General features: G+C 60.6%; 215 protein-coding genes, 2 tRNA genes, 11 pseudogenes and 1 riboswitch (2 of these 229 cut by a window edge). Of the genes and pseudogenes, 117 read left to right on the top strand and 111 right to left on the bottom strand.

Features of this window, described 5'->3' with window-relative positions; genetic code table 11:
* On the bottom strand, positions 1–662 hold the 5' portion of the coding sequence (gene rssB, locus GJU48_RS07410; RefSeq protein WP_094953087.1) for a two-component system response regulator RssB. The gene continues 520 nt to the left of window position 1, outside the view; only the first 662 of its 1182 coding nucleotides appear in the window; its start codon is at positions 660–662; its stop codon lies beyond the left edge, outside the window.
* A gap of 276 nt (positions 663–938) precedes the next feature.
* Here rssB and GJU48_RS07405 point away from each other — a divergent pair, with 276 nt between their 5' ends.
* Positions 939–1235, top strand: coding sequence for a PilZ domain-containing protein (locus tag GJU48_RS07405; protein ID WP_094953085.1), 297 nt, complete (start codon positions 939–941; stop codon positions 1233–1235).
* A 61-nt stretch (positions 1236–1296) separates the two neighbouring features.
* Here GJU48_RS07405 and GJU48_RS07400 read toward each other — a convergent pair whose 3' ends face one another.
* Entirely contained in the window at positions 1297–1986 is a 690-nt protein-coding gene (locus GJU48_RS07400; RefSeq protein ID WP_094953084.1) for an MlaA family lipoprotein, read from the bottom strand.
* Between the two features lie 196 nt (positions 1987–2182).
* Between GJU48_RS07400 and GJU48_RS07395 the strand changes: the two genes are divergently transcribed.
* Together GJU48_RS07395 and GJU48_RS07390 are read left to right on the top strand one after the other, a co-directional pair.
* Positions 2183–2791 carry a phosphatase gene (locus GJU48_RS07395; RefSeq protein WP_094953083.1) on the top strand — a complete coding sequence of 203 codons (609 nt, stop codon included), beginning with the start codon at positions 2183–2185 and terminating at the stop codon, positions 2789–2791.
* Positions 2792–2901: 110 nt separating this feature from the next.
* Positions 2902–3168 carry a DUF4404 family protein gene (locus tag GJU48_RS07390; RefSeq protein ID WP_094953082.1) on the top strand — a complete coding sequence of 89 codons (267 nt, stop codon included), beginning with the start codon at positions 2902–2904 and terminating at the stop codon, positions 3166–3168.
* A 136-nt stretch (positions 3169–3304) separates the two neighbouring features.
* Here GJU48_RS07390 and queF read toward each other — a convergent pair whose 3' ends face one another.
* From queF to GJU48_RS07360, 5 genes are all read right to left on the bottom strand, one after another.
* Positions 3305–4135, bottom strand: a complete 831-nt coding sequence (gene queF, locus GJU48_RS07385; protein WP_094953081.1) for an NADPH-dependent 7-cyano-7-deazaguanine reductase QueF — start codon at positions 4133–4135, stop codon at positions 3305–3307.
* A 66-nt stretch (positions 4136–4201) separates the two neighbouring features.
* Complete coding sequence (gene copI, locus GJU48_RS07380) at positions 4202–4738, bottom strand: copper-resistant cuproprotein CopI (RefSeq protein ID WP_094953080.1); 537 nt, start codon at positions 4736–4738, stop codon at positions 4202–4204.
* A 291-nt stretch (positions 4739–5029) separates the two neighbouring features.
* On the bottom strand, positions 5030–6274 hold the full coding sequence (locus GJU48_RS07370) for a lipoprotein-releasing ABC transporter permease subunit (protein ID WP_094953079.1): 1245 nt from the start codon (positions 6272–6274) through the stop codon (positions 5030–5032).
* 60 nt (positions 6275–6334) lie between these two features.
* Positions 6335–7018 carry a lipoprotein-releasing ABC transporter ATP-binding protein LolD gene (lolD, locus tag GJU48_RS07365; protein WP_176462998.1) on the bottom strand — a complete coding sequence of 228 codons (684 nt, stop codon included), beginning with the start codon at positions 7016–7018 and terminating at the stop codon, positions 6335–6337.
* 7 nt (positions 7019–7025) lie between these two features.
* Positions 7026–8276: a lipoprotein-releasing ABC transporter permease subunit gene (locus tag GJU48_RS07360; protein ID WP_094953077.1), complete on the bottom strand. Its 1251-nt coding sequence runs from the start codon at positions 8274–8276 to the stop codon at positions 7026–7028.
* A gap of 94 nt (positions 8277–8370) precedes the next feature.
* Between GJU48_RS07360 and GJU48_RS07355 the strand changes: the two genes are divergently transcribed.
* On the top strand, positions 8371–8955 hold the full coding sequence (locus GJU48_RS07355) for a PilZ domain-containing protein (RefSeq protein ID WP_094953076.1): 585 nt from the start codon (positions 8371–8373) through the stop codon (positions 8953–8955).
* A gap of 44 nt (positions 8956–8999) precedes the next feature.
* A complete protein-coding gene (locus GJU48_RS07350; protein ID WP_094953075.1) occupies positions 9000–9722 on the top strand; it encodes a glycerophosphodiester phosphodiesterase in 723 nt (240 codons plus the stop codon).
* Between the two features lie 42 nt (positions 9723–9764).
* Here the strand turns inward: GJU48_RS07350 and sthA are convergent, their stop codons facing one another.
* Complete coding sequence (gene sthA / locus GJU48_RS07345; protein WP_083359549.1) at positions 9765–11159, bottom strand: Si-specific NAD(P)(+) transhydrogenase; 1395 nt, start codon at positions 11157–11159, stop codon at positions 9765–9767.
* Positions 11160–11393: 234 nt separating this feature from the next.
* Here sthA and GJU48_RS07340 point away from each other — a divergent pair, with 234 nt between their 5' ends.
* Positions 11394–11936 (top strand): chalcone isomerase family protein, encoded by a 543-nt coding sequence (locus GJU48_RS07340; RefSeq protein WP_094953074.1) that lies wholly within the window; start codon positions 11394–11396, stop codon positions 11934–11936.
* A 386-nt stretch (positions 11937–12322) separates the two neighbouring features.
* Here GJU48_RS07340 and GJU48_RS07335 read toward each other — a convergent pair whose 3' ends face one another.
* Positions 12323–13786 carry a glyceraldehyde-3-phosphate dehydrogenase gene (locus GJU48_RS07335; RefSeq protein ID WP_017137429.1) on the bottom strand — a complete coding sequence of 488 codons (1464 nt, stop codon included), beginning with the start codon at positions 13784–13786 and terminating at the stop codon, positions 12323–12325.
* Between the two features lie 340 nt (positions 13787–14126).
* On the opposite strand from GJU48_RS07335, the gene mfd reads away from it, so the two are divergent.
* The 3 genes and pseudogenes from mfd (at position 14127) to GJU48_RS07320 (ending at position 20839) form a co-directional block, all read left to right on the top strand.
* The gene (gene mfd / locus GJU48_RS07330) at positions 14127–17576 is read left to right on the top strand and encodes a transcription-repair coupling factor (protein WP_094951156.1); all 3450 of its coding nucleotides are present in this window, start codon (positions 14127–14129) and stop codon (positions 17574–17576) included.
* A gap of 11 nt (positions 17577–17587) precedes the next feature.
* Complete coding sequence (locus GJU48_RS07325; RefSeq protein ID WP_094951157.1) at positions 17588–18157, top strand: CsiV family protein; 570 nt, start codon at positions 17588–17590, stop codon at positions 18155–18157.
* Positions 18158–18166: 9 nt separating this feature from the next.
* Positions 18167–20839, top strand: a pseudogene (locus tag GJU48_RS07320) (DEAD/DEAH box helicase).
* Positions 20840–20918: 79 nt separating this feature from the next.
* Here GJU48_RS07320 and nagZ read toward each other — a convergent pair.
* Together nagZ and GJU48_RS07310 are read right to left on the bottom strand one after the other, a co-directional pair.
* Positions 20919–21929, bottom strand: coding sequence for a beta-N-acetylhexosaminidase (nagZ, locus tag GJU48_RS07315; RefSeq protein WP_094951160.1), 1011 nt, complete (start codon positions 21927–21929; stop codon positions 20919–20921).
* Between the two features lie 143 nt (positions 21930–22072).
* Positions 22073–22780, bottom strand: a complete 708-nt coding sequence (locus tag GJU48_RS07310) for a TetR/AcrR family transcriptional regulator (protein WP_094951161.1) — start codon at positions 22778–22780, stop codon at positions 22073–22075.
* Positions 22781–23043: 263 nt separating this feature from the next.
* Here GJU48_RS07310 and lexA point away from each other — a divergent pair, with 263 nt between their 5' ends.
* Together lexA and sulA are read left to right on the top strand one after the other, a co-directional pair.
* Positions 23044–23652 carry a transcriptional repressor LexA gene (lexA, locus tag GJU48_RS07305; RefSeq protein WP_003172575.1) on the top strand — a complete coding sequence of 203 codons (609 nt, stop codon included), beginning with the start codon at positions 23044–23046 and terminating at the stop codon, positions 23650–23652.
* 10 nt (positions 23653–23662) lie between these two features.
* Positions 23663–24136, top strand: coding sequence for an SOS-induced cell division inhibitor SulA (gene sulA, locus GJU48_RS07300; RefSeq protein WP_048725723.1), 474 nt, complete (start codon positions 23663–23665; stop codon positions 24134–24136).
* A 274-nt stretch (positions 24137–24410) separates the two neighbouring features.
* On the opposite strand, the gene GJU48_RS07295 is transcribed toward sulA, so the two are convergent.
* The 7 genes from GJU48_RS07295 to GJU48_RS07265 all read right to left on the bottom strand — a co-directional run bounded on the left by GJU48_RS07295 (position 24411) and on the right by GJU48_RS07265 (position 32901).
* Positions 24411–24644: a hypothetical protein gene (locus GJU48_RS07295; protein ID WP_053255041.1), complete on the bottom strand. Its 234-nt coding sequence runs from the start codon at positions 24642–24644 to the stop codon at positions 24411–24413.
* A 254-nt stretch (positions 24645–24898) separates the two neighbouring features.
* Positions 24899–25420: a DUF6586 family protein gene (locus GJU48_RS07290; RefSeq protein WP_094951187.1), complete on the bottom strand. Its 522-nt coding sequence runs from the start codon at positions 25418–25420 to the stop codon at positions 24899–24901.
* Positions 25421–25547: 127 nt separating this feature from the next.
* A complete protein-coding gene (topA, locus tag GJU48_RS07285) occupies positions 25548–28169 on the bottom strand; it encodes a type I DNA topoisomerase (protein WP_094951163.1) in 2622 nt (873 codons plus the stop codon).
* A 114-nt stretch (positions 28170–28283) separates the two neighbouring features.
* Complete coding sequence (locus GJU48_RS07280) at positions 28284–28520, bottom strand: DUF1653 domain-containing protein (RefSeq protein ID WP_021490990.1); 237 nt, start codon at positions 28518–28520, stop codon at positions 28284–28286.
* Positions 28521–28616: 96 nt separating this feature from the next.
* Complete coding sequence (fadA, locus tag GJU48_RS07275; RefSeq protein ID WP_026136849.1) at positions 28617–29792, bottom strand: acetyl-CoA C-acyltransferase FadA; 1176 nt, start codon at positions 29790–29792, stop codon at positions 28617–28619.
* A gap of 29 nt (positions 29793–29821) precedes the next feature.
* A complete protein-coding gene (gene fadB, locus GJU48_RS07270; protein ID WP_083359563.1) occupies positions 29822–31969 on the bottom strand; it encodes a fatty acid oxidation complex subunit alpha FadB in 2148 nt (715 codons plus the stop codon).
* Positions 31970–32463: 494 nt separating this feature from the next.
* A complete protein-coding gene (locus GJU48_RS07265) occupies positions 32464–32901 on the bottom strand; it encodes a hypothetical protein (protein ID WP_094951164.1) in 438 nt (145 codons plus the stop codon).
* Between the two features lie 105 nt (positions 32902–33006).
* On the opposite strand from GJU48_RS07265, the pseudogene GJU48_RS07260 reads away from it, so the two are divergent.
* Positions 33007–33441, top strand: a pseudogene (locus tag GJU48_RS07260) (universal stress protein); the annotation flags it as partial.
* 220 nt (positions 33442–33661) lie between these two features.
* Here the strand turns inward: GJU48_RS07260 and GJU48_RS07255 are convergent.
* Positions 33662–35578, bottom strand: a complete 1917-nt coding sequence (locus GJU48_RS07255) for an ATP-binding cassette domain-containing protein (protein ID WP_094951166.1) — start codon at positions 35576–35578, stop codon at positions 33662–33664.
* 213 nt (positions 35579–35791) lie between these two features.
* Between GJU48_RS07255 and GJU48_RS07250 the strand changes: the two genes are divergently transcribed.
* Positions 35792–37720 (top strand): transglycosylase SLT domain-containing protein, encoded by a 1929-nt coding sequence (locus GJU48_RS07250; RefSeq protein WP_094951167.1) that lies wholly within the window; start codon positions 35792–35794, stop codon positions 37718–37720.
* Positions 37721–37965: 245 nt separating this feature from the next.
* Here GJU48_RS07250 and GJU48_RS07245 read toward each other — a convergent pair whose 3' ends face one another.
* A complete protein-coding gene (locus tag GJU48_RS07245) occupies positions 37966–39753 on the bottom strand; it encodes an ABC transporter transmembrane domain-containing protein (protein ID WP_176462940.1) in 1788 nt (595 codons plus the stop codon).
* Positions 39754–39995: 242 nt separating this feature from the next.
* Here GJU48_RS07245 and GJU48_RS24850 point away from each other — a divergent pair, with 242 nt between their 5' ends.
* Positions 39996–40169, top strand: a complete 174-nt coding sequence (locus tag GJU48_RS24850; protein ID WP_176462939.1) for a PA1571 family protein — start codon at positions 39996–39998, stop codon at positions 40167–40169.
* 54 nt (positions 40170–40223) lie between these two features.
* Here GJU48_RS24850 and pdxB read toward each other — a convergent pair whose 3' ends face one another.
* The gene (pdxB, locus tag GJU48_RS07240) at positions 40224–41366 is read right to left on the bottom strand and encodes a 4-phosphoerythronate dehydrogenase PdxB (protein ID WP_094951169.1); all 1143 of its coding nucleotides are present in this window, start codon (positions 41364–41366) and stop codon (positions 40224–40226) included.
* A gap of 281 nt (positions 41367–41647) precedes the next feature.
* On the opposite strand from pdxB, the gene GJU48_RS07235 reads away from it, so the two are divergent.
* Positions 41648–43042, top strand: coding sequence for an MATE family efflux transporter (locus GJU48_RS07235; protein WP_094951170.1), 1395 nt, complete (start codon positions 41648–41650; stop codon positions 43040–43042).
* Here the strand turns inward: GJU48_RS07235 and tusA are convergent.
* Together tusA and rlmM are read right to left on the bottom strand one after the other, a co-directional pair.
* Positions 43039–43284 carry a sulfurtransferase TusA gene (gene tusA, locus GJU48_RS07230; RefSeq protein WP_094951171.1) on the bottom strand — a complete coding sequence of 82 codons (246 nt, stop codon included), beginning with the start codon at positions 43282–43284 and terminating at the stop codon, positions 43039–43041. The genes GJU48_RS07235 and tusA overlap by 4 nt on opposite strands.
* A gap of 132 nt (positions 43285–43416) precedes the next feature.
* A complete protein-coding gene (gene rlmM, locus GJU48_RS07225) occupies positions 43417–44493 on the bottom strand; it encodes a 23S rRNA (cytidine(2498)-2'-O)-methyltransferase RlmM (RefSeq protein ID WP_094951172.1) in 1077 nt (358 codons plus the stop codon).
* 196 nt (positions 44494–44689) lie between these two features.
* Here rlmM and acnA point away from each other — a divergent pair, with 196 nt between their 5' ends.
* Positions 44690–47431 (top strand): aconitate hydratase AcnA, encoded by a 2742-nt coding sequence (gene acnA, locus GJU48_RS07220; RefSeq protein ID WP_094951173.1) that lies wholly within the window; start codon positions 44690–44692, stop codon positions 47429–47431.
* 113 nt (positions 47432–47544) lie between these two features.
* Here the strand turns inward: acnA and GJU48_RS07215 are convergent, their stop codons facing one another.
* Positions 47545–48483: an aspartyl/asparaginyl beta-hydroxylase domain-containing protein gene (locus tag GJU48_RS07215; protein WP_094951174.1), complete on the bottom strand. Its 939-nt coding sequence runs from the start codon at positions 48481–48483 to the stop codon at positions 47545–47547.
* A 267-nt stretch (positions 48484–48750) separates the two neighbouring features.
* Complete coding sequence (gene cysK / locus GJU48_RS07210; protein ID WP_094951175.1) at positions 48751–49725, bottom strand: cysteine synthase A; 975 nt, start codon at positions 49723–49725, stop codon at positions 48751–48753.
* A 122-nt stretch (positions 49726–49847) separates the two neighbouring features.
* Here cysK and GJU48_RS07205 point away from each other — a divergent pair, with 122 nt between their 5' ends.
* The 3 genes from GJU48_RS07205 (at position 49848) to GJU48_RS07195 (ending at position 53277) form a co-directional block, all read left to right on the top strand.
* The gene (locus GJU48_RS07205; RefSeq protein ID WP_094951176.1) at positions 49848–50921 is read left to right on the top strand and encodes a DUF748 domain-containing protein; all 1074 of its coding nucleotides are present in this window, start codon (positions 49848–49850) and stop codon (positions 50919–50921) included.
* 332 nt (positions 50922–51253) lie between these two features.
* Positions 51254–52099 carry an AAA family ATPase gene (locus GJU48_RS07200; RefSeq protein ID WP_003189627.1) on the top strand — a complete coding sequence of 282 codons (846 nt, stop codon included), beginning with the start codon at positions 51254–51256 and terminating at the stop codon, positions 52097–52099.
* On the top strand, positions 52099–53277 hold the full coding sequence (locus tag GJU48_RS07195; protein WP_094951177.1) for a vWA domain-containing protein: 1179 nt from the start codon (positions 52099–52101) through the stop codon (positions 53275–53277). The genes GJU48_RS07200 and GJU48_RS07195 overlap by 1 nt, the downstream gene beginning before the upstream one ends.
* 120 nt (positions 53278–53397) lie before the next feature.
* On the opposite strand, the gene GJU48_RS07190 is transcribed toward GJU48_RS07195, so the two are convergent.
* Genes GJU48_RS07190 through GJU48_RS07180 form a run of 3 tightly spaced genes read right to left on the bottom strand, consistent with a single transcriptional unit; the run spans position 53398 to position 55750 of the window.
* Complete coding sequence (locus tag GJU48_RS07190; protein WP_094951178.1) at positions 53398–54312, bottom strand: 5-oxoprolinase subunit C family protein; 915 nt, start codon at positions 54310–54312, stop codon at positions 53398–53400.
* The gene (gene pxpB, locus GJU48_RS07185; protein WP_094951179.1) at positions 54309–55013 is read right to left on the bottom strand and encodes a 5-oxoprolinase subunit PxpB; all 705 of its coding nucleotides are present in this window, start codon (positions 55011–55013) and stop codon (positions 54309–54311) included. The genes GJU48_RS07190 and pxpB overlap by 4 nt, the downstream gene beginning before the upstream one ends.
* The gene (locus GJU48_RS07180; protein WP_094951180.1) at positions 55010–55750 is read right to left on the bottom strand and encodes a 5-oxoprolinase subunit PxpA; all 741 of its coding nucleotides are present in this window, start codon (positions 55748–55750) and stop codon (positions 55010–55012) included. The genes pxpB and GJU48_RS07180 overlap by 4 nt, the downstream gene beginning before the upstream one ends.
* Before the next feature lie 174 nt (positions 55751–55924).
* Here GJU48_RS07180 and GJU48_RS07175 point away from each other — a divergent pair, with 174 nt between their 5' ends.
* Positions 55925–56845: a LysR family transcriptional regulator gene (locus GJU48_RS07175; RefSeq protein ID WP_094951181.1), complete on the top strand. Its 921-nt coding sequence runs from the start codon at positions 55925–55927 to the stop codon at positions 56843–56845.
* Between the two features lie 97 nt (positions 56846–56942).
* On the opposite strand, the gene GJU48_RS07170 is transcribed toward GJU48_RS07175, so the two are convergent.
* Genes GJU48_RS07170 through GJU48_RS07160 form a run of 3 tightly spaced genes read right to left on the bottom strand, consistent with a single transcriptional unit; the run spans position 56943 to position 58840 of the window.
* Positions 56943–57485, bottom strand: coding sequence for a DUF2937 family protein (locus tag GJU48_RS07170; protein ID WP_094951182.1), 543 nt, complete (start codon positions 57483–57485; stop codon positions 56943–56945).
* A gap of 11 nt (positions 57486–57496) precedes the next feature.
* A complete protein-coding gene (locus GJU48_RS07165) occupies positions 57497–58273 on the bottom strand; it encodes a class II glutamine amidotransferase (protein WP_094951183.1) in 777 nt (258 codons plus the stop codon).
* A 30-nt stretch (positions 58274–58303) separates the two neighbouring features.
* Positions 58304–58840: an MFS transporter gene (locus tag GJU48_RS07160; protein ID WP_094951184.1), complete on the bottom strand. Its 537-nt coding sequence runs from the start codon at positions 58838–58840 to the stop codon at positions 58304–58306.
* Between the two features lie 21 nt (positions 58841–58861).
* Here GJU48_RS07160 and GJU48_RS07155 point away from each other — a divergent pair, with 21 nt between their 5' ends.
* The gene (locus GJU48_RS07155) at positions 58862–60916 is read left to right on the top strand and encodes a S9 family peptidase (protein ID WP_094951185.1); all 2055 of its coding nucleotides are present in this window, start codon (positions 58862–58864) and stop codon (positions 60914–60916) included.
* A gap of 70 nt (positions 60917–60986) precedes the next feature.
* Positions 60987–61460, top strand: a complete 474-nt coding sequence (locus tag GJU48_RS07150) for a cyclic nucleotide-binding domain-containing protein (RefSeq protein WP_094951186.1) — start codon at positions 60987–60989, stop codon at positions 61458–61460.
* Here the strand turns inward: GJU48_RS07150 and GJU48_RS07145 are convergent.
* The gene (locus GJU48_RS07145; protein ID WP_083359588.1) at positions 61457–61741 is read right to left on the bottom strand and encodes a hypothetical protein; all 285 of its coding nucleotides are present in this window, start codon (positions 61739–61741) and stop codon (positions 61457–61459) included. The two genes, GJU48_RS07150 and GJU48_RS07145, sit on opposite strands and share 4 nt — an antisense overlap.
* Before the next feature lie 78 nt (positions 61742–61819).
* Here GJU48_RS07145 and GJU48_RS07140 point away from each other — a divergent pair, with 78 nt between their 5' ends.
* Positions 61820–62506 carry a spermidine synthase gene (locus tag GJU48_RS07140; RefSeq protein ID WP_058411058.1) on the top strand — a complete coding sequence of 229 codons (687 nt, stop codon included), beginning with the start codon at positions 61820–61822 and terminating at the stop codon, positions 62504–62506.
* 108 nt (positions 62507–62614) lie between these two features.
* On the opposite strand, the gene GJU48_RS07135 is transcribed toward GJU48_RS07140, so the two are convergent.
* Positions 62615–63529, bottom strand: coding sequence for a ParB/Srx family N-terminal domain-containing protein (locus tag GJU48_RS07135; protein WP_094953865.1), 915 nt, complete (start codon positions 63527–63529; stop codon positions 62615–62617).
* A gap of 151 nt (positions 63530–63680) precedes the next feature.
* Between GJU48_RS07135 and GJU48_RS07130 the strand changes: the two genes are divergently transcribed.
* The 3 genes from GJU48_RS07130 (at position 63681) to GJU48_RS07120 (ending at position 65023) form a co-directional block, all read left to right on the top strand.
* Positions 63681–64055, top strand: a complete 375-nt coding sequence (locus GJU48_RS07130) for a YajD family HNH nuclease (RefSeq protein ID WP_003210675.1) — start codon at positions 63681–63683, stop codon at positions 64053–64055.
* A 90-nt stretch (positions 64056–64145) separates the two neighbouring features.
* Positions 64146–64613 (top strand): RNA methyltransferase, encoded by a 468-nt coding sequence (locus GJU48_RS07125; protein WP_003189607.1) that lies wholly within the window; start codon positions 64146–64148, stop codon positions 64611–64613.
* A gap of 68 nt (positions 64614–64681) precedes the next feature.
* Positions 64682–65023 carry a YgaP family membrane protein gene (locus tag GJU48_RS07120; protein WP_094953866.1) on the top strand — a complete coding sequence of 114 codons (342 nt, stop codon included), beginning with the start codon at positions 64682–64684 and terminating at the stop codon, positions 65021–65023.
* Between the two features lie 140 nt (positions 65024–65163).
* On the opposite strand, the gene GJU48_RS07115 is transcribed toward GJU48_RS07120, so the two are convergent.
* Together GJU48_RS07115 and GJU48_RS07110 are read right to left on the bottom strand one after the other, a co-directional pair.
* A complete protein-coding gene (locus GJU48_RS07115) occupies positions 65164–66384 on the bottom strand; it encodes a hypothetical protein (RefSeq protein ID WP_094949884.1) in 1221 nt (406 codons plus the stop codon).
* A 14-nt stretch (positions 66385–66398) separates the two neighbouring features.
* The gene (locus GJU48_RS07110) at positions 66399–66848 is read right to left on the bottom strand and encodes a YcgN family cysteine cluster protein (protein ID WP_094949885.1); all 450 of its coding nucleotides are present in this window, start codon (positions 66846–66848) and stop codon (positions 66399–66401) included.
* Between the two features lie 153 nt (positions 66849–67001).
* Here GJU48_RS07110 and GJU48_RS07105 point away from each other — a divergent pair, with 153 nt between their 5' ends.
* The gene (locus tag GJU48_RS07105; RefSeq protein WP_083359593.1) at positions 67002–67586 is read left to right on the top strand and encodes a nitroreductase family protein; all 585 of its coding nucleotides are present in this window, start codon (positions 67002–67004) and stop codon (positions 67584–67586) included.
* 125 nt (positions 67587–67711) lie between these two features.
* Here GJU48_RS07105 and GJU48_RS07100 read toward each other — a convergent pair.
* The 5 genes and pseudogenes from GJU48_RS07100 to GJU48_RS07080 all read right to left on the bottom strand — a co-directional run.
* Positions 67712–68629 (bottom strand): annotated as a pseudogene (locus tag GJU48_RS07100) (D-2-hydroxyacid dehydrogenase); the annotation flags it as partial.
* Positions 68630–68736: 107 nt separating this feature from the next.
* The gene (locus GJU48_RS07095; protein WP_083359595.1) at positions 68737–69030 is read right to left on the bottom strand and encodes a YcgL domain-containing protein; all 294 of its coding nucleotides are present in this window, start codon (positions 69028–69030) and stop codon (positions 68737–68739) included.
* Entirely contained in the window at positions 69027–70160 is a 1134-nt protein-coding gene (rnd, locus tag GJU48_RS07090) for a ribonuclease D (protein WP_094949887.1), read from the bottom strand. The genes GJU48_RS07095 and rnd overlap by 4 nt, the downstream gene beginning before the upstream one ends.
* A 122-nt stretch (positions 70161–70282) precedes the next feature.
* Positions 70283–70882, bottom strand: coding sequence for a class I SAM-dependent methyltransferase (locus tag GJU48_RS07085; protein WP_094949888.1), 600 nt, complete (start codon positions 70880–70882; stop codon positions 70283–70285).
* 137 nt (positions 70883–71019) lie between these two features.
* Positions 71020–72336: pseudogene (locus GJU48_RS07080) on the bottom strand (glutamine synthetase family protein); the annotation flags it as partial.
* Between the two features lie 414 nt (positions 72337–72750).
* On the opposite strand from GJU48_RS07080, the gene GJU48_RS07075 reads away from it, so the two are divergent.
* On the top strand, positions 72751–73524 hold the full coding sequence (locus GJU48_RS07075; RefSeq protein WP_094949890.1) for a transporter substrate-binding domain-containing protein: 774 nt from the start codon (positions 72751–72753) through the stop codon (positions 73522–73524).
* A gap of 50 nt (positions 73525–73574) precedes the next feature.
* Positions 73575–74422, top strand: a pseudogene (locus GJU48_RS07070) (cache domain-containing protein).
* 61 nt (positions 74423–74483) lie between these two features.
* On the opposite strand, the gene GJU48_RS07065 reads toward GJU48_RS07070, so the two are convergent.
* Together GJU48_RS07065 and pobA are read right to left on the bottom strand one after the other, a co-directional pair.
* On the bottom strand, positions 74484–76001 hold the full coding sequence (locus GJU48_RS07065) for an MDR family MFS transporter (RefSeq protein ID WP_094953243.1): 1518 nt from the start codon (positions 75999–76001) through the stop codon (positions 74484–74486).
* A gap of 67 nt (positions 76002–76068) precedes the next feature.
* Positions 76069–77253 carry a 4-hydroxybenzoate 3-monooxygenase gene (gene pobA, locus GJU48_RS07060; RefSeq protein WP_176463002.1) on the bottom strand — a complete coding sequence of 395 codons (1185 nt, stop codon included), beginning with the start codon at positions 77251–77253 and terminating at the stop codon, positions 76069–76071.
* A 190-nt stretch (positions 77254–77443) separates the two neighbouring features.
* On the opposite strand from pobA, the gene GJU48_RS07055 reads away from it, so the two are divergent.
* The gene (locus tag GJU48_RS07055; RefSeq protein ID WP_155295950.1) at positions 77444–78322 is read left to right on the top strand and encodes a helix-turn-helix domain-containing protein; all 879 of its coding nucleotides are present in this window, start codon (positions 77444–77446) and stop codon (positions 78320–78322) included.
* Here the strand turns inward: GJU48_RS07055 and GJU48_RS24845 are convergent.
* Together GJU48_RS24845 and GJU48_RS07050 are read right to left on the bottom strand one after the other, a co-directional pair.
* Complete coding sequence (locus GJU48_RS24845) at positions 78315–78464, bottom strand: hypothetical protein (protein ID WP_176463001.1); 150 nt, start codon at positions 78462–78464, stop codon at positions 78315–78317. The two genes, GJU48_RS07055 and GJU48_RS24845, sit on opposite strands and share 8 nt — an antisense overlap.
* A gap of 126 nt (positions 78465–78590) precedes the next feature.
* The gene (locus GJU48_RS07050; protein WP_094953223.1) at positions 78591–79496 is read right to left on the bottom strand and encodes a LysR family transcriptional regulator; all 906 of its coding nucleotides are present in this window, start codon (positions 79494–79496) and stop codon (positions 78591–78593) included.
* A gap of 106 nt (positions 79497–79602) precedes the next feature.
* Here GJU48_RS07050 and GJU48_RS07045 point away from each other — a divergent pair, with 106 nt between their 5' ends.
* Together GJU48_RS07045 and GJU48_RS07040 are read left to right on the top strand one after the other, a co-directional pair.
* Positions 79603–80469: an MBL fold metallo-hydrolase gene (locus tag GJU48_RS07045; protein ID WP_094953225.1), complete on the top strand. Its 867-nt coding sequence runs from the start codon at positions 79603–79605 to the stop codon at positions 80467–80469.
* A gap of 34 nt (positions 80470–80503) precedes the next feature.
* Positions 80504–81118, top strand: a pseudogene (locus tag GJU48_RS07040) (NAD(P)-dependent oxidoreductase).
* A 137-nt stretch (positions 81119–81255) separates the two neighbouring features.
* On the opposite strand, the gene GJU48_RS07035 reads toward GJU48_RS07040, so the two are convergent.
* On the bottom strand, positions 81256–82128 hold the full coding sequence (locus tag GJU48_RS07035; protein WP_094953227.1) for a LysR substrate-binding domain-containing protein: 873 nt from the start codon (positions 82126–82128) through the stop codon (positions 81256–81258).
* 111 nt (positions 82129–82239) lie between these two features.
* Here GJU48_RS07035 and GJU48_RS07030 point away from each other — a divergent pair, with 111 nt between their 5' ends.
* The 4 genes from GJU48_RS07030 to GJU48_RS07015 all read left to right on the top strand — a co-directional run bounded on the left by GJU48_RS07030 (position 82240) and on the right by GJU48_RS07015 (position 87774).
* Positions 82240–83865 carry a 5-guanidino-2-oxopentanoate decarboxylase gene (locus GJU48_RS07030; protein WP_094953229.1) on the top strand — a complete coding sequence of 542 codons (1626 nt, stop codon included), beginning with the start codon at positions 82240–82242 and terminating at the stop codon, positions 83863–83865.
* Entirely contained in the window at positions 83862–85304 is a 1443-nt protein-coding gene (locus GJU48_RS07025) for an aldehyde dehydrogenase family protein (RefSeq protein WP_094953231.1), read from the top strand. Before GJU48_RS07030 ends, GJU48_RS07025 begins: the two co-directional genes overlap by 4 nt.
* 206 nt (positions 85305–85510) lie before the next feature.
* Positions 85511–86698, top strand: coding sequence for a cyanate transporter (locus GJU48_RS07020; RefSeq protein ID WP_094953233.1), 1188 nt, complete (start codon positions 85511–85513; stop codon positions 86696–86698).
* A gap of 140 nt (positions 86699–86838) precedes the next feature.
* On the top strand, positions 86839–87774 hold the full coding sequence (locus GJU48_RS07015; RefSeq protein ID WP_094953234.1) for a LysR family transcriptional regulator: 936 nt from the start codon (positions 86839–86841) through the stop codon (positions 87772–87774).
* 3 nt (positions 87775–87777) lie between these two features.
* On the opposite strand, the gene GJU48_RS07010 is transcribed toward GJU48_RS07015, so the two are convergent.
* The 3 genes from GJU48_RS07010 to GJU48_RS07000 all read right to left on the bottom strand — a co-directional run bounded on the left by GJU48_RS07010 (position 87778) and on the right by GJU48_RS07000 (position 90360).
* The gene (locus tag GJU48_RS07010) at positions 87778–88140 is read right to left on the bottom strand and encodes a 5-carboxymethyl-2-hydroxymuconate Delta-isomerase (RefSeq protein ID WP_094953235.1); all 363 of its coding nucleotides are present in this window, start codon (positions 88138–88140) and stop codon (positions 87778–87780) included.
* A 70-nt stretch (positions 88141–88210) separates the two neighbouring features.
* On the bottom strand, positions 88211–89398 hold the full coding sequence (locus GJU48_RS07005; RefSeq protein WP_094953237.1) for a low temperature requirement protein A: 1188 nt from the start codon (positions 89396–89398) through the stop codon (positions 88211–88213).
* 26 nt (positions 89399–89424) lie between these two features.
* Entirely contained in the window at positions 89425–90360 is a 936-nt protein-coding gene (locus GJU48_RS07000; RefSeq protein ID WP_094953238.1) for a LysR substrate-binding domain-containing protein, read from the bottom strand.
* 130 nt (positions 90361–90490) lie between these two features.
* Between GJU48_RS07000 and GJU48_RS06995 the strand changes: the two genes are divergently transcribed.
* Both GJU48_RS06995 and GJU48_RS06990 read left to right on the top strand, forming a co-directional pair.
* Positions 90491–90670: a hypothetical protein gene (locus GJU48_RS06995; protein ID WP_094953239.1), complete on the top strand. Its 180-nt coding sequence runs from the start codon at positions 90491–90493 to the stop codon at positions 90668–90670.
* A 43-nt stretch (positions 90671–90713) separates the two neighbouring features.
* On the top strand, positions 90714–91106 hold the full coding sequence (locus tag GJU48_RS06990; RefSeq protein ID WP_094953241.1) for a VOC family protein: 393 nt from the start codon (positions 90714–90716) through the stop codon (positions 91104–91106).
* Positions 91107–91159: 53 nt separating this feature from the next.
* On the opposite strand, the gene GJU48_RS24840 is transcribed toward GJU48_RS06990, so the two are convergent.
* On the bottom strand, positions 91160–91303 hold the full coding sequence (locus GJU48_RS24840; protein ID WP_176462985.1) for a hypothetical protein: 144 nt from the start codon (positions 91301–91303) through the stop codon (positions 91160–91162).
* 197 nt (positions 91304–91500) lie between these two features.
* Between GJU48_RS24840 and tcuC the strand changes: the two genes are divergently transcribed.
* Together tcuC and GJU48_RS06980 are read left to right on the top strand one after the other, a co-directional pair.
* Positions 91501–92805 (top strand): MFS transporter, encoded by a 1305-nt coding sequence (gene tcuC / locus GJU48_RS06985; protein ID WP_094952682.1) that lies wholly within the window; start codon positions 91501–91503, stop codon positions 92803–92805.
* Positions 92805–93563, top strand: coding sequence for a substrate-binding domain-containing protein (locus tag GJU48_RS06980; RefSeq protein ID WP_094952681.1), 759 nt, complete (start codon positions 92805–92807; stop codon positions 93561–93563). Before tcuC ends, GJU48_RS06980 begins: the two co-directional genes overlap by 1 nt.
* Here GJU48_RS06980 and GJU48_RS06975 read toward each other — a convergent pair.
* Positions 93555–94457 (bottom strand): LysR family transcriptional regulator, encoded by a 903-nt coding sequence (locus tag GJU48_RS06975; protein WP_094952685.1) that lies wholly within the window; start codon positions 94455–94457, stop codon positions 93555–93557. The genes GJU48_RS06980 and GJU48_RS06975 overlap by 9 nt on opposite strands.
* Positions 94458–94801: 344 nt before the next feature.
* Between GJU48_RS06975 and GJU48_RS06970 the strand changes: the two genes are divergently transcribed.
* The 3 genes from GJU48_RS06970 to GJU48_RS06960 are packed head-to-tail and all read left to right on the top strand — an operon-like array spanning position 94802 to position 96363.
* On the top strand, positions 94802–95083 hold the full coding sequence (locus GJU48_RS06970; protein WP_218193678.1) for a ribbon-helix-helix domain-containing protein: 282 nt from the start codon (positions 94802–94804) through the stop codon (positions 95081–95083).
* A complete protein-coding gene (locus GJU48_RS06965; protein WP_094952679.1) occupies positions 95080–95418 on the top strand; it encodes a type II toxin-antitoxin system RelE/ParE family toxin in 339 nt (112 codons plus the stop codon). Before GJU48_RS06970 ends, GJU48_RS06965 begins: the two co-directional genes overlap by 4 nt.
* Positions 95419–95469: 51 nt before the next feature.
* The gene (locus tag GJU48_RS06960; protein WP_256589295.1) at positions 95470–96363 is read left to right on the top strand and encodes an SMP-30/gluconolactonase/LRE family protein; all 894 of its coding nucleotides are present in this window, start codon (positions 95470–95472) and stop codon (positions 96361–96363) included.
* 191 nt (positions 96364–96554) lie between these two features.
* Here GJU48_RS06960 and GJU48_RS06955 read toward each other — a convergent pair whose 3' ends face one another.
* Together GJU48_RS06955 and GJU48_RS06950 are read right to left on the bottom strand one after the other, a co-directional pair.
* On the bottom strand, positions 96555–96722 hold the full coding sequence (locus GJU48_RS06955; RefSeq protein WP_256671210.1) for a hypothetical protein: 168 nt from the start codon (positions 96720–96722) through the stop codon (positions 96555–96557).
* Between the two features lie 167 nt (positions 96723–96889).
* Complete coding sequence (locus GJU48_RS06950) at positions 96890–97144, bottom strand: hypothetical protein (RefSeq protein ID WP_094952677.1); 255 nt, start codon at positions 97142–97144, stop codon at positions 96890–96892.
* A gap of 276 nt (positions 97145–97420) precedes the next feature.
* On the opposite strand from GJU48_RS06950, the gene GJU48_RS06945 reads away from it, so the two are divergent.
* Positions 97421–98647, top strand: coding sequence for an MFS transporter (locus tag GJU48_RS06945; protein ID WP_094952676.1), 1227 nt, complete (start codon positions 97421–97423; stop codon positions 98645–98647).
* A gap of 152 nt (positions 98648–98799) precedes the next feature.
* Positions 98800–98913: pseudogene (locus GJU48_RS25090) on the top strand (integrase); the annotation flags it as partial.
* A gap of 111 nt (positions 98914–99024) precedes the next feature.
* On the opposite strand, the gene GJU48_RS06940 reads toward GJU48_RS25090, so the two are convergent.
* The 5 genes from GJU48_RS06940 to dapA form a co-directional block, all read right to left on the bottom strand.
* Positions 99025–99114: transfer RNA gene (locus GJU48_RS06940), tRNA-Ser, on the bottom strand.
* Between the two features lie 83 nt (positions 99115–99197).
* Positions 99198–99911, bottom strand: coding sequence for a phosphoribosylaminoimidazolesuccinocarboxamide synthase (gene purC / locus GJU48_RS06935; protein WP_094952673.1), 714 nt, complete (start codon positions 99909–99911; stop codon positions 99198–99200).
* 27 nt (positions 99912–99938) lie between these two features.
* A complete protein-coding gene (locus GJU48_RS06930; RefSeq protein WP_094952672.1) occupies positions 99939–100697 on the bottom strand; it encodes an MBL fold metallo-hydrolase in 759 nt (252 codons plus the stop codon).
* A gap of 4 nt (positions 100698–100701) precedes the next feature.
* Positions 100702–101817: an outer membrane protein assembly factor BamC gene (gene bamC / locus GJU48_RS06925; protein ID WP_094952671.1), complete on the bottom strand. Its 1116-nt coding sequence runs from the start codon at positions 101815–101817 to the stop codon at positions 100702–100704.
* A 17-nt stretch (positions 101818–101834) separates the two neighbouring features.
* A complete protein-coding gene (gene dapA / locus GJU48_RS06920) occupies positions 101835–102713 on the bottom strand; it encodes a 4-hydroxy-tetrahydrodipicolinate synthase (protein WP_094952670.1) in 879 nt (292 codons plus the stop codon).
* 273 nt (positions 102714–102986) lie between these two features.
* On the opposite strand from dapA, the gene GJU48_RS06915 reads away from it, so the two are divergent.
* Complete coding sequence (locus GJU48_RS06915) at positions 102987–103547, top strand: glycine cleavage system protein R (RefSeq protein WP_003172487.1); 561 nt, start codon at positions 102987–102989, stop codon at positions 103545–103547.
* Positions 103548–103557: 10 nt separating this feature from the next.
* On the top strand, positions 103558–104031 hold the full coding sequence (locus tag GJU48_RS06910; RefSeq protein ID WP_094952669.1) for a peroxiredoxin: 474 nt from the start codon (positions 103558–103560) through the stop codon (positions 104029–104031).
* Between the two features lie 36 nt (positions 104032–104067).
* Here GJU48_RS06910 and GJU48_RS06905 read toward each other — a convergent pair whose 3' ends face one another.
* Complete coding sequence (locus GJU48_RS06905; protein ID WP_094952668.1) at positions 104068–105138, bottom strand: AI-2E family transporter; 1071 nt, start codon at positions 105136–105138, stop codon at positions 104068–104070.
* Between the two features lie 31 nt (positions 105139–105169).
* Positions 105170–105409 carry a sulfurtransferase TusA family protein gene (locus tag GJU48_RS06900; protein ID WP_010212198.1) on the bottom strand — a complete coding sequence of 80 codons (240 nt, stop codon included), beginning with the start codon at positions 105407–105409 and terminating at the stop codon, positions 105170–105172.
* Between the two features lie 95 nt (positions 105410–105504).
* Here GJU48_RS06900 and GJU48_RS06895 point away from each other — a divergent pair, with 95 nt between their 5' ends.
* Positions 105505–106938, top strand: a complete 1434-nt coding sequence (locus GJU48_RS06895; RefSeq protein ID WP_094952667.1) for a M48 family metalloprotease — start codon at positions 105505–105507, stop codon at positions 106936–106938.
* 56 nt (positions 106939–106994) lie between these two features.
* On the opposite strand, the gene GJU48_RS06890 is transcribed toward GJU48_RS06895, so the two are convergent.
* The 4 genes from GJU48_RS06890 to rpoE form a co-directional block, all read right to left on the bottom strand.
* Positions 106995–108431 carry a DegQ family serine endoprotease gene (locus GJU48_RS06890; RefSeq protein WP_094952666.1) on the bottom strand — a complete coding sequence of 479 codons (1437 nt, stop codon included), beginning with the start codon at positions 108429–108431 and terminating at the stop codon, positions 106995–106997.
* A gap of 234 nt (positions 108432–108665) precedes the next feature.
* A complete protein-coding gene (locus GJU48_RS06885; RefSeq protein WP_094952665.1) occupies positions 108666–109625 on the bottom strand; it encodes a MucB/RseB C-terminal domain-containing protein in 960 nt (319 codons plus the stop codon).
* Positions 109626–109641: 16 nt separating this feature from the next.
* A complete protein-coding gene (locus tag GJU48_RS06880) occupies positions 109642–110229 on the bottom strand; it encodes a sigma-E factor negative regulatory protein (protein ID WP_034096393.1) in 588 nt (195 codons plus the stop codon).
* A 32-nt stretch (positions 110230–110261) separates the two neighbouring features.
* Positions 110262–110843 carry an RNA polymerase sigma factor RpoE gene (gene rpoE / locus GJU48_RS06875; RefSeq protein ID WP_003172477.1) on the bottom strand — a complete coding sequence of 194 codons (582 nt, stop codon included), beginning with the start codon at positions 110841–110843 and terminating at the stop codon, positions 110262–110264.
* A gap of 462 nt (positions 110844–111305) precedes the next feature.
* Here rpoE and nadB point away from each other — a divergent pair, with 462 nt between their 5' ends.
* Positions 111306–112913, top strand: coding sequence for an L-aspartate oxidase (gene nadB / locus GJU48_RS06870; RefSeq protein WP_155295949.1), 1608 nt, complete (start codon positions 111306–111308; stop codon positions 112911–112913).
* Here the strand turns inward: nadB and GJU48_RS06865 are convergent.
* Both GJU48_RS06865 and GJU48_RS06860 read right to left on the bottom strand, forming a co-directional pair.
* Positions 112882–113328: a protein YgfX gene (locus GJU48_RS06865; RefSeq protein WP_094950995.1), complete on the bottom strand. Its 447-nt coding sequence runs from the start codon at positions 113326–113328 to the stop codon at positions 112882–112884. The two genes, nadB and GJU48_RS06865, sit on opposite strands and share 32 nt — an antisense overlap.
* On the bottom strand, positions 113312–113566 hold the full coding sequence (locus tag GJU48_RS06860; protein WP_094950996.1) for an FAD assembly factor SdhE: 255 nt from the start codon (positions 113564–113566) through the stop codon (positions 113312–113314). Before GJU48_RS06860 ends, GJU48_RS06865 begins: the two co-directional genes overlap by 17 nt.
* A gap of 140 nt (positions 113567–113706) precedes the next feature.
* Here GJU48_RS06860 and ygfZ point away from each other — a divergent pair, with 140 nt between their 5' ends.
* Positions 113707–114648, top strand: coding sequence for a CAF17-like 4Fe-4S cluster assembly/insertion protein YgfZ (gene ygfZ, locus GJU48_RS06855; protein ID WP_094950997.1), 942 nt, complete (start codon positions 113707–113709; stop codon positions 114646–114648).
* A gap of 36 nt (positions 114649–114684) precedes the next feature.
* The gene (locus GJU48_RS06850) at positions 114685–115506 is read left to right on the top strand and encodes an HDOD domain-containing protein (protein WP_094950998.1); all 822 of its coding nucleotides are present in this window, start codon (positions 114685–114687) and stop codon (positions 115504–115506) included.
* On the opposite strand, the gene GJU48_RS06845 is transcribed toward GJU48_RS06850, so the two are convergent.
* Complete coding sequence (locus tag GJU48_RS06845) at positions 115507–116892, bottom strand: sensor histidine kinase (RefSeq protein ID WP_094950999.1); 1386 nt, start codon at positions 116890–116892, stop codon at positions 115507–115509.
* Positions 116885–117556, bottom strand: a complete 672-nt coding sequence (locus GJU48_RS06840) for a response regulator (protein ID WP_083359659.1) — start codon at positions 117554–117556, stop codon at positions 116885–116887. The genes GJU48_RS06845 and GJU48_RS06840 overlap by 8 nt, the downstream gene beginning before the upstream one ends.
* Positions 117557–117791: 235 nt before the next feature.
* Between GJU48_RS06840 and GJU48_RS06835 the strand changes: the two genes are divergently transcribed.
* The 5 genes from GJU48_RS06835 (at position 117792) to GJU48_RS06815 (ending at position 123239) form a co-directional block, all read left to right on the top strand.
* Positions 117792–119081: an OprD family porin gene (locus GJU48_RS06835; RefSeq protein WP_094951000.1), complete on the top strand. Its 1290-nt coding sequence runs from the start codon at positions 117792–117794 to the stop codon at positions 119079–119081.
* Between the two features lie 47 nt (positions 119082–119128).
* Positions 119129–120112, top strand: coding sequence for a Bug family tripartite tricarboxylate transporter substrate binding protein (locus GJU48_RS06830; RefSeq protein WP_083359661.1), 984 nt, complete (start codon positions 119129–119131; stop codon positions 120110–120112).
* A gap of 122 nt (positions 120113–120234) precedes the next feature.
* Positions 120235–120693, top strand: a complete 459-nt coding sequence (locus GJU48_RS06825) for a tripartite tricarboxylate transporter TctB family protein (protein WP_094951001.1) — start codon at positions 120235–120237, stop codon at positions 120691–120693.
* 1 nt (position 120694) lies between these two features.
* Positions 120695–122209 carry a tripartite tricarboxylate transporter permease gene (locus GJU48_RS06820; protein ID WP_094951002.1) on the top strand — a complete coding sequence of 505 codons (1515 nt, stop codon included), beginning with the start codon at positions 120695–120697 and terminating at the stop codon, positions 122207–122209.
* Positions 122202–123239 carry an AbrB family transcriptional regulator gene (locus tag GJU48_RS06815; protein ID WP_094951003.1) on the top strand — a complete coding sequence of 346 codons (1038 nt, stop codon included), beginning with the start codon at positions 122202–122204 and terminating at the stop codon, positions 123237–123239. Before GJU48_RS06820 ends, GJU48_RS06815 begins: the two co-directional genes overlap by 8 nt.
* 123 nt (positions 123240–123362) lie before the next feature.
* On the opposite strand, the gene ung is transcribed toward GJU48_RS06815, so the two are convergent.
* Entirely contained in the window at positions 123363–124055 is a 693-nt protein-coding gene (gene ung, locus GJU48_RS06810) for a uracil-DNA glycosylase (protein WP_094951005.1), read from the bottom strand.
* A 135-nt stretch (positions 124056–124190) separates the two neighbouring features.
* On the opposite strand from ung, the gene GJU48_RS06805 reads away from it, so the two are divergent.
* Positions 124191–125303, top strand: a complete 1113-nt coding sequence (locus GJU48_RS06805) for an enoyl-CoA hydratase/isomerase family protein (protein WP_094951006.1) — start codon at positions 124191–124193, stop codon at positions 125301–125303.
* 144 nt (positions 125304–125447) lie between these two features.
* Here the strand turns inward: GJU48_RS06805 and GJU48_RS06800 are convergent, their stop codons facing one another.
* Positions 125448–125807 carry a hypothetical protein gene (locus tag GJU48_RS06800; RefSeq protein ID WP_094951007.1) on the bottom strand — a complete coding sequence of 120 codons (360 nt, stop codon included), beginning with the start codon at positions 125805–125807 and terminating at the stop codon, positions 125448–125450.
* 413 nt (positions 125808–126220) lie between these two features.
* A riboswitch (guanidine-I (ykkC/yxkD leader) is annotated at positions 126221–126322 on the top strand.
* 61 nt (positions 126323–126383) lie between these two features.
* Here GJU48_RS06800 and GJU48_RS06795 point away from each other — a divergent pair.
* The 14 genes and pseudogenes from GJU48_RS06795 to GJU48_RS25085 all read left to right on the top strand — a co-directional run.
* Positions 126384–127451, top strand: coding sequence for a putative urea ABC transporter substrate-binding protein (locus tag GJU48_RS06795; protein WP_094951008.1), 1068 nt, complete (start codon positions 126384–126386; stop codon positions 127449–127451).
* Positions 127452–127463: 12 nt separating this feature from the next.
* Positions 127464–128279: an ABC transporter permease gene (locus tag GJU48_RS06790; protein ID WP_094951009.1), complete on the top strand. Its 816-nt coding sequence runs from the start codon at positions 127464–127466 to the stop codon at positions 128277–128279.
* Entirely contained in the window at positions 128276–129040 is a 765-nt protein-coding gene (locus tag GJU48_RS06785) for an ABC transporter ATP-binding protein (protein ID WP_094951010.1), read from the top strand. Before GJU48_RS06790 ends, GJU48_RS06785 begins: the two co-directional genes overlap by 4 nt.
* Positions 129037–129762 carry an urea amidolyase associated protein UAAP1 gene (locus tag GJU48_RS06780; RefSeq protein WP_094951011.1) on the top strand — a complete coding sequence of 242 codons (726 nt, stop codon included), beginning with the start codon at positions 129037–129039 and terminating at the stop codon, positions 129760–129762. The genes GJU48_RS06785 and GJU48_RS06780 overlap by 4 nt, the downstream gene beginning before the upstream one ends.
* 9 nt (positions 129763–129771) lie before the next feature.
* On the top strand, positions 129772–130401 hold the full coding sequence (locus tag GJU48_RS06775) for an urea amidolyase associated protein UAAP2 (RefSeq protein WP_094951012.1): 630 nt from the start codon (positions 129772–129774) through the stop codon (positions 130399–130401).
* Positions 130402–130660: 259 nt separating this feature from the next.
* A pseudogene (gene uca, locus GJU48_RS06770) lies at positions 130661–134289 on the top strand (urea carboxylase).
* 28 nt (positions 134290–134317) lie between these two features.
* Entirely contained in the window at positions 134318–136090 is a 1773-nt protein-coding gene (gene atzF / locus GJU48_RS06765) for an allophanate hydrolase (RefSeq protein ID WP_094951013.1), read from the top strand.
* 51 nt (positions 136091–136141) lie between these two features.
* A complete protein-coding gene (locus GJU48_RS06760) occupies positions 136142–136354 on the top strand; it encodes a cysteine-rich CWC family protein (protein ID WP_094951014.1) in 213 nt (70 codons plus the stop codon).
* Positions 136354–137046: a 16S rRNA pseudouridine(516) synthase gene (locus tag GJU48_RS06755; RefSeq protein ID WP_094951015.1), complete on the top strand. Its 693-nt coding sequence runs from the start codon at positions 136354–136356 to the stop codon at positions 137044–137046. Before GJU48_RS06760 ends, GJU48_RS06755 begins: the two co-directional genes overlap by 1 nt.
* Before the next feature lie 304 nt (positions 137047–137350).
* Entirely contained in the window at positions 137351–138235 is an 885-nt protein-coding gene (locus GJU48_RS06750; protein WP_094951016.1) for an alpha/beta fold hydrolase, read from the top strand.
* 210 nt (positions 138236–138445) lie between these two features.
* Positions 138446–138519: transfer RNA gene (locus tag GJU48_RS06745), tRNA-Gly, on the top strand.
* 198 nt (positions 138520–138717) lie between these two features.
* Entirely contained in the window at positions 138718–139242 is a 525-nt protein-coding gene (locus tag GJU48_RS06740; RefSeq protein WP_094951017.1) for a DUF3833 domain-containing protein, read from the top strand.
* A 23-nt stretch (positions 139243–139265) separates the two neighbouring features.
* Entirely contained in the window at positions 139266–139571 is a 306-nt protein-coding gene (locus GJU48_RS06735) for a DUF6482 family protein (protein ID WP_094951018.1), read from the top strand.
* Between the two features lie 205 nt (positions 139572–139776).
* Positions 139777–139952 (top strand): annotated as a pseudogene (locus GJU48_RS25085) (addiction module antidote protein); the annotation flags it as partial.
* On the opposite strand, the gene GJU48_RS06730 reads toward GJU48_RS25085, so the two are convergent.
* Positions 139937–141136, bottom strand: a complete 1200-nt coding sequence (locus GJU48_RS06730) for an MFS transporter (protein ID WP_094951020.1) — start codon at positions 141134–141136, stop codon at positions 139937–139939. The pseudogene GJU48_RS25085 and the gene GJU48_RS06730 sit on opposite strands and share 16 nt — an antisense overlap.
* Positions 141133–142296, bottom strand: coding sequence for an MFS transporter (locus GJU48_RS06725; protein ID WP_094951021.1), 1164 nt, complete (start codon positions 142294–142296; stop codon positions 141133–141135). The genes GJU48_RS06730 and GJU48_RS06725 overlap by 4 nt, the downstream gene beginning before the upstream one ends.
* A gap of 95 nt (positions 142297–142391) precedes the next feature.
* Here GJU48_RS06725 and GJU48_RS06720 point away from each other — a divergent pair, with 95 nt between their 5' ends.
* From GJU48_RS06720 to GJU48_RS06700, 5 genes are all read left to right on the top strand, one after another.
* Positions 142392–143285 (top strand): LysR family transcriptional regulator, encoded by an 894-nt coding sequence (locus tag GJU48_RS06720; RefSeq protein ID WP_094951022.1) that lies wholly within the window; start codon positions 142392–142394, stop codon positions 143283–143285.
* A gap of 168 nt (positions 143286–143453) precedes the next feature.
* Positions 143454–143636, top strand: a complete 183-nt coding sequence (locus GJU48_RS06715) for a type II toxin-antitoxin system HicA family toxin (RefSeq protein ID WP_094951023.1) — start codon at positions 143454–143456, stop codon at positions 143634–143636.
* Between the two features lie 22 nt (positions 143637–143658).
* Positions 143659–144069 carry a type II toxin-antitoxin system HicB family antitoxin gene (locus GJU48_RS06710; RefSeq protein ID WP_094951024.1) on the top strand — a complete coding sequence of 137 codons (411 nt, stop codon included), beginning with the start codon at positions 143659–143661 and terminating at the stop codon, positions 144067–144069.
* Positions 144070–144526: 457 nt separating this feature from the next.
* Positions 144527–145027, top strand: a complete 501-nt coding sequence (locus GJU48_RS06705; protein ID WP_094951025.1) for a methylated-DNA--[protein]-cysteine S-methyltransferase — start codon at positions 144527–144529, stop codon at positions 145025–145027.
* Positions 145028–145128: 101 nt separating this feature from the next.
* A complete protein-coding gene (locus GJU48_RS06700; RefSeq protein ID WP_094951027.1) occupies positions 145129–145554 on the top strand; it encodes a low affinity iron permease family protein in 426 nt (141 codons plus the stop codon).
* A gap of 53 nt (positions 145555–145607) precedes the next feature.
* Here the strand turns inward: GJU48_RS06700 and GJU48_RS06695 are convergent, their stop codons facing one another.
* The 4 genes from GJU48_RS06695 to GJU48_RS06680 form a co-directional block, all read right to left on the bottom strand.
* A complete protein-coding gene (locus GJU48_RS06695; RefSeq protein WP_094951028.1) occupies positions 145608–146135 on the bottom strand; it encodes a DUF4142 domain-containing protein in 528 nt (175 codons plus the stop codon).
* 119 nt (positions 146136–146254) lie between these two features.
* Positions 146255–146896, bottom strand: coding sequence for a LysE family translocator (locus tag GJU48_RS06690; protein WP_094951029.1), 642 nt, complete (start codon positions 146894–146896; stop codon positions 146255–146257).
* Between the two features lie 54 nt (positions 146897–146950).
* Complete coding sequence (gene fos / locus GJU48_RS06685; RefSeq protein WP_094951030.1) at positions 146951–147361, bottom strand: fosfomycin resistance glutathione transferase; 411 nt, start codon at positions 147359–147361, stop codon at positions 146951–146953.
* A gap of 13 nt (positions 147362–147374) precedes the next feature.
* Positions 147375–148292 (bottom strand): LysR family transcriptional regulator, encoded by a 918-nt coding sequence (locus tag GJU48_RS06680; RefSeq protein WP_242154873.1) that lies wholly within the window; start codon positions 148290–148292, stop codon positions 147375–147377.
* A 77-nt stretch (positions 148293–148369) separates the two neighbouring features.
* On the opposite strand from GJU48_RS06680, the gene GJU48_RS06675 reads away from it, so the two are divergent.
* Entirely contained in the window at positions 148370–148858 is a 489-nt protein-coding gene (locus GJU48_RS06675; RefSeq protein WP_094951032.1) for a DMT family transporter, read from the top strand.
* On the opposite strand, the gene GJU48_RS06670 is transcribed toward GJU48_RS06675, so the two are convergent.
* From GJU48_RS06670 to yiaY, 6 genes are all read right to left on the bottom strand, one after another.
* Positions 148859–150190, bottom strand: a complete 1332-nt coding sequence (locus GJU48_RS06670) for an MFS transporter (RefSeq protein WP_094951033.1) — start codon at positions 150188–150190, stop codon at positions 148859–148861.
* 59 nt (positions 150191–150249) lie between these two features.
* Positions 150250–151191: a hydroxymethylglutaryl-CoA lyase gene (locus GJU48_RS06665; protein ID WP_094951034.1), complete on the bottom strand. Its 942-nt coding sequence runs from the start codon at positions 151189–151191 to the stop codon at positions 150250–150252.
* The gene (locus GJU48_RS06660) at positions 151188–152381 is read right to left on the bottom strand and encodes a CaiB/BaiF CoA transferase family protein (protein WP_094951035.1); all 1194 of its coding nucleotides are present in this window, start codon (positions 152379–152381) and stop codon (positions 151188–151190) included. Before GJU48_RS06660 ends, GJU48_RS06665 begins: the two co-directional genes overlap by 4 nt.
* A 109-nt stretch (positions 152382–152490) precedes the next feature.
* Positions 152491–153372: a LysR family transcriptional regulator gene (locus GJU48_RS06655; protein WP_155295948.1), complete on the bottom strand. Its 882-nt coding sequence runs from the start codon at positions 153370–153372 to the stop codon at positions 152491–152493.
* Positions 153372–154046: an NAD(P)H-binding protein gene (locus tag GJU48_RS06650; RefSeq protein ID WP_094951037.1), complete on the bottom strand. Its 675-nt coding sequence runs from the start codon at positions 154044–154046 to the stop codon at positions 153372–153374. The genes GJU48_RS06655 and GJU48_RS06650 overlap by 1 nt, the downstream gene beginning before the upstream one ends.
* A gap of 91 nt (positions 154047–154137) precedes the next feature.
* On the bottom strand, positions 154138–155286 hold the full coding sequence (gene yiaY, locus GJU48_RS06645) for an L-threonine dehydrogenase (RefSeq protein WP_094951038.1): 1149 nt from the start codon (positions 155284–155286) through the stop codon (positions 154138–154140).
* 123 nt (positions 155287–155409) lie between these two features.
* Between yiaY and GJU48_RS06640 the strand changes: the two genes are divergently transcribed.
* A complete protein-coding gene (locus GJU48_RS06640) occupies positions 155410–156426 on the top strand; it encodes a DUF4917 family protein (RefSeq protein ID WP_094951039.1) in 1017 nt (338 codons plus the stop codon).
* A gap of 125 nt (positions 156427–156551) precedes the next feature.
* On the opposite strand, the pseudogene GJU48_RS06635 reads toward GJU48_RS06640, so the two are convergent.
* Positions 156552–156692 (bottom strand): annotated as a pseudogene (locus GJU48_RS06635) (cupin domain-containing protein); the annotation flags it as partial.
* A 176-nt stretch (positions 156693–156868) separates the two neighbouring features.
* Here GJU48_RS06635 and GJU48_RS06630 point away from each other — a divergent pair.
* The 5 genes and pseudogenes from GJU48_RS06630 to GJU48_RS06610 form a co-directional block, all read left to right on the top strand.
* Positions 156869–157050: pseudogene (locus GJU48_RS06630) on the top strand (dihydrodipicolinate synthase family protein); the annotation flags it as partial.
* Between the two features lie 176 nt (positions 157051–157226).
* Positions 157227–157766 carry an RNA polymerase sigma factor gene (locus tag GJU48_RS06625; RefSeq protein WP_094951041.1) on the top strand — a complete coding sequence of 180 codons (540 nt, stop codon included), beginning with the start codon at positions 157227–157229 and terminating at the stop codon, positions 157764–157766.
* On the top strand, positions 157763–158731 hold the full coding sequence (locus tag GJU48_RS06620) for a FecR family protein (RefSeq protein WP_094951042.1): 969 nt from the start codon (positions 157763–157765) through the stop codon (positions 158729–158731). Before GJU48_RS06625 ends, GJU48_RS06620 begins: the two co-directional genes overlap by 4 nt.
* Positions 158732–158860: 129 nt before the next feature.
* Positions 158861–161419, top strand: coding sequence for a TonB-dependent receptor (locus GJU48_RS06615; protein ID WP_094951043.1), 2559 nt, complete (start codon positions 158861–158863; stop codon positions 161417–161419).
* A gap of 275 nt (positions 161420–161694) precedes the next feature.
* Positions 161695–162594: a DMT family transporter gene (locus tag GJU48_RS06610; protein ID WP_094953062.1), complete on the top strand. Its 900-nt coding sequence runs from the start codon at positions 161695–161697 to the stop codon at positions 162592–162594.
* A gap of 135 nt (positions 162595–162729) precedes the next feature.
* On the opposite strand, the gene GJU48_RS06605 is transcribed toward GJU48_RS06610, so the two are convergent.
* From GJU48_RS06605 to GJU48_RS06590, 4 genes are all read right to left on the bottom strand, one after another.
* Positions 162730–163947 (bottom strand): class I SAM-dependent methyltransferase, encoded by a 1218-nt coding sequence (locus tag GJU48_RS06605; RefSeq protein ID WP_094953061.1) that lies wholly within the window; start codon positions 163945–163947, stop codon positions 162730–162732.
* A gap of 246 nt (positions 163948–164193) precedes the next feature.
* Positions 164194–164811, bottom strand: a complete 618-nt coding sequence (locus GJU48_RS06600) for a TPM domain-containing protein (protein ID WP_094953060.1) — start codon at positions 164809–164811, stop codon at positions 164194–164196.
* A 31-nt stretch (positions 164812–164842) separates the two neighbouring features.
* Positions 164843–165574, bottom strand: coding sequence for a TPM domain-containing protein (locus GJU48_RS06595; RefSeq protein ID WP_094953059.1), 732 nt, complete (start codon positions 165572–165574; stop codon positions 164843–164845).
* A gap of 18 nt (positions 165575–165592) precedes the next feature.
* Positions 165593–166204 (bottom strand): LemA family protein, encoded by a 612-nt coding sequence (locus tag GJU48_RS06590; RefSeq protein WP_094953058.1) that lies wholly within the window; start codon positions 166202–166204, stop codon positions 165593–165595.
* Positions 166205–166446: 242 nt separating this feature from the next.
* Between GJU48_RS06590 and bglX the strand changes: the two genes are divergently transcribed.
* Positions 166447–168738 carry a beta-glucosidase BglX gene (bglX, locus tag GJU48_RS06585; RefSeq protein ID WP_094953057.1) on the top strand — a complete coding sequence of 764 codons (2292 nt, stop codon included), beginning with the start codon at positions 166447–166449 and terminating at the stop codon, positions 168736–168738.
* A 101-nt stretch (positions 168739–168839) separates the two neighbouring features.
* Here bglX and GJU48_RS06580 read toward each other — a convergent pair whose 3' ends face one another.
* The 4 genes from GJU48_RS06580 to GJU48_RS06565 form a co-directional block, all read right to left on the bottom strand.
* A complete protein-coding gene (locus GJU48_RS06580; protein WP_094953055.1) occupies positions 168840–169997 on the bottom strand; it encodes a phospholipase D-like domain-containing protein in 1158 nt (385 codons plus the stop codon).
* 1 nt (position 169998) lies between these two features.
* Positions 169999–170580 (bottom strand): YceI family protein, encoded by a 582-nt coding sequence (locus tag GJU48_RS06575; protein WP_094953054.1) that lies wholly within the window; start codon positions 170578–170580, stop codon positions 169999–170001.
* A 153-nt stretch (positions 170581–170733) separates the two neighbouring features.
* Positions 170734–171048, bottom strand: a complete 315-nt coding sequence (locus GJU48_RS06570; RefSeq protein ID WP_094949999.1) for an amidase — start codon at positions 171046–171048, stop codon at positions 170734–170736.
* Positions 171045–172118, bottom strand: coding sequence for a serine hydrolase domain-containing protein (locus GJU48_RS06565; protein ID WP_094950000.1), 1074 nt, complete (start codon positions 172116–172118; stop codon positions 171045–171047). The genes GJU48_RS06570 and GJU48_RS06565 overlap by 4 nt, the downstream gene beginning before the upstream one ends.
* 333 nt (positions 172119–172451) lie before the next feature.
* Here GJU48_RS06565 and olsB point away from each other — a divergent pair, with 333 nt between their 5' ends.
* Entirely contained in the window at positions 172452–173207 is a 756-nt protein-coding gene (olsB, locus tag GJU48_RS06560) for an L-ornithine N(alpha)-acyltransferase (RefSeq protein ID WP_003172415.1), read from the top strand.
* On the top strand, positions 173207–173998 hold the full coding sequence (locus tag GJU48_RS06555; protein ID WP_094950001.1) for a lysophospholipid acyltransferase family protein: 792 nt from the start codon (positions 173207–173209) through the stop codon (positions 173996–173998). Before olsB ends, GJU48_RS06555 begins: the two co-directional genes overlap by 1 nt.
* A gap of 97 nt (positions 173999–174095) precedes the next feature.
* On the opposite strand, the gene GJU48_RS06550 is transcribed toward GJU48_RS06555, so the two are convergent.
* On the bottom strand, positions 174096–174680 hold the full coding sequence (locus GJU48_RS06550) for an acyl carrier protein phosphodiesterase (RefSeq protein WP_094951585.1): 585 nt from the start codon (positions 174678–174680) through the stop codon (positions 174096–174098).
* Between the two features lie 155 nt (positions 174681–174835).
* Between GJU48_RS06550 and GJU48_RS06545 the strand changes: the two genes are divergently transcribed.
* The 3 genes from GJU48_RS06545 to GJU48_RS06535 are packed head-to-tail and all read left to right on the top strand — an operon-like array spanning position 174836 to position 177429.
* Positions 174836–175165, top strand: coding sequence for an ArsR/SmtB family transcription factor (locus GJU48_RS06545; protein WP_094951584.1), 330 nt, complete (start codon positions 174836–174838; stop codon positions 175163–175165).
* Between the two features lie 10 nt (positions 175166–175175).
* Positions 175176–176342 carry an MFS transporter gene (locus GJU48_RS06540; protein ID WP_094951583.1) on the top strand — a complete coding sequence of 389 codons (1167 nt, stop codon included), beginning with the start codon at positions 175176–175178 and terminating at the stop codon, positions 176340–176342.
* Positions 176343–176373: 31 nt separating this feature from the next.
* Positions 176374–177429, top strand: coding sequence for an alkene reductase (locus GJU48_RS06535; RefSeq protein WP_094951582.1), 1056 nt, complete (start codon positions 176374–176376; stop codon positions 177427–177429).
* Positions 177430–177799: 370 nt separating this feature from the next.
* Here GJU48_RS06535 and GJU48_RS06530 read toward each other — a convergent pair whose 3' ends face one another.
* The gene (locus GJU48_RS06530) at positions 177800–178432 is read right to left on the bottom strand and encodes a TetR family transcriptional regulator (RefSeq protein WP_094951581.1); all 633 of its coding nucleotides are present in this window, start codon (positions 178430–178432) and stop codon (positions 177800–177802) included.
* Positions 178433–178718: 286 nt separating this feature from the next.
* Here GJU48_RS06530 and GJU48_RS06525 point away from each other — a divergent pair, with 286 nt between their 5' ends.
* From GJU48_RS06525 to GJU48_RS06500, 6 genes are all read left to right on the top strand, one after another.
* Positions 178719–179873 carry an efflux RND transporter periplasmic adaptor subunit gene (locus tag GJU48_RS06525; RefSeq protein WP_094951580.1) on the top strand — a complete coding sequence of 385 codons (1155 nt, stop codon included), beginning with the start codon at positions 178719–178721 and terminating at the stop codon, positions 179871–179873.
* Between the two features lie 3 nt (positions 179874–179876).
* Positions 179877–183038 carry an efflux RND transporter permease subunit gene (locus GJU48_RS06520; RefSeq protein ID WP_094951579.1) on the top strand — a complete coding sequence of 1054 codons (3162 nt, stop codon included), beginning with the start codon at positions 179877–179879 and terminating at the stop codon, positions 183036–183038.
* Positions 183035–184492, top strand: a complete 1458-nt coding sequence (gene adeC / locus GJU48_RS06515; RefSeq protein WP_094951578.1) for an AdeC/AdeK/OprM family multidrug efflux complex outer membrane factor — start codon at positions 183035–183037, stop codon at positions 184490–184492. Before GJU48_RS06520 ends, adeC begins: the two co-directional genes overlap by 4 nt.
* A gap of 264 nt (positions 184493–184756) precedes the next feature.
* The gene (locus GJU48_RS06510) at positions 184757–184981 is read left to right on the top strand and encodes a hypothetical protein (RefSeq protein WP_155295947.1); all 225 of its coding nucleotides are present in this window, start codon (positions 184757–184759) and stop codon (positions 184979–184981) included.
* A 152-nt stretch (positions 184982–185133) separates the two neighbouring features.
* Positions 185134–186384, top strand: coding sequence for an OprD family porin (locus tag GJU48_RS06505; protein WP_094951574.1), 1251 nt, complete (start codon positions 185134–185136; stop codon positions 186382–186384).
* A gap of 72 nt (positions 186385–186456) precedes the next feature.
* Positions 186457–187341 carry a polysaccharide deacetylase family protein gene (locus GJU48_RS06500; protein ID WP_094951572.1) on the top strand — a complete coding sequence of 295 codons (885 nt, stop codon included), beginning with the start codon at positions 186457–186459 and terminating at the stop codon, positions 187339–187341.
* 47 nt (positions 187342–187388) lie between these two features.
* On the opposite strand, the gene pcaC is transcribed toward GJU48_RS06500, so the two are convergent.
* From pcaC to pcaR, 11 genes are all read right to left on the bottom strand, one after another.
* Positions 187389–187787, bottom strand: a complete 399-nt coding sequence (gene pcaC, locus GJU48_RS06495) for a 4-carboxymuconolactone decarboxylase (RefSeq protein ID WP_094951571.1) — start codon at positions 187785–187787, stop codon at positions 187389–187391.
* Positions 187741–188583, bottom strand: coding sequence for a 3-oxoadipate enol-lactonase (gene pcaD / locus GJU48_RS06490; protein ID WP_256671209.1), 843 nt, complete (start codon positions 188581–188583; stop codon positions 187741–187743). The genes pcaC and pcaD overlap by 47 nt, the downstream gene beginning before the upstream one ends.
* Positions 188584–188593: 10 nt before the next feature.
* A complete protein-coding gene (locus GJU48_RS06485) occupies positions 188594–189958 on the bottom strand; it encodes a 3-carboxy-cis,cis-muconate cycloisomerase (RefSeq protein ID WP_094951569.1) in 1365 nt (454 codons plus the stop codon).
* Positions 189959–189968: 10 nt separating this feature from the next.
* Positions 189969–191264, bottom strand: coding sequence for an MFS family transporter (locus GJU48_RS06480; RefSeq protein ID WP_094951568.1), 1296 nt, complete (start codon positions 191262–191264; stop codon positions 189969–189971).
* A 159-nt stretch (positions 191265–191423) separates the two neighbouring features.
* Positions 191424–191990 (bottom strand): protocatechuate 3,4-dioxygenase subunit alpha, encoded by a 567-nt coding sequence (gene pcaG / locus GJU48_RS06475; RefSeq protein WP_094951567.1) that lies wholly within the window; start codon positions 191988–191990, stop codon positions 191424–191426.
* 1 nt (position 191991) lies between these two features.
* Positions 191992–192696 carry a protocatechuate 3,4-dioxygenase subunit beta gene (pcaH, locus tag GJU48_RS06470; RefSeq protein WP_094951566.1) on the bottom strand — a complete coding sequence of 235 codons (705 nt, stop codon included), beginning with the start codon at positions 192694–192696 and terminating at the stop codon, positions 191992–191994.
* A gap of 17 nt (positions 192697–192713) precedes the next feature.
* A complete protein-coding gene (pcaF, locus tag GJU48_RS06465) occupies positions 192714–193919 on the bottom strand; it encodes a 3-oxoadipyl-CoA thiolase (protein ID WP_176462959.1) in 1206 nt (401 codons plus the stop codon).
* Positions 193916–194695, bottom strand: a complete 780-nt coding sequence (locus GJU48_RS06460; RefSeq protein WP_094951564.1) for a CoA-transferase subunit beta — start codon at positions 194693–194695, stop codon at positions 193916–193918. The genes pcaF and GJU48_RS06460 overlap by 4 nt, the downstream gene beginning before the upstream one ends.
* On the bottom strand, positions 194695–195552 hold the full coding sequence (locus GJU48_RS06455) for a CoA transferase subunit A (RefSeq protein ID WP_094951563.1): 858 nt from the start codon (positions 195550–195552) through the stop codon (positions 194695–194697). Before GJU48_RS06455 ends, GJU48_RS06460 begins: the two co-directional genes overlap by 1 nt.
* A gap of 270 nt (positions 195553–195822) precedes the next feature.
* Positions 195823–197163, bottom strand: coding sequence for an MFS transporter (locus tag GJU48_RS06450; protein ID WP_094951562.1), 1341 nt, complete (start codon positions 197161–197163; stop codon positions 195823–195825).
* 148 nt (positions 197164–197311) lie between these two features.
* Positions 197312–198154, bottom strand: a complete 843-nt coding sequence (gene pcaR / locus GJU48_RS06445; RefSeq protein ID WP_025855315.1) for a pca regulon transcriptional regulator PcaR — start codon at positions 198152–198154, stop codon at positions 197312–197314.
* Between the two features lie 555 nt (positions 198155–198709).
* On the opposite strand from pcaR, the gene GJU48_RS06440 reads away from it, so the two are divergent.
* Together GJU48_RS06440 and GJU48_RS06435 are read left to right on the top strand one after the other, a co-directional pair.
* Positions 198710–198910 carry a hypothetical protein gene (locus GJU48_RS06440; RefSeq protein ID WP_003189295.1) on the top strand — a complete coding sequence of 67 codons (201 nt, stop codon included), beginning with the start codon at positions 198710–198712 and terminating at the stop codon, positions 198908–198910.
* A 323-nt stretch (positions 198911–199233) separates the two neighbouring features.
* Positions 199234–200709, top strand: coding sequence for an inorganic phosphate transporter (locus GJU48_RS06435; RefSeq protein WP_094951561.1), 1476 nt, complete (start codon positions 199234–199236; stop codon positions 200707–200709).
* Between the two features lie 138 nt (positions 200710–200847).
* Here GJU48_RS06435 and ccoM read toward each other — a convergent pair whose 3' ends face one another.
* From ccoM to GJU48_RS06430, 3 genes are all read right to left on the bottom strand, one after another.
* Complete coding sequence (gene ccoM / locus GJU48_RS25455) at positions 200848–200964, bottom strand: cytochrome c oxidase subunit CcoM (protein WP_017137226.1); 117 nt, start codon at positions 200962–200964, stop codon at positions 200848–200850.
* A gap of 143 nt (positions 200965–201107) precedes the next feature.
* Positions 201108–201269 (bottom strand): hypothetical protein, encoded by a 162-nt coding sequence (locus GJU48_RS24835; RefSeq protein WP_094951560.1) that lies wholly within the window; start codon positions 201267–201269, stop codon positions 201108–201110.
* Positions 201270–201370: 101 nt separating this feature from the next.
* The gene (locus GJU48_RS06430; RefSeq protein WP_094951559.1) at positions 201371–201856 is read right to left on the bottom strand and encodes a lipocalin-like domain-containing protein; all 486 of its coding nucleotides are present in this window, start codon (positions 201854–201856) and stop codon (positions 201371–201373) included.
* Between the two features lie 157 nt (positions 201857–202013).
* Here GJU48_RS06430 and GJU48_RS06425 point away from each other — a divergent pair, with 157 nt between their 5' ends.
* The 3 genes from GJU48_RS06425 to GJU48_RS06415 all read left to right on the top strand — a co-directional run bounded on the left by GJU48_RS06425 (position 202014) and on the right by GJU48_RS06415 (position 204626).
* Complete coding sequence (locus GJU48_RS06425) at positions 202014–202886, top strand: LysR substrate-binding domain-containing protein (protein ID WP_094951558.1); 873 nt, start codon at positions 202014–202016, stop codon at positions 202884–202886.
* Positions 202887–202977: 91 nt separating this feature from the next.
* Complete coding sequence (locus GJU48_RS06420; protein WP_094951557.1) at positions 202978–203448, top strand: RidA family protein; 471 nt, start codon at positions 202978–202980, stop codon at positions 203446–203448.
* On the top strand, positions 203445–204626 hold the full coding sequence (locus GJU48_RS06415; RefSeq protein WP_094951556.1) for an aminotransferase class V-fold PLP-dependent enzyme: 1182 nt from the start codon (positions 203445–203447) through the stop codon (positions 204624–204626). Before GJU48_RS06420 ends, GJU48_RS06415 begins: the two co-directional genes overlap by 4 nt.
* Here GJU48_RS06415 and GJU48_RS06410 read toward each other — a convergent pair.
* Positions 204623–204964, bottom strand: a complete 342-nt coding sequence (locus GJU48_RS06410) for an aspartate-semialdehyde dehydrogenase (RefSeq protein ID WP_094951555.1) — start codon at positions 204962–204964, stop codon at positions 204623–204625. The genes GJU48_RS06415 and GJU48_RS06410 overlap by 4 nt on opposite strands.
* A 217-nt stretch (positions 204965–205181) precedes the next feature.
* Between GJU48_RS06410 and rapA the strand changes: the two genes are divergently transcribed.
* Positions 205182–208028 (top strand): RNA polymerase-associated protein RapA, encoded by a 2847-nt coding sequence (rapA, locus tag GJU48_RS06405; protein ID WP_094951554.1) that lies wholly within the window; start codon positions 205182–205184, stop codon positions 208026–208028.
* A gap of 142 nt (positions 208029–208170) precedes the next feature.
* On the opposite strand, the gene GJU48_RS06400 is transcribed toward rapA, so the two are convergent.
* Positions 208171–209517, bottom strand: coding sequence for a spinster family MFS transporter (locus tag GJU48_RS06400; protein WP_094952951.1), 1347 nt, complete (start codon positions 209515–209517; stop codon positions 208171–208173).
* A gap of 252 nt (positions 209518–209769) precedes the next feature.
* On the opposite strand from GJU48_RS06400, the gene GJU48_RS06395 reads away from it, so the two are divergent.
* From GJU48_RS06395 to GJU48_RS06385, 3 genes are all read left to right on the top strand, one after another.
* A complete protein-coding gene (locus tag GJU48_RS06395; protein ID WP_094952952.1) occupies positions 209770–210135 on the top strand; it encodes a YkgJ family cysteine cluster protein in 366 nt (121 codons plus the stop codon).
* A gap of 139 nt (positions 210136–210274) precedes the next feature.
* Complete coding sequence (locus GJU48_RS06390) at positions 210275–212539, top strand: putative bifunctional diguanylate cyclase/phosphodiesterase (RefSeq protein WP_094952953.1); 2265 nt, start codon at positions 210275–210277, stop codon at positions 212537–212539.
* A gap of 203 nt (positions 212540–212742) precedes the next feature.
* The gene (locus tag GJU48_RS06385) at positions 212743–214920 is read left to right on the top strand and encodes a hypothetical protein (protein WP_094952954.1); all 2178 of its coding nucleotides are present in this window, start codon (positions 212743–212745) and stop codon (positions 214918–214920) included.
* A gap of 308 nt (positions 214921–215228) precedes the next feature.
* Here the strand turns inward: GJU48_RS06385 and GJU48_RS06380 are convergent, their stop codons facing one another.
* Positions 215229–215531, bottom strand: a complete 303-nt coding sequence (locus GJU48_RS06380) for a DUF2288 domain-containing protein (protein WP_003211652.1) — start codon at positions 215529–215531, stop codon at positions 215229–215231.
* A gap of 354 nt (positions 215532–215885) precedes the next feature.
* Here GJU48_RS06380 and GJU48_RS06375 point away from each other — a divergent pair, with 354 nt between their 5' ends.
* From GJU48_RS06375 to GJU48_RS06355, 5 genes are all read left to right on the top strand, one after another.
* Complete coding sequence (locus tag GJU48_RS06375; RefSeq protein ID WP_094952955.1) at positions 215886–217013, top strand: branched-chain amino acid ABC transporter substrate-binding protein; 1128 nt, start codon at positions 215886–215888, stop codon at positions 217011–217013.
* Between the two features lie 228 nt (positions 217014–217241).
* Positions 217242–218165, top strand: coding sequence for a high-affinity branched-chain amino acid ABC transporter permease LivH (gene livH / locus GJU48_RS06370; RefSeq protein ID WP_003231100.1), 924 nt, complete (start codon positions 217242–217244; stop codon positions 218163–218165).
* Positions 218162–219415: a high-affinity branched-chain amino acid ABC transporter permease LivM gene (locus GJU48_RS06365; RefSeq protein WP_064451210.1), complete on the top strand. Its 1254-nt coding sequence runs from the start codon at positions 218162–218164 to the stop codon at positions 219413–219415. The genes livH and GJU48_RS06365 overlap by 4 nt, the downstream gene beginning before the upstream one ends.
* Positions 219412–220179 (top strand): high-affinity branched-chain amino acid ABC transporter ATP-binding protein LivG, encoded by a 768-nt coding sequence (gene livG, locus GJU48_RS06360; protein WP_010212365.1) that lies wholly within the window; start codon positions 219412–219414, stop codon positions 220177–220179. Before GJU48_RS06365 ends, livG begins: the two co-directional genes overlap by 4 nt.
* 1 nt (position 220180) lies before the next feature.
* A complete protein-coding gene (locus GJU48_RS06355; protein WP_094952956.1) occupies positions 220181–220882 on the top strand; it encodes an ABC transporter ATP-binding protein in 702 nt (233 codons plus the stop codon).
* A gap of 101 nt (positions 220883–220983) precedes the next feature.
* Here the strand turns inward: GJU48_RS06355 and GJU48_RS06350 are convergent, their stop codons facing one another.
* Positions 220984–222225, bottom strand: coding sequence for an MFS transporter (locus GJU48_RS06350; protein ID WP_176462994.1), 1242 nt, complete (start codon positions 222223–222225; stop codon positions 220984–220986).
* Between GJU48_RS06350 and GJU48_RS24830 the strand changes: the two genes are divergently transcribed.
* The 5 genes from GJU48_RS24830 (at position 222119) to GJU48_RS06330 (ending at position 225064) form a co-directional block, all read left to right on the top strand.
* On the top strand, positions 222119–222466 hold the full coding sequence (locus GJU48_RS24830) for a hypothetical protein (protein WP_178119773.1): 348 nt from the start codon (positions 222119–222121) through the stop codon (positions 222464–222466). The genes GJU48_RS06350 and GJU48_RS24830 overlap by 107 nt on opposite strands.
* Before the next feature lie 140 nt (positions 222467–222606).
* Positions 222607–222906 carry a BufA1 family periplasmic bufferin-type metallophore gene (locus GJU48_RS06345; RefSeq protein ID WP_083359753.1) on the top strand — a complete coding sequence of 100 codons (300 nt, stop codon included), beginning with the start codon at positions 222607–222609 and terminating at the stop codon, positions 222904–222906.
* Between the two features lie 24 nt (positions 222907–222930).
* Positions 222931–223809: an MNIO family bufferin maturase gene (bufB, locus tag GJU48_RS06340; RefSeq protein ID WP_094952957.1), complete on the top strand. Its 879-nt coding sequence runs from the start codon at positions 222931–222933 to the stop codon at positions 223807–223809.
* Positions 223806–224582 carry an HvfC/BufC N-terminal domain-containing protein gene (locus GJU48_RS06335; RefSeq protein WP_094952958.1) on the top strand — a complete coding sequence of 259 codons (777 nt, stop codon included), beginning with the start codon at positions 223806–223808 and terminating at the stop codon, positions 224580–224582. Before bufB ends, GJU48_RS06335 begins: the two co-directional genes overlap by 4 nt.
* Positions 224579–225064, top strand: coding sequence for a DoxX family protein (locus GJU48_RS06330; RefSeq protein WP_094952959.1), 486 nt, complete (start codon positions 224579–224581; stop codon positions 225062–225064). The genes GJU48_RS06335 and GJU48_RS06330 overlap by 4 nt, the downstream gene beginning before the upstream one ends.
* Here the strand turns inward: GJU48_RS06330 and GJU48_RS06325 are convergent.
* On the bottom strand, positions 225055–225969 hold the full coding sequence (locus GJU48_RS06325; RefSeq protein ID WP_094952960.1) for a LysR family transcriptional regulator: 915 nt from the start codon (positions 225967–225969) through the stop codon (positions 225055–225057). The genes GJU48_RS06330 and GJU48_RS06325 overlap by 10 nt on opposite strands.
* A 103-nt stretch (positions 225970–226072) precedes the next feature.
* Here GJU48_RS06325 and GJU48_RS06320 point away from each other — a divergent pair, with 103 nt between their 5' ends.
* From GJU48_RS06320 to GJU48_RS06310, 3 genes are all read left to right on the top strand, one after another.
* Positions 226073–226672, top strand: a complete 600-nt coding sequence (locus GJU48_RS06320; protein WP_094952961.1) for a short chain dehydrogenase — start codon at positions 226073–226075, stop codon at positions 226670–226672.
* A gap of 86 nt (positions 226673–226758) precedes the next feature.
* A complete protein-coding gene (locus tag GJU48_RS06315; protein ID WP_094952963.1) occupies positions 226759–227430 on the top strand; it encodes a COG3650 family protein in 672 nt (223 codons plus the stop codon).
* Positions 227431–227536: 106 nt separating this feature from the next.
* Positions 227537–228148, top strand: the start of a protein-coding gene (locus GJU48_RS06310) for an NAD(P)/FAD-dependent oxidoreductase (RefSeq protein WP_094952964.1). It continues 1002 nt past the right edge of the window; only the first 612 of its 1614 coding nucleotides appear in the window; its start codon is at positions 227537–227539; its stop codon lies off the right edge, out of view.

The following is a 228148-nucleotide window of genomic DNA, read 5'->3' as shown; positions in this document are numbered from 1 at the left end:
ACAAAAGCAGATGAAGCACCGTGGCCGGAGACGTCGGCCAGGTAGAACGCGACACGCCGCTCGTCGACGCGGAAATAGTCGACAAAATCACCCGACAGGTACAACGACGGGATGATCTGGTGAGCGAACTTGAACTCATCGATGGTCCAGGGGCTGACCGGCAGCATGTTCATCTGCACCTGGCGACCGGCGTTCTGGTCTTCCTGGAGCAGGTTGAGGCTGGCTTCGAGTTCGCGGTTGGCGGTTTCGAGCTTTTCGCGGTAGCGCTGGTTTTCCAGCAGCAGGCGGGCACGGTCCAGTGCGCGGCGCACCGAGTGCTCCAGCACGGCCAGGTCTTCCAGGGGTTTGATCAGGTAATCGGCGGCGCCCAGGCGCAAGGCCTCGACGGCGTCGTTCATCACGCCGGCACCGGACACGACAATCACCGGCGTCTGCGGGGCAAGCTCAGTCACCTGGCGGATCAGTTCGAGGCCGCCCATCTGGGGCATGCGCAGATCGCAGATCACAAGGTCGGGCTTGTCGCGCCCGAATACCTGGAGACCCTGTTGGCCATTGCTGGCCTGCAGGACGCTGAAGCCACTGTCTTCCAAATAGGCCGCGAGGCTCGCGCGCACTACTTCGTCGTCATCGATTATCAGCAGCGTGGCACTGGTTTTTTGCATGTGGGCAAACGGCGCCAGAATTAGGTTGGCGTAGGTGGCTCGACAATGGCCGGGCGCACTTACTGGATTCGCTTTCTAGCCACTCTGTCCTACAAAGCATTGGGATTTTGCCCATGCACAAAGGTAAAGCAGAGGTGCCCTTCTAAGGCGCAGACGGTACTCCCATCCGTCAGGGGTTTCAAGCTCATGCCGATGGTCGCCAAGCGTCTTTACACCGCAAATCACTGGGAGTTATAAGAACACTCACGACCACAACACAAAGTAAGGATGGAACCCGTGAGCGAACACGAGCGCGACTACGCCGAAAAACGCGATTTCATCCGCATGCGAGTGGATGCCGATGTGTCGTTGATCCACGCAGGGCAGGAGATTGCCGGGGTCTGCGTGGACCTTTCCAGCTCTGGCATGCAGGTCCAGGCGCCGCGCCAGTTTCAGGTGGGCGACCAACTGACCGTGCGGATCGATTCAGATCACGCCGCTCTCAAGGGCCTGGAAGCAGATACCGAAGTGGTATGGACCAAGGCCACAGATACAGATCAGCAATTGGGCCTCAAGATCTTGAAAATGCGCTGAAACCGCGCACAAAAAAAGGCGACCACTTGGGTCGCCTTTTTTCGTTTCAAAACGTCACAGCTTAAAAGTCGTCGACGACCTTGCCGTCTTTGACCTTGAACTCACGATTCTGCAAGTAAGCGTTACGGATGAAGGTGTACTTGTCACCGGTGATCAGCTTCTCGCTGTCGAGCAGGCTGGCACGGGTATCGACAATGTTCAGGCCGAAGGTGCTGTTACGCCAGCCGATGTCGTTCATGTAGCGGTACGGCTGGGTGTAGCTGTCGACGTATTTGGACGGCGCATCACGCAAGGTGCTTGGGCCCAGCAGCGGCAGCATCACGTAAGGACCGCTGCCGACGCCCCAGTAACCGAGGGTCTGGCCGAAGTCTTCATCGCTGCGCTGCAGCCCCATTTTGGTGCCGACATCAATAAAGCCCAGCACGCCGAAGGTGGTGTTCATCAGCAGGCGGGCAGTGTCCACACCGGCGGCGTGCGGCTTGAGCTGCAGCACGTTGTTGGCCAGGTTGCCAACATCGCCGATGTTGCGGAAGAAGTTGTGCACGCCGTCTTGCACAAATTGCGGGGTGACAAACTGATAACCCTGGGCAATTGGCTTGAGCGCGTAGGTATCAACGGTGTCGTTGAAGGTGAAGATCGGGCGGTTGACGCTTTCCCACGGGTCGTCTTCCGACGCAGCCTGGGCCGCGAACGGGGCCAACAGGACAGTGGCACACACAGATAGCTGAGCGAAGTAGTGGCTCCAGCGCATAGCTTTTGCTCCTTGAATGGTCTGTCATGGGCGCTATGCCCTGAATAAGGATGTCAGTATATGACGGAAGTGCTGGTTTAGGCAGCTGCGAGGAAACGACATACGAAAAATGCACAAAACTCCTACAATAACCCCTCAGTGTCATGCGCTTGTCATCCCGCCTCGATAGCGTCATTGCTATTTCAGGGATGTAGAAATGCCTCACGCCGAGATTGCCGTCGCCAATGCCCCTTCTTTGACTGCCGTACTCTTTGGCCTGAGTGGCTGCCTGGTGGATTTTGGTTCCCAGGCGCGCACCGATTCGCCCGCCCCGGACTCCCACGCCACGCCGGGCGCGCTGAAGAGCCTGCGCAGCCTCAAGGACCAGGGCGTGCCCTGCGCCTGGCTGGACGAACTGCCCCCCTCGGTCACCACCCCGCTGGCTGCCGCACTGCCCGACTGGATCAAGGCGGCCTCGCCCTCCTCCATCCGCTGGCCGGCGCCGCATGCGTGCTGGCAGGCCTTGATGGAACTGAATATCGAACGCCTGGAAGGCTGCGTACTGGTCAGCGGCGAGCCGCGCTTGCTGCAAGCGGGCCTGAATGCCGGGTTGTGGACCATTGGCCTGGCGTCCTGCGGCTCGCTGTGTGGCCTGGCGCCCGAGCAATGGCAGGCGCTGACCGAGCAACAACGCGAGTACAAGCGCGGCAAGGCCACGGTGGCGCTGTATGGGTTGGGCGTGCACTCGGTGATCGATCACCTCGGTGAGCTCGGCACCTGCCTGGCCGACATCAGCCTGCGCCAGCTCAAAGGCGAGAAGCCCTGATCGAGATCATGCACTAAGGGCGCCGGTGGATTAATCTACAGGTCAGCCCGTAGACCTTTCGCGACGTGCCGCGGTCTATGCCAGTGCCTATCGATAAAAGGAAGAACGCCATGCCTGCCCGCGAAAAACTGCAAGAACAGGTCACCATCCTGCGCGAGCAATTGAACCAGGAGCCACCGCTGCCACCCGAAAAGCGTGAGGCGCTGGAAGAATTGATTGCGAAGTTTGAAGTGCAACTTGAGTTGGAACCCGCCACCCAATCCCCGAGTATCGCTGACGATGTGAATCGCGCGGTGGAAGGCTTCGAACTGGATCACCCAGGTATTGCGGGGACGCTGCGCAATATCGTGATCACCTTGGGCAATATCGGGATCTAACCCCAGCCCAAGCCAAACGCAGAACCAAAATGTGGGCGCGGGCTTGCCTGCGATAGCGGTGTATCAGTCACCTAATGGATGACTGAAAAATTGCTATCGCAGGCAAGCCAGCTCCCACATTTGTTTTGCGTGAAGGCTACTGACGGGCCAGTCGCAGGTTTTGGAACTGCACATCTTCCGTGCTGCGGTACGGGTTGATATCCAACCCGCCCCGGCGCACATAGCGCGCATACACCGTCAGTTTCTGCGGCTTGAGCAAGCGCTGCAGGTCGAGAAAAATCCGCTCCACACACTGTTCATGGAAGTCGGAGTGCTGGCGAAAGCTCACCAGGTACTCCAGCAGGCTGGCGTGATCCAGTGCCGAACCCCGGTATTCCACCGCCACGCTGCCCCAATCGGGCTGACTGGTGACCGGGCAGTTGGATTTGAGCAAGTGGCTGTGCACGCTCTCCTCGATAATGCGCGAGTCATCGCAGCGCAGCAGTTCCGGGCGCGGGTGTTCGTAGTTGCTGACGCTGATGTCCAACTCGTCAATGCACACGCCCGGCAGTGCCTGCACACCTTCGGCTTCAACCTCGGCCAAACGGCGGATGCGCACGCTCACCGGCTTGCCGGCGGCGGCGCTTAGGTCGGTGCGCAAGGTCGCTTCCAGGCTTGCCGTATCGGCAAACGCGGTCTGGTTCAACGAGTTGAGGTAGAGCTTGAAGGACTTGGACTCGATGATATTCGGCGAGTCGGCCGGGATGCTGAACTCACCGATGGCCACCACCGGCTTGCCCGACGGCAGCAGCCAGGACAATTCGAAGCAGTTCCAGAAATCCACGCCTTTATACGGCAGTGTCTCGGCGCTCAGGCCCAGCTCGGCCCACTTGGCGGCGCGAGGGATCGGGAACAGCAACGATGGGGTGTAGGTGCTGATGTATTCACTGGACTTGCCCAGCGGCGAATGTTCGGCTGCGGGATGCATGGCGGAAACCTGGCTAAATAAACCGCGCCAGTCTACCAGCCTTTGCTCCCGCCCTTAAGAAACGCCTCACTCAACGGTCAGTTTGCCGACCATGCCGGCCTGATAATGCCCAGGGAGGTTGCAGGCAAACTCCAGACCCGTGGCTTTGGTGAAGGTCCAGGTCAGCTCGGCAGTCTTGCCGGGTTCGACCAACACGCTGTTGGGATCGTCATGCTTCATGCCACTCATGTCGCCATGGCGCATATCATCCTGATGCATGGCGCTGTGGTCCATCTTGCCCATGCCGGTGGCGGTGAGCATGCCGCTGGCCTGCATCTTTAACATTTCCTTCTGGTGTTCGGCATGCATCGCCGCGTCGCCCAGGTTGAATTCGTGGAGCAACTGGCCTTTGTTGACCAGTACAAAGCGCACGGTCTCACCGGCTTTTACGTCGATCGACTTGGGCGAAAAGGAAATGTCCTGCAGCAACACTTCCACGGTGCGCGTGGCTTTGTCGGCAGACGCCGGCTGGCCAAAGGCGAAGGTGTGGGCCGTGTCAGCCACAGCAGCGAAACTCAACGCCAACAGGCAGCCCGCCAATATCAGAGGTGTACGCAACGCCATCTCAATTCTCCAAACGTGTGTGAACAGCTTCGCCAGCACTCTAAGATGGCGCCGCTACCAGCCAGCTGACTGCTAGATTACAACGTTGCTCGTTCCCACGCTGAGCGTGGGAACGAGCACGTCAGGAATACCTGAGCGCATGCGCCGGCTCAATCTTCGCCGCCCGATACGCCGGGTAAACAGTCGCCAGTGAACAGCTTCGCCAGCACTCTAAGATGGCGCCGCTACCAGCCAGCTGACTGCTAGATTACAACGTTGCTCGTTCCCACGCTGAGCGTGGGAACGAGCACGTCAGGAATACCTGAGCGCATGCGCCGGCTCAATCTTCGCCGCCCGATACGCCGGGTAAACAGTCGCCAAAAAGCTCAACGCAAACCCAGCCGTGCAAATCAGCAGCACATCGCCGCCTTGCAGTTCCGAAGGCAGGTTGCTGACGAAATACACATCCGAACTGAAGATATGCTGCCCGCTCACGCGCTCCAGCCAGCCCACCAGTTCACTCACGTTCAGCGCCGCAATCACGCCTAGTACGCCGCCGATCAAGGTGCCGACAATACCAATCACCGTGCCCTGCACCATGAAGATCGCCATGATCTGGCGTGGCGTGGCGCCGATGGTGCGCAAGATCGCGATGTCTGCGCCCTTGTCGTTCACCACCATGATCAAGGTGGCGATGATGTTGAACGCGGCAACGGCGACGATCATCAGCAACAGCAGGCCGATCATGGTCTTTTCCATCTTCATCGCGCTGAACAGGCTGCCCTGGGTGTGGGTCCAGTCATCGGGCTTGTAGGCTGCGCCAAGGCTGGCGGCGATGTCCGCCGAGACTTTGGGCGCTGCATACAGGTCTTTCACCGCCAGGCGCACGCTTTGCACCTGGTTGGGCTGCCAATGCTGTATCTCGGCAGCGTCAGCCATGTTGATCAAGGCCATGGAGCCGTCCAGCTCAGCGCCGACCTTGAAGATACCGACCACGTTCAACCGCTGCATGCGCGGGGTGATGCCACCCGGGGCAGTGCTGATTTCCGGGACGATCAGGGTCAGCTTGTCGCCCACGCTCAGGCGGAAGCGCCGAGCGGTGATGTCGCCGATGACCACGCCAAATTCGCCGGCCTTCAGGTCTTCCAGTTTCCCGCGCACGATATGCTGGGCCACGATCGAGACCTTGCCTTCCTGGGCCGGGTCGACGCCGCTGATTTCGATCGGCTGCATCGCGCCCTTGTAGGAAAACATGCCGTCCATCTGTGTGAACGGCACTGCGGCGGTGACTTCAGGGTTCTTCATCGCCGCAGCCGCCACGGGCTGCCAGTCATCAATCGGATTCACGCCGACGATGGTGGCGTGGGGCACCATGCCGAGGATGCGTGAGCTCATTTCACGCTGGAAGCCGTTCATCACCGACAACACCACGATCATCGCCAGCACGCCGAGGGCGAGGCCGATCATCGAGGTCATCGAGATAAACGAAACAAAACGGTTGCGGCGCTTAGCGCGGGTATAGCGCGTGCCGATGAAAATCGATAACGGTCTGAACATTCGCGGGCACCGTTTAAAAAAATGAAAAAGCCCAGCGCCAGGCGCCGGGCTTGAAGCGGGTCAGATGGCGACCAAATGACCTTCCTGCAGGTGCAGCACACGGTCCATCTGGCGGGCCATGCTCATGTCATGGGTCACCACCAGGAACGCGGTGCGCATCTGGGTGCTCAGTTCCAGCATCAAGTCCTTGATGCCCTGGGCGGTGTGGGCGTCGAGGTTGCCGGTTGGCTCATCGAGCATCACCAGCCCTGGGTTGTTCACCAGGGCGCGGGCGATTGCCACACGCTGGCGCTCACCGCCGGACAGTTCGGCCGGCTTGTGCTCCAGGCGATGCCCGAGGCCAACGCGCTCCAGCAGGGCTGTGGCACGCTGGCGCGCTTGCGGGATCGCGGTCTTGCCGATCAGCAGCGGCATGCACACGTTTTCCAGCGCGGTGAATTCCGCCAGCAGGTGGTGGAACTGGTACACAAAGCCCAACGAACGGTTGCGCAGTTGGCCACGCGCTTTCTCACCCAGGGCCGACAGTTCTTCGCCGGCCAGCCACACGCTGCCCTGGGACGGCGTATCAAGGCCGCCCAACAGGTTAAGCAAGGTACTTTTGCCGGAACCGGAACTGCCGACGATCGCCACGCGCTCGCCCGGGTGCAGTTCCAACTGCAGGTTGGACAACACCACCACCGACTCCGGACCTTCCTCGTAGGATTTGCCCAGGTTGCGGCAGCTCAGGATTGCTTTTTCACTCATGCCCGATTCACTCATAACGTAAGGCCTGTGCTGGCTGGGTACGTGCCGCGCGCCAGGCTGGATACAGGGTGGCAAGAAAACTCAGGACCAACGCAGCGCCGCCCACCATCAACACGTCCTGGGCCTGAACCTGGGACGGTAAGTAGTCGATGAAGTAGACGTCGGCATTAAGAAACTTGTGGCCGAGGACTTTTTCCAGCGCGGCGATGGCGGCGCTGACGTTCAGTGCCGCCAGGATGCCGACCGCGGTGCCGATCAAGGTGCCGACCACGCCGATCACGGTGCCCTGCACCATGAAGATCGCCATGATCTGCCCCGGCGTGGCGCCAAGGGTGCGCAGGATGGCGATGTCGCCCTTCTTGTCGTTCACCACCATCACCAAGGTGGAGATGATGTTGAACGCTGCCACGGCGACGATCAGCAGCAACAACAAGCCGATCATGGCTTTTTCCATGCGGATGGCCTGGTAGAGGTTGCCGTGAGTGCGGGTCCAGTCGCGGGCGTAGTACTGGGATTCACCCAAATGCTGGGCGATTTCCCAGGCGCCGCGCGGTGCCTCGAACAGGTCGTTGAATTTGAGGCGCAGGCCCTGCACCTGATCCGGCTTCCAGCGATGCAGGCGCGCCAGATCGGTGAGGTTGGTCAGGCCAAGGTAGCCGTCGATCTCGCCGGCGCCGACGTGGAAGGTGCCGACCACGGTGAAGCGCTTCATGCGCGGGAACATGCCGGCCGGGGTCACGGTGACTTCCGGGGCCACGAAGGTCAGCTTGTCGCCGATGCCCACGCCGAGCTTGGCCGCGGCCTTGTCGCCGATCACGATGCCGAAGCTTCCGGGCGCCAACTCGTCGAGTTTGCCCTGCAACATGAACTTGTCGATGATCGACACGTTACGTTCCTGAGCCGGATCGATGCCATTGAGCAGGATTTTCTGCACCTTGCCGTCGTTGGTCAGCAACCCCTGCATCTGGGTAAACGGCGCAACGGCCACTACCTTGGGGTTCTGCTTGACCTTGTCGGCAAGGCTAGGCCAGTCGCTGATGGGCGAATCGCCCTCGATGGTCGCGTGGGGCACCATGCCCAGCACGCGGGTGCGCATCTCATGATCGAAGCCGTTCATCACCGACAGCACCACAATCATCACGACCACGCCCAAGGCGAGCCCGATCATCGAGGTCAGGGAAATGAACGACACAAAATGATTGCGACGCTTTGCACGGGTATAACGCGTGCCGATAAATACGAAGAGAGGTCTGAACATGTCGGGGCTTGTTCGGAGGAAAAGAAGACGTCCCGGTGGCGGGGTCAGGTAAGCAGCTTTACACTCAGACCATTACCGCTACTTTGGGTTCGCCATGTCGACATTAGATGAAGAAGAACGCCGCGAATACTACCGTATCGACGACATGATCGCACTTCAAATCAGCGCACTGTCTGCCCCGGAAGCGGCGAGCAAGGAAGTGTTGCTGGATGATTCGCCGCTATTCAACCTGCTCAGCGAATTGCACCTCAGCAAATTCGAAGCCCAGCACCTGCTGCGCCAGATCAACGAGAAGGATCGCAGCCTGGCCGCCTTCCTCAAAGTCCAGAACAAACGCGTGGACCTGCTCAGCCAAATCATGGCGCGCGGCCTGCTGGATGAGGTGGGCGCGCCGCAGCCGGTGATCATTTCCGAAGGCGGCATCGACTTCCAGCACCCCACGCCCTTGGCGCCTGGCGCGCACCTGGCGGTCAAGCTGGTATTGATGCCCCAGGCGCTCGGCCTGCTGCTGCGTGCCCGCGTCACCCATTGCGACGCCAAGGGCGACCGGTTTGACGTAGGCACGGAGTTCGAATCCATGACCGATGCCCAGCGCCAGCTGCTGGCGCGCTACATTCTGCAGAAACAAGCCCAGGAACGACGCCTGGCGCGGGAACAGAGCGACGCCCAAGACACCTGAATCTCGTATGACCCCGCCGGGCTATCCGGCGCAAAGGAGCAACTGTGACCCTGATTTATGGCCACCGCGGTGCCAAAGGCGAAGCACCGGAAAACACCCTGACCAGCTTTCAGGAGTGCCTCAAGCACGGTGTACGCCGCTGCGAACTGGACTTGCACCTGTCCATGGACGGCGAGTTGATGGTGATCCACGACCCGACCCTCAAACGCACCGCCGACCGGCGCGGCAAAGTCGTCGAGTATTCGGCGGCCGACCTTGTGAAGATGGACGCGCGCAAAGGCGGCCCTGGCTGGGTTAACCCGTGCCCGATCCCACGCTTGGAAGAACTGTTCGAAAAGTGCGACTTCGATCACTGGCAACTGGAAGTCAAAAGCGCCTCACGCACCCGCGCCGCGACTACCGTGCTGGCAATTCGTGAGATGGCCGTGCGTCATGGCCTGATGGACAAGGTCACGGTGACCTCAAGTTCGCGGGAAGTATTGAAAGCGGCGGTTGAACTCACCCCGGACCTGTCGCGAGGACTGGTCGCCGAATACGCCTGGCTCGACCCGCTGAAGGTCGCGCAAAACTACGGCTGTGAATACCTGGCGTTGAACTGGACGTTGTGCACCCCCGAGCGTCTGGAAAAAGCCCAGCGCCAGGGTTTGCACGTGTCCGTGTGGACGGTCAACGAACCTGCGCTGATGCGCAGGCTCGCCGACTTCGGCGTAGATAGCCTGATTACAGACTTTCCCGGTTTGGCCACTGCCACCCTCGAGAATTACTGAAATCGGTCTCCCCGGCCGGCTCAGGCCACCGGCCGGAGCCGCTCAAAAAAGCCGGTTGAGGCCATCGTAGGCCGCTACCCGATAGGCTTCTGCCATGGTCGGGTAGTTGAACGTGGTGTTCACAAAATACTTGAGGGTATTTTGCTCGCCCGGCTGGTTCATGATCGCCTGGCCAATGTGCACGATCTCCGAGGCCTGGTAGCCGAAGCAATGCACGCCGAGGACTTCCAGGGTTTCGCGGTGGAACAGGATCTTGAGCATGCCTTGCGGCTCGCCGGCGATCTGCGCACGCGCCATGCTCTTGAAGAACGCCTTGCCGACTTCATAAGGCACCTTGGCCTTGGTCAGTTCGTGTTCGTTCTTGCCGATCGAGCTGATCTCGGGAATGGTGTAGATCCCGGTCGGCACGTCGTTCACATAGCGCCAGCTGCCGTTGTCGACAATGCTGCCGGCCGCCGAACGGCCTTGGTCATGCGCGGCACTCGCCAGGCTTGGCCAGCCGATCACGTCACCGGCGCCATAGATATTGGTCACGCAGGTGCGGTAGTTCTCGTCCACTTCGATCTGGCCACGGCTGTTGACCTTGACCCCGACGTTTTCCATGCCCAGCTTGTCGGTGTTGCCGGTACGGCCGTTGCACCACAGCAAGGCGTCGGCCTTGATCTTCTTGCCGGACTTGAGGTGCAGGATCACGCCGTTGTCCAGGCCTTCGACCCGCTCGTACTCTTCGTTATGGCGCACGGTGATGTTGTTGTTGCTGAAGTGGTAGCTCAACGCCTGGGAAATTTCCGAGTCGAGGAAGCTCAGCAGCTGGTCGCGGTTATCCACCAGCTCCACCAGAACACCCAGGCCGCTGAAGATCGAGGCGTATTCACAGCCGATTACACCGGCGCCGTAGATGATCAGTTTGCGCGGGGTGTGGCCCAGGCTCAGGATGGTGTCGCTATCGTAGATACGCGGGTGGTGGAAATCGATGTCCGCCGGGCGATACGGCCGCGAACCGGTGGCGATGATGATGTGCTTGGCCACCAGCTTCTCGACCACGCCGTTGGCGCAGACCACTTCGACGGTTTGCTCATCGGCAAAGCTGCCGGTGCCGAAGAACAGGTCAACGCGGTTACGGGCGTAGTAGCCGGTACGCGAGGCGACTTGCTTGGAGATGACTTTTTCGGCGCTTTTCAACACGTCCGGGAACGAGAACCAGCGCGGCTCACCAATGGCCCGGAACATCGGGTTGGTGTTGAACTGCATGATCTGGCGCACCGAGTGACGCAAGGCCTTAGACGGGATGGTACCCAGGTGGGTGCAGTTACCGCCGACCTGGCGACGGCTATCGACCATCGCCACCTTGCGCCCAGCTTTGGCGGCGTTCATCGCCGCACCTTCTCCAGCCGGGCCGGAACCCAGTACCACCACGTCGTAGTTGTAGACAGCCATGCGTACTCCTCAGAACAGGCCAGGCGCACGGTTGGACGCCTGGCTAAATCATGCCGCGGCCAGCGGGCATGAAGGACAATTTGGCTCAAGTGTGTGAGCCGGGGCACAGTCTATATAAGGCTCAACGCCGCGAACATTAACCCTTGGTCGCGTCGTAGGCCAGCCTTGCCTTTACTACAGCAGTAGGAAACTGGCATTACACTGCTGACACGAACCTTTGCAGGACGAGCCATTATGCGGCATGTGCTTTTGTGTTTATTGCTGATTTTCTCTGTGACCGTGCAAGCCAGTGAAGCGGACCGGCTCAGGCAGGCGGCTTTCCCTGCGCAATCTCAGGACCTGGCCCGGAAAAACCAGGCCGTGCTGGTCTATCTCTGGGCGGATGTCTACGCGGCAGCGCTGTACGCCCCGGCCAACCTGCGCGCGAAACAGGCCTGGGACCAGCAAAAGGACCTGCGCCTGGCGTTGTATTACTTTCGCGACATCGACCGTAACGATGTGATCAAGGCGGCCACCACCGCCCTGGAGCGCCAGCAAAGCAGCGCTACCCTCGCCCGTTTGAAGCCTGCGTTGGATCAACTGCATGCAAGTTTCCGCAACATCCGCAGCGGCGATCGCTATGCCTTGGACTTCCGCCCTGGGCGCGGGTTGAACCTGGAGATTAATGAGCAGGTGGTGTTCAGCAGTGGTGATGATGAATTGGCGAAAGCCTATCTGGGCATCTGGCTGGCGCCGAAAGGCCTGTCGGACAGCCTGCGCAAAAGCCTACTGAATTAAACGCAAATCCCCTGTGAGAGCGGGCTTGCTCGCGAAGGCGGTGTGTCAGTCGGCTCATATGTAACTGACCCACCGCCTTCGCAAGCAAGCCCGCTCCCACAATTTTGACCGAGTTCGACTGCCAGCACCGCAGTGCTCTGCTTTTCTGTGGGAGCTGGTTGCTTGGGGCTCTTTTCCAAAAGTGACCCGCTGTAAGAGCGGAACCCATAGCAGCCGTTACCCAAATAACGGATATGTACCCAGCCCCCCCGCGACCACAAAAGAATTCAACCCATAAAAAGATGTGTAGATACCTATGCCGCGAAGAGGCCAACCCAAACACCACAAAACCCACACCCATAAAAAAGCCCCGAACCAGTCGGGGCTTTTTCATTTACCGCAAATGCTTAGCGCGGAAACGCAGGCGGGTTAACCCCAGCCATGTCTTCCATCACGCGAACCACCTGGCAGCTGTAGCCAAACTCGTTGTCGTACCAGACGTACAGCACAACGCGGTTGTCCTGGGTGATGGTTGCCTCAGCATCCACTACGCCAGCGTGGCGCGAGCCAACGAAGTCGGTGGAGACCACCTCCTGCGAGTTAACGAAGTCGATTTGCTTATGCAGATCGGAGTGCAGCGCCATGTAGCGCAGGTACTCGTTCATTTCTTCACGGGTGGCGGCTTTCTCAAGGTTCAGGTTGAGAATGGCCATCGACACGTTCGGCGTCGGCACGCGGATCGCGTTACCGGTCAGCTTGCCGGCCAGCTCAGGCAGGGCCTTGGCAGCAGCGGTGGCAGCACCGGTCTCGGTGATCACCATGTTCAACGCGGCGCTACGGCCACGGCGATCGCCTTTGTGGAAGTTGTCGATCAGGTTCTGGTCGTTGGTATACGAGTGAACGGTTTCAACGTGGCCGTTAACGATACCGAACTTGTCATTCACAGCCTTGAGCACCGGCACGATGGCGTTGGTGGTGCAGGAAGCGGCGGACACGATCTTGTCGTCAGCGGTGATTTCGCCGTGGTTGATACCGTGAACGATGTTCTTCAGCTTGCCTTTGCCAGGCGCAGTCAGCACAACGCGGTCGATACCCGGGCAGGCCAAATGCTGGCCCAGGCCCTCGGCATCACGCCATACGCCGGTGTTATCCACCAACAGAGCGTCCTTGATGCCGTACTGGGTGTAATCCACCTCAGCCGGGTTCTTCGCGTAGATCACCTGGATCAGGTTACCGTTGGCGGTGATGGTGTTGTTTTCTTCGTCGATGACGATGGTGCCGTTGAACGGACCGTGTACCGAGTCGCGGCGCAGCAGGCTGGCACGCTTGGTCAGGTCGTTCTCGGCGCCTTTACGCACCACGATGGCACGCAGGCGCAGGCCGTCGCCGCCACCGGTTTTTTCGATCAGGATGCGTGCCAGCAGGCGGCCGATACGACCGAAGCCGTACAGCACAACGTCGGTGCCTTTACGGGCAGCAGCGTTTTGCTGGCCAACTACATCGGCCATTTCTTCACGCACGAACTGCTCGGCGCTGCGGCCGGCACCTTCTTTGCGGAATTTGTAAGCCAACTTGCCCAGGTCTACCGAGGCCGCGCCGAGCTTGAGCTCGCTCATGGCTTTGAGCAGAGGGAATGTTTCGTGGACGGAGAGTTCGCTGTCGTCGGCAGAACGATGGCGAGCAAAGCGATGCGCCTTGAGAATCGCGATGACTGATTGGTTGATCAGGCTGCGGCCATAGATCGAGCTCACCACATTGTTATTGCGGTACAGCTGACCGATAAGCGGAATCATCGCTTCAGCGAGCGCTTCACGGTCGATCCATTCACCAAGACACTGGTCGGGCTTCTGAGTCACGGGAACCTTCCACATGTAGGGGCAGAAAAAAGGGGCTACATTATGTCGTCCGACCGCCCGTTGAGCAATGCGCCAACCACAACAAAAAGCCCTTGCAAAAAAATACCACCCCGCTACAGGCCAGGAAACACGCGGGTTCCAGAAGGCCACCAATGGCGTCGCGCCGCCAACTTGTCCGTAACCCTCCGAAATATCCGTGCTAAATGGCACTACATATTGAGTCAAAACACGCCATTGTTTGTCTTAGCCACTACATTTCCTACAAACCGTAATAGGCACAGTCAGCAACTGACAGGCGGCACCTAGGGCCGTTACAATTACCGACTTTGTCGCAACGCTTGGAGCTCAACCTTCCGTGCCCGTTCTGCGTCTACCGCTTCTCCCTGCCGCGGCAGGTAAACAGCACTGGGGCAACCTGCCCGGTGCCGCCCTGAGCCTGGCCATTGCCGAGGCTGCCAGCGCAGCCAAGCGCTTTACCCTGCTGCTCACTGCCGACAGCCAAAGCGCCGAGCGGCTGGAGCAGGAGCTGAGCTTCTTCGCCCCCGATTTGCCGGTGCTGCATTTTCCCGACTGGGAAACCCTGCCCTACGATCTGTTCTCGCCGCACCAGGACATCATTTCCCAGCGCATCGCCAGCCTGTACCGCTTGCCGGAACTGGCCCACGGCGTGCTGGTGGTGCCGATCACCACGGCCCTGCATCGCCTGGCGCCGACCAAGTTCCTTCTGGGCAGCAGCCTGGTGCTGGATATCGGCCAGAAGCTCGACGTGGAACAGATGCGCACGCGCCTGGAAGCCAGCGGCTACCGCTGCGTCGACACGGTGTACGAACACGGCGAGTTCGCCGTGCGCGGGGCGTTGATCGACCTGTTCCCGATGGGCAGCAAACTGCCGTACCGCATCGACCTGTTCGATGACGAAATCGAAACGCTGCGCACCTTCGACCCAGACAACCAACGCTCCATTGATAAAGTGGACTCGATCAAGCTGCTGCCGGCACGGGAATTCCCGCTGCAAAAAGACGCGGTCACGCGCTTCAAGGCACGCTTTCGTGAACGCTTCGACGTGGACTTCCGCCGCTGCCCGATCTTCCAGGACTTGAGCAGTGGGATTACACCGGCCGGTATCGAGTACTACCTGCCGCTGTTCTTCGACGAAACCTCCACGCTGTTCGACTACCTGCCCCAGGACACCCAAGTGTTCTCGCTGCCGGGCATCGAGCAGGCAGCGGAAAACTTCTGGAACGACGTGCGCAACCGCTATGAAGAGCGCCGCGTCGACCCATCGCGGCCTCTATTACCACCTGCCGAGCTGTTCCTGCCGGTGGAAGACTGCTTCGCCCGCCTGAAAAACTGGCCGCGCGTCGTCGCCAGCCAACAGGACGTGGACGCCGGCAGCGGCCGCGAACGCTTCCCGGCAGGCACACTGCCGGACTTGGCGATCCAGGCCAAAGCCACGCAACCGCTGGAAGCGTTATCCAACTTCCTCGGCGACTTCCCTGGCCGCGTGCTGTTTACCGCCGAATCCGCCGGCCGCCGCGAAGTGCTGCTGGAGTTGCTGGAACGCCTGAAGCTGCGCCCGAAAACCGTCGACAGCTGGCCGGATTTTGTCGCCAGCAAAGAGCGCCTGGCGATTACCATTGCGCCGCTGGACGAAGGCTTGTTGCTGGATGACCCGGCCTTGGCGTTGATCGCCGAGAGCCCGCTGTTCGGCCAACGCGTGATGCAGCGCCGTCGCCGTGAAAAACGCGCGGACGCCAACAACGACGCGGTGATCAAGAACCTGACCGAGCTGCGCGAAGGCGCGCCGGTGGTGCATATCGACCACGGCGTGGGCCGCTACTTGGGCCTGCAGACCCTGGAGATCGACAACCAGGCCGCCGAATTCCTCACCATGGAATACGCTGAGGGCGCCAAGCTCTACGTGCCGGTGGCCAGCCTGCACTTGATCGCACGCTACACCGGCAGCGACGACGCCCTGGCGCCGTTGCACCGCCTGGGCTCCGAGACCTGGCAGAAAGCCAAGCGCAAAGCCGCCGAGCAGGTGCGCGACGTCGCCGCCGAATTGCTCGACATCTATGCACGCCGCGCAGCCCGCGAGGGTTACGCCTTCGCTGACCCGAAAGCCGACTACGCCACGTTCAGCGCCGGCTTCGCCTTTGAAGAAACCCCGGACCAGCAAACCACCATTGAAGCGGTGCGCGCTGACATGCTCGCGCCCAAGCCGATGGACCGCCTGGTGTGCGGCGACGTGGGCTTCGGCAAAACCGAAGTGGCCATGCGCGCCGCCTTTATTGCCGTGCATGGCGGCAAGCAGGTAGCGATTCTGGTGCCGACCACCCTGCTCGCCCAGCAGCATTACAACAGCTTCCGCGACCGCTTCGCCGACTGGCCGGTGAGCGTGGAAGTGATGAGCCGCTTCAAGTCCGCCAAGGAAGTGAATGCCGCCGTCGCCGACTTGGCGGAAGGTAAAATCGACATTGTGATCGGTACCCACAAGCTGCTGTCGGACGATGTGAAGATCAAAAACCTGGGGCTGGTGATCATCGACGAAGAACACCGTTTCGGTGTGCGCCAGAAAGAACAGCTGAAAAACCTGCGCAGCGAAGTCGACATTCTTACCCTCACCGCCACGCCGATTCCGCGCACGCTGAACATGGCCGTGTCGGGCATGCGCGACCTGTCGATCATCGCCACGCCACCGGCACGGCGCTTGTCGGTGCGCACTTTCGTGATGGAGCAGAACAAAAGCACGGTCAAGGAAGCGCTGTTGCGTGAACTGCTGCGCGGCGGTCAGGTGTACTACCTGCACAACGACGTGAAGACCATCGAGAAATGCGCCGCCGACCTCGCCGAATTGGTGCCGGAAGCGCGCATTGCCATCGGCCATGGGCAGATGCGTGAACGCGAACTCGAACAGGTGATGAGCGATTTCTACCACAAGCGCTTCAACGTGCTGATCGCCTCGACCATCATCGAGACCGGCATCGACGTGCCGAGCGCCAACACCATCATCATCGAGCGTGCGGATAAGTTCGGCCTGGCGCAGTTGCACCAATTGCGCGGCCGGGTTGGGCGTAGTCACCACCAAGCCTATGCCTACTTGCTGACGCCACCGCGCCAGCAAATTACCGGCGACGCTGAAAAGCGCCTGGAAGCCATCGCCAACACCCAGGACCTCGGTGCCGGTTTTGTACTGGCCACCAACGACCTGGAAATCCGTGGCGCCGGCGAACTGCTCGGCGACGGCCAGAGCGGGCAGATCCAGGCCGTGGGCTTCACCCTTTATATGGAAATGCTCGAGCGCGCGGTAAAAGCCATCCGCAAAGGCGAACAACCGAACCTCGATCAACCCTTGGGTGGCGGCCCGGAAATCAACCTGCGCTTGCCGGCGTTGATTCCCGAAGACTACCTGCCGGATGTGCATGCGCGGCTGATCCTGTACAAGCGCATTGCCTCGGCCACCGACGAAGAGGGCCTCAAGGACCTGCAAGTGGAGATGATCGACCGTTTCGGCCTGTTGCCGGAGCCGACCAAGAACCTGGTGCGTCTGACCCTGCTCAAATTGCAGGCCGAGCAGCTTGGAATAAAGAAAGTCGATGCCGGGCCGCAAGGCGGGCGTATCGAGTTCGAAGCGCAAACGCCGGTGGACCCACTGGTGCTGATCAAGCTGATTCAGGGCCAGCCCAACCGCTACAAGTTCGAAGGGGCTACGCTGTTCAAATTCATGGTGCCGATGGAACGTGCCGAAGAACGCTTTAATACATTAGAGGCGCTGTTTGAGCGCCTCATTCCGAAATCTGCTTGAAGGACGCCCCAATGCGCCTGTTCCGCATTTTGAGCTTGTTGTTGGTGGTCGTTGCTCCTTCGGCGTTTGCCGACAGCCCGTACCTGGTGGAAATGGTCCTGGTGCGCCAGAACGCCGAGCCGGTGATCACTAGCCGCGCCGCGCCGGAAAACTGGGACGCCGGGGCACCACGGCTGCCGGCGGACAAAATGAGCCCGTCACGGCTGGGCAACATCGTCGACAAACTCAGTGCCGACAACAGCTATACCGTGCTGCTGCACCGCGCCTGGGACCAGAACCTGGGCGAACAACCGGTGAAGCTGGCCATTACCGACGGCCAGGAGCAATTCGGCCAGTTCCCCATCGAAGGCACGCTGAACCTGCAACTGGGGCGCTTTACCGATATCGACGCAAACTTCTGGATCAACCAGTTCGACGCCAACGGCAGCGTCATTGCCAGCGAACACCTGAGCCAGCAAGACGTGCGCACCAAAAACAACCAGCTCAACTACCTCGACGGCGGCCACTTGGCGCTGCTGATCAAGATCACCTCGCTGACCGCCAAACCACCCAGCGCACCACCGCCCGACATTCAGGACTGATCCAGCGCCATGCCCCTGACGTCGTCGTTGACCAAACCCCTGGCCCCTTCGTGGGCCAATCGCTTTAAAGAGCAAAGCCTTGAGCGTGGGCGCCGCTATGCCCTGGAAAACCGCGTGCGCATCGTCGAGTCTGGCGACAGCACCATCATTGCCAGTTGCGAAGGCTCGGGCGGTAACGTTTACCGGCAAACCATCTCGCTGCGCGAATCCGCCAAAGGCATGCTGATTCTGGTGGACAGCCGCTGCACGTGCCCGGTGCACACCAACTGCAAACACATCGCGGCGGTGCTGCTCAAGGTCCAGGAAACCCTGGCCTACCCGGCGGCCGCCCAGGATGCCGAGCTGCTGGAAAAACTCCAGGCCGTGCTGGATAACCGCGTGGTGCTGCCGCAGGTGGTGATGGAGGATGTGCGACCGGTGCCGCGCCTGTGGCTGGCGAGTGTCGAGTTCAGCGCGTTTGAACCGCGCAATGGCAAAATGCAGCGCTACATCCAGCACCGCGCAGCGTTGTCGTTCAATTACCTGGGCAACTATGTCAGCGGGCAAAAAAACGCCGACATCGTCGTGCGCCAGGAGACCCAGAGCCTGCGCATCAAGCGCCATCCGGAGTTGGAACAGCCGTATCGCGAGCAACTGCGCCTGCTCGGCTTCAAGATCGCCACGCGCCAGAGCAAAGCGTTGCCGGAAAGCGCCGGTGAACTGTTCGAGATGGTCAATGACAGCGCCTGGCTGAACTTCACCCTCAACGCATCGCCGACCCTGCGCGCCGAGGGCTGGGAGCTGCAGATCGATGAGGATTTCGGTTTCGACTTGAGCACCGTCGATGACTGGTACGCCACCGTCGATGAGGGTCCGGAGCGCGACTGGTTTGACCTGGAATTGGGGATCATCGTCAACGGTGAGCGGCTGAGCCTGTTGCCGATCCTGTTGAACCTGATGCGTTCGCACACCGAGATCCTCAACCCGGAAAAACTCGCCCGGCGTCGCGATGACGAGCTGATTCTGGTGAACATCCCCGGCCTGCCCAACGGCCACGGCCCGCTGCAAGTGGCGCTGCCCTACGGTCGCTTGAAACCGGTACTGGCCACCCTTGGCGAGTTTTACCTGCAGGAACCCGGCAACACCACGTTGCGCCTGGCCAAGGCCGATGCGATTCGTCTCAACCCGTTGGAAGACCTGCCGCTGCAATGGGAAGGCGGCGAGAAGATCCGCAACTTCGCCCAGCGCCTGTGCGACATCAAGGGTTTCACCTGCGTGGCGCCCGAAGACTTGAACGCAACCTTGCGCCCGTATCAGCTCGAAGGTTTGAGCTGGATGCAGTCGCTGCGCCAGCTTGATGTCGGCGGGATTCTCGCGGATGACATGGGCCTGGGCAAAACCCTGCAGACTCTGGCGCATATTCTCAGTGAAAAAATCGCCGGGCGCCTCGATCGGCCGTGCATGGTGGTGATGCCCACCAGCCTGATCCCTAACTGGCTCGACGAAGCGGCGCACTTCACCCCGCAGCTCAAGGTGCTGGCACTGTACGGCGCGACGCGTAAGAAACATTTCCAGAACTTGCAGGACTATGACCTGCTGCTGACCACCTACGCGCTGCTGCCCAAAGACATCGAGCAGCTCGCCGCGCTGCCCTTGCACGTGCTGATCCTCGATGAAGCGCAGTACATCAAGAACCCCAACAGCAAGGCCGCCCAGGCCGCGCGCGAGCTGAACGCGCGCCAGCGCCTGTGCCTGAGCGGCACACCGCTGGAAAACCACCTGGGCGAGTTGTGGTCGCTGTTCCACTTCCTGCTGCCAGGCTGGCTGGGCGACGTGAAAAGCTTTAACCGCGATTACCGCGTGCCCATCGAAAAACGCGCCAGCGATGTGCGATTGCAGCACCTTAACGGTCGGATCAAACCCTTTCTGCTGCGCCGCACCAAGGAACAAGTGGCGACGGAATTGCCGCCCAAGACTGAGATCATCCATTGGGTCGACCTCAACGAAGCCCAGCGCGATGTGTACGAAACCATGCGCCTGGCCATGGACAAGAAGGTGCGCGACGAGATCACCCGCAAGGGCGTGGCGCGCAGCCAGATCATCATTCTTGAAGCGCTGCTCAAGCTGCGCCAAGTGTGCTGCGACCTGCGCCTGGTCAACGATGCCACCCTGCCCGCCCGTGGCAGCAGCTCGGGCAAGCTCGACAGCCTGATGGAAATGCTCGAAGAACTGTTTGCCGAAGGGCGCCGGATTTTGCTGTTTTCCCAGTTCACCTCGATGCTGAGCCTGATCGAAGTCGAACTGAAAAAACGTGGCGTGGACTACGCGCTGCTGACCGGCCAGACCCGCGACCGACGTACCCCGGTGAAAGACTTCCAGAGCGGCAAGCTGCAGATTTTTCTGATCAGTTTGAAGGCGGGCGGGGGTTGAACCTGACGGGCCGACACGGTGATCATAGACCCTGGTGGAACCCGCGGAGAACCAGGCGACCGACCGGGCTTATCGATTGGCAGAAAGCCAGTGTTCGTCTACAAGATGATTGCACGGGGTACGGTGGAGGAGAAAATCCAACACCTGCAGAAGGAAAAGTCAGACTTGGCAGCCGGTGTGCTGGATGGGCGTACGACAGGGGATTGGCAGTTGGGCAATGACGATATTGAGGCGTTGTTTGCGCCGTTGCCTAACAAACAAGAGAAGCGTTGACCTTCAGATCGCTATCGCGGGCAAGCCCGCTCCCACATCATCTTTTCCGACGTTTTTTGCTCTTAACAAACACGTCTTGTCACTCGATCAACTGAGCATCCCGCAACGCAGTAAGCGCTGTCAGCCAACGCGGATCCTGCTTGTAGTCCGTCGAAGCAATCGCCTGCCCACGCATCCGCGCAATCCGCGCCGAAGGGATGACCTTCATGCGCTGTGCCGCGCTCAGTGCCAGCTCAGCAGCCGCACGATCGTTACACACCAACCCCATGTCGCAACCGGCCGTCAGCGCCGCTTCAATCCGGCTGGCCGCATCCCCAACCACATGCGCCCCGGCCATGGACAGGTCATCGCTGAAAATCACCCCATCAAACTGCAACTCGCCACGCAGAATGTCCTGCAACCAGCGGCGCGAGAAACCAGCCGGCTGGGCATCAACCTGCGGGTAGATGACGTGCGCAGGCATTACGGCGGCCAATTGCTTGCTCAGGCGTGTGAAAGGCACCAGGTCATTGGCGCGAATCTGTTCCAGGCTGCGTTCATCATTGGGAATCGCGACGTGGGAATCCGCCTCGGCCCACCCGTGGCCTGGGAAGTGTTTGCCGGTGGCAGCCATGCCGGCGCTGTTCATGCCGCGCATGAATGCACCGGCGAGCACAGCGGCGCGCTCGGGGTCGCCTTCAAAGGAACGGGTGCCGACCACGGCACTGCGCTGGTAGTCCAGGTCCAGTACCGGAGCGAAGCTCAGGTCAAGGCCGACCGCCAGCACTTCTGTGGCCATGATCCAGCCGCACTGCTCGGCCAGGTATTCGGCATTCGGGTTATCTGCCAACGCGCGCATGGCCGGCAGGCGCACAAAACCTTGGCGCAGACGTTGCACGCGACCGCCTTCCTGGTCGACGGCCAGCAGCAAGTCGGGACGCACCGCACGAATCGCCGCGCTCAACTCGCGCACCTGGCGTGGGTGCTCGATATTGCGCGCAAAAATGATCAGGCCGCCCACTTCAGGCTGACGCAACAGGTGGCGATCCTCGGCCGTCAGCCAGGTACCGGCAACGTCGACCATTAAAGAACCTTGCAGGGCAGCAGTCATAAACCTTCCTTAAATAACGCACACAACCCGTTGCCCTCACGTGGCGCGATAAGCGCAGTGAGCACAACGGGTTGCGAGTAAATAGCTGAAATCGGCATGGCAGCTAGCTTAGCGGATGCAAGCGGCCGCGCACACCCGGGCGATCATGCCTTGGCAGTGGCCGGCGTGGATTTGCTGCGGGGGCGCAATTGCGCAGCAGCCATGGCTTGGTCGGTGACGCCGGTTTCGGCGCGCATGCCGGCGGCAAGGAACGGCACCATCAGGCGCATCACCTGCTCTATCGAGGTGTTGACGCCGAAATCAGTCTCGGCAATCGCACGCAAGGCTTTGATGCCGGACATGCTGAACGCGGCAGCACCGAGCATGAAGTGCACGCGCCAGAACAGTTCGATCGGTGGAATACGCGGCGCAGCTTCGTTGACCAGCAACATGTAGCGACGGAAAACTTTGCCGTACATGTCTTCCAGGTAACGCCGCAAGTGACCCTGGCTCTGACTGAAGGCCAGGCCCAGCAAACGCATGAAGATCGACAGGTCATTGCCGCTACGCGGTTGAACCACCAGCGCTTGCTCAACCAAGATTTCCAGCAATTCTTCCAGGCTCGGCTTGTTATCAGGCTTGGTCTGGCGGCGCTCCAACTCACGGTCGAGGCTGGCGCAGAACGGCCCCAGAAAGCGCGAGAACACCGCCTGGATCAGGGCTTTTTTCGAGCCGAAATGGTAATTCACTGCGGCGAGGTTGACCCCAGCCTTGCTGGTGATCAGCCGCAATGAAGTTTCAGCAAATCCTTTTTCCGCGAACAATTGCTCGGCAGCATCGAGAATGCGTTCAACGGTTTCCGACTGGGCCATGGCTACTCCGCCTGACAAACACTTGTTTGAAACATACGTTTCAGGGTGTGTCTTGTCAAGCCTGCGAGTCCGTTTTCCGGCCGGACAGTCATCTATTTCATCGCTATTTAATCACATCCTTCTCGCTCTGTAGGCAGCGCTGTCTCTGCCTTGTAGGACGGGTGGCGAATGACCGTCCAGCGGAGTGCTAAAAAAGGATGATTGCCAAGCGCAGTTCACTGTATATAATCCCAGTCACTGTATAAAAAGACAGAGCGATCAACATGCTAAAACTGACGCCACGCCAAGCTGAGATTCTGGCTTTTATCAAGCGCTGCCTCGATGACAACGGCTACCCGCCGACCCGAGCGGAAATTGCGCTGGAGCTGGGGTTCAAATCCCCCAACGCCGCTGAAGAACACCTCAAGGCCCTCGCCCGCAAAGGCGCGATCGAGATGACCCCAGGTGCGTCACGCGGTATTCGCATCCCTGGCTTCGAAGCCAAGGCCGACGAATCGACCCTGCCGATCATCGGTCGCGTCGCCGCCGGTGCGCCGATCCTGGCGCAGCAGCACGTCGAGGAGTCCTGCAACATCAACCCGACCTTCTTCCATCCGCGTGCCGACTACCTGTTGCGCGTACACGGCATGAGCATGAAGGACGTGGGCATTTTCGACGGCGACCTGCTGGCCGTCCATACCACTCGTGAAGCCCGTAATGGCCAGATCGTCGTCGCGCGTATCGGCGATGAAGTCACCGTAAAACGCTTCAAGCGCGAAGGCAGCAAGGTCTGGCTATTGGCCGAGAACCCTGAGTTCGCCCCGATTGAAGTGAACCTGAAAGATCAGGACCTGGTGATCGAAGGCTTGAGCGTCGGCGTCATTCGCCGCTAAAGGAGGCACCATGCAGCTCGTGCACACCCCACAACACACACAACTGTCGCTGTTCGAGGCCTTTATGGCCCAACCCCTTGCGCCCATCCTCAAGGAAACGGTCGAGGCCCCGTGGGGCTCCGAACCTGAGGCGTTCAGTGAACTGTCGTTGCGCGGTGCAGCCGGGAGCTGCCTGAGCCTACTGGCGCCGATCCTTCGCGAACTGAGCGAGGAGCAGGACGCGCGCTGGCTGACGCTGATCGCCCCGCCCGCCAGCCTGACCCAGGCCTGGCTGCGGGACGCCGGCCTCAATCGCGAGCGCATTCTGTTGCTGCAGCCGCGCGGCATGCAAAGTGCCCAGCAGTTGACCTGCGAAGCCTTGCGCCTGGGCCGTAGCCATACGGTGGTGAGTTGGTTGAACCCGTTGAATGCTACAGCCAAGCAACAACTGATCAGCGCCGCACGTACGGGCGATGCGCAGAGCTTGAATATTCGGTTGGGGTAATAGGATGTGCGCAGGCTAGCCCTGTGGAGGGGCTTTTGTGGCCTGCATGCTTGTGTGGGGGGCTTGGGCCTCATGCTTGTTGTGGCGAGCGGGCTTGCCCCGCGCTGGGCTGCGAAGCGGCCCCAAAACCAAGCACCGTGGAATACCTGATGTACCGCGTCAAACCTATTTGGGGCCGCTTCGCAGCCCAACGCGGGGCAAGCCCGCTCGCCACAGAAGCCCGCCTGCTGCAGCAACAAGCCCGCTCACTAGAACAAGCGCACTTATCACAAACTCAGTGAAGAACCCGCGGCCCGTCGTCCTTCTCCGGCTCGCCTTCTGCCAGGCGACCGGCCATCTGCACACCGACGCTCAACATGGCTTTTGCTACTTCCACGTGCTGGCCTTGCAGGAACGCTTTTGCGTCTTCGGAAAAATCCAAAATTACTAGAGAACCCTCGTCCTCAGCCCGGCGCAGCTCAATTCGGCCGTCAGGCAGTTCAACAATTTCCAGAAAGGACGTTGGCATAAAAGTCTATTCTCCACGAAAGGCCGGGATTATATCAGTCATCCACTCAGCCTCGGTGAGGATCTGAACAGGTTTCTTTACGGCTTGATGAATGGTGCTCTCGGGAACACGCCTATCAATGTGGGAGCTGGCTTGCCTGCGATAGCGGTGTATCAGCCAATGACCCGCAACAGCGTGTATCAGCCAATGACCCGCAAACTGACCCACCGCTATCGCAGGCAAGCCAGCTCCCACATTTGCTTAGTGCAAACCTCTCAGCACTCGTTCAAACCTTCGCGAAACCGCAGCGCCATCTTCTTCAGCTCCTGACGCCAGCCCTCCAGCTCTTCGCGGCTCAATGGCTTGGGCTCATCTTCTTCCAGGGCAACGGCCACGATCAGCGGCTGTGTCACATCCCCCTTGGGCACATGAGGAACGCGTGGCGGCTGGAACATGTCGGCATGCGCCTTGAGCAGGCGGGCAATCCAACTGTCAGGGCTCTGGGCCATTTCCACCAGCTCGGCCAGCTCAGGAATCGCCATGCTTTCCAGCACGTCGCGGTTCACGATCATCTCTGCACGGGGCGCACCGGCCTGGGGCAAGCGGTAGAACCCGGCAATTTCATGGCACAGGCCCAGCAGGGCACCGTACAGGTGGAACAACGCCGCCTCACGCCCGGCCTGGACCAGCGCGATGGCATTCATCTCCTTCCCTTCCTCGGCACGGCCAAGGGCCTCCAGGGACAAACCCGCGAAGTAAATTTTCTGATTGGTACGGGTATAGAGTTCGTTGGCCATAACGGCAGTCTCCACAACGAAATAAGCATGGTGCTGGCTGAACAGTGTCACGGATCAGCCAAGTTTCCTGCAAGCGCAAAAAAAGGCCGCCTTTGCGGGCGACCTTTATGTTTTGCAGGCTCGTCGATCAAGCGCCCTGGCGCTTGTCCTCGACCTTCCACTTGCCACCGTCGTAGAACGCTTTCCAGCCGGTAGGCTTACCGTCCACTTCGGTCTGCACGTACTGCTCCTTGGTTTTGCGGCTGTAGCGGATCACGGACGGGCGACCGTCGGGATCCTTCTTTGGCGCTTCACACAAGAAGTGGTACTTCGGATCGATCTCGTCTTTATGCGGCACGATTTCCATGACCAATGGCGCACGGGTCTCGCGGTTTTTCGGGAACTGGCTGGCAGCCAGGAACAAGCCCGAAGCGCCGTCACGCAGGATGTAGGTGTCGTTGACCTTCTCGCACTTGAGTTCGGGCATCTTCACCGGGTCCATCTTCGGCGGCGCCGCGTCACCGCTTTTCAGCAGTTTGCGGGTGTTCTTGCACGTCGGGTTGGTGCAACCGAAGAACTTGCCGAAACGGCCGGTCTTGAGCTGCATCTCGCTGCCGCACTTGTCGCATTCCAGGCTCGGGCCTTCGTAGCCCTTGATGCGGTAGCTGCCCTCTTCGATCTCGTAGCCGTCGCAATCCGGGTTGTTACCGCAGATGTGCAACTTGTGCTTCTCGTCGAGCAGGTAAGCGTCCATCGCCGTGCTGCAGATCGGGCAACGGTGCTTGCCACGCAATACCAGCGACTCGGATTCACCCTCGTCGTCAGCAGCGATTTCATCACCCGGCACCAGGTTAACGGTGGCCTTGCAGCGCTCTTTCGGCGGCAGGCTGTAGCCCGAGCAACCGAGGAACACGCCGGTGGACGCAGTACGAATCTGCATCGGACGGCCACAGGTCAGGCACGGGATGTCAGTCATCACCGGCTGGTTAGCACGCATGCCGCTCTCAGGGCTTTCGGCTACTTCCAGCTTCTTCTTGAAGTCGCCGTAGAACTCATCCAGTACGTTTTTCCAGTCGCGTTCGCCCTGGGCCACGTCATCGAGGTTCTCTTCCATGCCGGCGGTGAAGCCGTAGTCCATCAGGTTGGAGAAGCTCTCGGACAGGCGCTCGGTAACGATGTCGCCCATTTTTTCCGAGTAGAAACGACGGTTGTGCAGCGCAACGTAGCCACGGTCCTGGATGGTCGAGATGATCGCAGCGTACGTCGAAGGACGACCGATACCGCGTTTTTCCATCTCTTTTACCAGGCTGGCTTCCGAATAACGCGCCGGCGGCTTGGTGAAGTGCTGGGACGGGTCGAGCTTGATCAGCTTCAACGTGTCGCCCTGGGCCATGTCCGGCAGCACGTCGTCGTCGCCTGGCTTGGCGATTTGCGGCATCACACGGGTGTAGCCGTCGAACTTGAGGATACGGCCCTTGGCACGCAGCTCGAAGTCGCCTGCGCCCACACTGACGGTGGTGGACAGGTATTGCGCCGGCAGCATCTGGCAGGCCAGGAACTGGCGCCAGATCAGCTCGTAGAGGCGCTCAGCGTCGCGCTCCATGCCCGTCAGCTTGCTTGGCTCAGTGTTGGCGTCGGAAGGACGAATCGCTTCGTGAGCCTCCTGTGCGCCTTCTTTGCTGCTGTAGACGTTTGGCTTCTCCGGCAGGTACTTCTTGCCGAACTCGGTTTCAATATAGGTACGCGCCATCGCCACCGCGTCTTGCGACAGGTTGGTGGAGTCAGTACGCATATAAGTGATGTAGCCGGCTTCGTACAAACGCTGGGCCATCATCATGGTTTTCTTCACACCGAAGCCCAGGCGGTTACTCGCGGCCTGTTGCAGGGTGGAGGTGATGAACGGTGCCGACGGCTTGCTGCTGGTCGGTTTGTCTTCACGCTTGACGATGCTGTAGCTGGAAGCCTTGAGCTTTTCCAGCGCGGCCATGGCCTGGGCTTCGTTCAGCGGCTTGAAAGCCTCGCCTTTCTCACGGGCCACGTCAAAGCGCACGTTGGCGCCCTTGGCAGTGCCGAGGTCAGCGTGGACTTCCCAATACTCTTCGGGGTTGAACGCACGAATCTCGCGCTCACGCTCCACCACCAGCTTTACCGCAACCGATTGCACACGGCCGGCGGACAGGCCACGGGCGATTTTCGCCCACAGCAGCGGCGAAACCATGTAGCCCACGACGCGGTCGAGGAAACGCCGTGCCTGTTGGGCGTTGACGCGGTCGATGTCCAGTTCGCCGGGCTTGGAGAAGGCTTCCTGGATGGCTTTCTTGGTAATTTCGTTGAACACCACACGCTTGTAGCGGCTGTCATCACCGCCGATGGCTTCCCGCAGGTGCCAGGCAATGGCTTCCCCTTCGCGGTCCAAGTCCGTCGCGAGATAGATGGTGTCAGCATCCTTGGCGAGCCGGCGCAGCTCTTCAATGACCTTTTCCTTGCCAGGAAGGATCTCGTACTTGGCCTTCCAGCCATGTTCCGGGTCCACACCCATGCGCGAGACCAGCTGCTTACGCGCTTTCTCTTTAGGGGTGAGCACCGGACCTTCGCCCGCGGCGGCCTTGCCGCGCTTGGCGGCAGGCTCCTTGCTGGCGCTAGCCGAACCGCTGGTGGGCAGGTCTCGGATATGGCCGATACTCGACTTCACCACGTACTCGTTACCCAAGTACTTGTTGATGGTCTTGGCCTTAGCCGGGGATTCCACAATGACCAGCGATTTGCCCATGGATCGGAAAATTCCTGAATTCGAGAAGTGAAAGGCAGTTGGCGCCTGTCGCGGCAACGCTATATATAGTGGCAACAAGGTGAGGTCAAGCGCAGCATTCTGCGCGGCCTGCCGTTATTGCCCTGAAAAAAGACTGGGTTCGGCCTGGACCAAAGCAAAGCGCGGGACCTGCTCGCCGTCAACTTCGACGGTCTCCAGGAACATGCTCAACGGGCGTACCCAAAAGCCGTAATCGCCATACAGTGCTTGGTAAAACACCACTTCTTCTTCGGTCTCGGAGTGCCGTGCCACGTTAAAAACGCGGTACTGCGGCCCCTTATAATGTTGGTAGAGCCCTGGTTCGACTTTCATGCTCTGGCCCTCTTACAAAATTTATTAAAAAAAATATTAAAAATTCCAAAAAACAAAAACCGGGGCACTGGGCCCCGGCTTCCGTCAACCTAACGCTTAGACGCGTTCGAAGACGGTGGAAATGCCTTGGCCGAGACCAATGCACATGGTTGCAACCCCAAGGTTGCCGCCATTTTGCTTCATCACGTTAAGCAAAGTGCCGGAAATACGCGCACCGGAGCAACCGAATGGGTGGCCCAAGGCAATCGCACCGCCGTGCAGGTTAACCTTCTCGTTCATCTTGTCGAGTACTTTCAAATCTTTCAGCACTGGCAAGGCCTGTGCGGCGAAAGCTTCGTTGAGCTCGAAGAAGTCGATATCGGAGATGGTCAGGCCCGCGCGCTTCAAGGCTTTTTGTGTGGCCGGTACTGGACCATAGCCCATGATCGCCGGGTCCACACCCGCCACTGCCATCGAACGGATCACCGCCAGCGGCTGGATACCCAGGTCCTGGGCACGCTGCGCCGACATCACGATCATGCACGAAGCACCGTCAGTGATTTGCGACGAAGTACCGGCAGTCACGGTACCGCCCTTTGGATTGAAGGCAGGTTTGAGGGCCGCCAGGCTTTCCAGGGTGGTGTCCGGACGAATGGTTTCGTCGTAGTCGAACAGTTTCAGGAAACCGTTCTCGTCGTAGCCGTTCATCGGGATGATTTCATCCTTGAACTTGCCTTCCACAGTCGCCTTGTGGGCGAGCTGGTGGGAACGCACACCGAATGCGTCCTGGGCTTCACGGGTAATGCCGTGCATTTTGCCGAGCATTTCTGCGGTGAGGCCCATCATGCCCGAGGCTTTTGCCGCGTACAGCGACATGTGCGGGTTAGGGTCAACGCCGTGCATCATGCTGACGTGGCCCATGTGCTCCACGCCGCCGACCACGAACACATCGCCGTTACCGGTCATGATCGCTTGCGCTGCGGTGTGCAGCGCGCTCATCGACGAGCCGCACAGGCGGCTGACAGTCTGGCCAGCGGCTGTGTGCGGGATCTGGGTCATCAACGACGCCATGCGCGCGATGTTCCAGCCCTGTTCCAGGGTCTGGTTGACGCAGCCCCAGATCACGTCTTCGACTTCGTTCGGGTCGACCTTGACGTTGCGTTCCAGCAATTTGCTGATCAGGTGCGCCGACATGTCTTCGGCACGGGTGTTGCGGTGCATGCCGCCCTTGGAGCGGCCCATCGGTGTGCGACCGAAGTCGACAATCACCACGTCTCTTGGATTCAAGCTCATAAATATTCTCGCTCTATTCGTCTGGGCGCTTAACCGAAGAAGCTCTGGCCATTCTTGGCCATTTCACGCAGCTTCGCGGTCGGGTGGTACAGCGGGCCCAAATCAGCGTATTTGTCAGCCAGGGCAACGAACTCGGCCACACCGATCGAGTCGATGTAACGCAGCGCACCACCACGGAATGGAGGGAAACCAATACCGTACACCAGGCCCATATCGGCTTCGGCGGCGGTTTCAACGATGCCGTCTTCCAGGCAACGCACGGTTTCCAGGCACAGGGCGATCATCATCCAGTTGATGATGTCCTCATCGGACACCTCACGCTGTTCGTAGATGACCGGCGCGAGTACTTCGTGAACCGACGGGTCGGCCACTTTCTTCTGCTTGCCCTTCTTGTCAGCCTCGTAGGCGTAGAAGCCCTTGCCGTTCTTCTGGCCCAGGCGCTTGGCCTCGTAGAGCGCGTCGATCGCCGAACGGCGGTCGTCTTTCATGCGATCCGGGAAGCCTTCAGCCATGACGTCACGACCGTGGTGGCCGGTGTCGATGCCGACCACGTCCATCAGGTACGCCGGGCCCATTGGCCAGCCGAATTTTTCCATGACTTTGTCGATACGCACGAAGTCCACACCGGCGCTGACCAACTTGGCGAAACCGCCGAAGTAGGGGAACAGCACGCGGTTGACCAAAAAGCCCGGGCAGTCGTTGACCACAATCGGGTTCTTGCCCATTTTCTTGGCGTAGGCAACGGTGGTGGCAACTGCCAGCTCGCTGGACTTCTCGCCACGGATCACTTCCACCAGCGGCATCATGTGCACCGGGTTGAAGAAGTGCATGCCGACGAAGTTTTCCGGACGCTTGAGGGCTTTGGCCAGCAAGCTGATGGAAATGGTCGAGGTGTTCGAGGCCAGGATAGTGTCTTCCTTAACCTGGGCTTCCACTTCAGCCAGTACGGCTTGCTTGACCTTCGGGTTCTCGACAACCGCTTCGACCACCAGGTCGACGTGGCCGAAATCGCCGTAGGACAGCGTAGGACGAATGCCATTAAGCACTTCAGCCATTTTCGCAGCGGTCATGCGGCCTTTATCAACGCGGCCCACCAGCAGCTTGGCGGCTTCTGCCAGGCCTTGCTCGATGCCGTGCTCGTTGATGTCTTTCATCAGGATCGGCGTGCCTTTGGACGCCGACTGATAGGCGATACCGCCACCCATGATACCGGCGCCGAGTACGGCAGCCTGTTTCACGTCTTTGGCGATTTCGTCGTAGGCCTTGGCCTTTTTCTTCAGTTCCTGATCGTTCAGGAACAGGCCGATCAGGCTCTGGGCAGCCGAGGTTTTCGCCAGTTTGACGAAGCCTGCAGCTTCCACTTCCAAGGCTTTGTCGCGACCGAAGTTCGCGGCTTTCTGGATGGTCTTGATCGCTTCAACCGGCGCAGGGTAGTTCGGGCCGGCTTGGCCCGCCACGAAACCTTTGGCGGTTTCGAACGACATCATTTGTTCGATGGCGTTGAGCTTGAGCTTTTCCAGCTTCGGCTGACGCTTGGCCTTGTAGTCAAATTCGCCGCTGATGGCGCCCTTGATCAGGTTCAGTGCCGCTTCGGCCAGTTTGTCCGGGGCAACCACAGCATCGACGGCGCCGACTTTCAGCGCGTCTTCTGCACGGTTTTCCTTACCCGCGGCAATCCACTCGATGGCGTTGTCGGCACCGATGATGCGCGGCAGGCGTACGGTGCCGCCGAAACCTGGGTAGATGCCCAGTTTGACTTCAGGCAAGCCGATTTTGGCGGTCGCCGACATGACGCGAAAGTCTGCCGCCAGGCACATTTCCAGGCCGCCGCCCAACGCGATGCCATTGATTGCGGCAACGGTCGGCACGTTGAGGTCTTCGAAATCGCTGAAGATCTTGTTGGCTTCGAGGTTGCCAGCCACCAGCTCGGCATCGGGCAGCTTGAAGTTGTCGACGAATTCGGTGATGTCAGCGCCGACGATAAACACGTCCTTGCCGCTGGAGACGATCACGCCCTTGACCGAAGCATCTGCTTTGATGGTGTCTACGGCCTGACGCAGTTCGTTCAGGGTTAGACGGTTGAACTTGTTGACGGACTCACCCTTGAGGTCGAATTTCAATTCGACGATGCCACTTTCAAGAGCCTTAACCGTGATGGCTTTACCTTCGTAAATCATCAACTGATCTCCACGATATGGAAGCTGAACAGTACTCACTGGACGCTGGCCTATGGTTGAACATTGATAGTTGCGTCAATGCTCACACCCATTCGCCAGGCACACCCGCCAATGCGCTAGTCGGGGTTCTGTATGAGCGGTCTGACAGACAAACGCTCAATTCATACGCCCGTTTGATTTGGGTACGCCACCTTCATCCAATTCCGGGCAATTGTCAATCGCTCGAAAGGCTAGGGAAAACGCGACTTTCCAGTCAGTTCAGAACCCCCACCCTAAGCCCGCGCCTCGTCAATATTCAAATATTCACGAAATCAATAGTCTGAAATTTGTGGGAAAAGGCTGTACACAACGGGATATGCCGCTAGGCTAGCGACAAGCTTAATGCGCCTGGATGAACATCCGACGCGTGAATCACAGATTTCCGGCCTGCCTGGCCAACTCCAGCCCGATGATGATGTCGGGCTTTTTATTGCCTGGCTTTTATCTGACAGACATCAAGCCAGGGCCTTGAGCAACGTATCAATGTCCTTCAACACACTCGCCTCGCCCTTCTCGCCCCAGCACAAGGCGATCATCTGCTTGTCGGCCTCGACCTTGTAGACATTGTCCGGCAGCGTCGCAAAATGCGCCAACAACAGTTCATCGACGCACACCTCACGCCACTGATTGACCCACACACCCGGCTCCAACTGCCAATAACTCCAGATGGCCGGCGTACGCCCGCGCCGTGGGCGGCAGTACTGCGCGCACGGGCTCGGCGGCTCCTGCTTGAGCCAGTGCGGCCACTCCTGGGGCGCCAACTGCATGGCCAGGCCGATGCGGCGCGCCTCCATCCGCAGGGCCATGCGTCCACTCTGATGGCGTGAGGGGCGCAGCCATGCCAGAGGGCTCAGAACCACTAGAAGGATTGACACCACTATCCAGACCGTCATATCTGTACTCCCGAATTTCTAAATGAGCGGATTTGATTTGACGCAACCCCATCCGCTTGAAAGCAGCCATACTGAACTTATTGCAGTCCCCTGGAGGAACGCCCCATGTCATACGAACATATTCTGGTCGCCGTAGACCTGACCGAAGAGTGCGATCCAGTCATCAAGCGCGCCCGCGCCTTCGCGGTCGCCAGCGACGCCAAACTGTCGCTGGTGCACATCGTCGAGCCGATGGCCATGGCCTTTGGAGGCGACGTGCCCATGGATCTGTCCCAGTTGCAGCAACAACAGTTTGACCAGGCCAAAGAACGCCTGGAGCGGTTGATCCTCAAATACCCGGAAGTGACCAAGGAGAACTCGCACCTCACCTACGGCCAGCCGCGCCAGGAAATCCACCACCTGGCCAAGGAACAGGGCTGCGACCTGATCGTGGTCGGCAGCCATGGCCGCCATGGCTTGGCATTGCTGCTGGGCTCGACCGCCAATGATGTGTTGCACGGCGCGCCGTGTGATGTGCTGGCGGTGAAGCTGGTAAAAAGCGCTAGACGTATTGAAAGCCGGTTAAACCATGTGGGAGCTGGCTTGTCGAGTCGGCGCACCGCTGCGATGGCATCACCACGGTGTGACTGAAACACCAAGGTGCATGCATCGCGGGCAAGCCCGACTCCCACACAAGCCAGCTCCCACATTACTGTATTTCATACAAAAAAACCGGCGCTCATATAAATGAGCGCCGGTTTTTTTAATGCGCTTGAATCACTCAGGCATCCAGCTCAGCCCAACGCTCAACCAACACTTCCAGCTCCTGGTTCAACGTCTCCAGGGAAGCAATGACCTTGGCGGTTTCCGCCGCCGGGCGCAGGTAAAAACCCGCGTCAGCCATGTCCGCCTCTACTGCGGCGATCTGCTGTTCCTTGGCGTCGATATCACCCGGCAAGGCTTCCAGCTCGCGTTGCAGCTTGTAGCTGAGCTTCTTCTTGGCCGCCGGCGCAGCTTCCTGGGCCGGTTCAGCAGCGGCAACCGCCACCACTGCCGAGGTCAAGTCGGCTTTGCCGGACTTGCTCTCGGTCACGCCCAGCAGGCGCGGCGAGCCGCCCTGACGCAGCCAGTCCTGATAACCACCGACGTATTCACGCACTTTGCCTTCACCTTCGAAGACCAGGGTGCTGGTGACCACGTTGTCGAGGAATGCCCGGTCGTGGCTGACCATCAGCACAGTGCCGTTGAAGGTCAGCAAGACCTCTTCCAGCAGCTCGAGGGTTTCCACGTCGAGGTCGTTAGTCGGTTCGTCGAGTACCAGCAGGTTGGCCGGTTTGCTGAACAGTTTGGCCAGCAGCAGGCGCGCACGCTCACCACCGGACAAGGCTTTCACCGGCGTACGTGCACGCTGTGGGCTGAACAGGAAGTCGCCCAGGTAGCTCAGCACGTGGCGGCTCTGGCCGTCGATATCGATAAAGTCGCGGCCTTCGGCGACGTTGTCGATCACGGTTTTTTCCAGGTCCAACTGGTGGCGCAACTGGTCGAAGTAGGCCACGTCGATCTTGGTGCCTTCCTCTACCGTGCCGCTGGTCGGTTGCAGGCCATTGAGCATCAGTTTGAGCAAGGTGGTCTTGCCGGTACCGTTGGCGCCCAGCAGGCCGATACGGTCGCCGCGCTGCAGGACCATGGAGAAGTCCTTGATCAGGAACGGGCCATCCGGGTGATGGAAGCTGACGTTCTCCAGCACCATAACCTGCTTGCCCGACTTGTCGGCGGTGTCGAGCTGAATATTGGCCTTGCCAGTGCGTTCGCGACGCTCGCTACGCTCATTGCGCAGAGCCTTGAGGGCACGTACGCGACCTTCGTTACGGGTGCGACGGGCCTTGATGCCCTGGCGGATCCAGACTTCTTCCTGAGCCAGCTTTTTGTCGAACAACGCGTTGGCGGTTTCTTCAGCGGACAGTGCGGCTTCCTTGTGCACCAGGAAACTGGCGTAGTCGCCGTTCCAGTCGATCAGGCCGCCACGGTCCAGTTCAAGGATGCGCGTTGCCAGGCTCTGCAGGAAGGCACGGTCGTGCGTGATAAACAGCACAGCGCCCTGGAAGTCCTTGATGGCTTCTTCCAGCCAGGCGATTGCGCCGATGTCCAGGTGGTTGGTTGGTTCGTCGAGCAGCAGCAGGTCCGGCTCGGACACCAGGGCCTGGGCCAGCAGCACGCGACGACGCCAGCCACCGGACAACTCGGCGAGGGTCTTGTCGGCCGGCAGTTGCAGGCGGCTAAGGGTGCTGTCGACCAGTTGCTGCAAGCGCCAGCCATCACGGGCTTCGAGGTCTTGCTGGACGTGCATCAGCTTGTCCAGGTCTTCTTCGGTGACGCAGTTCTGCGCCAGGTGATGGTATTGCGCGAGCAACTCACCGACGCCGTCGAGGCCTTCGGCAACCACGTCGAACACTGTCCGTCCGTCGGCCACCGGCAATTCTTGCGGCAATTCGCCGATCTTCAGGCCCGGGGCGCGCCAAACAGAGCCGTCATCGGGCTTCTGGTCGCCCTTAACCAGCTTCATCATGCTGGACTTGCCGGTGCCGTTGCGGCCGATGATGCACACCCGCTCACCACGGGCGATCTGCCAGGACACCTTGTCCAACAACGGCATAGCGCCGAAAGCAAGGGACACATCGCTGAATTTGAGCAGGGTCATACGCTTCTCCAAAAACTGGGCGCGCATTCTACCTGACTTGAGGGTTGGATGCGGCCGGCATTTTCGCTATCGACACGTTCTGTAGGACATTTACGCTGAACTTCAGCCAGCCGGCCGGCAAAGCTTTCGCCGGCCGCTGGCAAAAGGCTAAGCTAGGGGTAATCAGTGTCGGCAGTGCCGGTGCTAGTCGTGATTTCTCTGCACGGACGTCTCATGCGCAGTCGCCTTTTCAACTTTTTATCTTGTCTGCTTCTTTCCGCCACCGCCGTTCAATCCGCCCAGGCCGTGGACCTCACCACCCAACGTCAATATTACGATGAAGCCAAACGCGCCCTCGCCAAAGGCGACAGCGGCCCGTACATGCAATACAGCCAGGCGTTGGCCGACTACCCGCTCACGCCGTACCTGGCCTACGACGAGCTGACCGCGCGCCTGAAAACCGCAAGCAACGAGGAAATCGAACAGTTCCTCGCCAAAAACGGCGACCTGCCCCAGGCTAACTGGATGAAACTGCGCTGGTTGCGCTGGTTGGCCGACCGTGGCGACTGGCAGACCTTTGAAAAGTACTACGACGCCAAACTCAATTTCGTTGAACTGGACTGCCTGCATGGCCAGTACCAGCTCACCCATAACTTGAAAGCCGAAGGCTACAAGACCACCGAAAAACTCTGGCTGACCGGCAAATCCCAACCCGCCGCCTGTGACGCCACCTTCGGCCAGTGGGCCGCCGCTGGCCAACTCACCGAACAGAAAATCTGGGACCGCGCCAAGCTCGCCGCCGAAGCGCGCAACTACGCGCTGGCCAACAGCCTGGTGAAAACCCTGCCAACCCTCGGCGCCCAGGGCCGCCTGATGGTCGACGTAGCGCAAAAGCCCGACATGCTCAGCGATCCATCGCGCTTCCTGCCCGCCAGCGAGGCCATGTCTGACGCCGTAGGCCTGGGCCTGCGCCGCTTGGCACGCCAGGACCCGGAGAAGGCCATGGCCCTGCTCGACGGGTATGCCAGCAGCATGCACTTCTCCCGTGACGAAAAAGTGGCAATCGCCCGCGAGATCGGCCTGACCCTGGCTAAACGCTTCGACCCGCGCGCCCTTGAGGTGATGACCAAGTACGACCCGGAGTTGCGTGACAACACCGTCTCCGAATGGCGCCTGCGCCTGCTGTTGCGCCTGGCCCGTTGGGAAGACGCCTACCAGTTGACCCGCAAACTCCCACAAGACCTGGCCACCACCAACCGCTGGCGCTACTGGCAGGCTCGCAGCCTGGAACTGGCCGAGCCAAAAAACCCGCAAGCCCTGGTGCTGTACAAAAACCTGTCGCGGGAGCGGGATTTCTATGGCTTCCTCGCCGCCGACCGCTCCAAGGCGCCGTACCAGTTGAACAACAAGCCACTGGTGATGAGCCAGGCGCTGATCAACAAGGTGCGTAACACGCCCGGCGTGCGCCGTGCCCTGGAGTTCTATGCGCGCGGCCAGATCGTCGATGGCCGCCGCGAGTGGTATCACGTCAGCCGTCACTTCAACCGCGATGAAATGGTCGCCCAGGCCAAGCTGGCCTATGACATGAAGTGGTACTTCCCGGCGATCCGCACCATCAGCCAGGCACAGTACTGGGACGATTTGGATATCCGCTTCCCGATGGCCCACCGGGACACCTTGGTGCGCGAAGCCAAGGTGCGTGGCCTGCATTCGAGCTGGGTGTTTGCTATCACCCGCCAGGAAAGCGCCTTCATGGACGACGCCCGCTCCGGCGTCGGCGCCAGCGGCCTGATGCAACTGATGCCCGGCACCGCCAAGGAAACCGCGCGCAAGTTCAGCATCCCGCTAGCCTCACCGGCCCAGGTGCTCGACCCGGACAAAAACATCCAGCTCGGCGCGGCCTACCTGAGCCAAGTGCACAGCCAGTTCAACGGCAACCGCGTACTCGCCTCCGCCGCCTACAACGCCGGCCCCGGCCGTGTTCGCCAATGGCTGCGTGGTGCCGACCACCTGAGCTTCGACGTGTGGGTGGAAAGCATCCCATTCGACGAAACCCGCCAGTATGTGCAGAACGTGCTGTCTTATTCGGTGATCTACGGGCAAAAGCTCAACTCACCGCAGCCGCTGGTGGATTGGCACGAGCGGTATTTTGATGATCAGTAACACCTAGGCCGGAAGTCGCCATACTGTTGGCGACTCAACCCCCGTGGCGAGCGGGGGTCTTGTGGCGAGCGGGCTTGCCACAGCAAACCCGCTAGCCATCAGCCCTCGCTATTGGCGACCTCAAGCCCATCACTGAACTGCAACTAACACCTAGGCCGGAAGTCGCCATACTGTTGGCGACTCAACCCCCGTGGCGAGCGGGGGTCTTGTGGCGAGCGGGCTTGCCACAGCAAACCCGCTAGCCATCAGCCCTCGCTATTGGCGACCTCAAGCCCATCACTGAACTGCAACGCCGCCAACCGCGCATACAGCGGATTGCTCGCTATCAACTGCTGGTGCGTGCCTACCGCCACTAGCTTGCCCTGGTCCATCACCGCGATCCGATCGGCGTTCTTCACCGTCGCCAACCGATGCGCAATCACCAACGTGGTGCGGCCCTGCATCAGTTGCGGCAACGCCTGCTGAATCAAGTGTTCACTCTGGGCATCCAGCGCGCTGGTGGCTTCGTCCAACAGCAGGATCGGTGCGTCCACCAGCAACGCGCGGGCGATGGCCAGGCGTTGGCGCTGACCGCCGGAGAGGCCCATGCCGCCGTCGCCGAGATGGGTCTGGTAGCCGTCGGGCATTTGCAGGATGAAGTCGTGGGCGTGGGCGATGCGCGCGGCAACCTCGACCTGGGCGGTGGTGGCGGACGGGTTGCCGTAGCGAATGTTTTCTTCGACGCTACCGAAAAACAGCGCCGGGCTCTGGGATACCAACGCGAAGTGGCGGCGCAGGTCCATCGGGTCGAGTTCGGTCAGTGCGTGGCCTTCCAGCAGGATGCAGCCTTGCTGGGGGTCGTAGAAACGCAGCAGCAGGTCGAAAATCGTCGATTTACCGGCACCGGACGGGCCGACCAAGGCCAGGGTTTCGCCGGGATTGATGGTCAGGCTCACACCGTCGATGGCGTAGCTGTCGGGCCGCGAAGGGTAGGAAAAGCGCAGGTCTTGCAGTTCCATGCGGCCGCTGACGCGCTGCGGCAATTGCACAGTACCGGCGGCAGGCGCCTGAATTTCGTTACTCGACTGCAACAACTCGCCAATCCGCTCGGCGGCACCGGCGGCGCGCTGCAGCTCGCCGAGCACTTCGCTCAGGGTGCCAACAGCGCTGCCGACGATCAGGCTGTAGAACACGAACGCCGCCAGCTCACCACCGGAAATACGCCCGCTGATCACGTCCATACCACCGACCCAGAGCATCACGCCCACAGCGCCCAGCACCAGCATGATCACCAAAGTAATCAGCCAGGCGCGCTGTGCGATGCGCTTGCGCGCCGTGGCAAATGCCTCCTCCACGGTCACGGCGAAGCGCTGTTCGTCCTGCACTTGGTGGTTGTAGGCCTGCACGGTCTTGATCTGGCCGAGGGTCTCGGACACATAGCTGCCCACGTCGGCGATGCGGTCCTGGCTCAGGCGCGAGAGGCTGCGCACACGGCGCCCGAAGATCAGGATCGGCGCCAGCACCAGCGGCAGCGCGATCACCACGATACTGGTGAGCTTGGGGTTGGTGACAAACAGCAACACGATGCCGCCGATGACCATCAAGGCGTTGCGCAGAAACAATGACAGCGACGAGCCGATCACTGATTGCAGCAAGGTGGTGTCGGTGGTCAGCCGTGACTGGATTTCCGAACTGCGGTTGTTTTCGTAAAAGCCTGGGTGCAGGTAGATCAGGTGGTTGAACACCTGCCGGCGAATGTCCGCCACCACCCGTTCGCCGATCCACGACACCAGGTAAAACCGCGCAAACGTGCCCACGGCCAGGCCCAACACCAGAATCATGAACAAGCCGATGGACTGGTTGAGCAGGTGCGGCGATTGCGTCATAAAGCCCTGATCCACCAACAGGCGAATGCCCTGGCCCATGGACAAGGTGATGCCCGCCGTGACGATCAGCGCCAACAGGGCACCCAGCGCGTGCCAGCGGTAGGGCGCAATGAAGCGGCTGGCCAGGCGGATCGCGCGGCGTTGACGGACTGAAAGCATGGAGGGCAGCACCTGTGCAGGAAAAGTATCTACAGCACAACATTGGGGGAACTTGGCTGAATAACAATGAGTCAGGTTAATTATGCCCGCCGATGCTGACCGCTAGAGGCTATCGGTCTAACCCCTGGCTGGAAATTTGTATCGGTTTCTGGTGGACTGGATGTTCTAACCGATGACCTTGTAAGGAGTTGTAATAGCTCGGTCACGCGGGGGAATTAAAGTAGGTACACAACCTGATGAGGAGACAGGCCATGACCTTGCAAAATAGCAGCGATGCCAAGATTGAAGTGATCCGCCAACCGCAGTATCTGCCTTGCTCCGTGATCGACGCCCAAGGCCGCGAAGTGCAGATTACCGAAGAGATGATCCAGCAAGCGTGCCGCGAGCTGGAACAGCGACTGGTCAAGCCTGCCAAGCAAGGCTGATACGCCTAAGCTCTTTGTGACCCGGCCTTGATGGCCGGGTTTTTTATGCCTGTTTTAAAGGGTGATGGCGCCCAATGCCGAGACGATGTTCGACAGCGCCGCCGACTCGCCATTGATGCGCACCTTCAGGCCATCAATCTCACGGCGCTGCGGGTAGTGCTTGCGCAGCAGGTCGAACGCCTTGCGCTGCTCCTGCACGGTGCCTACGAGGCTGCGACGGAAATCCGCATCATCGCGGCGCGGGTCGTACACACTGCGGCACAAGGTCGCCAGCGCCCAGGCCGGGTCGGTCGATGCGTTCAAGTGCACCTCGGCCAGCCACGGTTGCGGCAGCAGATCACTTAAATGAATGCTCGGCTCCTGGCCCAGATGGGCACAGAACGCCTGGTAAATCTGCGCGGTGCCGCGCTGTTTGCCATCGAGACTGTAGCCGGCGATATGCGGAGTGGCCAGCACGCACAGGTCGGCCAGGTCGACATCCACTTCGGGCTCGCCTTCCCACACGTCCAACACCGCTTGCAGGTCCTCACGCTCCAGCAACACTTCCCGCAGCGCAGCGTTGTCCACCACCGGGCCGCGGCTGGCGTTGATCAGCCAGGTGCCGGGCTTGAGGCGGTTGAGCCGCTCGCGATCGAATAAGTGCCAAGTGCAGCCGTTGCCGGATTTGGTCAGCGGCGTGTGCAGGCTGATCACGTCGCACTGCTGGATGATCTGCTCCAGGCTGACGTAATCACCGTCTTCGGCAATCTGGCGCGGCGGGTCGCACACCAGCACGTTCCAGCCCAGGCCCTTGAGCACCTTGACCAACCGCCCGCCCACTTCACCGGCACCGACAACGCCGTAGGTACGCTGATTCAGGTCGGCGCCCTCGATCTCAGCCAGGGTCTGCAGGCTGCCCAGCACATAGTCCACCACGCCGCGCGCGTTACAGCCGGGCGCGCTGGACCAACTGATGCCGGCCTGTTTGAAGTAATCCAGGTCCAAATGATCGGTGCCGATGGTGCACGTGCCGACAAAGCGTACCTTTGTGCCTTCCAACAACGCGCGGTTGACGTTGGTCACCGAACGCACCAGCAGCACATCGGCCTGCTCGACCGTGGCGCGGTCGATGGAACGGCCGGGCACCCGGCGAATCTCGCCAAACCCTTCGAAGAATGCATCGAGCAGCGGGATATTTTCGTCGGCAACAATCAACATGGCAGGCTCCTTTCGCGGACCAGCAGTGTACAGGGATGCGATCTGTGTAACACCGCAGATGCCAGGTGGGCAGTGCTTGTGGGAGCGGCTGCCTGCGATGCAGACACCACGGTCTATCAGCTATACCGAGATGATGCTATCGCGGGCAAGCCCAGCTCCCACAGGGGTTCAGCGCCTGCCTGAAGATCGCTTACAAATCCCTAACACAGGTTTTTTCCTGACCCGTGCGTCAGCGCGTAGACTTCGCCGTCCTTTGCAACTCTTTTACTGGACAGCCGCACGTGAACACCGCCACCGCCGCCCTCTCCCGCCCCGCCCGCGTCAACCGTGAGGTGCGCAGCCTGCTGACCCTGGCCCTGCCGATCATGATCGGCCAGCTCGCGACCACCGCCATGGGCTTCGTCGATGCGGTGATGGCCGGGCGTGTAAGCCCTCGGGACCTGGCGGCGGTGGCCCTGGGTAACTCGATCTGGATTCCGGTGTACCTGCTGATGACCGGCACCTTGCTGGCCACCACGCCGAAAGTCGCCCAACACTTCGGCGCCGGCCGCCACACCGAGATTGGCCCGCTGGTGCGCCAATCCTTGTGGCTGGCCGTGGTGGTCGGGCTCACCGCGCTGCTGATGCTGGTCAGCGCCGAGCCGATCCTGCATGCGATGAACGTCGACCCCGAGCTGATCAAACCCTGCATGGCCTACTTGCACGGCATCGCTTCCGGCATGCCCGCCATCGCTCTGTATTACGTGTTTCGCTGCTTCAGTGATGGCCTGGGCCGAACGCGGCCGAGCATGGTCATGGGCCTGTGCGGGCTGGCGCTGAATATTCCGCTGAACTACGTGTTCATCTATGGCCATTTCGGCGTGCCGGCCATGGGCGGCGTGGGCTGTGGCTGGGCCACGGCGATTGTGATGTGGGTGATGATGCTCGGCCTGGCCGCCTGGACTCGCTGGGCGCCGGCTTACCAGAGCAGCGAGTTGTTCAAGCGCTTCGACTGGCCAAAATGGTCGGTGATCAAGCGCGTGCTGAGCATCGGCCTGCCGATTGGCATCGCGGTATTTGCCGAATCCAGCATCTTTGCGGTGATCGCCCTGCTGATCGGCAGCCTGGGTGCCAACGTGGTGGCCGGCCACCAGATCGCGCTGAACTTCAGCTCGCTGGTATTCATGATCCCTTACTCGCTGAGCATGGCCGTGACCGTGCGTGTTGGCCAAGCCCTGGGCCGTGGCGAGCCGCGTGAAGCGCGCTTTGCCGCCGGGGTCGGCATGGGTACGGCACTGACCTACGCCTGCCTGTCGTGCAGCCTGATGCTACTGTTTCGCGAGCAGATTGCGACGATCTACACGCCGGACCCGCTGGTGATTCACGTGGCGTCGATGCTGATTGTGTTTGCCGCGCTGTTCCAGTTTTCCGACGCGATCCAGGTCACGGCCGCCGGCGCGTTACGCGGCTACCAGGACACACGGGTGACCATGGTGCTGACCTTGTTTGCTTACTGGGGTGTGGGGCTGCCGGTGGGTTACGCCCTGGGGCTGACCGACTGGCTGGGCGCCGCCAGGGGCCCGAGTGGCTTGTGGCAGGGGCTGATCGTGGGCTTGAGCTGCGCCGCCGCGATGCTGGTGATCCGCCTGGCACGCAGCGCGCGCCGGCGGATTCGCCACGTTGCGGCGCTGGCTTAATCGACCTTCTTGCGAATCCAGTACAGGTACGTACCGGCCTGCTCCTGCTGATCCACCAGCTCGTGGTCCAGGAACACGCAAAACTTGGGAATATCGCGACGGGTCGACGGGTCGGTCGCGATGACCTTGAGCAAACCGCCGGGCGGCAGGTCGCGGATGTGTTGGTGCAGCATCATCACCGGTTCCGGGCAGTTGAGGCCGGTAGCGTCGAGCGTACCGTCGACAGGTAAATCAACACTCATAGTTCACTCCTGAAACTGGCCCGATCACTGTGGGAGCGGGCTTGCCCGCGATGACCGGGGCACATTCAACATAGACGTCTACTGTTATACCGCTATCGCAGGCAAGCCAGCTCCCACATTAGCCCTTAGAACTCAGCGGGCCTTAGGTTTCTTCACATCCACCAGCCGACGCAAATGGCACGTCACTTCCTCACGGTCGTGGTACAGCTGCTTGCAGCCGATCTCAACACGAATGCCACGCGCCTTGAAGCCTTCTTCAATGCGCTCCAGCAGGCGTTTCACCTCGGCGTAACGCTGCTTCATCGGCAACTTCAGGTTCACCACTGCCTCACGGCAATAGCCCTCGCCGATCCAGGTTTCCAGCAGCGCCGCGTTACGCGCCGGCTTCTCGACGATATCGCAGACCATCCAATCCACCGGCTGCTTGGGCACGAAGGTGAAGCCGTCGGCCATCAAATGCTGCACAAGTCCCGTGTCCATGAGGCTTTCGGCCATCGGGCCGTTATCGATGGCGGTCACCAGCATGCCACGGTTGACCAATTGCCAGGTCCAGCCGCCGGGGGCTGCGCCGAGGTCAACGCCGGTCATGTCGCCGTGCAGGCGCTCGTCCCACTGGTCGCGGGGGATGAAGTGGTGCCAGGCCTCTTCCAGCTTCAAGGTCGAACGGCTAGGTGCGTCACGCGGGAACTTGAGGCGCGGGATGCCCATCGGCCACATCGCCGAGTTGTTCGACTCGGCCAGGCCCATGAACACTTCGCGACCGCTCTTGAAGGTCAGCAGCAGGCGCGGCTTGCTCGGGTCGTCAATCAGCTTGCCGGCATTCAACAAGGCTTTGCGCAGGTGCACTTCGAATTTCTTGCAGAAGTTCGACAGTTCCTTGCCGTCATTGGTGTCGACCATCTCCAGCCACAGGCTGCCGCACAGCGGGAAGCCTTGCAGGTGGGCGAGGATCACACTGATGCGGTCGGTTTCCGGCAGGTCGATAAACACCCCGCGCGCCCACTGCCTTGGGAAGATCAGCTCGGCAAAGCGCTGGCCGTGCATCAGGCGCTGGGCGCCGTCTTCTTCGGTGCAGACAAATTCGGCGCAGGCGCTGCCGGTCTTGGTCTTGGCATAGCCGGAAACGTTCAGGCGCGCGGCGTGTTCCGCGATCTCGGAACAGACTTCGCCTTCAAAACCCGGGCGGCAGTGCATAAAAAGGGTGTTCATCAACTCTCCTGGTGACTCAACCGGCATTGCGCTATCGCACTACCTGTCATGAAAACGCGCGCATGATAGCCGAGTTCGGAACCTTGGACTTAACGATAGAGTCCAGTTATTAGCCTGCTAATGAAAACAGGGCTAAGTTGAACGCTCTGTTCGTCCCGTCAGGTCCGTAGCCGTGCGGACCATAAGGAGTCATGTAATGCCATCCCTTGATAGCCTGAGAACCCTTAAAACCCTGCAAATTGACGCCAAGACCTACCATTACTTCAGCTTGCCCGAAGCGGCCAAGAGCCTGGGTGACCTGGATAAGCTGCCGATGTCCCTCAAGGTGCTGCTGGAAAACCTGCTGCGCTGGGAAGACGCCAAGACCGTCACCGGCACCGACCTCAAGGCCATCGCCGCCTGGCTCAAAGAGCGCCGGTCCGACCGCGAGATTCAATACCGCCCAGCCCGGGTACTGATGCAAGACTTTACCGGCGTACCTGCCGTGGTCGACCTGGCCGCCATGCGCGCCGCCGTGGCCAAGGCCGGTGGCGACCCGCAGCGCATCAACCCGTTGTCTCCCGTGGATTTGGTCATCGACCACTCGGTGATGGTCGACAAGTTCGGCACCAGCAGCGCCTTCGAGCAAAACGTCGACATCGAAATGCAGCGTAACGGCGAACGCTACGCCTTCCTGCGTTGGGGCCAAAGTGCCTTCGATAACTTCAGCGTGGTGCCGCCGGGCACCGGCATCTGCCACCAAGTCAACCTTGAATACCTCGGCCGCACCGTGTGGACCAAGGACGAAGACGGCCGCACCTATGCCTTCCCCGACACACTGGTGGGCACCGACTCGCACACCACCATGATCAACGGCCTGGGCGTACTCGGCTGGGGCGTGGGCGGGATCGAAGCTGAAGCAGCAATGCTTGGCCAGCCGGTGTCGATGCTGATTCCAGAAGTGATCGGCTTCAAGCTCACCGGCAAATTGAAAGAAGGCATTACCGCCACCGACCTGGTGCTGACGGTTACTCAGATGCTGCGTAAAAAAGGTGTGGTGGGTAAGTTCGTCGAGTTCTACGGCGACGGCTTGGCCGAACTGCCCCTGGCCGACCGTGCCACCATCGCCAACATGGCCCCGGAATACGGCGCCACCTGCGGCTTTTTCCCGGTGGACGACGTAACCCTGGACTACCTGCGCCTGTCCGGCCGCCCGGCAGAAACCGTCAAGCTGGTTGAGGCTTACACCAAGGCCCAGGGCCTGTGGCGCAACGCCGGTCAGGAGCCCGTGTTCACCGACACCCTGGCGCTGGACATGGGCAGCGTCGAAGCCAGCCTCGCCGGGCCGAAACGCCCGCAGGACCGGGTTTCGCTGCCGAATGTGGCCCAAGCCTTCAGCGACTTCCTCGACCTGCAATTCAAACCCACCAACAAAGAAGAAGGCCGCCTGGAAAGTGAAGGCGGTGGCGGTGTTGCCGTGGGCAATGCCGACTTGGTAGGCGAAACCGATTATGAATACGACGGCCGCACCTATCGCCTGAAAAACGGCGCGGTGGTGATTGCCGCGATCACGTCCTGTACCAACACCTCCAACCCGAGCGTGATGATGGCCGCAGGTCTGGTGGCGAAAAAAGCCGTGGAGAAAGGCCTGACCAGTAAACCCTGGGTGAAAACCTCGCTGGCGCCCGGTTCCAAAGTGGTCACCGACTACTACAAGGCGGCGGGCCTCACCCAATACCTCGATCAGCTTGGCTTCGATCTGGTGGGCTATGGCTGCACCACCTGCATCGGCAACTCCGGCCCACTGCCGGAGCCCATCGAAAAAGCCATCCAGAAAGCCGACCTCGCCGTGGCCTCGGTGCTGTCCGGCAACCGTAACTTCGAGGGCCGCGTTCACCCTCTGGTGAAAACCAACTGGCTGGCCTCGCCGCCCCTGGTGGTCGCCTATGCGTTGGCCGGCACCGTGCGTATCGACATCAGCAGCGAGCCGCTGGGCGAAGGCAAAGACGGCAAGCCGGTGTACCTGAAAGACATCTGGCCGAGCAGCCAGGAAATCGCCGACGCCGTGGCCCAAGTCAGCACCGGCATGTTCCACAAGGAATACGCTGCGGTATTCGCCGGTGACGAGCAGTGGCAAGCCATTGAAGTGCCGCAGGCCGCGACTTACGTGTGGCAGAAGGATTCCACCTACATTCAGCACCCACCGTTCTTTGACGACATTGCCGGGCCACTGCCGGTGATCAAAGACGTCAAAGGCGCCAACGTGTTGGCATTGCTCGGCGATTCGGTAACCACCGACCACATCTCCCCTGCCGGTAATATCAAGACCGACAGCCCCGCCGGCCGCTACCTGCGCGAGCAAGGCGTGGAGCCACGTGACTTCAACTCCTACGGTTCACGCCGGGGCAACCATGAAGTGATGATGCGCGGCACTTTTGCCAACATCCGTATCCGCAATGAAATGCTCGGCGGCGAAGAAGGCGGCAACACGCTGTACATCCCCACCGGCGAGAAAATGCCGATCTACGACGCGGCCATGCAATACCAGGCCTCGGGCACGCCATTGGTGGTGATCGCCGGCCAAGAGTACGGCACCGGTTCAAGCCGCGACTGGGCGGCCAAGGGCACCAACCTGCTGGGCGTCAAAGCGGTGATCGCCGAGAGTTTTGAGCGGATTCACCGCTCCAACCTAGTGGGCATGGGCGTGCTGCCATTGCAGTTCAAGCTGGACCAGAACCGCAAAGCGCTCAAGCTCACCGGCAAGGAGAAGATCGACATACTCGGGCTGACCGATGCCGACATCGAACCGCGGATGAGCCTGACACTGGTGATTACGCGCGAGGATGGCAGCAGCGAGAAGGTCGAGGTGCTGTGCCGGATTGATACCTTGAATGAAGTGGAATACTTCAAGGCGGGTGGGATTCTGCACTATGTACTGCGCCAGTTGATCGCCTCTTAAGGCGATCCTCAGATCGATGTAGATCAATATGGGAGCTGGCTTGCCTTAGATGGCGGTGGGTCTCCGTAAGGCGCTGCATCTTTCGATACAGCGCCTTTTCTATGCCGCGTGGTTTAGCCGAACAACCACTTCCACAGCAGCACCAATACCACTACAGCCAGCACCGGCCGCGCAATGCGGTAGGCCTTGGGATGCTTGCGCTTCCACTGTTTGACCACACCACTGAACTTGTCGCTGAAGGTCTTGCTCCAGGCGTAGGCCTGGTTGATCCCACCCACGCGTTCGTCGTCGAGGTTCTGCGGGGCGGTTGCGCGGCCCAGTTGCTTGCTGACCCAGCGGTTGATGCGGGTCATCACGCGGTTACTCAGCGGGCGTTCGATGTCGCAGAACAGGATTACGCGGGTCTGGTCGGTTTCGTTTTTCACCCAGTGCACGTAGGTTTCGTCGAACATCACGTCTTCACCGTCGCGCCAGGCATAGACCTGGCCGTCGACGAAGATGCGGCAGTCATCGGAGTTCGGCGTGGACAAGCCCAGGTGATAACGCAGGGAACCGGCAAACGGGTCACGGTGCGGGTTGAGGTGGCTACCGCCCGGCAACAGCGCGAACATCGCGCCCTTGACGTTGGGAATACTGCTGACCAAAGCCACGGTTTTCGGGCACAGCGCCTCGGCCGAGGGCAGCGGTTTGTCGTACCACTTGAGGTAGAAACGCTTCCAGCCCTTCTTGAAGAACGAACCGAAACCGGCGTCGTTGTTCTTTTCAGCGGCGCGGATGTAACCCTCGTCGAACAGGTGCATGGCCTCTTCGCGGATCACTTCCCAGTTGTCCTTGAGCACATCCAGCTCCGGGAACTTGCTGCGGTCCAGATACGGCTTGGACGGCACGGCCGAGAACAGGTACATCAGGGCGTTATACGGGGCGAACAGCGCCGAATGGTTGACGAACTGACGCAACATCGGCAAACGGGCCTTGCCACGCAAGTGCACATACAGCGTGCTGCCGATAAACAGCAGCAACACCGACAGTTTGGCGGCCAAAGAAAAGGTCATGCAGCAACTCCTGGAAATAAGCGCCTGGCCAGCAACCTCCCGTCAACGGGAAACCAGACGTAGCAGCCGGCCATGATAAACAGTTGAGCCATTATGCAGAAGGCCCAGGCCGACCGGCTGATATAAATCAACACCCTAGGGCCCTTGTGGCTTGCAGGTTTGTTGTGGCTAGCCGGGCTGTCGGCGGCTTGCAGGTTTGTTGTGGCTAGCCGGGCTGTCGTGGCGAGCGGGCTTGCCACAACAAGCCCGCTCACTTCACGGAAGCTATCAAGCCTGGTTTTCCTGCTCGGTAAACAAATCACTGAACAGCATGCTCGACAGGTAGCGCTCACCGGAGTCCGGCAGGATCACCACGATGGTCTTGCCCTGCATGTCCGGTTTCTCGGCCAAACGTACCGCCACGGCCATGGCGGCGCCGCAGGAGATACCACACAGAATCCCTTCTTCCTGCATCAAACGCAGGGCCATGGCCTTGGATTCCTCATCGGTCACCAGTTCCACGCGGTCAACCATCGACAAATCGAGGTTCTTCGGCACAAACCCGGCGCCGATGCCTTGGATCTTGTGGGCGCTTGGCTTGATCTCCTCACCGGCCAGCGCCTGAGTGATCACCGGCGAGACGAGCGGCTCCACCGCCACTGACAAAATCGGCTTGCCCGCAATGTTCTTGATATAGCGCGACACGCCGGTAATGGTGCCACCGGTGCCTACGCCGGCGACCAGCACGTCCACAGCGCCATCGGTGTCGTTCCAGATCTCCGGGCCGGTGGTTTTCTCGTGGATCGCCGGGTTGGCCGGGTTTTCGAACTGGCCCGGCATAAAGTAGGTGGCCGGGTCGCTGGCGACGATCTCAGCGGCTTTTGCGATGGCGCCTGGCATGCCCTTGGCCGGCTCAGTCAACACCAGCTCGGCGCCAAGGGCCTTGAGCACTTTACGCCGCTCGATGCTCATGGACGCCGGCATGGTCAGCAGCAGCTTGTAGCCACGGGCCGCCGCGACAAACGCCAGGCCGATACCGGTGTTGCCGGAGGTCGGTTCTACGATGGTCATGCCCGGCTTGAGCTTACCGGTGCTTTCAGCGTCCCAGATCATGTTTGCGCCAATGCGGCACTTCACCGAATAACCCGGGTTACGCCCCTCGATCTTGGCCAGGATGGTCACGCCACGCGGTGCGATGCGGTTGATCTGAACCAGGGGCGTGTTACCGATGGAGTGCGCGTTGTCTGCAAAGATACGGCTCATGACGGTCCTTAAAGCAATTTCAGGAAGGCCCCAAGGGTATGCCTCAGGGTGGGAGGCGTCCAGTCAGAGGAACGTTGCGCCCGTGCGCGCGGTCCATCGCCTATAACGTTGGAGAACCTGATATGAAACGTCGTTACAGTGGGCTGCTATGGATCGTCGCCGTACTGGTGGTAGTGCTGATCGCCCTGGACCTCGCCCTGCCCTACCTGGTGCGCAACTACCTCAACGACAAACTCGCCGACATGGGCGATTACCGTGGCCAAGTCACTGACGTGGACGTGGCGTTGTGGCGCGGCGCGTACAAGATCAATGGCCTGCAGATCGTTAAAGTCGACGGCAAAGTGCCGGTTCCGTTCGTGAAAGCGCCGGTGATCGACTTGTCTGTGAGCTGGCATTCGCTGTGGTACGACCATGCCGTGGTTGCCGAGGTGCAGTTCATCAAGCCGGAGCTGAACTTCGTCGACGGTGGCAACCAACAGGCGTCCCAGACCGGTAAAGGCACCGACTGGCGCGAACAGCTGGGCAAGCTGTTGCCGATTACCCTGAACGAAGTGCGCATCGAAGACGCCAAGATCGCCTTCCACAACTTCAACTCCAAGCCGCCGGTGAATATCAACGCCACCTCGGTCAACGCCAGCTTTTACAACTTGACCAATGTGGTCGACATCAAAGGCAAGCGCGACGCCAGCTTCGAAGGCAAAGCCCTGCTGCAAGGCCAGGCGCCGCTGGAAGCCAATGCCACCTTTGACCCGCTGAGCAACTTTGAAGACTTCGAATTTCGCTTTCGCGCCAAGGACTTGCAACTCAAGCGCATGAATGACTTCGCCTCGGCGTACGGCAAATTCGACTTCAAGGCCGGCACCGGCGATGTGGTGATCGAAGCCCAGGCCGAAAAAGGCCAACTGAGCGGCTATATCAAGCCGCTGCTGCGCGATGTAGAGGTGTTCGACTGGAAACAGGATGTCGAAAACAAAGACAAAAACATCTTCCGCTCGATCTGGGAGGCCGTGGTTGGCGCCAGCGAGACCGTCTTAAAGAACCAGAACAAAAACCAGTTTGCCACCCGCGTCGAACTCAGCGGCAGCGTGCACCAGCAAAATGTCAGCGCGTTCTCAGCGTTTTTGGCGATTTTGCGCAATGGATTCATCCAGGCGTTCAATGCACGCTATGAACAGCCCAAACCTAGCGCTAATTAAATGTGGGAGCGGGCTTGTGTGGGAGCTGGCTTGCCCGCGATGCAGGCAACTCGGGTTATCTGTTACACCGAGTTGATGCTATCGCAGGCAAGCCAGCTCCCAACGCCGCCGATCTAGAATGTGGGAGCTGGCTTGCCCGCGATGCAGGCAACTCGGGTTATCTGTTACACCGAGTTGATGCTATCGCAGGCAAGCCAGCTCCCACACAAGCCCGCTCCCACATGTGGACTGTGATGTGACCGGCCATTCAGAGACTGAATAACCCGTCTGCGTTCACAGTCGCCGGGGCCGCGCGGTATAGTCGGGGCATTGATGAATTCGAGGAATGACCGATGAAGTTCGAAGGCACCCAGGCCTATGTGGCTACCGATGACCTGAAACTGGCCGTCAACGCCGCCATCACCCTGGAGCGGCCGTTGCTGGTCAAGGGCGAGCCCGGCACCGGCAAGACCATGCTTGCTGAGCAACTGGCCGAATCCTTCGGCGCCAGGCTGATCACCTGGCACATCAAGTCGACCACCAAGGCGCATCAGGGCCTCTACGAGTACGACGCGGTCAGCCGTCTGCGCGACTCGCAGTTGGGCGTGGACAAGGTGCACGACGTGCGCAACTACCTGAAAAAGGGCAAGCTCTGGGAAGCCTTCGAGTCCGAGGAACGGGTGATTCTGCTGATCGATGAAATCGACAAGGCCGACATCGAGTTCCCTAACGACTTGCTGCAAGAACTCGACAAGATGGAGTTCTACGTCTACGAAATCGACGAGACTATCAAGGCCAAGAAACGCCCGATCATCATCATTACCTCCAACAACGAAAAAGAGCTGCCGGACGCGTTCCTGCGCCGCTGCTTCTTCCACTACATCGCTTTCCCCGACCGCACTACCCTGCAAAAGATCGTCGACGTGCACTACCCCGACATCAAGAAAGACCTGGTCAGCGAAGCGCTGGACGTGTTCTTCGACGTACGCAAAGTGCCCGGCCTGAAGAAAAAGCCCTCCACTTCCGAACTGGTCGACTGGCTCAAGTTGCTGATGGCCGACAACATTGGCGAAGCCGTACTGCGCGAACGCGACCCGACCAAGGCCATCCCACCGCTGGCCGGTGCGCTGGTGAAGAACGAGCAAGACGTGCAATTGCTGGAACGTCTGGCATTCATGAGCCGTCGCGGTAATCGATAATGTTGCTCAACCTGTTCAATGAAATGCGCGCCGCCAAGGTGCCGGTGTCGGTGCGCGAGCTGCTCGACCTGATCAACGCGCTGAAACAGCGGGTGGTCTTCGCCGACATGGACGAGTTTTACTACTTGGCCCGGGCGATCCTGGTCAAGGACGAGCGGCATTTCGACAAGTTCGACCGTGCGTTCGGCGCCTATTTCAACGGCCTGGAAAAGCTCGACGACCACTTGCAGGCGCTGATCCCCGAAGACTGGCTGCGCAAGGAGTTCGAGCGCTCACTGAGCGATGAAGAGCGCGCGCAAATCCAGTCCCTCGGCGGCCTGGACAAGTTGATCGAAGAATTCAAAAAACGCCTGGAAGAACAGAAAGAACGTCACGCCGGCGGTAACAAATGGATCGGCACCGGCGGCACCAGCCCATTCGGCTCCGGCGGCTACAACCCGGAAGGCATTCGCGTGGGTGACGCTGGCAAGCGCCAGGGCAAGGCGGTGAAAGTCTGGGACCAGCGCGAGTACAAGAACCTCGACGATCAGGTGGAACTGGGCACGCGCAACATCAAAATCGCCCTGCGCCGCCTGCGCAAATTCGCGCGCCAGGGTGCGGCCGAAGAGCTCGACATCGACGGCACCATCGACCACACCGCCCGCGATGCCGGGCTGCTGAATATCCAGATGCGTCCGGAGCGGCGTAACACCATCAAGCTGCTGTTGCTGTTCGACATCGGCGGCTCGATGGATGCGCATGTGAAGATCTGCGAAGAGCTGTTCTCCGCGTGCAAGACCGAGTTCAAGCACCTGGAGTACTTCTACTTCCACAACTTCGTGTACGAGTCGGTGTGGAAGAACAACGGGCGCCGCACCTCGGAGCGCACCTCTACCCAGGATTTGCTGCACAAGTACGGCGCCGATTACAAAGTGATCTTTATCGGCGATGCGTCGATGGCGCCGTATGAAATCACCCAGGCCGGCGGCAGCGTCGAGCACTGGAATGAAGAGCCTGGGTATGTGTGGATGCAGCGCTTCATGGCCAAGTACAAGAAGCTGATCTGGATTAACCCGTACCCGAAGGACACTTGGGGGTATACGGCGTCGACGGGAATTGTGCGGGAGTTGGTGGAAGATCAGATGTATCCGCTGACCCTTCGGGGCTTGGAAGAAGGGATGCGCTTTCTCTCCAAATAGGCGGTGAAGCTACCGACGCTATCGCAGCGATGCGGCGACCCGACAAGCCAGCTCCCACAGGTGAGTGCATTTCACCTTGGAATACATTCCCCTGTGGGAGCTGGCTTGCCTGCGATGCTTTTATCGATTCAAAAAGCGCTGCAAAAAGTCGATGTGCTGCCGATGCGCCGTCTCCTGCACCACTGGCGCCAGCTTGACCTTCTCCCCCGGCAAACACTGCGCCAGCCGCGCCAGCGCCAATAGCGTCAACGCGCCTAACCGCGGATAGCCACCAATCGTCTGCCGATCATTGAGCAACACAATCGGCTGCCCATCCGGCGGCACCTGGATCGCCCCCAGCGGAATGCCCTCAGAGATCAACGACGGCCCCTGATACTGCAACGGCGTGCCCAACAAACGCATGCCCATGCGATCCGCACGGCTGTCCAGAGCCCATTCGGTGTTGAACGCATCGAACAAACTCTGCCCGCTGAACTGCCCGATCTGCGCGCCGACAATCACCTCCAGCGGCGCCTTGGCGGGCAAACCAGGCACACTCAATACCTTCATCGCACCGCCCGTGCCGGAATAGGCCAAGCGCCCGCCTTCGGCCAACGCCTTGCCGAAACCGTCCACCCCGCCCAATTCTTCACGAACCACCGTGGCGCAACTGCCGAGCACATCCGGCGCATCAAACCCACCCGGCGCCGCCAGGTAAGCCCGCGCGCCACTGAACGGCTGGGTGAAGCGCAGGCGCTGGCCCTTTTGCAGGATAAAACTGCGCCCCGGGCTGATCGCGCGCTCGTCGATGTACGCGCCCAAATCCGCCCCGGCCAATGCCAGCAGGCAATAATCCTCAGCCTGCAGGGTGAACCCGCCCAAGGTAATTTCCACCACCGGCGCATCCAGCGCATTGCCCAGCAGCCAGTTGGCCCACGACATCGACACCCAGTCCAGCGCGCCGCCCTGGGTCACGCCCAGGTGGCGCACGCCAAAGCGACCGGCGTCCTGCAACAGGCACAGCGGCGTGCTGGCCTCGATTAACAAGCGGCTCATGCCTGCGCCTCCAACGGCGTGTCATCGCCACCCAGGTGGATAAATTCGGCGTGGCCAACCGCCTCAAAACGCACAGTGTCGCCGGGTTGCATCAGGCTGTAGCCGTCGCGCTCGCGGTCGAACAGTTTCGCCGGGGTGCGGCCGATCAAGTTCCAGCCGCCCGGGGAAACCACCGGGTACGCTGCGGTTTGCCGTTCGGCGATGCCGACGCTGCCAGCCGCCACGCGTTTGCGCGGGGTATTCAGGCGTGGCGTGGCGAGGCTTTCATCCACCAGCCCCATAAAGGCAAAACCGGGCGCGAAGCCGAGGGCGAACACTTGGTATTCGTGGGCGCTGTGGCGACGGATCACTTCGTCTACCGTAAGGCCACTGCGCTGGCTGAGCAAGGTCAGTTCCGGGCCGACACTCAGGTCGTACCACACCGGCAACACGTGACACTGGCCGCTGCCCTGGGCCTGGGGTTGTAGGTCGGTCAGCGCCAGGTCGATCAACTCCCGTGCCTGGGCCGGGCTCAAGGCGCTGAGATCGTAATGCACCATCAGCGTGGTGTAGGACGGCACCAGATCCACCAACGCCGCGCCGAAACCCTCGCGCAGCCGTTGAGTGGCGGCGAGCATCCACGGCATGTTGGCTTCGGCAATTGCATCAAACAGACGCACCATCAGGCAGTCGATCGCTACCACTTCAATGCGTGGCTTCATGCTGGCTTCAACGCCTCGCGGATGCGCTTCACAGCGGCAACCGAACTGGCGTTATCGCCATGCACACACAGGGTGTTGGCTTGCAAAACCAAGGCGCTGCCGTCGCTGGCGGTCAAGGCTTCGCCACGGGAAAGGGTCAGGGCCTGCTGCACGATGGTTTCAGCGTCATGGTGGACGGCGCCGGGCAACTGGCGCGAGACCAGGTGCCCTTTGTGGTCGTAGGCACGGTCGGCGAAGGCTTCGAACCACAGGGTCACGCCGTATTCATCGCCCAGGGCCTGGGCCGCGCTGTTGTCGCGGGTAGCCAGCAGCATCAGCGGCAGGTCGCCATAAGCGGCTACGGCCTGGATCACTGCGCGCAATTGCGTGGGGTTGGCCATCATGTCGTTGTACATCGCGCCATGGGGTTTGACGTAGCTGACCCGCGCGCCTTGCGCGCGGCAAATACCGTCGAGGGCGCCGATCTGGTAGTGCAACAGGTCCTGGATTTCCTGCGGCGTGTAGGCCATGGAGCGGCGGCCGAAGCCTTGCAGGTCCTGGTACGCCGGGTGCGCACCCACTTGCACGCCGTGCTTGAGCGCCAGGCTGACGGTCTTGCGCATGATGCTCGGGTCGCCGGCATGGAAGCCGCAGGCCACGTTGGCGCAATCAATAAACGGCATGACCTCGGCGTCCAGCCCCATGGTCCAGTTGCCAAAGCTTTCGCCGATGTCGCAATTCAATAGCAAGCGGCTCACGGTCAGTGCTCCTGTCGGTTTTGTATTTTTTGTAGTGTGGGATTTTTTACGCAGAACTCGCAACTTGTCCTGACACCCAACGACGCTTATCGTGGAATAGCTCGATTTTTGGCGCTGGCACGGTGCGGCGTCCAACTAATAAAAACCGATCCATGCATAAGAAAAGTTGATCCCATGAATTTGAAGTTCCTCGAAACCTTCGTCTGGGTGGCCAAACTCAAGAGCTTTCGCCTGACCGCCGAGAAGCTGTTCACCACCCAGGCCTCGATCTCCAGCCGCATTGCCGTGCTCGAAAGCGAGTTGGGCGTGAAGCTGTTTCTGCGCGATTCGCGCGGCGTGAGCCTGACCCCGGAAGGCTTGAAGGTGCTCGATTACGCCGAGCAGATGATGGTGACCATGCAGGGTTTGAAGCAGTCCCTGGAAACCACCAGCAGCAAGGTCGGGCGGATTCGCATCGGCGCGATGGACACCGTGATTCACACCTGGCTCAGCCCATTGGTGGCCGAATTGATGGACCATTTCCCGCGGGTGGAGATCGAATTAGTCGCCGATACCGCGCTGAACCTCAGCGATCAGCTGCAAAAAGGCTTTCTCGATTTAATTCTGCAAACCGACCTGCTGCGCCTGGAAACCGTGCGCAGCCTGGAACTGGCCAGCCACCCGTTGGCCTGGATCGTCGCCAGCCACTCCCTCTACAACCGCGACTACGCCTCCCTCGCCGAACTGGCCCAGGAGCGCATCATCACCTACTCGAAAAACTCCCACCCGCACCAGGACGTGCTGAGCCTGATGCAAGCCAACGGCGTGGCCGCGCCGCGCATGAACTGTGTGAATTCAGTGTCGGCGATTACCCGCCTGCTGCGTGATGGCTTCGGTATTGGCGCGCTGCCACCGGTGCTGGTCAGCGAAGAATTGGCACGCGGGGAATTGGTGATGCTGCCGATGGCGCAGAAACTGCCGAATTTACAGGTGGTGGTGTCGTGGCGGGTGGGCGTGGAGCTGGTGGAGGAGATTGTCGGGCTGTGCCAGAAGGTGGTGGCCAGGTATGCCGAGGAAGTCGGCGAAGAGCACATGCTACTGGCCAAACCGGATTAAAACTGTGGGAGCTGGCTTGCCTGCTCCCACATTGACCGAGTTGGTTAATTAACTGTGGGAGCTGGCTTGCCTGCTCCCACATTGACCGAGTTGGTTTTTAGAGACCTTTGAGGTCTCGTTCTTCAATCGGCCGGCTCTGGCGCAGGCGCTTGCCGCCCAACACCACCCAGTCGATCAACCGGAACAGGCATTCAATGCCGAACGACAACAGCATCGCCCCGCCCAAGCCCCAGCCCATGGCCTCCGGCGTCAGCAGGATCTGGTAGCTATAGCCGTTCCAGGTTTCCTGGCGAATATCCGGGTCCGCCGCCACCGCCACTTGCAGCACGCGGATGTACCACGGGCCTTGCATGGCCTGAAATTGCTTATCCAATGCCACCTGGCGATCAAGCATGGCGCCCAGGCTGTTGGCGTCGCTCTGGAACACCGGGTCATCACTGGCGCGGTAATGCGCCACCAACGCCTTCAAGTCACCATTGAAAAACTGGCGTGCCGTGGTTTCAAACCCGCTGAGGCCGGTCTGGGCCTCGATCAGGTGGGCCTCGACGCGCTTGGCGTAATCGTTGATGAAACCCGGCACCTGCACACCGACCAACAAGCCAATGGCAAACAGCACCAACCGCAAATAACTGAGCAGCATGGTCGATATCCTTACTCGGTAATGCCCTGGCTGACGCATTCACCGCGTCGCCACAGGCTCCATTGGCCCGGTTCGTAGCGGGTCCAGTTTTCATTGTCGGTCAACGGCTCGGTGGCGATCACCGTGACCACGTCATTTGGCGTGGTTTCGGCCTGAAAATCGACGATCACGTCGACATCCTTCAAGCGTGCCGGGCCAAACGGTGCGCGCCGGGTAATCTGTGCCAGTTTGGTCGAGCAGTAGCAAAACAGCCAATCGCCGTCGCTGAGCAGGCAGTTGAATACACCTTTGCTGCGGTATTCGGCGCAGGCGGCGATCAAGTCAGGCAGCACTTGTTCGATCTCCACCGGCTCCGGGAAAGCTTCGCGCACCCGGTTGAGCAGGTCACAGAACGCCGCTTCGCTATCGGTATCGCCCACTGGCCGATAAAACGTGGCGCGCGGGTTGAAGTCCGCCAGTTGGCCGTTGTGCGCAAAACACCAGTTGCGGCCCCACAGTTCGCGCACGAACGGGTGGGTGTTGGCCAGGCTCACCTTGCCCACATTGGCCTGGCGGATATGGCCAATCACCACTTCGCTTTTGATGGGGTAACGCTGCACCAGCAGCGCGACTTCCGACTCGCAGCTGGCAGCCGGGTCCTGGAACAGGCGCAAGCCACGGCCTTCGTAGAAGGCGATGCCCCAGCCGTCGCGGTGGGGGCCGGTACGCCCGCCCCGCTGCATCAGCCCGGTAAAGCTGAACACGATGTCGGTGGGGACGTTGGCACTCATGCCCAATAATTCACACATGCCAGGGCTCTCGCTGCAGGGCAGACAACGTTAAAGGCGCGGTTCGACCCGCATACTGCTGGCAGGCGCCGGGCGCCGGAACGGCTCGTCGTCTTCGTCCACGGGCTCGGCAGCCAAGGCTGCGTCGGTAGCCGCCTTGCGCTCGCGGCGGGCGTTGGCGGCGCGTTCGATGGGCCAGCGGATCAACACAAACACGATGTACACGCCCAGCGCGATCATCGTGTACATGAACAGATCGGAAATGGCCCGCCAGGCGTTATTGCCGACATGCAGCACCAGGTCCAGGGCGGTAATCGCCACGGCCGGCGCAAACTGGGTCTTGACCGGGTCGACAATGGTCGGGCTGAGCAGCAGTACCGCCATCAGCAACTGCAGCGGCTCGCGCAGCCAGCGCCAGATCCAGCGGGTCATGCGCCACCACACCAACAGGCAGCCCAAAGCGGCGAAGGCGTAGAGGCCCCAAGCGGTCAGATAGTCGTTCTCGGTCATGGTGTCCATGGCAAGGTAGGCAAACAGGCGGCTATGATAACGGCTTTTGCGTGTCGCGGCTGCAATGCCTGCCACCATCCGCCAGACAGAGAGTGATCCATGCCTTCACCGACCCACATCACTGCCGCCCCGATTGCCCGCAAGGCCGAAGGCCAGGACCCGTACGCCTGGCTGCAAGCGCGTGACACGCCTGAAGTGCTTGATTACCTCAACGCCGAAAACGCCTGGCAGGAAGCCCAGCTCGCCGACCAGCAGGCACTGCGCGAAAGCCTGTTCGAAGAGATCAAGGGCCGCATGCTCGAAACCGACCTGTTGCTGCCCTCGCCGTGGGGACCGTACCTGTATTACACCCGCACCACCGCCGGTGATGAATACGCCCGTCATTACCGCTGCCGCCGCCCGGCAGATGACAGCAACGTGGTGGACGACAGCAGCGAAGAACTGCTGCTCGACCCCAACGTGCTGGCCAATGGCGGCTTTTTCTCCCTGGGCACGTTCAGCATCAGCCCCGACCACCAGCGCCTGGCCTACAGCCTCGACACCAGCGGTGAAGAGATTTACACCCTGTACGTGAAGGAATTGGCCAACGGCAAGGTCAGCGAACTGGAGTTCCAGGACTGCGACGGCAGCATGACCTGGGCCAATGACAGCCTGACCCTGTTTTTCGGCGAGCTGGACGACACCCATCGCCCGCACAAGCTCTACCGCTACCGCCTGGACGGCACGGCGGCGCAGGAAGTGTTCCATGAGCCCGACGGGCGTTTCTTCTTGCATTGCTACCGTTCCAGCTCCGAACGCCAGTTGCTGCTGGCCCTGGGCAGCAAGACCACCAGCGAAATTTGGGCGCTGGACGCCGACCTGCCACACCTGGACTTCACCTGCCTGGCACCGCGGGTCGAGGACCATGAATACGATGTCGACCACGGCCAACTGAATGGCGCGTGGACTTGGTTCATCCGTAGCAACCGTGATGGCATCAACTACGCACTGTTTGTGGCTACCGACATTGGCGACGTGCCGACCGAGGATGAGTGGCAGAACCTGATCCCCCACAGCGATGAGGTGATGCTCGACGGCGTCAGCCTGAACGCCAGTGCCATGACGTTGAGCCTGCGCATCGGCGGCCTGCCGATGATCGAAGTGCATCCCCAAGGCTTGCCGGCCTATCGCGTGGAATTACCCGACGCCGCCTACAGCCTTTACGTACAAAACAGTCTGGAATTTGCCAGCGACAAGATCCGCCTGCGCTATGAAGCCCTGAACCGTCCGGCGCAGGTGCGCCAGCTTGAATTGGCGAGCGGCGCGCAAGTGGTGCTTAAGGAAACCCCGGTACTCGGTGTGTTCAATGCCGACGATTACGTCAGCCAGCGGCTGTGGGCCACGTCTGCCGATGGCACCCAGGTGCCGATCAGCTTGGTGGTCAAGCGCGACCAGTTCGGCAAGCCTGTGCCTCTGTACCTGTATGGCTACGGCGCTTACGGCCAAAGCATCGACCCGTGGTTCTCGCATGCACGCCTAAGCCTGCTGGACCGCGGCGTGGCGTTTGCCATCGCGCATGTACGCGGCGGCGGCGAACTGGGTGAAGCCTGGTACCGCAACGGCAAGCAGGAACACAAACAGAACACCTTCAGCGACTTCATCGCCTGCGCCGAGCACTTGATCGCCGAGGGCCTGACCACCTCAAAACAACTGGCCATCAGCGGCGGCAGTGCCGGCGGCCTGTTGATCGGCGCGGTGCTCAATCAACGCCCGGACTTGTTCCAAGCGGCGATTGCCGAAGTGCCGTTCGTCGATGTACTCAACACCATGCTCGACCCCGAGCTGCCGCTGACCATCACCGAGTACGACGAGTGGGGCAACCCTGAAGAGCCTGAAGTGTATGAACGCATCAAGGCCTACGCGCCGTATGAGAATGTCAGCGCCCAGGCCTACCCCGCCACGTTGGTGATCGCCGGTTACAACGACAGCCGTGTGCAGTACTGGGAAGCGGCCAAGTGGGTGGCCAAGCTGCGTGACACCAAGACGGACGACAACCTGCTGTTGCTCAAGACCGAATTGGGCGCTGGCCACGGCGGGATGAGCGGTCGTTACCAGGGATTACGTGACGTAGCGCTCGAATATGCATTTGTGTTCAAGGCGCTAGGGCTGGTTTAAGGAACTTAGTGTGGCGGCCCTGTCTGAACACACAGACCGCCTACTTGATTGATGGACCAAGATTGCAGCTATGCCATTACCGACATTAATGAACAATGAAATCCGCGACATGCTCATGGACTGCGGCCTGTTCGACGCCTTGATGCCGGAAGACTTTCACGTCGCCGCCGGCTACTTCAATATCAGCAGCATTGCCCGCGATGAGGTGATTTTCCTTGAGGGCGATGCCGGCACGTTCATGTGCATCCTCCACAGCGGCCAGGTGGCCGTGCAGAAAACCAATCACGAAGGCCAGCGCCTGACCATCGCCACCCTGCGCAGTGGCAGGGCCTTTGGCGAAATGGCGGTGCTCGATGGCGAGCGGCGTTCGGCCAGTTGTATCGCGGCAAGTGACAGCGTGCTGTTGAACCTGGGCAAGGATTCCCTGGAAAAAATGCTCAACGAAGCGCCCAGGGTTGCGGCCAAGATCATCCGTGCGATTGCGATAGCCTTGTCCAAGCGCCTGCGCATGGCCGACGGGCAACTACTCTCGCAACAGTTTTAACCGCCGGGCGTCTTCGGCTTGCTGTCATTTTGCAGCAGGCCGGGCACGCTCTGGTCTTTGGGCGGCGTGGGCAACACGATCGGCACCAATGCTGGTGAGCCGTTGGCGGTGGCCTTGGGCGCCACAGGCGGGGTGACTTGCGGGTACAACGTCGGTGTTGGCGTACCCGGCGCACCTGGGGTTGGCGCGGGTGCGACCGGCACGGTTTGCAACTCCTGAGCCTGCGCCGCACCCAATGTGAGCGCGCCAAGCACAATGACCGTTAGAATGCTGCACTTCATCGATGGCTCCATGGCCTGACCGGAATGTCGTAAGGCTACTCCCAACCGCGCAAGAATGCCCTTCCCAATGAGATTTCCATGAAACGTTTCGTTCTGCTGGACACCACCCCGATCCCCGATAACGGCGGTGCCTTGTGCCTGTTCGAGTACGGCGAGGATTTTGTCATCAAGATCCAGGGCGGTGACGGCGGCCAGTTGATGAACACGCGCATGCACGGCTCCGAAGACGCGCTGGCGGAGATTCCCTGCCGAAAAGTCGCCGGGCGCCCGGGTTCGCGAGTGCTGATCGGCGGTTTGGGCATGGGCTTTACCCTGGCCTCGGCGCTCAAGCATTTGGGCAAGACCGCCGAAGTGGTGGTCGCCGAACTGGTGCCCGGCGTGGTGGAGTGGAACCGTGGGCCGCTGGGGGAAAAGTCCGGCCGCCCGCTGCTCGACCCGCGCACCGTGATCCGTATGGAAGACGTGGCCAAGGTGCTGCAGGCCGAGCCCCAGGGCTTTGACGCGATCATGCTCGACGTCGACAACGGCCCCGAAGGCCTCACGCAAAAAGCCAACAGCTGGCTGTACTCCGCCGGTGGCTTGGCCGCTTGTGCCAAAGCCCTGCGGCCCAAGGGCGTGCTGGCGGTGTGGTCGGCCAGCGCCGACAAGCTGTTCAGCGACAAATTGCGCAAGGCAGGCTTCAAGGCCGAAGAAGTGCAGGTGTTTGCCCACGGCAACAAGGGCACCCGCCACACCATCTGGATTGCCGAGAAGCTCAAGGGCTAGGCCTCCCGGGCCTAGGTATCTACACATCTTTTTATGGGTTGAATTCTTTGGTTGTCGCGGGGGTGCTGGGTACATATCCGTTTGTATCCGCCATACGCCCCAGGCTAATTACTGACCTCTTCTGTCGATAACGTACGGCACTTTCTTTTCGAGCGTATTCTCCAACTCGCTGCGATTAAGTGTGGTGAAGCCGCCCAATTGATGCGCGGTGAAGCCGCTGTCGCCGACCCGCGAGCCCGGCGTCAGGCTGACCATGCGCTGGGCGACGGCTTCGACCGCGGTCTTGTAGCCATCCTTCTTGTTCAGGTTGAAGGCACTCAGGTCGATCTGTGTGCGCAGCCAGTTGCCCCAGTAAAACTCCAGAAACTCCGGTGCAATCGCGCCATCCTCCGGCTTGCCGTAGGCGGCTTTGCGAGTGAAGTACACCAGGCTCCGGAACGTGTCGTCCTGCAGGTTCTTGAAGCCCAGGTGCGCCGGCAGTTGCTGCGCCGGCAGGGTTTGGCCTTGATTGTCTTTGAGCCAGACCTTGCGCGCGGCCTCCATGCGCTGCCAGAAGGCGGCCACGTTGGGGCTGTTGCTGAAGTCGTCGGTGACCTTTACCCACATTTTCAGCTGCGGGCCGCCACCGGGCACTTCCCACAGGGTGGTGAAGCTGTGGTGGCCGTCGGTCAGGTACAACTGGCCACCGGGGCCGACCACCACGGTTTTCATGTCCTGCGGGTGAGTGCCCACCGGGTCCTTGCAGGTGAAGCTGGCGGGTTGCTGCAGGTCGGCCTTTTTCGGCACGTTGTCGGCGGCGCCCTGGCCATTGGTTTCGCAGTATTCATCGAACACCTTGGACTTCTTGTCGGCAAACAAGCCCAAGCTGTAATAAATCTGGTCGAAGCCCACTACGGCCTGGGTGGGGTGCAGTTGTTCGAGGGACACCTCGATCACTTGGCCGGGTTTTGGCGTCGAGAACGCCTGGGCGTGAGCCGCCAGCAGGCTGAACAGCAGCGCAACGGTCCCTGTGTATAAACGCATAGGTTTCAGATCCTTGTGAATGAAGTGAGCCGATACTACAAACGATTGCCATCGCCAGGCGGTACTGCTGCTGAAAAAGCCAGCAGTCATTTACCTCGCGAGCGGCTAGAATCAACGTTATCCGTGACCCACCAAATAGCCAGGAGCCATGATGAGCTCGACCAACCCGCCCTCCCACACTGCCAAGCTGGACCGCATCCTCGCCGATGCCCAGCGCGACCGGGAAATGGGCTACCGCGACAAAGCCTTGAAGATGTACCCGCACGTGTGCGGCCGCTGCGCCCGTGAATTCGCCGGCAAGCGCCTGAGCGAGCTGACCGTACACCATCGCAACCACAATCATGATGACAACCCCCAGGACGGTTCCAACTGGGAGTTGCTGTGCCTGTACTGCCACGACAACGAACACTCGCGCTACACCGACCAGCAGTACTTCGGCGAAGGCTCCACCAGCAGCCCGACGATTGCCAAGGCCACGCACAACCCGTTTGCGGCGTTGGCGGGGTTGATGAAGAAGGACGACTGAGGTTCTTCTTTGCCTGTCGCCAGCGTGGCCCAAGCACTCCATCACGCCAAGGCCGTATAATCGCCGTTTTTCTCCAAGGCACCCTTCCCCGTGGGCAATAAACGCTACAGCTGCATCGGTTTGTACAACCCCAAATCCCCCGAAAACGTCGGTTCGGTGATGCGTGCCGCCGGCTGCTACGGCGTGGCCTCGGTGTTCTACACCGGCGTGCGTTACGAGCGCGCCCGGGACTTCATCACCGACACCAAGAAGGTCCACCACGACATTCCGCTGATCGGCATCGATGACCTGAAAAAGATTCTGCCGTTAGGCTGCATCCCCGTCGCCGTGGAGTTGGTCGAAGGCGCCCGCCCGTTGCCCGAATACACCCACCCCGACCGCGCGCTGTATATCTTCGGCCCCGAAGACGGCTCGCTGGACAAAGAGATCCGCGACTGGTGCGAAGACGTGGTGTACATCCCGACCACCGGCTGCATGAACCTCGCTGCCACCGTCAACGTGGTGCTCTACGACCGCCTGGCCAAGGGCAATAACACCCGCTCGGGCCCCAAGTACTGATTTTTCGGGAACATCCGGCGCCCGTAAACAGTCAGCTACTTATCACTTGCCCTTGTTGGAGACAGACCATGAGCGACAGCAAAAACCTGCGACCTATCATCGAACACGCGCCATTTGAAACCCAACCCAGCCAAAACGTGCACGGCTGGGAGCGCATCGGCTCGGTGGCCGGCGGCGTGATGATGGTCGGCAAAGGCCTGCGCCGTGGCGGGATCTTCGGGCTGATCCAGGTGGCGATTGGCGGTGTGGCGCTGGTGCGCGGGGTCACCGGGCACAGTTCGCTCAAAGACAAGCTGGAACAGGGCCGCCAGGAAATGAACAGCGTGCGCACGAAGATCGAGCGCGCTGGGGAAGAGCTGAAAAACCTGAAGACCAAGGCCGAAGTGGCGGCCGAGAAAGCCACCAAATAATCAGGCTGAACCCACTCTCCAAAATATTGGAGATCCAAATGTGGGAGGGCTTGTGTGGGAGCCGGGCTTGCCCGCGATGCAGGCACCGAGGTGTATCAGTTACACCGCGGTGATGCCATTAATTTGCGCATGGATGGAAATCAGCGCAGCAGCTTGGTATCCAACACCACCGACGACTCGCCGATCACGCTTTCGGCCAATTGCACAAACTCCGCCGTGGTGATGCTGTTCGCCCGCATCACCGCCTGCGCGAGGTCATCCAGCGAGCGCTTGTTGTGGGTCTTCACACGGATCTCGCGGTCCAGCTCCTGCAACACCACAACCGCCCGCGCCACCGTCGCACCACTGATGTGTTCGCCACGCAGAGTGCTAACCTGCGCGCCTTCCTTAGCCAACCGCGCCTGGATCGCCGCGTAGCGCTCATCGGTGATCCCGCCCGCGCGGCGTAGCAGTTCAATGGCGTAGTACTCGCCAAGCCCTTCGCTGATCCAATCACTGGTGTCGTGGTCGTTGAAACGGCCGATGGCTTGCACCACCTCACGGATCAATGCACTGCTGCCATTTTCGCTGACCAACGGCGTGCGGCTGTTGAGGTAGATCGAGTCGCGCGCCGAGAACACGCCACGGCGCACTGGGTCGCTGGCGCCCACCACCAGCAGCTTGGCCGGGTGACGCGGGAACGCCGCCTCAACCTGCGGCCAAACGAACGTCAGCAATGTCAGCACATCCATGCGACGCATGGCCTGGCCCTTGGGCGAAGCCACGGTGACTTCGGTTTCGCCCAGGCGCACGCGGCGGCTGCCGAGGGTGCCGGCGAGCATCCAGCCGGTGGGCCGGTCGAGCAAGCGGGAAACATTGTCGATACGGAATTTGTTCTTGCCGATACGCGGCCAGGCGGTTTCGACGCTTTTCCAGCCTGACGGCAGCTCGAACATCAGGCGCGACACCAGCTCAATGCCGTCCTGCTGGTCGAGCCGTGCAGCCGGCACCAGGTCTTCCCCCCGAAACAGCGCCCAGCTCGGCGTCATCCGCGCTTCATACAGGCCTGGCTTGCGCGCGTGGGTGAGGCGCACTCGGTAGGTCAGGCTGGCCTTGTCGGCGCTGGGCTGCCACAGCCCACGGTGACCGGTGACTTTCCATTGGCCATCGGCCTTGAAGTCGCTGTAGTCGCCATCGCGGCCCAGGTCGAAGTCCAGGCTGCGCACCGCCGAGCCTTGGGACAGGCTCACACGCACCTCGGCCTGATCACTCTGGGGCAGCAGTTTGACGTGGTAGTCCAGGTCGACTTTCTTCGCGCACCACGCAGGCAGGCTCAGCGCCAGCAACACGAAAGAGGCCGCCAGCTTGGTTACCACCGTCATACACACTCCTTTTTTCAGCCCGCGCGAAAGATCAGGTAATCCTCCCAGTCATCTTCAGGCACGCTGCCTTCGGCGAGCATACGGCCGGACTGGGAAATGCGTTCGTGGTGCACGGCATCGCGGTCGCCACAGACCAAGTGGTGCCACAGTGGCAGGTCCTTGCGCTCGCTGACCAGGCGGTAGCCGCAGGTCGGTGGCAGCCACTTGAACTGGTCGGCCTGGCCCGGGGTGAGCTGAATACAGTCGGGCACCGAGGCGCGGCGGTTGGGGTAGTCGGTGCACTGGCAGGTTTTCAGGTCCAGCAGTTTGCAGGCGATGCGCGTGTAATAGACGCTGTTGTCGTCTTCATCCTCAAGCTTTTGCAGGCAGCACAGGCCACAGCCGTCGCACAACGACTCCCATTCCTCCTGGTCGAGCTGATCAAGGGTTTTGCGTATCCAGAAAGGTTCGACTTTGGCGGCCATGGCTCTACATCAGTATCGTTAGGTGAAAAGGCCGCCAGTCTAGTGCCCACGGCCTCTGGGGCCAAGCGCTTACGACTGGCGGTGTAACAACACTTGTCAGTCTAGTGGCCGCGCAGTAGCTTTGAGCGCCGAATTGACGATCAGGAACAGCCCATGACACGCGTTGCCGATTACCCGATCCACACCCAGTTCACCGAACGCTGGTCGCCCCGCGCCTTTACCGGCGAGAGCATCCCGCAGGACACCCTGCTGAGCTTTTTCGAAGCCGCGCGCTGGGCGCCGTCGGCTTACAACTCGCAGCCATGGCGTTTTCTCTACGCGCGCCGTGACACGCCGGACTGGGAGCGTTTCCTGGGTTTGCTCAATGAATTCAACCGCGGCTGGGCGCAACACGCCTCGGCCCTGGTGATCATCGCCTCGAAAACCGACTTCACCGCCCCCGGCGCCACCGAAGAAACCCCGGCGCTGTGGCACACCTTCGACACCGGTTCGGCCTGGGGCCACCTGGCGCTGCAAGCCAGCCTCAGCGGCTGGCATACTCACGGCATGGCCGGTTTCGATCAGGAACTGACCCGCAAAGAGCTGAAGATTCCAGCCGGTTATGCACTGCACGCGGCGGTGGCTGTGGGCAAGCTGGGGGACAAGTCGAGCTTGCCGGAGTACCTGCAAGGGCGTGAAGCGCCAAGCCCGCGCAAGCCGCTGAGCGAGCTGGTGTCGGAAGGTGACTTCAGCCTGTAAGCCTTACTGAAATCCCTGTGGGAGCGGGCTAGCCTGCGATAGCAGTGGGCCAGTCACTGCATGGCAGGCTGGTACACCGTCATCGCGGGCAAGCCCGCTCCCACATTAATACCGCCCATCGCGCCGAAATCCACTTCGCCGCGCAATGCTTCCTTGGCCTGATAAGCCCGCAGGTTCTGCACAAACAACTCCACCATCATGCTCGGCGAGGTCGGCGCGGAACTGTGCCCGGTCAACAACAGACCCCAGGCGGTCCAGAACGGATGACGTTGCGGCAGGGGTTCCTGGCGGCACACATCGATTACAGCGCCAGCCAAATGCCCTTCTTTCAACGCCTCGACCAGATCCGCATCGACCACGGCCACGCCACGCCCAACGTTGATAAACAACCCGGTCGACTTGAATTGCTTGAACAGCGCCGCGTCGTACAGGTCATGGGTGTTGGCCGTGTTCGGCAGCAGGTTGATCACATAATCCACCTCGCCTACCAGGCGGCCCAGCTGATCCAGCCCGGCCACTTCGATAAACGGCGCCTGCTCACGCGCGGAGCTGGCGATGCCGTAAAGCTTGACGCCAAACGGCAGCAGAAAGTCGGCAACGCTTTGGCCGATATCGCCGGTGCCGACGATCAGCGCCTTGCGCCCCGCCAGGCTCTGGCCCATGCGGTTGTCCCATTTGCGCTCGACCTGGCTGACCAGGCGCGCGAGCACTTCGCGCTCGTGGCCGAGCATGTAGGTGAGGACGAATTCAGCCATGACCTGGCCAAAAATGCCGACTGCGCGGGTCAGGCGATAGTCGCGGGGCAAGCCATCGGCGAGCAGCGGCGTGACACCGGCCCAGGTCGATTGCAGCCACTGAGGCTGGTGCCCCTGGCGCAACAAGGTGGCGAGCAGATCCGGCTGGCCCAGCCATACCGGGCAATCGGCGGCCAGGCGCGACAATTCGGCTGAATCGCCGCTGGTCAGCACCTCGACGTCGGGTGCCGCTTCACTGAGCAATTGAGCGTAGAGCGGGTAATCCTGTTCAGCAATCAGAACACGCATGGTTCAAACCTTTCAAAAACACTGCAGACGGCCGCCCGCATCCTTACGGCCACCACCCACTTATACGTTTGCATTGAAGAATGTGCCCTGGGCAGGGCACTGTCCGATCACATCGGGTCGTTGCGGCGCAACAGCTCTTCGGGCAAGTGCTCGATGTACTCGTCCTCGGCCGGTGGCATTTGCAGGTGGTAGCCCTGCTTGTCGAGGTTTTCCAGGACCACGGTGATGTCCTCACGGGACAGCTTGCGCTCTGGCGTCAGGATCATCTCGAACGCGAGATGGGCCTTGCCGAAGGCTTCCATCAACGGTTCCGGCACACGCTCCAGCGCATCGCTTTTCAGCACGTAGAGGTACATCCCGTCTTTTTTCAAGCTGCGGTAGATGGAGCAAATACGTTTCAAGGCTGTTCTCCGGCAGTGGCCAGGCTGTCGAGCAGCGCTTGGCCCATCAACTCGCGGCGCCAGCCACGCAGCGAGTCTGGCAATTTATATGGCCCATCGGGGTAGCCGCTTTTAACCAGGGCTTCGAGGGTTTTCTTGCGCAGCATCAGCTCCGGCGCCATGTCCAGGCGTTCGGCTTCGGCCTGGCCCAAGGTACGCAGTTGCTTGATCAGCGTGGCGGCGTCCACCGGCAGCGGTTCAGCCACGGCGGGTGGCCATTGGTCCATGGACACGCTGCCGGCACGTTTGATCAGGTCCAGCAGAAACTGGCCATCCTGACGCACGGTGCGCGGGTGCATGTCTTCGATTTTGCCCAGCGCGGCGAGGTTATCCGGCTGGGATTTGGCCAGGGGCCACAACGAGTGTTCACGAATGATACGGTTGCGCGGCAGGTCACGGGCGCGGGCTTGCTGCTCGCGCCAGGCGCACAGCTCACGCAGCACGGCGAGCTGGGCGCGGGACAGTTTCCACGCCAACTTGGCGTCGCGGTACACCTCGTACGGGTCCACCTCGCGGCGCAGGTTGGCCACCAGTTCGGCGCCGTCTTCCAGCACCCAAGCGTATTTGTCGTCTGACAGCTTCGGGCGCAGGCGGATGTAGACCTCGGCCAAGTGCACCGCGTCTTCGGCGGCGTAGCTCACTTGGGTCTCGGACAATGGCCGCTGCAGCCAGTCCGAGCGGGTCTCACCCTTGGGCAACTCGATATCCAGCACGGCTTGCACCAGGCGCGAGTAGCCCATGGAGAAACCGAGGTTCAAGTAAGCCGCCGCCAATTGAGTGTCGAACAACGGCACCGGCAGGCTGCCGGTCAGGCGCAGCAACACTTCCAGGTCTTCGCTGCAAGCGTGCACCACCTTGATCACCGCTGGGTTTTCCAGCAAGGCGGCCAAGGGTTGCCAGTTGTCGATGGTCAGGGGATCGATCAGGTAAGCGCGCACGCCATCACCGATCTGGATCAGCCCGGCAATGGGGTAAAAGGTGTCGACCCGCATGAATTCGGTGTCGAGGGCGACGAATGGCAACTGCTGCCATTCGTCGCAATGCTGGCCGAGGCTATCGTTGTCGCAGATCCAGTGAATATCGATGGCCACACGGCTCTCCCTTGAAGAATGGCGCGCAGTATATATCGCGAAAGCCCCTTGCGAGCATCCGCAGTGCACACACCATCATGAAAACTCCGACAAGAGATGAAGAATAGTCGGACAGGCAGGAGTTAGCCTCTCTTACGCAGGACGTAGACCCGCCACAGCTTGGAGCCCGGCAGGAATTCCTGATGGTTGAGTATGTTGAAACCCGCTTGGCGGAACTCGCCCTCGACAGGCGTATGCGCATTCACGGAAACGATCACCGTGTCGCGGCTGACCCGGTGGAACTCGCGCAGCAGCGCCAAACGCCCGTCACTGTTGGGTACATGGCGAAACAATTCCAGGCAGAAAATGCAGTCAACCGCATTTGCCGACAGGCCGATGGAAAACGCCGAGCCCTGGAATGTTTTGACGCGCTTGAGCAATGACGCCGGATGGTGGGTGCACGCGTGGTCGAGCATGGCCTGGGAGTTGTCCGAGGCCAGGATCACCCGGTTGATGTGTTCGGCCAACACCGGCCAGAACCGGCCAGAGCCACAGGCCAGGTCGAGGATCAGCCCCGGCTCGCCGGCCACCTTCAATGCCTGGCGCACCAACCGATCATCGCGCCAGGCCGCTAGGCGCTTGAGCAGCGCTGGCGGGCGTGTGTCGCCGCAGACCCTGGCATGCTCACGGTCACAGCGCTCGGCGAACTCAGTCTCGATAGAGGATGGAGTAGGTGACGACATCACGGGCTCATGTGTGTGGAACGGTAGTGAACGACCTTGATTCGCAGCTTAACGACTGCAACGTGAAAAAAAGGTCGAAGCCGTGAATGACTTGAGATTGCACGCGTTTGGCGGTGCGCTGAGTACCTATCCGCCCCACGGCGATATTCAGCGCGTTTCACCGCCAGGTACACCCCGAGAAACTCACCGCCAAACGCATCCCGCGCCCAGCTCGAACCTTCCAGAGCACGCAAAGTGGTGAGCCAGTCAGTCGGCAGCAATTCCTTGGCCTGGGCATACCCGTTGCCCTCCACCGGAGCACCAGGGTCACGCTGTTCGCGGATACCCCGGTGGATGCCAGCCAGAATCGCAGCGGCCGCCAGGTAAGGGTTAGCGTCGGCACCACAGATACGGTGCTCAATGTGCCGGGAATTGGCCGGCCCGCCGGGCACGCGCAAGCTGACCGTGCGGTTATCCACCCCCCAAGTGGCGGCCAGCGGCGCATAGCTGTTGGCCTGAAAGCGACGGTAGGAATTGGCGTTAGGACAGAACATCAGCAACGAATCGAGCAACGTGCTGAGCATACCGCCCACCGCCTGACGCAATAGCGGCGTGCCATCGGCAGCCTCGCTGGCGAACAGGTTATTGCCGTGGACGTCCGCCAGGCTCACATGCATGTGCATGCCCGTGCCCGCCAAGCCATCAAAGGGCTTGGCCATGAAACACGCAGTCATCCCGTGTTTATGCGCCACGCCCTTGACCAGCCGTTTATAGCGCACCGCTTCGTCCATGGCTTGCAGCGCATCAAAGCGATGTTCCAGGGTGATTTCAACCTGGCCCGGCGCGTATTCGGAAATCGCCGTGCGCGCCGGGATGCCTTGCAGTTTGCAGGCGCTATAAAGGTCGGCAAGGAACGGCTCGATCTGCTCCAGTTCGCGCAGGCCATACACCTGGGTCGAGCGCGGGCGATTACCGTCCACATCCCGGGCCGGTTGCGGTCGGCCGTTGCTGTCGGGCTTCTGGTCGAGCAGGTAAAACTCCAGCTCTGCCGCCATCACCGGGTAATAACCGTCGGCCTTTAAGCCGTCGATCACCTTGGCGAGCAAATGCCTGGGGTCGGCCACGGTGGCGGGCAGGCCTTCGGTGGGGTGCATGCTGACTTGCACCGCCGCCGTCGGGATCAGGCGCCACGGCATGCGCTGCAAACTGCCGCTGATCGGGTAGGCGCGGCAGTCGATATCGCCGACGTCCCACACCAGCCCGGAGTTTTCCACGTCATCGCCGTTAATCGTCAGGCCAAGGATGGTGCTGGGTAACGGCCGGCCACTTTCGTACACCGCCAACAACTCATCGCGGTGCAGCAACTTGCCGCGTGGCACGCCGTTGTTGTCGAGGATAAACAGCTCGAACATCTCAACGTCCGGGTTCTGCTCAAGGAAAGATTGGGCTTCGTGCAGGCTGGCAAAAACACTCATTGGAATTCTCATACGTTTGCGGCAGGCGGGCGCACAGGCACCGCCGGGCAGATGCGCACAGGTGCGCGTCATCCATGGGGCAGATCAACGTAGGAGAGCAGTATCGGGTGGGCGCGCGTGTCGGCAGTGGAACAAGGCCCAGAAGGCCAGCTCGGAGGGGAGTGCCTCGACAACCGTCGGACAGCTCGGCACTAATGCGCCAGGCAGTGTCGCGGGGTGAGTGTCGGGGGAACCGTCCATGCAGGATTCACAATGAGGTAGATGCCCGGCAGCCTCACACGCCTGGATAGGTGGTTAAATTCAGGGTTGATGGAGTTTGGTTGCAAACTGGCTAAACATTGCGCGGCCCTTGCTACCTGAGCGCGCTGCTGGAAATAATGACCGCCCCCGATCATGCCCTAAGGACTCGACCACATGAAAGCGCCCCTAGCCCTGTGTGTACTGGCGAGTATCGCAACCACCGCCCTGGCCGACACCGCGCCATCGCGCCTGGATGAAGTGCTGCAGCGCGGCACGCTCACCGTCTGCACCACCGGCGACTACAAGCCCTACACGTCACTGCGCGCCGATGGCCGTTATGAAGGCATCGACATTGCCATGGCTGAGTCACTGGCCAAAAGCTTGAATGCGAAAATCACCTGGGTGCCGACCACCTGGAAAACCCTGATGCCGGACTTCCTGGCCCAACGCTGCGACATCGCCGTGGGCGGTATTTCGGTGTCGCTGGAACGCCAGAAAAAAGCCTTCTTCAGCCAGGCCCTGGGCGTGGATGGCAAGATTCCGCTGGTGCGCTGCGCTGATGTACAGCGCTACCAGACCGTCGAGCAGATCAACCAGCCGCAGGTGCGGGTGATCGAACCGGCGGGCGGCACCAACGAAGTCTTTGCCCGCGCTCATCTGGGCCAGGCGCAGATTCGCCTGCACGACAACGTGACGATTTTCGACGAATTGTTGGCGGGCAAAGCCGACGTGATGATCACCGACGCCAGCGAAGCGCGCTTCCAGCAAAAGCTTAAGCCTGGGCTGTGTGCCGTCAACCCAGAACAGCAGATGCAGTACAGCGAAAAAGCCTTCCTGCTGCCCCGCGATGATGTGGCGTGGAAAAGCTACGTCGACCAGTGGTTGCACTTGAGCGTCGCCACCGGCGTGTACGGCGGCATCGTCAATCAGTGGCTCGCGGCGCCCTGAGCCAGAACCGTCTACGCTGTTGCCAAACCTACAATATTGAGGGATGGGTAATGAAAGGACTGCTCCGACTCACCTGGCTGCTGCTGTTGTGTTTCAGTCAGGTGCACGCGGCCACTCAGGATAAGGACGCACAGGCCGCCAAGGCCCTACTGGAAAAGGCTTTGGCCTATTACCAGAGCAACGGCGACAAAGCGTTCGCCGCCTTCAGTCGCCAAGGTGACTTCATCGACCACGACCGCTATGTGTTTGTGGTTGATACCAAGGGCGTGCTGCTGGCCAGCGGCGGGCCCTCCTCCGCCTGATCGGCCGCGACGTATCCGAGCAGCTCGGGCCGGACTTGCAAGCCTCGTTCAAGCAAGCGCTGGCCGTACCCGAGGGCCAAGGCATCCAGCAGGCCGACTACCGCTGGCAGAGCTGGAATGACGGCAAGGTTGAGCACAAGCATGTGTTTTATCAGCGCGTGGGCGAACGGATTTTGGCAGTCGGTTATTACCTGCCTCGAGCCACACCGGAACAGGCGCGTGGGCTGCGCAACAAGGCGGTGAACGCGCTGATGAAGGATGAAGCCGGCACGCTCAAGGCGATCAACGCGTTGCAGGGCGGGTTTCTGCAAGATGATTTGTATGTGTTTGTGGTGGACCTGAATACCGGGCGCTATGTGGCGCATGGCACCAACCTGCGCCTGGTTAACACCGACTTCGCCAAGATCAAGGACCCGGATGGCAAGCCGGTGGGCGAGCCGGTGGGCGAGCCGATCCTCAAGATAATGGCCGAGCAGGATCAGGGTGAGTACAAGTACCGCTGGAAAAACCCGGTGACAGGTAAGGTTGAGAACAAGCACGCGTACTTGCGCAAGGCGGGGCATTTTATGGTGGCGGTCGGGTACTACAGCCCCTGAGCAGAATTGAAATGCAATCCACTGTGGGAGCGCGCCGCCAGTTCGCTCATCATTGTGTCAATTACTTAGCGTTGTCTTCACGCCCACGCAGCACGCGGTTAGGCATCGCAAGCGCCGCCGCCAACCCCAGCAACGACACCGCCGCACTCACCATCAACAAATGCCGAAACGTCACCGCCAACTCCCCGCGCAATGCATCCTGCGCAGGCCCTGGCGCGGCGTTCAAGCCGTCCAGCAAGACATTCCCGGAATTGCCTTCGGCCACCAGCGCACCGCTGGCCAAGTGCGCAAAGCTGGAATCCTGCAACAACGCCAGCAACAAGGTCGACATGCACGCCACGCCCACCGCCCCGCCTAACGAGCGAAACAGGTTGGTGGTGCTGGTCGCAACGCCGATATCCCGCTGCTCGACCGAATTCTGCGTCCCCACCAGGGACGTAGGAAACTGCATCCCCGCCGCAATCCCGCACAGCAACATGAACACCGCCGTCAGCCACACCGCCTGCGGCGCACTGTAGGCCATGCCCAGAATCGCAAACGGGCTCAACAACGCGCCCGTCAAGATCATCGGCTTATAACGCCCGGTCACCGAGGTCATGCGCCCGGCAAAATAGGCGCCCATCGGCAAGCCCATCGCCAGCGGCAGCAAGTGCAGCGCGGCACTGTCGGCGCCTGAGCCGGTCACCGTCTGATACCGCAGCGGCATCAGTACGGTCAGGGAGATCGCCTGGAAGCTGGTGAAGAAAATCGTGCACCAGCACAGCACCGCGCTGCGGTTGGCGAACAGGTGCATCGGCAGCAAGGGTTCGCGCGCACGGCGTTCATGCCAGACAAACACCGTGAGCGCCACCAGCGCACAGACCAGCAGCCCCAACACTTGCGGGTCACGCCAATGATGGCCCTGGCCGATTTCAGTAATGCCCAGCAACAAGGCGGTCAGGCCGACGATCATCAGCACGGTGCCGAGATAATCGATGATCGGCTTGCGCTGCGGCACCGGCAGCCCCACCAGCGTGCGATGGGCCACGTACCAGGCGCCGGCGCCCAGCGGCAGGTTGATCAAAAACACCCAGCGCCAGGACAGGTACTCGGTCATGTAACCGCCGAGCACCGGCCCGGCCACGCTGGCCACCGCGTACATGCTGCTGAAGTAGCCCTGATACCGCCCGCGTTCACGCGGTGGAATGATGTCGCCGATGATCGCCTGGCTCACCGAGATCATCCCACCGGCACCGATGCCCTGGAGAATCCGCGCCAGCACCAGTTGCTCCATGCTTTGGGCCATGGCGCAAAACAGCGAGGCCAGGGTGAACACGCCCATGCCGATCAGCATCATCGGGCGGCGCCCATACAGGTCGCCGAGCTTGCCGTAGATCGGCACCGCCACCGTCATCGCCACCATGTAGCCAGAGATCACCCAGGCCAGCAGGTTGACGTCGTGGAACTGCGCGGAGATGGCCGGCATGGACACGGCGACAATGGTCTGGTCCAGGGCGCCAAGGAAGATCGCCATCATCAAGGCGGCCAGCACACTGCGCACGGCGGGGACGGGTTGGGTGGGCTGATTGAGGCGGGTCACGGCAGAACCTTCGAGCAAGGCCCGCAGGAAAGGAAGGGCCTGCGGGAATGCTCGATACGATAGCAGGCTACTCGATAGCTTCGTAAGGAAGCCCGACGTAATTTTCTGCAATGGTTTTGCGACCCGCCTGCGAGTGGATGAAATATGCCAGCTCGCTGTCGGCAATGCGCTGGCTGAAGCCGTCCGCCTCGGGAAACTGGTGCAGCATCGAGGTCATCCACCAGGAGAACCGCTCGGCCTTCCACACCCGACGCAGGCAGATTGCCGAGTACTTTTCCAACAAGTCCACGCGCCCCTCGCGATACACCTTGAGCAGGATGCGAAACAGCGTGCTCACATCGCTGGCGGCCAGGTTCAAGCCCTTGGCGCCGGTGGGCGGCACGATATGCGCGGCATCCCCAAGCAGGAACAGGCGCCCGTATTGCATCGGCTCCACCACAAAGCTGCGCAGCGGCGCGATGCTTTTCTCGATGGAAGGCCCGGTGACCAGTTGTTCGGCCAGTTGGCTCGGCAGGCGGGTTTTCAGCTCATCCCAAAACCGTTCATCCGACCATTCATCCAGCGGCTCTTCAGCCGGCACTTGCAGGTAATAACGGCTACGGGTCGGCGAACGCATGCTGCACAGGGCAAAGCCGCGTGGGTGCTTGGCGTAGACCAGCTCCGCGTGCACCGGCGGCGTGTCGGCAAGAATGCCCAGCCAGCCGAAGGGGTAGACGCGCTCGAACACTTGCAGCGACTCAGCCGGAATCGCCTGACGCGCAACGCCGTGGAAACCATCGCAACCGGCGATGTAGTCGCACTCCAGGCGAAAGGCCTCACCCTGATGTTCGAAGGTCAGCCAGGGTCGATCACTTTTGAGGGCATGGGGCTGCACGTTGGATGCTTCGTACAGGGTGACGGCGCCGGCGGCTGCACGCGCTTGCATCAAGTCGCGGGTGACTTCGGTCTGGCCGTAGATCATCACCGACTGGCCGCCGGTCAAGCCCTTGAGGTCGATGTGGCTGAGCTGGCCATTGAGCGCCAGCTCAAAACCGTCATGCACCAGGCCTTCGGCATCCATACGCCGGCTGACGCCGGCCTCGCGCAGCAGGTCGACCATGCCTTGTTCCAGCACCCCGGCACGGATGCGGCCTTGCACGTAATCGGCGCTCTGACGCTCTAGAATCAGGGTCTGGATACCCGCATTGTGCAGCAGTTGGCCAAGCAGCAATCCTGAGGGACCGGCGCCAATAATGGCGACTTGGGTTTTCAGCGTTTTCATTATTTTTATAACCCGTAAGCTTCACCCGAACGGATCAGGTGAAAGAGTTGTCATTCATCATGTTGCTGATCATTTTTCACTTGAGTGGCCGCCATAAGAAGGTGAAAACTGAGACAAAGCCTGCGCTTTTTGCCAATCGGGGCGATTACCGCACCACTATCCTGAGTATCGGATTGAAACCATGACCAAAACTGCCAGTACCGCGATTCCGGTCTTCAAGCTTTACGGGGAAAGCCAGCAATGGCCGACCCCTGATTTGTTGCACTGTGAAACCATTTCCCGGCGCAGCCGGGAGTACCAGTGGGAAATCCAGCCCCACCGGCACGCGGACCTCTGCCAGTTGTTGTACGTGCACAAAGGCCAGGCGCAATTGGAGATCGAAGGCCTGCGCACTACGCTCAGCGAAGCGACCTTGCAGGTGCTGCCGCCTTTGTGTGTGCATGGGTTTCGGTTTGCCGAGGATGTCGAAGGTTACGTCGTGACGCTGTCGGCGCCGCTGGTCAGCTATATGCAGACGCAACTGGGCGCGACGGTGGACGGTTTGCAGACCCTGGGCAGTTACGCGGCAGGCAAGGACAGCGACTACCTCAACAGCCTGTTTGCCCGCCTGCAAGACGAATACGCCGATGAGCAACCGGCGCGTGACATGATGATGCACGCCTTGGTCAGCGTGTTGCTGGTATGGATCAGCCGCCAGGCCATCCAGCGCCGCCACCCGCGAGCACCACGTGGGCGCGAGTATTTCCGGCGTTTTACCCAACTGGTTGAACAGCATTACCGCGAACACCCGAAAATTGAAGACCTGGCCCACAAACTGGGCATCTCGGTCTCACACCTGAACGGCACATGTCGGGAATTGGGCGGGCAGCCTGCGCTGCAGATCATGCATGACCGCCAGTTGCTGGAGGCCAAGCGCCTGCTGACCTACACCAGCATGACCATCAATGAGATGTCGGAGGTGTTGGGGTTTTCCGACCCCACCAACTTCTCTCGGCTGTTTCGCCGACGGGTCGGGTTTTCGCCCAAGGCGTCGCGGAGACAGGCTGAGCAGCCTACCTGAGCGCGCTGAAACTGCCGGTACGCGGAACACACAGGTCCTGATGGCAGCTGATCGCAAAGGTCGGCTGCATGCGGGTCTGTTCAACCCGGTAGGCGGCCGTGCCGTACAGCGCGGTCGCCACAGCGCACAGGATGAAGATCATTAGGTACTTTCTGATTTTTAGAGTCATGGCACACCTCTGAATGAAACGACTCGGTGCTGTTTAAAGCATAGGTCACTCAGGGCGAGTTGCCATTATGGGGCGCCATTCAACATCTTTATGTCGGGTTCAGAGGCCGATATCCCAAACCGGCTCCTCCGGGAACCGCTGCACCAGGAAATCCAGCAGGCTGCGCAGCGCCGACGGCATGTGTTTGCGCGAGGCAAACACCGCGTAAACATTCATCTGTTGCGGCTCGGCCTCGGGCAGCAAACGGATCAATTCGCCGCTGCGGATGTAGTCACCCGCCTGATAGCTGGGGAGCCGCGCCACCCCAGCGCCCGCCAGCGTCACCCGTAACAGGGTGGTCGCCTCGTTAGCGCTGATATTGCCCTGCACCGCCACCGACACCGGCTCTGCATTTTCGGTGAAGTGCCACAGACTTTTGCCGAAGTAGGAGTGCGTCAGGCAGTTGTGCTCCGCCAGGTCGTGCACGTGCTGCGGGTGCGGATGCTCCCGCAAGTAGGCAGGTGAGGCGCAAATCACCGAGCGGCAGAGCGTCAGCTTGCGAGCGATCAGATTGGGGTCCAGTTCAAAACTGGTGCGGATGGCCAGGTCGATACGCTCATCCACCAGGTTCACCGTACGGTCGAGCATCTGCATGTCGATACTGACCAACGGGTAGCGTTTGACGAACTCGACCACGGCATCCGCCAACTGCGCCTGGCCGAACGAGCTGCTGACACTTAGCCGCAGTTGGCCACGCGGCGATTCGTCCGGCTCACTGACGGCCGACTGCATGTCGTTGCACAACTCGAGCATTTGCCGACAACGGGGCAGCATTTCGCCACCCGCCGCGGTAAGGCTGAGCTTGCGCGTCGTGCGATGCATCAGGCGAGCGCCCACCCAATCCTCAAGCTCGGCCAGATAACGTGAAACCACTGGCCGCGACAGGTCCAACTGATCAGCGGCGGCTGACTGGCTCCCCAGGTCGACTACCGTGACAAACACCCGCATTGCTTGAAGACGATCCATGATTTGCACGCTTTTAGAAACAAACTATGTTTCAGCATCGCATTTTTTGTGGCGTTTAGTGCAACTAAGCTCTGTGCATCCTTTAACGATCACTGGAGCTGCCCCGATGCTATCCACCCTCAAACGCCTGACCCTCGCGACCGCCGCCCTGGCCTTCGCCGCCCAAGCTTCGGCGGCAGCGCTGAAACTCGACGTGTACAACCCTGGTGAAGCTGCGATCTTCCCGGTCAGCTCGGTACTGGTGAGCGGCGAAAAAGACGCGATCCTGGTCGACGCACAATTCGGCAAAGGCCAGGCCGAGCAGTTGGTGCAAAAAATTCGCGCCAGCGGCAAGCACCTGACCACCATCTACATCAGCCATGGCGACCCGGACTACTACTTCGGCCTCGACACCCTGACCGCCGCGTTCCCCGACGCCAAGGTGCTGGCACCGCAACCGGTGGTCGACCATATCAAGGCCACCGTCGCCGGCAAGCTGGAATTCTGGGGCCCGAAAATGGGCGCCGACAAACCGGCAAAAACCATCGTGCCGCACGTGCTTGAAGGCCACAGCCTGACCCTCGAAGGTCAACCACTGGAAATCATCGGCCTGGACGGCCCGCAGCCGGATCGCAGCTTTGTGTGGATCCCCTCGATCAAGGCCGTGGTCGGCGGTGTGGTAGTCGCCGAAAACATCCACGTGTGGATGGCCGACACCCAAAGCGCACAGTCCCACAAGGATTGGCTGGCAACACTGCAACGTATCCAACAGCTGAAACCGACTACCGTGATTCCAGGCCATTTCCTGGGCAGCCCGTCACTGAAGTCCGTGGCCTTTACCGCTGACTACATCAAGGCGTTCGACGTCGAAACCGCCAAAGCCAAGGACTCCGCCGCCCTGATTGCAGCGATGAAAAAACGCTACCCCAACCTCGCCGACGAAAGCTCGCTGGACCTGAGCGCCAAAGTCGCCAAGGGCGAAATGAAGTGGTGAATGGTTTTTTAACCCTGACTGACTGGAGAGCGTTATGAGCAAGATTGCAATTATTGGTGCCACCGGTCGTGCCGGTAGCCAACTGCTGGAAGAAGCGCTGCGTCGTGGGCATACCGTCACGGCCATCGCACGTAATACCGACACGCTGGCGGCGCGCCCAGGCGTTACCGTCAAGCAAGTCGATGCGCTGGATGCCGAAGCGTTGCAACAGGCCGTCAGCGGCAACGATGTGGTGATCAGTGCGGCGCATTTCGCCACGCTGCCGGCCAGTGCCGTGATCGGCCCGGTGAAGAAAGCCTCGGTGAAACGCCTGCTGGTGGTGGGCGGTGCAGGTTCGTTGTTGCTGCCCGATGGCAGCCGCGTGATCGACAGCCCGGGGTTCCCGGCGGAGTACAAGGCCGAAGCCAGTGCCGGTGCTGCGTTCCTGGACACGCTGCGCCAGGAAAAGGAACTGGATTAGACTTTCCTGTCGCCGTCGGCGGAGTTCGTTGAGACCGAGCGCACCGGCCAATTCCGTGTGGGCCAGGATGAGTTGCTGGTGAGTGCCGAAGGCCGTAGTTGGATCAGTTTTGCTGACTTTGCCATCGCACTGATCGACGAAGTGGAAACGCCGAAGCACTCACGTCAGCGTTTCACCGTGGGTTACTAAGCCTTACACGGTCAAAACTGTGGCAGCTGGCTTGTGTGGGAGCTGGCTTGCCTGCGATAGCTTCACCGCGGTGTGACTGACACACCGAGGTGCCTGCATCGCGGGCAAGCCCGGCTCCCACATTTGAATCTTCGGTATTACGACTGTTGGGCTTGGCTCACTAGCCAATCCATCAGTGCTTCAAGCCCAACCTGAGGCTCCGCCCCAGGCGGATACACCAAGTAATACCCCATCCCCGTCGGCACCCTTAATTCAAACGGCGTCGCCAACCGCCCCGCTTTCACATCCTCGCCTATCAACGCACTGTCGCCAATCGCCACCCCGGAACCCTGGGACGCCACCGTCATGGCCAGATCCAACGTCTCGAAATGGTGCCCCTGGGCCAGGTTGCTCAACCGCGTATTCGCCGCTTTGAGCCACAACGCCCAATCGCGCTCATCCCGCGCGGGGTGCAGCAGCACCTGTTGTTGCAGATCAGCCGGTGTGTGCAAGCCGCCGAGTAAACCCGGCGCGCAGACGGGCGTGAGTTGTTCATCAAACAAATGCCGGGCCTGGGCCGATTGCTCGGCGATGGGTGAATAGATCACCGCTGCATCAAACTGCTCGCGGCGAAAGTCCACGGTGTAGGCCACGGTGGTGGTGAGTTCCACCGGCACATCCGGGCGTTCCTTTTGCCACTGCATCAGGCGCGGCAGCAACCAGCGCATCACGCAGGTAGAAGCCTTGAGTTGCAAGGTGGCGCGGCGGCTGCCGATCTGCTCCACCGCGTCACCGATCAGGCCAAACACTTGCTGCGCGCGCAGCGACCACTCACGGCCTTCTTCGGTCAGAGCCAAACCGCGCGCCTGGCGCTGGAACAAGGCGTAGCCCAAATGGCTCTCCAGCCCGGCGATCTGTCGGCTCACCGCACCTTGGGTGATGTGCAACTGCTCGGCGGCGCGGGTGAAGTTGCAGCACTGGGCCGTGACCCAGAAGGTGTGCAGCGCGGGCAGCGGTGGCAGGCGTTTCATAGGGGCTGAGCCATGACGTGAGGACATGGCTAGTATGACTTTTTATCGATTGTTGCCGCTACCGGCCAGCCGCTCCAATAGCGCCTCGAATCCATAACAAGAGCGACATGTATGGCGACCTGCGGCGAAGTATTGGTCAACCTCCTGGAAAGCTACGGCGTGGACCAGGTGTTCGGCATCCCCGGCGTGCACACCGTGGAGTTGTACCGCGGCCTGGCGCGCTCGAGCATCCGTCACGTCACCCCGCGCCACGAACAGGGCGCCGGCTTCATGGCCGACGGGTATGCGCGCACCAGCGGTAAGCCTGGGGTGTGTTTCATCATCACCGGCCCGGGCATGACCAACATCACCACCGCCATGGGCCAGGCCTATGCCGACTCGATCCCAATGCTGGTGATTTCCAGCGTGCAATCGCGCAGCCAACTGGGCGGCGGTCGCGGCAAGTTGCATGAGCTGCCGAACCAGGGCGCGATGATCGCAGGCGTGGCGGCGTTCTCGCATACCTTGATGTCGGCGGCAGAGTTGCCTGGCGTGTTGGCGCGCGCCTTTGCGCTGTTCCAGGCCGGGCGACCGCGCCCGGTGCACATCGAAATTCCGCTGGATGTGCTGGTGGAAAATGCCGACGCACTGCTCGGCAGCGAGCCGGTCAGCGTGGCGCGTGCCGGTGCCGCGCCGTCGGCGGTGAAGCAGATGAGCCAATTGCTCGCAGCGGCAACACGCCCGCTGATTCTGGCCGGTGGCGGCGCCATCGATGCCGCCCAGGAACTGACCCGCCTGGCCGAAACCCTCGGCGCACCGGTGGCCCTGACCATCAACGCAAAGGGCATGCTGCCCTCGGCGCACCCGCTGCTGATCGGTTCGACCCAGACCTTGGTCGCCACCCGCGCGCTGGTCGCTGAGGCCGATGTGGTGCTGGCCATCGGCACCGAATTGGCGGAAACCGACTACGACGTGACCTTCGCCGGCGGTTTCAAGATACCCGGTGCGCTGCTGCGCATCGACATCGACCCCGACCAAACCGTGCGCAACTACCCGCCGAAAGTCGCATTGGTGGCCGATGCGCACATGGCCGCCGAAGCCCTGCTGGCCGAACTGAACACCCAGGCCTTGCCCGCGCGCGACCCAAACTGGGGCGCTCAACGCGTCGCCCGCTTGTGGGCCGAACTGACGCCGACCTGGGACGCCGCCACCTGCGCGCAAACCCTGTTCCTCCACACCGTCCTGGAGGAACTGCCCGGCGCCGTGCTGGTTGGCGATTCCACCCAGCCGGTGTACAGCGGCAACCTGACCCTGAACCTCAACCACCCGCGCCGTTGGTTCAACTCATCCACCGGCTACGGCACCCTGGGTTACGCCCTGCCCGCCGCCATCGGCGCCTGGCTGGGACGCGGCGACGGGCAACCGGTGGTGTGCCTGATCGGCGACGGCGGCCTGCAATTCACCTTGCCGGAACTGGCCAGCGCGGTGGAAGCGCGCGTGCCGGTCATCGTGCTGCTGTGGAATAACCAGGGCTACGAAGAGATCAAGAAATACATGCTCAACCGCGCCATCGAACCGGTTGGCGTGGACATCTACACCCCGGACTTTATCGGCGTGGCCCAAGCCTTGGGCTGCACGGCCGAAAGCATCCAGGGCATCGCGCACCTGCGCACGGCATTACGCGCCGCCGCTGATCGCCAGGGGCCGACGCTGATTGAAATCGACCAAGGCCGTTGGATGCAGGAGGTGGCGGTATGAGCGCAGTCGTGAACGGTGTGTTTATCGGCGGTGAATGGCGTGCGGGCCATGACGTGCTTGAGGTGATAAACCCGGCGACTGAAACCACCTTGGCCCACGTCAGCGTGGGTGATGCCAGCGCCGTGGCCCAAGCCGTGGATGTGGCCAGTGCGGCCTTCATCGGCTGGTCGAAAAGCACCGGCCGTGAGCGCGGCGCGCTGCTGCGCAAGATCGCCCAGGGCGTAAGCGAGCAGCGCGAACAGCTGATGCAATTGCAGTCGAGCAACAACGGCAAGCCGCTGTTTGAAGCCGGTATCGATGTGGACGACGTGATCGCCACTTTCGACTACTACGCGGGTATCTGCGAAAACATGGACGCCGGGCAAGACTGCGCGGTGGCGCTGCCCACCGACGATTTCAGCGCGCGCCTGCGCCGTGAACCGTGCGGCGTGGTCGGGCTGATTGTGCCGTGGAACTTCCCAATGGTGACCACCGCCTGGAAACTCGCCCCAGCCCTGGCGGCCGGCTGCTGTGTCGTGCTCAAACCGTCGGAAGTCACGCCGCTGGCGGAGCTGCAACTGGCGCGGATTATTGCTGCGGCGGGTTTGCCGGCCGGGGTGTTCAACGTGGTCTGCGGCACCGGCTTGGCAGTTGGCGCACCGCTGGCAGCGGACCGCCGCGTGGCGAAGATTTCCTTCACCGGCAGTAACGCCGTCGGCGTGCAAGTGATGCAGCGCGCGGCGGAAACCATCAAGGGTGTGAGCCTTGAATTGGGCGGTAGATCCTCGCTGCTGGTACTGGCGGATGCCGACCTCGACCTGGCAGTGGAACTGGCCTGTGGCGGTGGTTTTTTCAACGCTGGGCAGATGTGTTCGGCTACCAGCCGTGTGCTGGTGGCTGACAGCTTGGCGGATGAATTCCTGCGACGTTTGCAGGCACGGGCTGAAGGGATTCGTGTGGCAGACCCGTTTGCCGAGGACGTGGAAATGGGCGCGCTGACCAACCGTGCGCAGTACCAGCGGGTGCTCGGGCATATTCAGCGCGGCATAGCGCAGGGCGCGCGATTGGTGTGTGGCGGTGATCGGCCGGCGGGCTTGGCGAAAGGCTATTTCATTCGCCCGACGGTGTTTACCGATGTGCCGCTGGGCAGTGCGTTGTGGAACGAAGAAATCTTCGGCCCAGTGCTGTGTGTACGACGTTTTGCCACTGAGGACGAGGCGATTGCCTTGGCCAACGACAGCGATTTCGGCTTGGTGGCCAGTGTGGTGAGCGTCACTACCGAAACCGCCGAGCGCGTGGCCAATGCCTTGCAGGCCGGGCTGGTGTGGATCAACGCACCGCAGGTGATCTTCCCGCAAACGGCGTGGGGCGGCTACAAGCAGAGCAGCATCGGCCGCGAATTGGGGCCGTGGGGGTTGGCGGCGTTTCAGGAGATCAAGCATGTGATCCGGTCTAACTAACGACAAGCCAGCTCCCACACTTTTTGATCGGCGGTGTGTCAGTCAGCTGCAATTTGCCGGTCTAACTAACGACAAGCCAGCTCCCACACTTTTTGATCGGCGGTGTGTCAGTCAGCTGCAATTTTTAGATAGCGCCTGCGACTTTCTCATTTGCCCCTCTCTCCCATGCGTGGCCTGATTCGCCCCTGTCTATTCAAGGCTCGCCCATGGAAAACGTTCACGCAAAACCCACCACCGCCATCTGGCTGATGATCAGCGTTGTACTGGTCGCCCTTAACCTACGCCCGTCGATGGCTGCCATTGGCCCGCTATTGTCTTCGATTCGCGGCGAGGTACCGCTGAGCTTCAGCGGCGCCGCCTTGCTGACCATGCTGCCGGTCATGGCGATGGGGCTGGCGATGTTTTTTGGCATGGGCCTGGGCAAACGCTTTGGTGAGCACCGCAGCATTGTGCTGTCGTTGCTGGTGATTGGCCTGGCCACACTGTCGCGGCTGTTTCTGGATTCGGCGCTGGAGTTGATCGTCAGTGCCATTGCTGCCGGCGTCGGCATCGCCATGATCCAGGCGCTGATGCCAGCGCTGATCAAGACACGCTTTGGCGATAACGTGTCGCTGTTCATGGGCCTGTATGTCACCGCGATCATGGGTGGCGCGGCACTCGCGGCGTCGTTCGCGCCATTTGTGCAGGTGCAGACCGGCAGCTGGCGCATCGGCCTGGCGATCTGGGCGGCGCTGGCGTTATTGGCGCTGGTGTTCTGGTACGCCCAGCGCGCGGCGATGCCGCCGCTGCCACAAGCCGGTTCCGGCGCGCAGGAATCATTTTTTGGTAACCGTCGCGCGTGGTTGCTGGCGATCTTTTTCGGCCTCGGCACCGCGTCCTACACCTGTGTGCTGGCGTGGCTGGCGCCGTATTACGTGGAGCAAGGCTTAAGCGAACAGAACGCAGGGTTGTTGTTGGGGTTCTTGACCGCCATGGAAGTGGTGTCCGGCCTGGTCACCCCGGCCATCGCCAACCGCCGAAAAGATAAACGCGGGGTCGTCGCGGGGCTGCTGGTGCTGATCATCCTGGGTTTCTGCGGCCTCATTCTTATGCCCCAACACTTGAGCCTGTTATGGCCTTGCCTGTTGGGCCTGGGCATCGGCGGCCTATTTCCGATGAGCCTGATCCTGTCCCTCGACCACCTGGACAACCCGCGCCGCGCCGGTGGCCTGACCGCGTTTGTGCAGGGCGTCGGCTACCTGATTGCCGGGCTGTCGCCATTGATTGCCGGGATGATACGCGACCAATTGGGCAGCTTCGAATGGGCCTGGTGGTCGCTGACGGCGGTGGTGGTGGTTATGTTGCTGATCGTCACGCAGTTCAATCCTAAGCATTACGCACGACATATCCGCTGACGTCGTGTTGCCAACATTTTTTGTCCCACACCAAACATAGAAACGCCCTATGGCGCTTTCTATTGGCACGACCGTTCCGTTAAGCTTTTGCCCTTGTCGTGCGGCGCTGCCTCAGTGCCAAGGCTTATCGGACGGAACGGATGCTAAACAGTAATTTGCTCAGAAAGCTCGATATGCAGGACTTGATGGTGTTTATCGCCGTCTACGACCAGAGCAGCGTTACCGAGGTGTCTGAAACGCTGTTCGTCAGCCAGTCCACCGTGAGCTACAGCTTGAAGAAACTGCGCACCAGTTTCGAGGATGAGTTGTTTATCAATACGCGGGCGGGCATGCGGCCAACGTACAAGGCCACCACCATGTACGGGCATGTGCAGAAGATCCTCGAAAGCATCAACCTGTGCCACGCCGGTGGCCAAGCCTTTGACCCCACTTCGACGGCCGTGACCTTCAATGTGTGCGCCCCGGAATACTTCGAACAGTTGATCCTGCCGCGCCTGTTGAAGCACTTCGACCGCGCCGACCTGCCGGTGATCGTCAATGTGCAGAAGCTGGAAACCGACATCCCCGCCGACGACCTGCGCGAAGGCCGCCTCGACCTGGTGATTTGCTTCGGCCCGCACTTTCACCGCGCCCATAAAGACTTCAAGACCCAGATGCTGCTGGAAGATGATTTGGTCTGCGTGTTCGATAAACGCTCGGCCCCGCGCGAACCGGCGTTCAGCCTGCAATCGTTTGTCGAGCGCCGCCACGTGTTCCCAACGCCCTGGACATCCGACACCAACATGATCGACGGCTGGCTGGCGCGCCAGGCCCGCAAGCGCCAAGTGATCGCCCGCGCGAACAGTTACAGCGCGGCCTTGAAGATGATCACCGGCACCGACTTTGTTGTCACCCTGCCCCGCCGCGTGCAAAAGCTGCTGGCGCCGGCCACGGTGTTCGGCCATTGCGAGGCGCCCAACGGTTTACCGGGGTTTACCCTGGACATGCAGTGGAACGAAACCAGTGGCCAGGACAGCGCCAATACCTGGTTTCGTGAGCAGGTGGTGAAGGTGTGTGCGGAGCAAGGGTTGTTGTAACCCTCAGCCGATGGCGACCTTGCTGTAGGAATCGCGATCCATGTCCACCAGCAGCACGCTGAGTTGAACCTGTATATCCGCCGGCCACTCGCACTGGTCCTGCAATGCCGCCAACAGGCTTTCCGACAGCTGCGTCTTGACCTGTGGTGAACGCCCGCTGAGCAGCGACAGCTTCACCGCAATAAAGCCGCGCGGGCTGAGGGAGGTGCCGACCTGGAAGGTCTCGACCTTCACGGCGCGGCTTTTGATATCAAACTCGGAACCGAACTGCCCGGACGCCATCAGCACATTGTTGAGCCGCAAGAGGGTTTTCTCGACGGCCAGGCCGGTGAGATTGGCGGTGTATTCCAGGTGCAGGTGCGGCATGAAAAGCTCCGAATAGTTATAGGAAAAGAGTCACACGTATAGCATGCAGTTGAACTGAATCAGAGCGCTTTCACTGTGAAACTTCGGTCAGGCTGCGCAGCGCACGGTTTTCCCAGAACGCCACGATCACCAACACCGCCGTGGTCAGCGCACCCAGCAGCAACGCCGAAAACAGTTGCTGCAACCCCAGCGGCAACAGCACCAGCAACATCAGCAGCCCGCCCAGGTGCGAGAACGGTGGCAATGGCCGGTCACTCATCACCCACTTGAACAATGCACTGCCCAACAGAAACAACCACGGCCCAGCGATGATCGCCACCACACCGGCCTGGCTGGCATGCCCCGGGTGCACCAGCACCAGTTCGTCGGCCACCGCGCTGACAATGATCCCGGCGACGATCAACACGTGCAGGTAGGTGTAGGCAATCCGCGCCTGGCGGCCCGGGTCGGCGGAACTGGCAATCCGGTGGTGGGCGCGCTCGGCGCCACTGTCGAAATAGATCCACCACAAGGCGATGCTGCCCACCACCGCCACCAGGAATGCGCCCAGGCCTTCCAGGCTCCAGGGCAATTCGGCGAAGGTGGCGCCGGTCACCAGCAAGGATTCGCCGAGGGCGATGATCACAAACAGGCCGCAGCGTTCGGCCATGTGGTTGCCTTCCACGTTCCAGTCCGTCAGCGTCGAACGCCCCAGGCCCGGCACCCAGAAATACACCGACGGGGAAATCAGCTCGATCAACAGTGCCAGCGCCCAGAACGCCAGGCGCTGCTCACCGTCGAGCAGGCTGCCGGTGATCCAGAACACGCCGGAAAAGACCATCCACGCCAGGATCCGCTGGAAATTGCGGGTCATGTTCAGCGACTCACCGCGCACTGCCCACAACGCAAACAGCGTGCGTCCTACTTGCATGAACACGTAGGCGCCGGCAAACAGCACGCCTCGGTCGGTAAAGGCCTTGGGGATCGACGAGGACAGCAGCAGGCCGGCCACCATCAAGCCGAAAAGACCGATGCGGATCGGGATTTTTTCCGGGTCGAGCCAGTTGGTGATCCATGAGGTGAAGATCCACACCCACCACACCGCAACCATCATCAGCGCCACCTGCACCGCGCCGCCGAGGGTCAGGTGGGCCAGTAGCGAATGGGACAATTGGGTCACGGCAAACACGAACACCAGGTCGAAAAACAGCTCGACCATGCCAACCTTGCCACTGTCATGACTGCCGCGACCACGCAGCAAGGAACGCGATGGGCTCATCGGTGGTTCTCCCTGAAGGGTTTATCTCAAGATTTTGGCGCCAGCACCGGCAGCCTGTCGCGCTCGCTCATGAATGCCTCCAGCCGCGAGCGCATCCAGCGTTCCGCCGGGTCGGTATCGACATGGCTGAGCCAGACCATGGAGAGGTCCAGGGTTGGGGTTTCGAACGGAAACGGCTCGCAGAACAGGTTCCCGCCGGCGGCCATGGCCTGGGCCGTGTAGTCCGGCAGGCTGGCGATCATGTCGGTGCCGGCAAGCAAGGCCGGCAGCGCGCTGTATTGCGGCACCGACAGCACCACATGGCGCTTGCGGCCGATCTCGGCCAGCCATTCATCGGCAAACCCGGACACGTTGGCGGTGTGGGACACCAGCACATGGGGCCGTGCGCAATATTCGTCGAGGGTCAGCGGTTTGTCCGAGGCGTCGGCGCGCAACAGGCAGGGGCGGATATGCCGTAACAGTTTACGTTTGGCATTCGCGGGCAGGCCGCGGGCCTGGGTGATGCCGACGGTGATATCGCCGGACGCCAGCAGGTCGGGGATGCGCCAGTAGTCCACATGCTGCACCACGAACACCACCAGCGGCGCTTCCTGGCGCAACGCGCGCAGCAAGGGCGGCAGCAGGCCAAACTCGACGTCATCGGACAAACCGATGCGAAAAGTCATGGTGCTGATGGACGGGTCGAAATCGTGGGTCAGGCTCAGGGCCGACGACAATGAGTCAAGGGCGGGCGACAGGTGTTTGATGATCTCCTCGGCCCGCGCCGTCGGCTCCATACGATGGCCGACGCGAATGAACAGCGGGTCATTGAACAGCGTGCGCAGGCGATTGAGCGCCGAACTGATGGTCGGCTGGCCGAGAAACAGCTTCTCCGCCACCCGGGTCACATTGCGTTCGAGCATCAACGTCTCAAAAACGACCATGAGGTTGATATCGGCCTTGCGTAATTCATTGCGATTCATCGGCGCTCGCCCCACTGCCCTAAACAAGTGGCAGTGTAGAAACACCCGGGGCCCTGCGTCTATGTGCACACTGTTCAACGCGGGCCTTTGAGACTATAAATCAGCTTTGCTGGGCTACAGGAACACTATCGTGCTGGTCATTCTCGCCTTGGCCATCGTGGTGGCCGGGGTCTGTCTCTGGGTTATCCAGTTCATCGCCAACCCCACTGTCAGGACTCTGATGCGGGTATTTATCGGCTTGTGCCTGGCGGCGGCAGTGGCCTATCTGGTTTTGGCGTGGGGCTTTCCTATTTCAGTGCTGCTTTCATAACCCGTTTTAATCCGCTTACTTTTTCAGCAAGGACCGCTTAATCATGAAATTCGCCTACACCATCATCTATGTGCCGGACGTAGCTGCCTCACTGGCATTCTTCGAAAAGGCCTTCGGTTTCAATCGCCGTTTCCTGCATGAATCGGGCACTTATGGTGAGCTGGAAACCGGCGACACCACCCTTTCATTTGCTGCGCATGAACTGGGCGAGTTGAATTTCGACGGCGGCCACGTAGAAGCGCACGCATCCAGGCAGCCACTGGGTATGGAGGTGGGGTTCGTCACTGAGGATGTGTTCGTCGCCCACGCCAAGGCGCTTGTACTGGGCGCGAAAGAGCTGGCGGCACCGAGCACCAAGCCTTGGGGGCAAGTGGTGTCTTATGTGCGCTGCCCGGATGGCACGCTGGTGGAGTTGTGTACGCCGATCGTGGGCTGAACATAGATTCAATGTGGGATGTGCGGGTTATTAGACCGTGTTCCACTTGATTGTCAGGGCTTGAGCGGACGCTCCTGGTCGCGCTCGGAAAGCTCCGTGCCGTCGTCGGGATGCTTCCAGGTCTGCGGTTTTTCCTCTTCACGCTGCCGGGGTTGCTCGCGCTCCCGCTCATCTTGGCGCTTGTGTTCGTTAGCCATTGCCACCTCCCATCCGTAAGAATTGGTCACACCCTCAGCATAGAACAGCCTCGGCATTTTTGACGGAGTGGGCGATTGATAGCCTGAGCGCATCAATACATCCAAATTACTCACTTATCATTTCTAAATGTGTCAGCCACTATCCGCGGTCTTAAGCGAAACAAGCACTTCAAAAAGAACGCTGGAGACACAAAACCATGACTAGCCCTTCCCGGCCCGACTCTGCCCGCTCGAAAATTGGTGCGGTGTTCCGCGTTACCTCGGGCAACTTCCTCGAACAGTTCGACTTCTTTCTGTTCGGTTTCTACGCCACCTACATCGCCGCTGCGTTCTTCCCCGCCGCTAATGAGTTTGCGTCATTAATGATGACCTTCGCCGTGTTTGGCGCAGGCTTCCTGATGCGACCACTGGGCGCGATCATTTTGGGTGCCTATATCGATGACGTGGGTCGCCGCAAAGGGTTGATCGTGACCCTGTCGATCATGGCCAGCGGCACGCTGCTGATTGTGCTGGTGCCGGGTTATCAAACCATTGGCCTGTGGGCGCCGCTGCTGGTGCTGCTGGGCCGCTTGCTGCAAGGCTTTTCTGCCGGTGCGGAACTGGGCGGTGTGTCGGTTTACCTGTCCGAAATGGCCACTCCAGGCCGCAAAGGCTTCTACACCAGCTGGCAGTCGGGCAGCCAACAGATCTCCATCGTGGTTGCCGCCGCCTTGGGCTACGGCCTGAACGTGTGGATGGAACCGGCCGTGGTTGCCGATTGGGGCTGGCGTATTCCGTTTGCCATCGGTTGCGTGATCATCCCGTTCATCTTTGTGCTGCGGCGTAACCTGCAGGAAACCGAAGAGTTCGCCAACCGCAAGCATCGCCCGACCATGCGCGAAGTGCTGGCGACCCTGGTGAAGAACTGGACCATGGTGATCGGCGGCATGTTGATGGTGGCCATGACCACCACCGCGTTCTACCTGATCACTGTGTACGCGCCGACTTTCGGCAAGACCGTATTGCAACTGAGCACCTCCGACGCCCTGCTGGTGACGTTGCTGGTGGCCGTGTCGAACTTTGTCTGGCTGCCGATTGGCGGCACCCTCAGCGACCGTTTTGGCCGCAAGCCGGTGCTGGTGGCGATGACCGCCCTGACCGTGATCACCGCCTACCCGGCGCTGTCGTTCGTAGTGAATGCGCCGAGCTTCAGCCATATGCTCGAAACCCTGTTGTGGTTCTCGTTCCTGTACGGCATGTACAACGGCGCGATGATCCCGGCGCTGACCGAGATCATGCCGGTAGAAGTGCGCGTGGCCGGTTTCTCTCTGGCCTATAGCCTGGCGACGGCGATCTTCGGCGGGTTCACTCCGGCGATCTCCACCTGGTTCATTCACATCACCGAAGACAAGGCTTCGCCGGCCTACTGGATGATGTTTGCCGCGCTGTGTGCGCTGTGCTCGACCCTCGCGTTGTATCGCCGCGCCAATACCCGTGGGCAGGTGATGCAGGGGGCTGCGTAATGAAGGTATTGTTCAAAACCCTGACGGCGCTGGCCCTCGGCGCCCTGGCGCTGACGGCTCAGGCCGAAGAGCTCAAGGTGATGACCTCGGGTGGTTTCACTGCTGCCTATAAACTGCTGGGCCCGCAATACGCCCAGCACAGCGGCGACACCCTAGACACCATCCTCGGCCCGTCGATGGGCAAGGCGCCGGAAGCGATTCCCAACCGCCTGGCCCGTGGCGAACACGCCGACGTGGTGATTATGGTTGGCTACGCCCTGGACGACTTGATCAAACAGGGCAAGGTCGACCCAGCGTCCCGCGTGGAACTGGCGGATTCGCGCATCGGCCTGGTGGTCAAGCAAGGCGCCGCTAAACCTTCGATCGGCACCGATGCCGAGTTGAAGGCGGTGTTGACCCAGGCCAAGTCCGTGGCGTATTCGGACAGCGCCAGCGGCGTGTATGTCGAGAAGGAGCTGTTCAAGAAGCTCGGCATGCCGGCCAAGGGTACGATGATCGAACGCATCCCGGTGGCCGAACAGGTTGCCAAGGGGGATTACGAGGTGGGCTTGCAACAGGTGGCGGAATTGTTGCCGGTGCCCGGTGTGACTTACGTCGGCAAGATCCCGGAAGACGTGCAATCGGTGACGCGCTTTGCGGCGGGCATTCCGGTTAACGCCGAACACCCGGACCAAGCCAAGGCATTGCTGCAATACTTGGCTTCGCCCGAGGCGCAACCGGTGGTGCAATCCACCGGTTTGGACTCGGTGTCACGCTGACCGAAACGGCATTTCCCGTACCAACCGCTCCAACTCCAGCGCCGCCGGCGGCAATGTACGCCCGCGGCGCTTGATCAAGCCCACATTGCGCATCACCTGCGGTTCTACCAGCGGCACACTCACCAGAATCGGGTGCGCGCCCGCCGGCATCGCAATCGACGGCACCATCGCCACACCCAGCCCAGCCTCCACCAGCCCGATCATCGTGGTCACATGGTGGGTCTCGCAGATGCTGGGCTTTTTCACCCGTACGCCACGCAAGGCCTGGTCCAGCAGAAAGCGGTTGCCCGAGGTTTTGTCCACGGTGATGTAGTCGTGTTCATAGGCCTCGGCCCAGCTCACGCTGTCACGCGCAGCCAACGGATGATCACGACGACAGGCCAGCACATAGCGCTCCTGCAACAGCAGCTCGAACTCCACCTCATCTGCCAGGCTGCCGCTGAAACTCACGCCGAAATCCGCCTCGCCACTTTCCACCGCGTTGCACACCTCACCCGCGCTGGCGTCCAGCACCCGCAGGCGAATCTTCGGGTACAGCTTGTGGAATTCGGAGATCACGTGGGGCATGAAGTAGTAAGCAGTGGACGGCACGCAGGCGATGGTGACGTTGCCCATGCGCGTGGACGCGACGTTACTGATGCCCATCAAGGCGATGTCGAGGTCGTCGAGTATGCGCTCGACCTGCGGCAGGAACGCTCGCCCGACCATGGTCAGGCTGACGCGCCGCGTGGTGCGTTCGAACAGCTTTACGTCGAGTGCGGACTCGAGCTTTTCGATACGCCGGCTCAGCGCCGGCTGCGAGATACGGATGGCCTCGGCGGCGCCGCGAAAACTGCCCTTGTCTACCACGGCGCGGAAGGCTTGGAGGTCGTTGAGGTCGAAGTTGATGATCACGGAATGGGCCAGTGTGGTCGATTTGGCGGGCATTATCGTATGGGCGGTGATGAGGCGCCATGCGTGCCTGCGTCGGTGCGACGCTAATAACCCTGCTACAAATATGAAGTCATACATATCAGTGAGTTATTTATGTGGTTGAGCCACACAGCCGCTAAAAAGCGTCAATACTTGCGGCCTGACCTACTCAATTGGAGCGAGAAATACTCATGGAATCCTGCCAGAACCCACAGCCTTTTTGGGCGGATGACGAGGCCCCGGCGCTCGGCATTGATCAGTTGCTTCTTGCAACGCGCCAATGGTCAAGCAGGATTGAATCCTACTCTTCATCGGCGGACTTAGGCATGCGCTCAACCCAGCAAATGAGCATTACCTTGCCCATCGAGATGGCCGCTCTGGTCAAAGCCAAAGTCGCCTCTGGTGAATACGCCAGTGAAAGTGAAGTCCTCCGTGACGGCCTGCGTGCCCTGCTGGCGCGTGATCGTGCGATGGACCACTGGCTGCGCGACGAGGTTATTCCGGCGGCCGCCGCCCTCCAGGCTGACCCTAGCCGAGCACTGTCCGACGGGCAGGTTCGCGAGCACATGGCGGCCAAACACCAACGAAAAGGTACTGAGAAACCGTGAGTCATTCGGTTGCCTTTTCGCCCGAAGCATTGGCGCAATTGGACGCCCTTGAACACTGCATCAGCGATACCGGATCCCCACGTGTAGCGGCACGCTTTATCGACAACATCATCAGTTACTGCGAAAGCCTTTGCGTGTTCCCACTGCGCGGCATTCGCCGTGACGACCTGCTACCCACGTTGCGCATCACTCAATATCGGCATACCACCACGATCGCGTTTATGGTGGCCGCCGATACTAAAACGGTGTCGATTTTGGGGCTGTATTACAGTGAGCGAAACTACGCAGCACTTTTACAGAATGACGGACAGCCCATCCCACCGGGAGACGGTTGAACACATCGCCAACACTGGCCGACAGAGTGATCAATGACCAAGAAGACAATAATGAATGGCGCTGGCTCTCTGCAGCGAGCGTTGTGGTTCGGGTTGTATCTGTTCGGGTTGATGGGTATCGCGACCCTCGGCTTCTTCGCCTGGCAAAGCTTTTACCCCGTCAGCGCGGCAAACGGCTGGAGCGTTCACACCGTTTACAGCGATGTACCGAAAGCCGCCTCGCTGATGCCTTTACCCGACGGTTCGCTGATGATCAGCCAGGAACTCAACGATGCAAAAGGCAGCATCGTGCGAATTTATCCGGATGGGCAACGCGAAGTCGTGGTGGGCAACCTGTCCAAACCTGATGGCATGCTTGCGACCCACGGCGGCTGGGTGTTCAGCCAGGAAACCGGCGATGCGCCGGTGAGCTTTCTCAAGGATGGTGTGGTCACTGAACTGTTTCGCGGCGAAAACGTGCAAGGCCTGTGGGTCGAAGGCGACGACCTCTACGCCATCGAAGACCGCAAGGACAATGGGCGGCTATTGCGCTATCGCTGGAGCGACCAGTCGCTGACCGTGCTGCGCGATCAACTGAACGAAGGCGAGTCCATCACCCGTTGTACCGATGGCCGAATGCTCTACACCGAAAAGAAAAAAGGCGTGGTGCGTGAGCTGACCGATGACGGCAGCGATCCGGTGGTGCTGGCGGACTTGAACAAACCGACGTTCTTGATGTGTGATGAACGCGGTTTGTGGGTCAATGAAGACTCGACGCATCGGGCACGGTTGCTGCTGATTGATAAACAGGGGCGGCAACAGACGATCTTGTCGTTCTTGAAGGCGCCGCAGTCGATTGTGCGAACAGGAGACGGTACTTATTTACTGGCAGAAGGCGGCCGTGACCGAGTCCTTAAACTGGTGGGCAAGTCGCTGGCAGTTGCCAGCGACGACGTGAAGCACTGACGCAGCCCCGCAAAAGACCGACTATTGGCAGGTTCCGCCTTTGTGATGGGACCCAGTGCCCCCAACCGGATGCGTGCCCTTCGGGCATGCCGCCGCGAACATCGGGGTTACCATCAAGACCGCCAGCAGGATGATCGCCCAGGCCACATTGTTATGCAGACCACCCAGGGTGCCCCGCCACGCGTGATCAATCACAAAGGGCGCGGGTACAGGAAACAGTCCGAAAAAGTGGAAGGGTTCACCTTGAGCCCAGCGTAACAGGAAGCCCAAAACAATCTGCGCAGGAAGACCACCACGGCGGCGGTGAGCCAGTGGAACGTGCGGGTCAGGCGGTCGTAGCGGTCGGAGGAGGTGTTCATGGCCGCTCCCTAATGGTCTGTGGGGTGAACACCGCAGCAGGGAAAGTTACTCGGTGAGGTGCGAATAATTTATTCAGGCCGGCCTTGGCAAATCGAACACCCAGAAACGAAAAAACCCGCAGCGTGTTTTGCTACGGGGCGTTTCTATTTACGGGCGGGGCTGTAACTCAGTTTCCCCGCTCTTTATTGGCTTGGGAGAGGACCGAAGCCGCAAGGGATTTCGTTTCCTGGCTGTACTTATCGCTTTGAAGCGCCTTCCCCGCTTTCTCCTCCATCTCTGCACTGGTCTGCTTATCAGTGCTGCTCTGCGCCAATGCTGAAGCGGCAAGGCTTTTGGCAATGGCAGAGGCATTTGGATTATTAAGGGTTTCGGCTGCCAACGTCGCCATCGAGCTGGAGGTTTGTTTGGTGTTTTTACTCATGATGCATGTCCTTTGCAGTGTGGGATTTCCTACTTGGAAATCGCTGAAACCAAGATAGTGAGTTAGCGAAAAACGTGCAACGCACTAGCTGTAAGCAACGTAGGGGAAATATGTACGAAAGACGCAACCGTCATGTAGGGCGTCGAATCGATTGCACTGATGGTTATTATCGAAACGGTCGCCTGTGTCATTGCCAGAACAGGTTCTTATAATCGCCTCCAATTTCCCTTTCCCTCGCCTGGCTTCAGGCGACCGTCACCTCTGGAACCCAAAATCATGCCAAGCGCCAGCACGGTCCCTAGCGGCCCTCCCGAACATAATCAACAGAGCGTCAAACAGCAGTGGCTGGCGATTCTCTCGGTCGCCGTGGGCGCCTTCGCCTTGGTCACCAGTGAGTTTCTGCCGGTGGGCGTACTCAACGATGTCGCCAGCGACCTCGGTATCAGCGCCGGCCACGCCGGCCTGATGGTGACCGTGCCCGGCATCATGGCCGCCCTCGCCGCCCCGTTGCTGTCTGTCAGCATTGGCGCCATGGACCGTCGCTACCTGCTGATCGGCCTGACGCTGACCATGATCATCGCCAACTCGGTGGTGGCCTACGCCAGCGACTTCAGCCTGCTGCTGTTCGGCCGCGTATTGCTGGGCATCAGCATCGGCGGCTTCTGGGCGACCGCCATCGCCCTCAGCGGCCGCCTGGCGCCCAAGGGCGTGGGCGTAGCGAAGGCCACGTCGATCATCATGATGGGCGTGACCCTGGCCACCGTCCTCGGCGTGCCCGTGGGCACCTGGCTCAGCGGCCTGATGGGCTGGCGCATGACCTTCCTCGTCACCGCGCTGGTGGGCGTGCCAGTGTTGCTGGCGCAGGTCTTCCTGCTGCCGCGACTCAAACCGGAAAAGGCCATTCACATCAGTGACTTGCCGGCTTTATTTATCAACCCAAGCGCCCGGGTCGGCTTGATCGCGGTATTGCTGATCGGCCTGGCGCACTTTGCCGCGTACACCTACGTCGCGCCTTTCTTCAAAAACAGCTCCGGCTTCGACGGCCCCACCATTGGCTCGCTGCTGCTGCTCTTCGGCGTGGCAGGCGTAGCGGGTAACATTTTTGCCGGTTTCGCCGCCAACCGCAGCGTACGTTACACCTTGCTACTGGTCGCGCTGGTGATCGGCACCAGCACCGCCCTGTTCCCCTACTTCGCCACCGGCATGACCGGCGCCGCAATGCTGATCGGCCTCTGGGGCTTCGCCTTCGGCGCCTTCCCGGCCTGCGCGAGTATCTGGATGTTTGTGGTAGCGCCCAAGGATGTCGAACGTGGCATGCCGCTGTTTGTCGCGTTGTTCCAGGTGATTATTGCGTTGGGCTCGTTCTTTGGCGGGCAGATTGTCGATCAGATGGGTAGCACGGTATTGTTGAGTTTGGCGACGGCATTGGTGGGATGTGGGTTTATGACGGTGCTGGTGTTGGGAAGGAATGTGAGTAATAGCTTGGTGGCGCAGCCTGGCTAAGCAGACCAAAGCAAAAAAGCCCCGTAGCTTATTCAGCTACGGGGCTTTTTCTATGTAATGGCGGAGAGATAGGGAATCGAACCCCTTCGCATGCGCCAGAACCCCATGAGGGAGACGGTTTCGTAATCATCACCGCCGCTAGTGACCAGGGAATGGGTCACGTTGATACCGCGATGGTGAGAAAGCACTACGGGAGGTGGATACCGAAGGACACCAAGAGCATGGCGGGTATCGTGTCAAAAATGCTGGGGGTTAGAGCGGACTAGAGCGGTATACAGGGCGAGGTTTCTGCCCTAGAAATGCCCTAAACAATATGACCGAAACGAAAAATCCCCTGTAATCTTTAACGATTACAGGGGCTTAGTCTTATTCAATAATGGCGGAGAGATAGGGATTCGAACCCTAGGTACCGGTGAAGGTACAACGGATTTCGAATCCGTCCCATTCGGCCACTCTGGCATCTCTCCAACGGCGCGCATCATAACAGTGTGTTTCGCGGAAGCAAACCCCAAAAGCGATTTTTTTCCGTGCTATCAGATGCTTGCGTCGATTAAAGCGGTACGCCGAGACGATTGGCGACTTCTTCGTAGGCTTCGATGACGTCACCGAGGCCCTGGCGGAAGCGGTCTTTGTCCATCTTCTTCTTGGTGTCTTTGTCCCACAGGCGGCAGCCGTCCGGGCTGAATTCGTCGCCCAGGACGATGGAGCCGTCGTGGAATACGCCGAATTCCAGTTTGAAGTCGACCAGCAGCAGGCCGGCGTCGTCGAACAGCTTGGTCAGCACGTCGTTGACCTTAAGGGACAACTCCTTCATGCGCGCCAGTTGCTCAGTGGTGCCCCAGCCGAACGCCACGACGTGGGATTCGTTGATGAACGGGTCGCCCTTGGCGTCGTCCTTCAGGAACAGTTCGAAGGTGTAGGGGTTGAGCTTGAGGCCTTCTTCCACGCCCAAGCGCTTGACCAGGCTGCCGGCGGCGTAGTTACGCACGACGCATTCGACCGGGATCATGTCCAGCTTCTTCACCAGGCACTCGTTGTCGCCCAGCAGTTTGTCGAATTGGGTCGGGATGCCGGCCGCTTCGAGTTTCTGCATGATGAAGGCGTTGAACTTGTTGTTCACCATGCCTTTGCGATCAAGTTGTTCGATGCGCTTGCCGTCGAACGCCGAGGTGTCGTTGCGAAACAGCAGGATCAGGCGGTTGGCGTCGTCGGTCTTGTACACCGACTTGGCTTTGCCGCGGTAGAGTTCTTCACGTTTTTCCATGATGGGCTCCGCTTTGAGTGAGGTGGGCTAGGCGATGTGTCGCCAGTCGAGCCCTGAATCTTGATCGGCCAGTTGCAGCCAGTCCGGGTCGCACCCGAGGGTGTCGACAAAACATTGCCGGGCAAGCGTCGGCAGGTTGTTCTTGCTGCTCAAGTGGGCCAGGACCAAGTGTTGCAGGTCTTGCCAGCCCAACTCATACACCAGGTACGCCGCCTGGTGGTTGTTCAAATGTCCCAGCTCGCCGCCCACCCGTTGCTTGAGAAAGTACGGGTAATGACCACGAGCCAACAGATCTCGGCAGTGGTTGGACTCGATCATCAATGCATCGAGGTTGCGGTAACCGTCCAGCACCTTGGAGCAGTAGGAACCCAGGTCGGTGAGCACGCCGAAACGCCGCTCACCGTCACTGAATACGTACTGCGTCGGCTCCTGGGCGTCGTGCGCTACGGCAATCACATCGATGCTCAACGCACCAATCTGCAGCTGCTCGCCACCGGCCAGGAAACCTGCGGGTTCTATGGGTTTGCGCATCCCGCGCAGAGTGCCACGACTCAGGTACACCGGAAGATTGTAGCGCCGAGACAGCAAACCCACGCCATGCACGTGGTCGGCATGTTCGTGGGTCACTAGAATCGCGCTCAGCTGCGTAGGGTGAACCCCCAGGCGCAGCAGGCGTCGCTCGGTTTCTTTTAACGAGAAACCACAATCCACCAGCACGTACGTGTCGTCGTGGGCGACCAGCGTGCCGTTCCCTTGGCTACCGCTGCCGAGAACGGCAAAACGCATCGGATCAGCCCAAGTTGTCCTGAATCACGCCCAACACTTTGCGCGCCGTTTCTGCTGGCGCAACGGTGTTGATGTTTTTCTCGACGGTGACTTGTACGCTTTCGCCAACCTTGCTCAAACGAACTTGGTAACGCTCGGCACGGGTTTCGATCTCTTCCTTGGTCGGCTTGCTGCCGAACAGTTTGCCGAAGAAACCTGGCTCGTCGTCTTTCTTCTCGGCCTTTTCAGCCACGTTGATGTAGTACAGGCCCAGGCTGCGGTTGATGTCTTCAACGCGCCAAGGGCCCTGCTCCAACGCGCGACCAACACTGGCCCAGGCACGGTCGAGGTCTTCACCCAGGTTCAGCACCACGTTGCCGCTGCCGTCTTCGGTGAGGCTGACGCGGTTAGGCGTGTCGTAATCACGTGCGGCGAGCAGGGAAACCGAACCGCCCTTCTCGGAGATACGGCTCATGCTGGCCAGCATCTCGTCGACCAGCGCGGCGTCAACGCCCATGTTGACCGAACGCGGAGTGAAGTCGACGTTGGCGGTGCTGCCGGCAGGACGCTCGGCGCTGACCACGTAGACTTCACTGGTATTGCGCTGCACGCCAGGCTCGATGCGCACACGCACACGGGCTTCGCTGTCAGCCGCTACGCCACTGGCCTGCAGGCGCTGGGCCATGTTGGCGGACAGTTCGCTGCTGCGCTGCCAGGCAGTGGTGAACTCACCGGTCTGCGGGCGTTGCTGGTCCAGGCGGAAACCGTTGTCCTGGAAGAACTGCACTGCCACAGGCCAGACTTCGGCGGGTGGACGTTGAGCGATGATCCAGCGGTTGTCGCCGCTCTTTTGCAGGCTGTAGTCGCTGGCGTCCGCCACGGCCGAGATCGGCTGTGGACGTGGCACCACGTACTCACCTTTAGTGGTGTCGTCGGCCACGTTACGCGGAATAGGCAGCAACGGGTCAAGGCGCTTGGCGACATTGACGTCCGGCGGCAGCTGCATCGGTTTGGTTGCTTGTGCTTCCAGGTAATCGCTGCCGCGGTCACGGAAGTAGCCTTCCGGGCCCCAAATCCAACCGCAGCCACTGGTGCTGGAGATAATCAAGGCAAGTGCGGAAAGTCCGGCCAATCGCTTCATGCGTAGTGCTTCCTCAATTAAACCAGGACGCCGGACTGGCGCAGGGCCTGTCGCAGCGGTTCGTGACAGGCTTCGCTGAGCCGGGTGAGCGGCAGACGGATACCGTCCGGCATCAAGCCCATCTCAAACAGTGCCCATTTCACGGGAATAGGGTTGGATTCAATAAACAGTGTCTTGTTGAGCGGCATCAGCTTCTCGTGGATCGCGCGGGCGGTCACGGCGTCACCGGCGATAGCGGCGGCGCACAGTTCGCTCATGGCGCGCGGTGCAACGTTGGCGGTCACCGAGATGTTGCCTTTGCCACCCAGCAGGATCAGCTCGACAGCCGTGGCGTCGTCACCGGAATACAGCAGGAAGTCGCTGCTCACGCCGGCCAGGATGTCCTTGGCGCGTTGCAGGTCGCCGGTGGCTTCCTTGATACCGATGATGTTCGGCACCGTGGACAGGCGAATCACGGTCTCAGCCTTCATGTCGCAGGCAGTGCGGCCGGGAACGTTGTAGAGGATCTGCGGGATATCAACGGCTTCGGCAATGGTGCGAAAGTGCTGGTACAGGCCTTCCTGGGTCGGCTTGTTGTAGTACGGGGTCACCAGCAAGCAGGCATCGGCGCCGGCTTTCTTGGCGTTTTTGGTCAGCTCGATCGCTTCACGCGTCGAGTTGGCGCCCGTACCGGCGATCACGGCGATACGGCCCGCGACGCGCTTGACCACGAATTCGATCACCTGGATGTGTTCTTCCACATCCAGTGTGGCCGATTCACCCGTGGTGCCGACCGCCACAATGGCGTTGGTGCCCTCTTGCAGGTGGAAGTCCACCAGTTTGCCCAGGCTATCCCAGTCGAGATGACCTTGTGCATCCATGGGTGTGACCAGTGCCACCATACTGCCCGCAATCATGCAACCGCTCCTGCCGGAAAAAGAGAGCCGTAATGGTACTGGCGCCAAGATGCTTGTACAAGCGAAGTACCGCCTGAGGATGCGTTCTGGGGCAACTAAACGACGGGCAATGCCATCATTGAGCCAAAGCATGGCTTGAAGCACGCTGAAATCAGACTGATCACGCAATGAAAACGCCACCTCCTATCCCTTGGCGACGGTTTTCGCTACCCTTCATCCTTTGATCGATACAGCCCTCACCGTATCGACCGCTCATCGTTTTAGGAAGGCTGCATGTCCACCCCCACAGTTCGCGAACAATTCCTTGTTATCAGTGCCCTTGGCGCCAACCCCATGGAGCTGACTAACGTCCTGTGCCGCGCCAGCCATGAAAACCGCTGCGCCGTCGTAACCTCCCGCCTCACACGCCATGGCGAATGCAGTGCGCTGGTGCTGCAGATTTCCGGTACCTGGGACGCCCTGGCGCGCCTGGAGACCGGCCTGCCGGGCCTGGCCAAGAAGCACGATTTCACCGTCAATGTGGTCCGCAGTGCCGCACTCGAGAACCGTCCACAGGCCCTGCCTTATGTGGCGTATGTCAGCTCGGCCTACCGCTCGGACATCGTCAACGAGCTGTGCCAGTTCTTTATCGACCACAACGTCGAGCTGGAGAACCTGACCTGCGACACCTATCAAGCGCCACAAACCGGCGGCACCATGCTCAACGCCACGTTCACCGTGACCTTGCCGGCCGGCGTGCAGATCAGCTGGCTGCGTGACCAGTTCCTGGATTTCGCCGATGCCCTGAACCTCGACGCGTTGATCGAGCCATGGCGCCCACAGAACCCAATGTAAGGAAGTACTCATGCCGGTAGCCATCGACAAACCCGTGGCCGACTTCGAAGCTCAGGCCACCAGCGGCCAGACGTTCAGCCTCGCCGCCCTCAAGGGCAAGCAAGTGGTGATCTACTTCTACCCTAAGGACAGCACCCCGGGCTGCACGACCGAAAGCCAGGGTTTTCGCGACCAATATGCTGATTTCAAGGCCGCCAACACCGAGGTGTTTGGCGTGTCGCGCGACAGCGTGAAGTCCCACGAAAACTTCAAGGGCAAGCAGGAATTCCCCTTCGAGCTGATCAGCGACAAGGACGAAGCAGTTTGCCAGCTGTTTGATGTGATCAAGTTGAAGAAGCTGTACGGCAAGGAGTACCTGGGCGTGGATCGCAGCACCTTCCTGATCGACAAGGATGGCGTGCTGCGTCAGGAATGGCGCGGCGTGAAAGTACCAGGGCATGTGGATGCCGTTTTGGCGGCGGCGCAGGCGTTGAACAAGGCTTGAATCTTTGGGGCGAACACTGGGTGTTCGCCCCAATCGTTACAACAAAGGCGCAACCACCGGTTCTTGCCGCGGCCATGCATCCAGTACGGCCTTGAACAACGTCGCCAACGGGATCGCGAAGAACACGCCCCAAAACCCCCACAACCCACCAAACAACAACACTGCACAGATGATCGCTACCGGGTGCAGGTTGACGGCCTCCGAGAACAGCAGCGGCACCAGCACGTTACCGTCCAGGGTCTGGATAATGCCGTACACCGCCATCAGGTAGATGAACTGGTCACTCCAGCCCCATTGAAACAATGCGATCAGCATCACCGGCACCGTCACCACCACCGCGCCGACATACGGCACCACCACCGACACTCCCACCAGCAACGCCAGCAGTGCCGCGTAGTTCAGCCCCAGCGCCACAAAAGCGATGTAGGTAACGCCCCCGCAGATAACAATCTCGATGACCTTGCCGCGGATGTAATTGGCGATCTGCCGGTTCATTTCCTCAGCCACGCGAGTGATCAACGCGCGCTCACGCGGTAGATACCCGCTGACCCAGCGACCAATCATTGCGCGGTCCTTGAGGAAGAAGAACACCAGGATCGGCACCAGCACCAGGTAGATCATGATGTTGACCAGCAGCGGCAAGCTGGAGAGGGAAAAGGTCAGCGCCCATTGCCCGAATTTTCCGATCTCGCCGCGCGCCACTTCGATGGCCTGCAGCACCTGCTCATCCGACACCAAGTGCGGGTAGCGTTCCGGCAACAGCAGCAACAGCGATTGCCACTTGGCGAGCATGCCCGGCAGCTCGTTGAACAGGGTGATCAACTGATGCCACAGTAACGGCAGCAGCACCACGATGAACACCACCAACAGCCCCATGAACAAGGCAAACACCAGCCCCACCGCCACCCCGCCCGGCAAGCGCAAACGCTCCAGGGTGGTGACTAGGCCTTGCATCAGGTACGCCAACACCATCCCTGCCAGCACCGGTGCCAACATGCCACCTAAGGTGAGCACGGCGGTAAAGGCCAGGAACAGCAGGACCGCCAGCACCACGGCCTCTTCATCGGAGAAGTAGCGCTGAATCCAGTCTCGTAACACTTTGAACATCAATCAACCTCGGGTGATGGGGGCAAACGGTTCAGGCCTTGCGCAACCAATAGCGGTACACGCCGGCGGCGTCTTCTTCGTGCAACAAGGTGTGGCCGGCCAACTTGGCAAACGTACGGAAATCACGCTGGGAGCCTGCGTCCGTGGCGATCACCTTGAGTACTGCACCGCTGGCCAATCGATTGAGTTCCAGCTTGGCCTTGAGCAACGGCAACGGGCAATTGAGGCCGCTGGCATCGAGTTCGGCATCAAAGGCTACAGCGTCGGTCATGGTTTTACTCCGGGCAAGCGTTTAGGGTGCTTAGAATATCTGGTCCGAAGCTCAGTGTCCGGCTACAGTAACCTCTTTGTCGAAAGGCTCTGTGCATGACTTTTTTGCGCCCCACCCTGCTGACGCTGGCTTGCCTGCTGGCCTCTCCAGGCTTCGCGGACGACCTGCCGTCACTTGGCGACGCCAGTTCTGCCATTGTCTCGCCACAACAGGAATATCAGTTGGGCCGCGCATGGCTGGCCTATCTGCGCGGCCAGGTCTCGCAACTCAATGACCCTCAGCTCAAGGATTACGTCGAAACCAGCGTTTACAAGCTGGTGGAGACCAGCCAGGTCAATGACCGGCGCCTGGAGTTCATCCTGATCAACAGCCCGCAACTCAACGCCTTTGCCGCCCCTGGCGGGATTGTCGGGGTCAACGGCGGCCTGTTCCTCAATGCCCAGACCGAAGGCGAATATGCCTCGGTACTCGCCCACGAATTGGCTCACTTGTCCCAGCGCCACTTTGCCCGCGGTGTGGAAGCGCAGTCACGCATGCAGATCCCGATGATGGCCGCTTTGCTCGGCGGCATTATCGCTGCGGCAGCGGGTGCAGGTGATGCCGGTATTGCCGCGATTGCCGGCAGCCAAGCGGCGGCCATTCAGGAGCAACGCCGGTTCTCGCGCCAGAACGAACAGGAGGCTGACCGTATCGGCATCCTCAATCTGGAAAAAGCCGGTTACGACCCCCGCTCCATGCCGACCATGTTCGAGCGGCTGATGCGCCAATACCGTTTTGACGCCAAACCGCCGGAATTCCTGCTGACTCACCCAGTCACCGAATCACGGATCGCCGACACCCGTAACCGCGCCGAGCAAGCCAAAACCGGCGGCAAGGAAGACAGCCTGCGTTATCAACTGATTCGCGCGCGGGTACAGTTGCAATACGAAGATACGCCGGGCCTGGCTGCCAAGCGCTTCCAGGCACAACTGGATGAGAACCCGAAAAACGATGTGGCGCGCTACGGCCTGGCCATCGCCCAGATCAAGGGCACCCAGCTCAAGGAAGCACGGGAAACCCTGGCGCCGCTGCTGGCCAAGGCACCCAACGACATCATTTACAACCTGGCGCAGATCGAGTTGGACATCACCAACAACCGTTTGCCAGATGCGCAGCAACGCACTGACCGGATGCTGACCCAATACCCCGGCAACTATCCGCTGAATCAGGTACGCGTGGACTTGCTGCTCAAGCAGAACCGTACCGCCGATGCGGAGAAGGCCTTGGATGCGTTGCTCAAGTCCCGTCCTGATGATCCGGACGTCTGGTACCAGGTCGCCGAGACACGCGGACTGTCCGGCAACATCATCGGCTTGCATCAAGCCCGCGCCGAGTACTTTGCATTGGTAGGCGACTTCCAGCAGGCCATTCAGCAACTGGACTTCGCCAAGCGCCGCGCCGGCAACAACTTCCCGCTGTCCTCGCGTATCGACGCACGCCAGCGTGAGCTGATCGAACAGGAACGCCTGGTAAAAGGGATGATGAGCTAAACCCGCCGCCCACAAAAAAGCCCCGCTTTCGCGGGGCTTTTTATTATTCTAGCGGATTACTCGGCCAGCTTGAAGGTGATGAAGCTTGCACGCCCTTGACGCAACACGCGCATCGATACCGAACGGTTCTTCGGCAGCGCCTTGGCGATGTCGGTGAACTGCTTGGTGGTGTCGATGGCCTGATTGTTCAGGTGGGTGATGACATCACCTGGCTGCAGGCCAATCAAGGAGGCAGGGCCGTCCTGCACTTCCTTGATCACCACGCCACTTTTAAGGTCGAAGGCTTTCTTTTGCTCATCCGTCAGCTCGGCTACGGCGATGCCCAGGCGATTGCTGCTGCGCTCGGCGCCCGGCTTGGTGTTGCCCAGGGCATCCAGGGTGGCGCCCTCTTCCGGAATCGCGCCTACGGTCAGCTCAACGGTCTGGCGCTTGCCTTCACGAATCACTTCCAGCTTGGCTTTGCTACCGGCCTTGAGTGCACCTACCAAATGCGGCAGGTCAGCCGACATGATGATCGGCTGGCCATTCATGCTCAGGATCACGTCGCCTACTTGCAGGCCACCTTTGGCAGCCGGGCCGTCACCCTGGATCTGCGCGACAAGGGCACCGGCCGGCTTATCAAGACCGAAGGACTCAGCCAGATCTTTGTTCACTTCCTGGATCACTACGCCCAACCAGCCACGGCTGACTTTGCCACCGCTTTTGAGCTGGTTGGAAACATCCATGGCCACGTCGATCGGGATGGCGAAGGACACGCCCATGAAGCCACCGGAACGGGTATAGATCTGCGAGTTGATCCCGACCACTTCGCCCGCCAGGTTGAACAGCGGACCACCGGAGTTACCCGGGTTGATCGGCACGTCAGTCTGGATGAACGGCACGTAGTTTTCATTTGGCAGGCTACGGCCGATGGCGCTGACAATGCCCTGGGTGACGGTATGGTCGAAGCCGAACGGTGAACCGATCGCCACTACCCATTGCCCGGCTTTCAGGTCCTGGGATTTACCCAGTTTCAGCACCGGCAGATCTTTGCCTTCGATTTTCAACAAGGCCACGTCGGAACGCGGATCGGTGCCAACCAGCTTGGCTTTAAGCTCACTGCGATCAGCCAGACGAACGAGGATCTCGTCAGCGTCGGCAATCACGTGGTTGTTAGTCAGGATGTAGCCGTCCGGAGAAATGATGAAGCCCGAGCCCAAGGACTGCGCTTCACGCTGACCTCCACCGCCCCGAGGGGAGCGCGGTTGCGGCATGCCGCGCTCGAAGAACTCGCGCAGCATGGGCGGCAAGCCCTCAAGGTCCGGCATCTGCTGGTTCGAGACCTTGCGATCCGGCAGTTTTTGCGTGGTACTGATGTTCACCACGGCAGGCGAGGCCTGCTCCACCAGTTGGGTGAAGTCAGGCAGCTCGGCCGCTTGCGCGGGCAGGGCCTGACCCAGCACCAGCACCGTGGCGACTATGGATAGGTAAGACTTCAAACGTGGTATCGACATACAGCTCCCGTTACGACGAGCAGGGTTGAGCGACAGGGTTCAAGAAACGCCGAAAACTGCGACCGACATCTTTGTTCCGCGAACAAAACAAGGCCAGGGCCGGCAAGCCCTGACCTATAAAAAATATGGGGATTTTTTGCAAGTGAAAATACTGATCCAGAGATTTCATACTCTCAGCACCCAACCAAGCTTAGGCGCAGATTGAAAGACCAGGATGAACATAGGATTAACAATTCACGGCTTGGTGGCTGTCTTTTCGCCACGTACCGACAGCGTAATGCGCTCGGCGGTGCCGATGGGGATTTCGCCGACGACCGTCACCACTACTTCGCCATCGACTGTGTTCAGGCGACGGGATACAGCAACGGTTGGGCCTAGCTGGGTGCGCGTTTCACTTACGCTCGCGCCGTCGGTTGACTCGAGAAACACAGAAAAACGTGCAAGCCCGTCGTCATACATCAGGCTGTCGACGGTAGATTGGGTCTGGGTATCTCTACGCGCAATGCTGCTAGTGAGCTGGAAGCCAGGAGGCAACCAATCCAGGTGCCACGCATGGGTGGCGGGCACTTCAGGCGCTTTGTTCTTGGAGGTGGCTAAAGGCGCGCACTCGCTAGTGGGCTGCAAGTCACGATCGGAGGGGGACGGCGAAGTGTTCAGTCGCGTGAACTGGAAACGCTCCAACAGCTGGCCCTGATCATTGAGCAACAAGGATTTGAGCGGCAGCGCGGTTTCACGATCCAGGTGCAACTCAAAGCCATACCTGTACTGGTCACGCGGCGTGATCGCCACAATCACCGCATTACGACCGGCCACGCGCGATTTGCCAATGACGGCCAGTTCATAGAATTGAGTGAGTTTTTGCGGGTCAAGTGCGCGCGACGGCGCATCAGGGGAATTACCAAGGCCTGCGACCAACGTGCCACTGACACATTGCGTGCGGCCATCTACGCGCACGACTTCCTGGGCCGACCCATCGAGCTGCAAAAGCCGCTCTCGGACCTGACCATCCTGGACACGATGCCAGATGTCATGGGTAGAAAAACTGCCATTACGTTCGTAGACAAACGTACCTTGAAAGCTTTGCTGCTGCTCTGCACGCCCAAGTCGAGTAAGCCAGTCTTGGGCTTCATCGGCATGGGCGGGGAGTGCAAACCAGCCACTGAGCAAAAGCGTAAGGAGCGGTATGGCGCGCATAGAGCCCCTTAGCGGTTTAGCGGTTTTCCAGACTTGCTGCACGAGCGTATGGCAGAGCGCTTTCAGTCCCTTTCAAGGCCGATTCCTGTGCGTGTTGGCGCAGGTAACCTGGAAGACGCTGATCCTGCCAGCCGGATTGCCCTTGAAGTACACCGTTAGCCATAGGGCCGGTGGCATCGGAGCTTTCCTTGTAGCCGGCCAGTACGGCTGGGCCTTTAACTTGCGGACCGGCCATTACCGGTTGCTGAGTCTGTTGGGCCAGCTCGGCACCCGCGATTTCGTCCTGATTGTACAGGCGAACACCGGCCAGCACAGCAACGGTTACCGAAGCAGCGACTGCCAGACGACCCAGGCTACGCCATGGACCACGAGCAGCTTTTGCCGGAACGGCTTCATCAGCCAGCGCAGCAGAAACGGCCGCAGCAATATCCAGACGAGGGATTAAAAGATCCTTGTGCATCACCGCCCGAGCGACTTGGTAACGAGACCAGGTATCACGGGTTTCGGCATCATCAAATGCGTTAAGCACTCGACGAAGTTCCAGTTCATCCGCTTCGTTATCCATCACTGCGGACAGCGATTCCTGCAGGGCATCACGACTCATGGCGGTTCCTCTCTTGGCTGTCGCCGCTGTCTTTAGTTTTCCTGCAACAACGGTTGCAAGGCTTTATCGATGGCTTCCCGGGCCCGGAAAATCCGTGACCTTACAGTCCCCACCGGACACTGCATGACGCTCGCAATGTCTTCGTAACTCAGACCATCGAATTCACGTAAAGTTAACGCCGTACGTAAATCTTCTGGAAGTTGCTGAATTGTGCGATGAACGGTGCCTTCGATCTCGTCGCGCAGCAAAGCACGCTCCGGCGACTCGAGATCTTTGAGGCCGTGATCACCATCATAAAATTCTGCATCTTCTGAACTTACATCGCTATCCGGTGGGCGGCGGCCGCGAGACACCAGATAGTTCTTCGCCGTGTTGATGGCGATGCGATATAGCCACGTGTAAAACGCACTATCACCGCGAAAGTTACCAAGTGCACGGTACGCCTTGATAAAGGCTTCCTGTGCAACGTCCTGCGCTTCATGGGTGTCGTGCACAAACCGCACGATCAACCCGAGAATTTTGTGCTGGTATTTCAGCACTAGCAGATCAAATGCTCGCTTGTCGCCGCGTTGAACGCGCTCGACCAGCTGCTGATCCTCTTCCTGGGTTAGCATGAACACTCCTCGTTGTACTTGAAGGAGGCTTGCATAACTAAACGATCAGGCTTGCAAACATAGACTCGGACTTTTCGCAAAAGTTCTCCCCCTCAAAGCAAGTTTCCGGCGCGCACTGATTTGGCACACACGAAAAACGCAGCACGGGCAACGCCGGCTGCGCGAATAATCTTGTCGCCGGTTTTCTGACGCGTCCAATGCTCCCGACGGGCCAATAAACTCAACGTTTTCCCAGCTTTCGGGCAACCTGCTATTGAGTCGGGGCTTATGCAAAAAGTTCCCGCTTCAATAACCCGACGATTTTACCTCGCCGTGCGCCGTAATCTCACATTGCCACGAATGCCCGGCTATTGTGCCGCTCCCCCCCTCTATATACTAGTGGCCCGTGTGACCCTTTGATTCGCCGATCCAGGCGTCCTGTTTGCGCCACCCCTTTGGATCGCTTTTTGCGGAATCCTTCAAATGAGCCAACAGTTTCAACACGATGTCCTGGTGATCGGTAGTGGCGCGGCCGGCTTGAGCCTCGCACTGACTCTCCCCAACCACCTGCGCATTGCAGTGCTGAGCAAAGGTGACCTCGCCAACGGCTCGACATTCTGGGCACAAGGCGGCGTCGCAGCGGTACTCCATGACACCGACACGGTGCAATCCCACGTCGAAGACACCCTCAACGCCGGCGGCGGCCTGTGCAATGAAGACGCCGTGCGCTTCACCGTTGAGCATAGCCGCGAAGCCATCCAATGGCTGATCGACCAAGGCGTGCCGTTCACCCGCGACGAACACGCGGGCAGTGACGACGGTGGATTCGAATTCCACCTGACCCGTGAAGGCGGCCACAGCCATCGCCGCATCATCCACGCCGCCGACGCCACCGGCGCCGCGATCTTCAAGACTCTGCTCGACCAGGCCCGCCAACGCCCCAACATCGAGTTGCTCGAACAACGGGTAGCCGTCGACCTGATCACCGAAAAACGCCTGGGCCTGGACGGCGAACGCTGCCTCGGCGCCTACGTGCTCAACCGCGCCAGCGGCGAAGTCGACACCTACGGCGCGCGCTTCACCATTCTCGCTTCGGGCGGCGCAGCCAAGGTCTACCTCTACACCAGCAACCCCGACGGTGCCTGTGGTGATGGCATCGCGATGGCCTGGCGTTCGGGCTGCCGGGTGGCCAACCTGGAATTCAACCAGTTCCACCCCACCTGCCTGTATCACCCGCAGGCCAAGAGTTTCCTGATCACCGAAGCCCTGCGTGGTGAAGGCGCACACCTGAAACTGCCGAATGGCGAGCGCTTCATGCAACGCTTCGACCCACGCGCCGAACTGGCGCCACGGGATATCGTCGCCCGCGCCATCGACCACGAAATGAAGCGCCTGGGCATTGATTGCGTCTACTTGGACATCAGCCACAAACCCGAAGCCTTCATCAAGACCCACTTCCCCACCGTCTACGAGCGCTGCCTGGCGTTCAACATCGACATCACCAAAGGCCCGATCCCGGTGGTGCCGGCCGCGCACTACACCTGCGGTGGCGTGATGGTCGACCAACACGGCCGCACCGACGTGCACGGCCTGTACGCGATCGGCGAAACCAGCTTCACCGGCCTGCACGGCGCTAACCGCATGGCCAGCAACTCGCTGCTCGAGTGCTTCGTCTACGCCCGTTCAGCCGCCGCCGACATCCTCGAGCAACTGCCACGCATCCCGGTACCCGCCGCCCTGCCCCGCTGGGACGCCAGCCAAGTTACCGATTCGGACGAAGACGTGATCATCGCCCACAACTGGGACGAGCTGCGCCGCTTCATGTGGGACTACGTGGGAATTGTGCGCACCAACAAGCGCCTGCAACGCGCTCAACACCGCGTGCGGTTGCTGCTGGACGAGATCGACGAGTTCTACAGCAACTACCGAGTAAGCAGAGACTTGATTGAACTGAGAACCTGCCAGTGCGAACTGATGATGTCAGCCATGGAGCGCAAAGAAAGTCGAGGCCTGCATTACACCCTCGACTACCCGCAGATGCTGCCCGAGGCCCGCGACACTATCCTGGTGCCAACCACCTACGGCGGCTGAACTTCAAACGCACCCGCAGGCGCCGATGCACATCGCCAGCCTGCGAATCCCTCGGCACGCAAATCGAACGCACCCACCACGCGCCCGGCACCCGGTAGCGCAGGACCACGATCAACGGTAATGCCAGGCTGTCTGGACGCAGCTGCACACTGTGCCAACCGCGCTCATTGCTGAATAACTGCCAGCCGTCTTCGTCGCGGCGCAGGCCGCGAATCGACGAACGGTGTGTCAACAGAATATGCCGAGGTAACACCCAGGCGGCATGAGCCAGGCACAACAGCAGGCCAAGGCTTGCAAAAGGCAACGCGATAACTAGCAAGGCACCCAGTGCGAACAGCTGGGCAAGCAGATACGCCGCCAGCAGCAGCCGAGAGGCCTGCCAGCGGCATTCGAAGCGATTACTTAGGCTGGACACGGTCCAGAATCTTGCGAACCATGCGCTGCAGCTCCGGATCCTCAGATTCGGCGCGTTCCATGAACCAGCCGAACATGTCCTGGTCTTCGCAAGTCAGCAGCCGCTCGTAGAGTTTGCGATCCACCTCATTGAGCGTCTTGTACACCTCTCGGGTGAAAGGCACCAACAACACATCCAACTCGAGCATGCCACGACGGCTGTGCCAGTAGAGGCGATTGATTTCTACTTCTTCGACCATGGAGCGCTCCTCAAATAGTGCGCAAGTATACAGCCCCGACGGCAGCGGACCAGTCGGCGTTGGTCGCCCCCTACGGAAACTATCCATTTGCCGGGCGCCCCTCTATGATGCACCCATGACTTTTTGACCTGCGATGACCCATGGCCGACTCTGCTTTTTTCTGCCCCCTGTCCCACGAAGGCGTTCTCGCCGTCCGCGGCGCCGACGCTGCCAAGTTCCTGCAGGGGCAACTGACCTGCAACCTCAATTACCTGAGTGACACCCAGGCCAGCCTCGGCGCGCGCTGCACGCAAAAAGGGCGCATGCAGTCGAGTTTTCGCATCCTGCTGCAAGGTGATGGCGTGCTCCTGGCCATGGCCACCGAACTGCTCGAGCCGCAACTGGCTGACCTGAAAAAATACGCGGTGTTCTCCAAGTCCAAACTCACCGACGAAAGCACCGCCTGGGCGCGTTTCGGCCTGGCGAATGCAGATCAAACCCTGGCCGCCCTCGGCCTTGAACTGCCTGCCGAGACCGACAGCGTAGCGCGCACCGAAGCGTTGATCGCCCTCCGCGTCTCCCCCGGGCGTGCCGAACTCTGGGTGCCCGCCGAACAAACCGAAGCATTGCGCAACCAATTGGCTGCACAGCTGCAACAAGCTGACTTGAATGACTGGCTGCTCGGCCAGATCCGCGCCGGCATCGGCCAGGTCATGCCCCAGACCCGCGAACTGTTCATCCCACAGATGCTCAACCTGCAGGCCGTCGGCGGCGTCAGCTTCAAGAAAGGCTGCTACACCGGCCAGGAAATCGTCGCGCGCATGCAGTACCTGGGCAAGCTCAAGCGTCGCCTGTATCGCCTGCGCCTCGACGGCGCGGAATTGCCCGAGCCAGGCACCCCGCTGTTCGCGCCCAGCCACAACAGCGCCATCGGTGAAGTGGTGATAGCAGCAAAAGCTGACCAATCCGTTGAACTTCTGGCCGTGTTGCAAGCCGAAGCTGCTGACAGTGGCGATGTGCACTTAGGCACCCTGGAAGGCCCCGGCTTGCAACTGCTCGATCTGCCTTACCAACTGGATCGCGATCAAGAGATCCAGCGTTAATCGCCATACCTTTTTGCAACACCCTAGAGAGCATGAATGAACAAGCTGGCGGAAAAAGTCCAACAGGCTTTAGTGACGGCCATCGACAACGATGACCTGGTTCTGCCGACATTACCGGAAGTGGCCCTGAAGATACGTCAGGCCGCCGAAGACCCGGAGATCAGCATCGGCCACCTGAGTAAAGTGATCAGTCGCGATACCGCCCTGTCGGCGCGCCTGATCAAAGTGGTCAACAGCCCGCTGCTGCGCGCGACCCAGGAAGTCACCGACCTGCACACCGCCATCACCCGGCTGGGCACCAATTACAGTAGTAACTTGGCCATCGGGCTGGTGATGGAACAAATCTTCCACGCGCGCTCCGAAGTCGTCGAACTGAAAATGCGCGAAGTGTGGCGCCGCAGCCTGGAAGTGGCGGGCGTGAGTTATGCCTTGTGCCGCAGCCACAGCCATCTCAAGCCGGACCAAGCGGCCCTCGGCGGGTTGGTGCATCAGATAGGCGTGCTACCGATCCTCACTTATGCCGAAGACCATTACGAACTGCTCTCCGACCCGGTCAGCCTCAACCATGTGATCGAGAGCATTCATCCATTGCTGGGCGACAAGCTGCTGGGTGGCTGGGATTTCCCGGAGATGCTGGCGAAGCTGCCGGGGCAATACCTGGACCTGGAGCGGGACTCCGCGAGCCTGGACTACATCGACCTGGTGCAAGTTGCCGTGCTGTACTGCCACCGAGACACCGATCATCCGCTGGCGAACGTGGCGGTTTCAGACCTGCCGGCAATCAAGAAACTGCGTATCGACCCTTACAGCGATGCCCTGCGCGCCGAGTTGGATGAAGCGCGCTCGATGTTCTACTGATCAACCCGCGATAAAACTCACGCGCACCTTCAGCCCCGCCGACTCACCATCATGCAGACTGATCTGCGCCAAGTGCGCGCGGCAGATCTCACCGACAATCGCCAACCCCAACCCCGAGCCCATGCCCTGCTGGCTGCGGCGATAGAAACGCTCAAATACCCGGTCCCGCTCATCCAGCGGGATGCCCGGGCCATCATCTTCCACTTCCAGGATCGCGGGCGCCGTAACCCGCAGGATCACATTGCCGCCCGGTGGCGTGTGGGCCAGCGCGTTATCGACCAAGTTACTCAACAACTCATTCAATAAAGTCGGCTCGCCGCGCAGCCACACCGGCTCGTCTGCCTCCAACGCCAGGGCGACACCGCGAGCGTGGGCCAGCGGCGCCATGGCCATGCCCAACTCGCGCGCCAACTGGCTGAGGTCGAGCAATTGCGCACCGCCTTCGGCAATCGCCCGCGCGCCGTTTTCAATGCGCGCCAACGACAGTAATTGGTTGGCCAGGTGGGTCAGGCGGTCGGTGCCTTGGGCGGCGGTTTCCAGGGTGCTGCGCCACGTCTGCGGGGCGTCGCTGCGCAGGCCCAGCTCCAAGCGAGCCTTGAGCGCGGCCAGCGGGGTGCGCAGTTCGTGGGCGGCGTCGGCGATAAACTGCGCCTGACGTTCGAACTGGCCGCGCAGGCGCTCGGTGAAGTGATTGAGGGAGCGCACCAGCGGGCCGAACTCATCCTGCACTTCCACCAGCGGCAACGGCCGCAAGTCGTCGGGCTGGCGCTCTTCCACCGCCGTGCGCAGGCGCTCGAGCGGGCGCAACGCCGCGCTCACGGCAAACCACACCAGCATCAACGCGCCGACCGCCAACATCCCAAGGCGCAGCAAGGTGTCGGCCATCAGGCTGCGGGCCATGCTCTCGCGCGCTTCATCGGTTTCCGCGACGCGAATCTCTGCCATGCCATTCATGTTCGGTTCGGAGACAGCCTTGAGCAGGCTGACCACACGGACAGGCTGGCCTTGAAACGTGGCGTTATAAAACCGCGCCAACGCGGGGTAATCGTCAGTACGCGGCGTGCCGGGAGGCGGACCGGGTAAGTTTTCGTAGCCGGAGATCAGCTTCTGATCAATATCGTTGACCTGATAATAGATACGGCCTGCGCTGTCGTAGGCAAAAGTGTCCAGTGCCACATACGGCACATTCGCACTCAGGGTGCCATCCACTTGGGTCAACCCGGCAGCGATAGTGCGCGCCGAGGCCAGTAAGGTGCGGTCATAGGCAGTGTCGGCGGCTTCGCGACCATTCCAGTAAGCACTCATGCCGCTGGCAAGCATCAACACCACCAGCAACAGTGCCAGGTTCCACAGCAGGCGCCAGCGCAAGCTGCTGGGCTTATGCATCGCGGGCTTCCAGCAGGTAACCGAGGCCGCGGAAGGTCACGATAGCGATGGGCTGGCCGTCGAGTTTCTTGCGTAAACGGTGCACATAGATTTCGATGGCGTCGGGGCTGGCCTCTTCATCCAGGCCAAATACCTGGGAGGCCAATTGCTCCTTGCTCATCACGCGGCCTGGACGGGCAATCAGCGCTTCAAGCACCGCTTGCTCGCGGGAGGTCAAGGTCAACAGTTCGCCGCCCACCGTGAAACGCCGGGTATCCAAGTCATACACCAGCACGCCGCACGCCTGCTGGCGCTCACCACCCAATACACTGCGGCGCAACAGCGCCTTGACCCGCGCCTCCAACTCGGTCAGTTCAAACGGCTTGGCCAGGTAGTCATCGGCGCCCAGGTTCAGGCCATGCACGCGGTCCTTCACATCACTGCGCGCCGTCAGCATTAACACAGGCAGATTTTTCCCACGCGCCCGCAGACGCGCCAATACCTCGAAACCGTCCATGCGCGGCAGCCCCACATCGAGGATGACCACCGCGTATTCCTCACTGTTCAAGGCCAGGTCCGCGGCCACCCCATCGTGCAGCACGTCGACGGTCAAACCCGTGCTCTTGAGCGCCTGGGCAACACTTTCGGCGAGTTGCAAATGGTCTTCAACCAGGAGAACACGCATGGATTTTCACCTCATTCGGGCATGGTCGACGCCACGCTTTGGCGGGCAGTTTACAGGCGCCACCTGCCCTGTGAAGCCCGAAAACACTGAAATGCAACTGAAAGGTTAGTGAAAGGTTCGCCCTTTAGCATCCAGATACGGTGGGTAATTCCCGCCGAGCTACCTGATCCGTAGCGCCAGAAAAACGCCTAGACGCGTTTTCGCCAAAATAAGAACAATAACGGAGTACACAACGATGCTGTCGACACAGCCCCAGGCTTGCCCGCCTGTTCGTTTTTCTCGCCTTACCCAGACCGCCCTTGCCAGTGCCACTGCCCTTGCCGGCTTTTCGCCGCTGAGCCAGGCTGCCTTCTTCGAAGACAGTAGCGCGACCCTGGAAACCCGCAACATGTACTTCAACCGCGACTTTCGCGACGGCACCAGCGCGCAGCAGTCCAAGCGCGACGAATGGGCCCAGGGCTTTATGCTCAACCTGCAATCGGGCTACACCGACGGCACCGTCGGCTTTGGCGTGGATGCATTGGGCATGCTCGGGGTCAAGCTCGACTCCAGCCCCGACCGCACCGGCAGCGGCCTGTTGCCCACCGACAACGGTCGGGCCGTGGATGAATACTCCAAACTCGGCCTGACCGGCAAAGTGAAAATCTCCGCCACCGAGCTAAAGATCGGTGCGCTGATCCCCGAATTGCCGATCCTCAAGCCCAACGACGGCCGCATCCTGCCGCAAACCTTCAACGGCGGGCTGCTGACGTCCAAAGAATTCAAGAACCTCGTGTTCACCGGTGGCCGCCTGGATAAAGCCAAGGACCGCGACTCTACCGACTACGAAGACATCGCCCTCAACAACAAGAACAGCCGTTTCGTCAGCGGCGCTACCGGCAAGCACTTCAACTTCGGTGGCGTGGACTACAAGTTCGCCGACAAGATCACCGGCAGCTACCACTTCGCCCAGCTCGACGATGTCTACCGCCAGCACTTCCTGGGCCTGGTGGCCTCGCGCCCAATGGGCCCCGGCACCTTCGGCGCCGACCTGCGCCTGGCCATCAGTGATGACACCGGTGCAGCCCACGGCGGCCCTATCGACAACAAATCCCTCAACGGCCTGTTCAGCTATGCCCTCAATGGCCATAAGCTCAGCGCCGGCTACCAGCACATGTCCGGCGACAGCGCCTTTCCCTATGTGGATGGCGCTGACCCGTACCTGGTCAACTTCGTACAGATCAACGACTTCGCCGGCGCCGAAGAACGCTCCTGGCAGGCACGCTACGACTACGACTTCGCCAAACTGGGGATTCCCGGCCTGAGTTTCATGAGCCGTTACCTGTCGGGTGACAACATCAAGCTCAGGAACGGCGAGACCGGCAAGGAGTGGGAACGCAACAGCGAGATCCGCTACGTCGTGCAAAGTGGCACGTTCAAAGACGTAGCCCTGCGCCTGCGTAATGCCACGTACCGCTCCAACTATTCGGCACGTAACGCGGATGAAGTGCGTGTGCTGGTCAGTTACAGCCTCGCGCTCTGGTAATAAGTGCCGGGCAGTCACACCTAATAACAACAAAGACGGAGATAAAAATGACCTATTCACTGCGTAAATTGGCCCTCGCCGCCGGCTGCATGCTGTTCGCTGGCCAACTGCTGGCCGCCGACGAACCCAAGCGCCCGGAATGCATCGCCCCGGCCTCGCCCGGCGGTGGTTTTGACCTGACCTGCAAACTGGCGCAAAGCGCGCTGGTCAACGAAAAGTTGCTGAGCAAACCGATGCGCGTGACCTACATGCCTGGCGGCGTGGGTGCGGTGGCCTATAACGCAGTGGTGGCGCAGCGCCCGGCAGACGCCGGCACCTTGGTGGCGTGGTCCAGTGGTTCGCTGTTGAACCTGGCCCAAGGCAAGTTCGGGCGCTTCGATGAAAGTGCCGTGCGTTGGTTGGCAGCCGTGGGCACCAGCTACGGTGCCATCGCCGTAAAAAGCGATTCGCCTTACAAAAACCTCGACGACCTAGTACAGGCGCTGAAGAAAGATCCGAGCAAAGTGGTCATCGGCTCCGGCGGCACCGTGGGCAGCCAGGACTGGATGCAAACCGCTCTGGTCGCCAAGGCTGCCGGCATCAATCCGCGCGACCTGCGCTATGTGGCACTGGAAGGCGGTGGTGAAATTGTCACCGCATTGATGGGCAACCATATCCAAGTGGGCAGTACCGACATCTCCGACTCCATGCCCCATATCCAGAGCGGCGACATGCGCTTACTCGCGGTGTTCTCCGAGGAGCGCCTGGACGAGCCGGAAATGAAGGATATTCCGACGGCGAAGGAGCAAGGCTACAACATCGTCTGGCCAGTGGTACGAGGCTTCTACCTCGGGCCAAAAGTCAGCGATGAAGACTACGCCTGGTGGAAAGCCGCCTTTGACAAGCTGCTGGCTTCCGAAGACTTCGCCAAGCTGCGCAACCAGCGCGAGCTGTTCCCGTTCGCCATGACCGGACCTGCGCTGGACACCTACGTGAAGAAACAGGTGGCTGACTACAAAGTGCTGGCCAAAGAATTCGGCCTGATCCAGTAATCGCCCCTTGTTCGCGCGGCCACGCCTCTGTGCATCAGGGGTGGGGCCCAGGATTCCCGTAATCGCCCCTTGTTCGCGCGGCCACGCCTCTGTGCATCAGGGGTGGGGCCCAGGAGTTTCCCATGCTCTTACAACGCATTTTTGCAGCCACGCTGCTGCTTGCCTGCGCCGGCCTGGCCTTGATGGCCTGGCCGTATCAGGCGGCATTTTCCTACGAGCCGGTCGGACCCCGTGCCTACCCGCTGTTGATGCTCGGCCTGATGAGCCTGGCACTGATCTATATGTTGTTTCGCCCTCAGCCCACCCAATACAAGGACGACGAACCACCGCTGGACCGAGCGACCCTGATCAAAATCGGCCTATGCGTGGCACTGCTACTGATATTTGCCGGCACCTTCGAGCCGCTGGGTTTCATTCTCAGCAGCATGCTGATCGGTATACCAATGGCTCGGCTATATGGCGGTCGCTGGTTGCCCAGTGTGGTGATTATCACGTTGATGAGCGTCGGTCTTTATCTGCTGTTTGATAAAGCCATGGACGTACCTCTGCCCCTCGGCCTGCTCGACGTTCTGGAGAACTGATATGGATACGCTTGGCTATTTGGGCCAGGGTTTCGGCGTTGCGCTGACCCCCTACAACCTGGTGACCGCATTGTGCGGCACCCTGATCGGTACCGTGGTCGGCCTGTTACCGGGCCTGGGGCCGATCAATGGCGTCGCGCTGTTGATCCCCATCGCCTTCGCGCTTGGGCTGCCGCCTGAGTCAGCACTGATATTGCTGGCGGCCGTGTACCTGGGCTGTGAATACGGCGGCCGTATCAGTTCGATTCTGCTGAACATCCCGGGCGAAGCCTCGACAGTAATGACCACCCTCGACGGCTACCCGATGGCGCGTAAAGGCCTGGCGGGCGTGGCACTGTCGTTGTCAGCATGGAGTTCGTTCATCGGTGCACTCATCGCCACTTGCGGCATGGTGATGTTTGCTCCCCTGCTGGCTAAATGGGCGATTGCCTTTGGGCCTGCGGAATATTTCGTATTGATGGTGTTCGCGATTGTCTGCCTGGGCGGTATGGCCGGTGAGAAACCGCTGAAAACCTTTGTCGCCGCCTTGATCGGCCTTTTCCTGTCGGCGGTGGGTATCGACGCCAACAGCGGTGTGTACCGCTTTACCGGTGACAATATCCACCTGACCGACGGCATCCAATTTGTGGTGCTGGTCCTGGGCCTGTTTTCCATCAGCGAGATCCTGTTGCTGCTGGAAAAAACCCACCATGGCCAGGAAGCCGTCAAGGCCAGCGGGCGCATGATGTTCAACTTCAAGGAAGCAGCGTCGGTATTCGTAGTCAATATTCGCTGCGGCGTCCTGGGCTTCATCATGGGTGTGCTACCGGGCGCCGGCGCCACCCTGGCCAGCGCCGTGGCCTACATGACCGAGAAACGTATCGCCGGTGCCAGCGGCACCTTCGGCGAAGGTGACAAACGTGGCCTGGCCGCGCCGGAAACCGCCATCGGTGCTGCCGCCTGCGGCGCCCTCGTCCCCATGCTGACCCTCGGCGTACCCGGCTCAGGCACTACCGCGGTGATGATCGGCGCGCTGTCGCTGTACAACATTACCCCCGGCCCACTGCTGTTCCAACAACAGCCGGACATCGTCTGGGGCCTGATCGCTTCGTTGTTTATCGCCAACATCATGCTGGTGATCCTCAACATCCCGATGATCCGCATCTTCACGCGCATCCTTGCCGTGCCAAACTGGGCGCTGGTGCCGGTAATCGCCATCATCACCGCGATTGGGGTGTACGCGGTTCACGCCACCACCTTCGACCTGTTCCTGATGATTGGTATCGGCATCTTCGGTTACATCCTGCGCAAGCTGGACTTCCCGCTGTCGCCGGTGCTGCTGGGCTTTATCCTCGGCGGCCTGATGGAGCAGAACCTGCGCCGCGCGCTGTCGATTTCCAACGGCGCGCTGGAAATCCTGTGGTCCAGCCCAATCACCTTTGGTGTGTGGGTACTGACCGCAATCATGTTGCTTGTGCCGCTGCTGCGCATCTACCGCAAACGTGCCCTGCAGCGTCGCGCCGTGGCCGATGTCTGAGGTCACCTTTAAACAATGGTGGGCAACACCGCTGGTCGGCCTGGCCGGCGGTTACCTGGCCAGCCTCGTCGGCTGGCCTTTGCCGTATATGGTCGGCTCGTTGCTGGCGATCATCCTGGTGCGCTGCCTGACGCCGTGGCAATTGGCCGAGATTCCCGGCGGACGCAAATGCGGCCAATGGGTAGTGGGCGTCGGCATCGGGCTGCACTTTACGCCGATGGTGATCGAGCAGGTGATGAGCCACTTCGGCCTGATCTTCTTCGGTGCGCTGATCACCAGCCTGTCGAGCATTGTCGGTGTGTGGTTGATGCGCCGCAGTGGCGAAGACCGCGCCACCGCGTTTTTCTCGAGCATGCCGGGCGGTTCCGGTGAGATGGTCAACCTCGGCGCGCGTAATGGCGCGGTGCTCAGCCGTGTTGCGGCGGGGCAGAGTTTGCGCGTGCTGGTGGTGGTGCTGTGTGTGCCGGCGATCTTCAAGTATTTGCTCGAAGGCGGCGCGCCGCAGTTTCATCCCGCGCCGGTGAGCTGGGCCTGGCTGGCGGTGCTATTTCCGATTGGCGCGCTGGTAGCCTGGGGATGGCAGCGTTTGCGCCAACCGAACCCGTGGCTGTTCGGGCCGCTGTTGGTCAGCGCCACCGCCAGTGTAGTGTGGGACTTGCATATCGGCCTGCCCGATGGCGGCAGCCAGATCGGCCAATGGCTGATCGGCAGCGGCTTGGGCTGCCACTTCAACCGTCAGTTCTTTCGCCGGGCCCCGTCGTTTATGGCGCGTACGCTGATCGGTACGGCGTTGACCATGGCGCTGGCAACGTTAGCGGCGGTGGGCTTGAGCGCCATGACGCAGCTGGACTTGCGCTCACTGACCTTGGGCATGATGCCCGGCGGCATTGCCGAAATGAGCCTCACCGCCGAGACCTTGCAACTGTCGGTGCCGTTGGTGACGGCGATGCAGGTGATGCGCTTGTTGTTTGTGCTGTTTCTGGCAGAGCCGTTGTTCAGGCATTGGAACCGCCAGCCAGACAACGTCTAAACCCTCCACCAAATTCCAATGTGGGAGCTGGCTTGCCTGCGATCCAGGCACCTCGGTGTTTCAGCCAGACCGAGGTGATTCTATCGCAGGCAAGCCAGCTCCCACATTGGACTGTACTGAGCTTTAGAGTGGCGGCAACCGCCACTCAATCGGCGTCTCGCCATTCTGCTCAAGAAACTTGTTGGTGCGGCTGAAATGCCCGCAGCCCAAAAACCCGCGATACGCCGACAGCGGCGACGGATGCACCGACGTCAGCACCAGGTGCTTGGTCGCATCCACCAGTTTTTGCTTGCTTTGCGCATGGGCGCCCCACAACAGGAAGACCAAGTGCGGTTGATGCGCGCTGACCACTTCGATAATCCGGTCGGTAAAGAACTGCCAGCCCTTGCCCGCATGGGCGTTGGCATTCGCGCGTTCCACGGTCATGGTGGTGTTGAGCATCAGCACGCCCTGGTCGGCCCAGCTTTGCAGGCAACCGTGGTTGGGGATGTCGATGTTCAGGTCGCGCTTGAGCTCTTTGTAGATATTTACCAAGGAGGGCGGCGTCGGCACGCCCGGTTGCACCGAGAAGCACAAGCCGTGGGCCTGGCCTGGGCCGTGGTACGGGTCCTGGCCGAGGATCACCACCTTGACCTTGTCCAGCGGCGTTGAGTTGAGTGCATTGAAAATCAGCGGGCCCGGTGGGTAAATTTCTTTGCCGGCGGCGTGTTCCTGGCGCAGGAACTCGCGCAGTTGAGCCATGTAGGGCTGTTCGAACTCATCCTGCAGAGCGTGTTTCCAGCTGGGTTCGAGTTTGATACGGTCGCCTTCGGTCATGGTGTGTTCGTCGTGTAAAAAAGAATGGGCGAACCCTAGGAAAGCCGACCCCGCTTGTCAATTGATCTGACACACAACCGGCACTTTCTGTTGAAGCGATCATACTGATCGTTCACTTTCTCGATTGAGGTCACGATGAACCTGCACTTCGAAGAGCTGACCGGCAGCGACGGTGCCCGCATCGGCATCGCCAGCCTGGACGCTGAAAAGTCTCTCAACGCGCTCTCCTTGCCGATGATCCTGGCCCTGGGCGATCGCCTGGATGCCTGGGCCCAAGACCCGAACATCGCCTGTGTGCTGCTACGCGGCAATGGCCCCAAAGCCTTTTGCGCCGGCGGCGAAGTGCGCAGCCTGGCCCAGGCCTGCCGTGAACAGCCCGGCGCTGTGCCAACCCTGGCCGCAGAGTTTTTCGCGGCGGAATACCGCCTCGACTATCGCCTGCACACCTACCCCAAGCCGCTGATCTGCTGGGGCCACGGCTACGTGTTGGGCGGCGGTATGGGCCTGCTGCAAAGCGCGGCGGTGCGCATCGTGACACCGAGCAGCCGTCTGGCGATGCCCGAGATCAGCATCGGCCTGTACCCGGATGTGGGCGCCAGTTGGTTCCTGTCGCGCCTGCCCGGCAAGCTCGGCGTGTTCCTTGGCCTCACCGGCGCGCACATCAATGGTCGCGACGCCCTGGACCTGGGCCTGGCCGACCGTTTCCTGCGCGATGACCAGCAAGAAGAATTAATCGAAGGTCTGCTGCAACTGAATTGGCAGGAACAAACCGCGATGCAACTCAACAGCCTGCTCAAGGCCCTGGCCCAGGAAGCGGTCAGCCAGCAACCCGAGGCGCAATGGCTGCCCCGCCGTGCACAGATCGACGAATGGTTGGACGTCGGTGATGTGCGCTGTGCCTGGCGCGCGCTGAGCCCATTGCGCGACCACGCCGACCCGCTGTTCAGCCGCGCCGGCAAGACCCTCAGCGAAGGCTGCCCGCTGACGGCGCATCTGGTCTGGGAGCAGATTCAACGCGCCCGGCACCTGTCCCTGGCCCAAGTGTTCCAGATGGAATACACCCTGAGCCTGAACTGCTGCCGTCACCCGGAGTTCGCCGAAGGCGTGCGCGCGCGGTTGATTGACAAGGACCAGACGCCCCATTGGCACTGGCCGGATATCAACACCATTCCCGAGGCCGTGGTGCAAGCGCATTTCCACAAGGCCTGGGAAGGTCGGCACCCATTGGCGGACTTGTCCGACGTCTAACGGTGACCACCACCGTGGCCGCCACCATGCCCGCCGCCACGGTTGCCGCCTTGGTTGTGCCCACCGCCATTGCCCCAACGGTTGCCGCCCCAGCCTTGGTTCGGGTACGGCCGGTAATTAGACCTTGGGTAATAGCTCCGACGTCTAACGGTGACCACCACCGTGGCCGCCACCATGCCCGCCGCCACGGTTGCCGCCTTGGTTGTGCCCACCGCCATTGCCCCAACGGTTGCCGCCCCAGCCTTGGTTCGGGTACGGCCGGTAATTAGACCTTGGGTAATAGCCCGGCGCTGGCCGGTAATAACGCGGCGCCGGGTAGTAACGCGGTGGCGGCGCGTAGTAGCCACGCCCATAGAGGTAACTGGGGCCGCCGCCGTAGTAATAGGCCGGGGCCGGAGTGGTGTAGACCTCAGAGCGATAGTAAGTACCCCCGCCATCGTAATAGGGCACACACGCAGACAGGGTCAGGCCGAATAAAGCGCTAAGAAGCAGTCGTCGATACATGGCGGCCTCCTGGACCGCTTGAGAGCACCTTCAGCGACGCTGAAGGGCGGCATTCGTCTTTCATTGAATGACGAAATATCTGACATCAAAAACCGAATCTGGTGCGTTTCGGACACAGGTTGAAACATCTGTTTCAGACGAAGCGAGCGCTTCATTGCAGTGCGCCAGCGCACCAGCACAACGCAGCCCAAGCCCCCTGCCCCTCACCCTCCTCGCGACTTGAAACATCTGTTTCAGACGAAGCGAGCGCTTCATTGCAGTGCGCCAGCGCACCAGCACAACGCAGCCCAAGCCCCCTGCCCCTCACCCTCCTCGCGCAAACCTTCGGTCTAAAGGCTCGCGGCCTACTTGGCACGACTCTCGCTTTGGCTAACCCGTGCAGGCTTCATCACAGGTTCGCGGCACCACAATTTGCAATGGCTGACTAGGGTTCCGGCTCGCTTGACGCGAGTGGCTGGTCCGAGAGTTGGCGACCTCCAGTTGAGGTTACACGGCGGGATAAAAGCCCGGGAGACAAGCCACCGTTCACGGTGCCGCGTTGCTCCCTGCCCGCCCATGATCAACTGGAGAAACCCCATGCCAACACCCCGTTTACCCGCCCTGCTCGCCGCCGCTTTCGCCGCCGTGTTGAGCTTCCAGACCCAAGCCGCCAGCAAAGACCACTTCAGTGTGTGCTGGACCATTTACGCCGGTTGGATGCCGTGGGAGTACGCCGGCAGCCAGGGCATCCTCGACAAGTGGGCCAAGAAGTACGGCATCAAGATCGACATGGTGCAGCTCAATGACTATGTCGAATCCATCAACCAGTACACCGCTGGCCAGTTCGATGGCTGCACCATGACCAACATGGACGCCCTGACCATCCCCGCCGCCGGTGGCGTGGACAGCACCGCGCTGGTGGTCAGCGACTTCTCCAACGGCAACGATGGCGTGGTGATCAAAGGCACCGGCAAGACCGTGGCCGACCTCAAGGGCATGAACGTCAACCTGGTGGAACTCTCGGTGTCCCACTACCTGCTGGCGCGGGCACTGGAATCGGCTGACCTCACCGAAAAAGACCTGAAAGTGGTCAACACCTCCGACGCCGACATCGCCGCTGCCTTCAACACCAATCAAGTGCAAGCCGTCACGACTTGGAACCCGATGCTCTGCGAGATCAAGGCCAAGCCCGGTGTCACGCAAGTCTTCGACTCCAGCAAAGTGCCCGGCGAAATCATGGACATGATGGTGGTCAACACCCAAACCCTCAAAGACAACCCCGCCCTGGGCAAAGCGCTCACCGGTGCCTGGTTTGAAGTGGTCGCGCTGATGAACGCCAAAAACGCCGCCAGCACCGAAGCCTTGGAGCATATGGCCAAAGCGTCGGGCACCGACCTCAAGGGTTTCCAGGCGCAACTGGACACCACCAAGCTGTTCGCCACGCCCAAGGAAGCCCTCGCCTTCGCCACCAGTGCGCAGTTGCCCGCCACCATGCGCAAAGTTGCCGAATTCTCCTTCCAGCACGGCTTGCTCGGTGAGGGCGCCAAGGACACCAGCGCCGTGGGCATGAGCTTCGCCAATGGCGTGACCAGCGGCGACACCGCCAACCTCAAGCTGCATTTCGACCCCCGCTATGTGCAGATGGCCGCCGACGGCACGCTGTAAGAGGACCCGGCCATGCGCCTGATCAACCGTCACCCGGAACGCTCCAGTCGCCTGCTGTTGGTGATCCTGCCGTTCGCCCTGCTGCTGTTCGCCTACTTCGTGGGCTCGGCCGAGCGCCTGGCAGACAACCCCAACGACAAGCTGCTGCCCAGCGCCGTGCAAATGGGCGACGCGGTAAAACGCCTGGCGTTCAGCGCCGACACGCGTACCGGTGAGTACGTGCTGTGGCAAGACAGCGCGTCGAGCCTGCGCCGCCTCGCCATCGGCTTAGGAATAAGCGCCCTCGCCGGCCTGTGCCTGGGGATTGCCGCCGGTACGCTGCCGCTGTTTGGCGCGCCGTTGTCGCCGTTGCTCACGGTGCTGTCGATGGTGCCGCCGCTGGCGATCCTGCCAATTCTGTTCATCGTGTTCGGGCTGGGGGAATTGTCCAAAGTGATGCTGATCGTTATCGGCATCACCCCAGCCCTGGCGCGCGACCTTGAGCAGCGCGCACGGGAAATCCCCATCGAGCTGCTGGTAAAAGCGCAAACCCTCGGCGCCTCCACCTGGACCCTGATGCTGCGCGTGGTGTTGCCGCAACTGCTGCCGCGCCTGCTGATTTCGCTGCGGCTGATGCTCGGCTCGGCGTGGTTATTCCTGATCGCCGCCGAAGCCATCGCCTCCACCGACGGCCTGGGCTACCGGATTTTCCTGGTACGCCGCTACCTGGCGATGGACGTGATCTTGCCTTACGTGGTGTGGATCACCCTGCTCGCCTGGCTGATGGACTGGGGCCTGAAAACCCTCACCCGCCGTGCGTTCCCCTGGTACGAAGGAGCGCGGGCATGAGTTTTATCAGCGTCAACAATGTGTGGCAGCGCTACGGCGACCAAGTGGTGCTGGAGGGCCTCAACCTGCACGTCGAGGAGGGTGAGTTTTGCACGCTGGTCGGCACCTCTGGGTGCGGCAAATCCACCTTTCTGCGCCTGCTGTTGGGCCAGGAAACTGCGAGCAAAGGCCAGATCCTGCTGGACGGCCAAGCCCTCGCCGCCGAGCCGGATGCCAGCCGTGGCGTGGTGTTCCAACGCTACTCGGTGTTCCCGCATCTGACGGTACTGGACAACGTCGCCCTAGGCCTTGAACTGCCTCATTCACCGCTGCTGGGCCGGCTGTTCGGCAAAGCCAAAAGACACGCCAGGGAACAGGCGGCCGCACTGCTGCAAAAAGTCGGCCTCGGCCACGCCTTGGACAAGTACCCGGCGCAGCTCTCCGGCGGCATGCAGCAACGCCTGGCCATCGCCCAAGCCCTGATCATGAAGCCCCGCGTGCTGCTGCTGGACGAACCCTTCGGCGCCCTCGACCCGGGCATTCGCAAGGACATGCACCAGCTGTTGCTGGCGCTGTGGCGCGAAACCCGGCTGACGGTGTTCATGGTCACCCACGACCTGAGCGAAGGCTTCAGCCTCGGCACGCGCTTGCTGGTGTTCGACAAGGTCCGCGTCGACCCCCACGCCCCCGGTGCCTATGGCGCCCGCATTACCTACGACATCCCTTTGAACAGCGCGCGCCGCAAAGCGCTCGCCGCCGAACTTGGAGCCTCAGCCCAATGACCGATTCCACTCAACTGTTTGCGCCGTTCGCCGAAGAAATGCTACCCGGCGGCGGCCACCGTTCCTTCGTGCTCAAGCGCGGCCAACTGCTGCGCCTCACCGACATTCGTGGCGGCGCCAACGTCAGCCTGACGCTGCTCAACGCCAATGAAAAAACCGAACGCCTGAACCTGCCCGACAGCCTCAAATGCCAACACACCGCCAAGCTCACCCGCGGCCACTGCCTGTACTCGGACATGGGCCGCGTGCTGGCCGCCATCACCGCCGACACCTGCGGCTGGAGTGACAGCATTGGCGGGGTGTTATGCGCCGCCGAGGTGGCCGAAAAATATGGCAAGGGCCGCTATCAGGAACTGCGCAACGGCTTCTACCGCAACGGCACCGACAACCTGCTGGTGGAATTGGGCAAGTGGGGCCTGGGGCTTTGCGACCTGTTGATGACCCTCAACCTGTTCAGCCGCGTCAGCGTGGACGGCGACGGCGGTTTGCACTTTGTGCCGGGCAATTCCAAGGCTGGCGACTACATCGAGCTCTACGCACCGATGGACACGCTGGTGGTGCTCACCGCCCTGCAACACCCGATGGACCCCAACCCCGATTACGCACCGCAACCGCTGAAGCTGAGCTGGATGAACGCGGCCCCCAGCGTCGCCGAACACTGCCGCACGTCGCGCCCGGAAAACACGCGCGGCTTTATCAACACTGACCGCCTGTTCGCTTGAGGAGCTGCCATGTCTATCGCACTGAAACAACCCGATGCGGCGGTGTACCGCGCGACTATTCCCGCCGGCGAGCCGTGGCTGATGGAGGTCAAGGCCGGCCAGACCCTGCGCATCCTTGACCTTGAGGGTAACCAGGCCGTCGACACGCTGTTCTACAGCCTCAAAAACCCCAAGGAACGCTACGACGTGCAACGCACCCTGCGTCGGCAAAACAACGTGTACCTGAGCACCGGCAGCGTGCTGTATTCCAACCTCGGCCAGCCGATGCTGACCCTCGTCGAAGACACCTGCGGGCGCCACGACACCCTCGGCGGCGCCTGCGCGCAAGAGAGCAACACCGTGCGCTACGCCCTGGAAAAACGCTACATGCACAGCTGCCGAGACAACTACCTGCGCGCCTGCGCCCACGATGGCCGCCTGGGTAAAAGCGACATCGGGCCGAACATCAATTTCTTCATGAATGTGCCGGTCACAGCCGACGGTGGGCTGACCTTTGAAGACGGTATTTCCGCGCCCGGCAAGTACGTCGATTTACGCGCGGAGATGGACGTGATCGTGCTGATTTCCAACTGCCCGCAATTGAACAACCCCTGCAACGCCTACAACCCGACCCCTGCGGAGTTACTGGTATGGAACTGAAAATGAAGCGGTTGCGTAAATGGTTGTTCGCCCTGTGCCAGGCCCGAGCGGGGCAGTGCATGCAAAAACAATGAGGGTTCCCTGTGGGCGCTGGCTTGCCTGCGATGGCGGTTAATCAGCCAATAAATAAGGTGACAGACCCACCGCCATCGCGGGCAAGCCCGGCCCCCACAGTTGATCACCATCAACTCCAAAGATTTGCGCCATGGACGACCCTGGCGCGTACCCCCACATGCGGGACGGCCCGCAGGGTTTTGCCATGTTCGAAAAACTGTTGATCGCCAACCGTGGCGCCATCGCCTGTCGCATCCTGCGCACCTTGCGCGAGCTGCAGGTCAAAGGCGTCGCCGTGTACGCCGAAGCTGACGCAGCCAGCCTGCATATCCAGCAAGCCGACGAGGCCTACAGCCTCGGTGAAGGCGCGGCGGCCGGCACCTATCTGGCGGTGGAAAAAATCCTCGCCACCGCCAAGGCCTGTGGCGCCAAGGCCATCCACCCCGGCTACGGCTTCCTTTCGGAAAACGCCGCCTTCGCGCAAGCCTGCGAAAGCGCCGGTATTGCCTTCGTTGGGCCGACGCCTGAACAGTTGCGCGTATTCGGCCTTAAGCACACCGCGCGCACTCTGGCCAAGCAACATCAGATCCCCTTGCTGGAAGGCACCGAACTGCTCGACAGCCTCGACGCGGCCCTGCTGGCGGCCGACACGGTGGGCTACCCGATAATGCTCAAAAGCACCGCCGGCGGTGGCGGCATCGGCATGCGCGTGTGCCGCAGCGCGGCCGAGTTGGGCGACTCGTTCGAGGCGGTCAAACGCCTGGGGCAGAACAATTTCAGCGACGCCGGTGTCTTCATCGAGAAGTACATCCAGCACGCCCGCCACCTGGAAGTGCAGGTGTTCGGCGACGGCGCAGGTGAAGTGATCGCCCTCGGCGTGCGCGACTGTTCCGTGCAGCGGCGCAACCAGAAAGTCCTCGAAGAAACCCCGGCGCCGAACCTGCCCGACGGCATGGCCGAGGCCTTGTGCGCGGCCGCCATTACCCTGGCCAAGGCCGTAAATTACCGCAGCGCCGGCACCGTGGAGTTTATCTTTGATAGCGCCGATGGCCGCTTTTACTTCCTCGAAGTGAACACCCGGTTGCAAGTGGAACACGGCGTGACCGAGCAAGTCTGGGGCGTGGACCTGGTGCGCTGGATGGTGCTGCTGGCAGCCGGTGAAATGCCGCCTTTGCATACATTGGCTTTGAACCCCCATGGCCATGCGATTCAGGCACGGCTGTATGCGGAAGACCCAGGCAAGGACTTCCAGCCGAGCCCGGGGCTGTTGACTCGCGTGGACTTCCCGGCGGCCGCAGGCCTACGGATCGACACTTGGGTGGAAGCTGGCTGCGAGATCCCAGCGTACTTCGACCCGATGATCGCCAAGCTCATCAGTTGGGCGCCGAGCCGCGAACAGGCACGTATGGACCTGCATCAGGCGTTGAGCGACAGCCAGCTCTATGGCGTGGAAACCAACCGCGATTACCTGCGCCAGATCCTGCTCGCCGCGCCCTTCGCCAGCGGCCGCCCATGGACGCGCTGCCTGGAAGATCTGGTCTACACCGCCGACACCGTTGAAGTGCTCAGCGCCGGCACGCAAACCAGTGTGCAGGATTATCCTGGCCGCCTCGGCTACTGGGCCGTGGGCGTGCCGCCGTCAGGGCCGATGGACAGTCGCGCGCTGCGCTTGGGCAATCGTTTGCTGGGCAACAACGACGGCGCAGCAGCCTTGGAAATCACCATGAGTGGGCCACTGCTGCGCTTCAATTGCGCGGCGGTCATCGCCGTCACCGGTGCAGAAATCCCGCTGCTGTTGAATGACCAGACAGCGCCGATGAATACCGCGCTGTTGATCGAGGCCGGGTCGATGTTGAGCCTTGGCACCCTCGCAGGCGCCGGTGCACGCAGCTATCTGTGCCTGCGCGGCGGGCTGCAAGTGCCCGACTATCTGGGCAGCAAAAGCACCTTCACGCTCGGTCAGTTTGGCGGGCATGGCGGGCGTGCTTTGCGGGCCGGTGATGTGTTGCACGTGTTGCCATTGGCAGACGTCAACGCCGGGCAGCAGTTGATGGCTGAACCATTGGCTGAGGTGCGCACACTGCGGGTCATTTATGGCCCGCACGGTGCGCCGGAATATTTCCTGCCTGAGTACATCGACACCTTCTTCGCCACCCAGTGGGAAGTGCATTTCAACTCCAGCCGTACCGGCGTGCGGCTGATCGGGCCGAAGCCTGAATGGGCGCGCACGGACGGCGGCGAAGCCGGGCTGCATCCGTCGAACATTCATGACAATCCTTATGCGATTGGGGCGGTGGATTTTACTGGGGATATGCCGGTGATCCTCGGGCCGGATGGGCCGAGCCTGGGTGGGTTTGTGTGCCCGGTGACGGTGATTGAGGCGGACCTGTGGCAGCTGGGGCAACTCAAGGCGGGTGACAAAATTCGCTTCGAACCGGTCGACCTCAAAACCGCCCGCGATCTCGCCCTGAACTGGGATCAAATGTGGGCGCCGGGCTTGCCCGCGATGCAGACGGCTCGGGCTGTCAGTCAAACCGAGGTGATGCATTCGCGGCGCGAGCAAGCCCGCGCCCACATTTGATCGAGTCGCCAGTGGTGTTGGACACCGGCCACGACAACACCCGCCTCGTCGCTCGCCTCGCCGGTGACACCCACCTGCTGCTGGAGATCGGCGCCGCCGAACTCGACCTGGTGCTGCGCTTTCGCGCACACGCGCTGATGCAGGCCCTGCAAACCCGCGCCCTGCACGGCGTGATCGACCTGACCCCGGGCATCCGCTCCCTGCAAATCCACTACCTGCCCGAACAACTGCCGCTGGCCGAGCTGCTGCCGCTGATCACCACCGAATGGGCCGCCGTGTGCGCCACGCAAAACCTGCAAGTGCCGTCGCGCATCGTGCATTTGCCGTTGTCGTGGGACGACCCGGCCTGCCAACTGGCCATCGAAAAATACATGACCACCGTGCGCAAAGACGCGCCGTGGTGCCCGAGCAACCTGGAGTTCATCCGCCGTATCAACGACCTGGCGAACCTCGACGAAGTGCGCCACACCGTATTCGACGCCAGCTACTTGGTGATGGGCCTGGGCGACGTGTACCTCGGCGCGCCGGTCGCCACGCCACTGGACCCGCGTCATCGCCTGGTGACCACGAAATACAACCCGGCCCGCACCTGGACCGCCGAAAACTCGGTGGGCATCGGCGGTGCTTACCTATGCGTCTATGGCATGGAAGGCCCGGGCGGTTATCAGTTTGTGGGGCGCACGCTGCAGATGTGGAACCGCTACCGGGAAGTCGCGGCGTTCGACGGCAAGCCATGGTTGTTGCGCTTCTTTGACCAGATCCGTTTCTACCCGGTGAGTGCTGATGAGCTGGTGCAGATCCGCCGCGATTTCCCGCTGGGGCGCTTTGCGCTGAGCATCGAGCACAGCCAGTTGAACCTCGCGGATTACCAGGCTTTTCTGGCGCGGGAAGCGTCGAGCATCGGCGCCTTTCGCGAGCATCAGCAGCAGGCTTTTAATGCCGAGCGCGAGCGTTGGATCGCCAGCGGCCAGGCGCATTACGACAGTGAAGAGCTGGCTGCGCCCATCGGTGAAGACACCCCGCTGCTGGCCAACGAGGTCAGCGTCGACAGCCCTATCGCCGGCAACCTCTGGCAGGTTCAGGTGGCTACCGGGAATCGGGTCTCAGCCGGCGAGGTGCTGGTGATTCTTGAGTCCATGAAGATGGAAATCCCGGTGGTGGCGCCCTTCGCCGGCACCGTGCGCGAGATCCCGGTGCAACCCGGCAGCGGCATTGGCGCCGGGCAACGGGTGGTGGTGCTGGAACGTGACTGACTTTTCTTTTTCAACAGGCGGACAAGCCATGAATCTGCAACTGGACAACCTGCGCAATGCCTACCTCAGCGGCGATACCACGCCGCGCGAATTACTCTTGCAGTTGCGCGAAAAAGCCGCGCAACTGAACCCTGACTATCACCTGTTTATTCATCTGCTCAGCGTGGCGGAACTGGAGCCGTACCTGGCGGCACTGGACGCTCGCGAGCCGTCCGAATTGCCGTTGTTCGGCGTGCCGTTTGCGATCAAGGACAACATCGACCTGGTAGGCATTCCGACCACGGCGGCCTGCCCGGCGTTTGCTTATGTACCGACGCGCAGTGCGACGATTGTCGAGCAACTGATCGCCCTGGGCGCGGTGCCGCTGGGCAAGACCAACCTGGATCAGTTCGCCACCGGGCTCAATGGTAGCCGCTCGCCGTATGGCGCCTGCCCCAACAGTGTATTGCCGGAATATCCAGCGGGCGGTTCCAGTGCGGGGTCGTCGTTGGCCGTCGCCCTGGGTGTGGCGAGTTTTGCCCTGGGCACCGACACCGCCGGTTCCGGCCGGGTGCCGGCGGCGTTGAATAACCTGGTGGGGCTCAAGGCGAGCAAAGGCCTGATCTCCACGGCGGGCGTGGTGCCGGCGTGCCGTACGCTGGATTGCGTCACCACCTTTACCCGCACCGCGCGCGAGGCCAGCCAGTTGCTGGCGCTGACCGCCAAGCTCGACCCGCTGGACGCCTACAGCCGCCAGAACCCGGCGTGGAATGACGCCTGCGCGTTCGGTGCACCGAGGCCGTTTCGTTTTGGTGTGCCGCGCACTCAGGACCTGGAATTCTTCGGCTGCGAGCAAGGCCCACCCCTGTTCCAGCAGGCCATCGCCCGCGTGATTGCCCTCGGCGGCGAACCGGTCACGCTCGACCTGTCACCCTTCCTCGAAGCCGCGCGCCTGCTCTATGAAGGGCCGTGGGTGGCCGAGCGCTACAGCGTGGCCGGTGAACTGATGGGGCGTGAGCCCGAAGCGGTGCTGCCAGTGATCCGTGCCGTGTTGGCCAAGGCGCCGGCGGTGACGGGTGTCGACACCTTCCGTGCGCAGTACCGTCTGCAAGCCTTGAAAGCCCAATGTGATGTGTTATTGGAAGGGCTCGATTGCGTGCTGACGCCGACCATCGGCCGCCCAGTCACCTTGGAAGAACTGCGTGCCGAACCGGTGTTGCGCAACGCCGAACTGGGCTATTACACCAACTTCATGAACCTGCTGGATTACGCGGCCGTCGCCGTGCCCAGCGGCTTTATGCACAACGGTTTGCCTTGGGGCGTGACGCTGTTTGGTCGCGCATTTACCGATCAATACCTGCTGGGCGTGGCCGATGCGCTGCAGCGCCAGCAGGATGCATCGCTCGGCGCGCCAACAGGCAACGCCAGCCATGACATGACGCGGCTGGTGGTGTGTGGCGCACACCTGCAAGGGCTGGCGCTGAACGGCCAATTAGTGCGCCGTGGTGCACGCTTGTTGGAGCGCACCCACAGCTCGGCGGACTATCAACTGTTCGCCCTGGCCGGCGGGCCGCCTTATCGCCCCGGCATGCTGCGGGTAAGCGAAGGCGGCGTGGCCGTCGAGGTTGAGGTGTGGGAATTGCCGAGCCGCGAACTCGGCTCATTCCTCACCGGCATCCCCGCGCCACTGGGCCTTGGCAAGGTGCAACTGGCGGACGGGCGCTGGGAAACCGGCTTCATCTGCGAACCCTACGGCCTGGCGGGCGCGGTGGACATCAGCCACTTCGGCGGCTGGCGCGCCTACCTGCACAGCTTGCAATAGCGGGGCGGCGCTGTATCGTGCTGGAAACTGCGCGATACAGCCCGAACCGACATGACCACGCCAACCCTCTGCCCCGCCTGCGGTGCTCGCAACGACTGCACCCTGGCCGACCCGCGCACCGCCGACCAAGCCTGCTGGTGCTACAGCGTCACCATCGACCCAGCGGTGCTCCAAGCGCTGCCGGATGAACTGCGCAACACCGCCTGCCTATGCCCACGGTGTGCCCAGGTGGATGCGCAATTGCGTGGGGTTGCGCCTAAGTAATGCGCGTTGATCGTTTCCTCAGCAACCTGCCGCGTTTCAATCGCCAGCAAGTGCGCTTACTGCTGGTTGAGCGACGGGTGAAGGTCGATGGCGTGGCGGTCAGCGATCCACACCACGAAGTGCGTGAGTTCAGTTGCGTGTGTGTTGACGATGAAGTGCTGCAAGTCGGCAAACCAACGCGCTATTTCATGCTGCACAAACCCCAAGGCTGTGTAAGCGCCACGTGCGACCCGCAACACCCCACGGTCCTCGACTTACTGGATGTGCCGGACAAGGACGAACTGCACATCGCCGGTCGTCTGGATTTCAATACCACCGGGCTGATGCTGATCACCAACGACGGCCAGTGGTCGCGCCGCTTGACCCAACCGCAGACCAAACTGCCCAAGGTTTACCTCGTGCAAACCGAACAAGACATCACCCCTGAATACGCGGTGACGTTTGCTGCGGGCCTGTATTTTGCGTTTGAAGACCTCACCACCCAACCCGCCGAACTTGAGCTACTGGGCCCAAGGACCGCGCGGCTGAGCATCATCGAAGGCCGCTATCACCAGGTGAAGCGCATGTTCGGGCACTTTGATAACAAGGTGATCGGCCTGCACCGTGAGCGAATGGGGCCGTTGGTGCTGGATGATGCGCTTGCGCCGGGCGAATATCGGGCACTGACTGACAACGAAATCCGAAGAGTCTGATAACCGTTCGGCCGGTGATGGCAAAAAACCAGTTCGGCGCCTTGCGACCTGGCGTCTGTGCTGCTTGAATCAAGACGCCAGCCAAAATATGACTGGCGAGTCGCCTATAACCTCCAAGAAACACCTTGCCCCGCCCGCGCTTGATCTACGGGCCTTTGCGGCAAACAGCCCGCCCTAACAACAGCCGTCGGCCAGCCGTCATCGGGCCGACATGGGCGCTCATCTTCCAGGCGTATGCCTACCTGTCATAAAGCGTGTGCAGACTGATCTGCGCGCCCTACCCGCTTGCCAGGAGTCTTACGACATGAGGCCAGAAATCGCTGTGTTGGATATACAGGGTCAGTATCGGGTTTACACGGAGTTCTATCGCGCGGATGCTGCGGCAAAGACCATCATCCTGGTCAACGGCTCCATGGCCACCACGGCCTCTTTCGCCCAAACCGTGAAAAGCCTGTACCCGCAATTCAATGTGGTTTTGTACGACCAGCCCTACGCTGGCCGCTCCAAAATCCATAACCGCCACGAGCAGATGCTGACGAAGGAAGTCGAAGGCCAGATTCTGCTGGAACTCATCGACCGCTTCGCCGCCGAACACGTGCTGTCGTTCTCCTGGGGTGGCGCTGCCACACTGGTCGCCCTCGCAGAGCGCCCGCGCCGCGTGGAAAAGGCGGTGATCAGCTCGTTCTCTCCGGTGGTCAACGCACCGATGCGCGACTACCTTGAACGCGGCGTCGACTACCTCGGCAACCTCGACCGCGACCGCGTCGGCCACTTGGTCAACAGCACCATCGGCAAACACCTGCCGTCGCTGTTCAAACGTTTCAACTACAAACACGTCAGCAACCTGGCCGAGCACGAATACGGGCAGATGCACTTTCACATCAGCCACGTACTCAACAGCGACCGGCTGTGCTACCTCAAAGCAGCCCGGCAAATCGACATTCCGGTGCTGTTTTTAAATGGCGAATGGGACGAATACACCAGCGTCGAAGATGCCAAGCTGTTTGGCCAGCATGTGGCCAAGAGCAGCTTCAGCACCATCCAGGCCACCGGGCACTTTCTGGATATGGAGCACAAGGCGGCGTGCCGGGACAGCCGGGACGCGGTGGTCGGCTTTTTGAAACCCGAGCGGCAGGTCAGCCGGTTGCGCTATCACCAGGGCCAGATGCAGCATGCCTTTGCGATTTGAACTAACCGCTGATGTGGGAGCCGGGCTTGCCCGCGATGCCGGCGCCGTGGTGCGGCGATCCGACGAGCCAGCTCCGGCTTGCGGCCGGCGCCGTGGTGCGGCGATCCGACGAGCCAGCTCCCACACCCGCTTGATGAACGCAACTCACACATTTTTCGAAGAAAAACTTCAAATCCCGGCGAACATCTGGTACAAAGTCAGCCGCTCTGAGCGGGTATAGTTTAATGGTAGAACAGTAGCTTCCCAAGCTTCCGACGAGGGTTCGATTCCCTCTACCCGCTCCACTCAGATTTTGCGCTTGCGTCAGGAGGGTTCTGACGGGAGATGCATAAAGAAACCGGTCCTCAGTGGCCGGTTTTTTTATGGGCGTGATTTGAGGTCTCAGTTATTCTTTTCGCACAAACCTGTACAAATCAATATTTCTGTACAAGTATCAGTGCTAAGCGTTGGCGCTTCGCCGCGCATGATCACGGAGCCGGGCAATGACACGTCTACTGGTTTCATTGTTGTTGGCGCTGAGTTTGAGCAGTTGCGGCAACGTCGAAGTGGCCCACTACGCAGACCAGCAACCGCAGTTGGACCTGGAGCGTTTCTTCAGCAAGCCCGTCAAGGCCTGGGGGATTTTCCAGAAGCGCTCGGGCGAAGTGGCCAAGCGCTTTGAGGTCAATATCGCCAGCCGGCGCGAGGGCAACGCCTTGATTCTCGACGAGCGTTTCCTGTACAGCGATGGCACGCGCCAACAGCGGGTGTGGACGCTGACACCGGATGGCCCGGGGCGCTGGCGCGGTCGGGCAGGTGATGTGGTCGGCGAGGCGATTGGCGAAGTGGCGGGCAACGCACTGCGTTGGCGTTACCGACTCAACCTGCCGGTGGATGGCTCAATCTACGAAGTGAGCTTTGATGACTGGATGTACTTGATGGACGAAGACACCTTGATCAACCGTTCCAGCATGACCAAGTTCGGCGTCGAATGGGGCCAGGTCACGTTGTTCTTTCGTCGCCAGTGAGCGACCCGAAGTGAGGGCGAATCATGAATCTGCAAATGCTGACCGAATTGGCGCAAAAAGGAGAAGTTCGTGAGTTGGAACTGCTGTCGCTGGAGGGTGGTTTCTACATCGCGCGCGTCAGGTTGGATCATGTCCAGATGACGCTTTTGGGCGAGGACGCCAAGCCGATGCGCATCGGCTCCACCACGCATTTGCGCGACCTGTTGCAACGCGTTCCGCCGTTTCCCTGTGTGCTGGTGCAACACTGCGTGCACGATGAAATGTGCGGTGTACGGGAAGGGGCAATCGGCGCGTTGCGTATTCCGTTTACGTTGGCTTCGTCTCTTTAAGGCGCTTTGCGGTTTTTGACTCCCCGGCCCCAGATCGAGCTACAGGCCTCGACCGCTGATAGGCAGCGGCAGACAAACCTTAAAGACGTCGACCGAGACACCTAACTCAGACGATTCTGATCGTTGTGTAGGCAATGCCGCAAAATTCATAGCCGTTCTAGCGTTCGCCTTCAGACTGCAAATTTTGGCAATAGGAAAACCTTGAAAAGCCCGTGGAATGACGAAGATTGCTACCGAGCAGGCGTGGGTCGCGAGAGTCTGTACAAAGCATTTGCCCCTGGCGCTAAACCTCGTTTTGAAACAGTCCTTAAGGTGCTTCACTCACTTGGCATTGATCTACTGGCCCGGTCTGGACACTCCAGCAATCACTCGACTATTTGAGGCGCGCGACCGCGCTGCACCACCCACGCCAACGGCAACGTCACCAACAACATCCCCGCCAGCACCACCACCGCCACCGGCACACCCAACGCATCGCCCACTGCGCCAAATACCAACGGCGCCAGCGCTCCGCCGCCAATCGTGCCGGTGTAAAACACTGCAAACGCCTGCTCGCGTTTGCCGGCCCCCGCCAGGTCCGGCACTGCGCCGTAGAGCACCGAAGACGTGCCGTTCAACGCCAGGCCCAACACCGGCAACATCACCATCAAGCCACTCAGCGGCAGGTACACGGCTGCGACGATCAGCAGCGTTGTGCTGGTTTCCGTCAGCCAGACGGTTTTCATCATGCCGACGCAGGCACCCAGGTAGCCGCAGAGCAATTTGCCGAATGCACCGCCGATGAACAGCATAGTCAGGGCCAGGCCGATGCCCGCTGTGCCAGCACCTTTGGCCTGCAACAGGAATGGCAGGAACGTGAGAAACCCCATGCGCACGGCGCTATCAAGGGTGCCGGTGAGAATCAATGCACGCAGACCTGTGACGGAGCCCGTCCCACTGAGCGGCTTGGCTTTTTTTGCAGCGGCGGATTCGGAAACGGGAGCAGGCACCCACCACCACAGCAGCCCTGCTGCCACCAGACCGAGCAACCCAAGGAGTGTCGCACTGACGCGCCAGCTGATGACGGTCAGTAGCAGGCCAACCAACCCAGGAATCAGGGTTTTGCCGATGTCGCCGGAAAAGTTGTACTGGGACAGCGCCTGCTTGACGCCACCACCGGCCTCATAAGCGTCGGTGATCATCGAGGACGCCAGCGGGTGCTGGGTGCTCGCTCCCAGCCCACCCAATAGCAACGCCAGCAGCAACAGGCACAGCCCGGTGGCTTGTCCCACCAATAAGTAAGCCAGACCCGCAAGCGCGGTGCCACCCACCAGCAGCGGCACGCGGCCCCAGCGTGTGGCGGCGCGGCTGGCCATGAGTTGGAACACCGCCATCATCCCGGAGTAGGCGCCACGCAACAGGCCGATCTGGGCGTAGGACAAGGCGAACTGCGCTTGCCAGATTGGCAGCAGCACATAGATAACGTCGGTGAGCCCATCGTGTACGGCATGGGCGCTGCAACCGGCAATCAGCGAACGGCGGCGAGTGGATGTTTCGCGGGCGGGCACGGCGACGGAGTCGTTCATGGTGCCTGGATCAGCTCAGGTTTAAGCGGCTTCCAACCGGTCAGGGCGATCAGCAGGGTCAGCAATTGAAAGCCGATAATCAGCGCCACGCAGCCGGCCCAGCCCCAACGTTCCCAGATCAACGCAGGAACGATGGCACCGCAACTGCCGCCCAGGTAATAACAGGTCAGGTAAACCCCCACGGCGCCCGACTTGTGGTTACCGGCTGTGGCGCTGATGAAGGCATTGGCGGCGGCCTGGGCGAGAAAGACGCCGGTGGAACTCAGCGCCAGGCCCACCACAATGCACCACAACGACGGCGCCAGGGTCAGCGCCGAACCGCTGACGCCAAGCGCAGCGGCGACCGCCAGCAGCTCGGCGTGAGGCCTGGCTTTGCTGAGGCGCCCGGCGATGGGAATCACGATCAAGGCCAGCAGAAACACCATGTAAAGCGTCCCCAAGGCCGCTGGCCCCAGGTTGAACGGCGGCAGGCCAAGGTACAAACCCGCGTAAGTAAATGCCGCGACTTGGCAGAACAGCACGCAAAAACCTACGGCGTAAGCAGCCAACAAGGGTTTACGCAAAACACCAGAGGAAGCGGCTTTAAGCCGCTCGGTTCGAGGCCGGTTGGCAGGCAACAGAAACTGGATAAACCCACCGACCATCAGGCTCAATACCGCCAGCAACTCGAAGGCTTCCCGCCAGCCGACGTATTGCGTCATCACTCCGGTGACGAAGCGCCCGGCGAACCCGCCCAACACGGTGCCCGCCACATACAGGCTGGTGACTTCAGTCACCGTCCCGCCACTCCAACGGTCGCCGATGTAGGCGACGCTGGTGGCAAACACCACCGGTATCAACATGCCTTGCACAAACCGCCACACCAGTACTTCGGCAAAACTGTTGGCATAGGCGGTCATCAGCGCGGGCACCGCCAACAGCAGCGCGGCCACGGCGATCACCGTGCGCTGTGGGAGGCGGCCGGTCAGCCGGCTGACAAAGGGCGCAGTAATCGCCACAGCCAAAGTGGTGACCGTGATACTCCAGCCCGCGTCCTTGGCGCTGATATGAAACTGCGCGGCGAAGGTCGCGAGGATGCTCTGGGTCGCATAGAGATTAAGAAACGCCGCGCAGCCACACAGGAACAGGGCAAGGCGGGCACAATGCAGGCGCGGCTTCATGAAACCTCTCGTTTTATTTTGTGAGGTCTTTATAGAATGGCCGACGGGTCTTAAACCAATACCGATTTTGAACCGATCAATACCCAAGGATCAGGATGCTCGACCTACGCAAGCTGCGTTACTTTCTGACGGTCGCCGAAGAATTGCACTTCGGCCGCGCAGCACTTCGCCTGCACCTGGCCCAGCCGCCACTGACGCGGCAGATCTCGGCGCTGGAAGCGGAGTTGGGGTTCAAGCTGTTTGATCGCACCAGCCGCACGGTGTCCCTCACCGCTCAAGGCCGTTCGTTCTTGCCTTACGCGCGTGGCGTGTTGGAGCAGGTTGAGTTGGCGCAGGTCATCGCCAGCAAATTGGCAGCGGGCACCGCAGGCCAATTGGCACTCGGGTATGTGAGTTCAATCGCGCTGTCGGACCTTTTCAGCCAGGCGATCCAGGCCTTCGCCCAGCGCTTTCCCGATGTGCAGTTGACCTTGGTGGAGTGCGCCTCCGGCAGCTTGGGCGCGCAAGTGGCGGATGGGCGGCTGGATATCGGGCTGAGCCGCCTGTTGCCGCAAACAGGGGAAGTCCACGCGCTGTCGCTGGGCGAAGAGCGCTTGGTGGCAGCAGTGTCCAGTGACAGCCCGTTGGCCAGGCAGGCTGCCGTCAGCGTGGCGCAGCTCGGTGCTTTTCCGTTGATACTGTTCCCGGCAGATTACGGGTCGGGGTTGAACCAGTCCATCGAGCAACTTTACCGCCACCACGGCCAGCCCTTGCGCGCCGGGCCGACCGGGCGGCAGATCACTTCGATCATTGCGCTGGTAGCCGCCGGGCAAGGCGTGGCGCTGGTACCCGAATGCACGCAAAGTTTGATGAACAAAGGCGTGACGTATCGCCCGTTGGTGGAGGCGGATGCGTGCGCGCAGTTGCTGGCGCTGACCCCGGCGATAAGAAAAAATAGATTGGCTGAGGCATTTCTCAGTGTGCTGGCAGAGGTTTTACACACTCGGTAACGCCTTCGAAAAAACCCGCAATACCTCTCTCCGGCGCCATTCCTGCGCGGTCATACACTTCATTCAACGCTTACTGAAACGCCGGTCATCGACCGTCGGTAGGTAGAGTGTTGATAATTCATTTTAAGTGGTTATAGTCACCACCGACTCACACCACAAGGAGGTGATGTGGATAGCCGATATTTGATAGGTCACATTGTTGCGCACGGCTGGTACCTGGTGCGCACACGGGGCAGTCATCACCACTTCAAACACCCGACAAAACCGGGGTTAGTGACGATTCCTCATCCCAAGAAGGACCTGTTGGACAAAACCGCCAAGCGCATTTTGAAACAGGCTCTGCTCAGTTGACCGTCCCCGGAGGGCAATAGACATGCTTTACCCCATCGCAATTTCAACCGGTGACGAGAACCATGCCTGGGGCGTGGAAGTCCCGGATATTCCTGGCTGCTACTCTGCTGGCGATGATTTGGACGACGCCATGGCCATGGCCCGTGAGGCGATCGAAGGGCACTTCGAGATCCTTGCGGAAGATGGCGCGCCAATTCCCCGCGCGCAAAAAGTTACCGTGCATGCGGCCAACCCACAGTACGCCGGCTGCACTTGGGCCGTGGTGGACATTGATGTCACCAAGTACCTGGGCAAGGCGCAGAAACTCAACATCACCCTGCCCGGCTATCTGTTGAACCGTATCGATGAATACGTGCTGCATCACCCCGAAGAAAAAAGCCGCTCGGGTTTTCTGGCGTCGGCAGCGCTGAAGGTGCTGCAAAAAGAGGGATAGTTGCCATTCAGCATCGTCTGACGGTGGCGACGAACGAGCAGCGTAATCAGGCCCGTTCGTCAGCACTCAGTGCTTCGCTTTAGTCGTCACGCTGCCCGATGTGATTTTGTGGGTGGCCATTGGTAAAATTTCACCACTCATGGGGCTTCATAGAGCTCAGCATCTCTGACGGTGGCGACGAACGAGCAGCGTAATCAGGCCCGTTCGTCAGCACTCAGTGCTTCGCTTTAGTCGTCACGCTGCCCGATGTGATTTTGTGGGTGGCCATTGGTAAAATTTCACCACTCATGGGGCTTCATAGAGCCTCCAGGTCCTACGGGTACCCGCACTTCGCCGATTGGGTTTACTGGAACCTCTAAGCTCCGGGAGAATTTGATCGCAAGAAACGTAGTTTCCAGTCCGACGGGTAAAACTACAGTAGCGCTGTGCCTATAAATGCCTTTCGAGGAATCAGCTCATGTCCTACGAATACAAGCTCATGCCCTCCCCCGTTGGCCAGCTCACCCTGGTCGCGCGCGACGGCAAACTCAACGCCATCCTGTGGGAAAAAGAGCGCGCCAACCGCGTGCGTTTGGGTGAGTTGCAGGAGGCCAACGACAGCCCGGTGCTGTTGGAAGCCGAGCGCCAGTTGCGAGAGTATTTCGCCGGCACCCGCAACCAGTTCGAACTGGCACTGGATTTCACCGGTACAGCGTTTCAGAAACAAGTCTGGCAGGCGCTGTTAACCATCCCCTTTGGCGAAACCCGCAGCTACAGCCAGATCGCCCAGCAGATCGGCAACCCCAAAGCGGTGCGTGCGGTGGGCGCTGCCAACGGGCGCAACCCGATCTCGATCATTGCGCCTTGCCACCGCGTCATCGGCGCTTCAGGCGGGTTGACCGGGTTTGCCGGAGGGCTTGAGGCCAAGCAGTATCTGTTGGCGCTCGAGGATCGCGGTCAAGTGAAACTTGCCTTGTGATTACGAAAGACAACTTTGTTCAACTATCCCAATTGTAAAAAGAAATTTCACCGTGTAGCTGCGGTCAGTATTTTCATCACCCACCTATTAGGAAAACGGTCATGAAATTCTCCGCAGTCTCCCAATCTCTTTCGCGCTGGGCAGGCAGTGCCCGGACGTTTTATGCGGCCGTCGCGTTGATTTTTCTGTGGAGCCTGAGCGGGCCGTACTTTCACTACAACGACACCTGGCAGCTGATCATCAACACCTCGACCACCATCATTACCTTCCTGATGGTGTTCCTGATCCAAAACACGCAAAACCGCGACAACGACATCCTGCATATCAAGATTGATGAGCTGCTGCGCGTGTCCAAGGATGCGCAGAACGCTGTGTTGAGCCTGGATGGGCTAGACCGCAAAGAGTTGGAGCACCTGCGCGGGCAATATCGCAGCATCGGCGACACCGGCAGCGTCAGCCTAAACAGCAATTGCGGTGAAGTGGTGGACGATGCGCTGCCGAGTAAAACCGACCTGAACCAGGCATAAAAAACGGCGATTGGAAATCATCCAACCGCCGTTTTTCATTTCATGTGACGGATTCAACCGTCGCCTTGATGACCTTTACCGTAGGTCGACGCCAGGGCACGGGCTTTTTGCAAACGCTCTTGCAGCTTAGGCAGCGTCTCGTCCACCAGCGCTTTTATCTCGGGCACATCCGAGGCCGCGCCTTCTTTCTTGAACAAGGCGATGGCGTCTTCGTTTTCCTTGACCTGCTGCGCGGTGTAAGCGGCGTCAAAGGAGTCGCCATCCTTGAGTTCGGGCATCAAGGTTTCGGCTTTGTCGACGATCTTCTCGCGCGGAGCCACCGGCAAGTCGAGCTTCTTGGCGATCGCCGCCAGATGCTGATTGGCGAGGGTGCGCTCGTTGATCACCTCGATGGTGTAGTCCTTGATTTCCTGGGACGAAGTTTTGGCGTGGGCCATGCGACTGGTTTCGATATCGGCCATACCTTTGGCCGAAGCCTGCTCGATGAATTCAGCAGGCGACTGGGCGAAAGCATTGCTGGCGCCGAGGCCCAGCAGCATCGCGAAACTGGCGGTGCGTAACCGGATAGCCATGCGGCTCATGATGGGTTCCTCCAGGGCAAAAATAGGTGCGGGGAAATACACCCCGCCCTGAATTCGAATTTTCAGGGCGGCAAAGGTTTAGAAAAAACTTCCCTGTGCGACGAACGGTCGCCGTCACATCAGGCCGGTTTGCTGCCGAACAGTCCTGGCAATGCGTGCGCCAGCGCATTGATGGCGAAGCCGATGAACATCACACCGCACAGTTTGGTGATCAGGATTTCATGGCGCTGATACACCGTGCGCACGCGCTGGGCGCCCACCACGCCGATCAGAATCGCGTAGGCCAGCAGGCCACCGATGAAGCTCAGGAAGATCAACGACGGCAGCATCGCCCAGGTCAGCAACTCGGCACGGCTGGACAACAGCGCGGTAAATGTCGCCACCGCCACCGGGTAGGCCTTTGGGTTGGTCAGGCCGAACAGAATGCCGTGCCAGAACGGATGCCGCGCCGCGCCCTGAGGTGCATCACTGCTGCGACGCTGGGTGCGAATGGCGCGCCAGCCGAGCCAGAACAAATACAAGCCGCTGAGCACACCGAGTACATCAAAGGCACTGCTGCCGACTTCCCGCGCACCAACAATGGCGATCAGCGCAGTACTGCACCACACCACGTCCCCCAGCAAATGCCCGCACAGAAAACCCGCACCGGCGCGGCGGCCACGCGCAGCGCCAATGCCGAACACGGCCAGGACGCCCGGGCCTGGGGTAATCCCGTAGATAAAGCCCGAAGCGAGGACGGCGAGCAGCAAGGATGGGGTCATGGGCGCGACTCTGACAGACGGTTGAGAGGTGCAAGGATTCTGCACGTTCTGGGGCTATGGGTAAAACTTCATTCCTGCATAAGGCTTGGCGCGACAGGCGTGCAGACGCGAGGCTAAATCGCCCACATGCAGTTCGAGTTTGTGGCCATCGGGGTCGAGAAAGTAGAACGAAGCGCCTTCGCTGCGGTTGTCGCGCCACTCCTGGACCTTTGCCGCGCGCAGGCGCGACACCAGCGCGGGGAAATCACTGACAGCGGCGGTGAACGCATAGTGGGTGTACTCCGCTGCGGGTTCTGACGTACGCGACGGATCGAGCGACAAACACAGCCACAAACCGGGCAGTGAGAGGTAGGCGCCGTTGTCCCAGGTCGCATCAAGCTGAAGGTGCAGCAGCTGATGGTAGAAGTTGACGCTGCGGTTCAAATCGGTGACGGCAAGGGTCAGGTGGTTGAGGCCTGAGAGCATGGTGGGCTTCCTGTTATCGGTGGCTTTCGGACAATACACCCTGCACCTGCCCAATCAACCACTGCAATCCCGAATCCCCACCCCGCCGTGCATGCCACGCCAGCTCAAAGGCAAACGAGGGAATATGAAACGGCGGCGGTACGGCCAGCAAATGCTGCTGATCAATGTTGGGTACGCCTCTGGATGACACCGTCAAAATCAGGTCGGTGCCCTGGATCAACTGCGGCGCCACGCCCCAATGCGGCAGGCTGATCGCCACATGCCGCCGCTCACGAATCGCCGTCAACGCCCGCTCGATTTCCGGCGTGCCGCTGCCGCGCATTTCCAGCAGCACATGGGGGCGCGACAGGTAGGTGGGCAGGTCGAGCGTGCCGTTTGCCGGCAGGCTGTCGCGGTCCACCAGGCAGGTGTAATGCTCCTCGAACAACGGCGTGGTGCGCAGTTCAGCGGGCATGTCGGGGAATACCCCAGCGGCCAAGTCAATGTCGCCATTGAGCACGCCGTCCACCATGCCTTCGCGGCTGGCCTGGATGATTTGCAGGTCGATACCGGGCGCCTCATGACGCAGAACGCGAACCAAACCGGGTAGCAAAATCGCCGCGCTGTAGTCCGACATTGCCACGCGAAACCTACGCTTAGCCGACGCCGGGTCAAATCGGTTCGGCGCCAGCAGCGCCTGCACCTGAGCCAAGGCTTCAGCCAGCGGCGTCGCCAACTCCAGCGCGCGCGCCGTCGGCACCAACGTGCCGCCCTGGCGCACCAGCAACGGGTCATTCAACACATCCCGCAGGCGCGCCAACGCATGGCTGACCGCTGGCTGGCTAAGGTGCAGACGCTCAGCGGCACGGGTGACATGTTGCTCGCTGAGCAAGGCATCCAGGACCACCAGCAGGTTGAGGTCGATGCGGCGCAGATCATTCATCAGCTGCATGCTCGGCATAAGAAATTGGAATTTAAATTTGCGCGACGAATAGCCTAGAGTCCAGCAAAACCTCTGGGAGATTCGCAATGACGACGTTGCATTGGTTGGGTTTGTTGGCGCTGGCGGTGATCGCCGGCGCAGTAGTACCGTTTCAAAGCGCGATCAATGCCAACCTCGGGCGCGGGCTCGGCCACCCGTTGTGGGCCACGCTGGCGTCACTGTTGGTGAGCATTATTGTGCTATTGCCGGTGATTCTGGCATTGCGTTTACCACTGCCGAGCCTGGCGTTTATCACTAAAGCGCCGCTGTGGATGTGGGCCGGCGGTGCATTTGGCGTGTGCTTTATTTCCCTGGCATTGGTGCTGCTGCCCAAGCTCGGTGCGTCGGGGTTTATCGCCTTGGCCATGGCCGGGCAGATTCTCGCTTCGCTGCTGCTTGATCACTTTGGCCTGTTCGGCCTGGTGGAACGCCAACTGACAACGCCCCGGGTGCTGGGGGCGTTGCTGTTGATCGGTGGGGTGGCGTTGATTCAGTTCAGCAGCACGCCCGCCCGTGCGTTGGCAACGGCGGGCTGATCAGGCCTTGTCCAGCGTGCGCAGTTTTTGCGGCAAGCCCCACAGCAATAGCGCCGCCGCCAACAGCGCGCACACACCGATCACGTACAGCGCCGGGGTGGTGCTGCCAGTAAGGTCCTTGATCCGCCCCACCATCACCGGGCTCACAATGCCGCCGAACTGGCCAAGGGTATTGATCACCGCAATGCCACCGGCGGCACCGGCACCGGCGCCGGCCAGCAGTTTGGGCGGCAAGGTCCAGAAGGTCGGGATTGCGGCGATGATGCCAGCGCCCAGGAGGCCCAAGGCGATGATCAGGAAGGTGGTGTGGTCGGCAAAGATCCCGGCACTGAAGAAACCCACCGCACCTAACACCACCAGGCCGCAGACAAACTTGCGCCGCTCGCCAGTGGCGTCCGACAACCGCCCGATCACCAGCATGCTGATCGCACCGCACACATACGGAATCGCAGTGAGCAGGCCGATCATCACCGGGCTCTGGGTGCCGGCGCTGCGGATCAATTGGGGCGCCCAGAAGTTGAGGCCGTAGGACGCGACCTGGATCAGGAAGTAGATAAACCCGAGCATCAGGAAGCCTGGAATGCGGATCGCCGACAGCAGCGAGCCACCGTGCTGGTTCGGCTCGTGCTTGGCGATGCGGCTCGACAGCAAGGTCTTCTCCGCCGGCGTGAGCCAATGCGCGTCTTCAATGCGGTCCTTGAGCAACGTCAGCACCAGAAAGCCCAGGCCGATGCAGGGCAAGCCGCCGAGCAGGAATAGCCAGTGCCAGCCGCGCATCTGCAGCACGCCGTCGAGATGCTCCAACACCAGCCCCGAGAACGGCGCGCCGACCAAGCCTGCGAAGGCCGAAGCCAGAAACAGCAGCGAGGTGATGCGCCCACGAAAGTGCTGCGGGAACCACAAGGTCAGGTAATACAACACGCCCGGCGCAAACCCTGCCTCCATCGCACCGATGATGAAACGCAGGCCGTAGAACTGCCACTCGGCGGTGACAAACACCATGGCCGCCGTGGCCAGGCCCCACGACATCATGATCCGCGCGATCCAGCGCCGCGCGCCGACCTTGTACAGCATCATGTTGCTGGGCACTTCGAAGATCACATAGCCGACCACGAACAGCCCGGCGCCCAAGCCGTAAGCGGTGTCGCTCAGGCTCAGGTCGGTTTGCAGTTGGAACTTGGCAAAGCTGATGTTGATGCGGTCGAAAAACGCGAACAGGTAGCACACCATGATCAGCGGCATCAGGCGCCAGGCGACCTTGCTGACCAGGGCTTTTTCGGCATCGATCTCAGCAGCCGGGCGCAGGCCTGCCTCTAACGTATTAGTGCTCATGCATTTTCTCCAGCGGGCTGCTCAAAGGCGCCCGATTGTTTTTGTTGTCTGGTGCGGCGTTACAGCGTGGCGATATAAGCCGGTGGCGGGTGCAGGTCGCCATTGCGCCCGGCCTTGGCCACTTGGCCGGGCAGCGCATGGCCGAGCAGAGCCGGCAGGCGGCGGGACATGTGCAGCAGGTGCGGCAGGTCGATGCCGGTGTGAATACCGACTTCGTCACACAGGTTGACCAAATCTTCGGTGCAGATATTGCCCGACGCCCCCGGCGCGAATGGGCAGCCACCCAGGCCACCTAACGCCGCATCAAAACGCCGTGCGCCAGCTTCATAAGCCGCCAGCACATTGCACAACCCCAGGCCGCGCGTGTTGTGAAAATGCAGGGTCAGGTCGCTGGCCGGAACGCGCTCCAACACGCGCGTGACCAGACGCTGCACCTGGCGCGGGTTGGCCATGCCGGTGGTGTCGGCCAGGGTGATGCCCTGGATGCCCAACTCGCGGTAGGCATCGACAATTTGCAGCACACGGTCTTCAGCAATCTTGCCTTCGAACGGGCAACCGAAGGTGGTGGCGATGCTGCCGTTGAGGCGCACCGAGTAGTCGGCGGCGAAGCTGACGATAGCGCCAAACGCGGCCAATGACGCTTCGCAACGCATGCGCATGTTGGCCAGGTTGTGGGTCTGGCTGGCGGACATCACCAGGTTCAGCTCATCGGCGCGGGACTCGATGGCGCGCTGGGCGCCTTTGAGGTTGGGGATCAGCGCCACATAGATCACACCGGGTTTACGCTGGATGCCCTGGAACACCTGCTCGCCATCGCGCAACGCGGGGATGGCCTTGGGGGAGACGAACGAGCCGGCTTCGATCCGCGAAAACCCGGCCAAGGCCAGCTCATTAATCAGCGTGATCTTGTCGGCGGTTTCGACCCAGGTGGGTTCAATTTGCAGACCATCGCGCGGGGACACTTCCTGCACGATCAGCGGGTCGGAATAATCGGTGATCATTGCACCACTCCCAAGGTTCTCAAGCGTTGGATATCGGCCCCGGTCAGGCCCAGGCCGGCGAGGATGTCGTCGGTGTGCTGGCCCAGTGTCGGGCCTTGCCAGTTCACCGCGCCTGGGGTTTCGGAAAGTTTGGGCACAATGCCGGGCATTTTTACCGACACGCCGCCGGGCAGTTCGGCATTGAGCAGCATGTCACGCGCCTGGTAGTGCGGGTCGCTGACGATATCGGCCACCGAGTAGATGCGCCCGGCCGGCACTTCTGCCGCTTCCAGAGCGCTGAGCACTTGGTCGATGGGCAGGCTACTGGTCCAGTGGGTGATCGCGGCGTCGAGCAAACCGCTTTTCGCCGCACGGCCATCGTTATGGGCAAACTCCGGCGCTTCGGCCAAGTCGGCGCGGCCGATGGTGGTCATCAGACGCTTATAGATCGGGTCGCTGTTACCAGCGATCACCACGTAAGCGCCATCGGCGGTCAGGTAGGTGTTGGAGGGCGCGATGCCGGGCAAGGCGCCGCCGCTGCGTTCGCGCACATGGCCGAGCATGTCGTATTCGGGCACCAGGCTTTCCATCAGGTTGAACACGCTTTCGGCCAGGGACACATCGACAACCTGCCCGTCGCCCTGCCCGGTCTTGACCCGCAGCAGCGACATCAGCGCGCCGATCACGCCATGCAGGGAAGCGAGGGAGTCGCCCAGGCTCACACCCACTCGCGCCGGTGGCGAGTCCGGGTTGCCGGTGGTGTAGCGGATGCCGCCCATGGCCTCGCCGATGGCACCGAAGCCTGGGCGGTCACGGTAAGGGCCGGTCTGGCCGTAGCCGGAGATGCGTACCAGGGTCAGCTTGGGGTTGAGGGCGTGCAACACATCCCAGCCCAGGCCGAGTTTTTCCAGGCCGCCGGGGCGCAGGTTTTCGATCAGCACGTCGGCGTCGCCGAGCAGTTGCTTGATCACGCCCAGGCCTTCCGGGGACTTGAGGTCCAACGCCAGCGACTTTTTGTTGCGCGATTGCAGGTACCACCACAATGAGGTGCCTTCGTGCAGTTTTCGCCATTTACGAAGCGGGTCGCCCTGGCCCATGGCTTCGATCTTGATCACCTCGGCGCCGAACTCGGCCATCAGCCGGGCGGCGAACGGCGCGGCAATCAGGGTGCCGATCTCAATCACCTTGATACCGGTCAATGGAGCCGTCATGGGGTGAGCCTCTTATTCTTGGAATGTGAGGGCAAGGCTAGAGGATAGGCGTAGGAGAAATCCAACCGTCAGTTGGCAAGGAGCGTTCGCGAAACACGAACAACAATAATCACAATCGACTGACCGGCGACAACTGCGCCTCATCGCGCACCACTACGATCAAGCTGCGATCCGACCAAGCATCCGTCAGCGGCACCGCGTGCAACCCCAACGCGCGGCCAAACAGTTCATAGGCTTTTTGCGGCAGGATGCCAATGCCCATGTTCGCCTGAACCATCCGGCACATCGCATCAAACCCCGGCACATGGATGCGCAGGCGCAGCATCTTGCCCGCCTCGCGCGCAGCCGCATGGGTGCGCATATTGATCGAGCTGGCGGCATGTAAACCCACGTAATCACTGCCTAACGTTTCGGCAAAGGCCAAGGATTGGCGGGTAGCCAACGGATGATCTGCCGGCATCAGCACCACCAGTTTGTCGTGCCGATAGGTCACGCTGGGCAGGCCTTTAGTGTCCGTGTCGCTGGAGCAAATGCCCAAATCGGCCACGCCATCCAGCACACCCTGCACCACGCCATTGCTGGGGCGTTCCTCCAGATCAGTTTTCACCTCAGGATGCAGCGCGGAAAAATCCCGCAGGTCTTCCGGTAAGAACTGAATGATCGCCGACAGATTGGCCAGCATGCGCACATGACCGCGCACGCCATGGCTGTGTTCGCCCAATTCCAGGCCCATTTTTTCGACGTTGAACAGCATCTGCCGCGCATGGTGCAACAGGGTTTCGCCCGCCGCCGTCAGGTCCATGCCCTTGGCCCGGCGCACGAACAGGCTGACGCCCAGCACCTGTTCCAGTTCCATCAGGCGCTTGCTCGCCGCCGACACCGCAATGGCTTCACGGGCCGCAGCGCGGGTCAGCGTGCCTTCCTCAAACACCGCAACGAACAGTTGCAAAGTGATCAGGTCCAGGCGACGCACCAGGCTCTTGTGCAGCATCAGCGACGCTCAGAGGCCAGGCGATTGATCTCGGCCTGCTCCACCACCGCGTTCGGCGCGCCATGGCGTACCGCCGCCAACATTGCCTGGCCGACGGTCTCGGTGCTCACGACCCAGCCCGGCTTGACCCGACGTACGAAAGAGAGCGCCGGCCCGAGTACGGAATAGAAGGATTGGTACAGCGGCGTTTTCGAACGCACGCCATGCAGCGGCTGAATCACCCCTGGCCGAAACAGGTACACCGCCTTGAACGGTAGGCGCAGCAACGCGTTTTCAGTCTTGCCCTTGATCCGCGCCCACATCGACTTGCCCGCCTCGGAGCTGTCGGTGCCGGCGCCGGACACGTAGATAAAGGTCATCTGCGGATTAAGTCGCGCCAAGGTGCTGGCCGCAACCAGCGTCAGGTCATAGGTGAGGTGGGTGTACTGGGTTTCATTCATGCCCGCCGACGAAACGCCGAGGCAGAAGAAACAGGCATCAAAACCTTGCAGCAGGTTTTCCAGGGGATGGAAATCCAGCATGTCGCTGTGCAGCACCTGGTGCAGCTTGCCGTGCTCCTGGGTCAAGGGCGTGCGGCCGACCGCGACAACTTCCTGCACGTCAGCGGCCAACAGGCACTCGCGCAGCACGCCCTGACCGACCATGCCGGTGGCGCCGAATAACAGAACTCTCATGGGTGGACCTCAGCGGCAAGCCGCAAGCTTCATGCTCAAGTTAAATGCAGTTCGGCTTGTAGCTTACCGCTTGCAGCGTGCGGCTGCCCCTTTAGAAAGCGCTGCGAAAGATCTCCTCAATCTGACGCTGATCGGCCCGCCGCGGGTTGGTCAGGCCACAGGCATCCTTCAACGCATTAGTGGCCAGCAGCGGAATGTCCTGCAACTTGGCGCCCAGTTCACGCAAGCCGGCGGGAATCTCAACGTCGAGGGCCAACGTGCGAATGGCGGTGATGGCAGCCTGGGCGCCCTCTTCCGGGGTGATGCCCTTGATATCAGCGCCCAACGCGCGCGCCACGTCGCTCAAGCGCTTGGCGCAGACACTCGCGTTGAAGCTTTGCACATGCGGCAGTAACACCGCGTTGCACACGCCGTGGGGCAAGTCGTACAGGCCGCCGAGTTGGTGGGCCATCGCATGTACAAAGCCCAGGGACGCATTGTTAAAGGCCATCCCAGCGAGAAACTGCGCATACGCCATGTTTTCCCGCGCGGCCTTGTCGGTACCGTCGCGCACGGCCAGGCGCAGGTTGGCGCTGATCAGTTCGATGGCCTTGATCGCGCAGGCGTCGGTGATCGGCGTGGCGGCGGTGGACACATAGGCTTCGATGGCGTGCGTCAGCGCGTCCATGCCGGTCGCGGCGGTCAGGCCCTTGGGCATGCCGACCATCAGCGTCGGGTCGTTGACCGACAGCAGCGGCGTGACGTTGCGGTCGACGATGGCCATTTTCACGTGACGGGTTTCGTCGGTGATGATGCAGAAGCGGGTCATCTCGCTGGCGGTGCCGGCGGTGGTGTTGATGGCCACCAGTGGCAGCTGCGGCTTGCTGGACTGATCGACGCCTTCGTAGTCGCCGATATGCCCACCATTGGTGGCGCACAGCGCGATGCCCTTGGCGCAGTCATGGGGCGAGCCGCCGCCCAGCGACACCACAAAATCGCAAGCATTGGCCTCCAACATCACCAGGCCTTTCTCGACGTTTTCCACATTGGGGTTGGGCTTGGCGCCGTCGTAGATCACCGAGTCGATGTCCTGCATCGCCAGCTTCTCGGCGATCATGCTGGCCACGCCCGCTTTGGCCAGGCCCACGTCGGTGACGATCAGCGCCCTGCGAAAGCCGTAATTGCGGATGGCCGTCATGGCTTCGTCGAGGCAGTCGGTGCCCATGATGTTGACGGCGGGAATAAAGAAGGTGCTGCTCATGGTCAATCCTCAGAGGCGTTATGCCTACAGGATCAACCTGACTTGCCTGCGCCATCTTGATCAGGATCAACGCCCGCTCGTGATAAAGTCATCACCCAGCCGATTTTGAGTAGACCCGCCGCAATGAAGGATTTCCAGGATATTGACGCCCACCTTGAAGACTGGAGCGCGCTGCGCAGCGCCGTCGATTTCAGTGGGATTCTGATCGGCAACGGCGCGAGCCGTGTGATTTGGGAAGACTTTGCCTACGATTCGCTGTTCGAAAACGCCCGTACCGTCGAAGAAAAACCCCTCAGCCAATCCGAGCTGAGTGTGTTCGACGCCCTGCAAACCCGCAGTTTTGAACAGGCGCTGGGCGCGTTGAAGACCACCAGCCGGGTCAACAAGGCCCTGGCGGTCAGCTCGGCGGCGCCGCGCAATCGCTACTACGCGATCAAGGAAGCGCTGATCAATACCATCCACGCCGTGCACATTCCGTGGCGTCTGGTGCAGCCGTCGACGCTGGCGACGATCAACGCGGAACTGGCTCGCTACCCCACGGTATTCACCAGCAATTACGACCTGCTCAACTACTGGGCGATCCTGCACACGCCAGGCATCGACGACTTGTTCCGCAGCGCCGATGCCAGCTTTGACCTGCGCAACACCCGCACAGAGGCCACGCGCATCCTCTACCTGCACGGCGGCCTGCACCTGGTGCGCAACCTCGACGGTACGGCGCGTAAATTGCCGTCCACCGACAGCACTCTGCTCAGCAGTTTTGCGATCAACAACACGATCAAGACGTTGGACGACGTGCCGCTGTTTGTCAGCGAAGGCAAGGTGGAAGAGAAGCTCAAGACCATCCGCAGTTCGGACTATTTGTCGTTCTGTTATGAGCAACTGCTGACCCATGAGGGTGCGCTGTGCCTCTTCGGCCACGACCTGGGCCCGCAGGATAGACACCTGGTGGATGCGCTTCGCCAGGCCAAACTGACCACACTGGCGATTTCGGTATCGGGCCGCAGCGACGGGTTTATTCGCCAGCAGAAGCGTCGGTACTCGGCGTTGTTTGAGGGCAGCGGTGTGGCGTTGAAGTTTTTTGCGGCGCGTACGCACCCGTTGGGTCATTCGGCGTTGTCAGTGCCGGTCGAACGCTGAGCCCCCGAACAAAGCAGATCAACATGTGGGAGCAGGCTTGCCAGCTCCCAACGACAAAGCAGATCAACATGTGGGAGCAGGCTTGCCAGCTCCCACATTGATTGCATTTCAAATAACGGTCACCGTCATTCTTCCGAACTGTGCACCACCACCAACAACTGCGCCTGTACTTCCCCGACCGAACGAATCCGGTGGGGCTTCTGCGCATTGAAGTGCAGCGCATCGCCCCGCTCCAGGATCACCCGCTCGTTCATGAAATCCACTTGCGCACCAGGCTGACTGGCGCGGGAACTGTTCTATCGCCAGTTGCCGCTGCTGGAATTCATCCTCAAGGGTGGTTTGCCGGCGACGATCAAGGCCGGGTTTTGCGCAGTGCAGCGCATCGCCCCGCTCCAGGATCACCCGCTCGTTCATGAAATCCACTTGCGCACCAGGCTGACTGGCGCGGGAACTGTTCTATCGCCAGTTGCCGCTGCTGGAATTCATCCTCAAGGGTGGTTTGCCGGCGACGATCAAGGCCGGGTTGCGCATGAACGGGTTGGAAGCCGGCGACCCCGTCTTCCGGTATTCCCGTTAGGCGACAGCGCACGCGATCCGCTGAAGACGCTGTTGGCAGCCGTCTGAATAAAAAATGCCCCGGCACGCCGCTTGAGTAGGACTTTATTCACTAGCCCGTAGGATTAAAGGCTATGCCCAGCGTATTGCCAGCCAGGCATCAGCATTTACCACAAGACAAATGACAATAATTCTCGATATCATTCGCGACTTCTCTACGTCGTGCTTCGTCAAGAAGGATATCCATGCCTCGTCCCAAGCCCGACCCGTTGTCGGCCGATACCTTTCGCGGGTTTTATGCAGACATTCTGTATTTCCTGCGCAAACGCACGGACAACGCCAGCGACGCGGCAGACATGACCCAGGATGTCTTCACCCAATGGCTGGGCTACCGCGACCGGGCCAAGGTCGAGCAGCCACGGGCGTTTCTGTTCCAGATGGCGCGCAACCTGCTGCGCGATCACTGGCGTAAGCAGAAGGTACGGCAGACCGTCCACTCTGACCCGACCGAAAGGGACGCCGAGCCGGTCACCGATGAGCAAAACGACCCCATGGCCGCCGCGCAGCGTTTGCAGCGCCTGGAACAGTTGAAAGAAGTCCTCGCCGAACTCTCGCCCCGCAGGCGAGAAGCCCTTATGCTGCATCGCTTCGAAGGCCTGAACCAGGCGCAGATCGCCGAGCGCATGGGCATTTCGACCAGCATGGTGGAAAAGCACATCGCTTTTGCCCTGCTGCATTGCAAGCGACGCCTTCAACAAGAACCCGGCACGGAGCAGCCAGAATGAACCGCCTGAGCGACATCGACGCCCTGGATATCGAAGCGAGCGACTCCATCGATGCCCAAGCCGCCAGCTGGTTTGCCCGCAACCGCAACGATGCGGGGCGAACCGAGCGCAAGGCCTTTGCCGCCTGGCTGGCCGTGCCCGCCCATGCCCGCGCCTATGCCGAATTCGAGCAACTGTGGGCCGACCTCGCCCAGTTGCAGCAACTGAGCAAACCCGTGCCGCTGCCCAAACGCAAACCCTCTCTCTGGCGCCCGGCCCTGGCCGTGGCTGCCGCCGTGGTCTGTGCCGTGCTGGCCACGCACATCGGCGCACCGCGCGAGCTGTATCACAGCCAAATTGCCGCGCACGCCAAAGGCATGCGCACCTTGAACCTGCCCGACGGCAGCACCCTGTTTGTGAATGCCAACACGCGCCTGCGCGTGGATTTCAGCGCCCACCAGCGCATCCTTCATTTGGACAAGGGCCAGCTGTACATCGAAGTCGCCGCCGACAAGGAACGGCCGCTGTACGTGCAAGCTGGCGAGGCGAATGTGCGGGTGGTCGGCACCGGTTTCGACGTGCGGCGCAGCCAGCAGCAACTGGTGGTCAGCGTCGCCCATGGCCAGGTGGCCTTCGCGCCGGACGCCAAAAGCCCGGTGACCTTGCTCGGCGCCCAACAGCGCGCCGCCTATAACTACGCCAAGGGCACTGTGCAGCAACAAACCCTTAGCGCTGGAGAAGTGGCGGATTGGCGCAGCGGGCACCTGTCGTTTCGCAACCGCGACCTGGCCAGCCTGATCGACGAGCTGAGCCTCTACCGGCCCCAGGCCCCCTTGCACGTCAGCAAATCAGTGGCGCAACTGAAGGTCTCGGGCAACCTGGATGTGAATGACCCGGACGCCCTGCTCAACGCCCTGCCGGCCCTGCTACCGGTGAAAACCGTGGCCTCGGCCGATGGTGTGATGAGAATCGAACCGAGCAAGTAAGGCCCGCGAACCCTCATTTGAGAATATTTTGCATTCGCATGTGTGGTTTTTTTCAACCTGCCCCGTCTTCCTCCGGACTGTGTTTGATCTGCACACCTTTTTGGCTATTTAGCCACCCCGGGGGATTCCATGTTTCGCGCGCCTTGCCACGCTTCGCACCTGTTTCTTCGACCGACGCTGATTGCCACCTGCCTGGCGTTCAGCCTCAGTGCCCAGGCTGAATCACTCAAGCTGCAACTGCCTGCCCAGTCACTGGCCACGTCCCTGAGCCAGGTGGCTCAGCAGGCGAAAATCCAGCTGCTATTCGATGAAACACTGCTCAAGAACGTACAGGCGCCGGCGCTCAACGGTGAGTTCACCCCGGAAGTGGCGATTCGCAGCCTGCTGAAAAACGGCGCGTTCACCCTGATCAAGGTCGGCACCACCTACGTGGTGCGCCCCGACGAGGGCAAGACCACCCACAGCGGCGCCATCCAATTGGACGCCCTCAGCGTGATCGGCACCGGTAACGAGGTCGACTCCGCCACCGTCAACCGCTCCACCCTGAGCCAGGCCGACATCGATCGGTACCAGTCCAATAACATCCCCAGTTTGCTACAGACCTTGCCCGGCGTGAGCCAGGGCGGTTCGCTGAAACCTGGCGGCCAGACCATTAACATCCGGGGTTTCGGCGATGCCGAAGACGTGCCTCTGACCGTCGACGGCGCCACCAAAAGCGGCTTTGAGCGCTACCAGCAAGGCACCGTGTTTATCGAGCCCGAGCTGATCAAAAGCATCGAAGTGGAAAAAGGCCCGACCTCCCCGTTCACCGGCAACGGCGGCTTCGGCGGCACGGTGAACATGACCACCAAGGACGCCCCGGATCTGCTCAAAGACGGCCGCAACAGCGGCGCGATGCTCAAGTACGGTTACTCCAGCAACGACCACGAACAGGTCTACAGCGGCGCCGTGTATGGCCGCACCGACGACGGCCGTTTTGACGCGCTGGCCTACCTGACCCAACGCGACGGCGGCGACATGAAGGTGGCCGCTAAGCTGCCCAACGAGGACAACCTGTTCCCGATCAACCCCCAGCGCCTGCCCAACAGCGCCCAGGATGTGGACGGCAAATTGTTCAAGGTCAACGCGCACCTGACCGATGAGCACAGTGTCGGGCTGTCCTACTCGCGCTCCCACAGCAACCGCTGGACACCGTTTTCCGCCGCCAGCTACCCGGCGCCGCCGACCCAGGCCCAGATCGACCGCTACGGCTACGAAGGCGCGTTGACGCGTTTTTTAGCCCACCGCGACACCGTCGACACCACCTGGTCGGGCAAGTATGAATACCAGCCGCTGGACAACCCGCTGGTAGACCTGACCGTCAAGTATTCGCAGTCCAACACCGACCAGACCGACGAGCGCAACGCCAGCGCGTTTTTCCAGCTGGCCACCGGCGGCCGCAAGATGGACACGTCCTATACCGACAAGAACCTCGACATCCGCAACGTCAGCCTGTTTGACACCGGCCCCTTGCAGCATGCAGTCACCGTCGGCGGGCAGATCCGCAAACACGCGCGAGAAACCGAGATGTGGATACCCGGTAAAACCTACGACACCGCGCGCTACAACTACGGGCATTTCCAGCCGGGCTTCATGCCCCACGGCAAAGTCGACACCAATAGCTTCTTTGTCCAGGATGCGGTCACCGTGGGCGATGTAACCATCACCCCGTCCCTGCGCTACGACCATGTGCGCAACCGCGGCGAAGCCAACGATGCGCCTTACTACAGCAACCCGAACCCGGCCGTCGGCCACGATTACAGCGACCGCACCTACACCGGTTGGTCACCGCGCCTGGCGCTGTTCTGGAACGTCACCCCGCACCTGGGGCTGTTCGCCAACTGGAGCAAGACCTGGCGCGCGCCGGTCATTGATGAACAATATGAAGTGCAAGGCCTGGGCAGCCGCACCGCCACCAGCGTCGACCTCGACCCCGAGCGCATCACCTCGATCAGCGTCGGCAGCGTGACCAGCTTCGACAACCTGATCGCCGAGGACGACAACCTGCAAATACGCACCACGTTGTTCCATAACAAAGTCGAAGACGAAATCTTCAAGGCCACCGGCGTCGGCTGCCAGAACCAGGCCATCAACGGCGGTACGATTGCCAATGCTTGCCCACCGGGTGCGATGCCCAACTACCGCAACATCGGCGGCCTGACCATCAAGGGCGTTGAGCTGGAATCGTTCTACAACTCCACCTACCTGTTTGGCTCGGTGTCGTTCGCCTACGCCAAAGGTGACCACGAAGGCGCCTACACCAACCCCTGGGGCCCGAACGTGGCAGCACGCGACATTCCACCGACCAAATGGGTGCTGGTACTGGGCACCAACATTCCCGCCTGGGATGCCCAAGTGGGCTGGACGGGCCAGTTCATCGGCGCCACCGACCGCTTGCCCAGCGACAAATATTCCGGCGGACCGGGCAGCAGCTTAGGCGATCTGTTCTATGACCAGTACGGCAACAAGGCCTACAACACCCAAGGCCTGTTCGCCAAATGGAAGCCGCAACAGGCCTACCTGAAAGGCACCGAAGTGAACTTCACCGTGGACAACCTGTTCAACAATAACTTCCGCCCAGCCTTGAGCGGCGATCGCGCCTATACCAAAGGCCGTGATGCGAAGATCAGCGTTACGCGGTTCTTCTGATTGTGGGAGCTGGCTTGCCTGCGATACAGGCGACTCGGTGTATCAGGCATCTCGAGGTGATGCTATCGCAGCATAGGTATCTACACATCTTTTTTAACATCACAGGCTAAAAGCAACACAAAAAGTTGCGTAGATACCCATGGCTATCGCAGGCAAGCCAGCTCCCACACGACCTCAACTGTACGGATAAATCCGTACCCAGCTGTAGGCCCGCAATCGGCGGGGGTTGTGGCTAGATGGGCTTCCCTTGAAGCCCTCTCGTTTCGGTCCCCATCATGAGCTCGCGCGAAAACACCGGCATGGCCCTCGGCCTGCTGGGTGTCATCATCTTCAGCCTGACCCTGCCCTTCACCCGCATCGTGGTGCAGGAAATCCACCCATTGCTCAACGGCCTGGGTCGCGCCTTGTTCGCGGCGATTCCGGCGGCGGCGCTGTTGCTGTGGCGCCGTGAGCGCTGGCCGACCTGGCACCAGGTGCGCGGTTTGTGCCTGGTCATCGCCGGTGTAATCCTCGGTTTCCCGGTGCTGTCGGCCTGGGCCATGCAGACCTTGCCGGCCTCCCATGGCGCGCTGGTCAACGGCTTGCAACCGCTGTGCGTGGCGCTGTATGCGGCGTGGCTGTCCCACGAGCGGCCGTCAAAAGCCTTCTGGGCCTGCGCGGCGCTGGGCAGTGCGTTGGTGTTGAGCTACGCCTTGATCACCGGCGCGGGCAGTATTCAGGCGGGTGATTTGCTGATGCTCGGCGCAATTGCCGTGGGCGGCCTGGGCTATGCCGAAGGTGGCCGGTTGGCGAAGGAGATGGGTGGCTGGCAAGTGATCTGCTGGGCGCTGGTGCTGTCGACACCGGTGCTGATCGGCCCGGTGTGGTACCTGGCGGCGCAGCACCAAGGCGCGATTTCGATGCGCACCTGGTGGGCGTTTGGGTATGTGTCGCTGTTCTCGCAGTTCCTGGGGTTCTTTGCCTGGTACGCCGGGTTGGCCATGGGCGGGATTGCGCGGGTCAGCCAGATTCAACTGCTGCAGATTTTCTTCACCATCGCGTTTTCGGCGTTGTTCTTTGGTGAACATATCGAGCCGATTACGTGGGTGTTTGCCTGTGGGGTGATCGTGACGGTGATGCTGGGGCGCAAGACGGCGGTGCAGCCTGCGCCGGCTCCCAAGCCAAGCACTATCTAATGTGAAAGCTGGCGTGTGTGGGAGCTGGGCTTGCCCGCGATCGCATCACCTCGGTTTACCTGAAAGACCGAGTTGCCTGCATCGCAGGCAAGCCAGCTCCCACCCAAGCCAGCTCCCACATTTTTGGTGCTGTGCTCAGCTCAAATAACCATCCGCGCGCAGCAAGGTTTCCAGGCAGTGCTCGGTGATGTGGTAGAACGCCTTCAGCGCTTGGATTTTCTCCAGCAGTTGCGCGTTGTCCACCGGCTCGTTGCGTTTGACCGCGAGGATCATCTTGTTCTTGTTGGTATGTTCCAACGAGATGAACTCGAACACCTTGGTCTCATAACCGCAGGCCTCAAGGAACAACGCACGCAGGCTGTCGGTGACCATTTCCGCCTGTTGGCCCAGGTGCAGGCCGTATTGCAGCATCGGCTTGAGCAGCACCGGGCTCTGGATCTGTAGGCGAATCTGTTTGTGGCAGCACGGCGAGCACATGATGATCGACGCGCCGGAACGGATGCCGGTGTGGATCGCGTAGTCGGTGGCGATGTCGCAGGCATGCAGCGCGATCATCACGTCCAACTCGCTCGGCGCCACGCTGCGCACATCACCGCACTTGAACACCAGCCCCGGGTGTTCCAGGCGCGCGGCAGCGGTGTTGCACAGGGTCACCATGTCTTCGCGCAGCTCCACGCCGGTCACTTCGCCCTCAGCCTTGAGGGTGTTGCGCAGGTAATCGTGAATGGCGAAGGTCAGGTAGCCCTTGCCCGAACCGAAATCGGCGACCCGCACGGGTTGGTCCAGTTTCAAGGGTGACGAGGTCAGCGCATGGCTGAACACTTCGATGAACTTGTTGATCTGCTTCCACTTGCGCGACATCGACGGGATCAGCGCCTGCTTGGCGTCGGTCACGCCTAGGTCGGCGAGGAACGGCCGGCTCAGGTCGAGGAAGCGATTTTTCTCACGGTTGTGCTCGGCGGAAGGCGCCTCACGCAGTTGCTGCGGCTTGCTTTTGAACAACGAGCTTTTGTTCTTCTTGCTGTATTCCAGCTGGGCTTCGTCGGTCAGCGACAGCAAGTGCGCGTTCTTGAACGACGCGGGCAGCAGCTCGGCAATCGCCGCAACGCCGTCGGCCAGGGGCAAGTTCTTGGTGATGTCGCGGGTCTTGTAGCGGTAGACGAACGACAGGCACGCCTGCTCCTTGACCGTTACCGGCTTGATGATCAGCCGTTGCAGCTCGGCTTCCTCGCCGACGTACTTGGCCAGCACCAGCTTGATAAACGCATGCTGCGCCAGGCTTGCGCTCAGCAGTTCGATGAACTGGGCGTGATGATCCGGCGCAGGGCGGGCAGGTTGAGCGGTGACGGACATGAACAAAAACGCCTCGGGCTGGGAATGCCGGGCATTTTAGGGGGGATAGTGCTTCAGGGCACGGGGTTATTTGATCAACGGTCGCTCAGCCGCCGCAAATCAAATGCGGGAGCTGCTTTTCTGTGGGAGGTGGCTTGCCTGTGATGCTGGCACCTCGGTCCATCAGGCCAACCGAGTTGATGCCATTGCAGGCAAGCCCGACTCCCACAGAAAAGCAGTTCCCGCATGGGTTCTGAGGGGTGTGGGCTATTCCAGCACGATCAGGCGGTTGGGCAACTCATTACGCGCCTGCGTCACCGGCACATGCACCTTGAGCAACTCGCCGCAGGCCTCGATACACGCAATAAACCCCGCCAACGTCTGCCCCTGTTTCACCTGCTGGGTAAACGCCTTGACGATGCCATCCCAGCTCTCGTCATCCAGCCGTTTGGAAATACCCTCGTCCACCAGGATCTCCACATACCGTTCCGCCTCGCTGACAAAAATCAGCACACCCGTCCCGCCCACCGTGTGGTGCAGGTTCTGCTCCAGGAACTGCCGGCGCGCCAGGTTGGACGCCCGCCAATGACGCACCGAACGCGGGATCAAGCGGGTGGTGACCTTGGGCAAACGAAACACCAGGCACAACACGATAAACGTCGCCCACTGCGCCAACAGCAAGGTGTACATGGTCAAGTAGCCCGACAAGTAATGCACCACGCCGGGCACCACCAAGGCGATCAGGCTGGCCCACAGCAGCGGGATGTAAGCGTAATCGTCAGCGCGGGCCGCCAGCACCGTGACCAGTTCGGCGTCGGTGGTTTTCTCGACTCGGGCAATCGCTTCGGCGACTTGGCGCTGCTCGTGTTCACTCAGTAATGCCATGGTTGTCGATGCTCTGTTCTAGTTATTGTCATTACCAGCCACCTGAGGCCCCGCCACCGCCAAAACCACCGCCGCCGCCTCTGAAGCCACCACCGCCGCCTCCCCCGCCACCGCCGCCGCGCCCACTGCTGCTGAGGATTGCCAAGAGGATAGCGCCAACCGGCAGGCCCAGGCGATTGCACAGCCACAACACGCCGATCAGCAGGATGAACAAGCCGATGGACAACCCTGGGTTGTCCTTGGCGAAATTCGCATCCGCCACATGCGCTGGCACCGCCAGCGGCTCGCCGCCCACCACCTGCACCATCGCCGTAACGCCGTCGCTGATGCCCTGGCTGTAATTGCCAGCCTTGAACTTAGGCGCGATCACCTGATTGATGATCACCCAGGACTGCGCATCGGTCAGCACGCCTTCCAGGCCATAGCCGACTTCGATGCGCAATTTGCGCTCATCACGGGCGACGATCAACAGCGCGCCGTTGTCCTTGCCCTTCTGGCCGATGCCCCACTGGCGGCCCAATTGGTAACCGTAGTCCTCAATCGGCACGCCTTGCAGGTCGGGCACGGTGACCACCACGAGCTGGTCGCCGGACGTTTGCTCCAACGCCTGCAACTGCTGGGTTATTTGCGCCCGCGTTGCCGGGTCGAGCATCTGGGCGCTGTCCACCACCCGCCCAGTCAGGGCCGGGAACGTCAGCGCCGCCTGGGCCGCACCGACGCACGCCAGCAACCACAGCGCCAGGCCTATCCGTAATAAACGCATCGACACCTCAACGCAGCGTTATTTGAACTTCACTTGCGGCGCTTTATCGGCATCAGCGCTGGTGGCTTCAAACGTGGCGCGGATCGGCAAGTCGCTGTACATCACGCTGTGCCACAGGCGGCCAGGGAAGGTGCGGATTTCAGTGTTGTACGCCTGCACGGCCTGGATGAAATCGCGACGGGCCACGGCAATACGGTTTTCCGTGCCTTCAAGTTGCGATTGCAGGGCCAGGAAGTTCTGGTTGGCTTTCAGGTCCGGATAACGCTCAGACACCACCATCAAGCGGCTGAGGGCGCCGCTCAAACCGTCCTGGGCTTGCTGGAACTGCTTGAGTTTCTCGGGGTTGTCGAGGGTGCTGGCATCTACTTGGATCGAGGTGGCCTTGGCCCGCGCCTCAATCACGGCGGTGAGGGTGTCTTGCTCATGGGCCGCGTAGCCCTTGACCACTTCCACCAGGTTGGGGATCAGGTCGGCACGCCGTTGGTACTGGTTCTGCACCTGGCCCCAGGCCGCCTTGGCCTGTTCATCCAGGGTGGGAATGGTGTTGATGCCGCAACCGCTCAGCACGCTGCTGATCAGTAGCAAAGCCGCGGCTTTCAAGCCCCAGCGGTAACCTTGTGCTGCTTGCATGGTGTTTCTCCTGCCCAAACTAGATGGAATGTGACGACTAACCCTATAAACCGCGCACTTGGGGCATAATCCGCCACCACTGGATTGCGTCGAGCCAATCAGCTACAAAGATGCCCAGCGCGAAAAAGAGTTCAGAGTGTGCTGCATTTATCTGAACAACACCCGAACAACAATAGACGCTCCCCACATTTTGGCCGATGGCATTCTCTTGATGCTATGCAGTGAGCCGAAAAAGGATATTCATGAAAAAGCTGTGTTTGCTCGGCCTTGTTGCCACTCTGGCCACCCACCCCGTCTGGGCAGAAACAAAGCCTGCTGCGCTTAAAGACAAGGACGCCTTCGTCAGCGACCTGCTCAAGCAGATGACCCTGGATGAAAAGATCGGCCAATTGCGCCTGATCAGCATCGGCCCCGAAATGCCCCGCGAGCTGATCCGCAAGGAAATCGCCGCCGGCCGTATCGGCGGCACCTTCAACTCGATCACTCGCCCGGAAAACCGTCCGATGCAGGACGCGGCCATGCGCAGCCGGTTGAAGATCCCGATGTTTTTCGCCTACGACGTGATCCACGGCCACCGTACGATCTTCCCGATCAGCCTGGCCCTGGCCTCTAGCTGGGACATGGACGCCATCGGCCGCTCCGGGCGCATCGCCGCCCAGGAAGCCGCCGCCGACAGCCTCGACATCACCTTTGCGCCGATGGTCGACATCTCCCGCGACCCGCGCTGGGGGCGTACTTCCGAAGGTTTCGGCGAAGACACCTACCTGACGTCGCGCATTGCCGAAGTGATGGTCAAGGCCTTCCAGGGCACAAGCGCGGCCAATGCCGACAGCATCATGGCCAGCGTCAAGCACTTTGCCCTGTACGGCGCGGTGGAAGGCGGTCGCGACTACAACGTGGTCGACATGAGCCCGGTCAAGATGTACCAGGACTACCTGCCGCCCTACCACGCGGCGATCAAGGCCGGTGCCGGCGGCGTGATGGTGGCGTTGAACTCGATCAACGGCGTGCCCGCCACCGCCAACACTTGGCTGATGAACGACCTGTTGCGCAAAGACTGGGGCTTTAAAGGCCTGGCCGTGAGTGACCACGGCGCGATCTTCGAGCTGATCAAGCACGGCGTGGCCAAGGACGGGCGTGAAGCCGCTAAGCTTGCGATCAAGGCCGGCATCGACATGAGCATGAACGACTCGCTGTACGGCAAGGAATTGCCCGGGCTGCTCAAGTCCGGCGAGATCGAGCAAAGCGACATCGACAACGCCGTACGCGAAGTGCTCGGCGCCAAGTACGACATGGGCCTGTTCAAAGACCCGTACCTGCGCATCGGCAAGGCCGAGGATGACCCGGCCGACACCTATGCCGAGAGCCGCCTGCACCGTGCCGACGCACGGGATGTCGCGCGCCGCAGCCTGGTCCTGCTGAAAAACCAGAACAACACCCTGCCGCTGAAAAAATCCGCGACCATCGCACTGGTCGGCCCGCTGGCCAAGGCGCCGATCGACATGATGGGCAGCTGGGCCGCCGCCGGCAAACCGGCACAATCGGTGACCCTGCTCGATGGTCTCAACGCGGTGATCGGCGAAAAAGGCAAAGTGATCTACGCGCGTGGCGCCAACATCACCAACGACAAGGCCGTGGTCGACTACCTCAACTTCCTCAACTTCGATGCCCCGGAAGTGGTGGATGACACCCGCTCCCCGCAGGTGCTGATCGACGAAGCGGTGAAGGCCGCCAAGGATGCCGACGTGGTGGTGGCGGCTGTGGGCGAGTCCCGTGGCATGTCCCACGAATCCTCCAGCCGCACCGACCTGAACATCCCGCAGAGCCAGCGCGACCTGATCAAAGCCTTGAAAGCCACCGGCAAACCGCTGGTGCTGGTACTGATGAACGGCCGCCCGCTGTCGATTCTTGAAGAGAACCAACAGGCCGACGCGATCCTGGAAACCTGGTTCGCCGGCACCGAAGGTGGCAACGCCATCGCCGACGTGCTGTTTGGTGACTACAACCCGTCGGGCAAGCTGCCGATCACCTTCCCACGTTCGGTAGGGCAGATTCCGACCTACTATAACCACCTGACCATCGGCCGGCCGTTTACCCCAGGCAAGCCGGGCAACTACACCTCGCAGTACTTCGATGACACCACCGGGCCGCTGTTCCCGTTCGGCTATGGCCTGAGCTACACCACGTTCAGCCTGTCGGACATGGCGCTGTCGTCCACCACCCTGAACAAGACCGGCAAGCTCGACGCCAGCGTCACGCTGAAAAACACCGGCAAGGTCGAGGGCGAAACCGTGGTGCAGTTGTATATCCAGGACGTGGCCGGCTCGATGATCCGCCCGATCAAAGAGCTGAAGAACTTCCAGAAGGTCATGCTCAAGGCCGGTGAGGAGCGCACGCTGCACTTCACCATCACCGAGGAAGACTTGAAGTTCTACAACACCCAACTCAAGTTCGCCGCAGAACCCGGCGAGTTCAATGTACAGATCGGCCTGGACTCCCAGGATGTGCAGCAGCAGACGTTCGAGTTGCTGTAACACCTGCAGCCCCCCTCTTTTTTTGAAGAGGGGGCTTGCGCGCTGGCCCACCGAGCCAAGCGCAGTATTCGCTGCAGTTTTGAACAAAAGGCGGGGGTGCCCTACCCCCGCCGATCCAACAGATTTACCACCAACCGATCAATCCATCCCCACACCCGCTGCTTCACCCGCCGCCACAACGGCCGCGACTTCCACGCCTGCAGGCTCACCGCCTGGCTCTGGGTAAAATCGCGCTCGAAACTACCGGCCACGGCCAGCGTTAACGCTGGGTCCAACGCTTCCAGGTTGGCTTCCAGGTTGAAGCGCAAATTCCAGTGGTCGAAATTGCACGAGCCGATGCTCACCCAGTCATCCACCAACACCATTTTCAGGTGCAGGAAACACGGCTGGTACTCAAAAATCTGCACGCCCGCCCGCAGCAAACGCGGGTAGTAACGGTGCCCGGCGTAACGCACGGAGGGGTGATCGGTGCGCGGGCCGGTGAGCAGCAAACGCACATCGACCCCACGCCCAGCCGCGCGGCGCAAGGCACGCCGTACGCTCCAGGTCGGCAGAAAATACGGCGTGGCCAGCCAGATACGCTGCTGGCTGCTGTTCAACGCGCGGATCAGCGACTGCAAAATATCGCGGTGCTGACGGGCATCGGCATACGCGACGCGCCCCAGGCCCGGCCCGGTCGCCGGCACCTTGGGCAAGCGCGACAAACCGAAATGGGTGGCGGGCTTCCACTCCCGCCGCGCCGCATTGGCGTGCCATTGGCGGTCGAACAGCGCCTGCCAGTCGAGCACCAGCGGCCCGCTGATTTGCACCATCACTTCATGCCACTCGGCGGTGTCTTGCCCCGGTGTCCAGAATTCATCGGTCACGCCGGTTCCGCCCACCACGGCGATGCTCTGGTCAATCAGCAACAGCTTGCGGTGGTCGCGGTACAGATTGCGCATCCAACGCCGCCAGCTCAGGCGATTGTAGAAACGCAGCTGCACGCCCGCGTCGGTCAGGCGCTTACGCAAGCCCAAGGTAAAGGCCAGGCTGCCGTAATCATCAAACAAACAGCTCACCCGCACACCGCGCTCGGCCGCCAGCACCAACGCCTGAACCATGGCATCGGCACAGGCTCCGGCTTCCACCAGGTACAACTCCAAATCGACTTGCTGCTCAGCGCGGGCAATGCCCACCAGCATCTGCGGGAAAAAGCTCGGCCCGTCGATCAACAACTCGAAACGGTTGGCGCTGCGCCACGGGAACACTGCGCCGCCCACGTCAGCGCGCCGTAAAGATCAGTACCGCACCCACCGGCACCGACAAACTGATCGACTTGAGCCCCGCGGCCTTGCGCAGCATCGCCACGCCCGGCGCCAGCTCGAAATCCTCGGCATGCAACACCACCGGCTCCAGGGTCACCACCTGAAAGCGCCGGTCATCCAGGCGCGTGGCCAACAGCTCGGCGCTGTAGGTTTGGGTCTTGCCGTGCAGGGTGACGCTCAATGGCAGGCGCAACTCCAACTGCGCGCCGGGGGCCAGGTCGTTGATGGGCTGCAGATTGATCTGCGCGCTGATCAGCGCTTCGGGGAAAGTCTTGATCTGAAACAGATCATTGCGCATGCGCTCATCGCGCAGCGGGATGCCGCTGTTGATCGACTCCAGCTCCACTTGCAGTTGCGCCGCGCCCTGACTGTCGACCTTGCCGTGCAACACCAGGAAACGATGCACTTCGGCGATCTCGGTGTTTTTGGTGGTGACGAACGACAGGCGTGAGGATTCGTTATCCAGGTACCAGTTGGCGTGGGCGGGCAGTGCGGCACAAGTCAGCAGTGTGAAGGCCAGGGGTTTGACGTTGAACATAGAAACTCATGGGGCAAAAAACCTGGATGAACCTTAACTGTGCCGGGTGCCGGGCGCAATCAACCCATCACAAGCTCAGCACCACACAAAGCGTTGCGTAGATACCTATGCCCATCGCAGGCAAGCCAGCTCCCAAAGGGGATTTGGGGTGTGTCAGGGATTCAGGCGACAGCCTTGGCGATCACCTAACCACCGAGCCGTATGCGTACGCCCCAACCCGCTCGCCGTCACTTCACTACGCTCCGGCTTGTCGATAAACGCACTGGTCGGCACGTACTGCTTCACATACCCCAGGCAATACTCGGCGGGGTTGTTCTCCACATACCGGCACGAGCAGTACTCCTTGGCCGTGTACGCCGCGATGATGTCGGGGAAGGCTTGCAGGTTGACGCGCTCGTGCCAGACCCAACCCAGCAACGCGAGTAATAGCAGGAGAAACACACTGGTAAACGGCCGACGACGAATCATGGCTGCACCGCCGCAAGCACGCGTTTGAGCAGTTCGTTGTGGCGGTAAGTGCCGTCGCGATCATCGCCGTAGCGCACGATCACCAAGTGTTCGTCGGGCAGCACAAACAGCGCCTGGCCCCAGTGGCCAAGGGCGGCGAAGGTGTCGGCGGGAGCGTCGGGCCATGGCCTTGGGGCGCCTTGGTTCAGCCACCATTGGCCGCCGGGTACGGCTTCGTCCTGGCCAGCCTTGTATTTGTCGAACGGTTGGCGGTTGAAGGCGACCCACTCTTTAGGCAGCAACTGCTGCTCACCCCAACGACCGTCGCGCGCCATCAGCAGGCCGACGCGCGCCAGGTCGCGGGCGGTGAGGTAGGCGTAGGACGAGGCAACGAAGGTTTCGTCGGCATCGGTTTCCCAGATGGCGTTGTGGATGCCCAGCGGCTTGAACAGCGCATCCCACGGGTAATTCATATAAGCCTTGTGGCCGAGCATACCTTTGAGGGCGGCGGACAGGATGTTGCTGTCGCCGCTGGAGTAGCGGAAGGCCTGGCCCGGTGCGGCGACAGCCTCGGTGTCGGCGGCGAACTCGGCCATGTCGGCGCGCCCACGGGTGTAGAGCATCGCCACGACGGAGGATTTCAGCGGGGCGTATTCGTAGTCTTCTTGCCAGTCGAGGCCCGAGGCCCAGTGCAGCAAGTCGGCCAGGGTGACTTTGGGGTGTTGTTTCATCGGCGGGTAGAAGCGTGCGGCGGGGTCGGTGAGTTTGAAGCGGCTTTCGCCATAGGCCACGCCGAGCACCGTGGCCATCAGGCTTTTGCTCACCGACCAAGTCAGGTGCGGCGTGCTGGCGGTGGTGGGCGCGGCGTAGCGTTCGTAGATGACTTCGCCGTCGCGGATCACCAGCAGCGCGTCAGTGCGAATGCCTTGGCGGGTGGCGTCGTCACGGGTTGGAAACGCGTAGGCATTCAGAGCATCGACAGCGGGTCCTGAGAGTGCTGTGCCCTGGGCCCAGTCCTTGTCAGGCCAGGTTTCGGCATGGGCGGCAACGGTGAAGAACAGCAGGGCAACGCACAACAAGCCTCGGACCATGGACGCAAACTCAAGGGGGCATTCAAGCCCGCGAGCCTAGCCGAGGCGCATGACAGATTTGCTACATCGGGGGCTGTCATCTAAGCGTCACCGTAACTTCATGGCGCTGACACCGAGCCTACATAGCCTGAGTTAAGCCTCGGACCATGGACGCAAACTCAAGGGGGCATTCAAGCCCGCGAGCCTAGCCGAGGCGCATGACAGATTTGCTACATCGGGGGCTGTCATCTAAGCGTCACCGTAACTTCATGGCGCTGACACCGAGCCTACATAGCCTGAGTTTGGACAAACAAGTCGACCGGCCGAAACGTGGCCGGCACTCGGAGATTCGCCATGACTCAGATCGCCCGCATCAGCGACACCGGCAATGAACGCCGTCTGCAAGCCGAACGCCTGGTTGGCGCACAGGCGCTGCAGGAAGCTCAGGCCCTGCGGTTCAACGTGTTCAGCGGCGAGTTCAACGCCAAGCTGAAAGGCGCGGAACTGGGTCTGGACATGGATGACTATGATGTTCACTGCAGCCACATTGGCGTGCGGGATTTGAACAGCGGTCGACTGGTCGCCACCACCCGTTTGCTCGACCACCAGGCGGCCAGCACCTTGGGCCGGTTCTACAGCGAAGAAGAATTCAGCCTGCACGGCCTGCTGCATCTGCAAGGCCCGATCCTGGAGATCGGCCGCACGTGCGTCGACCCGGCCTACCGCAACGGCGGCACCATCGCCGTGTTGTGGGGCGAGTTGGCCGAAGTGTTGAATCAAGGCGGCTACAGCTACTTGATGGGCTGCGCGAGCATCCCGATGCACGACGGCGGCATCCAAGCCCACGCGATCATGCAGCGCCTGCGCGAACGCTACCTGTGCAACGAACACCTGCGCGCCGAGCCGAAAAAGCCGCTGCCGGCGCTGGATCTGCCGTCCAACGTGATCGCGGAAATGCCGCCGCTGCTCAAGGCGTATATGCGCCTGGGCGCGAAGATCTGCGGCGAGCCGTGCTGGGATGAAGATTTCCAAGTAGCCGACGTATTTATCCTGCTCAAGCGCGACGAGCTGTGCCCGCGTTACGCCCGCCACTTCAAGGCGGCCATGTGATGGGCCGCCTGCGCGTGTACGGGCGCATTGCCCGCGTGCTGCTGGTGGTGGCGCTGGGCTTGAGCATGGCCAGTGTGTTTGGTGTGTTCGAGCGTTTGGGCGTGGCCAACTCGATGGTACGGCGCCAGCGTTGGTCGCGGTTTTTCATGGCGCGGCTGACCCACGCCCTGCCCTTTCGCGTAACGGTGCACGGTGAGTTGCCGCAAACGCCGATGCTGTGGGTGAGCAATCACGTGTCCTGGACCGACATCCCGTTGCTGGGCATGGTCACGCCGCTGTCATTTTTGTCCAAGGCCGAAGTGCGCACCTGGCCGGTGGCGGGTTGGTTGGCAGCGAAGGCTGGTAGCCTGTTTATCCGCCGGGGTTCGGGCGACAGCCAGCTCATCCGCAAGCAGATGACTCGCCACCTGGAACACCAGCACCCGCTGCTGATGTTCCCCGAAGGCACCACCACCGACGGGCGCAGTCTGCGCACCTTTCACGGGCGTTTACTGGCCAGTGCGATTGATGCCGATGTGTCGCTGCAACCGGTGGCGATTCGTTATCTACGCGATGGGCAAGTGGACCCGCTGGCGCCGTTTATTGGCGACGATGATTTGCTCTCGCACCTGATGCGCCTGTTTGCCAATGACCAGGGCGATGTGGAAATCCATGTGCTCACGCCAATTGCCTGTGCCGGGCTGGAACGCGCGGCGCTGGCGTTCCAGGCGCAGCAGGCGGTGCAGAAGGCGTTGTTTGGGCCGTTGCCGGAGACGGAGCAAGTGGCGGCTCGGCCTGCATTTGCAGCATGAACACACTTTAAAATGTGGGAGGTGGCTTGCCTGCTATGGCTGGTACACCAATATCGACTGACAGACCGCTATCGCAGGCAAGCCAGCTCCCACAGGTTTAAATCTCAACCGTCAGGTGGGATTGTGCAAATTTCTGCAACTCAGGATAGAACAGCCGAAAGTCTTCACTCAGCGGCTCATACAGAATCCGCAACTCGTGCATGGCATGCCTCAATTCCTCGGGCTGGGTCAGGCGCCGCGAAATCCCGCGCAACACCTGCTCCATCACCGCGAACTCACGGTACGAACCCAGCCAGTCATCCTCCGCCATATACGGTGCAATCTGCGCCAGCCGCCCAGGCAGCTGCGGTTCGGCCGCCAGCACGCGGTACACCTGCGCAGTAAAGTGTTCCAGGGGCTGGTTGGCATACAGCGCCCAATCCCGCGCCAGGCAGTGGTCGAAAAACACATCGAGGACAATCCCGGCATAGCGCTTGCGGGTCAGGCTGAAGCGTGACAACGCCTCGCAAACCAGCGGGTGGCTGTCGGTGAAGCGGTCGATGGAGCGATGCAGTTGGATAGCCGACTCGATTTGCGGGCTGAACTGGCCCTGCAGGCGGCCTTTGACGAAGTCACCATAGAGGCTGCCCAGCAGTTGTGCAGGAAGTTGGCCGCCCAGGTGCAGATGTGCGAGATAATTCATGCCGAGCAGTCTAGCACTGCCACCCACGTATCGTTATAACCCGATATACCGAAATAGCCGGTCCTAAGATCAAAAGCATATTGGTGTATCGGAATGTAACGATTTAAAGTTCGCCTCATCGCGATATAACGTTTTACGCAACCGAGCACCCTGCCATGCCCATCGACCTCGACGAAATAATAAAAGCCCTGGCGCACCCAGTACGACGAGACATCCTCACCTGGCTGAAAGACCCGAAAGTGCAGTTCCCCGAGCAAGTGCACAACCATGAATACGGCATCTGCGCCGGGCAGATCGACCAGCGCTGCGGCTTGTCCCAGTCGACCGTGTCGGCCCACCTGGCGACCTTGCAACGGGCCGGGTTGATCAGCAGCCAAAAGGCCGGGCAATGGCACTTTTTCAAACGCAATGACGAAGTGATCCAAGCCTTCCTCGCGGCGCTCACCACCGAACTCAGCGCTGATATCAGCGCAACGTTGTTATAAAGGAAAGATAATGCCCCTCTCGCTACTCATACTGGCCCTGAGCGCCTTCGCCATCGGCACCACCGAGTTCGTCATCATGGGCTTGCTGCCCGATGTGGCGGCGGACTTGGGCGTGTCGATTCCCGGCGCTGGCTGGCTGGTCACCGGCTATGCCTTGGGCGTGGCCATCGGCGCGCCCTTCATGGCACTGGCCACCGCCAAGCTGCCACGCAAGGCCGCCCTGGTAGCGTTGATGGGCATCTTTATTGTCGGCAACCTGCTCTGCGCACTGGCCAGTGACTACAACGTGCTGATGGTTGCCCGTGTAGTCACTGCGCTGTGTCACGGCGCGTTCTTTGGGATTGGTTCGGTGGTTGCGGCCAACCTGGTACCGGCCAACAAGCGTGCTTCGGCTGTGGCCTTGATGTTCACCGGCTTGACCCTGGCCAACGTGCTCGGCGTGCCACTGGGTACCGCGCTGGGCCAGGAGGCCGGCTGGCGCTCGACCTTCTGGGCGGTGACCGTGATTGGCGTGATCGCCTTGATCGGCCTGATCCGCTTCCTGCCGGCCAAGCGTGACGAAGAAAAACTCGACATGCGCGCCGAACTCGCCGCCCTCAAAGGCGCCGGCATCTGGCTGTCGCTGACCATGACCGCACTGTTCGCCGCTTCCATGTTTACCCTCTTCACCTATGTCGCCCCACTGCTCGGCGATGTCACCGGCGTGTCGCCCAAAGGCGTGACCTGGACGCTGCTGCTGATCGGCCTGGGCCTGGCCGTGGGCAACATCATCGGCGGCAAGCTGGCGGACAAACGCCTGGCGGCCACCTTGATAGGCGTGTTCATCAGCATGGCGGTGGTCTCCACCGTGCTGACCTGGACCAGCGTCGCGGTAATCCCAACTGAAATCACCCTGTTCCTGTGGGCCACTGCGTCGTTCGCCGCCGTACCGGCGCTGCAAATCAACGTGGTGACCTTCGGCAAGGCCGCACCGAACCTGGTGTCGACCCTGAACATCGGCGCCTTCAACATCGGCAACGCCCTCGGCGCCTGGGTCGGCGGCAGCGTAATTGCCCACGGCTTTGGCCTGACCAGCGTGCCTTTGGCGGCTGCGGCCCTGGCGATTCTGGCCCTGCTGGTCACCCTGATTACTTTCCGTCAGAGCGGCGATGCCGGCCTGGCCCCTGCGACCCACTGAGCAATTTACTTAAAGAGAAGGGTGTTATCCCATGACGACTATTTTCGATCCAATCAAACTGGGCGACCTGGAACTGTCGAACCGCATCATCATGGCGCCGCTGACCCGCTGCCGCGCTGATGAAGGTCGCGTACCCAACGCGATGATGGCTGAGTACTACGTGCAGCGCGCCTCAGCCGGGCTGATCCTCAGCGAAGCCACCTCCGTGACGCCGCTGGGCGTAGGCTACCCGGACACTCCGGGCATCTGGTCCAACGACCAGGTACGCGGCTGGGCCAATGTGACCAAGGCCGTGCACGGCGCGGGTGGCAAGATCGTTCTGCAACTGTGGCACGTCGGCCGGATCTCCCACGCGTCCTACCTGAACGGCAAAACCCCAGTGGCACCGAGCGCCATCCAGCCCAAAGGCCACGTGAGCCTGGTGCGTCCATTGGCGGACTACCCGACCCCACGCGCCTTGGAAACCGCTGAAATCGCCGACATCGTTGACGCTTACCGCGTCGGCGCCGAAAACGCCAAGGCCGCCGGTTTTGACGGCGTGGAACTCCACGGTGCCAACGGCTACCTGCTCGATCAGTTCCTGCAAAGCAGCACCAACCAGCGCACCGACAACTACGGCGGCTCCCTGGAAAACCGTGCCCGCCTGCTGCTGGAAGTGACCGACGCGGCCATCGAAGTCTGGGGCGCCGGCCGTGTGGGGGTGCACCTGGCACCACGCGCCGACTCCCATGACATGGGCGACGATAACTTGGCCGAGACCTTCACCTACGTTGCCCGCGAATTGGGCAAACGTGGTATCGCGTTCATCTGCTCGCGTGAAAAAGAAGCCGGCGACAGCCTTGGCCCACAACTGAAAAAAGCCTTCGGCGGCGCGTACATCGCCAACGAACGCTTCACCAAGGACAGCGCCAACGCCTGGCTGGCCTCGGGCAAAGCCGATGCGGTGGCCTTCGGCGTACCGTTCATTGCCAACCCGGACCTGCCGGCGCGTCTGAAAGCCGATGCGCCGCTGAACGAAGCGCATCCGGAAACCTTCTACGCCAAGGGTCCGGTCGGTTACATCGACTACCCGACGCTGGCGATCTAAAGCAACAAGCTGAAACGAAAAAGCCCCGGCTCGCAGGAACCGGGGCTTTTTACTGCGCTTTGGAATACACCAGAGATCGAATGCGGTCTGTCAGCTAAATATGTGCTGACTGATCCACTACTTTCGCGAGCAAGCCCGCTCTGGAGCGTCACAGGATGCATTCCCACGCGGAGCATAGGAACGATCGCACAAAGGTCGGGAAACATTCCTTCACAGCATTGCAACAATATCGCTACAAAATACTTAGTCGGCTACCTATCAACCGCCCGCGTGCACGTATATAAAGTCACCCCACAAATCCTGCGAAGGGACGATTGACTGTCTCTGGTCTTTACTATTGACACACTTGGATGTAATTACGCATTTTGTCTTAATTGCGTAGGCTGGGGCTCAAGCGCAGCATGTCCAGCCCCGCATCAACCCAGCGTTCGGCATCCTGATGCAGTTGGAAGCTGTCGGGTACCAGTAGCCACTGGCCAATCAAGCCGTGGATGAAGGCATGGATGCACACCGCGCCACGCGTAGTGTCCAGATTTTCCGGAAGTTGCCCGCGATGGACCGCGTTGCGCAAGGTCAGGCCGATACGCAGGTTGCATTCCAAGCTGTGGGTTTGACGTTGGCGCCGCATGTCACACATTTCATCCGTGAACTCGCACTTATGAAACAGGATTTCGTTGATGCGCCGGGTTTTCGGGTCCAGGGCCACTTGATGATAAAGATGAATCAACAGCTTGCGCATACAGCCCAGCGGGTCGGCTTCTTCCTCACTTTCACTGGCCCGGGCCAATTCATCCAGGGGTTCGTGCAGCGTGTCGAGCAGTGCCTGCAGCAAATCGGACTTATTGCTGAAATGCCAATAGATAGCACCGCGCGTCACACCCGCCAGCGCCGCAATGTCCGCCAACGTGGTCCGCGCGACGCCGCGCTCATAAAACGCCTGTTCGGCGGCGGCAAGAATTTGGCTGCGCGTTTCCTGAGCTTCCTCTTTGGTGCGACGAACCATGGCAGTAAAACCTCAATCAGAATACTTGGGACGCTCGGTAACGCTGCTTTAATAGGCGGTAACGATCATCTGAATAATTGTGGGACGACACCGTCATGGGCACCGAACGTACTAAAATCGAGGCTTTGGCAGCTGCTTTGTCAACAATCTGCGAAGCCTGTCAAGAGTTTACAAACAACCATGAACGTAAGTATATTGCGTAGCAAGCTACTTATCCACTCACACCTTGATTTTTACCCTTCCACCCTTCTTGTGCGCATTCTGCGCGCCTGACCCGAGGATCTTCATGCAACTTAAGCCAGCTGTTACCGCTCTGGTCACTGCCGTCGCCCTGGCATCGCTGCTCAGCGGATGTAAAAAGGAAGAAGCGGCTCCGCCCGCTCAAACCCCTCAGGTCGGCGTGGTCACTATTCAACCGCAAGCCTTTACCCTGACCTCCGAACTGCCGGGCCGCACCACGGCCTATCGCATTGCGGAAGTTCGGCCGCAGGTCAACGGCATCATTCTCAAGCGCCTGTTCAAGGAAGGCGGCGACGTGAAGGAAGGGCAACAGCTCTACCAGATCGACCCGTCGGTGTATGACGCCACCCTGAAAAGCGCACAAGCGAGCCTGACCCAGACCAAATCCATCAGCGACCGCTACAAGCAGTTGGTCGATGAGCAAGCCGTCAGCCGTCAGGAATACGACACCGCCGTCGCCAATCGCATGACCGCCGAAGCCAACGTTCAAACCGCCCAGATCAACGTGCGTTACACCAAAGTATTCGCGCCGATCTCCGGGCGGATTGGCCGTTCTTCGGTCACCGAAGGCGCGCTGGTCAGCAATGGTCAGACCGATGCCATGGCCGTGATCCAGCAACTGGACCCGATCTACGTCGACCTCACGCAGTCTTCGGCTGAAATGCTGAAACTGCGCCGCGACCTGGCAAGCGGTCAGCTGGAAAAAGCCGGCGACAACGCTGCCAAGGTCAAGCTGACCCTGGAAGACGGCACCGCTTACGGTCTGGATGGCAAGCTGGAGTTCTCGGAAGTGTCGGTCGACCAGACCACCGGTTCCGTGACGCTGCGCGCCGTGTTCCCTAACCCTGAGCACACACTGTTGCCAGGCATGTTCGTACACGCCCAACTGCAAGCCGGTGTGAACAGCAAGGCCATCCTGGCTCCGCAGCAAGGCGTGACCCGTGACCTGAGAGGCATTCCAACGGCGCTGATCGTCAACGCCGACAACAAGGTCGAGCAGCGTGAACTGGTGGCCAACCGCACTTACGGCGCCTACTGGCTGGTGGAAAAAGGCCTGAACGCCGGTGACCGTGTGATCACAGAAGGCTTGCAGTACGTCAAGCCGGGCGTCGAGGTCAAGGTCAAGCCGGCCGACAACGCCAAGCCTGCCGATGCTGGCAGTGCTGCTGCTCCTGCTGCCGCTGCCGGCAAAGGGGAGTAACCCATGTCGAAATTTTTTATCGACCGTCCCATTTTCGCCTGGGTAATTGCCCTGGTGATCATGCTGGTCGGGGCACTTTCGATCATGAAGTTGCCCATCAACCAATACCCGGCCATCGCGCCGACCGCCATCGACATCCAGGTGACCTACCCAGGCGCGTCTGCACAAACCGTGCAGGACACCGTGGTGCAGGTGATCGAGCAACAGCTCAACGGTATCGACAACCTGCGTTATGTTTCCTCGGACAGTAACTCCGACGGCAGCATGACCATCACCGTGACGTTCAACCAGGGTACCAACCCGGATATCGCCCAGGTTCAGGTGCAGAACAAGCTGAACCTGGCGACCCCACTGCTGCCGCAAGAAGTGCAGCAGCAGGGTATCCGCGTGACCAAGTCGGTGAAGAACTTCCTGATGGTGATCGGTCTGGTGTCGGAAGACGGCAGCATGACCAAGGACGACTTGTCCAACTACATCGTGTCGAACATCCAGGATCCGATTTCGCGGACCGCGGGTGTGGGTGACTTCCAGGTGTTCGGTTCGCAGTACGCCATGCGTATCTGGCTGGACCCGGCCAAGCTGAACAACTACCAGCTCACGCCGGTGGATGTCAGCACGGCGATCTCGGCGCAGAACGTGCAGGTGGCTACCGGCCAACTGGGCGGCCTGCCAGCCCTGCCCGGCACTCAGTTGAACGCGACCATCATTGGCAAGACCCGCCTGCAGACTGCGGAGCAGTTCGGCAATATCCTGATGAAAGTCAATACCGACGGCTCACAGGTACGCCTGAAGGATGTCGCGCGTATTGAACTCGGTGGTCAGAACTACAGCATCGCTGCGCAGTTCAACGGCAAGCCGGCTTCCGGTATGGCGATCAAGCTGGCCTCGGGCGCCAACGCCTTGGACACCGGCAAGGCCATCCGCGCCACCGTAGCGTCGCTTGAACCGTTCTTCCCGCCAGGCATGAAGGCGGTGGTGCCGTATGACACCACCCCGGTTGTGACCGAGTCGATCTCTGGTGTAGTCGACACCCTGGTCGAAGCGATCGTGCTGGTGTTCCTGGTGATGTTCCTGTTCCTGCAGAACTTCCGCGCCACCATCATCACGACCATGACCGTACCGGTGGTGCTGTTGGGCACCTTCGGGATCCTGGCCGCGTTCGGTTTCACCATCAACACCCTGACCATGTTCGGCATGATCCTGGCCATCGGCTTGCTGGTGGATGACGCCATCGTCGTGGTGGAAAACGTCGAGCGGGTGATGGCCGAGGAACACTTGTCGCCCAAGGAGGCGACGGTCAAATCCATGGGCCAGATCCAAGGCGCCCTGGTGGGTATTGCCCTGGTTCTGTCGGCGGTACTGTTGCCGATGGCGTTCTTTGGCGGCTCTACCGGTGTGATCTACAAACAGTTCTCCATCACCATCGTTTCGGCCATGGCGTTGTCGGTACTGGTTGCCCTGATCTTCACCCCGGCCTTGTGCGCCACCATGCTCAAGCCGATCGACCCGGAAACACACGGCCAACCCAAGCGTGGTTTCTTTGGCTGGTTCAACCGCACCTTCGACCGTGGCGTACTGAGCTACGAGCGCGGCGTGGGTAACATGATCAAGCATAAGATCCCGGCGTTCCTGGTGTACGCGCTGATCATCGTCGGCATGATCTGGCTGTTCATGCGCATCCCTGCTGCGTTCCTGCCCGATGAAGACCAGGGCGTAATCTTTGCCCAGGTGCAGACGCCGGTCGGTTCTACGGCTGAACGTACGCAGAAAGTCATCGACGATATGCGTGCGTACCTGCTCAACGACAAAGAAGGCGAGCCAGGCGAAGGCAAAGGCGTGAAATCGGTGTTTACCGTAAACGGCTTCAACTTCGCCGGTCGTGGCCAAAGCTCCGGCCTGGCATTTGTGATGCTCAAGCCGTGGGGCGAGCGTGACGCCTCCAACTCGGTGTTCGAGATCGCCAAGCGCGCCCAGGGCTACTTCATGCAGACCTTCAAGGACGCCATGGTATTTGCCATCGTTCCGCCGTCTGTACTGGAACTGGGTAACGCCACCGGCTTCGACGTGTTCCTGCAAGACCAGGGCGGTGTTGGCCATGACAAATTGATGGCGGCGCGTAACCAGTTCCTCGGTATGGCAGCACAAAGCAAGATTCTGGCAGGTGTGCGCCCCAACGGCGTGAACGATGAGCCGCAGTACGAGCTTACCGTCGACGACGAGAAGGCCAGCGCCCAAGGCATCACCCTGTCGAATATCAACCAGACCCTGGCGATTGCCTTGGGTGGCAGCTACGTCAACGACTTCATCGACCGCGGTCGTGTGAAGAAGGTGTACGTGCAAGGTGACGCCGCCAGCCGCATGTCCCCTGAAGACTTGGAAAAATGGTACGTGCGCAGCGACTCCGGGAAGATGGTGCCGTTGTCCTCCATCGCTTCGGGCAAGTGGATCTTCGGTTCGCCGAAACTCTCGCGCTACAACGGTGTAGCGGCGATGGAAGTCCTTGGTACGCCGGCTCCGGGCTACAGTACCGGTGACGCCATGGCCGAAGTCGAGCGTATTGCCAAGCAATTGCCGGCGGGTGTTGGCTATGCATGGACGGGTTTGTCGTATGAAGAACGTCTGTCCGGCTCCCAGGCACCTGCGCTGTACGCCTTGTCGCTGCTGGTGGTGTTCCTTTGCCTCGCAGCACTGTACGAAAGCTGGTCGATCCCGATCGCCGTCATCCTGGTAGTGCCGCTAGGGGTTGTGGGTGCGTTGATTGCAACCAGCATGCGCGGGTTGTCCAACGACGTGTTCTTCCAAGTGGGCCTGTTGGTAACGGTGGGCCTGGCCGCGAAGAACGCCATCCTGATCGTGGAGTTTGCCAAAGAGCTGCACGAACAAGGCAAGGGCATCGTCGAGGCAGCCATTGAAGCGTCCCGCATGCGTCTGCGACCGATCATCATGACCTCCATGGCGTTCGTCCTCGGCGTATTGCCACTGGCGATCTCCACCGGTGCAGGTTCAGGCAGCCAGCACGCGATCGGTACCGGCGTAATTGGCGGTATGATCACCGCCACCGTCCTGGCGATCTTCTGGGTGCCACTGTTCTTCGCAACCGTATCGGCTGCTGGCGAGCGTAAAAAGAAAGTTACTCCTGAAACTCCTAAAGAGGCTGGCCAATGAGCAAGTCGCTACTTTCCCTAGCCGTCACGGCATTCGTGCTCAGTGGCTGCTCGCTGATACCTGACTATCAGCGCCCTGAAGCACCGGTGGCTGCCCAGTTCCCGCAAGGGCCGGCGTATTCGTCGGCCCAGGCGCCGGGCCAGGCCGCTGCCGAGCAGGGCTGGAAGCAGTTTTTCCATGACCCTGCCCTGCAACAGCTGATCCAGACCGCGTTGGTGAACAACCGTGACCTGCGTGTCGCGGCCCTGAACATCGACGCCTACGCGGCGCAGTACCAGATCCAGCGTGCCGACCTGTTCCCGGCCATCTCGGCCACGGGCAGCGGCAGCCGTTCGCGCACCCCGGCCAAACTGTCGCAGTCTGGCGAGGCGACCATCGCCAGCCAGTACTCGGCTGGCCTGGGAATCAGCTCGTATGAGCTGGACCTGTTCGGCCGCGTGCGCAGCCTGAGTGAAGAAGCACTGCAAAAGTACTTCGCCACTGAAGAAGCGCGACGCAGCACCCAGATCAGTTTGGTGGCCAGTGTGGCCAACGCCTACCTGACCTGGCAGGCCGACAAGGAGCTGCTCAAGCTGACCCAAGACACCCTGGGCGCGTTCGAACAAAGCTACAAACTGACCTCGCGCAGCAACGAAGTCGGCGTGGCCTCGGCCCTCGACCTCAGCCAGGCGCGTACCTCAGTGGAAAACGCCCGGGTTGCACTGGCGCGCTACACCCGCCAGGTGGCCCAGGACGAAAACAACCTGACCCTGCTGCTGGGCACCGGCCTGCCGGCGAATATCGCCAGCAAGCCGCTGTCGGATAACCTGCTCAGCGAAGTGCCAGCCGGGTTGCCATCGGACCTGCTGCAACGTCGTCCCGACATTGTGCAGGCCGAGTACAACCTTAAGGCCGCCAACGCCAATATCGGCGCGGCACGTGCAGCGTTCTTCCCAAGCATCAGCCTGACCGCCAGTGCCGGTACTGCCAGCCCGACCCTGGGCGGCCTGTTCAAAGGCGGCTCGGGCACCTGGTCGTTTGCCCCGCAGATCAACATCCCGATCTTCAACGCCGGTAGCCTGCGCGCAAGCCTGGACTACTCGAAGATTCAGAAAGAGATCAACGTGGCGACCTACGAGAAGGCGATCCAGACCGGCTTCCAGGAAGTTTCCGACGGCCTCGCCGCGCGTGAGACCTACAAGCAGCAGTTGGATGCCCAACGTGGCTTCGTCGCGGCCAACCAGGATTACTACCGCCTGGCTGAGCGTCGCTACCGCATTGGTGTCGACAGCAACCTGACGTTCCTCGACGCCCAACGCCAGCTGTTCAGTGCCCAGCAATCGCTGATCACCGACCGCCTGGCGCAGCTCAACAGCGAGGTCAACCTGTACAAGGCCCTCGGCGGTGGCTGGAATGAGCAGACCGCGAAGAACGAGCCGTTGAAAGAAGAAGCACCGGCACTGAAGTTGTTCTGATCGTGCTGTCGTAAAAAAACCGCTTCCCTCACAGGAAGCGGTTTTTTTATGTCTCGGCTTTTTTTTTCACCCTCAAAATGGGTTCATGTACTCAACTTAAGCGTCGAGAACTTGACCTCCATTTCCTCGCCATAATAGAGAGAGAAACTCACAGTCAAACCAATCTTGCCATTCTCGTCCTCAGAGATGTCTTCGATACTCAAACTCCCCGAGTAGTCCGGCGGGAGGTACTCGATATAGCCCTCCCACCCAAAGCTGGCCTTTATGGGCAGTTTTGGACCGATGGGGTATGTCTGCCTCGGTTCAAGCTGGAGCTTGCCCGCTTCAAGGGTCAGTTCATTTTTCGAACCAGGGCTGAACGGTTTGCACTGGGCGTTCTGGAGCCCGCTGCAAGCCGTGTTCCTGGTGGTCATGGTGGCGGTGATTATTGCCGCCCAGCACTACTTGCCCGCCGTGCCCTGGACCCACTTCGATTGGTCCAAACGCTGACCCTGCGCACCGGGCCTGAGCGCAATGCACAGGCCCGCCAACTTGCGTTCGATCATCGCCCACAACCCGCCTCTCCCCACTTTCATCGCACCCACACTGCCAAGCAACATGGCCGGCACCTGCATAACCCCAATAACAACAGGTCCTACACCATGAGCACTTTCAACCCGCGCCGGCTGCTGCTGGCGACTGCTGTCGCCAGTCTTGCCATGCCCGTCGTCGCCGAAGAACACGGCTTTCTCGAAGACGCCAGCGCCAACCTCAACCTGCGCAACTTCTTCTTCAACCGCAATTACACCAATCCGACCAAAGCCCAGGGCGGCGCACAGGAGTGGACGCAAAGTTTCATCTTCGACGCCAAATCCGGCTTTACCCAGGGCACCGTGGGTTTCGGTGTGGATGTGCTGGGGTTGTACTCGCTGAAACTGGATGGCGGGCGTGGCACCGGCGGCACCCAGCTGTTGCCGCTGGACCACGATGGCCGCCCGGCGGATGAGTTCGGACGCCTCGGTGTGGCGTTCAAAGCGCGGATCTCCAAGACCGAAGTCAAGGTCGGCGAGTGGATGCCGGTGCTGCCGATCCTGCGTTCCGACGATGGCCGCTCCCTGCCGCAAACCTTGCGCGGCGGGCAGATCACCTCCAAGGAAATCGCCGGCCTGACCCTTTACGGCGGCCAGTTCCGCGCCAACAGCCCGCGCGACGACAGCAGCATGACGGACATGTCGATGGTCGGTAAAACCGCCTTCACCTCCGACCGCTTCAACTTCCAGGGCGGCGAGTACGCGTTCAACGACAAACGCACCCAGATCGGCCTGTGGAATGCCCAACTCAAGGACATCTACCGCCAGCAATTCGTCAACCTGACCCACAGCCAGCCTGTGGGCGACTGGACCCTGGGCGCCAACCTTGGGTTCTTCTACGGCAAAGACGACGGCAGCGCTCGCGCGGGTGACTTGGATAACAAGACTTTGTCCGGCTTGTTCTCCGCCCGCTATGGTGGCAACACCTTCTACGTCGGCCTGCAAAAACTCACCGGCAACAACGCCTGGATGCGCGTCAACGGCACCAGCGGCGGCACCCTGGCCAACGACAGTTACAACTCCAGCTACGACAACGCCCAGGAAAAATCCTGGCAGGTGCGCCACGACTACAATTTCGCCGCCCTCGGCATACCCGGCCTGACCTTGATGAACCGCTATATCAGCGGCAGCAACGTGCACACAGGCACCGTCACCGACGGCAAGGAGTGGGGCCGCGAGAGCGAATTGGGCTACACGGTGCAGAGCGGCGCGCTCAGGGACTTGAACGTGCGCTGGCGTAATTCCAGCATGCGCCGCGACTACAGTAACAACGAGTTCGACGAAAACCGCTTGATCGTCAGCTATCCTATTTCGCTGCTTTAACACCACTAAAACATCAGTCGCCATAACAGGGCTATATTCATACAGCCTCAAAATGCCTGAACCCAGGCTGCCATGAAATACCTGATTGTCATTCTGTCGACTCTGCTCACCGGCTGCATCAGCGCGCCCATTGCCCTGACTCCGCAGACCGCACAACGCCTGCAAACCCAAGCGCCGATCCGTTTCCTGCTGACGTTTGATGACGGCCCCAGCGCCTCGGGCTACAACAACCCGAGCCGCTCGGTGATCGCCGACCTGGCGAAAAACCCGGTATTGCCGAGCATCAAGGCGGTGTTTTTCCTGCAGACCGCAGCGTCCCGTTCCGGCGGCAGCGCGCGCGGGCGCAAGACCATGGAACGCGAGTACGCGGCCGGGCACGTCCTGGCCTTCCACACGGCCACAGGGTTTCATACCAATCACCGCTGGCTCAGTGATGCCGAACTTGAACGCGCCCTCAGCCTGGGCGCGGCGGATATCACCTCGATCACTGGCGCGCCGCCCACGCTGGTGCGCCCGCCCTTTTGGAACTACGACAGACGCACCTTCGCCGCCTACCAGCGCCACGGGATGCACGTATTGCTGACAGATTTGAGTGCCAATGACGGCAAAATCTGGGGTTTCAACGGCAGCCCGCGTCGACGGGCGAATTTGTATCGGCAACTGTCGGTGGTGCGCGAACGCATAGCCTTGGGTGAACTGCCTACGGTGGATGGCGTGATACCGGTGGTGGTGACCTTCCACGATATCAACCGCTACACCGCGCGGCACTTGCAGGAGTACTTGCAGATCCTGATGGACAGCGCCCGCATCAACGGCATGAAAACCGCCGCCGAGCCGTTCTACACCGACCACGCCACACTGGAACGCGCAGCAATGGCGCGTACGGTGAAGGATGTGAGTGAAGAGGTGCACTTGCCGGGTGTGTGGAACTGGATATGGGATGCGGATTCTCGCTGATCCAGCAGGCCCATGATCAGGCGCCTACAGTTGAGCGCATTTCAGGTTCAATCTTGCTGACGCGACTCCACGCCCAACTCATCCCACACCGACTCCGCCAGGTGAAACGTCGCGTTCGCCGCCGGAATCCCGCAGTAGATCGCGCTCTGCATCAGCACTTCCTTGATCTCGGCGCGGGTCACGCCATTGCTCGCGGCGGCACGCAGGTGCAGCTTGAGTTCTTCACTGCGGTTCATGCCGATCAGCATGGCGATGGTGATCAGGCTGCGGGTGTGACGAGGCAGGCCGGGGCGGGTCCAGATATCACCCCAGGCGTGGCGGGTGATCATTTCCTGGAACTCGCTGTTGAACTCGGTCAAGGCATTGAGGCTGCGGTCGACATGGGCATCACCCAGCACTTCACGGCGCACTTGCAGGCCGTCGGCGTAACGTCGTTTCTCGTCCACAAAAAGCTCCTGGTTCAATTAGATATACCTCACGCTCGCTGAACTCAGCCCCGGCCTGGACGTTGGACAGGTGCGCCGCGTAAAACTCAGCGTATTCGGCACCCTTCACGTTGTTCTGGATAAAGTGACCACCGGCCGGCGGCGTGACGGCATCTTCAGTGCCGGCAATCACCAGTGTCGGCACTTTGATCGAGGCCAGTTGCTCACGAAAATCGGCATCACGCACCGCTGCGCAGTTGGCGGCATACCCCTGGGGCGATGTGGCCGCAAGCATGTCGGTAATCTGCTTGGCCTGGTGCGGGTTGGCAGCAGCGAAATCGGCGGTGAACCAACGTGCTATAGACGCGTCACGCAGCGCCACCATGGCCGCCGCGCCATCGCGCAGGACCGTCTCGATACGCGGGTTCCACACATCCAGTGTGCCAATCTTGGCCGCGGTGTTGCACACCACCAGCCGCTGCAAACGCTCACCGGCATTGATGCCCAACCATTGGCCGATCAAGCCGCCCATGGACAGCCCGCAGAAATGCGCGCGTTGAATATCCAGCGCATCCAGCAGCGCAATCACGTCGTGGCCCAGTTGCTCGATGCTGTACGGCCCCTCGGTCACCAGGGATTTACCATGGCCACGGGTGTCGAAACGCAACACGCGAAAATGCTCGGTGAACGCCGGGATCTGGATGTCCCACATATGCAGATCGGTGCCCAGGGAGTTGGAGAGCACCAGTACCGGCGCTTCCACAGGCCCATCCAGTTGGTAATGCAGTTCGCCCTCGGCGAGTTGTACAAAAGCCACAGCGTTCTCCTTACGCGATCAATGCAAAATGGTCGGTCACCGCGCGAGTGACCCAAGTGTGTGCCTGGCCCAGGTAGTGCGCCGGGTCAAGCAGGCGATCCAATTCAGCCGCTGATAGCTCGGCGGTCACGTGCGGTTCGTCCGCGAGTACCGCGCGCAAATGGCGGCCCTCTGCGACGGCGCGCTTGCAACATTGCTCCAACAGATGGTGCGCGGTGTCGCGGCCCAGGCGCTGGGCCAGCACGATACTGACGGCTTCGGCCAGCACCAGGCCTTGGGTCAGATCGAGATTGTGCGCCATGCGCTCAGCGTCGACTTCCAGCCCTTCGCTCACCACCAGCGCGTGCTTCAAGGCGCCGGACACCAACCGGCAAATCTGCGGCAAGGTTTCCCATTCCGCGTGCCACAGGCCCAGGCTACGCTCGTGCTCCTGAGGCATGGCGCTGAACATCGTCGCCACCAACCCTGGCACACGGGTGGCGGCGCTAATCAGCACCGCGGCGCCCACCGGGTTGCGCTTGTGCGGCATAGTCGACGAACCGCCCTTGCCTGGCGCCGAAGGCTCGAACACTTCCGCCGCTTCGGTCTGCATCAGCAGGCTGATATCGCGGCCCACCTTGCCGAGGCTGCCGGCGATCAGGCCGAGCACGCTGGCAAATTCCACCAATCGATCCCGTTGGGTGTGCCAGGGTTGCTCGGGCAAGCTCAGTTGCAACTCAGCCGCCAAAGCTTCGGCCACCGGCATAGCGTGTTCGCCCAGCGCCGCCAAGGTGCCGGATGCGCCGCCGAATTGCAGCACCAGCAAGCGCGGTTTCAACTCGGCAAGGCGCTGGCGACTGCGCGTCACCGCCCCCAGCCAACCGGCGATTTTCATTCCCAGGGTGACCGGCGTCGCGTGCTGCAACCACGTGCGCCCGGCCAACGGCACGCCGGCATAACGTTGGGCCTGCGCAGCGAGAATCTCGCCCAGCTGCGCCAAGTCCGCTTCGATCAATTCCAAAGCACGCCGTAATTGCAGCACCAAGCCGGTATCCATCACGTCCTGGCTGGTCGCACCCAAGTGCACGTAACGTTCGGCGCCGGCATCTTCACTGGCGATCAACTTGCCCAGCGCCTTCACCAGCGGAATCGCCGAGTTGCCTGCCGTGGCAATCGCCACGCCGAGGGCATCCACGTCGTACAAAGACGCCAGGCACGCCTGAGCAATCGGAGCGACGGCGGCCTGCGGAATCAACCCGACCTGGGACTCGGCCCGGGCCAGCCCCGCTTCGAAATCCAGCATGCCCTGCAGGCGTCCCTGGTCGCAGAACACCTCAGCCATGCTGTCAGCGGTGAAGTAAGCGTCGAACAATTGGTTGCTCGTGCGCAGTGTCATAACTCATCCCTTACAAATCGTGGTGCAAGTACGCCGCCTCTTTCGGCAGGCGCAAGCTAAACAGGAAGGCCACCGCCATCATCACGGTGACATACCAATAGAAGGCGTTTTCCAGGCCGATGGATTTGAGGCTCAGCGCGACGACTTCTGCCGAACCACCAAACACCGCATTCGCCACCGCATAGGCCAGGCCCACGCCCAACGCACGCACCTGCGGCGGGAACATTTCCGCTTTGACCAGGCCGCTGATGGAGGTGTAGAAGCTGACAATCGCCAAGGCCAGGGTGATCAGCACAAAGGCCAGGAACGGGCTGCTGACGGTTTTCAAGGTCAGCAGGATCGGCACGGTGCACAGGGTGCCGAGCGCGCCGAACCACAACATGGAATTACGCCGGCCGATCTTGTCCGCCAACATGCCGAACAAAGGCTGCATGCACATGTACAGGAACAGCGCGCCGGTCATGATGTAGCTGGCCGTCTTGGCATGCATCCCGGCCGTGTTCACCAGGTACTTCTGCATGTAAGTGGTGAATGTGTAGAAAATCAGCGAGCCACCCGCGGTGTAACCCAGCACCGTGATAAAGGCTGCCGTGTGGTTGCGCAGCAATGCGCGAATGCTACCGGCGTCTTTGTGCTCACGCATTTCCTTGGTGGTGGTCTCTTTCAAGGTGCGGCGCAGCAGTAGAGAGATGAGCGCTGCGACGGCACCGACCACAAACGGAATCCGCCAGCCCCAGGCGCGCAGTTCATCTTCGCTGAGGAATTGCTGCAGGATCACCACCACCAGCACCGCGAGCAATTGCCCGCCGATCAAGGTCACGTACTGGAACGAGGCAAAGAACCCGCGCTGGCCCTTGAGGGCCACCTCACTCATATAGGTGGCGGTGGTGCCGTACTCGCCGCCCACCGACAAACCCTGAAACAGGCGCGCCACCAACAGCAGCGCAGGTGCCCAGATCCCGATGTCTTTGTAGGTCGGCAAAAACGCAATAACCAGCGAGCCGGCGCACATCATCAGCACCGAGATCATCATCGAATTTTTTCGGCCGTGCTTGTCGGCCAAACTGCCGAACACCCAGCTGCCAATAGGTCGCATCAGGAAACCGGCAGCGAACACCCCGGCGGTGCTGAGCAGTTGTACGGTGGGGCTCTCCGACGGAAAAAATGCCGGGGCAAAATAGATCGCGCAGAAGGCATAGACATAGAAGTCGAACCACTCGACGAGGTTGCCGGAGGATGCGCCGACAATGGCAAAAATCCGTTTGCTGCGTTCTTCTCCGGTGTAGTGAATCGTTTTTGTTGTCATGTTTTTTCACTCAGTGGAAACGGTTATAGCCTAGACATACTTTGCAACAACCATGTTCCGCAAGCAGACTTTTCGATATTTGATGATCGTTCCCACGCTCCGCGTGGGATGCCTCTGCTTCCCACACAGAGCATGGGAACGATCAGATCTCAAGCCAACTCAATAGTCGAAGAACACCGTTTCCTTATCTGTGCCCTGCAAAACCACATTCCACTGATACACACCGCCTGCATCCGTCTTGGCAATCAACGTGCTGCGCCGCTCAGCAGGCACACACGCCAACAACGGGTCATCCGCGTTCAACGCCTCACCGTCAAAATAAATCCGCGTCAGCAAGTGCTTCACCAACCCACGCGCAAACACCAACACCACCAGATGCGGCGCCTGGGTCGTCCCCGCCAGCCCTGGCACGCTGCCCGGCTTGATGGTGGTAAAGCGAAAACGCCCTTCGGCATCCACCGGCACGCGGCCAAAGCCTTCGAAGTTGGGGTCGACGGCTTTGTCCTGTTCATCTTCCGGGTGGTCGTATTTGCCGGCGGCGTTGGCCTGCCAGACTTCGAGCATGGCGTCGTTGACGACATCACCGTTGCCATCCACCACTTGCCCGCTGATCGCCACGCGCTCGCCCAAGGTCGCAGGCACGGTCAGGTCTTCGCGGTTCAGCCAGGTCAGGCCGATGTGGTAATACGGCCCGACGGTGTGGGACGTGGTCGCATAGAGTGTCATCTCATTTCTCCATCGGCGTGGCGTCGCGGCCGCGCAGGACGATGTCCCAGCGGTAGCCGAGGGCATAGGAAGGAATGGTTTTTTCCAGGTCGAAGCTGGCGATCAGGCGCTGCTTGGCCGAGGTGTCCGGCACACAGTTGTAGATCGGGTCGTATTCCAACAGCGGGTCGCCGGGGAAGTACATCTGCGTGACCAGGCGGGTCAGCACGCTTGGGCCGAACAGCGAAAAATGGATATGCGCCGGGCGCCACGCATTGTGGTGGTTGCCCCACGGGTAGGCGCCGGGCTTGATGGTCTGGAACTGATACCCGCCATCGGCGTCGGTCACGGTGCGGCCGGTGCCGGTGAAGTTTGGGTCCAGCGGCGCGTCATGCAGGTCGCGCTTGTGGTTGTAGCGGCCGGCGGCGTTGGCCTGCCAGATCTCCACCAGAATGCCCGGCACCGGCAGGCCATTCTCATCCAGCACGCGGCCGTGAATGATGATGCGTTCGCCCACAGGCTCGCCTTCATGCTGGGCGGTCAGGTCATTGTCCTGCTCATTGACGCGCTCGGCGCCGATGCTCGGGCCGGTGATTTCCGACAAGGAATGCGGCAGGAACACCAACGGCTGGGACGGCGAACGCAGGTTCGTCGACTGGTAGGCCGGGTGCAGGTAATCAGGTTGAGTGCCCGCTTGCGGGCGCCGATATCCGGGCTTGTCACTCATGGAGCAATCCTCTCTTATTAGATGCGTTCAATCGCCAGGGCCAAGCCTTGGCCGACGCCCACACACATAGTCGCCAGGCCTTTGCGGCCGCCGGTTTTTTCCAGTTGGTGCAGTGCCGTCAATACCAGCCGTGCGCCGCTCATGCCCAGCGGATGGCCGAGGGCAATGGCGCCGCCGTTCGGGTTCACCTGCGGGGCGTCGTCGGCGATGCCCAACTCACGCAGCACCGCGAGGCCTTGGCTGGCGAAGGCTTCATTGAGTTCGATGACATCAAAGTCGGTGACCGCCAGGCCGAGGCGTTCCACCAGTTTGCGCACCGCCGGCACCGGGCCGATGCCCATCACTCGCGGCGCGACACCGGCACTGGCCATACCCAGCACACGGGCGCGGGCGGTCAGGCCATGTTTCTTTACCGCGTCGGCGCTGGCCAGTATCAGTGCCGCCGCACCATCGTTCACGCCGGAAGCATTACCAGCAGTGACAGTCTTGTCTGGGCCATTCACCGGCTTGAGTTTAGCCAGAGCTTGCAGAGTGGTGTCGGCGCGCGGATGCTCATCCTGCTCGACCACGGTCTCGCCTTTTTTATGCGCGACGCGCACCGGCACAATTTCTTCGGCAAAGAACCCGGCGGCTTGCGCGGCGGCAGTCCGTTGCTGGCTACGCAGCGCGAAGGCGTCTTGGTCGGCGCGGGACACGTTGTAGTCGTCGGCGACGTTATCGGCGGTCTGCGGCATGGCATCCACACCGTATTGGGCCTTCATCAACGGGTTGATAAAACGCCAGCCGATGGTGGTGTCTTCCAGCGTCATGTTGCGTGAAAACGCTGCGTCGGCCTTGCCCATCACAAACGGCGCACGGGACATCGACTCGACGCCACCGGCAATCGCCAGCTCCATTTCGCCGCTGGCGATAGCGCGGAAGGCGGTGCCGATGGCGTCCATGCCCGAGGCGCACAGACGGTTGAGGGTCACCCCGGGAATGCTTTGCGGCAGGCCCGCCAGCAACAGCGCCATCCGCGCGACGTTGCGGTTGTCTTCACCGGCCTGGTTGGCACAACCGAGGAACACTTCGTCGACGGCGCTCCAGTCCACAGACGGGTTACGTTCGATCAGCGCCTTGATCGGCAGTGCCGCCAAGTCATCGGCGCGCACCGTGGACAAACCACCGCCAAACCGGCCGATGGGCGTGCGGATGGCATCACAGATAAATACGTCACGCATCAGGCGTCTCCTGGCGCTTGGCCATGGGCGGCGGCGGTGCGGGCTTCGAGATCACGCAGGGCCGTCAGTTCGACGTCCGTCGGTTCGTCGGTGGTGCTTACGTGGTCTGCAAACCGAATTGCCCAACCGGTGGCCGCGACCACTTGCTCGCGCGTCACGCCAGGGTGCAGCGCGGTGACCACGAATTCATGGCTGCCCTCTTCCGGCTCCATGATGCACAGGTCGGTAATAATCCCTACGGGACCTGCGCCCGGCAGGCCCAAGCGTTTACGTGAATCGCCGCCTTCGCCGTGGCCGACCGAGGTGATGAAGTCCAGTTTGTCGACAAACGAACGCGCCGACTGCTTAAGGATGATCAGCACGCTCTTGGCCGAGCCGGCAATCTCCGGCGCGCCGCCGGCACCCGGCAAGCGCACTTTGGGCTGATGGTAATCGCCAACCACGGTGGTGTTGATATTGCCGAACCGGTCGACCTGGGCCGCGCCGAGAAAGCCCACGTCGATGCGCCCGCCCTGCAGCCAGTAGCGAAAAATCTCACCGGTCGGCACCACGGTGTCAGCGGTTTCCGCCAGCTCACCGTCGCCGATGGACAACGGCAGTACGCTGGGCTTGGCACCAATCGGGCCGGACTCGTAGATCAGCACCACATCGGGCGATGAGGTCAGGCGCGCCAAGTTGGCGGCCTTGGAGGGCAAGCCGATGCCGACGAAGCACACCGAGCCGTTCTTGAGGCGGCGCGCGGCGGCGACGGTCATCATTTCATTGGTCGAGTAAGCCATTACTTGGCCTCCTGCGCGGCGGCCAGCTTGGCCTGGAATTCACTGAAGTCGGCGGTGCCGTGGATGTATTCGTCGATCCAGGCGGTAAAGGTCCCACGGTCGCGGGCGATCGGGTCCCACGCCTGGTAGAAGCGGTTATCACGCTCGTTGTAGCCGTGGGCGTAGGACGGGTGTGCGCCACCGGGTACATGGCACACCGCCGTCAGCGCCCAGGTCGGCAGCACGCAGCTGTTCATCGGTGCATTCAGGTCGTCGACGATTTCTTCGACGGTGACGATGCAGCGCTTGGCCGCCAACGCCGCTTCCTTCTGCACACCGAGAATGCCCCAGAGCAACACGTTGCCCTTGCGGTCGGCCTTCTGTGCGTGGATCACGGTGACGTCCGGGCGCACCGACGGCACTGCCGCCAGCACTTCGCCGGTGAATGGGCAGGTCACGGTCTTGATCAGCGGGTTGACCTTGGGCAGGTCGGAACCGGCGTAGGCGCGCAGCACGGCGAACGGCAGGCCCGATGCACCGGCAACGTAGGCATTCGCCAGGTCGGCGTGGCTGTGCTCTTCGATCTCCAACGGTTGCGGCCAGTGTTTTTCCACCGCATCACGCAGGCGATGCAAAGAGCCCACGCCGGGGTTGCCGCCCCAGGAGAAAATCAACTTGCGCGCGCAGCCGGCACCGATCAACTGGTCGTAGACCAGGTCGGGCGTCATACGCACCAGCGTCAGGTCTTTCTTGCCCTGACGAATGATTTCATGACCCGCTGCCGTAGGGATCAAATGGGTGAAGCCTTCCAGTGCGACGGTGTCGCCGTCATTCACGAATTGCTTCACCGCGTCACGCAGCGCAAGAATTTCAGCCATGGGGGTTGGGCTCCCGGTGTTGATCGAAAAAGGCGCTGAGGTGGCGCCGAAGTGCTTGAAGATTAAGCCGGGGCAATGGGTCGAACAATCCGATAATCGACTAAGTGTTCGATTATCGAACAGATTGTTGTCTAGCTAATCTTTTGTGCAAAACCGTCAACTCAACTGGGCACGGACAATGTGGGAGCTGGCTTGCCTGCGATTGCATCAACTCGATTTACCTGTTGGGCCGAGTCGTCTGCAGCGCCGCCCACAAAATGGGGTCAGGCCTCAGGTCGCATCCGCATGGCTGACCATGCCTTTGATCAACACGGCTGCCGTGGCCAATGCGGCTGGAATCACCAGTGCAGTCAGCACTTGCTCGAAGTTCCAGCCCAGGCCCAGCAACGTCGCGCCCATCCACGCACCCAGGATCGCGCCGAAGCGGCCGATGCCGAGCATCCACGACACACCGGTAGCGCGGCCCTGGGTCGGGTAGAAGCGCGCGGCCAGGGACGGCATCGCCGATTGCGCGCCGTTGACGCACATGCCGGCCACCAACACCAAGGTCGCCAGTACCGTGATATTGCCCAGGCTCTGCCCTACGGCGTAGGCAAACACCCCGGCCAGCAGGTAAAACGTGCCGATGACTTTGTGCGGATTGAAGCGGTCCATCGCCCAGCCCACGCCGACCGCACTCAGCACACCGCCGAACTGGAACAACGCACCGATAAACGCGGCCTGCTCCATGCTGGCGCCGCTGTCGCGCATCAGGGTCGGCAACCAACTGGTCAGCAGGTACACAATCACCAGGCCCATGAAGTAGGTGAGCCACAGCAATAAGGTGCCGGCGCTGTAGGTACCGGAGAAGATCACCGCAAACACGTTGCGCGCCTTGACGGTTTTTTGCTCGGGCACGCTGAAGCTGGTGGCTTGGGCGACGAGGTTGGGCTCGATGGGTGACAAGGTCTTGCGCACTTTGTCGGTGCCGCGGTTGCGCACCACCAGGTAACGCGCCGACTCCGGCAGCCACACCAACAGCACCACCGTCAGGATCAACGGCAGGATGCCACCGATCAGCAGCAGGCTGTGCCAGCCGAACGCCGGGATCAGCTTGGCGGAAATAAACCCGCCACCGGCCATGCCCAGGTTGAAACCGCAGAACATGCTGGTCACCAGCAACGATTTGTGGCGCTCAGGGGTGTATTCGGACAGCAGCGTGGTGGCATTCGGCATGCCCGCGCCCAGGCCCAGCCCCGTGAGAAAGCGCAATACCAGCAACTGGTCGACGTTAGTGCTGTAGGCCGAGGCCAGGCTGAACGCGCCAAACACCAACACCGCACTCACCAACACCACTTTGCGCCCGAAGCGGTCAGCCAGCGGTCCGGAACCCAGCGCGCCGAACACCATGCCGATCAACGCGGCACTCATCACCGGGCCGAGACTGGCGCGGTCAATGCCCCAATCCTGGGACAGCGCGGGGGCGATAAAGCCCATGGCCGCGGTGTCGAGGCCGTCGAGGAAGACGATGAGGAAACACAGGATCACCACGCGCCACTGATAACGCGACAGTGGCTGGGCATTGATAAAGGACTGCACGTCCAGGTTGGTACCGACAGAGGGTTGATTCATTATTTTTATTTCCACACCGATGGCGGGCTGACGACCTGAGGTCGTCATTACTTATTATTGGGCGGCGCTAACAGCGCTGCCGCACATTAATAAGCCAGGGGAATCACCGTCAATTGATCAAGCCGGGATCTGTGCGGTCACCGAACACTTAGGCAAACAGCTGCGCACTCAACTCGCGGCTGGCGCTGAGCATGCTCGGCAGGAAACGTTGCTCAAGCTCACTGCGACTGACCCTTCCCGCGTGGGTACTGACATTCAGCGCGGCCAACACCTGGCCGGACGCGTCGTACACCGGCACGGCGATGGAGCGCAGGCCCTGCTCCAGTTCCTGGTCGACGATGCACCAACCTTGCTGACGCACTTGTTGCAGGCATTCGAACAAGGCTTCGGGGGTGGTCAGGGTGCGGCTGGTCTTGGTTTGCAGGTCAGCGTGATCGAGGTAGTCCTGCAGCGAGGCATCGTCCAACGCCGCGAGCAGGATACGGCCCATCGACGTGCAATACGCCGGCAAGCGCCCGCCCACCGACAGGTCCACGGAAATCAGGCGCTGGGTGGTGGCGGAACGGGCGATATAGAGAATGTCGTCGCCTTCCAGGGTCGCCATGTTGCAGGCTTCGTGCAGTTGTTCGCTCATGCGGTCCAGGTACGGCTGGGCTGAGACCGCCAAGGGCGTGGAGGATAGGTAGGCATGGCCCAAGGTCAGGACTTTGGGCAACAGCGAGTACGTACGCCCATCGGTGGTGGCGTAACCGAGCTTGATCAAGGTGTGCAGGCAACGGCGCACGGCGGCGCGGGGGATTTCGGTGCGGTGGCTGATTTGGGCGATGGTCAGGTGGCGCTTGCGCTCCTGAAAGGCCTGCACCACGGCCAGGCCACGGGCCAGGGAGGTCATGAAGTCCGGATCACCGGTAAACGCCTGGATGCGCTTGGCCGGGGAAGCCACGATCGGCGGCGCCACTGACGCGAAGGAGTTGCGCAATTGATCGTTCATTTCAGGGTCCTTTCTCTTATTTTCAACCGCTGGGAGGGTTGGCCGCTATTACAAGCCGCGCAGACATTGATGTACAAGGCGGGGCCGGCAACATTGGGCGATTATCGGACGATCATTCGATTATCGCAATTTGCGCGACACGTCACGTTTTCACCCGCGCCGTAGGATTTATCAAGTGAATAAGTTGGAGTAATCATGCTGACATTTAGAAGAGTACAGATTTTAAAACGCTGACGTTTCCAAAGACTGACGCCTGCATGTAACAAAAGCCTCACTCGGCGTTGACGCTTTTTAACTTCACGGTGATAGTGTTATTCAAATGCGCCGCTATAATGCAGCGTGTGCAGAGGTCAGCCCGGTACCACAATCGGGATTAGAGCTCGCCAGACGTTGCGGGCTGTATGCAGCGTCGGTCACAAGTAGTCGCTAAAAGTTTTGCCCTCCGGCCCCTCTTTCAAACTTGGACGGCTGCACTGTTCAATGTGAAATAACCCGAGGACGGCTTTCAGGCATGACGCTGCACAATCTATAAACTCAACTCAATTAGGTAACACTGTGACGAAAGACGAACTGCGCGCGGAACTTGAGCGCCAGGAGCAACGTTACAAGGACGTTTACGGCGGGGAAGTCACCACCTACGCCGCCCAGCCTGAGCCTGAGCGCAAGCCATGGCGCAAGCGAGCCAGCTTGCTGGATCAGGCATTTGCCCAGGAAATCCAAAAGATTGAACAGGAACTCAAAACAGAAGAGCCATAAGCGCTTCGATTTGGGCTTCAAGGTTTTGCCACCACTGCTGGCGCATTGCCAGTGGTGGGCAGCCTGATTTTCGCCAGGCTCCTACCACCCCTAGCGAAATTTCGTACAAATGTTTCAAACGTCACATTTCGGTCAGAAAAAACCGTCTTTACGAGACCTCGCTTTATAAATCAAAGACTTGCCAAAGCCCCGAAAACCCTGGGATGCGTGCCTGTGCGTCATGATTTTTCAGTGAAGATTGTTACCGATGAGCAGCTAATGCATCGATTACTGAGGTTTTCTGGCATAATCGCGCCCCCTTACGAACGGGTCAGAAAACCTTCATGATCGATTTATTCAGCGGACTGGATGCTTGGGTTCTAGTGAGCCTGTTGCTCGCCCTCGCCTTTGTCCTCGCCTTCGAGTTCATCAATGGCTTTCATGACACCGCTAACGCGGTGGCCACAGTCATCTATACCAAAGCCATGCCGCCGCATCTGGCCGTGTTCTTCTCCGGGGTGTTCAACTTCCTCGGCGTGTTGCTCGGTGGTGTGGGTGTCGCCTACGCCATCGTGCATTTGCTGCCGGTGGAGTTGCTGATCAATGTGAACACCGGCCATGGCTTGGCAATGGTCTTCTCTTTATTGGCCGCGGCGATCACCTGGAACCTGGGTACCTGGTACTTCGGTATCCCCGCCTCCAGCTCGCACACCCTGATCGGCTCGATCCTCGGCGTGGGCCTGGCCAACGCCCTGATCAACGATATTCCCCTGGCTGACGGTGTGAACTGGCAGAAAGCGATCGATATCGGCGCGTCACTGGTGTTCTCGCCGATGGCCGGTTTCCTGGTCGCAGCCCTGGTGCTGCTCGGCCTGAAATGGTGGCGCCCGCTGTCGAAGATGCACAAGACCCCGGACCAGCGCCGCAAGGTCGACGACAAGAAGCACCCGCCCTTCTGGAACCGCCTGGTCCTGGTGATTTCGGCGATGGCCGTGAGCTTCGTGCACGGCTCCAACGATGGCCAGAAAGGTATCGGCCTGATCATGCTGGTGTTGATCGGTATCGTGCCGGCGCAGTTCGTACTCGACCTGGGCAGCACCACCTACCAGATCGAGCGCACCCGTGACGCCACCGTGCACTTGAGCCAGTTCTACCAGCGCAACAACGCCACGCTTGGCGAGTTCCTGGCACTGGGTAAAAGTGTTAAGGATGACCTGCCGGGCAAGTTCCGGTGCAACCCGCAGCAGACGGAGCCAACCATCAGCGCGCTGATGGACACGTTGAAAGGGGTTTCCGACTACCACTCGTTGACCTCTGATCACCGTATTGAAGTGCGCCGCTACCTGCTGTGCCTGGACGACACTGCGAAGAAAGTCGGCAAGCTGCCGGGCCTGGATGCGCGTGAGAAGTCCGACCTGGACAAGCTGCGCAAAGACCTGACCGCCACTACCGAGTACGCGCCGTTCTGGGTGATCCTCGCGGTCGCACTGGCCTTGGGCCTGGGCACCATGGTGGGCTGGAAGCGCGTGGTGTTGACCATCGGTGAGAAGATCGGCAAGCAAGGGATGACGTATGCCCAGGGCATGTCGGCGCAGATCACCACGGCGTGCATGATCGGCCTGGCCAACATCTTCAGCCTGCCGGTTTCCACGACTCACGTGTTGTCTTCGGGTGTTGCCGGGACCATGGTTGCGAACAAAAGCGGCCTGCAAGGTGGCACGGTGAAGACCATTCTGATGGCTTGGGTATTGACCTTGCCGGCGACTGTGGGCCTGTCGGCCGGGTTGTTCTGGCTGGCTTCCAAGGCGTTGGGTAGCTGATAGGCTGAGGCTGAGAAAGAAGGCGCGATCTCTTTGGGGGTCCAGGGATGTACTCGCTACAACAAAAAACGCAGCCCAAAAAAAAGGGCGACCGAAGTCGCCCAAAATGCCTTGCGTGCTCATGTAACCCAGAAGAACTTACGGTTCTTTACGCTTATTAGCGTCCTTCCAGATAAAAATCCCAAATCCTACAAAAAACAGCACCATGAGGCTGACAGTCAACACTCCGGCAAACACCACATTATCGAAAAACATGACCGGCCTCCTGCTCGTGCCCTGTTGCGATAGGGCTAAGTTAACGGAGAAGGCCGAGTGGAAAATTGACGGGGATCAATGTCGCCCGCAACGGGGCGTAAAGAAGGGCAATAACTGACCTGCATCAACAGATTCAGGTCAGTTCATCGCTTTTTCGGCTTGTTTTTCGACTTTTTCTTAACCTTGCCCAGTGGCATCGCCTGTTCAAACGCCTGGCGAACTTCATTCAGGCGTTTGTCATTCAGGTCATGCACACGTTTGGCACGTTCGGCATTCAGGTCGACCAGCTTGTCGTCATCACTCATGGCTTGGCTTACGTAGTGGCGGGAATACCTCAATAATGCGGCCTCCCCCGCCCGACGGCAAATACCGGGATAAAAATCCCCAACGCGCCCCACCCATTGGCTTACTTATCGCGCTCAAACGTGATGATGGAACGCGTGATCCCCGGCCAGTTCGGCATTTGCCGCCAAGGCGTCAGCACTTCAAGCGTGTCGCCCTCGATGTGAAAGTCGCGACACTGCACCGTGCCGACCCACTCCGGGTTCCAGGCAGCATCGACTTGCGTGCACCATTGGTTCCCCTCGACCCGCTCAATACCGGTGTAGGCAACCAAGGTACTCAACAGCGCTGATTTTTCCGCGTCCGTAGAGCCCGCCTGCCTTCCCTCGCCGGTCAACACGAACGCCACCCGATGATCCGCCGTAAAAATAACCCGGCCGGCAGGACTGCTGCCCATCGCGGGGATTTTCTTACGGGTCTCCTGAGATTCGACCTGATAACCGATCAGCTTCCAGGCGCCGACCAGCGGTGATTCACTCGCTGCTGCGGCCCCGCAAAGGCCGACAGCCATGGCCAACCCGATCACATTTGCCTTCATAGGGTTTTTCATCGCTCTACCGTGTCAAAAAAAGACACAAAGCTTTGCGCACTACTGCCCGAGGGGATGTAAGAAATATCGACTAGCTTCGACAGCAGAATCAGAGGGCGACAAAAGGTAGGACATCGCCCAAAATCGAAACTTCCCCCTTTTCTGTAGGCGCATTCAGTTGGCACTGCACAATGACCTTCCGCCGCTGCTGGCCCTGCGCGCTTTCGAAGCCGTGGCGCGGCACTTGAGTTTTATCAAGGCGGCGAACGAGTTGTCGGTCACCCAGAGCGCCCTCAGCCACCAGGTGCAAAAACTCGAACAGCATCTGGGCAAACCGCTGTTTATCCGACGCACCCGAGCGATTGATCTGACCGCCGATGGCCAACGTTACTACGCCGAAATCCGCCCCGCCCTCGACGCCATCGCCGCCGCCACCCGCGCCCAGAAAGTAGCACCCAGTACCACCGTGCTTCGCGTCGGCCTGCTGGCATCCTTTGCTACCCTGTGGCTGGCGCCGCGCCTGGCCGGGTTTCTCAACCGTTACCCGCACATCCAGGTGGAGTTGCTGCCGGCGATTCAGTTTGCCAACGTGGCCGCCGCCGAGGTCGACCTGGCCATCCGTTACGGCAAGGGTGATTGGCCCGATGTACAGGCCACGCGGCTGATGCCTGAGGTGATCTCGCCGGTGTGCAGCCCGGCGTTCAAGGCCAGCCAAGTGCACAACGGCGCATTATTGATGGCCACCTCGCACCGCCCGTTCGAGTGGACCGATTGGTCCGCGCATTATCAAGTCGACCTCGAGCGCCACCCCCGCGTGATGCTGCACGACTACAACATCGTGGTCGAAGCCGCCGTGGCCGGCCAGGGCATCGCCATGGGCCGCCACTGTTTGATCGAACGCAAGCTGCAGGACGGCAGCCTGGTGGAAGCCTTCGACTGGCCGCCCTATCACAGCGAAATCGCCTACTGGCTGATCGCCCCCCAAGGCCCCGCCAGCGATGCGGCCGAATGCTTCAGCCAGTGGTTGAAGGAAGCCTGCAGCGACGCATAAGTTTTTTAGATACGTCAGATGAGATCTATCCGTTTGTCGCCCATCGTCGCAACCAACATGCTGAAAACCTCTCAACCCTCGAGGATTCAACATGAGCGACTCCATCCGCCAACGCCTGCAAGCCCTTGGCCTGACGCTGCCTACGCCCAGCCAGCCGGCGGCCAATTACATCAATCATGTGATCAGCCAGAACCAACTGTTCATCTCCGGGCAAATTCCCATGGTCGAAGGCAAACCCGCCTACGTCGGGCGGTTAGGCGACACCCTCAGCGATGAAGAAGGCGTCCAGGCGGCGGAACTCGCGGCGCTGGGCCTGCTCGGGCAGTTAAGCGATGCAGTGGGTGATGACCTGTCGCGTGTGGTGCGCATTCTGCGCCTGGGTGTGTTCATTGCCAGCAGCGGCGACTTCCAGCACCAGAGCGTGGTCGCCAATGGCGCATCAAACCTGGTGGTCAACGCCCTCGGCGACAAAGGCCGGCATGTGCGCACCGCCGTGGGTGTTTCCAGCCTGCCGGCCGGTGTGGCCGTGGAGGTTGATGCGATTTTCGAGTTGCAGCCGTGAGCCCGCTCGACGTCCAGCACCTACGTGACGACACGCCCGGCTGCCAGTCGGGCATCGTGCATTTCAACCACGCCGGCGCCTCGCTGCCCAGCCAGGCAACGCTCAATGCGATCATCGACCAGCTGCAACGCGAAGCCCGCGACGGCCCGATGGAAGCCAGCGAGCATGGCGCCATCCTCGTCGAAAAAGCCCGGCGCGCAGCCGCGCAATTGCTCAATGCGCCAACCGCGTCGATAGCCTTTGCCAGCAGCGGCTCAACCGCCTGGAGCATGGCATTTCAGGCACTGGGCCCATGGCAACCGGGCGAGCGCATTCTGGTTGGTCGTCATGAATGGGGCGGCAACCTAGCGAGCATGCAACTGGCGGTGCAAGCGGGGGCGCGGATAGAAGTCATTCCCTGCGATGCAACCGGCGCAGCCTGCCCGGTGGCGTTGGCGTCGATGATCGATGCCAACGTCAAGCTGATCGACCTGACTTGGCTGCCGGCCAACGGTGGGCTGATCAACCCCGCCCAGGCGATCGGCGAAGTGGCCCGGCGTCACGCCATCCCCTATTTCATCGACGCCGGCCAAGCCGTCGGCCAATTGCCGGTGGATGTGCAAGCGCTGCACTGTGATGTGCTCAAGTCGGCCGGGCGCAAACACCTGCGCGGGCCACGCGGCACCGCGTTGTTGTATGTGCGGCCGGAGTTTCTCCAGCGGCTGAATCCCGCCCAGCGCGACGTATTTTCGGCGCCATGGAGCGCCGAAGGCTACAACCTGCGCGACGACGCACGGCGCTTTGAAACCAGCGAAGTGTCGTTTGCCTTGTTGGCAGGCTTGGGCAATGCGTTGCAGGAGGTTAATCGACTGGGCGTGGCGCGGACGTGGGAAAGGGTCTTGCAGCTCAGCGAGGGAATCCGTGAAGCGTTGCGTCAGATTCCGGGAATTTCCCTGCATGATTTAGGCGCGAGTCACTCAGGGCTGATCGCCTTCAACCTTGAGGGTTGGGACGCCTTTGAACTCAAGCGGCGCCTGGGATTGCAGCGCATCAATATCGGCGCGAATGGCGTGGCGTATACGCCGTTGGACATGCAGGCGCGTGGCCTGAGCAGCATTGCACGGATTTCGGTGAGCCCGCTCAACACCGAGCGCGACATTGAAGTGCTGATCGCGGCGCTGCGCGAATTGCGCGATTAAACCTCGACGTCCACCCACAAACCCTGGCGCGGCGCATCTTCGATCAATGGCACCACCGGCACGGTGTTGTCGGCGTTGAGCACATCGCCGGGGATCGCCAAGTGTTCCTCAGGGTCTTCGTCGGCTTCACGCCGGCGTTTCTGCTGTTCCTGCTGGCGGCGTTGTTCTTCGCGCAACAAGAACGTCGACTGCTCGGCGTCGCCCTTCTTAAGGTCGATCGTGCTTTCATTCGAGCCTGGCTGTACTGGCACCACGGGCGGGATATCCGGCTTCTGGCGCACCGGATCAAGTTGCGATGTGACCGGCATAACACTCAAGGGCAGCATGGGTGGCAGCATGGGGTTTAGTCTCCTGTTCAGCAGACTGTCGGCTGCGAGGGTGGCGACTTGAGCACCAAGCCGCCAACTTGTGAACCAATCGTCATCTATAGGGCCAACCTAACACCCTTTTTCTTGCCGCTTGTAGCTTAAAGCTCGAAGCTGCACCTAATCCTTTTGGTCTGGAAGCCGTGTTCCGTTAGAATAGTCGGCTTTTTCACGGCGGGAGTCAGGCAGCATGGCGCAGCAGTATCAACCGGGGCAACGCTGGATTAGTGACAGCGAAGCAGAGCTGGGGTTAGGCACCGTTCTGGCACAGGACGGGCGCTTGTTGACCGTGCTCTATCCGGCCACTGGCGACACTCGTCAGTATGCGCTACGGAATGCGCCCCTCACTCGCGTGAGGTTTTCGCCGGGTGACAGCATCACCCATTTCGAAGGCTGGAAAATGACCGTACAGGAAGTCGACGACGTCGATGGCCTGCTGGTCTACCACGGCCTCAATGGGCAGAACGAGCAGGTCACCCTGCCGGAAACCCAACTGTCCAACTTCATCCAGTTCCGTCTGGCCAGCGACCGTCTGTTCGCCGGGCAGATCGACCCGCTGGCCTGGTTCTCGCTGCGCTACCACACGTTGGAACACACCAGCCGTCAGTTGCAGTCCTCGCTGTGGGGCTTGGGTGGCGTACGTGCGCAACCGATTGCTCACCAACTGCACATCGCCCGTGAAGTCGCTGACCGTATCGCGCCACGGGTATTGCTGGCGGACGAAGTGGGCCTGGGCAAGACCATCGAAGCCGGCTTGGTGATCCATCGCCAGCTGCTGTCGGGCCGCGCCAGCCGCGTACTGATCCTGGTCCCGGAAAACCTGCAGCACCAGTGGCTGGTGGAAATGCGCCGCCGCTTCAACCTGCAAGTTGCGCTGTTCGACGAAGAACGCTTCATCGAAAGCGATGCCACCAACCCGTTCGAAGACACCCAGCTCGCGCTGGTGGCCCTGGAGTGGCTGGTCGACGACGAGAAAGCCCAGGACGCGCTGTTCGCCGCCGGCTGGGACCTGTTGGTGGTCGACGAAGCGCACCACTTGGTCTGGCATGAAGAGAAAGCCAGCCCTGAGTATTCGCTGGTCGAGCAGTTGGCCGAGGTGATTCCCGGCGTGCTGTTGCTCACCGCCACCCCGGAACAACTGGGCCAGGACAGCCACTTCGCACGTCTGCGCCTGCTGGACCCGAACCGCTTCCACGACCTGCACGCCTTCCGCGCCGAGAGCGAGAACTATCGCCCTGTAGCCGAAGCCGTGCAGGAGCTGTTGGATAAAGGCCGCCTGTCGCCGACCGCACACAAGACCATCCAGGGTTTCCTCGGTGATGAAGGTGAAGCGCTGCTCACCGCCGTCAACGATGGCGACACCGAAGCCAGCGCGCGCCTGGTGCGTGAACTGCTCGACCGCCACGGCACCGGCCGCGTGCTGTTCCGTAACACCCGCGCCGCCGTGCAAGGTTTCCCGGAGCGTAAGCTGCACGCTTACCCGCTGCCGAACCCGGACGAATACCTCGAGTTGCCGCTGGGCGAACACGCCGAGCTGTACCCGGAAGTCAGCTTCCAGTCGCAGCCGGACGTTGAGGAAGAAAACCGCTGGTGGCGCTTCGACCCACGCGTCGAATGGCTGATCGACCAGCTGAAAATGCTCAAGCGCACCAAAGTGCTGGTGATCTGCGCCCATGCCGAAACTGCGATGGACCTGGAAGACGCCCTGCGCGTGCGTTCCGGCATCCCGGCCACGGTGTTCCACGAGGGCATGAACATCCTCGAGCGTGACCGCGCCGCCGCTTACTTCGCCGATGAAGAGTTTGGCGCCCAGGTGCTGATCTGCTCGGAAATCGGCAGTGAAGGCCGCAACTTCCAGTTCTCCCACCATTTGGTGCTGTTCGACCTGCCGTCCCACCCTGACCTGCTGGAACAGCGGATCGGGCGTCTGGACCGGATCGGCCAGAAACATGTGATCGAACTGCACGTGCCGTACCTGCAAACCAGCCCGCAAGAGCGCCTGTTCCAGTGGTACCACGAAGCGCTGAACGCGTTCCTCAACACCTGCCCGACCGGCAACGCCTTGCAGCATCAGTTCGGCCCACGCCTGCTGCCGCTGTTGGAAAACGCTGACGACAGCGAGTGGCAAGCCCTGATCGACGAAGCCCGTGCCGAGCGCGAGCGTCTGGAGCAGGAGCTGCACACCGGCCGCGACCGCTTGCTGGAGCTCAATTCCGGCGGCGCCGGTGAAGGCGATGCGCTGGTGGAAGACATCCTGGAGCAAGACGACCAGTTCGCCCTGCCGATCTACATGGAAACCCTGTTCGACGCCTTTGGCATCGACAGCGAAGACCATTCGGAAAACGCGCTGATCCTCAAGCCCAGCGAAAAAATGCTCGACGCCAGCTTCCCGCTGGGCGACGACGAAGGTGTGACCATCACCTACGACCGTAACCAGGCGCTGTCGCGCGAAGACATGCAGTTCATCACCTGGGAACACCCGATGGTGCAGGGCGGCATGGACCTGGTGCTGTCCGGCTCGATGGGCAACACCGCCGTGGCGCTGATCAAGAACAAGGCGCTCAAGCCAGGCACCGTGTTGCTCGAACTGCTTTACGTCAGTGAAGTGGTTGCACCGCGCTCGTTGCAACTGGGCCGCTACCTGCCACCGGCCGCGTTGCGCTGCCTGTTGGATGCCAATGGCAATGACCTGTCCGGGCGTGTGTCGTTTGAAACCCTGAACGACCAACTGGAAAGCGTGCCACGCGCCAGCGCCAACAAGTTCGTCCAGGCCCAGCGCGACCAACTCACGCCGCGCATCAATGCCGGCGAAGAGAAGATCACCCCGCGCCATGCCGAGCGTGTGGCCGAGGCCAAGCGCCGTCTGGCGGCGGACACCGACGAAGAGCTGGCACGCCTGACCGCGTTGCAAGCGGTCAACCCGACCGTGCGCGACAGCGAGCTGGTTGCCCTGCGCCAACAGCGCGAGCAAGGGTTGGCCATGCTCGACAAGGCGGCGCTGCGACTGGAAGCGATTCGGGTGTTGGTGGCGGGCTAATCACTGCCCTGCACTGCTAAAAAGAAGGCCCGCGCAATGCGGGCCTTTTTTTGTTTGGCTTGCGGGCCTCATCGCGGGCAAGCCCGCTCCCACAGGGGAATGACCAGTGAGATACCTATGCTGCGATGGAGTCACCTCGGTCTCAAGCGGTAGCCGCAGCCGCTGGCACCTCCACCGCCCCCAACCCATCCTTCATCCGCTTGGCATCACGCACAAAACTGCGCGACGCCTGAAACAGAAACAACATGGTCAGGAACAGCGCCACCGGGATCAGGTACATGGCGTCATGCAACCCCACCGCTTTATACGCCTCAGTCATCTGCGCCGCGCCATCGGCATACATGGCCGAATGGGCAAAGTGATCAGACAGCCCGCCCACCACAATCGGCCCCATGCCACCGCCGAGCAAGTACAGCCCGGCAAAGAACAGCGCCATCGCCGTGGCGCGCAGGCGCGGTTCAACCACGTCTTGGATCGCCGTATACACGCAGGTGTAGAAGTTATAGGCAAACAGCCAGCCGACACTGAACAGCGCCACAAACACGCCAATCTCGACTCGCCCGGCATGCAATGCCCAAGCGGTGGTGACGGTGGAGATGATCAGGCTGCACGCCGCGAACAACAGCCGGCCATTGGCGACGCGCTGATGGATCTTGTCGGCAATCCAGCCGCCCAAGGTCAGGCCTACAAGACCGGTGATACCCACAATGACGCCAGTGGCGACGGCCGCATCCTGCAACGGCATCAGGAAGTAACGCTGCAACATCGGCACCAGGAACGAGTTACACGCATAGGTGGCGAAGTTGAAGCACAGTCCGGCCAGCACCAGCCACAGGAAGGTCGGCACCGCCAGCACGCGGCGGATCGGGCGGTCGACGCGCTCCTGGGAGACTTGCACGGTTTCCGCCGCGCCGCGCTTGGGTTCTTTGATATAGAACATGAATACCGCCAGGATCATCCCCGGCACGGCGGCGATGAAGAACGGCGCACGCCAGCTGTCGAACGCCTTGACCATCCAACCGATAGTAAAGAACGCCAGCAACAGCCCCAACGGCAGCCCTAGCATGAAAATGCCCATGGCGCGGGCGCGGCGGTGGGCGGGAAACAGGTCGCCAATCAGCGAATTAGCGGCCGGCGCATAGCTGGCCTCGCCGATGCCGATGCCCATGCGCACCAGCAGGAAAGTCCAGAAACTGCCGACCATGCCGTTGATCGCTGTCAGCCCGCTCCAGGCAAACAGGCCCCAGCCCATCAGTTTGCTGCGCGAGCCGGTGTCGGCCATGCGCCCCAGCGGCAGGCCGGCGATGGCGTAAACGATGGTGAAGGCGGTGCCGATGATGCCGAGCTGGAAGTCGCTCAGGTGCCACTCCATGCGGATGGGTTCGATGATGATCGCGGGAATGGTGCGGTCGAAGAAGTTGAACAAGTTGGCGAGGAACAGCAAGAACAGAATGCGCCAGGCATTCGCCGCTTGGGTCGAGTTCTGCATGGGTCCGTCTCTTTTATTGTTATGAGAGCTGCGATGCCCGATGCATCCTGCCCGGTCTGTGCAACATAGTCAGGCAGGGGGCGGTTGTCTGTAATGATTCGTAAAGCTGATAGGGCATGATTTCACCCGGTATCACGGGACTTTGCCTACAAAAATATAAGTTCGCGCCCCCCTTCCCAACCGCCATGGCACGGATAGAATGGCGAGCCTTCCGTAACACCCCCAATCCTACTTTTCTTATCGATGACGCCCATGTCCGAAGCCAGTCCGTGTCTGAGTTGCGGTGCCTGCTGTTCACACTTTCGTGTGTCTTTCTTCTGGGGTGAGTGCGCCTCATCGGGGGGCACGGTGCCCGATGATTTGGTGGTGCAGATCAATCCCACGCGGGTGGCGATGATCGGTACCGACCAGAAACCCGCGCGTTGCTGCAGCCTTGAAGGTGAAGTCGGTAAGGGCACCCGTTGCACGATCTATGAGCAGCGCTCAAGCCCGTGTCGCGAGTTCGATGCGTCGTGGAGCCAGGGTGAACAGAACGTCGATTGCGATAAGGCACGCGCCGCCTTTGGCTTGCCGCCGCTGCCGGCACCTTTCGAGTTGGACCTGCCGATCAGCGCTTAGCATCAAACGCTATGGCAGGCATGCCAAAATCATTGAGAGCAAAGTGCCATTATTCCTGGCAAATCCCGCGAGGCTTCTATACTCGACGTCATAGGCCATTGTTGCAGGCAATGACGTACTGACTTTGACGGGACATGCTATGGAATGGCTAGGTATGCATTTTTTTACCGAGCTTCCAGATCACGGGCATTTATTACTCAATTGCAGTCATAACCCTTTTCTGGTGTTGCTGGCCTACCTGGTCGCGTGTGCGGCAGGGTTCGGTACGTTGGACATGGCCGAACGCGTCAGCCATGTCGAAGACCCTACCGCCCGGCGCCACTGGCGCTGGGTAGGCGCCGGTTGCCTGGCAGGCGGCATCTGGTCGACTCACTTCATCAGCATGCTGGCCTTCCAGGCGCCTATCGCCATTCATTACGAATTACTCATGACGTTTGCCTCGCTGGTGATCGCCCTGATTGCCTCGCTGTTTGCCATGCAAACCCTCAGTCATGCGCAGTTACGGTTCCATCAGTACCTGTTGGCATCGGTGTGGATGGGGCTCGGCATCGCCTTGATGCACTACGTCGGCATGTCGGCGATGCGCTCCCAGGCCCAGGTGTACTTCGATTCGGGGCTGTTCATGGCCTCGGTCGGCATTGCGATTGGCGCCAGCCTGGCGGCGTTATTGCTGTCGTGCTACCTGCGTAACGGCGCCGGCGTGTTCTATCAACTGCTCAAATACGGCGCCAGCCTGGTGCTGGGCGCCGGTATCCTGAGCATGCACTTCACCGGCATGGCCGCCATGCAGATGCTGGTGCCCAGCGGGGCTGACCTCGCATTGCCGCTGGACAACAACCCTATTCAGCTCGGCCTGTCCGTGGCGGTGATCACCCTGCTGGTGATCGGCAGCAGCGTCAGCGCCGCCTTGGCGGACAAAAAACTGCAGCACAAGGAGCGTGACCTGCGCCGGGTCAACGCTCTGCTCAGCGAACTTGACCAGGCCCGCGCATCACTGCAACAGGTGGCCCATTACGATGCGCTGACCAGCCTGCTTAACCGCCGGGGTTTTAACCAGATCTTTGCAGAGAAGGTCGCAGAAAAAACCACTTACAACGGCATGTTGGCGGTCATCTTCCTCGACATCGACCACTTCAAGCGCATTAATGACAGCCTCGGACATGACGCCGGTGACCTGTTACTCACCGTGCTGGCCGGGCATATCAAAAGCTCGGTGCGCAGCCATGACGACGTGGTCGCACGGTTTGGCGGTGATGAATTCTGCATCTTGATCAACATTCACCATCGCGACGAAGCGCGGCACATGGCGCAGCGCATCATGCAGAAAATGAAGGAGCCGGTTGAATTGGCGGGCCGGCGCATGGTGATGACCACCAGCATTGGTATCAGCCTGTTCCCCGACGATGGCCTGACCTGCGAAGAGCTGCTGAAGACCGCCGACCTGGCGCTTTACCAGTCCAAGGACGCCGGGCGCAACAGCCTGAACTTCTTCAGTTCCAACCTTAAAACCCGCGCCTTCATGGAACTGCAATTAGAAGAGGAATTGCGCGCGGCCCTGCGCGGGCGTAACGAATTGGTGCTGTTCTATCAGCCAATTTTTGACATGAAGCTAGGCAAGGTCACGCGCCTGGAAGCCCTGGTGCGCTGGCAGCATCCGCAACACGGCCTGCTGGCCCCCGAGCGGTTTATCAGCATCGCCGAAAGCAACGGCTTGATTGCCGATCTGGACCACTGGGTGTTGCGCCAGGCCTGTCACGATTTGAGCCTGCTGTCCGACCGTGGCTACACCGAGCTGACCATGGCCGTGAACTGCTCGGCCCTGAACCTGGTTCGTGATGAGCTGGCGGATGAAATCGAAGCCGCCTTGCGCTTCGCCGGGATTGGCGCCAACCGCCTGGAACTGGAAGTCACCGAAAACGCGCTGATGGGCAATATCAGCAGCACCCTGGCGCTGTTGCGGCAAATCCGCGCCTTGGGTGTGTCGCTGGCCATTGATGATTTCGGCACCGGCTACTCATCGCTGGCTTACCTCAAGCGCCTGCCGCTCAATACCTTGAAGATCGACCGTTCATTTATCCAGGACATCCCCAAGTCCACCGCCGATATCGAGATCGTCCAGGCGATCATCGGCATGGCCCACACCCTGCACCTGCAGGTCGTCACCGAAGGCGTGGAAACCCAGGCGCAATTCGAACTGCTGCTCAAACATGGCTGTGATTTTGTTCAGGGCTACCTGCTAAGCCCGGCGGTGCCTTTCAGTGACATCGTCGGCGTGATCCAGGGCATGCAGATGCGCAACCCGCTCTACCCGTTCAGCGTGGAGGGCAACCGAGAGTCCCCTGCGCCGAAAGACCCCACCCCAGGCCGTATCGGGCCTACGTCTACCGTCAGGCCAATTCGCTGACGCCGAATCTTTGGCATTTCGCCATCACTTGGCTAAAGAACGCCGACGAACGGCCGATTCATCAGAGTCCGGCCCGGATTCCCCTTGAGAAATAAGGGTTAAACCCGACCATCCCGGACTCAGACGCACTGTAAAGTCGCGAACTCTCATTCAGTGATGGCTGCCTGATTTTTCCGGCCATCCGTCCAGGCACATGGCGCCCAATGACCTCCAAAAATAACTCTGCCACCGTGGTATCCGACGTGTTGCCCACAGCTCCTGCGGAAAAACCCTCAGGTTCAAAGTCATTGAGCAGCCCCCGCACGCTGGCTACCCAGCAGTACCTGTACTTCACCGAAACCAATACCGACCGCATCCTCGACAACCTCGACGGCCTGCGCGACATGGTGTTCCCGCGCCTGCCCCAGCAGGAAGGCGACGCCGATGCGCGCAGTGAGCAGGAATTCCCCTCGGTGTGCCTGATCGGCCTGGGCCGCTGCGGCTCCAACATTGCCTTGGACGTGGCGGAGTTGGTGTACAACGCGCGCAAGTTCTACCTGAACGAATTCAGTACCGAAGACAAATCAGCCGATAAAGGCTACAGCCCGGCCCAGTGGCTTCGTAACAACCTGCGCCTGGGCGGCGGCAAGGCCACCAAGCCGGTGTTTCTGGTCGAGCCGCTGGTGATGCTGGGCGACCTGGACAAGGACATCGCCGGGCGCATCCGCTTCTCGCGCAAGGGCGAAAAAAGCGGCTTCCTGCGCGACTACAGCAAAATGAAGATCATGGACCTGTCGGAAGTGCATGCCGGCGGCGCCGGTAACGCGCCGATCCTCGGCCAGTACCTGGCCAAGATCATCCTCAACAAAGACACCCAACGTTTTTCCAGCCCCGACTGGAAGATGATCCACTCGTACCTGATCGACTCCTGCGGCATCAAGGCCAACCAGTCGCGCCTGTACTTCTCGATCTTCAGCGCCGGCGGCGGCACGGGTTCGGGCATGGCCTCCGAATTCGGGCTGGCCCAGCAGCACTCGTACATGAACAAGACGTTCGACACCAAGCCCGCCGACGAGCACGACAGCAAGAGCGGCCACGCGTTTGTCTTCGAGCCGATCTTCACCAGCGGCATCTGTGTGCTGCCGAATATCTCCGACCACCGCAGCGAAATGTCCGAGGCGCTGCACATCAACGCCGGGCGACTGCTGTGCAAATACCTGTCGGAAGAATGGGACTTTTCGTACAACTTCGACAATGAAGACAGCAGCGAGGCCAGCGTGAAAGGCCGCATCCGCCCGTGGAACGCGATGATGCTGATCTCCAACGACATCATGCGTTACGCCGAAGAGAGCGATGACGGCAATATCCAGAACATTGACGTTAATGCGATGGAAAAACACGCCAACCAATACATCTCCCAGCAGATTTTCAACATCCTCACGGCCCAGGCGGTAACCACCGACTACGACCAGAACTACTTCCGTCGCGCCGGCATCGACATCGGCGAAACCATCCGCCTGGATGCCAACGACCTGTTCATGAGCCTGGCGGGGCCGGTGGCGATTGCCTACGCCGAATCGGTGGTGCCGGAAACCCCGGCGCCGTCGAACGACAAGTTCAAGGTGTTCGATAAAGAGCCGCAGCGGCTGAACATTGATGACCTGTTTTTCCGCTCGATTGACCTGCCGCACTTCAACAAAGTCACCCAGGCGATCGAGGGCATCAGCCTGTTGCCGATTGAATCCAAGCGTTACAAGGCGTCGTTGGAGCAGTACAAGAACTCCGGGTACGACGCGGCGGCGCTGCATGACCTGCACTTCTTCAAGAACTGCTCGTCGGTGGTGTCGATTGTGTCGTTGCCCAAGGACTACAAGCTGTCCAACATGGACTTGAACCGGCTCAAGACTCACCTCAACAGCCTGTTCCCCAACACCACGCTCAAGCGTTACGCGCTGGTGATCGGCGCCTCGGCCAACTTGTCGCTGACCACGTTGATCGCCAAGAGCCCTTGCCTGTCGGACGACTTCCTCACGCTGATCGTGGCGTTTATCAAGCGCTGCTTTGCGCGTAATCCGTATCGGTTTGATGACACGCTGGACAACTCGATCCTGGATTTCATCATCCATGAAGACTTCGATGAAGACCGTATCGATGAACTGCTCAATGAGTTTGAGAACCCGGCGAAGATTCTGGATACCAACTGGTATGCGATCAAACCGATGTACGAGAAGAAGTATCGGGAGTTGATCAACGACAAGGAGAAGTTCGTGTCGATCAACGATATTCGCTTGTCACGGGACTGTGTGAAGAAGGCGATCAAGTATTTGCGCGAGATCTATCGTCATCGGATTGGGAAAACCAAGGTTATTTCGTTGAATAACCATACCGGCAAGACTGCGTAGACCGCGGCGCGGCCATCGCAGGCAAGCCAGCTCCCACATTTGACCGCATTCCAACGGTGGAACCCGATCAAATGTGGGAGCTGGCTTGCCTGCGATAGCGGTCTGTCAGGCAAGGAAAACCCAGATCCCCGCCACACCCAGAAACAATTCCCCGAGCCTTCGGCCCCGCGCAAAACTGTTCCCGTGACGTGCACGTCACCCTCACCTGTGACCTTTCTCTACGGCAAGATGCCATCACCGCGTCAGCGGTTACTCAGCTACACACTTACACCGGCGAAAATCACGCACCTTTTTAGGGCGCTCGTTTCTTACACTGCCCTTTCCTGGATCAGAATCCACGGCGAAACCACCACCGCCCACAAGCTCGGATCACGCTCAACCAGGTCCAACGCCCGCGTCGCAGACACTTCGCCAAGGCTCCCCGCAGCCAGCCACGCAGCGACTTTCTCGCGGTTGTCCTCAGCCATTCCCTCGGCGGCTTCGATCAAATCCAGGCCAGCGTCGACCCACAATAGGGCACCCTTGGCAAAGAACGGCTCAAGCTCCTTCCAGGAAATTTCGGCGGTTTCACCGAGCAGCTTGGCATAGAGGGTGCTAGGTTCTTGCGTCATGGGAATTCACCTGAATAAAAAATCGGCGCAATCATAACGTCGTGCCTTTCGTAGCAAAAGCCAGGTAGAAAAACCCTGTTGCAAATGAGGCACCGAGAGAACGTGTCAGAAAAGCCAAGGATTGCCCGAGATTCTGGCATCACCCCGCCGCAATTCTGTCTTTTTCTTTCATTTAAGCGACACGCCCGGGTTTTGCCCCCAGCAGCCAGCTTTTCAAGCGATCAACCGGCGCTCTACACTGTACCGGTACAGTTGCCAGGGCATGCCGGGGGGATATCCGAGATATCTGATCCGGTTCTGCAGCTCACAAGGCCGCTAGAACTATAAAAAATACAACAGTAAGAGTGGAGCACTATGAATAAGGCTACTAAGCAGATTTCCAAACTGTTTGCCGCTATGGTCCTGGCTGGGGTTGCTGGCCATTCGTTCGCAGCCGACACCATCAAGATCGGTATCGCCGGGCCTAAAACAGGTCCTGTGACGCAATACGGCGACATGCAATTCATGGGTGCCAAGCAGGCAATCGCCGACATCAACGCCAAGGGCGGCGTCGATGGCAAGATGCTTGAAGCCAAAGAATACGACGACGCTTGCGACCCTAAACAAGCCGTGGCCGTCGCCAACAAAGTGGTCAACGACGGCGTCAAGTTCGTGGTCGGTCACCTCTGCTCCAGCTCCACTCAGCCTGCAACCGATATCTACGAAGACGAAGGCGTGATCATGATCACTCCGGCGGCTACCAGCCCGGAAATCACCGCCCGTGGCTACAAGCTGATCTTCCGTACCATCGGCCTGGACAGCGCCCAGGGCCCGGCGGCCGGCAACTACATCGCCGATTTCGTGAAGCCTAAGGTTGTTGCCGTTCTGCACGACAAACAACAATACGGTGAAGGCATCGCCACCGCCGTTAAACAGACCCTTGAGAAGAAAGGCGTGAAAGTCGCTGTCTTCGAAGGCCTGAACGCCGGTGACAAAGACTTCTCCTCGATCATCCAGAAGCTCAAGCAAGCCAACGTCGATTTCGTCTACTACGGCGGCTACCACCCAGAGCTGGGCTTGATCCTGCGTCAGTCCAAAGAAAAAGGCCTGAACGCCAAGTTCATGGGCCCAGAAGGTGTCGGCAACGACTCCATCTCGCAAATCGCCCAAGACGCTTCCGAAGGCCTGCTGGTAACCCTGCCGAAATCCTTCGACACCGACCCTGCCAACAAAGCCATCGTTGAAGCGTTCGCCAAGAACAAGCAGGACCCAACCGGTCCATTCGTGTTCCCGGCCTACTCGGCCGTTGAAGTCATCGCAGGCGGTATCGCTGCCGCGAAGAGCGAAGACACCGCCAAGGTGGCAGCCGCCATCCACGCCGGCACCTTCAAGACCCCTACCGGCGAACTGAGCTTTGATGCCAAGGGCGACCTGAAGGACTTCAAGTTCGTGGTCTACCAATGGCACTTCGGCAAACCAAAAACCGAAGTTTCCCCTCAGTAAGCCAGGCCTTACTGGTCAACAAGCCCACTGTGAAAGCAGTGGGTTTTGTTTTACGAGGTTTATGGGCCTGACACCCGCGATCCGGGCGCTGGCTCACCTGAAAATCTTAAAACCGTCACCAGCGGTTCGCTGGCAAACGCTTTGTGCAAATGTGCTTATAGAACACAGCGCAGGGCCGGAACATGACTCCACCAGTGAAATGCGTATCGGGTTTTTAGGAGCGCTGTAATGCCTGAGATCTATCATTTTTTCCAACAGCTGGTTAATGGCCTGACCATTGGCAGCACCTATGCCTTGATAGCCATTGGCTACACAATGGTTTACGGCATCATTGGAATGATCAACTTCGCCCATGGCGAGGTGTACATGATTGGTTCCTACGTGGCCTTCATCGCCCTTGCCGGGCTGGCCATGATGGGGATCCACTCCCTGCCGCTGTTGATGACCGCCGCGTTCCTTGCGTCGATCGTCGTGACCAGTGCCTATGGCTACAGTATCGAGCGGGTTGCCTACCGTCCCTTGCGTGGCAGCAACCGTTTGATCCCGCTGATTTCCGCTATCGGCATGTCGATTTTCCTGCAGAACACTGTATTGCTGTCCCAGGACTCCAAGGATAAGTCCATTCCCAACCTGATCCCGGGGAGCTTCTCCTTCGGCCCAGGCGGCGCACAAGAAGTGCTGATTTCGTACATGCAGATCCTCGTATTCGTCGTCACCCTGGTGGCGATGCTGGGCCTGACCCTGTTCATCTCCCGCTCCCGTCTGGGGCGCGCCTGCCGGGCCTGCGCCGAAGACATCAAGATGGCCAACCTGCTGGGCATCAACACCAACAACATCATCGCCCTGACCTTCGTCATCGGTGCTGCGCTGGCGGCCGTCGCGGCTGTGCTGCTGAGCATGCAGTACGGCGTGATCAACCCCAACGCCGGTTTCCTGGTAGGCCTCAAGGCCTTTACCGCGGCGGTCTTGGGCGGCATCGGCAGTATTCCGGGCGCCATGCTCGGCGGGCTGGTGCTGGGCGTGGCTGAAGCCTTTGGTGCCGATATCTTCGGCGACCAATACAAGGACGTCGTGGCGTTTGGCCTGTTGGTTCTGGTGCTGTTGTTCCGTCCGACCGGCATTCTGGGCCGTCCGGAGGTTGAGAAAGTATGAGCAGATATCTTAAATCGGCGTTTTTCAGCGCCTTGCTGGTATGGGCCGTGGCCTTTCCGGTACTCGGCCTCAAGCTGAGCATTGTCGGCATCAACCTGGAAGTGCATGGCACCGGTCCTGTGACCCTGACCATCATCGCCCTGTGCTCGGTGCTGATGTTCCTGCGCGTGCTGTTCACCCAGCAGGTCGGTGCCTTGTTCAAGGGCAACCGTGGGCCGTTGGTGTCGCCCAAGGTCAGCCAATTCCTGACCCTGCCGCGCACCCAGCGCTACATCATCATCGGCCTGATCGTGGCGGCGTTGATCTGGCCGTTCTTCGGCTCGCGCGGCGCCGTCGACATCGCCACGCTGATCCTGATCTACGTGTTGCTGGGCCTGGGCCTGAACATCGTGGTGGGCCTGGCCGGGCTGCTCGACCTGGGTTATGTGGGCTTCTATGCCGTGGGTGCCTACACCTACGCGCTGCTCTCGCATTACCTGGGCTGGGGCTTCTGGATCTGCCTGCCGCTGGCGGGTATGGCGGCGGCCACGTTCGGCTTCCTGCTGGGCTTCCCGGTGCTGCGCCTGCGCGGTGACTATTTGGCGATCGTGACCCTGGGCTTCGGTGAAATCATCCGGCTGTTCCTGCGTAACCTCACCGATATCACCGGTGGCCCCAACGGCATCAGCAGCATCCCCAAGCCGACGTTCTTCGGGCTGTCGTTCGACCGCACCGCAGCCGAAGGCATGCAGACCTTCCACGAGTACTTCGGGATCGACTACAACCCGGTGAGCAAAGTGGTGTTCCTGTACCTGGTGGCCTTGTTGCTGGCGCTGGCGGCCTTGTTCGTGATCAACCGTTTGCTGCGCATGCCGATCGGCCGTGCGTGGGAAGCGTTGCGCGAAGATGAAATCGCCTGCCGTGCGTTAGGCATGAACCCGACAGTTATCAAACTTTCGGCATTCACCCTCGGGGCAACATTCGCCGGTTTCGCCGGCAGCTTCTTCGCCGCGCGCCAAGGCTTGGTGACCCCGGAGTCGTTCACCTTTATCGAGTCGGCGATCATCCTCGCCATCGTCGTACTGGGTGGCATGGGCTCGCAGTTGGGCGTGATTCTGGCGGCGATCGTGATGATCCTGCTGCCGGAAATGATGCGTGAGTTCAGCGAATACCGCATGTTGATGTTCGGCGCCATGATGGTGCTGATGATGATCTGGCGTCCTCAAGGCCTGCTGCCCATGCAACGTCCACACATGGAGCTGCGCAAATGAGCCGCGAGATCCTGAAAGTCGAAAACTTGAGCATGCGCTTCGGCGGCTTGCTGGCGGTCAACGGCGTGGCCCTGACCGTGAAAGAGAAACAGGTAGTGGCGCTGATCGGCCCGAACGGCGCCGGCAAGACCACGGTGTTCAACTGCCTCACCGGCTTCTACAAGCCGAGCGGCGGCAGCATCCTGCTGGACGGCCAGCCGATCCAGGGCCTGGCCGGCCACGAAATCGCTCGCAAGGGCGTGGTGCGCACCTTCCAGAACGTAAGGTTGTTCAAGGACATGACGGCGGTCGAGAACTTGCTGATTGCCCAGCACCGTCACTTGAACACCAACTTCTTTGCTGGCCTGTTCAAGACCCCGGCGTTCCGCAAGAGCGAGCGCGAGGCCATGGAATACGCCGAGTACTGGCTGGACAAGGTCAACCTCACCGAGTTTGCCAACCGCCCTGCCGGTACCCTGGCCTATGGTCAGCAACGTCGCCTGGAAATCGCCCGCTGCATGATGACCCGCCCGCGGATCCTCATGCTCGACGAACCGGCCGCCGGCTTGAACCCCAAGGAAACCGAAGACCTCAAGGCGCTGATCAGCGTGTTGCGTGAGGAAAACAACGCCACGGTGCTGTTGATCGAACACGACATGAAACTGGTCATGAGCATCTCCGACCACATCGTCGTGATCAACCAGGGCACGCCGCTGGCCAACGGCACGCCGGAGCAGATCCGCGACAATCCTGAAGTGATCAAAGCCTATCTGGGGGAAGCGTAAAATGCTGCAATTCGAAAACGTTTCCACTTTCTACGGCAAGATCCAGGCCCTGCACGGCATCAACGTGGAAGTGCGCCAAGGTGAAATCGTCACGCTGATCGGCGCCAACGGCGCTGGCAAATCGACCTTGCTGATGACCCTGTGCGGTTCACCGCAGGCCCACAGCGGCAGCATCCGCTACATGGGTGAAGAGCTGGTGGGCCAGCAGTCCTCGCAGATCATGCGCAAGAGCATTGCGGTGGTGCCCGAAGGCCGTCGCGTGTTCTCGCGCCTGACCGTGGAGGAGAACCTGTCCATGGGCGGGTTCTTCACCGACAAGGGCGATTACCAAGAGCAGATGGACAAGGTGTTGCACCTGTTCCCAAGGCTCAAGGAGCGCTTCAGCCAGCGCGGCGGCACCATGTCCGGCGGCGAGCAGCAAATGCTCGCCATCGGCCGGGCGCTGATGAGCAAGCCCAAGCTGCTGCTGTTGGACGAACCGTCCCTGGGCCTGGCGCCGATCATCATCCAGCAGATCTTCGACATCATCGAACAACTGCGCAAGGACGGTGTAACGGTGTTCCTGGTGGAGCAGAACGCCAACCAGGCGCTGAAAATCGCCGACCGCGCCTACGTGCTGGAAAACGGCCGGGTGGTGATGCAGGGTACAGGTGAGCAATTGCTGACGGACCCGAAAGTGCGTGAAGCTTATCTCGGTGGCTGAGCCATTGGCGTCAACCAAAAACGGCCTTCGGGCCGTTTTTTTTATTGCGGTTTAGAGCGTCGCGGCAAGTTGACCTTTGCTCGCCCGTTGGCCGGCCAGCATCAACCCACCCCCGTGAGCAGCAAGCCCGCAGCGAGAAAGATAGACAGGCCATACACGTCCAGCGGCATATCGAAATACCCGATAACGCTCTGCGCCAGGTTCAACGTCTGGGAACACACCAGCGTACCGGTGAGCGATGCGATGGCCAGCACGGGCGTGACCGTTGCCGATACACGCCCCATATAACCCTCAGGCACAGCTTCTTGAAGCATCGGCCCTTGAACAATCGCAAACACCGAAAAGAACAGCCCGTAGCAGAACATCAGCGCCCAAGCCAGGTAAAACGGCGGATGCAGCGAGTACGCCAGGTAGCTGAAACCCATGCACAGCAACGAAATAGTAAATGCCTGACGTGTACTCAATGACTTCAGCAACGGCCGCACCAGCACGGCGGCAATCAAGCCCCCCACTGGGAACGCCGCCAGTATCAGGCCGTATTCATAAGGGCTCAGGCCCAGGGTTTTGAATGCATACAAGGACAATGCAACGTTGTTCACCCCGAGCGAAAACCCATACAACGCAACACCGACCAGCAGCGTGCGAATGGAAGCGTGCCGCCACGAAAACCGCAGCCCCGCGAGCAGCCCGTGCCAGAACGGCAACCGTTGCTGCTCGGCCAGCAACGTCCTGCACAGGCCTTGGGTGGAGGCGATACAGAGTGCCGAACACGTAAAGGCCAGCACATTGATCAGCAGTGCCACAGCAGGCCCTACCCACACAAATAACGCCGGCCCAAGAGACGCCGACAACACTGAAATACCCGTCAAAGAAAACATCGCCTTGGCTGAGGCTTCAACGCGTCGCGCAGACGGGATGACCACCTGCATGATCGCCTGACGCGACGGGTTGAAAAATTGCGCAGCGGTGCTGTTAACCAACAACAGCAGCAGAACCCCGGCAAGCACTTGCATCTGATCAAGCCCTGCCAGCGAATAGATCACAAAAAAGATCAGGAAGTTGAGCACCCGGATAGCATCCGCGGTGATCATCACGTACAGCGGGGCCATTCGATCAACCCAGGCTCCGGCCAGTGGCGCCACCAACACACGCGGGATGGCCGAGGCCGCCACTGCCAGGCCCACCGCCGTCGGTAAAAAGGCACTGTTGTGAAACAAGTCCGTCACCAGCCAGACGATGACCGTGCTTTCAAAAACAAACTCGCCAAACGATGCAAGCGCTTGCCCCAGCCATAGGAATGAAAAATTCCTGCTGATGAAAAAATCTGTAAACCGCTTGTTCAACGCCAAAGCTCCTTATTGGTCGCAAGCACTTTCGCCCGTTGCTCGATCGTACAGCAAGCGCCAGCAGGACCGCCGATACCTGAAGACTGAGGCTCGCTGCACTATTTTGCTGCCCATCGAAGATTTATTTGCTACCTGCTGTAACGCAACCTTGTTCAACGCAAAGCTCCTTATTGGTCGCAAGCACTTTCGCCCGTTGCTCGATCGTACAGCAAGCGCCAGCAGGACCGCCGATACCTGAAGACTGAGGCTCGCTGCACTATTTTGCTGCCCATCGAAGATTTATTTGCTACCTGCTGTAACGCAACCTGAAGCCTTGACTCTAGAGGGGTAAGCAAGCAAAAACGCTTCCTTACCCACCCTCAATGCTGGAGATACACCATGACCACGAAACTGTCCGCCGCTACCCTGATCCTGGCCCTCGGTTCGGCCCTGAGCCTGTCCGCAATGTCGAACATGGCCCACGCCGACGACGCCAAAATGGACAAATGCTTCGGCATCGCTGAAGCCGGCAAGAACGATTGCGCCGCAGGCGCCGGCACTTCCTGCGCCGGCACCTCCAAAGTCAAAGACCAGGCCAACGCCTGGAAACTGGTCCCAGCCGGCACCTGCGCTAAAACCCCAAGCTCCACCTCGCCAACCGGTTTCGGCCAGGAAGCGGCCTTCACCGCCAAATCCTGAAAACAGCCCGCAGCCTGAGTACTGATGATGACGCTTTTTCCCCAGCACACGGTCTCACCGGCTCAGGTGCCCGGCCTCCCTCACAGGGCCGGGCTTGGGCTGAAGAACGAGCACTTCATTGAAGTGCTCGATACCTCGCCCGACATCGGTTTTTTTGAAGTACACGCCGAAAACTACATGGTGGCCGGCGGCCCGTTCCATCACTACCTGGGTTTGATCCGCGAACAGTACCCGCTGTCGCTGCACGGCGTAGGCCTGTCCATCGGCGGCGAAGGGCCGTTAAATCGTGAGCACTTGGCACGGTTGGCCACGCTGATCGAACGCTATCAACCCCAGTCTTTTTCCGAACACCTGGCCTGGTCCAGCCACGGCCCGGTGTTTCTCAATGACTTGCTGCCCCTGGCCTACGACGTCGCCACCTTGAACCGGGTGTGCGAACACATCGACCAGGTGCAAAGCACGCTCAAGCGGCCGATGCTGCTCGAGAATCCGTCGACCTACTTGCAATTCCAGCGCTCCACGCTGGACGAGACGGACTTCATCAGCGAGATCATTCGCCGCACCGGTTGCGGCCTGCTGTTAGACGTCAACAACGTCTACGTGTCGTGCATCAATCACCAGCGCGATCCACTGTCCTACATTGACGCGCTGCCCTTGCACGCCGTCGGTGAAATTCATCTGGCCGGCTTCGCCGAAGACACTGACAGCCTGGGTGACCGCCTGCTGATCGATGACCATGGCGCACCCATCGATAACGCCGTGTGGCAACTGTACGAACAGGTCCTCACGCGCACCGGCCCGATGGCCACGTTGATCGAGCGAGATAACCAAGTGCCAGCGTTCAGTGTGCTGCACGCCGAAGCCCAGCACGCCGACTGGCATCTGGCGCAGGTGAGCGTATGAGCCTTCACGCTGCGTTTGCCAATGCCTTGATTGACCCCAGCCAGGCCTGCCCCGACGGTTTGTTCAGCAGCAACGGCGCCGACCCGGCCAGCCGTTTTGCGGTGTATCGCAACAATGTCCACAGCGCGTTGATCAACGCCCTGGCGACGGCTTACCCGGTGACCTTGCAGTTAGTCGGCGATGAGTTTTTTCGCGCCATGGCTGGGCTGTTTTTACAGGCGTGCCCGCCCACCAGTCCGCTGATCAGCGAGTACGGCAACGAATTTGGCGCGTTCATCCAGGACTTTGAACCGGCCGCCAGCGTGCCCTACCTGGCCGATGTCGCAAGGCTTGAGCGCCTGCGGGTGCGCGCCTATCACGCGGTGGATACCCAGCCGCTGGAACAGCAAGCCATTGTTCAAGCACTGCAAGGCCAGACAGACCTGGGACAACTGCGCCTGCAACTGCATCCATCCCTGGCCACGCTGAATTGCGCTTATGCAGTGGTGGCAGTGTGGGCTGCGCACCAGACCGAGGGCGGCCTGGCCACCTTGGACCCCTGGCACGCCCAAAGCGCGCTGGTGTTGCGACAAGGCCTGGCCGTCAAGGTCTTCGCCATCGACAGCGGTTCGGTCGCGTTCATCAACAGCCTGAACCACGGCACGCCGCTTGAAGAGGCAGTGGAACATGCCCTCCAAGCCTCAGCCGAATTCGACCTTAACCAATGCCTGACCCTGCTGATCAGCCACGACGCCATCACTCATTTGCACACAGAACAAAAGGTATCGCCATGAACGCCACCCCTTCCTGCCTGGTTAAACGGGCCATCGCACTGCTCGAGAAAATCCCCTACAGCCTGATCGCCTTTGTCGCACGCTTTTCTATTGCGGCGGTGTTCTGGAAGTCCGGGCAAACCAAGGTTGAAGGCTTTGCCATCGACCTGATCAGCGGCACCTTCCAGTTCGGCGAGCCGCGACTGGCCGCATCAACCTTGCCGCTGTTTCGCAGTGAATATCACGTGCCCTTGTTGTCACCGGAAGTGGCCGCGCACATGGCCGCGTTTGCCGAGCACTTTTTCCCGGTGCTGATCCTGGTAGGCTTTGCCACACGGTTCTCGGCCCTGGCCCTGATCGGCATGACCCTGACCATTCAACTCTTCGTTTACCCGGACGCCTACCCAACCCACGGCACCTGGATCGCCTTGCTGTTGCTATTGGTCGCCAAGGGCCCAGGCTGCTTGTCCATCGATCACCTGATTGCACGCCGCTATCGCTGAAGACGATCCAGCGCTTCGCCGCTGCGCTTGAACCAATCCACCAAGTAGTCTGCAAGCACTTGGGTGCGGCGCGGCAAGCCGCCTTGGTAAGGGTGAACCAAGTACATCGGCATGCGCCGCGTCTGATAATCACGCAGGAGCCAGCGCAATCGGCCGTCAGCCAGTTCCGCGGGTAAAACGTAGGACGGCAGGCGGGCGATACCGGCCCCCACCAGCGCGGCTTTTTTCAACAGGTTGTAGTGGTTGGAGGCAAACGTGCCGCTGACCCGCACCCGCAGCAGTTCATGTTGCTGGTGGTACAGCCACTCTTCACGCCCGCTGTAGTGGCTGTTGAGCAAGCAGGTATGGGCGGCCAGGTCCGCCGGGGTCAGCGGTTCGCCGTGTTGCTCCAGGTAGGCCGGGCTGGCGCAGGTCATTTCGTGCCAGGCCAGCAGCGGCTTGGCCACCAAGCGCTCATTTTCGATAGCCCCCGAGCGCACGCCTAAATCAAACCCATCGCGCGCCAAGTCTCGGTAGTTGTTGTTCAATTCCAGCTCGATCTGCACCTGGGGGTACTGCTTGGAAAACTCCAGCAGCAAGCCATCGAAGAAGGTTTCCCCCAACGAGACCGGAACCGTCATACGTACCGGCCCAGCCAAATCGTCCTTGAGCCGCGCCAATGCCTGACGTGCGCGTTCCACCTGTACCACCAGCGCCTGAGCCTGGGGCAACAGTGCCGCACCGGCTGCGGTCAGGCTGAGCTTACGGGTGGTGCGGTGCAGCAGCACCACGCAAAACTGCGCCTCCAACTGGCTGATGCGCTTGGACAACTGCCCCTTGCTGCACCCCAGTTGCTCGGCTGCCACGGTGAAACTGCCGGCTTCGATCAGAACGGCAAAGGCCGCCAGGTCATCCATCTCGCTCATGGATTGTTTCCATTTTAAAACCAAAGGTTGCCTATTAGCACGTTTATCCACGGGAAAAGCCACACTAGACTGAAACTTCACTTACCCCTGGAGGAACAGCACGATGAAAATCCTATTGATTGGTGCCAGCGGCACGGTCGGCTCGGCAGTCAAGGCAGAACTGGCTCAGCGTCACGAAGTGATCAGCATCGGTCGCACCAGCGGCGACTTCCAGGTGGATATCAGTGACAGTACTTCGATCCGCAAGCTGTTCGAACAGACAGGCAAGTTCGATGCCTTGATCTGCGCGGCGGGCAGCGTGAAGTTCGTGGCGTTGGGTGAAATGAGCGAAAGCGATTTTGAACTGGGCCTGCGCGACAAGCTAATGGGCCAGGTCAACCTGCTGTTGATCGGTCGTGAATATGCCAACGATGGCGCCTCGTTCACCTTCACCAGCGGCATTCTCAACCGTGACCCGATCCGTACTGGCGCCTGCGCGGCACTGGTGAATGGCGCACTTGACGCCTTCGTCAAAGCGGCGGCAATCGAGTTGCCACGCGGACTGCGCGTGAACTCCGTGAGCCCGACAGTCCTGCTGGAAGCCATGGGCAGCTACGCGCCGTACTTCCGTGGCTACAAACCCGCTCCGGGCGCCGATGTGGCATTGGCCTACGCGAAAAGCGTCGAGGGCTTGCAGACTGGCCAGACCTTTATCGTCGGTTAAGGTTCCTCGTCATCCGTTCATATAACTGACTTGTGATGCTACGCCAGCCTGCGTAACGTGGCGGCACTTGTTTGGAGACCCAATAAATGCGCGCCGCCCGTACCCTTGTTCTGTTCGCCCTGCTGCCCCTGTTCACCGCTTGCCAGATGTTCGAAAGCGAGCCGGCCAAGCCGTCGACCGTTGGCATGACCCGTATGCAGGGTGAGCTGACGGCAGTCGGCGACAAACTGTTGTTCCAGCCTTGCGGCGACAAGCGCAACTACGTGGTCAACGACACCGGTGGCACCAGCATCCTGCAGGAAGCCGCCTCACTGGCCGGTCAGCAAGGCGCGCTGTTTGCCGACTTGCGCGGCAAGTTCTCCGGGGTCGCCACCGGCACCCAGGGCTCGGTGGAACTGCAACAGCTCTATCGCATGGAACGTTCGACCTCGGCCTGCAACGACCCGGACTTCAAGCGCATGATTCTACGGGCCAACGGCCATAAACCGGCCTGGGCGATGAACGTCACGGCCAAGGGCATGGTGCTGCAGCGCGAAGGCCAGCCGCCATTGGCGGTGCCTTTTGTGGAAGAACAACTGGGTGACGGCCGTTTCAACCTGATGACCGAAGCCAATAACCAGCACATCGAACTGTGGGTGGCCCCGCAACGCTGCATCGACCCAGTGAGCGGCAGCTTGCAACACATGACCGCCGAGTTGCGTGTCAACGGCCAGGTACAGCGTGGTTGCGCAGCGTTTGGCGGTTCGCGCGACGACTGATTCAACCCTGCGCTGTTTTAACATGACGAAAAACCGCCATTGGGGCTTATAATCGCCGGTTTGCAAAACAGCCGGCCTTTTTGTCCGCCGCCTACCGGATCCCGTCATGTTACGAATCACCGAACTCAAGCTGCCCATCGACCATCCCGAAGAAGACCTGCGGCCAGCCATCGTGCAGCGCCTGGGCGTCGCCAGTGATGACCTGCTCGATTTCACCCTATTCAAGCGCAGCTACGACGCCCGCAAGAAGTCGTCGGAGCTGTGCTTCATCTACACCGTCGACCTGAACGTGAAGGGCGAAGCCGCCCTGCTGCTCAAGTTCGCCGATGATCGCAACATCAACCCGGCGCCGGATGTCAGCTACAAAGTAGTAGGCCAGGCACCGCTGGGCCTCGTCGAACGGCCTATCGTGGTGGGTTTTGGTCCGTGCGGGATCTTCGCCGGGCTGCTCCTGGCTCAGATGGGCTTCAAGCCGATCATCCTCGAACGCGGCAAGGAAGTGCGCCAACGCACCAAAGACACATGGGGCCTGTGGCGCAAAAACGTACTCAACCCCGAGTCCAACGTGCAGTTCGGCGAAGGCGGCGCCGGGACCTTCTCCGACGGCAAGCTCTACAGCCAGATCAAGGACCCGAAATTCCACGGTCGCAAAGTGCTGCACGAGTTCGTCAAAGCCGGTGCGCCGGAAGAAATTCTCTACGTCAGCAAGCCGCACATC

The organism is Pseudomonas sp. IB20 (genome assembly GCF_009707325.1).
GTDB lineage: Bacteria > Pseudomonadota > Gammaproteobacteria > Pseudomonadales > Pseudomonadaceae > Aquipseudomonas.
The sequence above is the reverse complement of the archived record's forward strand: the minus strand, read 5'-3'. Positions and strand labels throughout refer to the sequence as shown.

Coding starts and splice junctions, on each gene's coding strand:
- GJU48_RS07155 (WP_094951185.1), top strand. CDS start 58,862: ATGCCTTCACCGACCCACATCACTGCCGCCCCGATTGCCCGCAAGGCC.
- GJU48_RS24850 (WP_176462939.1), top strand. CDS start 39,996: ATGACCTTGCAAAATAGCAGCGATGCCAAGATTGAAGTGATCCGCCAA.
- pxpB (WP_094951179.1), bottom strand. CDS start 55,013: ATGAAGCCACGCATTGAAGTGGTAGCGATCGACTGCCTGATGGTGCGT.
- GJU48_RS07030 (WP_094953229.1), top strand. CDS start 82,240: ATGGCGACCTGCGGCGAAGTATTGGTCAACCTCCTGGAAAGCTACGGC.
- GJU48_RS06980 (WP_094952681.1), top strand. CDS start 92,805: ATGAAGGTATTGTTCAAAACCCTGACGGCGCTGGCCCTCGGCGCCCTG.
- GJU48_RS07190 (WP_094951178.1), bottom strand. CDS start 54,312: ATGAGCCGCTTGTTAATCGAGGCCAGCACGCCGCTGTGCCTGTTGCAG.
- GJU48_RS06740 (WP_094951017.1), top strand. CDS start 138,718: ATGACACGTCTACTGGTTTCATTGTTGTTGGCGCTGAGTTTGAGCAGT.
- GJU48_RS06775 (WP_094951012.1), top strand. CDS start 129,772: ATGTCTATCGCACTGAAACAACCCGATGCGGCGGTGTACCGCGCGACT.
- GJU48_RS06945 (WP_094952676.1), top strand. CDS start 97,421: ATGCCAAGCGCCAGCACGGTCCCTAGCGGCCCTCCCGAACATAATCAA.
- adeC (WP_094951578.1), top strand. CDS start 183,035: ATGAGCAAGTCGCTACTTTCCCTAGCCGTCACGGCATTCGTGCTCAGT.
- GJU48_RS06960 (WP_256589295.1), top strand. CDS start 95,470: ATGAATGGCGCTGGCTCTCTGCAGCGAGCGTTGTGGTTCGGGTTGTAT.
- GJU48_RS06650 (WP_094951037.1), bottom strand. CDS start 154,046: ATGAGAGTTCTGTTATTCGGCGCCACCGGCATGGTCGGTCAGGGCGTG.
- GJU48_RS06930 (WP_094952672.1), bottom strand. CDS start 100,697: ATGCGTTTTGCCGTTCTCGGCAGCGGTAGCCAAGGGAACGGCACGCTG.
- sulA (WP_048725723.1), top strand. CDS start 23,663: ATGCAGCTCGTGCACACCCCACAACACACACAACTGTCGCTGTTCGAG.
- tcuC (WP_094952682.1), top strand. CDS start 91,501: ATGACTAGCCCTTCCCGGCCCGACTCTGCCCGCTCGAAAATTGGTGCG.
- GJU48_RS06910 (WP_094952669.1), top strand. CDS start 103,558: ATGCCGGTAGCCATCGACAAACCCGTGGCCGACTTCGAAGCTCAGGCC.
- GJU48_RS07340 (WP_094953074.1), top strand. CDS start 11,394: ATGCGGCATGTGCTTTTGTGTTTATTGCTGATTTTCTCTGTGACCGTG.
- GJU48_RS06640 (WP_094951039.1), top strand. CDS start 155,410: ATGAAGGATTTCCAGGATATTGACGCCCACCTTGAAGACTGGAGCGCG.
- sthA (WP_083359549.1), bottom strand. CDS start 11,159: ATGGCTGTCTACAACTACGACGTGGTGGTACTGGGTTCCGGCCCGGCT.
- GJU48_RS06500 (WP_094951572.1), top strand. CDS start 186,457: ATGAAATACCTGATTGTCATTCTGTCGACTCTGCTCACCGGCTGCATC.
- GJU48_RS07215 (WP_094951174.1), bottom strand. CDS start 48,483: ATGACCTTTTCTTTGGCCGCCAAACTGTCGGTGTTGCTGCTGTTTATC.
- GJU48_RS06460 (WP_094951564.1), bottom strand. CDS start 194,695: ATGGCTTACTCGACCAATGAAATGATGACCGTCGCCGCCGCGCGCCGC.
- livG (WP_010212365.1), top strand. CDS start 219,412: ATGAGCCGCGAGATCCTGAAAGTCGAAAACTTGAGCATGCGCTTCGGC.
- GJU48_RS07010 (WP_094953235.1), bottom strand. CDS start 88,140: ATGCCGCACCTGCACCTGGAATACACCGCCAATCTCACCGGCCTGGCC.
- GJU48_RS06885 (WP_094952665.1), bottom strand. CDS start 109,625: ATGCGCGCCATACCGCTCCTTACGCTTTTGCTCAGTGGCTGGTTTGCA.
- fos (WP_094951030.1), bottom strand. CDS start 147,361: ATGCTCTCAGGCCTCAACCACCTGACCCTTGCCGTCACCGATTTGAAC.
- GJU48_RS06950 (WP_094952677.1), bottom strand. CDS start 97,144: ATGAGTAAAAACACCAAACAAACCTCCAGCTCGATGGCGACGTTGGCA.
- GJU48_RS06595 (WP_094953059.1), bottom strand. CDS start 165,574: ATGCGTTTATTACGGATAGGCCTGGCGCTGTGGTTGCTGGCGTGCGTC.
- yiaY (WP_094951038.1), bottom strand. CDS start 155,286: ATGAGCAGCACCTTCTTTATTCCCGCCGTCAACATCATGGGCACCGAC.
- GJU48_RS06545 (WP_094951584.1), top strand. CDS start 174,836: ATGCCCATCGACCTCGACGAAATAATAAAAGCCCTGGCGCACCCAGTA.
- GJU48_RS06725 (WP_094951021.1), bottom strand. CDS start 142,296: ATGAAGCCGCGCCTGCATTGTGCCCGCCTTGCCCTGTTCCTGTGTGGC.
- GJU48_RS06680 (WP_242154873.1), bottom strand. CDS start 148,292: ATGCAGCTGATGAATGATCTGCGCCGCATCGACCTCAACCTGCTGGTG.
- topA (WP_094951163.1), bottom strand. CDS start 28,169: ATGGGCAAATCGCTGGTCATTGTGGAATCCCCGGCTAAGGCCAAGACC.
- queF (WP_094953081.1), bottom strand. CDS start 4,135: ATGCATCCCGCAGCCGAACATTCGCCGCTGGGCAAGTCCAGTGAATAC.
- GJU48_RS06730 (WP_094951020.1), bottom strand. CDS start 141,136: ATGAACGACTCCGTCGCCGTGCCCGCCCGCGAAACATCCACTCGCCGC.
- GJU48_RS06705 (WP_094951025.1), top strand. CDS start 144,527: ATGTCCTACGAATACAAGCTCATGCCCTCCCCCGTTGGCCAGCTCACC.
- GJU48_RS06375 (WP_094952955.1), top strand. CDS start 215,886: ATGAATAAGGCTACTAAGCAGATTTCCAAACTGTTTGCCGCTATGGTC.
- GJU48_RS06535 (WP_094951582.1), top strand. CDS start 176,374: ATGACGACTATTTTCGATCCAATCAAACTGGGCGACCTGGAACTGTCG.
- GJU48_RS07175 (WP_094951181.1), top strand. CDS start 55,925: ATGAATTTGAAGTTCCTCGAAACCTTCGTCTGGGTGGCCAAACTCAAG.
- GJU48_RS06400 (WP_094952951.1), bottom strand. CDS start 209,517: ATGCAGAACTCGACCCAAGCGGCGAATGCCTGGCGCATTCTGTTCTTG.
- GJU48_RS06555 (WP_094950001.1), top strand. CDS start 173,207: ATGGGCCGCCTGCGCGTGTACGGGCGCATTGCCCGCGTGCTGCTGGTG.
- GJU48_RS06570 (WP_094949999.1), bottom strand. CDS start 171,048: ATGATTCGTCGTCGGCCGTTTACCAGTGTGTTTCTCCTGCTATTACTC.
- GJU48_RS07110 (WP_094949885.1), bottom strand. CDS start 66,848: ATGGCCGCCAAAGTCGAACCTTTCTGGATACGCAAAACCCTTGATCAG.
- GJU48_RS06820 (WP_094951002.1), top strand. CDS start 120,695: ATGGATACGCTTGGCTATTTGGGCCAGGGTTTCGGCGTTGCGCTGACC.
- GJU48_RS06800 (WP_094951007.1), bottom strand. CDS start 125,807: ATGTATCGACGACTGCTTCTTAGCGCTTTATTCGGCCTGACCCTGTCT.
- GJU48_RS06510 (WP_155295947.1), top strand. CDS start 184,757: ATGGGCAGTTTTGGACCGATGGGGTATGTCTGCCTCGGTTCAAGCTGG.
- GJU48_RS06605 (WP_094953061.1), bottom strand. CDS start 163,947: ATGTCCGTCACCGCTCAACCTGCCCGCCCTGCGCCGGATCATCACGCC.
- GJU48_RS06860 (WP_094950996.1), bottom strand. CDS start 113,566: ATGGTCGAAGAAGTAGAAATCAATCGCCTCTACTGGCACAGCCGTCGT.
- GJU48_RS07195 (WP_094951177.1), top strand. CDS start 52,099: ATGTTGCTCAACCTGTTCAATGAAATGCGCGCCGCCAAGGTGCCGGTG.
- GJU48_RS06625 (WP_094951041.1), top strand. CDS start 157,227: ATGCCTCGTCCCAAGCCCGACCCGTTGTCGGCCGATACCTTTCGCGGG.
- GJU48_RS07000 (WP_094953238.1), bottom strand. CDS start 90,360: ATGAATCGCAATGAATTACGCAAGGCCGATATCAACCTCATGGTCGTT.
- GJU48_RS06675 (WP_094951032.1), top strand. CDS start 148,370: ATGACGACGTTGCATTGGTTGGGTTTGTTGGCGCTGGCGGTGATCGCC.
- GJU48_RS06815 (WP_094951003.1), top strand. CDS start 122,202: ATGTCTGAGGTCACCTTTAAACAATGGTGGGCAACACCGCTGGTCGGC.
- GJU48_RS06420 (WP_094951557.1), top strand. CDS start 202,978: ATGAGCGACTCCATCCGCCAACGCCTGCAAGCCCTTGGCCTGACGCTG.
- GJU48_RS06670 (WP_094951033.1), bottom strand. CDS start 150,190: ATGAGCACTAATACGTTAGAGGCAGGCCTGCGCCCGGCTGCTGAGATC.
- GJU48_RS06575 (WP_094953054.1), bottom strand. CDS start 170,580: ATGTTCAACGTCAAACCCCTGGCCTTCACACTGCTGACTTGTGCCGCA.
- GJU48_RS07370 (WP_094953079.1), bottom strand. CDS start 6,274: ATGTTCAGACCGTTATCGATTTTCATCGGCACGCGCTATACCCGCGCT.
- GJU48_RS06380 (WP_003211652.1), bottom strand. CDS start 215,531: ATGACGCAAGAACCTAGCACCCTCTATGCCAAGCTGCTCGGTGAAACC.
- GJU48_RS06805 (WP_094951006.1), top strand. CDS start 124,191: ATGAACCTGCACTTCGAAGAGCTGACCGGCAGCGACGGTGCCCGCATC.
- GJU48_RS07335 (WP_017137429.1), bottom strand. CDS start 13,786: ATGTGGAAGGTTCCCGTGACTCAGAAGCCCGACCAGTGTCTTGGTGAA.
- GJU48_RS07150 (WP_094951186.1), top strand. CDS start 60,987: ATGCCATTACCGACATTAATGAACAATGAAATCCGCGACATGCTCATG.
- GJU48_RS07035 (WP_094953227.1), bottom strand. CDS start 82,128: ATGAAACGCCTGCCACCGCTGCCCGCGCTGCACACCTTCTGGGTCACG.
- GJU48_RS06790 (WP_094951009.1), top strand. CDS start 127,464: ATGCGCCTGATCAACCGTCACCCGGAACGCTCCAGTCGCCTGCTGTTG.
- GJU48_RS07400 (WP_094953084.1), bottom strand. CDS start 1,986: ATGCGCTGGAGCCACTACTTCGCTCAGCTATCTGTGTGTGCCACTGTC.
- GJU48_RS06895 (WP_094952667.1), top strand. CDS start 105,505: ATGACTTTTTTGCGCCCCACCCTGCTGACGCTGGCTTGCCTGCTGGCC.
- GJU48_RS06410 (WP_094951555.1), bottom strand. CDS start 204,964: ATGCTGCCACCCATGCTGCCCTTGAGTGTTATGCCGGTCACATCGCAA.
- GJU48_RS06320 (WP_094952961.1), top strand. CDS start 226,073: ATGAAAATCCTATTGATTGGTGCCAGCGGCACGGTCGGCTCGGCAGTC.
- GJU48_RS06890 (WP_094952666.1), bottom strand. CDS start 108,431: ATGTCGATACCACGTTTGAAGTCTTACCTATCCATAGTCGCCACGGTG.
- GJU48_RS07250 (WP_094951167.1), top strand. CDS start 35,792: ATGCGCAGTCGCCTTTTCAACTTTTTATCTTGTCTGCTTCTTTCCGCC.
- GJU48_RS06905 (WP_094952668.1), bottom strand. CDS start 105,138: ATGTTCAAAGTGTTACGAGACTGGATTCAGCGCTACTTCTCCGATGAA.
- GJU48_RS24840 (WP_176462985.1), bottom strand. CDS start 91,303: ATGGCTAACGAACACAAGCGCCAAGATGAGCGGGAGCGCGAGCAACCC.
- GJU48_RS06835 (WP_094951000.1), top strand. CDS start 117,792: ATGCTGTCGACACAGCCCCAGGCTTGCCCGCCTGTTCGTTTTTCTCGC.
- GJU48_RS07075 (WP_094949890.1), top strand. CDS start 72,751: ATGAAAGCGCCCCTAGCCCTGTGTGTACTGGCGAGTATCGCAACCACC.
- GJU48_RS06525 (WP_094951580.1), top strand. CDS start 178,719: ATGCAACTTAAGCCAGCTGTTACCGCTCTGGTCACTGCCGTCGCCCTG.
- GJU48_RS06620 (WP_094951042.1), top strand. CDS start 157,763: ATGAACCGCCTGAGCGACATCGACGCCCTGGATATCGAAGCGAGCGAC.
- bamC (WP_094952671.1), bottom strand. CDS start 101,817: ATGAAGCGATTGGCCGGACTTTCCGCACTTGCCTTGATTATCTCCAGC.
- GJU48_RS07045 (WP_094953225.1), top strand. CDS start 79,603: ATGCTATCCACCCTCAAACGCCTGACCCTCGCGACCGCCGCCCTGGCC.
- GJU48_RS07360 (WP_094953077.1), bottom strand. CDS start 8,276: ATGTTCAGACCTCTCTTCGTATTTATCGGCACGCGTTATACCCGTGCA.
- GJU48_RS07160 (WP_094951184.1), bottom strand. CDS start 58,840: ATGGTGGCAGGCATTGCAGCCGCGACACGCAAAAGCCGTTATCATAGC.
- GJU48_RS06695 (WP_094951028.1), bottom strand. CDS start 146,135: ATGAGCCGCATGGCTATCCGGTTACGCACCGCCAGTTTCGCGATGCTG.
- GJU48_RS07295 (WP_053255041.1), bottom strand. CDS start 24,644: ATGCCAACGTCCTTTCTGGAAATTGTTGAACTGCCTGACGGCCGAATT.
- GJU48_RS06610 (WP_094953062.1), top strand. CDS start 161,695: ATGAGCTCGCGCGAAAACACCGGCATGGCCCTCGGCCTGCTGGGTGTC.
- GJU48_RS07310 (WP_094951161.1), bottom strand. CDS start 22,780: ATGGCCCAGTCGGAAACCGTTGAACGCATTCTCGATGCTGCCGAGCAA.
- GJU48_RS07055 (WP_155295950.1), top strand. CDS start 77,444: ATGACCAAAACTGCCAGTACCGCGATTCCGGTCTTCAAGCTTTACGGG.
- GJU48_RS07255 (WP_094951166.1), bottom strand. CDS start 35,578: ATGACCCTGCTCAAATTCAGCGATGTGTCCCTTGCTTTCGGCGCTATG.
- GJU48_RS06955 (WP_256671210.1), bottom strand. CDS start 96,722: ATGAACACCTCCTCCGACCGCTACGACCGCCTGACCCGCACGTTCCAC.
- GJU48_RS06485 (WP_094951569.1), bottom strand. CDS start 189,958: ATGACACTGCGCACGAGCAACCAATTGTTCGACGCTTACTTCACCGCT.
- GJU48_RS06655 (WP_155295948.1), bottom strand. CDS start 153,372: ATGCTGCACAAGAGCCTGGTGCGTCGCCTGGACCTGATCACTTTGCAA.
- GJU48_RS06900 (WP_010212198.1), bottom strand. CDS start 105,409: ATGACCGACGCTGTAGCCTTTGATGCCGAACTCGATGCCAGCGGCCTC.
- purC (WP_094952673.1), bottom strand. CDS start 99,911: ATGGAAAAACGTGAAGAACTCTACCGCGGCAAAGCCAAGTCGGTGTAC.
- GJU48_RS07145 (WP_083359588.1), bottom strand. CDS start 61,741: ATGAAGTGCAGCATTCTAACGGTCATTGTGCTTGGCGCGCTCACATTG.
- GJU48_RS07085 (WP_094949888.1), bottom strand. CDS start 70,882: ATGTCGTCACCTACTCCATCCTCTATCGAGACTGAGTTCGCCGAGCGC.
- GJU48_RS06720 (WP_094951022.1), top strand. CDS start 142,392: ATGCTCGACCTACGCAAGCTGCGTTACTTTCTGACGGTCGCCGAAGAA.
- GJU48_RS06760 (WP_094951014.1), top strand. CDS start 136,142: ATGACCACGCCAACCCTCTGCCCCGCCTGCGGTGCTCGCAACGACTGC.
- pcaG (WP_094951567.1), bottom strand. CDS start 191,990: ATGACACTCTATGCGACCACGTCCCACACCGTCGGGCCGTATTACCAC.
- GJU48_RS07355 (WP_094953076.1), top strand. CDS start 8,371: ATGTCGACATTAGATGAAGAAGAACGCCGCGAATACTACCGTATCGAC.
- GJU48_RS06520 (WP_094951579.1), top strand. CDS start 179,877: ATGTCGAAATTTTTTATCGACCGTCCCATTTTCGCCTGGGTAATTGCC.
- cysK (WP_094951175.1), bottom strand. CDS start 49,725: ATGAGCCGTATCTTTGCAGACAACGCGCACTCCATCGGTAACACGCCC.
- GJU48_RS06565 (WP_094950000.1), bottom strand. CDS start 172,118: ATGGTCCGAGGCTTGTTGTGCGTTGCCCTGCTGTTCTTCACCGTTGCC.
- copI (WP_094953080.1), bottom strand. CDS start 4,738: ATGGCGTTGCGTACACCTCTGATATTGGCGGGCTGCCTGTTGGCGTTG.
- GJU48_RS06795 (WP_094951008.1), top strand. CDS start 126,384: ATGCCAACACCCCGTTTACCCGCCCTGCTCGCCGCCGCTTTCGCCGCC.
- GJU48_RS06970 (WP_218193678.1), top strand. CDS start 94,802: ATGCGCTCAACCCAGCAAATGAGCATTACCTTGCCCATCGAGATGGCC.
- lexA (WP_003172575.1), top strand. CDS start 23,044: ATGCTAAAACTGACGCCACGCCAAGCTGAGATTCTGGCTTTTATCAAG.
- GJU48_RS06850 (WP_094950998.1), top strand. CDS start 114,685: ATGAACAAGCTGGCGGAAAAAGTCCAACAGGCTTTAGTGACGGCCATC.
- GJU48_RS06615 (WP_094951043.1), top strand. CDS start 158,861: ATGTTTCGCGCGCCTTGCCACGCTTCGCACCTGTTTCTTCGACCGACG.
- acnA (WP_094951173.1), top strand. CDS start 44,690: ATGCCATCCCTTGATAGCCTGAGAACCCTTAAAACCCTGCAAATTGAC.
- ccoM (WP_017137226.1), bottom strand. CDS start 200,964: ATGTTTTTCGATAATGTGGTGTTTGCCGGAGTGTTGACTGTCAGCCTC.
- GJU48_RS07130 (WP_003210675.1), top strand. CDS start 63,681: ATGAGCTCGACCAACCCGCCCTCCCACACTGCCAAGCTGGACCGCATC.
- GJU48_RS06335 (WP_094952958.1), top strand. CDS start 223,806: ATGAGCCTTCACGCTGCGTTTGCCAATGCCTTGATTGACCCCAGCCAG.
- GJU48_RS06455 (WP_094951563.1), bottom strand. CDS start 195,552: ATGGCTGAAATTCTTGCGCTGCGTGACGCGGTGAAGCAATTCGTGAAT.
- GJU48_RS06600 (WP_094953060.1), bottom strand. CDS start 164,811: ATGGCATTACTGAGTGAACACGAGCAGCGCCAAGTCGCCGAAGCGATT.
- GJU48_RS06990 (WP_094953241.1), top strand. CDS start 90,714: ATGAAATTCGCCTACACCATCATCTATGTGCCGGACGTAGCTGCCTCA.
- GJU48_RS06315 (WP_094952963.1), top strand. CDS start 226,759: ATGCGCGCCGCCCGTACCCTTGTTCTGTTCGCCCTGCTGCCCCTGTTC.
- fadA (WP_026136849.1), bottom strand. CDS start 29,792: ATGAGCTTGAATCCAAGAGACGTGGTGATTGTCGACTTCGGTCGCACA.
- GJU48_RS06325 (WP_094952960.1), bottom strand. CDS start 225,969: ATGAGCGAGATGGATGACCTGGCGGCCTTTGCCGTTCTGATCGAAGCC.
- pcaR (WP_025855315.1), bottom strand. CDS start 198,154: ATGAACGATCAATTGCGCAACTCCTTCGCGTCAGTGGCGCCGCCGATC.
- GJU48_RS06385 (WP_094952954.1), top strand. CDS start 212,743: ATGACCTCCAAAAATAACTCTGCCACCGTGGTATCCGACGTGTTGCCC.
- GJU48_RS06780 (WP_094951011.1), top strand. CDS start 129,037: ATGACCGATTCCACTCAACTGTTTGCGCCGTTCGCCGAAGAAATGCTA.
- fadB (WP_083359563.1), bottom strand. CDS start 31,969: ATGATTTACGAAGGTAAAGCCATCACGGTTAAGGCTCTTGAAAGTGGC.
- pcaH (WP_094951566.1), bottom strand. CDS start 192,696: ATGAGTGACAAGCCCGGATATCGGCGCCCGCAAGCGGGCACTCAACCT.
- GJU48_RS06430 (WP_094951559.1), bottom strand. CDS start 201,856: ATGAAAAACCCTATGAAGGCAAATGTGATCGGGTTGGCCATGGCTGTC.
- GJU48_RS24830 (WP_178119773.1), top strand. CDS start 222,119: ATGACCGTGCTTTCAAAAACAAACTCGCCAAACGATGCAAGCGCTTGC.
- olsB (WP_003172415.1), top strand. CDS start 172,452: ATGACTCAGATCGCCCGCATCAGCGACACCGGCAATGAACGCCGTCTG.
- ygfZ (WP_094950997.1), top strand. CDS start 113,707: ATGGCCGACTCTGCTTTTTTCTGCCCCCTGTCCCACGAAGGCGTTCTC.
- tusA (WP_094951171.1), bottom strand. CDS start 43,284: ATGAGTGTTGATTTACCTGTCGACGGTACGCTCGACGCTACCGGCCTC.
- GJU48_RS24835 (WP_094951560.1), bottom strand. CDS start 201,269: ATGAGTGATGACGACAAGCTGGTCGACCTGAATGCCGAACGTGCCAAA.
- rapA (WP_094951554.1), top strand. CDS start 205,182: ATGGCGCAGCAGTATCAACCGGGGCAACGCTGGATTAGTGACAGCGAA.
- GJU48_RS06390 (WP_094952953.1), top strand. CDS start 210,275: ATGGAATGGCTAGGTATGCATTTTTTTACCGAGCTTCCAGATCACGGG.
- GJU48_RS06880 (WP_034096393.1), bottom strand. CDS start 110,229: ATGAGTCGTGATGCCCTGCAGGAATCGCTGTCCGCAGTGATGGATAAC.
- GJU48_RS07135 (WP_094953865.1), bottom strand. CDS start 63,529: ATGCGTTTATACACAGGGACCGTTGCGCTGCTGTTCAGCCTGCTGGCG.
- GJU48_RS06450 (WP_094951562.1), bottom strand. CDS start 197,163: ATGAATCAACCCTCTGTCGGTACCAACCTGGACGTGCAGTCCTTTATC.
- GJU48_RS24845 (WP_176463001.1), bottom strand. CDS start 78,464: ATGATCTTCATCCTGTGCGCTGTGGCGACCGCGCTGTACGGCACGGCC.
- GJU48_RS07390 (WP_094953082.1), top strand. CDS start 2,902: ATGCCTGCCCGCGAAAAACTGCAAGAACAGGTCACCATCCTGCGCGAG.
- atzF (WP_094951013.1), top strand. CDS start 134,318: ATGAATCTGCAACTGGACAACCTGCGCAATGCCTACCTCAGCGGCGAT.
- GJU48_RS06840 (WP_083359659.1), bottom strand. CDS start 117,556: ATGCGTGTTCTCCTGGTTGAAGACCATTTGCAACTCGCCGAAAGTGTT.
- GJU48_RS06785 (WP_094951010.1), top strand. CDS start 128,276: ATGAGTTTTATCAGCGTCAACAATGTGTGGCAGCGCTACGGCGACCAA.
- GJU48_RS07325 (WP_094951157.1), top strand. CDS start 17,588: ATGCGCCTGTTCCGCATTTTGAGCTTGTTGTTGGTGGTCGTTGCTCCT.
- GJU48_RS06345 (WP_083359753.1), top strand. CDS start 222,607: ATGACCACGAAACTGTCCGCCGCTACCCTGATCCTGGCCCTCGGTTCG.
- GJU48_RS06435 (WP_094951561.1), top strand. CDS start 199,234: ATGATCGATTTATTCAGCGGACTGGATGCTTGGGTTCTAGTGAGCCTG.
- GJU48_RS07395 (WP_094953083.1), top strand. CDS start 2,183: ATGCCTCACGCCGAGATTGCCGTCGCCAATGCCCCTTCTTTGACTGCC.
- GJU48_RS07140 (WP_058411058.1), top strand. CDS start 61,820: ATGAAACGTTTCGTTCTGCTGGACACCACCCCGATCCCCGATAACGGC.
- GJU48_RS06845 (WP_094950999.1), bottom strand. CDS start 116,892: ATGCATAAGCCCAGCAGCTTGCGCTGGCGCCTGCTGTGGAACCTGGCA.
- GJU48_RS06735 (WP_094951018.1), top strand. CDS start 139,266: ATGAATCTGCAAATGCTGACCGAATTGGCGCAAAAAGGAGAAGTTCGT.
- GJU48_RS06550 (WP_094951585.1), bottom strand. CDS start 174,680: ATGAATTATCTCGCACATCTGCACCTGGGCGGCCAACTTCCTGCACAA.
- bglX (WP_094953057.1), top strand. CDS start 166,447: ATGAAAAAGCTGTGTTTGCTCGGCCTTGTTGCCACTCTGGCCACCCAC.
- rlmM (WP_094951172.1), bottom strand. CDS start 44,493: ATGAACACCCTTTTTATGCACTGCCGCCCGGGTTTTGAAGGCGAAGTC.
- GJU48_RS06830 (WP_083359661.1), top strand. CDS start 119,129: ATGACCTATTCACTGCGTAAATTGGCCCTCGCCGCCGGCTGCATGCTG.
- GJU48_RS06660 (WP_094951035.1), bottom strand. CDS start 152,381: ATGACGGCTCCATTGACCGGTATCAAGGTGATTGAGATCGGCACCCTG.
- GJU48_RS06755 (WP_094951015.1), top strand. CDS start 136,354: ATGCGCGTTGATCGTTTCCTCAGCAACCTGCCGCGTTTCAATCGCCAG.
- pdxB (WP_094951169.1), bottom strand. CDS start 41,366: ATGTTGATTGTTGCCGACGAAAATATCCCGCTGCTCGATGCATTCTTC.
- GJU48_RS07200 (WP_003189627.1), top strand. CDS start 51,254: ATGAAGTTCGAAGGCACCCAGGCCTATGTGGCTACCGATGACCTGAAA.
- GJU48_RS06365 (WP_064451210.1), top strand. CDS start 218,162: ATGAGCAGATATCTTAAATCGGCGTTTTTCAGCGCCTTGCTGGTATGG.
- GJU48_RS06690 (WP_094951029.1), bottom strand. CDS start 146,896: ATGACCCCATCCTTGCTGCTCGCCGTCCTCGCTTCGGGCTTTATCTAC.
- GJU48_RS06330 (WP_094952959.1), top strand. CDS start 224,579: ATGAACGCCACCCCTTCCTGCCTGGTTAAACGGGCCATCGCACTGCTC.
- nagZ (WP_094951160.1), bottom strand. CDS start 21,929: ATGACTGCTGCCCTGCAAGGTTCTTTAATGGTCGACGTTGCCGGTACC.
- GJU48_RS06825 (WP_094951001.1), top strand. CDS start 120,235: ATGCTCTTACAACGCATTTTTGCAGCCACGCTGCTGCTTGCCTGCGCC.
- GJU48_RS07115 (WP_094949884.1), bottom strand. CDS start 66,384: ATGACGGTGGTAACCAAGCTGGCGGCCTCTTTCGTGTTGCTGGCGCTG.
- GJU48_RS07205 (WP_094951176.1), top strand. CDS start 49,848: ATGAAACGTCGTTACAGTGGGCTGCTATGGATCGTCGCCGTACTGGTG.
- GJU48_RS07105 (WP_083359593.1), top strand. CDS start 67,002: ATGACACGCGTTGCCGATTACCCGATCCACACCCAGTTCACCGAACGC.
- GJU48_RS06480 (WP_094951568.1), bottom strand. CDS start 191,264: ATGACAACAAAAACGATTCACTACACCGGAGAAGAACGCAGCAAACGG.
- rpoE (WP_003172477.1), bottom strand. CDS start 110,843: ATGCTAACCCAGGAAGAGGATCAGCAGCTGGTCGAGCGCGTTCAACGC.
- GJU48_RS07025 (WP_094953231.1), top strand. CDS start 83,862: ATGAGCGCAGTCGTGAACGGTGTGTTTATCGGCGGTGAATGGCGTGCG.
- GJU48_RS07165 (WP_094951183.1), bottom strand. CDS start 58,273: ATGTGTGAATTATTGGGCATGAGTGCCAACGTCCCCACCGACATCGTG.
- nadB (WP_155295949.1), top strand. CDS start 111,306: ATGAGCCAACAGTTTCAACACGATGTCCTGGTGATCGGTAGTGGCGCG.
- GJU48_RS06700 (WP_094951027.1), top strand. CDS start 145,129: ATGAAATTCTCCGCAGTCTCCCAATCTCTTTCGCGCTGGGCAGGCAGT.
- GJU48_RS06355 (WP_094952956.1), top strand. CDS start 220,181: ATGCTGCAATTCGAAAACGTTTCCACTTTCTACGGCAAGATCCAGGCC.
- livH (WP_003231100.1), top strand. CDS start 217,242: ATGCCTGAGATCTATCATTTTTTCCAACAGCTGGTTAATGGCCTGACC.
- GJU48_RS07265 (WP_094951164.1), bottom strand. CDS start 32,901: ATGACGGTCTGGATAGTGGTGTCAATCCTTCTAGTGGTTCTGAGCCCT.
- dapA (WP_094952670.1), bottom strand. CDS start 102,713: ATGATTGCGGGCAGTATGGTGGCACTGGTCACACCCATGGATGCACAA.
- GJU48_RS06710 (WP_094951024.1), top strand. CDS start 143,659: ATGCTTTACCCCATCGCAATTTCAACCGGTGACGAGAACCATGCCTGG.
- lolD (WP_176462998.1), bottom strand. CDS start 7,018: ATGAGTGAAAAAGCAATCCTGAGCTGCCGCAACCTGGGCAAATCCTAC.
- GJU48_RS06505 (WP_094951574.1), top strand. CDS start 185,134: ATGAGCACTTTCAACCCGCGCCGGCTGCTGCTGGCGACTGCTGTCGCC.
- GJU48_RS07005 (WP_094953237.1), bottom strand. CDS start 89,398: ATGAGCCCATCGCGTTCCTTGCTGCGTGGTCGCGGCAGTCATGACAGT.
- GJU48_RS06530 (WP_094951581.1), bottom strand. CDS start 178,432: ATGGTTCGTCGCACCAAAGAGGAAGCTCAGGAAACGCGCAGCCAAATT.
- GJU48_RS07015 (WP_094953234.1), top strand. CDS start 86,839: ATGCTAAACAGTAATTTGCTCAGAAAGCTCGATATGCAGGACTTGATG.
- GJU48_RS07050 (WP_094953223.1), bottom strand. CDS start 79,496: ATGGATCGTCTTCAAGCAATGCGGGTGTTTGTCACGGTAGTCGACCTG.
- GJU48_RS07290 (WP_094951187.1), bottom strand. CDS start 25,420: ATGGCCAACGAACTCTATACCCGTACCAATCAGAAAATTTACTTCGCG.
- GJU48_RS07170 (WP_094951182.1), bottom strand. CDS start 57,485: ATGCTGCTCAGTTATTTGCGGTTGGTGCTGTTTGCCATTGGCTTGTTG.
- GJU48_RS06540 (WP_094951583.1), top strand. CDS start 175,176: ATGCCCCTCTCGCTACTCATACTGGCCCTGAGCGCCTTCGCCATCGGC.
- GJU48_RS06665 (WP_094951034.1), bottom strand. CDS start 151,191: ATGATCACCGATTATTCCGACCCGCTGATCGTGCAGGAAGTGTCCCCG.
- GJU48_RS06590 (WP_094953058.1), bottom strand. CDS start 166,204: ATGCAAGCAGCACAAGGTTACCGCTGGGGCTTGAAAGCCGCGGCTTTG.
- GJU48_RS07120 (WP_094953866.1), top strand. CDS start 64,682: ATGAGCGACAGCAAAAACCTGCGACCTATCATCGAACACGCGCCATTT.
- ung (WP_094951005.1), bottom strand. CDS start 124,055: ATGACCGAAGGCGACCGTATCAAACTCGAACCCAGCTGGAAACACGCT.
- bufB (WP_094952957.1), top strand. CDS start 222,931: ATGATGACGCTTTTTCCCCAGCACACGGTCTCACCGGCTCAGGTGCCC.
- GJU48_RS07280 (WP_021490990.1), bottom strand. CDS start 28,520: ATGAAAGTCGAACCAGGGCTCTACCAACATTATAAGGGGCCGCAGTAC.
- GJU48_RS06395 (WP_094952952.1), top strand. CDS start 209,770: ATGTCCGAAGCCAGTCCGTGTCTGAGTTGCGGTGCCTGCTGTTCACAC.
- GJU48_RS06915 (WP_003172487.1), top strand. CDS start 102,987: ATGTCCACCCCCACAGTTCGCGAACAATTCCTTGTTATCAGTGCCCTT.
- GJU48_RS07020 (WP_094953233.1), top strand. CDS start 85,511: ATGGAAAACGTTCACGCAAAACCCACCACCGCCATCTGGCTGATGATC.
- GJU48_RS06750 (WP_094951016.1), top strand. CDS start 137,351: ATGAGGCCAGAAATCGCTGTGTTGGATATACAGGGTCAGTATCGGGTT.